Origin of the sequence: Mycobacterium pseudokansasii, assembly GCF_900566075.1 — a bacterium.
Taxonomy (GTDB): Bacteria; Actinomycetota; Actinomycetes; order Mycobacteriales; family Mycobacteriaceae; genus Mycobacterium; species Mycobacterium pseudokansasii.
Genome location: NZ_UPHU01000001.1, coordinates 4,147,985 through 4,378,670, shown reverse-complemented (window position 1 = coordinate 4,378,670; position 230,686 = coordinate 4,147,985). Strand labels below are relative to the sequence as shown.

The window sequence follows — 230,686 nt, the reverse complement described above, 5'->3', positions numbered from 1 at the left end:
ATGACGGGCAGCATCGTCTTGGTTTCACCCTTGTCGCCTTCAAATGCGTGTACTGCCAATGGAAATCCAGTCGCATCGGTGAGCAGGCCGATGGTGATCTGCGGTTCGAGCCGACGTTCTTTGGAGAATCCGGGCTCGCGGAATCCGTCGGCCTTATCGGTCTCGAAGTACAGCGTCGAGACGTCGTAGAGCACCAACGACGCCGGCCCCAACGCCGCCTGAACCGCGCACGCCTTGGACAACGCCCGGCCGAAAGCCGCTGTGGCGAACCGCGGCAGGTGCCGGGTCAGGGTGCGGTAGGACACCGTGGCGATACCGGTCTCGGCCAGTACCCGCAGCGAGTCGGCCTTACTGGTCGGCTCGATGATCCGGGCCAGCACCAGATCCCGGAACACCTCATCGGCTCCAGCGGCCCGATCGAAGCCAAGCCGGACATACGCAGCGCACAAGCTGTCCCACAAAAACGCCATCCGCGAAGAGACGATTTCCAAAGAGGCACCGGATATTTCGGTGTCACCGACATCAAGGTCGAGGGTCTGCTGACCTCCAGTAAGCCGCCGTACGGCCGCCGTCTTGAGTGCTTGCAATTCCACCGCGTCATGAGCCGAACCCACATGCTCGATCGAGCGTGCACCGCGCCGCGACGACCACACAATCTGCACCGCTGTCGCCCCCGACTTGGTCCTCACCGTCCGCATATAGGCCACTCCGGCACCCTACGAACCCATCCGTTAGTGCACACATTCCGGCCCCAACGACCACAAAACAGCAGGTCCAAGCGTCGCGCCAACCCCAAACCGGAAAAGTGACCGAAGTCAGGTGATAGTTTCCCCGAACTTCGGGTTAGCGGGTAGCACCAGCTTTGCTCCATTAGGCCCGTTGACAATACCCCCAGTTTGACCCCACGCCGCTTCCCCCGCGGCGTCGGCCGCCTCCGCGGCCTGTTGCTGATTGCCGATGTGCAATTGATTAAGCCTATCCACCAAGGAATTCAGTCTCGAGCCCTTAGGTACGTGTTCCATGACATCTTTACCGATTTGCGTGGCCTGATCGGTAATACTCGGGCTTGAAGGCGCACTCGGTTGGTTTGATGGGGGCTCGGACCGAGCTGTACCCGGCCGCGTGGGGCCTGGGGCGGGTTCGCCTTCTATGGGTATGCCTAAGTCGTTTAAGCGGGCCCGGATTGCGGTTTGGCGTTCGAGGAGAGGACCGCGCGAGGCGATGCAGGCGTTGTGTTGGGCCGGCGGCAGCGGCCCGACGTTTTCGACGCCGCATCGGGCGTTCCACGCCCGTATCTCAGCGTTAACTTTGGCCCATTCTGCGATCGCCTGCTCGGCGCTCATGTCTTTAGGGTCGACCGGCATGGGTGGCGGGGTCGGGTCACGCGGTGGGGGCAAAGATGGTGCCGCCGGCGCCGAGGCTAGCCCTGGCGGGCCGGAGCCCAGCATGTGGACACCGCCGTTGCCAGTCCCGGGCGTTGTAGCAGACGGCGCGGTACCGGCGGGATCGGGGTCGAGTGTGACGGGTGCGGGGGTGGGCGGCGATGACTGCGCGGCCGGGGATTGGTGCGCGTGCGGGGATTGCGTCTGCGGCGGATCGGTGGAGGGCAGGTGTTGCGGTGCGTGCTCGTGCCGCACTTGCCTGGGATCGGCAAACTGCGTCGCTGCGGGTTCGGCAGTCGGCGACGACGGGTGGGGTTGGACGTGTGTTAGCGGGGTTGCCGCGGCAGCAGCGGCCGGTGCGCTGATCGCGGTGGCGGCCGTCGTCGAGACCGCGCCCGTGCTGACCGGGGCGGCCATGGCGGCGATCCCCGAACTCGGCCGGGCAGCCAGCGAGGACAGCCAACCGTCGCCGGTGCCGGCCCCGGCTCCGACGCTGCCGCCGAAGGCGGGCAGGGGGCCGGCACCTGGCGGCAGCGGCACCGGCGGCGCGATGCCCGCCAGCTCGCCGGCCGCTGGTGGGGCTTGCCACGTTGGTGCCGCTGCTGAGGCCGCGGCCTGCGGTGATATGTGCCGTATCAGCGGGCTAGCGCCGGTCAAGGCATCGAGCAGCGACGATGCTGAGGGGGCTGGCGGTGATGGCGGCACCGTCGGATTCGGCGTGTGGGTGGTGGTGATGGCGGCGACCGCCTGGATGTGGCCGCGCACCGCGCCTTCGCCGCCCAGCTCTCCGGCGGAGCGCGCCACGTCGGTGGCGGTCTGCACCTCCTGGCCGGTGAAACGGGTCACCTGAACACGCAGATCGGCGCAGATGGCCTGGGCGGTGGGCTGCCGGGCGTACCAGCCCATCGAGCCCGGCGCATACATCGCGTCGGTGGCCGTCCAGCCCTCGGCGACCGCGAACCCTGACTGGTTGGCCCGCTCGACGGTGGCGAAGATGGAGTGCTTTTGCTGGTGCAGCACGGCGGCCCCGTCCTCGGCGGTGGCCGCTGCAGTATCGAGCAGCTCGGCTTCCTGTTCGGCGGTGATGGCGTGGCGGGCCATCGCGGCCTTCATCGCCTCATCGCCCTGACCCTGCCAGTCCAGCGAGTCGGCCTGGCTCTTGATCGTGCCCACCACCGAGCGGCGGCGCCCCGCCAGCTCGCGCCAGTGCGCGGCATTCTCGGTCAGATGCGACACGGTGTAGCCGCGCAACGCCGACTGGGTGGGGATCACGCGTTACGGGCTGTTCCGGGGATCGTGGTGACCACGTTTTTCAGCATGTCCGCGGCATCGGAGTCGGTGGCTTCATAACCGGTCGCCGCGACCTGGGTCATCCCGGCGCTGGTGGCGATCTTAGGGTGCAGGTCGGCAGTGGCGACCTGGACCGCGCCGGTCAGCGGCGGCGAGCACCGTGGGCCACCCGCCAGACGGTTCCAGCGCTGGTGGCGCGGCGTGGAGATCGAAAGCCTCCACGTGCCAGCCGGTGCTGGTCACCCGCAACTGGGCTGGGTTGACGCGAAGGTTGTCGCCCACGCGGGGATTGTAGCGGTGATGCTCACCGGGCGAGAACGTGTGGGACGAGACCACCGGGCGATATCAGGGATACCCGGCGGATGAGCCCGACCTCCTTGATAGCAGTAAAGAAAGTTCTCACGCGTTGAGTCAGTGCAGCTCGCTGGTGGGGGTTGCCGGGTCATTGGCTGGGTGTTGCGGGGCGGCGGGACGGGAGCGCCAGCGGGCGGTAGCCGCCCTGCCGGATATGCACGGGTTACTGCCTGGTGAGGAGTTCGATCAGGGTGGCGGCGTTGGCGCCGAGGTGGTCGAGGGCTTGTTTGCCCTTGATTTCGGTGGCCTGCGACGGGGAGCCGATGACGCCGGTGGGCGTGTAGGCGTGGCTGCCGAGGCTGGTCAGGTAGCGGCGGTCGTTGGCGGTGTGGTCGCTGGTCTGCCAGCCGTCACGCAGGTAGTCGGGGTGGGTGGCGAGCAGGATGGAGGTTTCCAGTTCGCCGGCGTGCATGTCGTCGTGGTTGCTGCTGTGGATTCCGCGGCGGTGCGGGCCTCGGCGCAGTCTTCACGGCTGGGGTAGAGCCCCACCTTGGTCAGGGCCTGCGGGTGGTTGGCTTGCTGGACGACGTTGGTCAGTACCGCGTTTCCGCCGTGGCCGTTGACGACGATCAGCCCGGCGATGTTCTGGCGTGCCAACGATTCGATGATGTCAGCCACGATCGCGGCCAGCGTGGTGGCGCTGATGCTGATCGTGCCCGGGGTAGGCGGCGTGTTCGTGGGGGCAGCCGAACGCGACCGGCGGAAGCTGAAACACGTTGTGGTGCTGGATAATTGATGAGGCGATAGCGCTGGCGATATGTCAGCGCGCCCATCCGAAGATGGGCCGGTGTGCTTGCGGCACAACGGGATTGAGCGCTGCAGCTAGATAAGCTGACTGGTGACTCCCAAGAGCGACCTGAGTTGGAAACCAGCCAAGAGGGTGCCCAACGCGATGTCAGCCGCTATGGGAGCGCCGAACGCATAGACCAGCCCGCCGGCGGGGTCGCCGTTGAGTGCTTGTTCCAACCCGCTGAGGAACAGGTTGACGTTGTACGACGGCACCGTGGTGAGGATTGCATTCGCGATGTCGGCTGTCGGAAGCAAAGCGGCGTAGGTGTTTGCAGCCGTCCTGGTAATGAAATTGGTGACAGTCGTGTTCGTTGACTGCAGGAAATGGATGAAGTCGGTCGGGGAGAACGCCGCCGGCGAGAGCCCGGACAGCAACGACGGTGCGCCCGCCGCGCCCAGTGGAGTCGCCAGCAGCGCGGTTAGGTCCGGAAAAGTCGCTATCCCGGCGCTGATGTCGTTCATGAACGCGCTGATTCCCTCCTGGGTTCCGATAGCCAAGTAGCCGGGTAGGGAAGTGGTGGCGCTGAGTGGCGGCAGCACTCCGAACGGTGTGGGCACATTCGGCGGCGAGGTCGACCAGCCATAGGCGGGATCCCCGTAGCCCCAGTTGACCAGATACCTCAGGTTCGGCTGGACCAAATCCGCGATCGGCTTACCGACGAATGGGATTGCCCGCACCGGGTCCAGGAGCGGCAAATTTTGGGTGGGAATCATGTAGTAGCTGGTCGAGGTGGGGCCCACGGTGTTGGTCAACGGAATAGCTGTAGCAAGCTGCTCGGGCGTGAGCGTCGCATACTGGCCGTGTAGGGATTGGATACCCATGAAGGCGTTGAGGTCCGCCAGGACATTGATCGGGTATCGGGGAAAGTCGGCGGCGCCGTCGTATTCGATCGTGAAGATCTTGGTCGGGAAGGCATTGTCCGGTGTTGCGCCGTACATTTCGATCCCCAGGCTTGGGAGACTGAGCCCGACGAAACGCTCGAACAGACCTCCGTTGGGGTTCATCGGATTACCGACCAGCGAAAAGTTCAAATTATTGAAGTACGGACTTCCGGCGGCCCCCGAATTGGTGGGGTTCAGCGCCCGCATGACCAGTGATGCGATCATGGCGCTCTGCGATTCGCCCGACACGTTGACGGTGTTTCCGCTGGTCAGTAGCCCTGCGTAGGGGGGGTTTGTGCCGACGAGCGTGTTGGTCAGGATGGTGACGCCCTGAGCCACCGACACGTTGAGGGGCAAAGTCTTGATTCCGGTGTCGATATAGAACCCCTCGGGTGTGAAAAGGCTCTGTACGAAGTTCGGATCGACCGGGAAAAAGGGTGCGATGTACCTCGAGACGATGTTGTTGACAAAATCAATCGAAGGAATCGGGTTCCCACTGCCACCCATGACCAGGGTGTTCACCGCTGCCGCCGCGGGAACCGCGGACGTTAAGGTGCTCGGCACGCTGAGCCCGATGCCGCCCAGCATCGCACGGACGGGTGAGCTGATGGTGGCCAGCGCTTCCGACACCGCGGCGGCATTAGCGGCCTCGGCCTGCGCGTAGGAAGTGGCCGCGGTAGCCAACGCCTGGGCGAAGGCGTCGTGAAACGCGCCGGCTTGGGTCATGACGGCTTGGCATTCCTGGCCATATGCCCGGAACAGGCTCGCGATGAGCTCCGATACCTCGTCGTGCGCCGCGGCTATCACCCCGGTCGTCGAGGCCACCGTGGCGGCGTTGGCCGCGCCGATCGCCGAGCGGATCTGCGCCACGTCTGCCGCCGCAGTCGCCACGAACTCGGGCCGCGTGAGCATGTAGGTCATCGGACCGTCCTCCTCTACGGTGAGGGGCGGGAGGGGCTACCAGTGAGCGTAGAGCGGTCTCAGCGGCGTGTCCGGCGTTTACGCCTCCGCGTTTCCGGCCGCACGTCCACCGTTTGCGAAGCTCAGCCGCCCCGGGCGGCGATCATGGCCGAGCGATTGACCTTGGTTGCCGCCGTGCGAGGAATCTGATCGACGAATTCCACTGTCTTGGGTACTTTGTACTGCGCAAGCCGATTCTTGGCGTACCCGATCACCTGTTGTTCAGTCAGCGGCGCCGCCGCCTGCACCACGGCATGGACCCGGCGCCCCCAGTGCGGGTCCGCGATGCCGATGACCACGACGTCGGCGATATCGGGGTGCCCGGCCAGTGCGGACTCCACCTCTGCCGGAAAGACGTTGGCGCCGCCGGTGATGATCATGTCGGCGCGACGGTCGGTGATGTAGAGGTAGCCGTCGGTGTCCACCTGACCGATGTCGCCGGCCGACCGAAACCCGTCTTCGGTCGACGGAAGTGGCGGCGCGCCACCGAGATAGCGGTATCCCGCACTCATCGGCGCGCGCAGGTAGACCTCGCCTTGCTCGCCGGGGGCCAGCGGCTGCTGCTCGGCGTCCAGGATCCGGATCTCGGTGTCCCGGAAGCCGCGGCCGACGCTGCCCGGATGCGTCAGCCATTCGTCGCCGCGCAGCGCGGTGAGCCCGAGATTTTCGGTCATGCCGTAGGCCATCACAATCTGTTCCGGGCTCAGTAGCTCGAACCAAGTGTGCAGCAGCGTCGGCGGCATCACGGCGGCGCCCTGCAGGATGAAGGCGATGCTGGACAAGTCACGCCGACCGATGTCGGGTACCGCGGCTATGCGCTTGAGCATTGTCGGGGTGGCCGTGAAGTTGGTGACTCGGTATTGCTCGACCGTGTCGACAACCCGCGCGGCATCGAACTTTTCCAGCACCACCAAATGATCGCCGCCCAACAGGAAATGCAGGGTGGCAAAGCCGTTGGTGTGGTACATCGGCGCGGGCACCAGGATGGTCTGCGGCTGGGCCACCGGCGTCCAGGCTGACAAGAACGGCTCGCTGTGCTGAGGCGTCCACAGCGACGGCGCCAGGTTGAGGATCACCTTGGGAACTCCGGTCGACCCGCTACTGCAAATTCCGTGGGCTGTCGGTGAAACAGCTTCGGGCAGTGGGCTTTCCGGCTCGACGGTGGCGCGCACGTCCAGTTCCCACCGGCTTTTCTCGTCGACCACGACGGCGGCGTCGATCACGTCCAGCACCCGGTTCCGCTCCCACTCGGGTAGGTCCCAGTGCATGGGAACCGGAACCGCGCCGATCTTCCAGCAGCCCAGGATGGTCAGTATGAGGTGCACGGAGTTGGGGATCGCGATGGCGACCAGAGAACCTATCTGGGCGCCACTGGCGTCCAGCGCCCGCGCCCATTGATTGGCACGGGCCTCGAGTTCGGCAAAGGTCAGCGTGCGGGTGCTGCCGTCGGGAGCCACGATGGTCAGGGCCGCTTCGTCGCTTCGTTGCTCGGCCAGCTCCTGCAACCTGGTCCCGAACGGGATGCCGTCGACCAGCGGATTGGGGGTGACCGAGGATTCGATGGGACGGCTCATGCGGGCACCGGCCCGGTGAAGAGCGTCTCCAGATAGCCGTCACGGAAAGCGGAGATCAGGCGGCGGCTCAGTGCTTCGGTTCCCAACGGCAACCGGATCAGCGGTTGGGTGTGCCGGTCCAGCACGCTGACGTCGGACTCGTCGCAGAAGCCCAGCGCGCCGAGCAGTTGGTGCGAGGTGCGCAGCACCTGCCGCGCGGTGTCGGCGGCCTTGAGCCGCAGCACCAGTGCGTCTGCAGAACCCCCTTGCGGCGCAGTCGATTGCGGTTGGCTCACGGTGTACTTGGCGAGTTCGAAAAGGCCGCGGACCGCGACGGAAGCATCGGCGACGGCGAATCTGACGGCCTGGAAATCGGCCAGCGGCCTGCCGAACTGAATCCGGCTCCGCACGTGGTCCGTGGCGATGTCCAACGACTGCTGCGCCGCTCCCAGCATCCGCCACGATCCCAGCACAAGGTGAAGGTTAACGTCGCTGTCCGGCACCGTTCCATCGGGCGCGCCCAACATGGCCGGCACCAGAAACGGTCCCAGTTTGGCGGCGGTGCGCGACGCCGGTTGCACCGGATAACGAGTGCCGTCGAGGTCGGTGGCGACCCAGTCACCGGGCAAGTCGCCGTGATCGACGCGGGGTGCTTGCGGATTCACCATCGCCAGGCGGGCGCCGTCGATGGCCAACAGCTCTTCGACGACTGGGTAGGGCAGCGCGGCGGCGCCGGCGGCCTGGCACAGCACCGCGGCGGCCAGCAGATCGTCAGGCGCGGATCGCGCGTCAAGCTCGAATGCACCCAGCTGCACCAGAGCCTCGCGTGCCGCGTAGCGAACGCTGTCGTCGGTCTCGGCCCGCAGCGCCGCCGGCGGGCCGCCCACCCGCGCGAGCCGCTTGACCGCGACGGCGGCGAAGTCGGTAATATCCTGCGGCAGTTCGGTATTCATCGGTGTTCCCCCAAGACGTCACGTGCCACGAGCATGCGCTGTACTTCGATGGTGCCCGACGCCACGGTGGCCGCCTGCGCGTAGCGCCAGTGATCTTCGATCGCGCCGTGTAGCGGGGCCGTGACACCGCTGTCCAGTGCCGCGGGGCCCAGCACGTCGAAAAGCAGCTCGGCGACCTGTTGATCGCAGGTGGTGGTCGCGATACGGGCGGCACTGGCCGCCGCACCCGCCTGCGGGTCGTCCTGCAGCGACACCGCGCGATAGGACAGTAATCTGGCCACCCGTAAGTCAACAAGCGCGCGAACCCAGCGGACGCGAATCGATTCGGGCAGCCGGTTCCATTCGTCGTCGAGTTCGGTGCGCAGCCGGTGCAGCAACGATTCGCAGCGCGCGTAACGGGCGATGCCGACGCGTTCGAAGGCCAGGGCCTCCCGCATCACCCGCCAACCGTCGCCGGGCTCGCCCAGCACATCGCCGGGGAAGGCCGGCACCCCGTCGAGGAACATCTCGTTGAGGTGATGCGGTCCCAGCATCGACGGAATCGGCCGGACCGTGATTCCGGGCCGGTCCATCGGGACCAGAAACAAAGTGAGCCGCTTGGATTTAGGAGCATCCGGGTGTGTACAGGCCGCCAGCACGCACCAGGAGGCCATCTGGGCATACGACGTCCACACCTTCTGGCCGGTGATGCGCCAGCCCCGGTCGTCCCGGCCGTCCGGCACGGCGCGGGTGCGCAGCGACGCGAGGTCGGTGCCCGCCTCCGGCTCGGAAAACCCTTGGCACCACACTACTTCGCCGGCTGCGATCGCCGAGAGGTGCTTGGCCTTCTGTTCTGCCGTTCCGTATCGCATGATCGCCGGGCCGACCCAATTGATACCCATGTACTGCGGGCCGCGCGGCTCGTGGTGGGCCCACATCTCTTCGCGCAGCACGGTCTGTTGCCAGATCGAACCTCCGCCGCCACCATGCTCTTTAGGCCAAGCCAGCGCCAGCAGTCCCTCGGCGGCCAGCAGTTTGCAGAACGACTCGGTGGTGGCCAGGTCCTGGGGATCGTCGGTGCAGGCACCCAGGAAGCCTGCGGGCACATGATGGGAGATCAACTGCCGCAGCCGGGTTCGCAGTTCGCCGGCGTCATCGCCGAGGTCGTAATCCATCGTCGTCATCCCTTCGGCAGCCCGAGCAGCCGCTCGGCGATGATGTTGCGCTGGACCTCGGACGTTCCGCCGTAGATGGTCGCGGCAAGCGCATCCTGGCGTTCGAAGAGCAGGTCGGCGTCACCGGTCGAAGCGGGTCCGGCGGCCGCCGCGCTCAGTTCCCAAACTCGTTGCAGGGTAACCGATCCAAGCAGCTTGAGGATGTCGGTCTCCGGGCTGGGCCGGCCGGCGAGTTCGTTGCTCAGGGCGCGGTAGCCGGTGGCCCGCAGCGCCTCGGCATCGGCCAATAGCGAGCCCAGCTCGGCGTAGATGTCGGGGTCGCGGGTGCCCTGCACCGAGTCGAGGCCGCGCTTGATCTCGACCCAGTTCATGATCCAGATCATCTGGCGCTCATGATGCAACGACGCCAGCGCCACGTTCCAGCCGCCGTTGCAGGGACCCAGAAGGTTGTCGACGGGCACTTCGACGTCGTCGAGGATGACCTCACAGAACGTCTCGTCGGACGCCGACGCCATCCGGATGGGTTCGATCCGCACCCCGGGGGAGTGCAGGTCGAGAATGAGGCAGGAGATGCCGCGGTGTTTGGGCGCATCCGGGTCGGTGCGGGCATACAGGGTGCACCACCGCGACTCGTGGGCCTGCGTCGTCCAGATCTTGTGGCCGTTGACCCGGAACAGGTCTCCGTCGCGCTCGGCGCGGGTGCGCAGGCCGGCGAAGTCAGAGCCGGCCTCCGGTTCTGACATGCCCAGCGCCCACCACTCGTCACCGCGCAGCAGCGGGACCAGCAGCCGGTCGATTTGCTCGAGTGTGCCGAATTGCCGGATGCCGGGAGCGGCGACGTTGGGTCCGGCGATGTTGGGCAGTTTGGGCGCAGAGCGTAGCGCGGCCTCGATCCGGATTTCCATCGCGTCGCGTAGGCTCAGCGAACGGCCACCATGCTCGCGGGGCCAGGTGGGTTGGATCCAGCCGGCCTCGAAGGCGGCCCGCTGATACTCGCGTCGCAACCGAATGTCCCAGCGGTAGTGGCGATATCGCCGGTAGTAGTCGTCGGGCAGGAACTCGGTGAGCCACTCGGCGAACTCTTCGACGTGCCCCGTCATGGGGGTCTTCATGACGCGCCGCCGGCGAAGCGTCGGCCTACCTCGTGGTAGAGCACGCGGCTGTCGCCCAGCATCGCCGCGCCCTGCCAGGCGTGCCGGACATAGAGGTGGATGTCGTGTTCCCAGGTCTGGGCCAGCGCGCCGTGCACCTGGACGGCGGTGCGCGCGCAGCGGGTCGCGGCCTCGCCGGCGGCTGCCTTGGCCAGCGCGGCCGTGGTCCAGGCGACGTCGGGGTCGGCTGCCGCCGCATAGGTGAGGCTGCGAGCACGCTCGACGCTGACGTAGTTGTCGGCCAGCGCATGCTTGATCGCCTGGAATGCGCCGATCGGCGTGCCGAACTGGTGGCGGGTCTTGGCGTGTTCGACGGCGCGCTGCAGGACCGCGCTCGCCACTCCGACCAGGTCGGCGGCGGCGGCGATCAGCGGTGCCGTCAACACCGGTTCGATGCCGGCGACCGGTGCGGTGACTACCGCGGGCGTGTCGACCTTGAGGTCGGCGACGGGTTGTGCGGGATCGGTCGACTCCCCGGGCCGGATGACCACGCCGTCGCCGGCGCGCATGACCGCGGCAACCATGCCCTGGTCCGATGTCGCCAGCGTGACGATCAACTCGGCCTGAACCAGATTGGGCACCGCGACGGCATGTCCGCGCAGGCGTCCGTGCTGCAGTGTCATCGGTGGCCGCGGCAGCCGGTGTCCGGGGGAGTGGACGGCCAGGGTTGCGACCGCCCCTCCGGCGATCTCGGCCAGCACATCGTCGAGACGGCAGGCCCGCAACACGCCCGCAGCCAGGCCGACGCTGCTCAGCAACGGGATCGGGGCGATGGCCGCGCCGCATTCTTCGAGCACCAGCACCAGCGCGACGGGGCCGAAGTCGCCGGCCGAATCAGCCGCGGCGAGTTCGGTCCAGCCAAGCCCGACGACCGTCTTCCACGGCCCACGCCAACGCTCGGGATCGGTGATTGCTTGCCGGGCGACGTCGGGTGGGCACTCGGCGCGCAGGATGTCGCGCACGGTGTCGCGCAGCGCCAGCTGCTCTGAAGTCAGACCGACATCCATAACACCCCTAACATAATAAAAATAGTAAACTAGGCGATCCGGCGCAATCACGCTGGACACCGCCGGACACGCATGGATGGGCATATGGTCGAGTGGCATCTGTTCCTGCCGCAGGTGCGGTTGCCGGTAGCAGATTTCGTGGAGCGGGCGCGGGTCGCCGAAGCCAGTGGGTTCGACGGTGTGGCGTTCATCGATCATCTCGAGGCTCCCGGGCAGCCCGATGAAAACATCTGGGAGGCAATGACGGTCGCCACCTGGGTGGCGGCCAGGACGCAGCGGCTGCGCATCGGCCACCTGGTGCTCTGCGACGCGTTCCGGCATCCAGCGGTTCTGGCCAAACAGGCGGTGACGCTGTCTGCGGCGTCGGATGGCAGGTTCGAGCTCGGCATCGGTTCGGGATCCTGGCCCGCGGAGTTCGCCAGATTCGATGTCGGTCAGCAGGATCCGGTGGCCCGCGTCGAGCTACTGCAGCGCCACCTATCACTGATCACGCAGTACTGGGCGGACGGGGAGCAAGCCCAGTCGCCCAGACCGGCGCACCCGATACCGCTGATCCTGGGCGGCAGTGGGCGCCGGATGATGGAACTGGTTCGCAAATATGCGGATTGGTGGAACCTGCAAGCCAACCACCTTGACCGGTTGCCCCGCCTGGCCGCGGCGGCGGGAGCTGCCCGGATCTCCGTCCAGCAGATGGTGGGCTTTGTCCGGGCGGGCGCCGATCCGGATGCGGTACGCCAGGTGAGCGCCCGGCGATTCGGCTATCTGGGCCCGGGCCTGGTCTGCGGTAGCGCCAACGAATTGATTGAGCACTTCGTGGGCCTGGCCGCGCAACGGGTCGAGCGCTTCTACGTGTGGTTCGCCGACTTCGCCGCGCCGGATTCGCTGGCCGAGTTCGGCGAATCGGTGATCAAGGGCTTCCCGGAGATCCGGGAGACTTCAACGACGCGCGCCGACGGGCCTCGGTAGGCACCACCGGTGGCCGGGCGAACGGACCGCGCCGCACCGCGCTGAGTCGGATCTCCGGTAGGTCGACGGACGAGTCGACGGTATCGAGCCAGGCCACCGTTTCGGCGATGTCGGACACCTGGATTGCATACATCTCGAACGGAACATCCTGCAGCATCTCGGTTTCCACGGGCCCCGGAGTCACCAGGTGGACACTGATGCCGTCGCGGTCGACTTCGAGCGCCAGTGCGCGGGCAAACGCGTTCATGCCGGCTTTCGAGGCCGAGTACGCGGTTCGGGCCGGCATCGGCTCGTGCGCGGCCGATGAGGAGATGAAGACCAGCCGGGAACCTGGCCCCATGCGGGGCAGCACGGCGGAGGTCACCACAAAACAGGAGTCCAGGTTGGCCGAGATGATCGTGCGCCACTGGTCGTAGGTCTGCTTGCGTGCGTAGGTTCCGCCCAGTGCGCCGGCCGCGTGCACTACCAGGTCGATGGTGTCGAGTTCGCTTATGGCGGTGGCGAATCCGGCTGTGTCAGTCGCGTCGGCGATAATGTAGCGGGCACCGATCTCCTCGGCTGCCGACCGCAGCGGGCCCTCCCGTCGCGCCACCAGTACCACGTCGTAGTCGAGGCTGCAAAGCTTGCCGGCACACCCCTTGCCGATCCCACCGCTGCCGCCGGTGACTAACGCGGTTCGCACCGGAATCAGGGGCGCCGGATGTCCCGCGGGCGTGACAGTGCCTGCGGTGACAGCGCATAGATCCGTTGTTCACCACCACCGGACAAGACGTACGTCTGGGTATCGGCGAGGTGTCGGGCCGCAATACGCCGGGCCCGGTCGACGTCTCCCTCGGCAATCGTCTCGGCCAGCTTGATGTGTGTGTTGAGGACCGCGCGACGTTTGGCCAACGACGGGTAGGTGCCCCGCGCCGCGCTCTCGTCGGCCCATTGTTGTTCATGGCTGGTCCACAGGGTCTCGAGGCTGCCCACGACCGCGATGATGGTGTGGTTCCCGCAGCCGCGGACGATGAGATCGTGGAATTGGCGACCGATTTCGGTGAACTGCCGACCGTCATCGAGGTGCTCAGCCATGGCATCGTTGATCTGCTTGAGTTCCGGCACCAAAGTATCTGCGCGGTCCTGTCGTTGGGCCGCCAGTGCGGCGCAGGCAGGCTCGAGTTCCTGCAACGCGGCGCCCAGATCACTGATGGCGACGGACTCGCTTTGCAACAGCAGGCCGAGCATATAAGCGGCGCTGGTCTTGGCCGGCGCGTGCACGACGGCCCCGCCTCGGTTTCCGCGGCGAACCGACACCAATCCCTCGGTCTCCAAGATCCGCAACGCCTCCCGCAGCGACACGAGACTGACGTTGAACTGTTCGACCAGCACTTCCTGGCGGGGCAGCAGATCACCGTCGGCGAGCTCGCCGTCGATGATCTGGCGGCGCAACTCATCGGCTACGATTTCGGCGATCCTCGGCGCAGACAGCCTGCGTCGGGTATCAGGGCCAGTTCCCAGGGTGGTCATCCGATCCTCGATAGAACAAGCAGGGGAGCTGACCCCGCTCAACTCGACTTGCGTTGTCTATCTTAGCAGTAATGGCATAAATAGCATCTCATTGGCGGTGAGCTTCTCGTGGTACTCAGCCTTACGTCGAATAACCTAGAGCGCCAAGGTGATTACTGAATCAGCTCTTCTCCGGTTCCCTCAGGAGCAGTTTACGAACCAACGGACGTGGTCCGTAGGGCCGAAGCAGCCTGCTGGCAGGGCGGGGGCGCACCCGTTGCGGCCACCAGAACCAGCGCCCCAGGAGCGCCGCGACGGACGGCGTCATGAATGCCCGCACGATCAGCGTGTCGAACAACAGGCCCAGGCCGATCGTGGTCCCAATCTGGCCGAGCACCCGCAGGTCGCCGAACACGAACGACGACATGGTGGCCGCAAACACCAGACCGGCAGCGGTCACCACCCCGCCGGTGCTGGCCATGGCGCGGATGATGCCGGTCTTCAATCCGGCGCCGATCTCCTCCTTAAAACGAGAGATCAGCAGCAGGTTGTAGTCGGATCCCACCGCCAGGAGCAGGATGACGGCCAGCGCGAGCACGATCCAGTACAGCCGGATACCCAGGATGTCCTGCCAAACCAGCACCGACAGTCCGAATGATGCACCCAACGACAACGCCACGGTGCCCACGATGACGATCGCGGCGACCAGGCTACGGGTGAGCATCATCATGATGAGCAGGATCAGGCTCAGTGCGGCGATTGCGACGATCATCAGGTCGTACTTGGCGCCGTCCTGGATGTCCTTGTAGGTGGCCGCGGTGCCGGCGAGATAGATCTTGGCGTCCGCCAAGGGAGTTCCCTTCACGGCTTCGTGGGCTGCCTTCCGGATGGGATCGATATGCGAGATGCCTTCCGGGGTCGCGGGATCACCTTCATGGGAGATGATCATGCGAGCGGCCTTGCCGTCGGGTGAGAGAAACAGTTTCAGGCCCCGCTTGAAATCGGGATTGTTGAGCGCCTCCGGCGGCAAGTAGAACGAGTCATCGTTCTTGGCGGCATCGAAAGCTCGTCCCATGGCCGAGGCGTTCTCCACCAGGGCCGCCGTCTGACTGTAGATCCCCGACATCGTGGCGTAGTTGGACAACGCCAGTTCCCGGTTGGTCTGCTGGCTGGCGATTTGCTCTGGTATCAGCGCCACAAGCTGGGGCTGGATCGCGTCGAGTTTGTCCAGCGTTGCCGTGAGGTCTTCGAACCTCTGGCTGAGCTGGTCGATACCGTCGAGCGCGTCGAATACCGATCTCAATGCCCAACATATCGGGATGTCGAAACAGTGATTCTCCCAATAGAAATAACTGCGCAGCGGCCGCCAGAAATCGTCGAAATTCGCGATCTTGTCGCGCAGGTCGTTGATGGTGGCGATCGTATCGTGAAAAGAGGATGTCCCGAGTTCCGTGGAACTTCGGTGGCGGTCCGGTGAGCATCAGGCTGCGCTCACCACGTCATTGTGCACGATGGGTGCGACAGGTTCGGCGAATTCCCGCTCGAGTGCGGCGCGCAGCGCCGGTAGGTGCAGGTGGCCGTTGACGCGGCGGAACTGCTTGCCGGCCTCGACCATGCCGGCCGCACACCAGCGCAGCGCCATCTTGCCGTCACGCCAGCGCTTGACGTTGCCGGCGTGTTCACGACACACCGAGATCATCGACTCGATGGTGTTGGTCGAGCGCACGGTGCGGGCCAGGGCGGGTGGCACACCCAGGCGCAGCACGGTCAGCGTCTCCTCGAGCCCTTCGCGCAGGGACGCGGCCGCGCCGGGGTGGGTGCGGTCCAACTCGGTGGCCAACGCCTGCAGCGCGGCCTGGGCCTCCAACGCCGACTCGGCGTGGTGGGCATCGGTCATCCTACGGCCTACAATGGACCGAAGTCGTTGCGGCAGATGATCTTTGACATTCCTGACCTTGTGGATTTGGCAGCGTTGGATCACCGGGCGCTCGAGCACGTCGACCACGGCTTTGCGCAGCGCTTTGGATCCGTCGATGCCGACCAGTATCGGGCGGGCCACATTCAGGCCGCGGTCCCGCAGGCCCACCAGCAGGTCGCTCACCAGGGTCGCGTTCTCGGTGGAGCCCTCCACCACCGCCAACGGGTGCTTGACGCCGTCGATGTCGATGCCCAACGCGACCACGCAGCACGACTCGGCGAAATGCACGCCGTCGACCATCAGCGCCACCACATCCAGCCCGGACAGGTCCTTGGCCAGCAGCTCGGCCAGCGCGGTTTCGGTCATCGCCACGAACTTCCGCGATACCGCAGACTTGCTTGTGGCAGAGGCAGTTTCATTCACCTGCTGACCGACGGGCTCAAGCCCAACCGGGTAACGCCGGGTGGACAGCCCAGCCAGCATCTTCTCCATCGCCATCCGTCCCAGGATCTCGGTGGACGAAAACAGCTCATAGGAGGCCACCGGCAGCTCGCCGGACCCGTCGACGGCACGCACCCGCGGACGGCTGACCGGCACGCGTCGCCCACCAAGGGTCACCGAGCCGTTCTCATGGCCGTGTCGCACCGCGGTGCGTGCCGGATCGTGTTTGCCTTTCGGCCCGGCAGCTGCGGTCACGTCGGACTCCATCAGAATCTGCATCACCTGCAGCCCCGCTCCGATGGCCAGCGCCAGCAACCCCTCGGACATGTTTCCGGCGATCTCGGCCATCGCCACACTGACGTGCTCTGGAATCGCGACCATCGTCGCGTCTTCGGCCCTGTCCTGACTACTGTTCTTCATTGGTGGTCCCCTTCTCGATGGTGTTCTTGGCGGAACGCCCGACACCTACCACACGGCAGGTCACGAGCGGGGGACCGCCACCTCAATTTCTACGAGACCCGGGACAACCTCTCGTGAAAACTTTGGGTCTCCGCGTGCGTGGCGGCGGCGAGTTCCTGCTGCAGGGCATACTGGCGCTGCAAAATGGCGATCGTCTTCCCCAACTCGTCGGCCTGTCTGAGCAGGTCGGCCGCGCGGTCTTGCTGGTAGGACAGGTTCATCACCTGGCCGACGCTTTGCATGCTGACCTGAAACGGCACCGAGCTGTGGTCGATGGGCGTGCCCAACGGCCTGGTAATGGATTGCACCTGGGCGATACCGGGGATGTGAAAGACGCCTCTGGCCACCCGGTCCAAGACGATCATGTCGGCCGGGTTGCGCATATCGTGATCGGTTTCGATCATCAGCAGTTCCGGGTTGAGCCGGGCCGGCGAAAAATGCCGCTCGGCAGCCGTGTAGCCGACATTCGCCGGAGCGGTGGCGGGCATGTAGGGACGGATGTCGTAGCTCGTCTGATATCCCGGCAGGGCAAGCAGGCCGACAAGGGCCACCGCACACGTCACCGCAAGAATCGGTCCGGGCCAGCGGACAATGGCCGTGCCGATGCGCCGCCATCCTCGGATCCGCATCGCGCGTTTGGGTTCGAAGAGGCCGAAATGACTGCCGAGGGTCAACACGGCCGGGGCCAGGGTCAGGGAGGCGGCCAGCGCGACCAGGATGCCGATTGCGGCGGGAACACCCAAGGTCTGGAAGTAAGGCAACCTGGTAAAGGTCAGGCAATACACCGCGCCGACAATGGTCAGGCCCGACCCCAGCACGACATGAGCGGTCCCGCGAAACATAGTGTAGAAAGCCGCTTCTCGATCCTGCCCGCCGTGCCGTGCTTCGTGATATCGGCCGAGGACGAAGATTGCGTAATCGGTGCCGGCGGCAATCGCCAATAGCGTGAGCAGATTGGTTGAATACGTCGAAAGTCCGATGATCCCGCTGTTCCCCAGAAAGGCGACGACGCCGCGGGCCGCGGCCAATTGGATCAGGACGGTGAGCAGCACCAGGATCGTGGTGACGACGGAGCGGTAGACAATGAACAACATCACCGCGATCACCAGGAACGTGATCGCGGTGACCTTCACAGTGCCTTTGCTACCCACCTGGAACTGATCCGCGATGAGCGGCGCCGCGCCGGTCACATAGGCCTTGATGCCGGGCGGCGGTGGTGTCTGCGCCACAATGTCGCGGACCGCGTCCACCGACGCGATCGACAACGCCTCGCCTTGATTGCCGGCGAGATACACCTGGACATATGCGGCTTTGCCGTCGGTACTCTGCGAACCCGCCGCCGTCAGCGGATCCCCCCAGAAATTTTGGACGTGCTGTACATGCTTGGTGTCCTGGGAGAGTCGCTGGATCAGGGTGTCGTAATAGCGGTGGGCGTCGGCGCCGAGGGGCTTGTCGCTTTCCAGCACGATCATGGCCGCGCTGTCGGAATCGAACTCGCGGAACACTTTTCCGATCCGCTTCATCGCCTGCATTGACGGCGCATCCGGGGCGATCAACGCCACGTTGTGGGCCTTGCCCACGTCTTCCAATTTCGGCACGGCCACGTTTGTCAGGACGGCAAGGCCGACCCAGAACAGCAGGATCGGCACCGAAAGCCGGCGAATGATGTGCGCCACGGATGGCCTCGGAGCATGGGGGTTGCTCATGACGACTTGTCCAGACAGTAGGTGTAGGCGTTCACTTCGTGGACGGTCCTTTCGTCTTTGACGACACCGTTGACGGTGATCCGGCAGCCGATCGAGGAGCTATTGCCCTGTGCCACCACGTTGGCGAACACGGCGGGTTGCGTCGTCGTGATGGTGAACGACCACGGCAGGGTCACGTCGTCAACTCGCTGTGGCACAGCGTTGACGTCGAGGTAGTTGATCGTCGCCACGGTCCCGGGGGCGCCGAAAACTTCGAGGACCACCTGTTTGGGGTTGAACGGGATGATCTCGTTTGAGATGCCACCGGTGGCCGAAGTGGTGTTGTGGGAACCGAAGATCCCGTGTAAGCGATAGACGCTGAAACCCGCGGCCGCGACCACCACTATTGCGACGAGCAGCATCCACCCCCGTCTTACCGACTTGGCGAGCGAAATCGGGGCCATCTTTCCGGCGCTTCGGGCGCGGATCGACATGCCATGACGGTACGGTACCGGACCGGACACTTCAAGAGCCCGGCGGTGGATCGGTGCGTCTTTGGCTGCGGGGTTGGCCGAGGGCCCTTACCGGGTGGGCCGGGTGAGGCTGGGAATGACGACGTTGTCGACGAGGGCTTTCACCGTGTCCGCGGTGGGCGGCCTGCTTGGGATGATGTGCCGGAAGACGAGGTAGCCGGGCAGTAAATCCCAGAGTTCGTCGTCGATGGCGGCATCGTCGATCTCGCCGCGGTCGACGGCCTGCTGCAGGATGTGGTGCATCAGGGCCTTTCGATGCTCGAAGAACCCCTGTTGCATGGCATCGCTGAGAGCCGGGTTGCGCGACACCTCGACCAGCACCGCACGGATGGTGCTGGTGTGCTGAAGGGCCTGCTCGCAGATCACTTCGCCCAGTTGTAGCAAATCGCCGCGCAGCGTGCCGGTATCCGGCGGGACCGCAACCTGGCGGATGCCCTCGATGAACGCGGCCAGTACCAGTTCGGCTTTCGACGGCCAGCGCCGGTACACCGTGGCTTTGCTGGCACGGGCAGTGGCCGCGACCGCATCCACGGTCAACCGGTCATACCCATGTTCTTGCAGCAGCTGCAGGGTTACGGCCAGCAACTCGGCCTCCCGTGGCGACCACGATGAGGGCGGCGAGGAGCGATCGGCAATCTGGGTCACAGCGCCCACGATAGAGCCACTGCGGTAGTACAGACCAGTACCGTACCGTCGGAGGTTGCGCGCGCCAGTGCTGAGGTCCTGCCGGACCGAATTATGCTCGGCAGCGTGAGTCAGGGGTTAAGGCGGCCGACACCGCTTGACGAATTGCGCGTCGTCGAGATCAGTGACCGCATAGCCGGCAGCTACTGTGGCAAGCTGTTGGTCGACGCCGGTGCGCGGGTACGCAAAATCGAACCGCCGCAAGGGGATCCGCTGCGCCGGTACTCGCTCAGCTGTTCGCCGGTGCCCGACGGTTTGCCGGCCTCGCCGTTGTACTGCTACCTCAATGCCGGCAAGCAGAGCCTGACCCTCGTCCCGGATTCCGAGCGATACCGTGCCGAACTCGCTGCTGCCGACGTCGTGATCGTCACCTGCGGCCGGTCACAGGCGGCTGCTCTGGGCATCGACCCCCGACGGCTGCTGGCCGAGTCTCCGCGGGCGGTTGTGATCACGATTTCCGATTTCGGCTGGACCGGTCCCTTCGCCGATCGGGCGGCCACCGAGTTCACACTGCAGGCATGGGCGGGCTCGCCCGGCTTCCGGGGTGATCCCGCCGGACCGCCCATCTCGATCGGCGGTGGCCTGGGCGAGTACATGGGTGGGGTATTCGCCGCATTCGGCGCACTGGCCGTGCGCCGCCGCGTCGAACATGGCGGCCCGGGTGAGCATCTGGATCTGTCCATGCTCGAGGCGATGACTCTGATGCAAAGCAGCGAATGGCTGCATTCGCAGCTGCTGCGGGTTCCGCCGGTCCGCCGTACCCTCGAAGTGCCCTCGATCGAACCCGCCAAGGACGGCTACGTCGGAATTACCATGGTCACCGGCCAGCAGTGGCTCGACTTCACCGCGATGGTCGAATGTCCTCAGCTCGAGGAGATTCCGCAGTTGCGATTCCAGATCGGCCGGTGGGAATACCGGGACCTCATCCGCGAGTCGATCCGTCCGTGGATGGCCGAGCGAACCGTCGAGGAGATCGTCGCACTGGGTCAGCTGTTCCGGCTGCCGATCGCGGCGTTGGGCAACGGCGCCACCATCCGCGACATGGAGTACATGGTCGAGCGGGAAGTGTTCGTCGACAACCCCGCCGGCTTTCACCAGCCGCGCCCGCCGTGGCTGATGTCGCGGTGCGCGCCGGCGCCGGTGCGCCCTACTGCCGGTCTGGGTGCGGACAACGCAGAAACATCCTGGCGCAAAAGCGAATCCGAATCTGAGCCCGCGCCGACCGGGCTGCCGTTGGACGGTGTTCGGGTCATCGACCTGACCGCCTTCTGGGCCGGGCCGGCCGCCACCCACCTGCTGGCGGCCTTCGGCGCCGATGTCGTGAAGATCGAGTCGATCCAGCGTCCCGACGGCATTCGCTACTCGGGGGGCATGCGCAGCGATGTGGACGACTGGTGGGAGTACGGCTGGGTGTTCCATGCGATGAACACCAACAAGCGTTCGGTCACGTTGGATTTGGGCTCTGACGACGGACGCCGGTCGTTCCTCGCGCTGGCCGCGGATGCCGACGTGATGATCGAGAACTTCTCGCCGCGCGTGATGGAGCACTTCGGGCTCACCGCCGAGGTGCTGCTGAAAGCGAACCCCAAACTCGTGGTCGCCCGGATGCCGGCCTTCGGGTTGGCGGGCCCGTGGCGCGACCGGGTCGGCTTCGCCCCTACCATGGAGCAGATCGGCGGCCTGACCTGGGTGACCGGATTGCCGGAGGCGCCGCCGGTGACCCCGCGCGGCGCGTGTGATCCGCTGGCCGGCGTCCACGCGGCGTTCGCCGTGCTGGCCGCACTGAACTTCGCCGAACGCACCGGGGCAGGCCAGCAGGTCGAGCTGCCGATGGTCGAGTCGGTGTTGAACACCACCGCAATTCAGCCGATTGAGCACGAGGTCCACGGAGTCACGCTCGAGCGGCGTGGCAATCGTGGTTTCGGCGGGGCGTTACAGAACATCTACCGGTGTGCCGGCGAGGACGACTGGATTGCGGTCAGTATTCGTCACAACCACGACTGGAGTGCGTTGGTCGAGTTGATGGAGCGACCGTCCTGGTGCGACGAGTCGCTGTCGACTGCGACGTTGCGCCGCGAGCGGGCCGACGAGATCGACAGCCGGCTGCGGGACTGGTTCGCGGCGCGACCGCTCTTATCGACAGTGGAATCGCTTGCCGCTGAGGGTATTCCGGCTGCACCGGTTGTCTCGCCGTCATTGGTCACCGAAAACCCGCAACTGTGCGACCGGGGCTATTTCGAGTCGCTGGTCCACTGCCGTATCGGACAAGCCCTATATCCCACACCGCCCTTCGCGCAGCTGGCCGGCCAGCGGGAATGGTTGCGGCGTCCACCGCCGACCCTTGGCGAGCACAATGAAGAGATACTGCGTGAGCGGTGCGGGCTGACCGACGAGGAACTCGCGCGGCTGACGGCAAGTGGCGTCATCGGGACCCGGCCCAAGGGGCTGTAGGCGCGCCCCGGCTAGTTGACGGTCGGCTGTTAGGCAGTGACCGTCGTCGGGCGGGTTGCTCTCAAAGTGTGCAGAATGTCGACAATGCCAGCCTCCGGGACGGATGGCCGGGATCCGGCGTGCTTGCCTGGGAACAACTCGAATGCCTAGGACTGTCAACGAAGCGCGAAGCTCATCGATCGAGCTGGAAAGTGTTTCGTGGGCGCCGGCGGCCCGTTGACAGTATTGCGGATGCAGAACGGGCCACAGCTGATTCCCAAGCCCTGCAACAGCGTAAGCTGCGTCGGGCTGCCCATGTCCCGCCGGGCTCGCCGTCGAATAGCGTTTACATCGAATCGTTCCATACATGGACCGGGGTCGGTTCCGGCCGTTCCAAAGCAACCGCAGCCGGGGGTGAACAAGCGCCACGGACGAATCCGTCGTCTCGCGCGGTGTTCGACGCCTTCTCACCAATGAGGAAGTTGCGACGGTGCCAGCTGCGTTTCGTCAGACCTCGCTGCTCGCAATCAACGAAAGGGGAAAACCCACTCTACGCTAATTGACTTCCGTTGCAATGGTTTTCGCGGAGAACCGATACTGTGGCCGGTCCATCTATTGCCCGCTTTTGTGTGGCATCGCTGCAACTGCTATTCCGCGGCACGATCCCGTACCCATGGCTGCAAAGGTCAAGGCAAAGTCTGGGTCCTGTGATTGTACGTACTAACCGATCTGACGCCCGGATCTGTGAAAGGGCGGGACAGTCTCGAAAAGCCTAAGGTGTCTCCCGGATCAGGATACGATGTGTCCTTACCTATTGGTCGATGTGACCAATTGATCCCTGGGTCGGCATGACTCGGCATGACTCGGCATGACTCGGCATGACGTAGTGGCGATTACGCAGCGGAGGTGGCAGATGCCGTATACGATCGCGGCGACCGACATAGTTATGGCCACGGCAACTGATCTGGCGAGTATCGGTTCGGCACTCAGCGCGGCAAACGCAGCCGCGGCGGTCCCCGACGACTAGGGTCGTGCGGCGGGCGCCGATGAGGTGTCGGTGGCCATCGCTGCGGTGTTTGGCAAGTACGCCCAGACATATCAGACGCTTAACGGGCAAGCGCTGGCGTTCCAAGACCAGTTTGTGCGGGCCCTGAGTTTGGGCGCGGGTGCGTATGCCAGTGCCGAGGCGGCCAACGCGTCGCCGCTGCAGGCGGTGCTCAACGAGGTGAATACAACCATCCAGTCGGTCATCGGGCGCCCGCTGATCGGCAACGGCCCCAACGGTAGCCCGGGATCCGAGGCGGATGGCGGGCCCGGCGGCATCTTGATCGGCAACGGCGGAGCCGGCGGGTCCGGTGCTCCCGGCTTGCCGGGCGGCAACGGCGGGGCCGCCGGACTGTTCGGCACCGGAGGGGCCAGCGGCGTTGGCGGGCTGTTCGGGGCCGGCGGCAACGGCGGTAACGGTGGGTTTGGCCAGGCAGGGGGTGGGGCCGGCGGCAGCGGGGGGAACGGCGGCATGTTATTCGGCGCCGGTGGGGCCGGCGGCGGCGCCGGGCAGTTCGGCACAGACGGCGACGGTGGGGCCGGCGGGGCCGGCAGCAAGGCCGGGCTGATCGGTAACGGCGGCGACGGTGGCGCCGGCGGGGTGACCACCGCGACGGGGCCGACTGCTACCGGCGGCGACGGCGGTAAGGGCGGCGACGCCTGGCTGATCGGCAACGGCGGTAACGGCGGCAACGCCGGGACCGGCGTGGTGCTGGGCAGCGCAGGCGCCGGCGGCACGGGTGGGTTGTTGCTCGGCCAGAATGGAATGTCGGGGTTGACGTAGCCGGCGACGGGGCTCGACGCCAGCGGTGCCGCGGTGTCCTCGTCGACGACCAGCTCGCCGAAACGCCGCGATACCCCTACCGCCTCGCACAGCGGCCATACCGGCCTCTCCGGTCGGTGTTCTCAAACGACCCAGCATAACGTCAGTACCGCAACGACTTTCGGGCTGCATTTCGGTGGAGGTGGCTTCCTCGGTTTGGCGATCTTAGGCCGCAGCGCTGCCGTGTGGAGCTTGCGCGCGCAGCGGGTCGCGATGGTCTTCGTCACAGTATTTCGGTCCAACATCAACCCCGTCTCCGGGCCCGTCCGCGGCCAGCTCGCCAGTCAGGAGGGCACGCTGTATTGCATTTTCAGACGATGCAACGAATAGGGCTATGTGCCAAGTTGACGAGTCAAGCCGCTGCGTTGACGTTCAATCCCTAAGATAGTAAAAATAGACCTAGTCGTCGGACCACGGTGAGCCAAACGCGGCTGGTTGCCGCTCGGCCGCGTGGGAAACGGAGACCTCGTGACGCAGACCATTTCAGGCTCGGCTTCCGAATCGGCCCAAGATCCGTCGGAACGAGAGTTCGGTGCGAGCGGGATTGCGCTGTCGTCGTACCGGTTCCCGACGGGATGGTTCATCGTCGCGTTCGCCTCCGACCTGGCTCCCGGCGATGTCAAGCGTGCGCATTATTTCGGCGAGGAGCTGGTGCTGTTTCGTACCACTTCGGGGCAGGTGCACGTGCTGGACGCCTACTGCCAGCACCTCGGAGCCAACCTGGGTGTCGGCGGCACGGTGGAGGGCGAACATATCGTGTGCCCCTGGCACGGCTGGCAATGGCGCGGTGACGGCACCAACGCGCTGATTCCCTACAGCAAGATCGGCTGTAAGAACAACGTCCGGATTCGCAGTTACCCGAGTATGGAGTGGTACGGCTTCATCCTGGTCTGGCACGAGCGCCACGGGCGGGCACCGTACTGGCAACCGCCGGTGTTGCCGGAGCTGGAAACCAACGAGTACTACCCGCTGCACCCGCACAGCCGGATGCTCAACCGGGTCAAGGTGCATCCGCAGATGATCATCGAGAACGCCGCCGACCCGTATCACGTGCAGTACGTGCACAAGGCCGCCAACCCGGCCACCACGGCGTCGTTCGAGGTCTCCGGTTACCACCTGCACGCCACCGTGAACGCCAACTTCGGCGGCGGCAGACCCGCGACCTGGTTGACTCCGAACGGTCCGGTCGACGCCAAGATCATCTACGACAACTATTCGCTGGGGTTGGGTCTGGTGCGCTTCCCCAGCGAACTGGTGGGCACGGTCCAAGTGACCGGACAGACGCCGGTCGACGAGGATTACACCGACTACTTCTACACCCAGGCCTCCCTCCGCGAGCCCGGTGACACCGGCGACGTGCCTACCGGGCGCGCCGCCAAATTCCTGGCCTTGCAACAGGAAGTGATCAAACAGGACTTCTTCACCTGGGAGAACATGAAGTACTTGGAGAAGCCGAACCTGGCGCCGGAAGAAGCACACGACTACGCGGCCCTTCGTCGCTGGGCGCACCGCTTCTACCCGGGTGCACAACCCTGCGCCGACGACTTCGGATACACCGCCGACGGCAAGCCCGACCCCACGGCTGCGAAGGCGTGATGTGAGCAGCCCCCCGGGGCCCTCCGACTTCGGAGTAGATCGCTTCACTGTCGCCGATGTGCTCGACCGTCGCGCGGCACAGCATCCGGATCGGGTGATGCTGTCGGTAGCCGGCGTCGACGTCACTTTCGAGGACCTGCGACTGGGGTCGTGCGCCGCTGCGAGCATGCTGACTGACCTCGGCGTCGACCGCGGTGACACCGTGGCGCTGTTCACCGCAACGTGCCCGGAATGGATCTACTTCTGGCTGGGCGCCGCGCGAATCGGCGCCGTCAGCGCGGCGGTGAACGCCGCCAACAAGGGCGACTTCTTGCTGCATACCTTGCGGCTATCGCGGGCCAAAGTGATACTCACCGACCCCGAGCGACAACACCGCATCGAGGACATCGCCGACCGGCTGGACACACTGAATGAAATTGTGGTGCTGGGTGATTCGCTGAGTGCGGCGCTGAACCGCGATGCCGGCCGTCCGCCGCAAGACGGCCTGGGTGCGGCGGAGGTGGGATCGCTGTTCTTCACCTCGGGCACCACGGGGCCGTCGAAAGCCGTTGCCACCAGCTGGCATTACCTGTTCACGGTGGCCGCCACCGTGACATCGGCCTGGCGATTCGCCCCGAAAGAGGTGATCTGGACCGCGATGCCGCTGTTTCATCTGAGCGCAGCGCCCATCGTGCTGGCACCGATGCTGGTCGGCGGAACAACGGTGCTCGCCCGCGAATTTCATCCCAGCGAGGTCTGGGACGAGGTGCGTGCGCATAGCGCGGTCGGTTTCGTCGGCGCCGGCGCGATGGTGTCGATGCTGCAGAACCTCCCGCCGGATCCACGTGACGCAGAGCTGCCGTTGCGGTTCATCTCCGCCGCACCGATTAGCGCGAACGCCTTCCGCGACATCGAAAAGCGTTACGGCTGCCGCGTTGTCACGATGTACGGATTGACCGAAGCATTTCCCCTTACGGTCACGGGCGTTGCCGACGACGGTGTTGCGGGGACATCGGGCAAGCCAATCCCGAATTTCGAAGTGCGCATCGTCGACGACACGGGCAACCCGTTACCGGCCGGAGAGGTTGGAGAGATCATCTGCCGGCCCCGATATCCACACGTAATGAGTGCAGGGTACGTAAGCCAAGAGGCGCCGGAGGCGCCGGGCTTGCCGGTCGATCCGCATCAGGACTGGTTTAACACTGCAGACCTGGGCAGATTCGACAACGAGCAGAACTTGACCTATGTGGACCGCATCAAGGATTCGTTACGCAGACGCGGCGAGAACATTTCCTCGGTGGAAGTGGAGACCGTCGTGACAGGGCATCCGGCGGTGCTGGAGGCCGCGGCCGTCGGCGTCCCCAGCGACGTGGGCGAGGACGACATCCTGCTGCTCGTCACCATTCGTCCCGGTGCCGTCATCGACTGCGCGGAGTTGCTCGACTTTTGCGCTGACCGCATGCCCCACTTCTGCGTGCCGCGATTTGTGGAGACGGTCGATGAACTCCCGAAGAACGGAATCGGACGAATACGTAAAGATCTATTGCGTGCCAGGGGTTTAACACCGGCAGCATGGGATCGCGAAAGGCATGGCTACCAAGTCAGCCGATGAGTTAACGTAGTGTCACGTCAGTCGGTTCGGTTATCCCCGCGAGTGTGGCTGGAGAGCACAATGACGTTGTCGTATCAGGAACAGCAGATGCTGCACGCTGCGACGGGCCGCGCCGCCATTCTGGATTTGACCGCCCGGCACAATCGGGCCTATTCCGAGGGTGACCGCGACGCCTGGATCGCCACCTTCCGTCACTCCGGTGCGGGGTATAGCCGTGACGGCGAACCATTCGGTGATCCGCGCGCGGCGTTCGACGGCGGTGACGGGCAACGCCTGGTCACCGTCGACCACGAGATCCATGTCGACGGGGTCGACGCGACGCAGCGGTGTGTCGCACTGCTCGTTGCGCGCCTGCATGGCGACACCACACTGCGGGCCACTGGGACATTCCGCGATCAGCTGATCTACGAGCGCGGTGGTTGGTATTTCACTTCCCGCGCGCTGCAATGGGATTCGGTACCGAGCCGGCACCCGCTCGTCATGTAACCGGTTGCCCACGTGAACTACCAACTGGCCTTCGGCAGCTATCAGGATGCGCTGCAGATGGTCGGCGCGACTACGGAACCGCGAACCGCTGCGACCGTGGTCAGCGGCGCGCGCATTCAGCTGTTTGCCGCCATGGTCCATGACGGTAACCGGTCGTATTGGGACACCGAATACGCCCGGCGCTGGGGAGGCTTGCTAGCTCCACCGGCGCTGTTGATGGGCTGGCTGATTCCACCGCCATGGCAACCGGGAGGCCGGGTGCCCGCGGCATCCTTGGCGCTGCGGGTGCCGTTGCCGGGCACCACATTCATCAACGCGGCTAACGACGCCGAGTTCCTGCGGCCCATCGTCGAGGGTGATCGGCTCACCGTCGTCGAGGAGCTGGTGTCGGTCTCCCCGGAAAAGCAGACCCGGCTCGGGGTCGGTCATTTCGTCGAGACGCTGGAGACCTACCGCCGCCAGGACGGCGCGGTGGTTGCCACGTCGCGAAATACGTTGTTCCGCTTCACACCCGGGCCGGGATCGTGACCGATCTGGCGTGGAACGAAATCACCGTTCCGACCGAGCTGCCCGAGGTCGTCGACCAGATCAGTTATCAGCGGGTGGTGGAGAACGCCGGGGCGACCTGGGACTATTTTCCGGGCCATTTTGATCCGGCCTACGCCCAAAGCCAGGGAAATCCAACGATTTTCGTCAACACCATGCATCTCGCGGGTTTTGCCGACCGGATCGCGACCGACTGGGCGGGTCCGGGCAGCCGGGTGGTACGCCGTTCCATGAGGTTGGCCGGCTCGATCTATGCCGGCGACACCATGGTGGGGCGGGCCCGGGTGGTGGCCAAGCGGTGTGATGAAAGTGTCGACCCGCCGCGTTATCTGGTCGATCTCCGGATCGAGGTGTCCAATCAGCGTGGCGTGTTGTGCTGTCCGGTCGAGATCACCCTGCAGCTGCCGCAATAACATTGAGCGGCGGCATTTTTCCGTTGCATAGCACCGCTTGCAGCTCGACGTATTCGGCTAGGCCCTCGGGCCCGAATTCGCGGCCGATGCCCGACTTCTTGAAGCCGCCGAACGGCGTGCTGATGTCGAGCATGTACATGTTGATCCCGTAGGTGCCGGTCCGGATCCGGGCGGCGATATCGAGGCCGTGGGCGGTGTCGGCTGTCCAGACCGAACCGGCCAAACCGTAGTCGCTGTCATTGGCGATCCGGATTGCGTCCGCTTCGTCGCGGTAGGTAAGCACGGTCAACACCGGGCCGAATATTTCCTCCCGGGCGATGCGCATGTCGTTGGTGGCGCCGGTGAACAGCGTTGGCCGCACGTACCAACCACGTTCGGCCGGGCTGTCCTCGCCCCCGACCACGATGCGCGCCCCCTCCTGCCGCCCGGACCTGATGTAGTCCTGAACCCGATGCTGTTGGCGGCGGGCGACAAGTGGCCCGATGTCGGTCTTTTCGTCAGCGGGGTCGCCAACTTGCAGCGCTGCCATCATGTCGGCAAGGGCGTCGACGACTTCGTCGTGACGTCGTTCGCTGACCAGGATGCGGGTCTGGGCGACACAGGCCTGGCCGTTGTTCATCAGGCCGGCCGTCTTCAACCCCGCGACGGTCTTGTCGAGGTCGGCGTCGTCGAGGATGATCGCGGCCGACTTGCCGCCCAGTTCCAGGCTGATCCGTTTCAGCTGCTCTCCACAGATCGCGGCGATCCGGCGGCCGGTGGCGCTGGAGCCGGTGAACGCGATCTTGTCCACCCCGGGATGGCGCACCAGCGCCTCGCCGGCAGCCGGTCCACCCGTCAGCACCGAGACGACGCCCTCGGGCAGCTCCACCTGCTCGATCATCTCGGCCAACCACAAAGCGTCCAAAGGAGTTTCGGGTGCGGGTTTGACGATGACGGTGCAGCCGGCGATCAGGGCCGGGATCAGCTTCGGCATGATCAGGCATTGCGGCACGTTCCACGGCACAATGGCGCCCACCACACCGACGGGCGCACGACGCAGGTGCGCCTCGCCGAGCACACCCTGCCGCCGTTCTGCCCACGGGAAGTCCCGGGCGGACGCCAACGCCAGATGGATCATCGACGCGGCACCAGCAGCCTGGCCCAGCCTGCTGAAACTGCGCGGCGAACCCATCTCCGCGGTAATCAAGTCGGCCATGTCGTCGAGGTGGCGCGCGTAAACGGCGGCCAGCTGCTCGATCTTGCTCATTCGCTTCTGCGGATCCCACAGCGGCCACGGACCGTGGTCGAACGCCTGCCGCGCGGCCGCCACCGCCGCCTCGACATCGCCGGGACCGGCCGCCGGTGCCTCGCCCAGGGGTTGCTCGGAGTGCGGGGAAATGACGGAAAGCCGCTCAGGCGTGGTGGGTTTGCGCCAGCGCCCGCCGATGAACAGTTCGTCATACCTGTGACGCGGGGATTCTGCCGTCATCAGGGCACCACCTCGGGGCAGGCGACAGTAACTTTGCTATTGATGCTAACATAGCGAAAAAGCGCGGTCCGGCGCCCGGGAAGGCCTGACATGAGCAGCGACTGGCGCAGTTACCCGTTCCAGCTGGTAGCCGGCGACAACGCGCTGGAATTTCCCGCCGCCGAAGGCGCCCACGCCGATCAGGAATCCGATACCTGGTTTCTCGCCGGCCAACTGGACACAACCGGGAGCGGCCGATCGTTTGCGTTCCTGACCATTTTCAACAAGAACCGCCCCGGGGGCTCGGTGGTCGCCGACTTCTACACGCTGGCGCTGTTCGACCTCGACACCGGCGAGTACGGCACCTACACCGACTACGACATGCCGCCGGCCAGCATGGCACCCGACGCCCAGCCCAAGCTGTCGGCCGCCACGGGACACCTCGACCTCGAATACCGGAGCGGCGCCGGCACCGCGTCATGGATCACCTGCCGTGACGCCGATGGGGACCTGTTGCCCTACACCTACCAGGTCAATCTGGTGGGAACCGATCAGGCCGGTCGATTGATGCGGCTGGATCTGGCCGTGACGCCGACGCGCGCGCCCACCCCGGTGGGGGCGTCGGCCTACAACGGAACGATCGTCTGCTTCGGCCAGGCCGATACCCGCTCCTACTTCCATGCCGGAATGACGATGACCGGAACGCTGTACTGGGGCGAGGTGAGCCAACAGGTCACGGGTACGGCCGGGCACATCGACCGGCAGTGGTTCCCGAGGTATGCCGGCGGCGGGGGAGACCCGCGGGGCCGGTCGCACGAATGGCGCACCATCCATTTCGACAACGGCGTCGACATGAGCATCTGGCGGCAGTTCGACCGTACGAACGGCAATGCGGTCCAACCGTTTACCGGAGTGACGGCGAGTTACCCCGACCCGGACCGGCGGCCGCAGTGCGCCGAGGACGTCGACGTCACCATCCTCAGCTATGTCCGCTGGCCGGAGTCCGTGCGGCCGCTCCTGCCGCCGATCACACCGGTCCGCTACCTGCCGGACCGCCACCGGATCACGTGCGCCACAATGCAATTGGATCTCATCGGGGAGCCGCTGGTGGCCGCTCCGGCCCATGGCCTGCCGATCGAATACATGGAGGGCCCCTACCACTACCGCGGCACGCTGCAGGATAAGCCGGTGACCGCCTTTGCGTTCTACGAGCGGTCGCTGGCGTTGTATCGCGACTGGGAGCTGATCGACGTGCTGGCCGCGACCGTCGCGATCGCCCGGCCACCGACGCCGGAGCTGGCCGCCCTGGTGGAACGCGTTACGCCATTGGTGCTTTCGGGCCAGCGCGGACCGGCCCTGGAGATGTTGCAGGCGGGATCAGCAGCGCTTCCGGACGATTGCGACCATGATTCCCGTGACGTTCTCCACGCGCTCATCGGCTCGCTGACGCGGGAGACTCCCACGGCGAAGCTGTAATTCGGCAGGAGTCTTCTCGACCTTTTGCTGCGAATCTTCAGCCTCGGTGCAACCCGTCGAGCGCGCGCTCCCACGCGAGGTGACGATGCTGTAGCCCCGGCTCATTGCGCCCGAACACCAGTCGCTCCCGTGCCCCTGATTCGAGGTTGGCTTGCAACGACTCGGCAAGTCGATAGTCCTCGTCGCGGACCGTTGCGTGTGCGTACTCGAATACGGCCTGGGCGCCGGCGGCCACGGATTCATCCGAGACGTCCAGCGCCGTGGAGTTCTGGTGGACGGTGACGGATCGGCCCGGTTGCTCACCGGGGTAAATGCGGAACAGCTCGCCGTTGGCGATCGTCACCGACAGCACGATGTTGGGAAACAGCGCGTAGATCACGACCATGTGGTGAAACGGATTCCACTGGTCCTCGGGCGCCGTGTCCAGCTCCATGATGGTGTTCAGCGGAAAGATCAATCGGTGGTGTGCTCCATAGGAGTCGAAAACCGTGCAATTGCTGCGGGCGATGGTGGCGAAGGTTTGCTTGTGCACCGTGGCGAAGTGGTAGTTCTCCGAGAAGGTGTCGATCGCCAGCTTCCAGTTGATCCGCGAGTCGAGCACCTTTTCACCCAGCGGAGACCAGTGCCCGATTCCCCACGAGTCGAGTTCGTCGGCCAGCGGTCCCAGGTGTGTTGCGACGTCCAGCGTGGCGCCGGGATCCAGGGCAACCCACAGAAAACCGGCGAACTCGGTGGCCGGAAGCCTGGTCAACCCGTCGTCCTTCAACGTCATCTCGGGAAAGCCCTCCCGGCCCGGCAGTCCGACCAATCGCCCGCTGTTGTCATACGTCCAGGCGTGGTAGGGGCAGCTAAACCGCTTCGCGGTGCCACACCCGGTCGCCACCTGCGCCTGCCGATGCAGGCAGACATTGTCGAAGGCCCGCACGGAGCCGTCCGACGTCCTGGTCAGCAGCACGGATCGCCCCATCACCGTCTTGGTGCAATACGAGCCGGGCCGGGGAAGCTCGGAGACGTAGCCGACCAGTTGCGGGCAGGACATCACCATGGCCCGCTCCCGGCCGTGTCGCTCGAGCGAGGTGTACTCCCGCGCGCGGACCGTGTGCTGCGAGGGCGCCAGGTCGGTCGTCTGGTCGCGTGCGAGCTTCAGGGCACGGCGGGTGAGGTCGATGAGCTGGTGGTGATCCATCGCGACCCCCGTTGCATCGAGTGCGGGCTGCTCGCCCCTAACTTTACTAACTTTGCATTGACAACAAGAATCGGCTGCCGACCCCGCCCAAACGTACGTTGTGACATTGTGATGTAGATGTGACTGGCGAGCTCAATGAGTCAATTGATGTAGGTGTCGTACTCTGTGGCTTGTGGAGGTCTCGCGGCGGGATGTGCTCAAATTCGCGGCCGCGGTGCCCGGCCTGCTGAGCCTTGGCGTCGCGGCCGCGTCGTTGCGTGCCGCGCCGGCATCAGCGGGTTCGCTGGGCATCTTGTTGGACTATTCGGCCGGAGTCATCCCCGCCAGCCAGATCAGGGCCGCCGGGGCGGTGGGGGCGATCAGGTACGTATCGGATCGGCGACCAGGGGGTACCTGGATGCTGGGCAAGCCGATCCAACTCGGTGAGGCCCGCGATCTGAGCAGCAACGGGCTCAAGATCGTTTCGTGCTACCAATTCGGCAAGAGCAGGACGTCCGACTGGCTGGGCGGGGCGGCTGCAGGTGTTCAGCATGCCACGCGGGGCATGGAGTTGCACACCGCGGCGGGCGGCCCCGCGGGCGCTCCCATCTATGCCTCCATCGACGACGATCCGTCATATGAGCAGTACAAGAACCAGGTCGCGCCGTATCTGCGGTCCTGGGAGTCGGTGATCGGGCATCAGCGCACCGGCGTGTACGCCAACTCCAAGACGATCGACTGGGCGGTGCATGACGGGTTGGGCTCTTATTTCTGGCAGCACAACTGGGGTTCGCCGAAGGGGTTCACACATCCGGCCGCCAATGTGCACCAGGTCGAGATCGACAAACGCAAAGTCGGCGGAGTCGGCGTGGATATCAACGAGATCCTCAAGCCCCAATTCGGGCAGTGGGCCTAATTGTCCGCCCCGTCAAGGCCCGTCAAGCCCTGTGTGCGGCACGCTCCAGCAAACACTCGTTCGCTTAGATCGCAGCGGCGCAAAAAGCGGTGATTGCGCGGCGCGACGGCAGATGCGACGTCACGGGCCGGGCGCAGCGCAGAATTTCAACATAACGATTTGGTAACAATACTGCCTTGATCAGCGCAGTTATGGCTACTCGACCGTAACCACCTGCACGCAGGACGTTTGTTACGCCCGCCCGCGCCGACGGCGAAACCCGGTGTTACCGATGACATGGTTACCCGCGCGTAGAACTCGCCAGTAACCGATCGGCGTCAAAAAGGTGGACTGATCCTTATGACACTCTTATAGAGCCGATGCAGTCCGTCGCGCCGCCCGGTCCATGGGCCGGCCCGCCGACAACGCACCGGTCAGACGTTTTCCGGCTGAGATTCGATGCGGAATCGGCCGGAGTTCACAGGCCCCTGCAGGGCCCGGTCCGGTCCGGCCGAACCAACCGATACGTACAGACGCATACAGGGAGATTAAGACGGTGACGATCCACGAGCACGACCGCGTGTCAGCTGACCACGACGGGACCGGCCCGCATCGCGCCCATGCTCTGGTCGATCGCCTGACCGCCGCTGAGCCGTTCGCGGTTGCGTTCGGCGGCCAGGGCAGCGCTTGGTTGGAGACGCTCGAGGAACTGGTTTCGGCGGCCGGGATCGAATCGGAGCTGGCCGCGCTGGCAGGTGAGGTGGAGCTGCTGCTCGAGCCCGTTGCCAAGGAACTGGTCGTGGTCCGCCCGATCGGCTTCGAGCCGCTGCAGTGGGTACGTGCGCTGGCCGCCGAAGATGCGGTCCCGCTGGACAAGCACCTGACGTCGTCCGCGGTGTCGGTGCCGGGCGTGCTGCTCACGCAGATAGCCGCCATTCGTGCCCTGGCCCGCCAGGGTATGGACCTGGTTGCCACCCCGCCGGTTGCCCTGGCCGGGCACTCCCAGGGGGTGCTGGCGGTGGAGGCACTCAAGGCCGGTGGCGCCCGCGACGTGGAGCTGCTGGCGTTGGCCCAGTTGATCGGCGCGGCCGGGACACTGGTGGCGCGCCGGCGGGGGATCTCGGTGCTCGGCGATCGCCCGCCGATGGTCTCGGTCACCAACGCCGACCCCGAGCGCATCCAGCGATTGCTCGAGGACTTCGCCCAGGACGTGCGCACGGTGCTGCCACCGGTGCTGTCCATTCGCAACGGCCGGCGCTCGGTCGTCATCACCGGCACCCCCGAGCAGCTCTCGCGCTTCGAACTGTATTGCCGTCAGATCTCGGAGAAGGAGGAAGCCGACCGCAAGAACAAGGTCCGTGGCGGCGACGTCTTCACGCCGGTATTCGAGCCGGTGCGGGTAGAGGTGGGCTTCCACACGCCGCGGCTGGGCGACGGCATCGACATCGTCGGCAGCTGGGCCGAGAAAGTCGGCCTCGATATCGCGTTGGCCCGGGAACTGGCCGAATCCATCCTGGTCCGCAAAGTCGACTGGGTGGACGAGATCACCCGCGTGCATGACGCTGGAGCTCGGTGGATTCTCGATCTGGGTCCCGGGGACATCCTGACCCGGCTGACCGCACCGGTGATCCGCGGCCTGGGTATCGGCATCGTGCCCGCCGCCACCCGCGGCGGTCAGCGCAACCTCTTCACCGTCGGGGCCACGCCCGAGGTGGCCCGGGCGTGGTCGAGTTACGCCCCGACCGTGGTCCGCCTGCCCGACGGCCGGGTCAAGCTCTCGACGAAGTTCACCCGCCTTACCGGACGGTCGCCGATCCTGCTGGCGGGGATGACGCCGACCACCGTCGACGCCAAGATCGTCGCCGCGGCGGCCAACGCCGGGCACTGGGCCGAACTGGCCGGCGGCGGACAGGTCACCGAAGAGGTCTTCCGCAACCGCATCCAGGAGATGTCCCGTCTGCTGGAGCCGGGCCGGGCCTACCAGTTCAATGCGCTCTTCCTCGACCCGTACCTGTGGAAGCTTCAGATCGGCGGCAAGCGGCTGGTGCAGAAGGCGCGCCAGTCCGGCGCGGCGATCGACGGTGTGGTGATCAGCGCCGGCATCCCGGATCTCGAGGAAGCCGTCGAGCTGATCCACGAGCTCAACGACATCGGGATCAGCCATGTCGTGTTCAAACCCGGAACCATCGAGCAGATCCGTTCGGTGATCCGCATCGCCACCGAGGTGCCCACCAAGCCGGTGATCATGCACGTCGAGGGCGGCCGCGCCGGTGGCCACCACTCCTGGGAGGACCTCGACGACCTGCTGCTGGCGACCTACTCCGAGCTGCGCTCGCGCGCCAACATCACGGTCTGCGTCGGCGGCGGCATCGGCACCCCCGAGCGCGCGGCCGAATACCTGTCCGGGCGCTGGGCGCAGTCCTACGGCTTCCCGTTGATGCCGATCGACGGGATCCTGGTGGGCACCGCGGCGATGGCGACCTTGGAGTCCACCACGTCACCCTCGGTCAAGCGGATGCTGGTCGAAACCCAGGGCACCGGCGAGTGGATCAGCGCCGGAAAGGCCCAGGGCGGCATGGCTTCCAGCCGCAGCCAGCTCGGCGCCGACATCCATGAGATCGACAACTCGGCGTCGCGGTGCGGCCAGTTGCTCGACGAGGTCGCCGGCGACGCCGAGGCGGTGGCGCAGCGCCGCGACGAGATCATCGCGGCCATGGCCAAGACCGCCAAGCCCTACTTCGGCGACGTCGCGGAGATGACCTACCTGCAGTGGCTGCGGCGTTACGTGGAACTGACCATCGGCGAAGGCAATTCGACGGCCGACACCGCCGGGGTCTTGGGGCCGGGCAGCCCCTGGCTGGCCGACACCTGGCGCGACCGCTTCGAGCAGATGCTGCAGCGCGCCGAAGCTCGTTTGCATCCAAAGGATTTCGGCCCTATCGAGACCATCTTCACTGACCCGGCGTTGCTGGAGCGGCCCACTGAGGCTGTTGTTGCCCTGCTCGCCCGGTACCCGGATGCCGAAGCCGTCCAACTGCACCCGGCCGACGTCTCGTTCTTTGTCACCCTGTGCAAGACCCTTGGCAAGCCGGTGAACTTCGTGCCGGTGATCGACAAGGACGTCCGGCGCTGGTGGCGCAGTGACTCGTTGTGGCAGGCCCACGACGCCCGTTACGACGCCGACCAGGTGTGCATCATCCCGGGCCCGGCGGCGGTGGCCGGTATCACCCGCATGGACGAGCCGGTGGGTGAGCTGCTGGATCGCTTCGAGCAGGCCGCCATCGACGAGGTGCTGTCCGCCGACGGTGAAGTCAAGGACGTCACGTCGCGCCGGTTGGGCCGTCCCGACGTCACCGGACCGCTGGCCGTCGTGCTCGACGCACCCGACGTGTTGTGGGCCGGCCGCACCGCCATCAATCCGGTGCACCGGATCGCCGAGCCAAGCGATTGGCAGGTGCACGATGGACCCGAAAACTCCCGTGCCACACACTCTTCCACCGGATCCCGGCTGCAGATCGACGGCAAGGACGGGGCGGATGTGGTGTTGAGCGTGCCGGTGTCGGGCACCTGGATCGACATCCGGTTCACCCTGCCGCCCAACACCGTTGACGGCGGTATCCCGGTGGTCTGCACCGAGGACGCTGCCACCGCGATGCGCTCGGTGCTGGCGATTGCCGCCGGCGCCGACGGGCCGGAGCTGCTGCCGCCGGTCACCGACGGAGTGGCCCGGGTCACCGTCGACTGGGACCCGGAGAAGGTCGCCGACCACACCGGTGTCACCGCCACCTTCGGCGAGCCGCTGGCGCCCAGCCTCACCACCGTGCCCGACGCGTTGGTCGGCCGGTGCTGGCCGGCCGTTTTCGCGGCGATCGGATCGGCGGTTACCGACACCGGTGTACCCGTGGTGGAAGGCCTGCTCAACCTGGTCCACCTGGACCATGCCGTCCGCATGGTCGACACCTTGCCCGCGACCCACGCCCAATTGACCATCACCGCAACGGCATTGAAAGCCCTCGACACCGAGGTGGGCCGGGTGGTGGCGGTCTCGGTGACGGTAGCCGGGCCCGACAGCGAAGCGATCGCCGTCCTCGAGGAGCGGTTCGCCATCCTCGGCCGAACCGGGGCGGCTGAACTCGCCGACCCGGTGCGGGCCGGTGGCGCGGTATCGGAGAACGCCACCGACACCCCGCGCCGCCGCCGCCGTGACGTCACCCTGACCGCGCCGGTCGACATGCGCCCGTTCGCGGTGGTGTCCGGCGACCACAACCCCATCCACACCGACCGGGCGGCCGCGCTGCTTGCGGGGCTGGAATCGCCCATCGTGCACGGCATGTGGCTGTCGGCCGCCGCACAGCACGTGGTGACCGCCACCGATGGGCAGGCCCGTCCGCCGGCCCGGCTCATCGGCTGGACCGCGCGGTTCCTGGGCATGGTGAGTCCCGGTGACGAGGTGGACTTCCGCGTTGAGCGCGTCGGAATCGACCGGGGTGCAGAGATTTTGGAAGTGACCGCGCGCATCGGGTCGGATCTGGTGATGTCGGCGACCGCGCGTCTGGCCGCACCCAAGACGGTCTATGCGTTTCCCGGCCAAGGCATTCAGCACAAGGGCATGGGCATGGAAGTGCGGGCGCGCTCCAAGGCGGCCCGCAAGGTGTGGGACACCGCGGACCGGTTCACCCGCGACACGTTGGGCTTCTCGGTGCTGCACGTGGTCCGGGACAACCCGACCAGCATCATCGCCAGCGGTGTGCACTACCACCACCCCGACGGCGTGTTGTACCTGACGCAGTTCACCCAGGTCGCGATGGCCACCGTGGCGGCCGCCCAAGTGGCCGAGATGCGCGAGCAGGGCGCCTTTGTCGAGGGCGCGATCGCCTGCGGCCACTCGGTCGGCGAGTACACCGCGCTGGCCTGCGTGACCGGCGTCTACGAGCTAGAAGCCTTGCTGGAGATGGTGTTTCACCGCGGATCGAAGATGCACGACATCGTTCCGCGCGACGAACTGGGACGCTCCAACTACCGGTTGGCGGCGATCCGGCCGTCGCAGATCGATCTCGACGACGCCGATGTTCCGGCCTTCGTCGCGGATATAGCGGCGAATACCGGGGAGTTCCTGGAGATCGTGAACTTCAACCTGCGTGGCTCGCAGTATGCGATTGCCGGCACCGTGCGCGGTCTGGAGGCGCTCGAGGCGGAGGTGGAGCGGCGCCGTGAGCTCACCGGTGGGCGCCGTTCGTTCATCCTCGTTCCCGGTATCGACGTTCCGTTCCACTCCCGGGTATTGCGGGTCGGGGTGGCCGACTTCCGGCGTTCGCTGGACCGCGTGATGCCGCGCGACAAAGACCCGGATGTGATCATCGGGCGCTACATTCCCAACCTGGTGCCGCGGCTGTTCACCCTGGATCGTGACTTCATCCAGGAGATCCGCGATCTGGTGCCGGCCGAGCCGCTCGACGAGATCCTCGCCGACTACGACACCTGGCGCCGGGAACGGCCCCGCGAGCTGGCCCGCACGGTCCTGATCGAGCTGTTGGCTTGGCAATTCGCCAGCCCGGTGCGCTGGATCGAAACGCAGGACCTGTTGTTCATCGAAGAGGCCGCCGGTGGCCTGGGTGTGGAGCGGTTCGTCGAGATCGGCGTGAAGACCTCGCCGACGGTGGCGGGCCTGGCCACCAACACCCTCAAGCTGCCCGAATACGCCCACAGCACCGTGGAAGTGCTCAACGCCGAGCGCGATGCCGCGGTGCTGTTCGCCACCGACACCGACCCCGAGCCGGAGCCGGAAGTCGACGAACCCATTGGGGAGTCGGCTGAGCCGGCCGAAACTGCTGCTGCCGCAACGGCTCCCGCGCCCGCGGCACCTTCGGGTGCCGCTCGGCCGGACGACATCGCCTTCGACGCCGCCGATGCCACGCTGGCGCTGATCGCGCTGTCGGCCAAGATGCGGATCGACCAGATCGAAGAGCTGGACTCCATCGAATCGATCACCGACGGCGCGTCGTCTCGGCGCAACCAGCTGCTGGTGGACCTGGGCTCCGAGCTGAACCTGGGCGCCATCGACGGCGCGGCCGAGGCCGACCTGGCCGGGCTGCGGGCGCAGGTCACCAAGCTGGCTCGCACCTACAAGCCCTACGGGCCGGTGCTTTCCGACGCGATCAACGATCAGCTGCGCACGGTTCTGGGGCCGTCGGGCAAGCGGCCGGGTGCGATCGCCGAGCGGGTGAAGAAGACCTGGGAGCTCGGTGACGGCTGGGCCAAACACGTCACCGTCGAAGTCGCGCTGGGAACCCGGGAGGGCACCAGCGTCCGCGGCGGTGCGCTGGGCAACCTGCACGAGGGCGCGTTGGCGGACGCTGTGTCCGTCGACAAGGTGATCGACGCCGCGGTCGCGTCGGTTGCCGCGCGCCGCGGCGTCGCCGTGGCGCTGCCGTCGGCGGGCGGTGGCGGCGGTGCCACCGTCGACGCGGCCGCGCTGAGCGAATTCACCGATCAGATCACCGGCCCGGACGGGGTGCTCGCCTCGGCGGCTCGCCTGGTGCTGGGCCAGCTGGGGCTCGACGACCCGGTGACCGCACCCGCGGCAGCCACCGACGCCGAGCTGATCGACTTGGTCACGGGCGAACTGGGCGCGGACTGGCCGCGTCTGGTGGCCCCGGTATTCGACGGCAAGAAGGCGGTCGTTTTCGACGACCGCTGGGCCAGCGCCCGCGAAGACCTGGTCAAGCTATGGCTGACCGACGAAAGCGACATTGACGCCGACTGGGCGCGGCTGTCCGAGCGTTTCGAGGGCACCGGCCACGTCGTGGCGACCCAGGCCACCTGGTGGCAGGGCAAGTCACTGGCCGCGGGCCGGCAGATCCACGCGTCGCTGTACGGCCGGATCGCCGCCGGTGCCGAGAACCCGGACCCCGGCCCTTACAGCGACGAAGTGGCCGTGGTGACCGGCGCGTCGAAGGGCTCTATCGCGGCGTCAGTGGTGGCGCGGCTGCTCGACGGAGGCGCCACCGTGATCGCGACCACCTCCAAGCTTGACCAGCAGCGACTGGCGTTCTACCGCACGCTGTATCGCGACCACGCCCGCTACGGCGCGGTGTTGTGGGTGGTCGCGGCCAACATGGCGTCCTACTCCGATATCGACGCGCTGGTCGGGTGGGTTGGCACCGAGCAGACGGAAAGCCTTGGGCCACAGTCGATTCACATCAAGGACGCGCAGACCCCGACACTGTTGTTCCCGTTCGCGGCGCCCCGCGTGGTCGGCGATCTGTCGGAGGCCGGCTCGCGTGCCGAGATGGAAATGAAGGTGCTGCTGTGGGCCGTGCAGCGGCTGATCGGCGGCCTGTCGACCATCGGCGCCGAGCGCGACATCGCGTCGCGGTTGCACGTGGTGCTGCCCGGCTCGCCCAACCGCGGGATGTTCGGCGGCGACGGTGCTTACGGTGAAGCCAAGTCGGCGCTGGACGCGGTGGTGAGCCGTTGGCATGCCGAATCGTCCTGGGCGACGCGGGTCAGCCTGGCGCATGCCCTGATCGGGTGGACTCGCGGCACCGGGCTGATGGGCCACAACGACGCCATCGTCACCGCGGTCGAAGAGGCCGGTGTCACCACCTACTCGACCGACGAGATGGCGGCGATGCTGCTCGGCCTGTGCGACGTGGAATCCAAAGTCGCCGCGGCCAGTTCGCCGATCAAGGCGGACCTGACCGGAGGCCTGGCCGAGGCTGATCTCGACATGGCTGAGCTGGCCGCCAAGGCTCGTGAGCAGATGTCCGCCGACGCGTCGGCCGTCGAGGAGGAGACGGCGCCGGGCATCATCGCCGCGCTGCCATCGCCGCCGCGCGCGCACACCCCGGCGCCGCCGCCGGACTGGGCCGACCTCGACGTCGACCCCGCCGATCTGGTGGTGATCGTCGGTGGCGCCGAACTGGGCCCGTACGGCTCGTCGCGCACCCGCTTCGAGATGGAGGTCGACGACGAACTGTCGGCGGCCGGTGTCCTCGAGCTGGCCTGGACCACCGGATTGATCCGCTGGGAAGACGACCCGCAACCCGGTTGGTACGACACCGAATCGGGTGAGTTGGTCGACGAGGCCGAGCTTGTCGAGCGCTACCACGACGCCGTGGTGGAAAAAGTGGGAATTCGCGAGTTCGTTGACGACGGCGCTATCGATCCCGACCACGCGTCGCCGCTGCTGGTATCGGTGTTCCTGGACAAGGACTTCAGCTTCGTGGTGTCCACCGAGGCCGAGGCCCGGGCGTTCGTCCAGTTCGACCCCGAACACACCGTAGTCCGGCCGGTGCCCAACACCACCGACTGGCAGGTAATCCGCAAGGCCGGCACCGAGATTCGGGTGCCGCGCAAGACCAAGCTGTCGCGGACCGTCGGGGCGCAGATCCCCACCGGGTTCGACCCGACGGTGTGGGGAATCAGCCAGGACATGGCCGCCTCGATCGACCGGGTAGCGCTGTGGAACATCATCGCGACCGTCGACGCGTTCCTGTCTGCCGGCTTCACTCCGGCCGACCTGATGCGCTGGGTGCACCCGAGCCTGGTGGCCAACACGCAGGGCACCGGCATGGGCGGAATGACCTCCATGCAGACCATGTACCACGGCAATCTGCTCGGCCGGAACAAGCCGAACGACATCCTGCAGGAAGTGCTGCCCAATGTCGTTGCCGCGCATGTGGTTCAGTCCTATGTGGGCAGTTACGGCTCGATGATCCACCCGGTCGGCGCCTGCGCGACCGCGGCGGTGTCGGTCGAGGAGGGCGTCGACAAGATCCGGCTGGGCAAGGCCGAGCTGGTGGTGGCCGGCGGGTTCGACGACCTGACGCTGGAGGCCATCATCGGCTTCGGTGACATGGCGGCCACCGCCGACACGGCGATGATGCGGGGCCGGGGCATCGACGACTCGAAGTTCTCCCGGCCCAACGACCGGCGACGGCTCGGGTTCGTGGAGGCCCAAGGCGGCGGCACCATCCTGCTGGCCCGCGGCGACCTGGCACTGAAGATGGGCTTACCGGTGTTGGCCGTGGTGGGCTTCGCTCAGTCCTTCGCAGACGGTGTGCACACTTCGATTCCGGCTCCGGGCATCGGGGCTTTGGGTGCGGGCCGCGGCGGCCGGGATTCGGTGCTGGCGCGTTCGCTGGCCAAGCTGGGCGTGGGTGCTGACGACATCGCGGTGATCTCCAAGCACGACACCTCGACGCTGGCCAACGACCCGAACGAGACCGAACTGCACGAGCGGCTCGCCGACGCGCTGGGCCGCTCCGAGGGCGCCCCGCTGTTCGTGGTGTCGCAGAAGAGCCTCACCGGCCATGCCAAGGGCGGCGCCGCGGTGTTCCAGATGATGGGGCTGTGCCAGATCCTTCGTGACGGTGTCATTCCGCCCAACCGCAGTCTGGATTGCGTTGACGACGAGCTGGCCGGATCGGAGCACTTCGTGTGGGTCCGCGACACCTTGCGGCTGGGCGAGAAGTACCCGCTCAAGGCCGGGTTGGTGACCAGTCTCGGGTTCGGCCACGTGTCCGGCCTGATAGCCCTCGTACACCCGCAGGCCTTCATCGCCGCCATGGACCCCGAGCAGCGGGCGGACTACCAGCGCCGGGCCGACGCGCGGTTGCTGGCCGGTCGGCGCCGTCTGGCCGCGGCCATCGCCGGCGGTACGCCGATGTACGAGCGGCCCGCGGACCGCCGTTTCGACCACCAGCAGCCGGAGAAGCCGCAGGAGGCTGCGATGTTGCTCAATCCGGCCGCCAGGCTGGGCGACGGCGAGGCATTTATCGGATGACTTCGATCATCCGTTAACGTGGCGACCCATGGGCATCGTCGGTGTGGGGATCGACCTCGTCTCCATTCCTGATTTCGCCGAGCAGGTCGACCAACCGGGAACGGTGTTCGCGACGACCTTCACCCCCGGCGAGCGGCGGGACGCCTCGGACAAGAGTTCGTCGGCGGCCCGGCACCTCGCGGCCCGCTGGGCCGCCAAGGAAGCGGTGATCAAGGCCTGGTCCGGTTCGCGGTTCGCGCAGCGGCCCATGCTGCCGGAGGACATTCACCGTGACATCGAGGTGGTCACCGACATGTGGGGCCGGCCGCGGGTGCGGCTAACCGGCGAAATCGCCAAGCATCTGGCCGATGTGACCATCCATGTCTCGCTGACCCACGAAGGGGATACCGCTGCAGCGGTGGCCATTCTCGAGTCACCCTAGAGTGGGCGAGCAGACGCGGAATCGCAAAAACCGCAGGTTTTGATGCGATTCCGCGTCTGCTCGCGCTCGTTAGCGGGCGGCGCCGCGGAATGGATACGCGATCCGGGCTACTCGTCGAGGCCGTGCTCGATGGCGTAGCGGGTCAACTCCACCCGATTGGCGACCTGCAACTTGCGAAACGTCGCCTGCACGTGGTTTTCGACGGTGCGATGACTCAGCGAGAGCTTTTCGGCAATCTGCTTGGCGGACAGGCCTTTTGCGACGTATCGCAGTACCTCGGTCTCCCGCTCGGTGAGGCTGGGGCGAGCCGGTCCCGAGTCGGTGCTCGTGGCGATGCGCCGATACTCACCCAGCACGAGTCCGGCCAGGCTCGGGGTGAACACGGCCCGCCCGGCCGCGGTGGCTCGCACGGCATCACTGAGTTCCGCCTTGGAGGCGCTCTTGACCAGGTATCCCCTCGCCCCGGCTTTGACCGCCTCCAAAACGTCCTCGCGTTCGTCCGAGGCCGACAGGACCAGCACCCGGGTGGCCGGAGAGACCTCGAGCACCTCCGTCGTCGCCTGCACGCCGTTGCCGTCGGCCAGGCGCATGTCCATGAGCACCACATCGGGCTTGACGACCGCGGCCCGTCGCCGCGCCGCTGCCACGCCGTCGGCGGTGGCGACGACGTTGAACCCGTCATCGGCAAGGTCGCGTGCGACGGCATCGCGCCAGATCGGATGGTCGTCGACGACCATCACGGTCGGGGACTGCTGTTCACTCATGACGTCCTTCCCGCCGTGGCACCCTTAGTTCCCACTCGGTGCCCTCGCCCGTGTTCGTGCTCAGCTGCGCGGTACCGCCCAGCGCGGCCAACCGGCCCACGATCGACTTCGTGACCCCAAGCCGACCTTGGCTGGCGGCTTGGTCGAGGCGTCCCGGAGCAATGCCGACACCGTCGTCGCGAATGGTCACCGCCACCGCATCGCCCACATCTTCCAGCAGCACGTAGGCGCGGGCGTTCGGCCCCGCGTGCAAGCGGACATTGTCCAGGGCGTTGCCCACCGCCGCGTCCAGTTCGGCGGCCACCCCACGCCCCAGCGGTACCGGTGTACCCGGCAGGCTCATGGACACCTGATCAGACGCCCGGCGCCGCAACAGCGCGCCGAGGTCGACGGTCTGGGTGTCGCCGTCCTGCTCGGCGTCGGCGGAACTCAGCCAGCGGCGCAGCGCGCGTTCCTGCTCGCTGGCCAGCGCCGCTAATTCGGCTGCGTCGCCGCCCATTTGGTGGCCCCGCTTGGCGACGAGGGCCAGCACCTGGATGACACCGTCGTGAACTTGCCGGGACAGCCGTTCCCGCTCGTGCAGCGCTGCCGACAATTCGGCGGCTCGTTGCAGTTCGTCGTGGGCGCGCCGGGCGGTCCGCGCGGCCATCCCCACGGCGAGCCCGACTGCCAGCTCGATGACAATGGTCGCGCTGCGTCCGAGGTTGACGTTGACGTACCCCTTGACGGTTTCGTTGGCGGCCGTCACCGCGACACCGGTCAACATGCCGCCGGCCGCGCCGAACTGCAGGGCCGCCGAAATGGTGGCGTTGCTGGCCCACAGGGTTGTGGGCCAGGTCTGGTTGTCCAGTGCCCATTGCCCGGTGGCTACCACCTTGGTGGACAGCATCAGCACGACGACGACTGCGATCTCGGCGATCACCCAGGCAGTCCGTCGGCCGAAGCCGCAGAGGTAGGCGAGCGCGCACGCCGCGCTCCAGCCCATCAGCACCGCGAAGAGCACCCAGCCCAACGCCGGCCGCCGCAGATCGGAGTTGACCGCGATCTGAAAGCCCAGGGCATACACGCAGCTCAGCAGCCGGAATACCTGCGCCGCCCGCCAGAGCGGCGCCGTCGGATCGGGGCCGCGCGTCGCCATATCGGGCTCAGCATAGCTAGCCTCGTGGTCGTGACTGATCTGGTTGAGCGGGTTCGTGCGGTGTTGCCGTCGGTGCGGCGTGATCTCGAAGATCTGGTGCGCATCGAATCGGTGTGGGCGGACCCGGCTCGACGCGATCAGGTACACCGCAGCGCACAGGCGGTGGCAGACCTGTTGTCGCAGGCCGGTTTTGACGAAGTTCGGATCGTTAGCGAAGGCGGAGCGCCCGCGGTCATCGCACGGTATGCACCGCCACCGGGTGCGCCCACGGTGCTGCTGTATGCCCACCATGACGTCCAGCCGGAAGGCGACCGCGACCAGTGGGCGTCGCCGCCTTTCGAGCCCACCGAACGCGACGGACGACTGTACGGGCGTGGCACCGCCGACGACAAGGCTGGCATCGCAACGCATTTGGCGGCATTCCGGGCCCACGGCGGCCGGCCGCCGGTGGGCGTGACCGTCTTCGTGGAGGGCGAAGAAGAATCCGGATCTCCGTCACTGGGCCGATTGCTCGCCGCCCACCGCGACGCGCTGGCCGCCGATGTGATCGTCATCGCCGATTCGGACAATTGGAGCACTGAGGTTCCCGCGCTGACGGTGTCGCTACGCGGATTGGCCGATTGCGTCGTCGAGGTCGCCACGCTCGACCACGGCCTGCACTCCGGCTTGTGGGGCGGGGTGGTTCCCGACGCGTTGAGTGTGCTGGTGCGGCTGCTGGCCAGCCTGCACGACGACGACGGCAACGTGGCAGTCGCAGGGCTGCATGAAACCGACGTTGCGGCCCTGAACTTCCCGGACTACCCGCCCGAACGGGTGCGCGCAGACGCTGGCCTGCTGGATGGGGTGAGCGAAATCGGTTCCCGCTCGGTACCCCAGCGACTCTGGGCCAAACCCGCGATCACCGTGATCGGCATCGAGACCACATCGGTTGCGGCAGCGTCGAATACGTTGATTCCGCGGGCTCGAGCCAAGATCAGTCTGCGGGTTGCGCCCGGTGGTGACGCCGTCGCGCACCTGGACGCACTGGAGGCCCATCTGCAGCGGCACACACCCTGGGGTGCGCAGGTCAATGTCATACGGGGCGAGGTCGGCCAGCCGTACGCCATCGAGGCCAGCGGCCCCGTCTATGACGCCGCCCGGGCGGCGTTGCGGCAGGCGTGGGGTACCGATCCCGTCGACATGGGCATGGGCGGGTCGATTCCGTTCATCGCCGAGTTCGCGCGGGCGTATCCGGCGGCGAAAATCCTGGTCACCGGCGTCGAGGATCCCGCGACGCAGGCGCACAGCATCAACGAGAGCTTGCATCTCGGGGTATTGGAGCGTGCCGCGGTCGCCGAAGCGCTGTTGCTGGCCAACCTGGCCTGATCAGACCGGCACATCGGGGCGCCGTGTGGCGATGTGTCCGGTGGCTTTGACGTTGTACTGGGCGCGCTACGGTATGGGCCTCGCACACGGGCTGCTAAGGGTTTGTCGTCTTTCCTCGATGTGACCATTTGACGGTGGGAGGCTGCAATAATGCCACAATGACGGATCGGCGGCCACTGGGGTGAGGGCCGCGATCCCGTGCGGGTTTGCCGGATGCGGTCAGACAGCTGCGGTGGTGGAGCTGATTCCTAAGGGTGCCGTCTACGCTGATGGTCGGAAGGACATCTTGCACGAGCTCGATTCCGGCTTTTCCGGCAGGGGCACCTTCAGGGTCAGGGACTTCCTCCGGCACGCGAACTACTCCCTCGCTGTCGCGGACTACGAGGCGGTCGCCACCGTGGTGCGCGGCGAGGCCGACGACGTGGCCGCGGCGCTCTACAGGCGCGACAAGGAATATGCGCCGTTCTTCTGCGCAGAGTGCGGGTATTCGTATTGCGGAACGCACTGGAAGCTGAATCCGGTCTTCGACGAATGTGGCTTCGACTACTACACCGGATGCTGTCCCGTCGGGCACAGAAAGTTCATCGATCACTGACGGAGCGTCGCTGAGGCACGCGCGATCCTGCCGCGGAGGAGTTGTGCTCGGTCCGCGGTCCATCCGGCCGGAACGCCGATCGAGGGTCAGGGCGGGAATTCGAGACCTGAGCAACCGGAGGCCGGGTATCCGAGCGGGCCCGGTGCTCAGAGTCAGGTCGAATGGAACGGCGAGTGGTGAGCGATCGACGGAGATCCCATGAATGACAAGGGGAGTCGCCGCACGGCTCACATTGAGTACGTGATTGCCAGGGGCTGAGATCATTTTGGAAGCGCCGTAGCCACCGTGGCAGTGACTAGCCGGCAGCGGTCGCCTGCGTGATGATCTTCTGGATCAACGTTGCCGTGTGTGCGGCCTTGACGTTGTACTGGGCAAGGGCGATCTTGCCCTTCTCGTCGACGACGAATGTGGACCGGATGACGCCCTGCACGGTCTTGCCGTACATCTTCTTCTCGCCGTAGGCGCCCCAGGCCGTCAATATCTTGCGGTCGGGATCGGACAGCAGCGGGAACGTCAACGCCTCGGCGTCGCGGAACTTGGCCAGCTTGGCGGGCGCGTCGGGGGAAATTCCGACGACGTCCAGGCCGGCGTCGTTGAGATCGTGCAGGTTGTCGCGGAAGTCGCAGGCCTCTTTGGTGCATCCCGGTGTCGAGGCGGCCGGATAGAAATACACGACCACGCGGCGTCCCTTGTAGTCGGCCAGCGACACCTTCTTGCCGTCGGCGTCGGGCAAGCTGAAGACAGGCGCTTTGTCGCCGGGAGCCAGGCGGGTGGACTCGCTCAACGTATGTCCCTTTCTGTTCACCGGAGCGTAGCGACTCGCACCGGCTCATCTAGGGTAGTTCGTCAGGTGCATCGACTTGGAGGACAGACACGTGGCGGACCGTGATCCCGAGACCATCAAGCAGGAGATCGACCTCGCCCGCGACCAACTGGCGGCGACAGTCGACTCGCTTGTTGAACGTGCCAACCCCCGCCGCCTCGCCGACGACGTGAAGGCCAAGGTGATCGAATTCGTCACCAAACCCGCGGTGACCGTGACACTGGTCGGCGTCGGGTCTGTCGTCGTCATCGTGGTGATCCGCAACATCAGGAATCGGTAAGCGCTGCAGTGACACTCGCTGGCTGCGTAGCTGACACCAACCTTCAGTGGTCGGCACGCCTCATACTAATCCCATTGTGGCGGTGGCTTTCTCGCGTTGACTACGCCGCCGAACACCGCGGTGCCGCAGGCTCCGGGGCCGGGTTGTTTGGCCGCAACGCCGATCCGAGTTTCCCGGTCAAATCGACGACACGCGACGTGATGCGCCGTTGAGGTGCGCCGTCAGGGTTTCGAACCCCGGACCCGCTGATTAAGAGTCAGCTGCTCTACCAACTGAGCTAACGGCGCCGTGGACGGCCAGAGACCGCGTACGCGACAATAACAGGCATCGTGGCGCAGTGGGAAATCTCCAGATCAGGACGGGGTGAGGTGCGACACTGAACGACGGCTACAAGCCGACAAATCCTGTCGTGGCCGCGGTAAGACACTACAATACAGGGAACAATCCAGGGTCAGCGGTGACCGAAGTAAGCGAGAGTATCTGGAAGGTCACTTGATGACGCCTTTACGCAGAAGTCGATCGTGGCTGGCTGCGATCATGGTCCCGGTCGCTGTTTTCGCCGTGGCGTGCAGCAGCGGCAGTGCGCCCGCGCCGGTCAAGGTCATCGTCAACAAGGGCACACCCTTCGCCGACCTGCTGGTGCCCAAGCTGACCGCGCCGGTGACCGACGGAGCCGTCGGTGTCACCGTGGATGCGCCCGTCACCGTCAGCGTTGCCGACGGTGTGCTGGCGGCGGTCACCATGGTGAACGAAAACGGCAAGTCGATAGGCGGCCAGCTGAGCCCCGATGGACTGCACTGGTCGACCACCGACCAACTCGGCTACAACCGGCGCTACACCCTCAGCGCGAAGGCGCTCGGACTGGGCGGCGCGGCGACTCGCCAGATGACATTCCAGACCAGCTCGCCCGCACACCTGACGATGCCCTATGTGAATCCCGGCGATGGCGAGGTCGTGGGAATCGGCGAGCCGGTGGCGATCCGGTTCGACGAGAACATCGCCGACCGGGTCGCTGCGGAGAAGGCCATCAAGATCACCACCAACCCGCCGGTCGAAGGCGCCTTCTACTGGCTGAACAACCGCGAGGTGCGTTGGCGCCCAGAGCATTTCTGGAAGCCCGGCACCGTTGTCGACGTCGCGGTCAACACCTATGGCGTCGATCTTGGCGAGGGAATGTTCGGCGAGGACAACGTCAAAACGCACTTCACCATTGGCGATGAGGTCATCGCGACCGCAGATGACAGCACCAAGGTGCTGACCATCCGGGTCAACGGTGAGGTCGTCAAGACCATGCCGACGTCGATGGGTAAGGACAGCACGCCGACCGCCAATGGCATCTACATCGTGGGCGCGCGGTTCAAACACATCATCATGGACTCGTCGACCTATGGCGTTCCGGTGAACTCGCCCAACGGGTATCGCACCGACGTCGACTGGGCCACCCAGATTTCCTACAGCGGGGTCTTCGTGCACTCCGCGCCGTGGTCGGTGGGCGCTCAAGGCCACACCAACACCAGCCACGGGTGCCTGAACGTGAGCCCGAGCAATGCCCAGTGGTTCTACGACCACGTCAAGAGCGGTGACATCGTCGAAGTCGTCAACACCGTGGGAGGAACGCTGTCCGGCACGGACGGCCTCGGGGACTGGAACATTCCCTGGGATCAGTGGCGCGCCGGTAACGCCAAGGCCTGAGCCTGGCCGGCGGGCCTGATCGTCACACCAGACAGGCGGCGGCGGTCACATCGACGGCGGCGATTCCCCGGCGTCTCGGCACGACGACGGCCAGACCGTCGACGATCATGTGAAAGCGCTCCAGCCCCGGGATGTGCACGTACGGCGGTGATCCCGTTGGACAGGCGGCGTGCTTCGTCGAGGTAGACCGTGAATCCCCGGTCGGAAAGTTGTGACAGCAACTGGCTCAGGTGCACGGTGGACCAGCAGGGGGCGGCGGTCTCGACGTAGGGCACCAGTCTTGCGGAAGCGGCCAGTGGCCGCAGGTCGAACTCCGCGCAGGCCTGCAGCACGGGTTGTTCCTTAGCAGTTCGATGCCCTCCAAGGGCTGGGCTACTCCGCGGTCGGTGAGCTGAACTTCGAGCAGCTCGGTCAAAGCTCGATAGGCGCTGTAGCGCCGCGATAGTGACGCGCCGTACCAGCGCAGCTATCGGCCGCGAGGGCCAGGCGAATACGCCAGCGTGCTCGGTACTCCGAGGTCGGTGGTGACGTCGATCAGCCACACCTCCCGCCCGATCCGGGTCTAAACCTGCTCGAGCAGCGTGCGTAGCTCCATCGGAAGGGTCTCAGGATCGAGAAACGCCGGTGCGGCCGGTGTGGCCGCGACGATGAAGCGAATCAGGAACAGCGACGTGGCGTCGCCGGTTGGTCGCCGGGCCGGCGCGGCCAAAATCCTTCTGACCTGTGGGGTGAGTGACGGGACTCGAACCCGCGACACCCAGGATCACAACCTGGTGCTCTACCAACTGAACTACACTCACCATGGCCGCCGGCGGCCCTCCAAGAAGAAGGCTAACGAGCGGCGACGTCGATATTAACCGGTCGGAGGCTCCTCGGCCGAATCGATTACCACCGGTGCGTCGGCTTCGCCGGAAAGATCGGCGACCACCGCGGCGATTTCGCTGGTAGAGGGCCCTGGCGGGGGTACGAACGCGGTACGCCGGTAGTACCGCAGTTCGCGGATGGATTCGTGAATGTCGGCCAGCGCCCGGTGCGCCAGGCCTTTGGGCGGCTGGCCGAAGTAGATGCGCGGGTACCAGCGTCGGCAGAGCTCCTTAATCGAGCTGACGTCGATCATCCGGTAGTGCAGAAAAGCGTCCAGAGCGGGCATGTCGCGGGCGATGAAGGATCGGTCGGTGGCGATGGAGTTTCCCGCCAGCGGTGCCGTCTTGGGTTGCTTGACGTGTTCGTTGATGTAGTCGAGCACCATCGATTCGGCCGTCGCCAGGTCGACGGTGGAAGCCTTGACTTCCTCGATCAGTCCCGAGCGGGTGTGCATCTCGGCAACGACGTCGATCATCGACGACAGCGCGTCGCCGTCGGCGTGGATCACCACGTCCACTCCGTCCCCGAGAATGTTCAGGTCGGCGTCCGTGACCAGCACGGCGATCTCGATCAACTTGTCCGAAGCTATGTTCAGCCCCGTCATCTCGCAGTCGATCCACACCAGTTCGTCACGCACAGCGCTCAAGAGTAGGCCCATCGCCGCGGTCGTAACCGCAACACCCGGGCAAGTAGTGTGATTGCTTCGCCAAGCAGTACGGGTAACGACGGGGAAGTGGTGGCGCGATGAGCACCGAAACGGTGGCCGACGGGCCTGGCGGGCCCGCGCAGCGGATCGCGGCCGGTTACTCCGTGGCAGGCCAGGCGCTGGAATTGGGCACCGTCGTCGTCGACGGCGACGCCGACCCCACTGCGCAGATTCGCATTCCACTCGCCACCATCAACCGGCACGGTTTGGTAGCCGGGGCCACTGGAACCGGGAAAACCAAAACGTTGCAGCTCATCGCCGAGCAGCTCAGCGCCGCGGGCGTGGCCGTGCTCATGGCCGACGTGAAGGGCGACCTGTCCGGCCTATCCCGGGCGGGGGAGGCCAACGACAAGGCGGCCGCACGGGCGAAAGATACCGGTGACAATTGGACGCCCACGGCCTTCCCGGTGGAGTTCCTGTCGCTGGGTACCAGTGGAGTGGGTGTCCCGGTGCGCGCGACCATCTCCAGCTTTGGACCTATTCTGTTGTCAAAGGTGCTGGGGCTCAACGCTACCCAGGAATCAACGTTGGGGCTGATCTTCCACTGGGCCGACCAGCGGGGACTTCCGTTGCTGGACTTGAAAGATCTGCGGACCGTGATCAGCCGTCTGACCAGCGACCAGGGTAAGGCGGAGCTGAAAGCCCTTGGCGCCGTTTCGCCGACGACTGCCGGTGTCATCCTGCGAGCATTGGTCAACCTGGAAGCCGAAGGTGCTGACACCTTCTTCGGCGAGCCGGAACTGAGACCTGACGACCTGATACGCGTAGACAGCCAGGGCCGCGGCATCATCTCGTTGCTGGAGTTCAGCGGTCAGTCGCTGCGTCCCGTGCTGTTCTCGACCTTCTTGATGTGGGTGCTGGCCGACCTGTTCACCTATCTGCCCGAGGTGGGGGATCTGGACAAGCCTAAGCTGGTGTTCTTTTTCGACGAGGCGCACTTGCTTTTCACCGACGCCTCCAAGGCTTTCCTGGAGCAGGTCGAGCAGACGGTCAAGCTCATTCGCTCCAAGGGTGTCGGGGTGTTCTTCTGTACCCAATTGCCGACGGATCTGCCCAACACGGTGCTGTCTCAGCTGGGGGCGCGGATCCAGCATGCGCTACGGGCGTTCACACCCGACGATCAAACGGCGCTCAGCAAAACCGTTCGCACGTATCCGAAAACCGATGTCTACGAACTGGAATCGGCGCTGACGTCGCTGGGCACCGGTGAGGCCGTCGTGACCGTGCTCTCGGAGAAGGGCGCGCCCACCCCGGTGGCCTGGACCCGCATGCGGGTTCCCCGGTCGCTGATGGGCGCGATCGGCACCGATGCCGTTGCCGCAGCTGCGCACTCAAGCCCACTGCAGGCCGTGTATGGCCAGACCGTCGACCGGGTGTCCGCCCACGAAATGCTGGACGCCAAGTATGCGCCGGTACCGGAGGCGCCACCAGTCCCGCCGAGGGGAAAGTACGATCCGCAGCCGTGGCCGGACGAGATCCAGGTGCCGCCCATGCCGGCGCCCGTTGAACCCAAGGGCCCCGGCATGTGGGAAGAGATTCTGAAGAACCCGACCGTCAAGAGCGCCATCAACACCGGGGTGCGCGAAATCACCCGCAGCATCTTCGGCACCGGGCGGCGCCGCAGCAAGTAATGACTGGCCCTGCGCTAAGAGCTAAGCCGAAGCGGGACGGGGCCGGCCAGCCGATGGCTGGCGGGTTCGCGGTCCGAACCGCCACCCTAGTCGGTGCCGTAGGCTAAGGCCACGCCTGGCATATCACCGAAATCGTTGCGGACAGGGAATTTTGGGTCTGCGTTGGGAATCATCATGTCGCACTGACACCTCCAGCGCGCATCGCGCGTGGGTGGGCAAGCAGGTCCACCCGGGCAACGCCCTGTTCACCGCACGCTGTCGTCTCGTCGCTGCGGATCGTGACCCTATCCGGTCCGCGAAGCGGGAGGCACGCCGACGCCGACGCTGGAGGTTGTTTGTTGCGGAATGCGTGGCTGCTTCGGGTGGCTACGCGGAAAGGTGCGCAAGAACTTCGGTGAATGCTTGCTAAGGGCTGGGGAGGCAACCAATTCGGCTATCGTCTGTGTGCGGACGTCGCCGATGATAATGGTTGAAAGAGCGCCCGAATCGAATGTGTAGACTTCGCCATTGGCCGAGATGAAGAAATGCGTTCGCGCCCGCTTGTCAATCGTGCCGGACGCTATTCTCAATCGAGGGTAGGTTTGTTTCAATTGCAGTACCCGTTCCTGGAGATCCGACTGATCGATCTGCATTCGTTCTCGCAGGGCGCGTGGCGATCGCAGGTCCCACCACTGAAACAGATGCCAGGCGAACACTGCGTCAAAATTGGACAACGTCCGTGCGATGTTCTCCAAGTCATCGACATTGCCCTTTGTAACAGTTGTGTTCACTTTGATCGGTATACTGTATGCTGCGCAAAGACTAATTGCGTGTAGAATCCTCGCGAACAGATCACTTTTTCCTTTGCGGAAATCTGTGATTACGTCTTCTCGACCGCCATCGAGCGGTAGTCCCAAATAAGAAACCTTTCCGCTCAGCGCTTTGGCCATCTCGGGCGTGAGACTGTATCCCACGGTATCGATGCCGACATACAGACCACACGTATGAGCATGGTCGACAAACTCAAGAATATGTTCCCATTCGAGTGGGTCGCCGCCGGATACGACTAGTTCTTCCACACCGGAATTCACAAGTTTTTCTACTACTGCCTTGGCGTTTTTAAGGTCCAGTGTTTCAGAATTGAATATGTTGTAACACCCGACACATACCAGCGGACACCGGTTGTAGATACCCCAGTTCGCTTGTTTGAGTCGACCGCCCCCGCTCGCTGCGGATTCCGCAAGCATCGCGCGAACACTGCGATGGACATCGAGAGCGCTCTGGCGCAGGTCTTCCGATAGATCGCAACCAGGACGCGTAGCGCGCATCAACAGTTGGTCGGCCCGGTGCAGCGAGCGAGCAGTGGGCATGCATTGAGCAAGAGTCGTTGCGAGCTGATAACAAACGGTGTCCGTCGGCGCCACCCGAAACTGACTCTCAAGCTCCGCCTCTAGGTCTTTGAAACCAGCGATCGTGAAATTCTCGAACAACAACCGACGCTCGAAAGAACTGTGTCGGTCAACGGACGGTTTGATCCAGTCGACCGGTCGCAGCAGGCTGTCGCTTTGTTGGAATCCCGTTGGGAATGCGGTACCGGACTCACCATTTAGTGGTAACACATCAGACGTCACATCGACCTCGGCACTGCTAAGCCGCTGTTCGTCGGGCCATTAATGCTCGGATATTCAGTCCATCCTTCCGGTGTCACAATTGGGTGCGGCGTGGTTTCTTTGTACGAACATCGGAGATACCACCCACGGGGGATTCAATTGGTGCATGGCCCTGCCGCTGGCCGGCCTGGCGAAGATGTCGCGTCGGTGAGCCGATATGGGTTCGATCGGCGGCGTGGTGACGCAGATTCCCATCGCGCATTTCCGGACGCCAGACAGCTGTATTGTCCGCCGCCTATGGCTTATTGCTCACTAACGTGCGGTCTGAGTGTCGGCAGATTTTCGCACCCGCGCTTCATTGCGTGTCCGAAATTCTATCGAGAACTTATCGTTGGGTCAAGCGATTAGTCATGATAATTCAAATGTATGAATCTAGTGACAATATCGATCGACTGAGTTGTCGAAATTCTTCTCGTCTGCACCGGTTCGCCAGACGTGTTGACAGGGGTGCAGTAATCACACTGCGGGTAGTTCCTGAGGGTTTGGCGGCGGCAGTGCTGCGGTGGAAGCGCCGCTCGGCGGTGATCGAGCGCTCCCCGATGTTGAGCAGCGAGTGGCCGGGTGTGCTCGTAGATGATCTCGGCGGCCTTGACGGCATTACCGTCGATGGTGGAATCGAACTCGATATTCATGGCCCGCACCTGCAGTGGAATGCTGCCGCAGACTTGATGCCCGCAATCCCGGGGTTCTCTCGCTCGCTCACTCATCCGTTGGTGGTCGATCGCGGATGCGGCGGCCGCCGAGACAGCTGCCGAATCCTGTTGCTAGCCGCCTCCGAGCTTCTTGTAGAAGCTGCCGACGATCGGCGCGACGATGGCACGCGGCGCATACTGACTTGCCACCGACATGGCCTTGGACGTCAGGCCCGGAACCACACGCATTTTGTTGCGCTCCAAGGCATCCAGCGATACCCGGGCGGTGTGCTCCGTCGAGATCCACAAGAACTCCGGCACCAGCCTGTCGACCAGCGACGCCTCGGCCTGGTCGGGTAAGTCGGTACGCACCGGTCCGGGTGCCAGCAGCGTGACATGCACACCGGACCCCCGAAGTTCACCGCGCAACGATTCGCTGAAGGTGTTGGCGAAGGCTTTCGTGGCGGCATAGGTCGCGTTGTACGGGATGGGCGAATTTCCTGCTGCAGAGCCGGAAATCAAAATGCCGCCGGCCTTGCGCTCGACCATGTCGGGCAGCACCGCCAAGGTGAGGTCGTGCACCGCAACGGCATTCAGCTGTACTTGAGCTTTTTCGCCCACCGGGTCGAGCGACGCGAGCGGGCCGAACGTCCCGGTGCCCGCATTGGCGCACAGGATCGAGATGTGCCGTTCCGCTAATTCGTCGCACAGCTTCGTCCGTTCCTCCTGGTCGGCGAGATCGGCCGGCCGCACCTCGACAGCGACGCGATACTTGTCGGTCAGGCGGGCTGCGAGTTCGGTCAGCAAAGCTTCGCGACGCGCGGTGACGATCAGACTGTGTCCGCGTGCGGCCAACTCGGTGGCCAACGCCTCGCCGATATTCTGCGAAGCTCCGGTGACAACGGCGCGGGCGTCGGGGCTCGGAGCGGGTATCGGCATGCGCCAATCGTAGACAAGCGGCATGCGCACTCGGGTGCTGCGGGTCGCTGCCACCTCAAATAGAGTGCCGGACATGACCAACCGGGGTTTGAGCACGTATGTGCGATCTCGGGTCGTGGCCTGGGCGCTGTGGGACAGTGGTTCTACCGGCCTGAACGCGATCGTGACCACCTTCGTGTTCGCCGTCTATTTGACCAGTACCGTGGGGGAGGGCATGCCCGGCGGCAGCTCGCCGGCGAGTTGGCTGGGTCGGGCCGGGGCGGCCGCCGGGTTGACTATCGCGCTGCTGGCTCCGGTGGTGGGTGTGTGGGTCGAATCCCCGCATCGGCGGCGGGTGACGCTCGGCGTCTTGACGGGCCTGGCCGTGGGACTGACCGCTGCGATGTTTCTGATTCGCGATAGCCCCGGTTACCTATGGCCTGGGTTGGCGTTGTTGGCGGCGACGGCGTCGTGCAGTGACCTGGCCAGCGTTCCGTACAACGCGATGCTGCGCCAGCTCTCGACACCGGAGACGGCCGGCCGGATTTCCGGGTTCGGGTGGGCAGCGGGCTACGTCGGAAGTGTCCTGCTGCTGTTGTTGGTCTATGTGGGCTTCATGGCCGGCGCCGGTGATGTTCGTGGGTTGCTGCACCTGCCCGCCCATGACGGACTCAACGTCCGAGCGGCGATGCTGTTGGCCGCGGCGTGGCTGGCGTTATTGGCTCTGCCGCTGTTGTTCATCGCGCATAGACTGCCCGATTCCGTCGGAATGCCTCGCCCGAATACGAGCATGTTGGGTGCCTATCGAAAGCTGTGGACGGACATCACCGCCGAATGGCGCCGCGACCGCAATCTGGTCTACTTCCTTGTTGCCAGCGCGATCTTCCGGGATGGGCTGGCGGCAATGTTTGCCTTCGGCGCGGTACTGGGTGTCAACGTGTACGGGCTTACCCAGGCCGACGTCCTGGTGTTCGGGGTAGCCGGGAGTGTGGTGGCTGCTGTCGGCGCGGTGCTGGGCGGATTGGTTGACCACCGGCTCGGCTCCAAGCCGGTCATCGTTGCGTCGCTGGCCGCGATCTTGGCCGCGGCACTGACGTTGATGGCGCTCTCCGGTGCGGTGGCCTTCTGGATATGCGGACTGCTGCTGTGTCTTTTCATCGGACCGTCGCAGTCGTCGGCGCGCGCATTGTTGTTGCGGATGGCTCAGCATGGCAAGGAGGGGGTTGCCTTCGGGCTGTACACGATGACGGGCCGGGCGGTGGCGTTCCTGGGACCGTGGTTGTTTTCGGTCTTCGTTGATATGTTCAGCGCGGTCCGCGCCGGGTTGGGCGGTATCTGCCTGGTGTTGCTAGTGGGCCTGCTGGCCATGCTGGGCGTACGCGTTCCGCGCCGCAGCGTCGTTATAGCCACCGAAGCGGTAACCGAATCGAGTTAACCGGAGGCGTCGCAGATGGTGAGGCCCACCCCGGTGCGCTGGCGAACCTGAACTCCGGCCACCGTGACCGAGCAGGTCACGTTGTGGCCGATATTGATAATGGTGACGCTCGCGGGGTGAAGGGAAGACTTGGGCAGGCTCACCTCTTTGCTCCACGGCAGCGCGACGTTGAACTCGGTCTGTATGACGTCACCGGTATCGGTATAGGTCACGCTGATCGCGCGGCCCTCGCCGGTGACGTTGTAGACGACGGTCTGCATCGCGCCGGGGGCGGGCGTCTCGGTGGGAGTGCCAGAGCCTCCCGTCGTTGTGGGCGCCGGAACGATGCTGGGTGTTGGTGTCAGGGTTCGTGGCGTCGGCGGCTTGAGTGTTGAGCTCGGGGTGGGCATCGGCGGCAGGGGCTCGACAGCCGTCTGGTTCTTGACCGACATGTTCGCGATCACCAAGGCGATGACCAACGCGACGACAAGCAGGACGGCCGCGCCGGCAGCGACCCACAACCATCGCGGGGTGCTCGGACCGTGCGGCGGTGGCGCGGCCCCGTGGAGCACTCCGCCCGGCTCCGGGTGGTCCAGCTGCCAATATTGGGGCGGTAATTGCTGGGTCGGGTTCGCTTCGTAGGCGCTAGGCGCCCACTGGGGGATGTGGCCGCTGTAGGTGGGCGCATAGGGCGCCTGGCCGGCGTAAGCCGGGTCGACGGGCGACGGATTTACGGGACCCTGCGGCCACGTGGGTGCGGGCCCCGGTTGAGGGGGTCCATACCGCTGGGGTCGGCGTGGATCGTTCATGCCCACCTCATGGTTTGAAGGGTACCTAAGAGTCGGGCGGCGGTGTCGCCGCACCGCTCGGCGATAAGGCCGTGCTCGCCGGGGCCCCTTCTCGCCGCGGCTCAGGACAACCGCCACCGCATTCCTCAGCAACCGCTGATGTCTTCGTGCGAGCCGGGTACCCTGTTCTTCAACAACCGCTGAAGAACGTATCCGCAGACGCGTGGCAACCGTCCCGCGGCTGTGACAGGAACGGGGGTTAACGGCGTGAAATTCGGAATAGCCGTACCGGCGTGTCTGTCCGGGATCGCCTACCCGGTCCCGTTCGCCACGGCCGACGAGGTGATTCGATCGCCGTCGAGGCCGAGGCGCTCGGCTTTCACGAGGTCGCCGGCAATGATCATCTGAGCACCCAACGGTTCGTGCGGAAGGCGTGGTCGGCCCCGCCGGACTATTTCGAGCCGCTGATGATGCTGGCGACGATCGCGGCCAAGACATCGGTGGTGCGACTGGCTACCGGGATCCTTGTCTTGCCGATGCGTGAGCCGGTGCTGCTGGCCAAGCAGGTCGCCACACTGGATCAGATAAGCGGCGGGCGCGTCACATTGGCGGTAGCAGCAGGCGGGTACCGAGACGAATTCGAAGCGGTGGCGCCGGATTTGGCCGACGCGTCGCGCACCCGGCTGATGGCCGAGGGCATCGAGGCGTTGCGCATCCTGTTTGGGCAGCGTCGGTCGACCTATGAGGGCCGGTACCGCCGATTCTGCGATGTCGAGTCGTATCCCAAGCCGGTTCAGTCGCCGTTGCCGATCTTCTCCGGCGGCAATGCCACGGGCGCCATTCGCCGGGCGGGGAGCAATGTCAGGGTTGGCTGCCGGCCAAGCTCGGTCCGGACGAAATAGCCTCTGGTCGAGACGAAGTCGCGATATTCGCTCGAGCTGCGGGTCGCGATCCCGCGGACGGGACGATCGGATTGCAGACGGTCGTGTGCCTGGCTCCGACTGCTGAGAAAGCACGTGAGCGCCTGGAGCGGTCGACGTTCGAGCTGTTTCGGACCTCCTTGCGGGACACCATGATGAAAGGCGTGAGTCTGGACAAGTACCTGGCCGACAATCTCATCGGCACGCCGGATCAGGAGTGCGCCAAGGTAGCTGCGTTCGAGCGCGCCGGGCTGGACGGATTCTACGCCACCTTGTTCGTCGCCAACACCGTGAGCGAAATGCTGGAACAGATGCAGCTTTTCGCCAAGTACGTGATCCCGGCCTTTTCGGGGTTACCGGCCTTCGCGGCCGATTCTGAACGCTAGCGGTCAGCGACTCGCAGCGCCGCCACGGTCATGGCACGCATGATGGTGCGGAAACGCAGTACCCGCGCCGATCTGGCGTCGGCCGGCTTCAGGCTGTGCGGTGTGGAGTTCAGCAGCCCGAAGACGGCGTGCGCCATCAGCCGCGCGTCTGCTTCGGGCAGGTCGGGATCACGCTCGCGCAGCACCCCCACCCAGACCTCCACGTACTGGCGCTGCGCTTTGCGCACCTGTCGCTCGGCTGCTGCCGGCAGGTGCGCGAGGTCACGGTCCTGGATTCGGATGAGGTCCGGTTCACCCAGCGCAAAGTCGAGGTGAAAATCAATGAGCCCATCCAACGCTGCGGCCGGATCAGAGCCTCGGGCAGTCACATCGCGGGCGCCGGCGAGGAGCCGGGAACTTATGCCGACCAGCAACTCGACCAGTAGCGACTCTTTGTTGGGGAAGTGCCGATAGATCGCCGGACCGCTGATGCCCGCCGCGGCACCAATGTCCTCCAACCGCACTGCGAGAAAACCGCGTTCGGCGAATAGCCGTTCTGCAGCCGACAACAGCTGCAGACGCCGGTCCGACTTCAACTGACTGCGGCGACTCGGGGTTTCAGGTTGAGCGGGCCGGCCGTCCGCAGCGGACGCTGTCATGACGGCCTCCGTGGAAACTCGTCCTGGACACTTCGGTTAATCGTCACTAACGTAGCACGAGTTAGTCGATGTTAACCCGTCCGCGGCAGCGGCAGGCGGAGGAACCGTGGCAGCCAACGGGGCTGCAGACCACAGCGCCCTTTCTTATGAGCGCGGTCCCGACGTGCCAGCCCTGCTGGAGACCACCATCGGCGTCAATCTCGCCGGGACCGCCTCCCGGCACGGACAGCGGGACGCGCTGGTCGACGTGCACGCCGGGCGGCGCTGGAGTTACGCCGAATTCCTGGCGGACGTTCGGAGATTGGCGACGGGACTGGTGCGCGCAGGGATCGGCGTAGGCGACCGAGTGGGGATTTGGGCGCCCAACCGGTGGGAGTGGGTGTTGGTTCAATACGCGACCGCAGAAATCGGCGCCATTCTGGTGACCGTGAACCCGGCCTACCGATCCAGCGAGTTGCGTTATGCGCTAAGGCAGTCCGGAGTCTGCATGATCATCGCCGCGCCGGGCTTCAAGGATGCGGACTACCGGGCGATATTGTCCGAAGTGTCACCCGATTGCCCGGACCTGCGGGAAGCGGTGTTCATGGGAAGCGATCGGTGGGACGAGCTGGCCGGTACGCGGGCCGATTTGGCTGCGCTGCAACAGATCGCGGCGACACTGACCGGCGATGACCCGGTCAACATCCAATACACTTCTGGCACGACGGGTCACCCGAAAGGTGTCACGCTCAGCCACCGCAACATCCTCAACAATGGATACTTGGTGGGGGAGCTGCTCGACTACACCGCCGACGATCGGATCTGCATCCCGGCGCCGTTTTATCACTGCTTCGGCATGGTGCTGGGCAATCTGGCCGCCACCAGCCACGGCGCTGCCGTGGTGATCCCGGCACCCGGGTTCGACCCCGCCGCCACCCTGCGGGCCGTCCAGGCCGAACGGTGCACCAGCCTCTACGGCGTGCCGACCATGTTCATCGCCGAACTTGGACTGCCGGACTTCACTGACTTCAACCTCACCAGCCTGCGAACCGGGATCATGGCCGGCTCGACGTGCCCGGTCGAGGTGATGCGCATGGTGATCGAACAGATGCATATGCCGGCGATCTCGATCTGCTATGGCATGACCGAAACATCTCCGGTCTCCACCCAGACCCGTGCCGATGATTCCGTGGAGCGCCGGGTGAGCACGGTCGGCCGGGTGGGGCCGCATCTGGAGATCAAGGTGGTGGAGCCGGTCACCGGCGAGACCGTGCCCCGCGGCGTCCCCGGTGAGTTCTGCACCCGGGGTTATTCGGTGATGGCCGGTTACTGGAATGACCCTAAGCGGACCGCAGAAGTGATCGACGCCGACGGCTGGATGCATACCGGAGACTTGGCCGCCATGGACGCATGCGGGTACGTGAAGATCACCGGCCGGATCAAGGACATCGTCATCCGCGGTGGTGAGAACATTTCGCCCCGCGAGATCGAGGAGTTCCTGCACACCCACCCCGACGTCGTCGATGCCCACGTCATCGGCGTGCCCGACGAACGCGTGGGCGAAGAACTCATGGCGGTGGTCAAGCTGCGGGATGGCGCACCGCGGTTGACCATCGCGCGGCTACATGAATTCTGTGCAGGCCGAATCGCCAGGTTCAAGATTCCGCGGTATCTGCGCATCGTCGACGAGTTCCCCATGACCGTCACGGGCAAGATCCGCAAAGTCGAATTGCGTCAACAGGCAATCGACTACCTGCAAGGTCGAGGGTGAGCATCCGGATGCTGGTTACCATCCCTTTACCCACCGCGCGGCCGATGGTATTGTCATGCTCCGGTTAATGAAGATTAACTGAAGAATCCAGCCGGCCGGACAGCGAGGAGACTCTGCGGGTAATGGACAAGGTGGTGGCTACCGCCGCCCAAGCGGTGGCGGACATAACCGACGGGTCCTCCCTGGCGGTCGGCGGGTTCGGGCTGTGCGGCATCCCCGAGGCGCTGATCTCGGCGCTGGTGGACAGCGGCGTAACGGACCTGGAAACAGTGTCGAACAACTGCGGCATCGACGGTGTGGGGCTGGGTGTGCTGTTGGTGCACAAGAGAATTCGCCGTACCATCTCTTCGTATGTGGGGGAGAACAAGGAGTTCGCCCGGCAATTCCTGGCCGGCGAACTCGAGGTGGAACTCACCCCGCAGGGCACGCTGGCCGAGCGGTTACGCGCCGGTGGAATGGGCATCCCGGCCTTCTACACACCGGCCGGCGTGGGTACGCAGATCGCCGACGGCGGGCTCCCATGGCGCTACGACGCTTCAGGCGCTGTTGCGGTGGTGTCGCCTCCCAAGGAGACTCGCGAGTTCGACGGTGTCACATACGTTTTGGAGCGGGGAATCCGCACCGACTTCGCGCTGGTGCATGCCTGGAAAGGGGACCGGCACGGCAACCTGGTGTACCGCTACGCCGCCGCCAACTTCAACCCCGAGTGCGCGCCCGCGGGGAGGATCACGATTGCCGAGGTCGAACACCTCGTCGAACCGGGTGAGATCGACCCGGCGATGGTGCACACCCCGGGTGTGTTCGTGCAGCGGGTGGTACACGTGCCCAATCCCACCAAGCGGATCGAGAAGGAGACCGTGCGGTGAGCTGACCGCACCGACGACGATGCAGTGGGGGCACCGCCCGCTTGCGGGGACGCAGCGATGAAAAGGAGTGGCGCCAAATGACGTGGAGCAGAAACGGGATGGCCGCACGGGTCGCCGCCGAATTCGAGGACGGCCAGTACGTCAACCTCGGCATCGGGATGCCCACATTGATTCCCAACCACATTCCCGAGGGCGTGACCGTTGTCCTGCACTCCGAAAACGGGATCCTGGGCGTCGGGCCATATCCCAAGCCCGAGGATCTCGATGCCGACCTGATCAACGCCGGCAAGGAGACGGTGACGACGTTGCCGGGCGCGGCGTTCTTCGGCTCGTCGACCTCTTTCGGCATCATCCGCGGCGGCCATCTCGACGTCGCGGTGCTTGGCGCCATGCAGGTTTCGGTCACCGGCGACCTCGCTAACTGGATGATCCCAGGCAAGATGGTCAAGGGCATGGGCGGCGCGATGGACCTGGTGCACGGCGCCCGCAAGGTGATCGTGATGATGGAGCACGCGGCCAAAGATGGCAGCCCCAAGATCGTCGAGCAGTGCACGTTGCCGTTGACGGGCGTGGGCTGCGTGGACCGCATCGTCACGGAATTGGCAGTCATCGATGTCTGCGAAGACGGCCTGCATTTGATCGAGACCGCGCCCGACGTGACGGTCGACGAGGTCGTGGCGAGGACCGGACCACGGCTCATATTGCAAGATCTGGTTACCCCGTGACCGCCGTCGCCGCACTATCCTTCGCCGACGAGCACCGCCGGCTGGTGGCCGAGTTGAACACCAGGCTTGCCGCTGCTGCATTGGGCGGCAGCGAACGCGCCCGAGAGCGTCACGTCAGCCGTGGCAAGCTGTTGCCCCGGGAACGGGTGGATCGGCTGCTCGATCCGGGCAGCCCGTTCCTGGAGTTGGCGCCCCTGGCTGCCAACGGAATGTATGACGACGAGTCACCGGGCGCGGGGATCATCACCGGAATCGGCCGGGTATCCGGGCGCGAGTGCGTGATCGTCGCCAACGACGCGACGGTCAAGGGCGGAACCTACTACCCGATCACGGTCAAAAAGCACCTGCGCGCCCAGGAGATCGCGCTGCAGAATCGACTGCCGTGCATCTATCTGGTCGACTCCGGCGGCGCCTTCCTGCCACGCCAGGACGAGGTGTTTCCCGACCGCGAGCATTTCGGGCGGATCTTCTACAACCAGGCGACCATGAGCGCCAAGGGAATTCCGCAAGTCGCGGCAGTCCTGGGCTCCTGCACGGCAGGCGGCGCCTATGTGCCGGCGATGAGCGACGAGGCCGTTATCGTCCGTGAGCAGGGCACGATTTTTCTGGGCGGTCCGCCACTGGTCAAGGCCGCCACCGGCGAGATCGTCACGGCCGAGGAACTCGGCGGCGGCGACTTGCACTCGCGGATATCGGGTGTCACCGACCATCTCGCCGACGACGACGAACATGCGTTGCGGATCGTGCGCTCCATCGCGGCCACCTTCGCGCCCCGCAGCCCGGCTCAGTGGGACGTGGGACGTTCGGTGGACCCCAACCACCCGCAGACCGAGCTTTACGACGTTGTGCCCCCCGACCCGAGGGTGCCCTATGACGTGCACGAGGTAATCCTGCGACTGGTCGACGGCAGCGAATTCACCGAATTCAAGGCGAAATACGGCAAGACCCTGGTGACTGCCTTTGCGCGCGTCCACGGACACCCAGTCGGCATCATCGCTAACAATGGTGTCCTGTTCAGCGAATCCGCGCTCAAGGGAGCGCATTTCATCGAACTGTGCGACAAGCGCAAGATCCCGCTGCTGTTCCTGCAGAACATCGCCGGGTTCATGGTCGGCCGCGACTACGAGGCCGGTGGTATCGCCAAGCACGGCGCCAAAATGGTCACCGCCGTGGCCTGTGCCCGGGTACCGAAGCTGACCGTCGTGATCGGCGGATCCTATGGCGCAGGCAACTATTCGATGTGTGGACGGGCGTACTCACCGCGCTTCTTGTGGATGTGGCCGAATGCGCGAATCTCGGTGATGGGCGGTGAGCAGGCGGCGTCGGTGCTGGCCACCGTGCGCGGCGAGCAGCTGTCCGCGGCCGGCACGCCCTGGTCTGCCGACGATGAGGAGGCGTTCAAGTCGCCGATTCGTGAGCAGTACGAGTACCAGGGCAACCCGTACTATTCGACCGCCCGCCTGTGGGATGACGGCATCATCGATCCGGCTGATACTAGAACTGTCGTCGGGCTTGCTCTTTCAGTGTGCTCCCGGGCACCGCTGGAACCGGTTTCCTACGGCGTCTTCCGGATGTGACGTGATGTTTGACACGGTATTAGTGGCCAACCGCGGCGAGATCGCGGTACGGGTGATCCGTACCCTGCGCCGGCTGGGTATCCGCTCGGTGGCCGTCTACAGCGACCCCGACGCCGGAGCGCGGCATGTGCTGGAAGCCGACCTGGCGGTGCGGCTGGGGCCCGCCGCGGCGCGTGAGAGCTACCTGGACATCGACAAGGTTCTCGACGCCGCCGCGCGCACCGGATCGCAGGCGATCCACCCCGGTTACGGGTTCCTTTCCGAGAACGCCGATTTCGCGGCGGCCTGTGAGCGCGCCGGGGTCGTTTTCCTCGGGCCGCCAACGCGGGCGATCGAGGTGATGGGCGACAAGATCACCGCCAAGAACGCGGTCGCCGCCTTCGACGTGCCCGTGGTACCCGGCGTCGCGAAGCCGGGGCTCAGCGATGACGATCTGGTGGCGGCGGCCGGGGAGGTCGGCTACCCGGTGCTGATCAAGCCGTCCGCGGGCGGTGGCGGCAAGGGTATGCGGTTGGTCGAGGACCCGGCGCGGCTGCGTGACGCGTTGGTGAGTGCGCGCCGCGAAGCCGGTTCCTCCTTCGGGGACGAAACGCTGTTCCTGGAGCGGTTCGTATTGCGGCCCAGACATATCGAGGTGCAGGTGCTTGCCGACACGCACGGCAACGTGGTGCATCTGGGTGAGCGTGAGTGCAGTCTGCAGCGCCGCCATCAGAAGGTCATCGAGGAAGCGCCGTCGGCGCTGCTCGACGCTGAGACGCGGGCGCGAATCGGCGCCGCCGCCTGCAACACCGCCCGGAGTGTCGACTACGTCGGGGCCGGAACGGTGGAATTCATCGTCTCCGCCGAGCGTCCCGACGAGTTCTTCTTTATGGAGATGAACACCCGCCTGCAAGTGGAACACCCGGTCACCGAGGCGGTCACCGGGCTGGATCTCGTCGAGTGGCAGCTGCGAGTGGCTGCCGGCGAGAAGCTGCCATTTGCACAGGACGACATCGAACTTTCCGGACACGCGATCGAGGCGCGGGTCTACGCCGAGGATCCCGCACGCGGCTTTCTGCCCACCGGCGGGCGGGTGCTGCGGGTGATCGAACCCGCCGGTGCGGGTGTGCGGGTGGACTCGTCGCTGCTTGCGGGCACGGTGGTCGGCAGTGACTACGACCCGATGCTGAGCAAGGTGATCGCGCACGGGGCCGACCGCGAGCAGGCGCTGGCGCGGCTGGACCAGGCGCTGGCGCACACCGCGGTCCTGGGTGTGCAGACCAATGTCGAATTCCTGCGGTTCCTGCTTGCCGACGAGCGGGTGCAGTCCGGGGATTTGGACACCGCACTGCTTGACGAGCGGGTGGCCGACTTTGCGCCACGGGGCGCGCCCGACGACGTGTTCGCGGCGGGTGGCCTCTACGTGCAGTGGGTGCTGGCTCGCCAAGCCGCCGGCGACCTGTGGGCCGCCCCGAGTGGATGGCGGGTCGGTGGCGGCAGCGCCCCGGTGCGAACCGCGATGCAGACTCCGCTGCGCACCGAGACGGTGTCGGTGTGGGGCTTGCCGGAGGCGGCCCGGGTGCAGGTCGGAGACGGTGAAACCATTTGTGCCAGTGTGCAACTGGAGCGAGACCGGATGAGTGTGACGCTGAACGGGGTGCGCCGCGACTATCGTTGGGCCGAGGCCGACCGCCACCTCTGGATCGCCGACGAGCGCGGAATCTGGCATATCCGCGAGGCCGAAGAGCGCAAGATTCATCGCGCTGCCGGCGAAAGGCAGGCCGAGGTCGTCAGCCCCATGCCCGGCAACGTCATCGCGGTGCAGTCTGCCTCCGGCGCCGAGGTTGCCGAGGGCGACGTGGTGGTGGTGGTGGAGGCGATGAAGATGGAACACGCGCTCACCGCACCGGTTTCGGGGCAGCTGGAGGTGCTGGTGTCCGTCGGAGAGCAGGTGAAGGTCGACCAGGTGTTGGCCCGGATCAAGGATCAAGGATCATGACGACAATGATTACCGCGGGGACGCTGCCCAAGGAATATCAAGACCTTCGTGACACGGTGGCCGACTTCGCGCGTACGGTGGTCGCGCCGGTTTCGGCCAAACACGATGAGGAGCACAGCTTCCCGTACGAAGTTGTCGCCAAGATGGGCGAGATGGGACTGTTCGGCCTGCCGTTCCCCGAGGACTACGGCGGCATGGGCGGCGACTACTTCGCGCTGGCGCTGGCGCTGGAAGAACTTGGCAAGGTCGACCAGTCGGTGGCCATCACCTTGGAGGCCGCGGTGGGTCTGGGGGCGATGCCGATCTACCGGTTCGGCACCGACGAGCAGAAGCGCACGTGGTTACCGGATCTGACCGCCGGCCGTGCGCTGGCCGGTTTCGGACTGACCGAGCCCGGTGCGGGCTCCGACGCGGGCAGCACCCGCACTACCGCTCGGCTCGAGGGGGACGAGTGGATCATCAACGGCAGCAAGCAGTTCATCACCAACTCGGGCACCGAAATCACCTCGCTGGTCACCGTCACGGCCGTCACCGGAAGCGTGGCGGACGGCAAGAAGGAGATCTCGACGATCATCGTGCCCAGCGGCACACCGGGATTCACCGTCGAGCCGGTCTACAACAAGGTCGGCTGGAATGCGTCGGACACCCATCCGCTGACGTTCACCGATGCGCGGGTGCCGGCTGAGAACCTGCTGGGTGCCCGCGGAACGGGTTATGCCAACTTCTTGTCCATTCTCGACGAGGGCCGTATCGCAATTGCCGCGCTGGCAACCGGGGCGGCGCAGGGCTGCGTCGACGAGAGCGTCAAGTACGCCAAGGAGCGTCAGTCGTTCGGCCAGCCGATCGGGTCCTATCAGGCGATCAGCTTCAAGATCGCGCGGATGGAAGCCCGGGCCCACGTCGCGCGCACGGCGTACTACGAGGCCGCGGCAAAGATGTTGGCGGGCAAGCCGTTCAAGAAGGAGGCGGCGATTGCCAAGATGGTCTCCTCGGAAGCGGCCATGGACAACGCGCGCGACGCGACCCAGATTCACGGCGGCTACGGTTTCATGAACGAATACCCGGTGGCGCGTCACTACCGCGACAGCAAGGTCCTCGAAATCGGTGAGGGCACCACCGAGGTGCAGCTGATGCTGATCGCACGGTCACTGGGGCTGTCGTGAGCAGACCTGCCGGCGAGCGTGAACCTGGCGACGCCACATCGGCGGGTCGCGTCGCAGCATCCACAGTCGGCGCACGGATTGTCCAGAGAGGCCTGTGGTTCGAAGAGTTCGAGATCGGCACCACCTACCTGCACCGGCCCGGACGCACCGTCACCGAGGCAGACAACGTCGTGTTCACCACGCTGACGATGAACACCCAATCGCTGCATCTCGACGCGGCCTGGGCTGCCGAGCAACCGGGTTTCCGCGGTGAGCGGCTGGTGAACTCGATGTTCACCCTGTCGACGATGGTCGGGCTGTCCGTGTCGCAGCTGACGCTCGGCACCATCGTGGCCAATCTCGGCTTCGCGGAGGTGTCGTTTCCCAAGCCGGTCTTTCACGGCGACACCCTGTACGCCGAGACGGTGTGCACCGGCAAGCGGGAGTCGAAAAGCCGTCCCGGCGAAGGCATTGTCGCCCTGGAGCACACCGCACGTAACCAGCACGGCGAGATAGTCGCCCGCGCGGTGCGCACCACGTTGGTCCAAAAACGGCCGGTCGAGGAGGCGCAATGAACCTGCGCGCCGCGGGCCCGGGGTGGCTGTTCTGCCCGGCCGACCGCCCGGAGCGCTTCACCAAGGCCGCCGCTGCCGCCGACGTGGTGATCCTCGATCTCGAAGACGGTGTGGCCCAAGCGGAGAAGTCGGCTGCGCGTCAAGCTCTGCGGGATAACCCGCTGGACCCCGAACGCACCGTGGTGCGCATCAACGCGGCGGGTACCGATGAGCAGGCCCGTGACTTGGAGGCCTTGGCCGCCACCGCGTACCCGACGGTGATGCTGCCCAAGGCTGAGTCGGCGGCACAGGTGGCCGCGCTCGCACCGCGCGACGTCATTGCGCTGGTGGAGACGGCGCGCGGTGCGGTGTTTGCCACCGAGATCGCCGCCGCCGACGGCACCGTGGGAATGATGTGGGGGGCCGAGGACCTGATCGCCACCCTGGGCGGCAGCTCCAGCCGGCGCGCGGACGGCGCCTACCGGGATGTGGCCCGCCACGTGCGGTCAACGATCCTGCTGGCCGCGTCCGCGTTCGGCCGTTTGGCCCTGGATGCCGTGCACCTGGATATCCGCGACGTCGAGGGCTTGCAGCAGGAGGCGATCGACGCTGCCACGGTGGGTTTCGACGCGACAGTGTGCATTCACCCGAGCCAGGTCCCGGTGGTGCACAAGGCGTATCGACCCAGCGACGAGACGCTTGACTGGGCGCGGCGAGTGCTGGCCGCCTCGCGAAACGAGCGTGGGGTGTTCGCGTTCGAGGGCCAGATGGTCGACTCACCGGTGCTGCGGCACGCGGAAATGCTGTTGCGGCGGGCGGGGGAATCCGCGCTCGGGTGACGACGGCTTTGCTGCCTGCGGTCCCGGGACACGGCCGCCGGACGCCGCCCGGCCGCCTCGTCTGGCCAGTTGGGGTGCTCCCGACACGTCCGCACCGGCGCGGCCGATCAGCCCGGTGTCTTCGGATTTGGGAGCATAATGGGAGAAGCGCCAGTGTTGCGGCGATCCGAGCCGAATGGTCAGCCAGCTGCTGACTCCGGCTCGAAGCAGCTGCTGGCTCGGCTTTGCTATTGACCCGCCGCACCACGCGCGCCGACGCGTTGATGCGGCCTGCCCGGCGGCATCCTCACCACGGCGTGACGGCGTGAGCTGAGGAGGCGGTATGGCTCGGAAGTGTCAGACACCGATGACGGTCGACCTCGAGCCGGTACAACTCGTTGACCCGGACGGCACACCGACCGCGGAAGCGCGTTACAGCCGTGATCTGTCCACGGAAAAACTGTGCTGGCTCTACGAAATGATGGTGGTCACGCGGGAGCTGGATGACGAGTTCGTCAACCTGCAGCGCCAGGGTGAATTGGCGTTGTTCACGCCCTGTCGCGGCCAGGAGGCTGCCCAGGTGGGAGCGGCCGCAGGCCTGCGCGCGACCGACTGGTTGTTTCCGCAATACCGCGAATTGGGCGTATACCTGGTGCGCGGCATCCCGCCCGGACACGTGGGCGCCGCATGGCGCGGAAGCTGGCATGGCGGGCTGGAATTCACGACGAAAAGCTGTGCTCCGATGTCCGTTCCGGTCGGCACCCAGACATTGCACGCCGTCGGCGCCGCGATGGCCGCCCAACGCCTCGGCGAGGACTCGGTGACTGTCGCCTTCATGGGCGACGGCGCTACCAGCGAGGGCGACGTCCACGAGGCGCTGAATCTCGCGGCGGTGTTCGGTGCGCCATGCCTGTTCTACGTGCAGAACAATCAGTGGGCGATATCGACGCCAGTCCGAAAGCAGACGGCCGCTGTTTCCATTGCGCACAAGGCAATCGGATATGGCATGCCGGGCATCCGAGTGGACGGCAATGATGTGCTGGCGTGCCACGCGGTGATGGCCGAGGCCGCCACTCGGGCCCGAGCCGGTAACGGTCCCAGCCTGATCGAGGCGGTTACCTATCGCTTGGGCCCACACACCACCGCCGACGACCCGGCCCGGTACCGCGACCAGCAGGAGCTCGATCGGTGGCTGGCTCTGGACCCGATTCCGCGTTTTCGGTGCTACCTACAGGGCCTGGGGCTGTGGTCGCAGAGCCTCGAGGACCGGGTCGCCGCCCGTTCGGCGGGGCAGCGGGCCGAACTGCGCGATGCCGTGTTCGACGCGCCCGATTTCGACGTCGACGAACTCTTCACCGCGGTCTACGCCCACATCACACCGGAGTTGGATGCGCAGCGCCGGCAGTTGCGCGCCGAATTGACGCGGGCCGACTAGGGAGGCGTCCATGACTCAGATTGCCGATCGCCCAACCCCCTCAGAGGAAAGGCTGCAACTGTCGCGGTTAGCGCAACCGCTGGGGCCGGCCCCGCACCCGATCACCATGGTGCAAGCGATCAACCGCGCACTGCACGACGCTATGGTGGCCGACGAGCGGGTCCTGGTCTTCGGTGAGGATGTCGCGACCCAGGGTGGGGTATTCCGGGTGACCGAAGGACTGGCTGAAACATTTGGCGAGGCCCGTTGTTTCGACACACCGCTGGCGGAGTCCGCGGTGATCGGGATCGCCGTGGGGTTGGCGTTGCGTGGATTTGTGCCGGTGCCCGAGATTCAGTTCGACGGCTTCACCTACCCGGCGTTCGACCAGTTGGTCAGCCATCTGGCGAAGTATCGCTTCCGCACCCGCGGTCAGGTGGACATGGCGGTCACGGTCAGGATTCCGTCGTTCGGCGGTATCGGTGCGGCCGAACATCATTCGGAGTCCACCGAAACTTATTGGACGCACACGGCGGGTCTGAAGGTGGTCGTTCCTTCGGAGCCGTCGGATGCCTACTGGCTGTTGCGGCATGCCATCGTCTGCCCCGACCCGGTGATGTACTTGGAGCCGAAGCGCCGGTATTGGGCTCGCGGGGTCGTCGACACCAGCGTGCCGGGGGCCCCGATCGGGCGGGCCGTCGTGCGGCGGGCCGGTGGCGATGTCAGCGTGCTGACCTACGGTGGCTTGGTGGGCACGGCGCTTGCAGCCGCGGATGTCGCTGAGCGGCAACGAGGTTGGAATCTCGAGATTATTGATTTGCGTTCGTTGGTGCCATTGGACTTCGCCACGATCGCGGAATCGATCAGCCGGACGGGTCGGTGTGTGGTGATGCACGAGGGGCCGCGAAACGTGGGCTATGGTGCGGAGCTGGCCGCTCGTATCCAAGAAGAGTTGTTCTACGACTTGGAGGCTCCGGTGCTGCGTGCCTGCGGCTTCGATACTCCCTATCCACCGGCACGTCTGGAGAAGGCGTGGCTACCGGGCCCGGATAGGTTACTGGACTGCGTGGAGCGGGTTTTGGGGCAGCCATGAACCCCGAACCGCAGCGGATCAAGGACTTTCTGGTTCCCGACCTTGGGGAGGGACTCGACGAAGTCACGGTGACGTCATGGAACGTCTCGGTGGGTGAGGATGTGCAGCTCAACCAGGCCCTGTGCTCGGTAGAGACCGCCAAGGCGCAGGTCGAGATCCCCAGCCCGTTCACCGGGCGGATCGTCGAGATCGGTGGTGCCGAAGGCGATGTCCTCCAGGTGGGCTCGATGTTGGTGCGCATAGATACCGCACCGGATCGGGCAATGGTCGCAGCGTTGGTTGGCGATGGTGAGGCCGGCGCACCGACGCTGGTCGGGTATGGCACCGACGCGGATCTCGATAGCAGCAGACGAGGCGCTCGGCCGGCTCGGCCGCGCGCGGTGCCGTCGGCGCGCAAGCTGGCCAAGGAATTAGGGGTTGATCTGACCGCACTGCAGCGTGGGCCGGGCGTCGCCCGGGTGATCACCCGCGCGGACGTGCTCGCCGCCGCTCATGTTTCCGGGATGGATGTGGACGTACGACCGGTGCGTGGTGTACAGGCCCGGATGGCGGAGCGAATGATTTCCTCTCACAAAGAAATCCCTGACGCGTTAGCCAGCGTGCAAGTTGACTGCAGCGGTTTGTTGCAGCTGTCTGAGACGCTGCGTGGCGGCCGCGGGGGAGAAGTCACGCCATTCGTGCTGTCATTGCGGTTTGTCGTTATCGCGTTGACCCATAACATGATTCTCAATTCGACGTGGGTCGACTCGGCTTCCGGACCGCAGGTGCATGTCTACCGTCGTGTGCATTTGGGGTTTGCCGTGGCAACCGAGCGGGGACTGCTGGTCCCGGTCATCACCGGCGCGCAGCAACTGACCACCCGCGAACTTGCTTGCCGCACAGCAGAATTGATCAGTGGTGCCCGCGAAGGCACGCTCACCCCGGCCGAGTTGAGTGGTTCGACGTTTACCGTGTCGAACTTCGGGGCGTTGGGCGTGGACGACGGTGTGCCGGTGATCAACCACCCCGAAGCGGCCATCCTGGGGATGGGAGCCATCAAGGCCCGGCCGGTGGCCGTCGACAACGAGATCGTCGCCCGGCCGACGATGACGTTGACATGCGTTTTCGACCACCGCGTGGCGGATGGCGCCCAGGTGGCTCGGTTCCTGTGCGAACTACGTGACCTGATCGAGTCGCCGGCGACAGCCTTGTTGGACCTGTAACGTCAAGTCGGGGTGCGGTCCGGTCTTGACGTCGCTATTCCCAAACCGCCACTCCTGGTCGACGAAGCCGACACCAGACCAGGAACGGTTCGGTATGACGGCATAATCGTGTGGTCCGAACCGGCTAAAAGCGGTGTTATTCAATCACGAAATCTAAATCTAAATGGCGGAGCAAACCATATTCGGATTCCAATACGCCGGCAACATGGGCACTCGCGGGGGCTCACCCAACTCGCCACCTCCAACCGTTGCCAAACCAGCAGCCTGCGTAACGACCCCCTTGGACACGGTCCCGGCAAAACCCGGCGTGCCGACACCTCGCTGAGCAGCCGTCGGCGGCTTTGCGAATCCGCCGATGTCGTGTCCGAGAGGACCTCCCGACGCCGAGACCATGGGCGTTGCCGCCGATGGCGCTGACATGACCGCCAACGGCACTGCACCACCGGCGGCCGCGCCCGTCGCAGGTGCGGCAACCGCACCCGACATGATGCTCGCGTTCGCGGCGGCAGCGGCCACCGAAGCTGACAGCGCCGCCTCGGCCGCGAGCGGACTCGCCAGCGTCGAAACAATCGCTACGCTCAGGTGCGTGATCCAGTAGATCACCAGGTTGGCGATGTCATAGCCCAGCACAAAAGGCATCATCATGAAGGCGAGAGCCATCACTCCGATAGCAAACCAAGTGAGACTCAGATACTGCAATATATTAGCGGCGAAAGCCGAGTATCCAAGCAATTCGGCTAAGACGAAAGCAAACAGCCATGACGGCGATAGAATTATCACCAAAATTACAAAGAGCGTGAAAAATGGCACGCCGATAATCTCTATCAGCATAGTTTCTACCAAGCCCCACAGCAAAGTCCATAGTGGAAACGGGTCATAGCCGAGGGCCTGACCGATTGTCGCGATGTCGCTGCCCTCGCCGGTGCACGATTTGATGATCACGGGTGCCGGCGGGGTGCGAGGCGCCGAGGTCAACGCTGCGGTGCTGAATCCCTCATAGACACTCATCGTGGTAGCGGCCTGGATCCACATCCGCACGTAATCGGCCTCGTTCAGCGCGATCGGGATGGTGTTGATGCCGAAGAAATTCGTCGTGACCAGAATCGCATGGGCCGCGTGGTTGGCAGCCAATTCGCCCAAGGTCGGCATCGCGGTCAACGCCGTAGCGTAGGCCCCGGCCGCAGACTCGTGTGCAGCGGCAGCGGCGGCACTATCGGCACTGGCCTGCATCAACCATGCCACGTACGGCGCGTAGGCACCCACGCATATCTGGGAACTCGGTCCCCGCCAGGCCTCCGCCTGAATGGCGCCCAATACCCTCGGGAGCTCTTCGGCCACCGATGCATACTCAGCATTCAGCGACGACCACGCCGCGGCAGCCGCCAACATCGAACTCGGACCTGGACCGGCGCTCAGCAGCGCCGAATGCACCTCCGGTGGCGACGCCAACCAGATCGGCGCGGTCATGACAAACCGCCATAAACCCCGCCACCGGCCAGTGCCCACTCGTGATCGGCGGCGTCACCTGCCGACCGCGCCAACCCTGCGGCGTCGTCGGGTGCCACCCTCGTTGCGACCGCAGCGGCCCATGGCTCCGCCGACAAGCTCAACAACACAGCCGCCATGCTTTCCGAACCCATGCCACCCACCGGCACCCTCCGCCGGGGATAAAGATCAACCGGCACATGACAGACCCGGCCCATGAGTTGCTGTCCTTGTCAAAGTGTGCGGCCACGCTCGCCGGGGTGATGCCGTGCACGTGAGTGCCAGCGCTCCCAACGCCACCCAGGACATGTATGTACGGTGCCGCGATCTGGGCGGTCGGGTGGCGATCAAGGTTGGGTCGAAGTTAGTCGCGACGGCTCGGGCGCCGGTCTCGAGGCTCTGGTCGTCTTGATGGTCGTCGAGAAACATGTGCACGCAACCTTTCGGTAGGACTGCGGTTACCCGGCCGCGAGTGCGTCGCGATTTGCGCTTGCCGGTCAACGCCGGGCGCTGCCTGGCCGGGTTTACCGAGCCGATACATATGACCTGTTGCCAATACAAATGAATCGGTATTGCATCATGATGAACGGCCGGACCGCAGCGCAACCATCCCCCGAACGGGGGAAAATCAAACCCCCCAGATGGGGGGGTCGCACGTCCACTGACTGGGGGACACCGGAGCCCTTGCCAGCGGGGGTCGGAAACGAGGGAAGCCCAGGAATGCTGATGGGGTTTGGTCGCGCCCGTGCCGTCGCATCATCGCAGTTGGGCGCTGAGGAAAACGTCGACCACACGAACACATGCGCTGGATACGGACCACCGGGCAGAGGTGCTCGCTGCGGTGACGGCGCCGCTGCGGGGACTGATCTGAGACGGGTGCGGTGTACATGCCTACATGGCATGGAAAACGACGTTGTCCCACAGGCAGATACCGGCCGCCACGGCCACGCTGGAGATGACGTGCACCGAGGTGCCGCGGCTGGAGACCGGTTCGGTGTTGCGGTGACCGAGGTCGTCGCCCATGCACTGAGATTTCGGCTCCTGGTTATTGCGTTGACTCGCAACATTATTCTCGACGCAGCCTGGGTCGATTCGTCCGATGCTCCGCAGTGAGTGCGCATCACGATGTGCATCTTGGCTTCGGTGTCGCCACCCTGACGCGGGCTGCTGGTACCGGTGATCGACAAGGCGCACACCAAGACCACTGGCGAATTAGGCTGCCGGACAAATCAATTGATCATCGCTGCCCGCCAGGGCACGCTCATGCCGGCGAAGCTGCGGCGGTCGACGTCCACCGTGTCCAACTTCGGTGCGTCGGGTGTCGATCCCGGCGTTCTGGTGATCAACCATCCCGAGGCGGCCATCCTGGCGACGGAGGCAATCAAGCAGTCCCCGCTGATCGTCGGCGACGAGGTTGTCGCGCGGCCAACGATGACCCTGATCTGCTCGACCATCGGGCCGGCGGTGCTTCCCAACTCCTCTACCCTTGCGAACTGCGTGATCTGATTGAATCGCCCGAAACCGCCCTCATGGACCGATAGCGAAATCGGAGCTCAAGTCCGCCGGGCTGGCTGGCGTGGTAGACCTCGCTCACCGTCGGCTCGTCCCCGGCTCGTCGCCGGTAGCCGTGTCTCGTGGCACCGAGTACCTAGCTGCTCGCGCGACCAGCGCATTTCATGATTGACGAATCGTTGCCGAAGGGGCGGCAGGCACCGTTGGTGGCGAAATGTCCATCACAGTCGATTCACCCCTTGGATTTGCAGCGCGTCAAGCTCTTGGGCCCGCCCGATTGGCGATGGAGTCGATCAGCGGGCGCGAGCGGGCTTCCGTGCCGGGGCCTCGAGTACGCGGGTAGTCGGAGGAAAAGCATGTCCCTCGTGACCACGGCGCCGGCGCTGATGACCTCCGCGGCAACGGATTTGACCGCTCTTGGGTTGAGCGTCGATGCGGCCAACGTCGCCGCGGCGGCCGCAACCACAGGGGTCCTAGCCCCAGCGGCCGACGAGGTGTCGACGGCGATCGCCGAGCTGTTTTGCGCGCACGCTCGAGGCTATCAAGCCGTAACCGCTCAAGCCTCGACGTTTCTCGAGGAATTCGTGGAAACCCTGACTGCGGGTGCCCGGGCCTACGCGGGTGCTGAGGCCGCCATTGCGTCGTCACTGCAAGATCTAGTCAGCGAAGTGAATGCGTCTATCCAGGCGTTCGGAGGCTCGCTGATTGCGGGCGGCTCCGGCGTGGCGGCTCTCGGCGGCAGTGCGGCAACGTCGATACCCAAGGCGGCCGCTGCTCTTGCGCAAGATACAGCGCTGATTATGGGCGGAAGTGGGACGCCGATCCCTGGTCAAAGCTATCTCGACAGTGTGTACGAGGCCTTCATCAAACCGCGTGCTCCGTGGGCGGTGCCGCAGGGCCTCGCCACCCCGGCAGCGCTGTATCCCTACACCGGCGTCATGGACCTGATGTTTGACACGTCGGTGTCTCGTGGTGTCGCGATCCTGCACGAGGCGATTACTCAGCAGATCGCCTCCGGAAACCACGTCACCGTATTCGGGTACTCGCAGAGTGCCACCATATCGTCGTTGGAAATGCGGGCCTTGGCCGCCCTGGGGCCGAACGCGCCGACGCCAGATCAGCTCTCTTTCGTGCTGTTCGGCAACCCCAACAATCCCAACGGCGGCCTCTTTTCGCGCTTCAGTGGGTTATTCGTGCCGAGCATTGGGCTGACATTCAGCGAAGCAACTTCAGCCGATCTCTTTCCGACCACTGTTTACACCATTGAATACGACGGGATTGCCGATTTTCCGCGGTACCCGCTCAATTTGCTGGCCGACCTGAACGCCTTAGCTGGCATTTACTATCTGCACGGCGCCATCCCGAGCCTGACCCCTGAGCAGCTCAGCGGGGCGATCCAACTGCCGACCGACGGTTCGACGATGACCACCTACTACCTGGTTCGGACCCCCGATCTACCGCTGTTGTACCCGCTGCGATCAATACCGTTGATCGGGAACCCGCTGGCTGACCTGCTTCAGCCCAATTTGACCGCGCTGGTGAATCTGGGTTATGGGGACCCGCGTTATGGTTATTCGGCCACGCCGGCCAACGTGCCGACTCCGTTCGGGTTGTTTCCTGACGTCAGCCCGCTGACCGTACTCGACCTGCTCGTTGCCGGGACGCATCAGGGTATTGCCGATGCCACGCACGAGCTGATGTCGCTAGGTTTGCCAGACCTTTCCCTGTTGGGCGCGCCCGATGTGATGGCATTCAATTTGCCGATGGCGTTTGATGCATGGGTTGTGCATGCGGGGACGTTCGGAGGCCTCCGGACCTATATCGACCTCGCCGAATTGCATGCGGCGACTATCAATTTTGCTGACGCGCTCGGCAGGGTGGCCGCTATGGGCTACGCAACGCTTCGTGCCACGGCCGATATGACGAGCGCTCTGGCGATCACGCTCCCGTCGTATAACCTCAACCTTTTCTTGGACGGGATTGAGCAATTCGCCGCGGGCGACCCTTTGGGGTTGGTTAACGCGGTTGGCTACCCCTTAGCGGCAAGCACGGGGCTGTTCGTGCTCGGTGCCGGTGTCGAACTATTGGTCGTTGTGAATGCGGCCGAAACGATTGTTTCCGAGTTCTCGGGGTCGGCGGCATGAGCGGTCGAGTCGCTTCAGGACCGCTGGTGGACGTCGGAGGGCGGCACTTGGCCAGGTGCGACTCAGGCCGTTCGCATCGCGTTGGCAAACGTCTGAGCGGTCAGCAAACGCTCACCGGCCTGGCACACCGGCGCCGCTGGCCTGAGCCGGGGTCGACAGCAAACGAAAGACAACGGAGGTGCACGATGGGGTCGAGCCGACCACCAACTCACGTCACGCCTGACACAAAAACAACAACGGTCACAGCCGGTGCCCCCGGCACGACTCGAACGTGCGACCTAGGGATTAGAAGGCCCTTGCTCTATCCACCTGAGCTACGGAGGCAATGCGCAGGTCAGTCTATCCAAACCGGGATTCAAGATCAGTGCCGGCGACACGACGGGTCTGAAAAGTCTTCCGCTGCGCCGAAAATCGGTTATGGTGTGAGCCTCGACACACGTACAACACCGGCCGGTAAGCGGCCGTTAACCGCAACGACGCGTGTGCCCGACGTCGAGGGGTGGGCTTTGTTATGTGCATGGCCAGTGTGACTTCGCGGTGCTCACGTGCTGGTGCCGAGGCGCTGCGGCAGGGAGCGCAGTTCGCGGCAGACGCCAAAGACACCATTCGGTCCGGTGCCGTGCTGCTTCGGGGTTCGCCGTTCGCGCTCGGCTGGGTCGCGGGTTGGGTGTCCACAGAGTTTCCCCTTCACGTATTGACCGGACATGCGCTGTCTCGGGTGTCGCCCCCGGCGATCGGCCGATTCGGCACCGCCTGGGCGGCGCAGCGAGCAGACCTGGCGCTCACCGCGGCTCTGGAGGAGTCTTTTGGTCCGGACTTCCGTGACCTGGTGTCGCACCCGAGCGGGGATCCTTCCGCGTTCACCAGGCGAGGCAGCCTGCTGCCGTCGGGGCCTCGCCGCCGCTACGCGGCCCAGACCTCCGACATTTCCTACGGTCCTGGTGGTCGGGCGCATCTGCTCGACATCTGGCGGCGTCCTGATCTGGCGCCGGGGCGCCGTGCGCCGGTGCTGATCCAGGTTCCCGGGGGTGCGTGGACGGTCAACGGCAAACGTCCGCAGGCGTACACGTTGATGAGCCGGATGGTGGAATTGGGCTGGATCTGCGTGTCGATCAACTACAGCAAAAGCCCGCGCTGCAGCTTCCCCGCACACGTCATTGACGTCAAGAGGGCCATCGCCTGGGTCCGTGAGAACATCGGTGACTACGGAGGCGACTCCGACTTCATCGCCCTCACCGGCGGGTCAGCCGGCGCGCACCTGGCTTCCTTGGCGGCGCTCACTCCCAACGATCCGAGGTTTCAGCCCGGGTTCGAACACGCCGACACGACAGTTCAGGCGGTCGCACCGTATTACGGGGTGTACGACTTCACCGACTTCGACAACATGCACGAGATGATGCTGCCGTTCCTCGAGCATTTCGTGATGAAGACCCGATATGCCCAAGACCCGGAGCGATTCACCTCGGCTTCACCGATTTCCTATGTGCACCGGGACGCGCCGCCATTCTTTGTGCTGCACGGCGATAAAGATCCACTGGCGCCGTGCGCGCAAGCGCGGGCCTTCTGTGCGGCATTGCGCGGGGCGGGTGCTACCACGGTGGCCTACGCCGAGCTCGCCAATGCCCACCACGCTTTCGACATCACCCCGACGGTCCGATCCCGGCTGGCGGCCAAGGCCGTCGCTGATTTCCTCGGGGTTGTGTACGGTCGGCGGGCCAGCTCGTTGCTGAGTACGTTGGCCCTGCAGGCGACTCCGGCCAGCTGAACTCACCGGGCGCAGGCCGAACTCGCGGGCCTCCCGAGGTCGCGTCGCGCAGGTCTCTGGACACGCGAGCCAAGGTGTGGATCCTCACTTTCACCGCCGCTGCAACCGGACTAGCGTTGTGTCTGCATTTCGGTTGACGGTCTGACGCAGGAGGCTTGATGGCGGTGACAGGGTTGGCGCGTCGAGTTATCCCGTACTGGGGGGGTCGTGACCATGGCTGAGCCGGTCGAGACCGCCGCATTGTCCGACGAGCTGGGACCGGTCGACTATTTGTTGCATCGCGGGGAGGCCAATCCGCGGACCCGTTCGGGGATCATGGCGCTGGAACTACTCGACACCACGCCTGACTGGGACCGTTTCCGGACCCGCTTCGAAAACGCCTCCCGACGCGTGTTGCGGTTGCGGCAAAAGGTCGTGGTTCCGACGCTGCCTACCGCATCGCCGCGTTGGGTGGTCGATCCCGACTTCAACCTCGACTTCCATGTGCGCCGGGTGCGTGTCGCCGAACCCGGCACGCTGCGCCAAGTATTCGATCTCGCCGAGGTGATTCTGCAGTCGCCGCTGGACATCTCGCGGCCACTGTGGACAGCCACACTGGTCGAGGGCCTGGCCGATGGCAGGGCCGCGATGCTTCTCCATGTCAGCCACGCCGTCACCGACGGTGTCGGTGGTGTCGAGATGTTCGCTGAAATCTATGACTTGGAGCGCGAACCGCCACCGAGGCCGACGCCACCGCAACCCATTCCGCAGGATTTGTCGCCCAATGACTTGATGCGCGAGGGCATCAACCATTTGCCCATGGCCATTGTCGGCGGCCTTTTGGGCGCACTGTCCGGGGCGGTGTCGGTGGCCGGGCGAGCGGTTCTGGATCCCGTCTCCACGGTGTCAGGAATCGTGGGCTACGCGATGTCGGGCGTTCGGGTCTTGAACCGCGCCGCCGAGCCCTCGCCGCTGCTGCGGCGACGTAGCCTGACCACCCGCACCGAGGCGATCGACATCCGGCTCTCCGAACTGCACCGGGCCGCCAAGGCAGGTGGCGGGTCGATCAACGACGCCTACCTCGCGGGTCTGTGCGGCGCTCTGCGGCGTTACCACGAGGCCCACGGCCTGCCGATCAGCACCTTGCCGATGGCGGTGCCGGTGAACTTGCGGGCCGAAGGCGCCGCGGCCGGCGGCAATCAATTCACGGGAGTCAACTTGGCGGCGCCTCTCGGCACCGTCGATCCGGTGACCCGGATGAAGAAGATCCGTGCCCAGATGACGCAGCGCCGCGACGAGCCCGCGATGAACATCGTCGGTTCCATAGCACCGGTGTTGAGCATCTTGCCCACAGCCGTCCTCGAAGGGATTACCGGCTCGGTGGTGGGCTCGGACGTGCAGGCCAGCAATGTCCCGGTCTACCCCGGCGACACCTTCGTCGCCGGTGCAAAGATACTGCGGCAGTACGGCATCGGCCCGCTACCGGGTGTGGCCATGATGGTGGTCCTGATATCGCGGGGCGGGTGGTGCACCATCACCGCGCGCTACGACCGGGCATCCGTGCGAAACGACGAGTTGTTTGCCCAGTGCCTGCTCGAGGGTTTCGACGAGATCTTGGCGCTGGCCGGTGAGCCGGCACCGCGGGCGATCCCGGCGTCCTTCACCGCCCACGCCGGTACGGCGTCTCGTTCGGTGTCGGGCTCATGAGCACGCCGCAACAGCAAGGCGAACAGCGCGAGACCGGCAAGCCTGGCGGCGACTTGCGGCTACCAGGATCGGTGGCCGAGATCATGGCCAGTGCTCCGGGGCCGAAGGTCGGCGCGTTTTTCGATCTCGACGGGACGTTGGTCGCGGGCTTTACCGCGGTCATCCTCACCCAAGAACGGCTGCGGCGCCGCGATATGGGTGTCGGTGAGCTGCTCAGCATGGTCCAGGCCGGTCTGAACCATACGCTGGGACGCATCGAGTTCGAGGATCTCATCATCAAGGCGTCTTCGGCGCTGAGGGGACGGCTGTTGAGTGATTTGGAGGAGATCGGCGAGCGGCTGTTTCATCAGCGGATAGAGCCCCGGGTCTATCCGGAAATGCGTGAGCTCGTTCGGGCCCATATGGCACGTGGGCATACCGTGGTCCTGAGCTCGTCGGCGCTGACCATCCAGGTCGAACCGGTGGCCCGCTTCCTGGGCATCAGCAACATGCTCACCAACAAGTTCGAGGTCAATGAAGACGGATTGCTCACCGGCGATGTGGTGCGGCCGATCTTGTGGGGGCCCGGCAAAGCCGCAGCGGTGCAACGTTTTGCGGCCGAGCACGGCATCGACCTCAAGGACAGCTACTTCTACGCCGACGGGGACGAGGACGTCGCCCTGATGTACTTGGTCGGCAATCCGCGGCCGACCAATCCCGAAGGCAAGATGGCCGCCGTCGCCAAACGCCGCGGCTGGCCGATTCTGAAGTTCAACAGCCGCGGCGGTGTTGGTCTGCGGCGGCAGCTGCGAACACTCGCCGGTTTCAGCACGATGTTCCCGGTCGCGGCCGGGGCGGTAGGCCTCGGTGTGCTGACCGGTAGCCGACGGCGTGGGGTGAACTTCTTCACCTCCAACTTTTCTCAGTTGTTGCTCGCCACCAGTGGCGTACACCTGAATGTGATCGGAAAGGAAAACTTGACCGCGCAGCGTCCAGCGGTCTTTATCTTCAACCACCGCAACCAAGTTGACCCGGTTATCGCCGGAGCGCTGGTGCGCGACAACTGGGTTGCCGTGGGCAAGAAGGAACTGCAGAACGACCCGATCATGGGCACCCTTGGCAAGCTGCTGGACGGTGTATTCATCGATCGCGACGACTCGGCGGCCGCGGTGGAGACGCTGCACACCGTCGAGGATCGCGCCAGAAACGGGTTGTCGATCGTGATCGCGCCCGAGGGCACCCGGTTGGACACCACCGAAGTAGGGCCCTTCAAGAAGGGGCCCTTCCGGATCGCGATGGCGGCGGGGATCCCCATCGTGCCCATTGTGATTCGCAATGCGGAGATCGTCGCCTCGCGAAACTCCACGACGATCAATCCCGGCACGGTCGACGTCGCGGTCTTTCCGCCGATCCCAGTCGACGACTGGTCTCTCGACACACTCCCGGACCGCATTGCCGAGGTGCGCCAGCTTTATCTGGACACCCTGAAGAACTGGCCGGTCGACAAGCTGCCCGAAGTCGACTTGTCCGCAGAGCAAAAAGCGGCGAAGAAAGCACAGGCCGCGAAGAAGCAACCGGCCAAGAAGGTCCCGGCCAGAAGCGCGGCGAAGAAGCAACCAGCCAAGAAGCCTCCGGTCAAGAGCGCTGCCAAGAAGGCCGCGAAGACCACATCGATCAAAGCTAACCCCCGCCGCGAGTCAAAAGTCGCCGTCACCGATGATGAGGTTCAACAGCCGGGCACTGACCAAGCCGATGCCCCTGCATCATCGAGCTCTGGGCCCCAAGGACTGCCGTGACCAAACCGGTCGCCGACACCAGCGCAGTCCTCACTGCTGAAGACACGCTGGTGCTGGCTTCGATGGAGTCGCCGGTCGAGATGCAGCTGATCATGCGTTGGCTGGATGAGCAGCGCAGCCGTCATCCCGAGGCTAAATTCGACGTTCTGAGGCTGCCGCCCCGCAATGCTCCACCAGCCGCGATGACCGCACTTGCCGAGCAGCTCGGGTGCGGGCCCGAAGCTGACTCCGAATGTCTCGAGAACCGATCGATTGTGCCGGTGCGGGTGTTCTGGCTGCCGCCACCCGATCGCAGCAGAGCGGCCAAGGTGGCGGGGCTGCTTCCGGGCCGGGATCCCTACCATCCCAACGCACGTCAGCAGCGGCGCATCCTGCGCTCGGACCCGCGGCGGGCCAGGGTGGTGGCCGGGGAGGCCGCCACGGTCTCCGAGTTGCGCCAGCAGTGGCGCGACACCACCGTCGGCGACAACAAGCGCGATTTCGCCCAGTTCGTCACCCGAAGGGCAATCCTGGCGTTAGCACGCGCCGAATACCGGATCCTCGGACCGCAATACAAGTCTCCGCGGCTGGTGAAGCCAGAAATGTTGGCGTCAATGCGGTTTCGTGCCGGGCTGAAGCAAATACCCGGTGCCACCGTCGAAGAGGCCGGGAGAATTCTCGATGAACTGGCCACCGGTTGGAGCCAGGTGTCGGTAGACTTGATTTCCGTCCTGGGCAAGCTGATCAGCCGCGGTTTCGATCCCGAATTCGACTACGACGAATACCAGGTCGCGGCCATGCGGTCCGCGCTGGAATCGCACCCAGCGGTCTTGCTGTTCTCCCACCGGTCTTATATCGACGGCGCGGTGATACCGGTGGCCATGCAGGACAACAGGTTACCGCCGGTGCACATGTTCGGCGGCATCAACCTATCATTCGGCATGATGGGTCCCCTGATGCGTCGTTCGGGGATGATCTTCATCCGGCGCAATATCGGCGACGATCCGCTGTACAAGTATGTGCTCAGGGAGTACGTCGGCTACGTCGTCGAGAAGCGCTTCAATCTGAGTTGGTCTATCGAAGGTACGCGGTCTCGCACCGGAAAGATGTTGCCGCCCAAGCTGGGGCTGATGAGCTACGTGGCCGACGCCTACCTTGACGGTCGCAGCGAAGACATTTTGCTGCAAGGGGTGTCGATCTGCTTCGACCAGTTGCACGAGATCGCAGAATACGCCGCCTACGCGCGCGGTGCGGAGAAGACGCCTGAGGGTTTCAGCTGGCTCTACCGGTTTATCAAGGCGCAGGGGGAGCGCAACTACGGCAAGATCTATGTCCGTTTCCCCGAAGCGGTTTCGATGCGACAGTATCTCGGCGAACCGAACGGTCCGCTAGCTCATGATCCGGCCGCGAAACGGCTTGCGCTGCAGAAGATGACGTTTGAGGTGGCGTGGCGGATCTTGCAGTCGACGCCGGTGACCGCGACCGGATTGGTGTCCGCGTTGCTGCTAACTACCCGCGGGACCGCGCTGACGCTCGATCAGCTGCACCACACCTTGCAGGATTCACTTGACTACCTGGAGCGCAAGCAGACCCCGATGTCGACGAGTGCGCTGCGGCTGCGTTCGCGCGAAGGAGTGCGCGCAGCGGTCGACGCATTATCCAACGGACACCCGGTCACTCGGGTGGACGGCGGCCGGGAGCCGGTGTGGTACATAGCGCCCGACGATGAACTCGCGGCGGCGTTCTATCGGAACTCGGTGATCCATGCCTTCTTGGAGACCTCGATCGTCGAACTGGCGCTCGCCCATGCCCGGCACACCGACGGTGACCGCATGGCCGCTTTCTGGGACCAGGCGATGCGGTTGCGCGATCTGCTGAAATTTGACTTCTACTTCGCCGATTCGGCAGCGTTTCGTGCCAACATCGCCGAAGAGATGGCCTGGCACCAAGATTGGGAGAGCCAAGTCGCCGCCGGCGCCGACGGGATCGACGCGATCCTTTATGCCAAGCGGCCATTGATGTCAGACGCGATGCTGCGGGTGTTCTTCGAGGCGTACGAGATTGTCGCCGACGTGTTGCGCGACGCTCCTCCTGATATCGGGCAGAAGGAACTGACGGAGTTGGCGCTCGGAGTCGGCCGTCAGTACGTGGCCCAGTCACGGGTGCGCAGCAGCGAGCCGGTGTCGACGCTGCTGTTCGCCACTGCGCGCCAGGTTGCCGTCGATCAGAACCTGATCGCGCCGGCTCCGGACCTGCTGGAACGCCGGATCGCCTTCCGGCGCGAACTGCGAGACATTCTGCGCGACTTCGACTACGTCGAGAAGGTCGCGCGCAACAAGTTCATCGCCCGCGAGTTCCAAGCACGTCGGGGACACGCCGAAGAGAAATCGTCGAGCACCGCACGGTAGGGCGGTGACGCCGGGCCCGGCACTGAATCCGGGGGCGCAGCCCCATGTCGCGGCAGTCGCGGCTGTCCCATTAGTTTGTCCGGCTTGGCTACCAGTGACAAGTGAAGGCGCACAACGGAATTGTCGCTGATCGTCAGGCACAATCGACTCCGCAGCCGGCGCCGAGCGGTGTAACTGATGGCACTCGGGTCACGGCGATAGCGGGGCTGCTATCCCAGTTATCCCCAGTCCTGCCCTTTTCCACAGGCCTACCTCGCCGGGGCTCTCGCCGGCGCCGTGTTGTTGCTGAGTTGTCGGTGACCCGGGGCTCAATGGGCATCAGCACGAGCACTACCTCGCACGAATGGGAAAGGAATGTGGAGTCACATGTTTGAAACGCAGCTGACCGTCGTCGGTCACATCGTCAACGACCTGCAGCGCCGGAAGGTCGGAGACCAAGAGGTCGTCAAGTTCCGGGTAGCCAGTAATTCACGCCGACGCACCCCCGACGGCGGTTGGGAGCCGGGCAACTCGCTGTTCATCACCGTCAACTGCTGGGGCAGGCTGGTCAGCGGCGTAGGCGCGGCGCTGGGCAAGGGTGCGCCGGTGATCGTGGTGGGCCACGTGTACACCAGCGAATACGAGGACCGCGACGGCAATCGCCGGTCCTCGTTGGAGATGCGGGCGACGTCGGTCGGGCCGGACCTCTCGCGGGTCTTCGTGCGGATCGAGAAGCCCAGCTACACTGGCCCGAGCTTCGAGAACGCTCCGGCAGCCGGAACGACAGGGCAGTCCGGGACCGTCGCGAACGACGACTACCTCGCGGCCCGGGTTGACTGCGTCCCGGACGCGGCTGCCGCCCAGAACGCCGCCGCCGACCACACCGCGCTACCGCTGTCGGCTTGATGCCGGTAGGCGGTGCCTAGGATGGTCGGCGGGATACCCCGGATAACCCGGCAAGACCAGAAAGGCAATACCGCGGCATGGCTGAGTTCATCTACACGATGAAAAAGGTCCGCAAGGCGCACGGCGACAAGGTGATCCTCGACGACGTCACGTTGAGTTTCTACCCCGGCGCCAAGATTGGTGTGGTCGGCCCGAACGGGGCCGGTAAGTCGAGCGTCTTGCGGATCATGGCCGGTCTGGACAAGCCGAACAATGGTGACGCTTTCCTGGCTACCGGGGCCACCGTCGGCATCCTGCAACAGGAGCCGCCGCTGAATGACGAAAAGACGGTTCGGGGCAACGTTGAAGAGGGCCTGGGGGACATCAAGGTCAAGCTCGACCGATTCAACGAGGTCGCCGAATTGATGGCCACCGACTACTCCGACGAGTTGATGGAGGAGATGGGCAAACTCCAGGAGGTATTGGACCACGCCGACGCGTGGGACCTGGATTCGCAATTGGAGCAGGCGATGGACGCCCTGCGCTGCCCGCCACCCGACGAACCGGTGACCAACTTGTCCGGAGGTGAACGTCGCCGCGTCGCATTGTGCAAGCTATTGCTGTCAAAGCCTGACTTGTTGCTGCTCGACGAGCCCACCAACCACCTGGACGCAGAAAGTGTGCAGTGGCTCGAACAGCATCTCGCCGTCTATCCCGGCGCTATTTTGGCCGTCACCCATGACCGCTACTTCCTGGACAACGTGGCCCAATGGATCCTGGAACTGGATCGGGGCCGCGCCTACCCCTACGAAGGCAACTACTCGACCTACCTCGAGAAGAAGGCCGAGCGGATCGCGGTGCAGGGCCGCAAGGACGCCAAGCTGCAAAAGCGTCTGCAAGACGAGCTGGCCTGGGTTCGCTCCGGCGCCAAGGCGCGCCAGGCCAAGAGCAAGGCGCGCCTGCAGCGCTACGAGGAGATGGCCGCGGAGGCGGAGAAAACCCGCAAGCTTGACTTCGAAGAGATTCAGATCCCGGTGGGACCGCGACTGGGCAATGTGGTCGTCGAGGTCGATCATCTCGATAAGGGCTATGGCGGACGCACGCTGATCAAGGACCTGTCCTTCACTTTGCCGCGCAACGGCATCGTCGGCGTCATCGGGCCCAACGGAGTTGGGAAGACCACACTGTTCAAGACCATCGTCGGGCTCGAAGAACCGGACAGTGGCACTGTCAAGATCGGCGACACCGTCAAGCTGAGCTACGTCGACCAGGCGCGGGCCGGCATCGATCCGAAGAAGACCGTGTGGGAGGTCGTGTCCGACGGCCTGGATTACATCGAGGTCGGTCAAAACGAGATACCGTCGCGAGCTTATGTGTCGGCATTCGGGTTCAAGGGTCCAGATCAGCAGAAGCCGGCCGGGGTGCTTTCCGGTGGCGAACGCAACCGGCTCAACCTTGCGCTGACGCTCAAGCAGGGCGGCAACCTGATCTTGCTCGATGAACCGACCAATGACCTGGACGTCGAGACCCTGAGCTCATTGGAGAACGCCCTGGTGAACTTTCCCGGCTGTGCTGTGGTGATCTCCCACGATCGCTGGTTCCTTGACCGCACCTGTACCCACATCCTCGCGTGGGAAGGTGATGCCGACAACGAGGCCAAGTGGTTCTGGTTCGAGGGTAATTTCGGCGCCTACGAGGAAAACAAAGTGGAACGGCTCGGGATCGAAGCCGCGCGTCCACACCGGGTTACCCACCGGAGGCTGACGCGGGACTAGTGTCAGGTCTGCCGGCCCCACGACGATGCGGCCGGTGCGGCCGTTGAGGAGTGGGGCAAGTGGGGCACAGCCCCACGACGATGCGGCCGGTGCGGCCGTTGAGGAGTGGGGCAAGTGGGGCACAGCCCCACGACGATGCGGCCGGTGCGGCCGTTGAGGAGTGGGGCAAGTGGGGCACAGCCCCACGACGATGCGGCCGGTGCGGCCGTTGAGGAGTGGGGCAAGTGGGGCACAGCCCCACGAGGATGCGGCCGATGCGGCCGGTGCGGCCGTTGAGGAGTGGGGCAAGTGGGGCACAGCCCACGACGATGCGGCCGGTGCGGCCGGTGCGGCCGTTGAGGAGTGGGGCCAATTGAACAGCGCGCGGTATCAGGTGGTGAGTTGGGAGCAGTCGGTATGACGAGCGATCCCGAAGTTAAGCAGCATGTCGGGGCATGGACGACGTTCACCCGGCCCGCTGACGTCCCTGACTGGATCTCGCAGGCCTATCTGGATAGCTATCGGGGCCAATCGGACGACGGGTCACAGAGCCCCGACTCGCTGCTGACGCCGCGCATGCTGGGTGCGCACTATCGGCTCGGTCTGCACCGCGCGGCCGGCGACAGTTGTGTCGCGGTGTATCACGCGGACGATCCGGAGGGGTTTGGGCCGGCGCTGCAGGTGGTCGCCGAGCACGGCAGCATGCTGATGGATTCGGTGACGGTGCTGCTACACCGGCTCGGGGTGGGCTACACCGCCATCATGACGCCGGTGTTCGATGTGCGCCGCAGCCCCACCGGTGAGCTGTTGCGCATCGAACCGAAACCGGCCGGCGCGTCACCGTACACCGGCGAGGCCTGGATTTTCGTTCAGCTCGCACCCTCGGTGGACCGCAACGCCCTGACCGAAGTCGAACGGCTGTTACCGAGGGTCCTCGCCGACGTCCAGCGGGTCGCGACGGATGCGGCGGCGATGATCGCCACCCTGAGTGAATTGGCCGCGGCAGTCGACACTGATCCCGAAGGCCACTATGCAGCGCCTGACCGTCAGGAGGTCGCGGCGTTGCTGCGCTGGCTGGGCAATGGCAACTTTCTGCTGCTGGGTTACCAGCCCTGCCGGGTCGACGAGGGTATGGTCATCGGCGACGGGTCCAGCGGCCTTGGCGTGCTACGGGCGCGGGCAGGCATCCGGCCCCGGCTGACCGACGAAAACAAGTTGCTTGTCTTGGCCCAGGCCCGTGTCGGCAGCTACCTGCGTTACGGGGCTTACCCCTATGCCATCGCGGTGCGCGAGTACGTCGGCGACGGCAGCGTAACCGAGCATCGCTTCGTCGGGCTGTTCACGGTCGCCGCCATGAACGCCGACGTCCTGGAAATCCCGGCGATTGCGCGTCGGGTTCGGGAGGCTCTGGAGTTGGCCGACAGCGACCCCAGCCACCCGGGTCAGCTGTTGCTCGATGTCATCCAAACCGTCCCACGCCCCGAGCTTTTCACCCTGAGCGCCGAGCGGCTGTTGGAGATGGCCAAAGCCGTGGTGGACCTTGGATCCCAGCGACGCGCTTTGTTGTTCCTGCGGGTGGATCGGCTGCAGTTCTTCGTCTCGTGCCTGGTCTATGTGCCACGCGATCGCTACACCACGGCCGTGCGCTTGCAGATCGAGGACATCCTGGTCCGCGAGTTCGGCGGGACGCGACTGGAATTCACCGCTCGCGTCAGTGAATCACCTTGGGCGCTGATGCATTTCATGGTCCGGTTGCCCGAAAAGGACGACGCTGCCTCCCCGCCCGGCTCGGTGGATGTTTCCGAGGCCAACCGGCTCCGGATCCAGGCGTTGCTGAGCGAGGCCGCGCGAACCTGGGCCGACCGGCTGATCGGCGCGGCGGCGGACGGCTCTGTCGGGCACAACGACGCCGAGCATTATGCGGCTGCCTTCTCCGAGGCCTACAAGCAGGCGGTCAGCCCCACCGATGCCATCAGCCACATCGCCATCATCAACGAGCTGACCGACGACTCGGTCAAGCTGGTGTTCTCTGACCGCGACGAACAGGGCCTCGCGCAGCTGACCTGGTTCCTGGGCGGATCCACCGCCTCGCTCAGCGAACTACTGCCGATGCTGCAGAGCATGGGTGTCGAAGTGCTCGAAGAGCGGCCGTTCACCGTCACCCGTCCCGACAGGCTGCCGGTGTGGATCTATCAGTTCAAGATCTCGCCGCATCGCACCATCCCGAGGGCGACGACGACCCAGGAGCGGGACGCGGCCGCACAGCGGTTCGCCGATGCCGTCACCGCCATCTGGCAGGGCAGGATCGAAATCGACCGGTTCAACGAACTCGTGATGCGCGCGGGGCTGACCTGGCAGCAAGTTGTCGTGCTGCGCGCCTATGCCAAGTATCTACGGCAAGCCAGCTTCCCCTATAGTCAATCCTATATCGAATCGGTGCTCAACGAGCATGCCTCGACCGCACGCTCGCTGGTGACTCTGTTCGAGGCGATGTTCGACCCCAGACCGGCCGGCTCAAGGCGCGACGCGCAAGCGGCCGCGGCCGCTGTCGCCGCCGACATCGACGCGGTGGTGGGTCTGGACACCGACCGCATCCTGCGTGCCTTCGCCTCGCTGGTTCAGGCCACATTGCGGACCAATTACTTTGTGACACGCGAGAGTTCGGCCCGGAGCCGCAATGTGCTGGCGGTCAAGCTGGACGCGCAGTTGGTCGACGAGCTGCCGCTGCCGCGCCCCAAGTTCGAAATTTTCGTCTACTCACCGCGGGTGGAAGGCGTGCACCTGAGGTTCGGTCCGGTCGCGCGCGGCGGCCTGCGCTGGTCGGATCGCCGCGACGACTTCCGCACCGAGATCCTGGGCCTGGTCAAGGCGCAGGCGGTGAAGAACGCCGTCATCGTGCCGGTCGGCGCCAAGGGCGGATTCGTCGTCAAGCGGCCGCCGCTGCCCACCGGCGACGCGACCGCCGACCGCGATGCCACTCGCACCGAGGGTGTGGCGTGCTACCAGCTGTTCATTTCCGGATTGCTCGACGTCACCGACAACGTCGACCACGCGACCGGAAAAGTCAGTCCACCGCCGGAGGTGGTGCGTCGCGACGGCGACGACGCTTACCTGGTGGTGGCAGCCGACAAAGGCACCGCCACGTTCTCCGACATCGCCAACGACGTTGCCAAGTCGTACGGGTTCTGGTTGGGTGACGCGTTCGCTTCCGGCGGATCGGTGGGCTACGACCACAAGGCCATGGGCATCACCGCCAGGGGTGCCTGGGAGGCCGTCAAACGACACTTCCGGGAAATCGGGGTCGACACGCAGACCGAGGACTTCACCGTCGTCGGCGTCGGCGACATGAGCGGCGACGTGTTCGGCAACGGCATGCTGCTCAGCAAGCACATCAGGCTGGTCGCCGCCTTCGACCACCGGCACATCTTCCTCGACCCGGACCCGGACGCCGCCGCCTCCTGGGAGGAACGGCGGCGGATGTTCGAGCTGCCCCGATCAAGTTGGGACGACTACGACGGGTCGCTGATCAGCGAGGGCGGCGGCGTCTACAGCCGCGAGCAGAAGGCCATTCCGGTCAGCCCACAGGTCCGCGCCGCGCTGGGTATCGACACTGACGTCACCGAGATGTCCCCGCCCAACCTGATCCGCGCGATTCTGCAGGCGCCGGTCGGTCTGCTCTTCAACGGCGGCATCGGCACCTACATCAAGGCCGAGTCGGAATCGGACTCCGATGTCGGCGATCGGGCCAACGACCCGGTGCGGGTCAATGCCAACCAAGTGCGGGCCAAGGTGATCGGCGAAGGCGGGAACCTCGGGGTCACGGCGCTGGGCCGCGTCGAATTCGATCTGTCGGGCGGCCGGATCAACACCGACGCGATGGACAACTCTGCCGGCGTGGATTGCTCCGACCATGAGGTCAACATCAAGATCCTGATCGATTCGCTGGTCACCGCGGGCAAGGTCAAAGCCGACGAACGCAAACAGCTGCTGGAGTCGATGACTGACGAGGTGGCTCGGTTGGTGCTCACCGACAACGAGGACCAGAACGACCTGATGGGTACCAGCCGCGCCAACGCGGCCGGCCTGTTGCCGGTGCACGCCGACCAGATCAGGCACTTGGTGGCCGAACGGGGACTCAACCGGGAATTGGAGGCGCTGCCGTCGGAGAAAGAGATTGCGCGGCGGGCCGAGGCGGGCATCGGGCTCACCTCGCCCGAGTTGGCGACGTTGATGGCCCACGTCAAGCTGGCGCTCAAGGAGGAGGTGCTGACCACCGAGCTGCCCGATCAGGACGTGTTCGCATCTCGATTGCCCGATTATTTTCCGCGGCCGTTACGGGAACGGTTCACCCCGGAGATCCGCTCGCACCAGCTGCGTCGCGAGATCGTCACCACGATGCTGATCAACGACCTGGTGGACAACGCCGGTATCAGCTACGCCTTCCGGCTCGCCGAGGATGTCGGCGTAACCCCGATCGACTCGGTGCGCACCTACGTCGCCATCGACGCCATCTACGGGGTGAACCATCTCTGGCGGCGCATCCGCGCGGCGAATTTGCCGGTCGCACTGTCGGACCGGCTGACGCTTGACACCCGTCGGCTCATCGACCGGGCCGGACGCTGGCTGCTCAACTATCGTCCGCAGCCACTGGCCGTTGGCGCTGAGATCAACCGCTTCGCCGCGAAGGTCAAGGCCATGACGCCGCGCATGTCGGAGTGGTTGCGCGGCGACGACAAAGCCATCGTCGAGAAGGAAGCGGCTGAGTTCACCGCACAAGGCGCACCCCACGACTTGGCCTACCGGGTCGCCGTGGGCCTGTACCGCTACAGCTTGCTCGACATCATCGACATCGCCGACATCATCGAGATCGACACGGCTGAAGTCGCCGACACCTACTTCGCCCTGATGGACCGGTTGGGCACCGACGGACTGCTGACCGCGGTCTCCGAGCTTCCCCGCAACGATCGCTGGCAAGCGTTGGCGCGGTTGGCCATTCGCGACGACATCTACGCCTCGCTGCGGGCGTTGTGTTTCGACGTGCTGGCTGTCGGCGAACCCGACGAAAGCGGGGATCAGAAGATCGCCGAGTGGGAGCACATCAGCGCATCCCGGGTGGAGCGGGCTCGCCGCACGCTCAACGAAATTCGGGAATGCGGCGCGAAAGACCTCGCGACGCTGTCGGTGGCGGCGCGCCAAATCCGCCGGATGACACGCACCAGCGGGCGCGGGGCGTCCGCATGAGTGTCGGTTTCGTCGCGCCGGTGCCGGTGCGCTGGTCCGACATCGACGTGTACCAGCACGTCAACCACGCCACCATGGTCACCATCCTGGAAGAGGCGCGCGTACCGTTTCTCAAAGACGCCTTCGCGGCCGACATCACCACCACCGGCCTGCTCATCGCCGACGTCCGGGTCAGCTACAAAGGTCAACTGCGGCTTTCCGATTCGCCGCTGCAGGTGACGATTTGGGTGAAGCGGCTGCGCGCGGTCGACTTCACCCTGGGTTACGAAGTACGGTCGGTCAACGCGGAACCGGACTCCAAGCCGGCCGTCCTTGCCGAGTCACAGCTAGCCGCGTTCCATATCGAGGAACAGCGGTTGGTCCGCCTGTCCCCACATCATCGGGAGTATCTGCAACGGTGGCTTCGCGAATAGGGGGAGCGTTAGCGGAGGGAGCGGGGGGCGGAGCCGAGCGCGGCCTGTGGCTGACTGGCCCGACTCACCGCGCGGATCTGGCCGCGTTCGTCGAACGTGCGATGCGGCTCGACGATGCGGCGATCATTCGTATCCGGGCACGATCGGCTGGATTGCTGACGGCTTGGGTGGCAACGGGTTTCGACGTGCTGGCCAGCCGGGTGGTGGCCGGCCGGGTGCGGCCCGACGATTTTTCGGTGGGCGCAGCCGGATTGGCGCGCGGACTGGCGGCGATGGACTCGTCGGGCTATGTCGACCCGGGCTACGGGATGGACTCGGCGTGGCGGGGGGTGCTGCCCCCGGAGTCCGGGTTCGTCCACCTCGACGACGTGCCGGCCCGGGCGATGCTGGATCTGGCGGCGACCGGCGCACGGCTGGCCAAGGAATACGGCAGTTCTCAGGGTCCTCCGGCCTCGCTGCTGGATCAGGAGGTCATCCAGGTCAGTTCCGGCGACGTCGTCGTTGGGCTACCGATGCGCTGTGTGTTCGCTTTGACCGCAATGGGTTTCCTGCCGCAGCCCGCGGAGGCGATGGACGCCGACGAGATGATCCGGGTCCGGGTTCTGCCGACCTGGTTGCGACTCGACGCCCGCTTCGGGTCTGTGTACCGGCGGCGCGGCCATCCCGCTCTGGTACTGCGCTGACGCCAGACACTTTTGGCTAGCGCGGGTCTCGCCAGTGCAAAAGGTACCGGTAGTAGAGGCCTCGTCGGACTTCGGCGTTGGGCAGAACCTCGTTGGCTACCTGTCGGATCTGACCGAGATTTTCCTGAGGCTCGGTGACCGGTACACCGATGTCACGGGTCTCGCCATGAACGCGCGATCCTATGCGGACGATGGGCATACAGAGCAAAGACCATGCCCAGTCGCTGATCGTCTTGTTCGCCGCAAGCCCCACGACGGCCAGCTCGCCGCCGGGCCTGAGTAGTCGGCGCGTTTTGGCCAGCGCTTCTCGCAGCGGTTGGTGATGAATGCTGGCCACGAATGCGACGACATCAAAGCTTTGCTCGGGCGCGGTAAAGCCCTGAAAGTCGCAGTGGTCGACCGATGTGTTGGTCATCGAATGCAGCCGGAGACGTGCTCGCTCGACTGCGGCAGCGTCCGGATCGATGCCGACCACCCGGCGCGATACTGCCGCCAGCCGCTGCATCAGCAGGCCCTCACCGCACCCCACATCCAAAACGTCGCCGTGATGCCGTGCTGCGATATCGACCAGCCATGGGTGATAGGCGGTGTTGTGGTTCCAGTAGTCCGCCACATTGTGCAAGTCTGCCAGTGTCGAGCCCATCGACGACCGGCCGAGCTAAACCAACCAGGCGGCGGTGTCCGGCGGCAGCTGCCCGTCGACCAACGATCCGCTAGCCATGAGCAGCTCGCCAGCGGGCAGGGTTGTCGGGCGACGGCCCGCATTCAACGCGCACACCAGTCCGCCGCGGCGCCGAAATACCACCGCGTCGCCTGGCGCCGGCAGCCAATCGATCTGGTTACCATCGAATTGTGCGTGTTCTTTTCGCAATTGGAGCGCACGACGAAAGAACGACCACGTCGAATCGGGATCCGCACGTTGCTTTTCGACGGTCAACGCGGCCCACTCGCGCGGCATCGGTAACCAGGTGTCGGCGCACGTCGAAAACCCGAACGGGGGAGCATCGCCCGACCACGGCAGCGGAACGCGGCACCCGTCGCGGCCACGCTCGGTGTGGCCGGAGCGTTTCCACGTCGGGTCCTGCAGTGCCTCGTCGGGCAGGTCCACATCGGGCAGCCCGAGTTCCTGACCGTTGTAGAGAAATACCGCGCCCGGCAGGGCGAGCATGACCAAGGCCATTGCTCGCGCCCGGCGCAGCCCAGTCACGCCGCCGCCGTAGCGGGTGACCTCCCGTCCCACATCGTGGTTGGCCAGCGTCCAGGTCGGCGTGGCGTTTTCTATTGCCGCAGCCGCCAGCGAGTTCTGCACGGCATCGTGGATGTCGGTGGCGTCGAACTCGGTCCGGGTCAGCCGGAAGTTGAAGCCGAGGTGCAATTCGTCGGGCCGTACGTATTCGGCCCATCGGGTGTTGTCCTGCACCCAGACCTCGCCGACGGTGACCGCCCCCGGGTAGTCGTCGATAACCGCGCGGATATCGCGGTGGATCGCATGTACCTGCGGGCGGTTGAAGCGTGGGTCGTCATCGGTGTGGCGCAAAATCTTGGCTTCGTCAGCGGCGTCGGGCAAACCAGCGGGCTTGGCCATGCCGTGGGCCACGTCGATGCGGAACCCGTCCACGCCGCGTTCCAGCCAGAAGCGCAGTGTCTTCTCGAAGTCGTCGAAAACCTCTGGGTTGTCCCAGTTGAGGTCGGGCTGCTCGGCGTCGAAGAGGTGCAGATACCACTGGCCTGGGTTGCCATCCCGTTCGGTCACCCGAGTCCATGCCGGTCCGCCGAAGACCGACTCCCAGTTGTTCGGCGGCAGCGACCCGTCCGGGCCCCGGCCGTCGCGAAAGAAATAGCGGTCCCGCGCGTCGGTGCCGGGACCGGCGGCTAGCGCCGCCTGAAACCACGGGTGCTGGGAACTGGTGTGGTTGGGCACCACGTCCATGGTGACCTTGATGCCCCGCTGATGTGCAGCCGCGACCAGTCGTTCGAACGCTGCCATCCCGCCGAAAAGCGGATCGATGTCCCGAGGGTTGGCAACGTCATAACCGTGGTCGGCCATCGGCGAGACGGTGACCGGGTTGATCCAGATGCCGTCGACACCGAGCTGTTGCAAATACTCCAAGCGGGCCGTGAGCCCGTCGAGGTCGCCGACCCCGTCTCCGTCGCTGTCGGCGAACGAGCGCGGATACACCTGGTAGAACACCGCGTCCGACCACCACGACTGCGCCTGATTCTCTCGATCCACTTCGGCGGCCATCAAAACGCGGAGTTCACCAACGAGTGGGCTGCCATCTCGAGATAGGCGAGCAACTCGCGGCGACGCTCGTCGTCCAGGGTCTGTGCGTCGATGGAGGCGACAGCGGTGTGCATGCACCGCAACCAGGCGTCGCGCTCGATGGGTGTGATCCGAAACGGCATGTGCCGCATCCGCAGCCGGGGATGCCCGCGCTGTTCGGAGTAGGTTCGCGGGCCGCCCCAATATTGCTCGAGGAACATCCGCAGTCGTGCTTCGGCACCCGATAGGTCCTTCTCGGGATAGAGCGGACGCAGGATCTCGTCTTCGGCGACCTGTTCGTAGAAGCGTGACACGATCGCGTCGAATGTCTTGGCGCCGCCCACGGCGTCGTAGAAGGATTGTTGTTGCGGTTCCATTGCTTCCATTGTGGTCTATGAATCGCCGACGTCGCGTGATGTCGATCTCACCTTCGCCTCCGGTCCGACCATTCCTAGAGGTTGGCGGCGAATCGTCGCTTGGCGCTCGCCATGTCGGCAGCAAGCCGGTCCAACAGATCGCGCAGCGGCGACGGCGGCAGGCCTGCGCCACCCGTTTCGAAAGTGCTCAGTTCGACCCCAGCCTTGGCGCACTCGACGAAGGACCAGGGTATGCCCGGTTCGTCGGCGCCCAATCGTTCGGTGATCGTGGCCACCGAGCGCTCCTGCACCGCAGCCATCTCCGCGAGCACTGACATGAGGCGATGCTCGTAGCGGGCGCGGCGCATGGTGGCCTCGTCGCCCACCGAGCGCTGATGTGCTGTGCCGATGCTGACGCAGCCGTCTGATGCCACCACGAAGCCTTCCTGGCGAGCGGCGGCGGCGATCTCCAACCTTTTCCCGTCGAGGTGCTGCATCCCGGAAATGCAGTCATCTATCGCTCGCAGTGCGCTCTGGAGCCGTTCGGGCAGTTCTCGGCGCCGCGGCTCGGCGCGATCGGCGGCATCTCGTTCAGCCAAACCTTTCGTTATCCCGCGCTTGGCGGCCAGCGCGGCTTGTCTGGATCGCGAGAAACCCAGCGCTGCCGGCAACTGTGGGTCTGGCTCGGTGATTTCGATGACGCGATTCATCGAGGCGAGCAGCTCCGCCACGGCGGCACGCGGAGTGAGCGGGTTTCGCGCGGTGTGGCGATAGCGTTCTGCCGTCGTGTCCTCATTACCGGGATCACCTGGCGGACCCGCACCACCCGGCATGTCGTCAGCTCCTCTTCTTGACCGCCGGATTGCACAGCGGGATCTCGATAAGTGATGCCAGTGTTGCACTCCGCTACCGCCGCTGCCGACGGCCACCGGCGGTATCCGTCGGGCAAGATCGGGCCAGGATCGGGCCGGGATCGGGCCAGGAACCCCGGCGTTCACCCGATCGACACGGCGTGGTCCAGGCAATTGGCGTGCGGTCGGCCAAGAATCATGGTGGACTGTTCCGCGGAGGATCTATGGCGCAGGGCAAAAAGCGCCGCAGCCACCGCAATAGCGGTGCCGCGGCAGGCGGAACAGGGCCTGCAACCGCGTCATGCCTGCACAGTGCCCACTCCCACCGACCCGCCCTGGGGGTCGAAACCCATCCGCCCAACCGCTCAGAGAGCGCATCGATCTGGAACCGCCGGCGGGTCTTGCTGCTGAACTCCACCTACGAGCCGCTCACCGCGTTGCCGATGCGCCGGGCGGTCGTGATGGTGATCTGCGGTAAGGCCGACGTGGTCCACGACGACCCCGCCGGACCGGTCATCCACTCGGCGACCAGCTCGATCGTGGTGCCATCGGTCATCCAGCTGCGAACCTACGTCCGGGTTCCCTATCGGGCCCGCGTCCCGATGACCCGTGCTGCGCTGATGCACCGCGATCGCTTCTGCTGCGCCTATTGCGGGGCAAAGGCCGATACGGTCGACCATGTGGTGCCACGCAGCCGTGGGGGTGAGCACTCGTGGGAGAACTGCGTCGCGTGCTGCTCGACATGCAATCACCGCAAGGGCGACAAGCTGCTGACCGAACTCGGTTGGTCACTGCGCCGCAAGCCGCTGCCGCCGACCGGGCAGCACTGGCGGCTGCTGTCGACGGTCAAAGAGCTGGACCCGTCGTGGGAGCGATACCTCGGTGAAGGCGCGGCCTGATTTTCTGCTGTCCTCAGTGCCCTGACCGGCCCTCGGTGGGATACGGTTTGCGTCGTGAACGCTATGGAGATTCACCTCTTGTTCGTCGGAATCCCGCTGTTGCTGGTGGTCGTGCTGGCATTGATGATCTTCACCCGCAAGGGACCGCACCCGGCAACCTATGAAATGCCGGAGCGTTGGACACATCCCCCGATCCTGTGGGCCGCGACCGACGAAGATGTCGGTGGCTCCCACGCTGGGCATGCTTCGTCGGAGATCTCGGTTGGAGGTGGCGCCAGTGGCACGTGGTGACGTTGCGACGATCGAACCCACCGATCTGCCGAAGGGCTGGGTGATCACCAGCAGCGGCCGGATCTCCGGGGTCACCGAGCCCGGGGAACTGTCGGTGCACTATCCGTTCCCGACCAAGGACCTCGTGGCTTTGGACGACGCGCTGGTCTACAGCTCGCGGGCGTCCAGGGCTCGCTTCGCCGTCTACCTGGGTGATCTGGGTGATGACACCGCCGCACGGGCGCGGGAGATTCTGGCGAAGGTGCCCACACCCAACGACGCGGTGCTGATCGCGGTTTCGCCCAACCAGTCCGCCATCGAGGTGGTCTACGGCTCGGCGCTGCGGGGTCGTGGTGCCGAGTCGGCGGCGCCGCTCGGCGTGGCCGCCGCATCGTCGGCCTTCGAGCAGGGTCACCTGATCGACGGGCTGATCAGCGCGATCCGCGTAATCAGTGCCGGGATTTCGGCGGCGTGATTCCACCCGCGCGCGACCGTGCGCGGCCGCGCGCACCTGCGGCGGTTCGCGTTGCCGGCGCGGACGCGACGCGCGCGCTATTCGGCCGCGTCGAATCGCCGGGCCCGCAGCGACCGTTTGACGCCGGCTTGGCCCTCCAGCACCAACCGGCGCAACGGCGGCGGCAGCTCGGAGTCCGGGGCGGATAGGAACTTGTCGGCGGCGGCAATGCCTTCCTCGCTGACGTCGGAACCGGGATAAAGCCCGACCACCACCGATTGGGCGACCTCGCTGGATCGCCGTGCCCACACTCCCGGGATCGCCTCGAAATAGCGCGGTGTGAACGGCTTGAGCAGCTCACCTTGCCCCGGCGCGGCGATGCCCGCGATGATCGCGCGGCCGGTGGCGTTGGCCAGGGTGTCGTCTTCGACCACGGTGGTGAAGGCGCTCTCCTTGACGTCGAATTGCGGCCGCGCGGCGCGGGCCTGGGCGGCGTACCGCTTACCGGTCGCGGTCGGGTCGCGCTGTTCTTCCGCGTCGATCCGCGGTGACTGGGGCCCGTCGGCGTCAATGGCGCCCGCGGTTGCCAGCGCGATCACGATGCGCCAGCGCAGGTCGGTGTCGACGTCCAAGCCCGCCAGTCCCAATTCGGCGGGGTCACCGTCGAGCAGCGCGGCCACGGTTTCGACGTGGCGGGGTGACAGCACGGACCCGCACAACGCGTTGACGAAGGCCAGCTGATGGTCGGAGCCGGCCGCGGCATCGCGGGCCAATTCCAGTAGCCGGTCGGCGAACTGCGGCCAACCATGCTCGCGGGCCCAGCCCGGTTCGGCGTACGAACCCAGCGCGGTCTGCGCCTGCATCAGCAACCGCTGCGCCACGCCGACCTCGGTCTCGGCGTGCACACCACCGGACACCAGTGCCACGAACTCGCGGGCGCGCAACTCGGCCTCGCGGGTCATCTCCCACGCCGCCGACCACACCAGGCTGCGCGGCAGCGGCTCGGCGATGTCGGCGATGCGCTGCAGCGCTGTCTGCAGCGACTCGGCGTCCAGCCGCAGCGAGCAGTACGTCAGGTCGTCGTCGTTGACCAGGATCAGCTTGCCGCGCGGAACACCAACCAGCGCAGGCACTTCCGATTCCGGACCGGCGACGTCGAGTTCTTCGCGGTGGACCCGGACCAGTTTGCCCGACCCGCTGGAGACGTCGTCGTCGTAGATACCCACCGCGAGCCGGTGCACCCGGGTCTCACCCGCGCCCGGCGCGGCCCCGCTCTGCTGCACCGCAAACCGGGTGAAGCTACCTTCCTCGTTGACGCCGAAATCCGGCCGCAACGTGTTGAGCCCGGTGGTCTTGAGCCACTGCTGGCCCCAGGTCGACAGGTCACGGCCAGAAGCCTTTTCCAGCGCGGCAATCAGATCGTCGAACGTGGCGTTGCCGAACGCGTGGGTCCGGAAGTAGTCGCGCAGCCCGGCCAGGAAGTGTTCCAGCCCGACGTAGGCGACCAGCTGTTTGAGCACCGACGCGCCCTTGGCGTAGGTGATGCCGTCGAAGTTCACCTCCACCGCGGCCAGGTCGGGAATATCGGCGGCGATCGGGTGCGTCGACGGCAGTTGGTCCTGGCGGTAGGCCCACGACTTTTCGACGGTGGCGAACGTCGTCCAGGCCTCGGTGAACTCGGTCGCTTCGCTTTGGCACAGCACCGACGCGAACGTGGCGAAGGACTCGTTGAGCCACAGGTCGTCCCACCACTTCATGGTGACCAGGTCGCCGAACCACATGTGCGCCATCTCGTGCAATACCGTCTCGGCGCGCCGTTCGTAGGCGGCGCGGGTGACCTTGCTGCGAAACACATAGTCTTCGAGGAAGGTCACCGCGCCGGCGTTTTCCATCGCACCGGCATTGAACTCGGGCACGAACAGCTGGTCGTACTTACCGAACGCATAGGGCAGCCCAAAGTGCTTGTGGTAGAAGCCGAATCCCTGCTTGGTCTGGGTGAACAACCGCTCGGCGTCCATATATTGCGCCAACGACGCCCGGCAGTAGAGGCCCAGCGGGATCTCGCCGTGCTCATCGCGATAGGTGTCATGCCAGGCGGCGTACGGTCCGGCGATCAGCGCCACCAGATAGGTGCTCATCGGCGGGGTGGTGGTAAAGGTGTGCACTCCGTTGTCCACCTCTTTGTCCACCGGGGTGGCGGCGGCGTTGGAGATCACCTTCCAGTGCCCGGGCGCGGTGACCCGCAGCTCGAAGGTGGCCTTGAGGTCGGGCTGGTCGAAGCAGGCGAACATCCGCTTGGCATCGGCGGTCTCGAACTGCGAGTACAGGTACGTCTCGCCGTCGACGGGGTCGACGAAGCGGTGCAGACCTTCGCCGGTGTTGGAGTAGCGGCAGTCGGCGTCGATGATGACGACGTTGCGGTTGGCCAGCCCCCGCAGCGGGATTCCGGTCGACTCGTCGTAGCCGGAGACGTCCAGTTCCGCGCCATTGAGGCTGGCGCTGCGGACGGTGTCGGCGGCGATGTCGATCACCGTGTCGGCGCCGGCGAGCGCGTCGAATACCACCGTGGTGGTGGACCGGAAAGTCCGTTTGCCGGGCCCGCCATGCCCGTCGGTCAGATCGAGGTTGATCTGGTAGCTGTCGACGGTAATCAGGGCGGCGCGTTCGATTGCCTGTTCGCGGGTGAGATTGGGAAGGGCCACAGGCTCCAACATATCGGCTGGCGTCACCGGTTCCGACGGTTCCTGGTTCGGGTGGCGCCGCATCGCCGTGATCGCGGGAACACCCGCACCGCCGCCGGGGTTGTGCTGGACGGTGTTCTCACCGTCTTCGAACTTTGCAGGAGAGGATCGCAAGTATGCCCGAAAAGTCTGTTGCCGATTTCTGGTTCGACCCGCTGTGCCCGTGGGCATGGATCACGTCGCGCTGGATTCTCGAGGTGGGAAAGGTCCGCGATATCGAGGTGAATTTTCACGTCATGAGCTTGGCGGTGCTCAACGAAAACCGCGAAGGGCTGCCTGAGCAGTATCGCGAGAACATGAAGAGGGCGTGGGGACCGGTACGGGTGGCGATCGCCGCGGCGCAGGCCCACGGCGCCGCCGTGTTGGCCCCGCTGTACACCGCGATGGGCACCCGGATTCACAACGAGGGAAACAAGGACCTCGACGAGGTCATCACCCAATCGTTGGCGGAGGTCGGCCTTCCGGCCGAACTGGCCGCAGCCGCTACCACCGATGCCTACGATGACACCCTGCGTAAGAGCCACCACGCTGGTATGGACGCCGTGGGTGACGACGTGGGCACGCCGACCATTCACGTCAACGGGGTGGCGTTCTTCGGACCGGTGCTGTCGAAGATTCCTCGCGGCGAGCTGGCCGGCAAGCTCTGGGACGCATCCTTGACGTTCGCCGCCTACCCACATTTCTTCGAGCTCAAGAGGACTCGCACCGAGCGCCCCGAGTTCGATTAGGCCGGGCGCCAACGACCCGCGGCGGGTCGGGCACAATGTCGGGCATGCGCGTCTACCTGGGGTCTGACCACGCCGGATTCGAACTCAAGCAGCACATCATCGAGCACCTCAAAACGTCGGGACACGAACCGGTCGACTGCGGCGCCTTCAGCTACGACGCCGACGACGACTATCCGGCGTTTTGCATCGCCGCCGCGGAACGGACGGTGGCCGATCCGGGCAGCTTGGGCATCGTGCTGGGGGGATCCGGCAATGGTGAGCAAATCGCGGCCAACAAGGTGCCCGGCGCGCGGTGCGCGCTGGCGTGGAGTGTCGAGACGGCGTCGCTGGCCCGGGAACACAACAACGCTCAGCTGATCGGCATCGGCGGCCGCATGCACACCGTCGCCGAGGCGCTGGCGATCGTCGACGCCTTTGTGTCCGCGCAATGGTCCAAAGCCGAACGCCATCAGCGCCGAATCGACATTCTCGCCGAATACGAGCGCACTCACCAAGCGCCGCCGGTACCCGGTGCGGTGGCCTGAGAGCAGGCCCTGAGACCAGACCCTGAGACCGGACAAAGACTGCCGTGCCAGAAGGGCATACCTTGCACCGGTTGGCCCGGCTGCATAAGCGCCGTTTCGCCGGCGCGCCGGTGGCGGTATCCAGCCCACAGGGCCGCTTCGCCGAATCGGCGGCCGCGGTGGACGGCCGGGTCCTCCGGCGAACCAGCGTGTGGGGCAAACACCTGTTCCATCACTACCAGGGCGGCGGGATCGTCCATGTGCATCTCGGGCTCTACGGCACCTTCACCGAATGGGCACGCCCGGCGGCCGATCATCTTCCCGAACCGGTGGGACAGGTGCGGATGCGCATGGTCGGCGCCGAATACGGCACCGACCTACGCGGCCCGACGGTATGCGAGGTGATCGACGAGAGCCAAGTCGCCGATGTGGTTGCCCGGCTAGGCCCCGACCCGTTGCGCCCGGACGCTGACCCGTCGTGGGCGTGGGCCCGAATCATTAAGTCCCGCAGGCCCATTGGGGCCCTCCTGATGGACCAGACGGTGATGGCAGGGGTGGGCAACGTCTTTCGCAGCGAGCTGCTGTTCCGTCACCGCATCGACCCCTACCGGACCGGTCAGCGGATCACCGAGGCAGAGTTCGACGCGGCGTGGACCGACCTGGTGGCGTTGATGAAGGTAGGTCTGCGGCGCGGCAAGATCATTGCCGTCCGGGCCGAGCACGATCACGGCGCCCCGTCGTACCAGCCGGGCCGGCCGCGCACCTACGTCTATCGGCGCGCAGGCGACCCATGCCGACTCTGCGGGACGACGGTGCTTGCTGCCGAGATGGAAGGCCGCACCGTGTTCTGGTGCCCGGCCTGCCAACGGTGAAGTGCGCAGCCATCGCCCATCCCGCAATGGTGGTGCCCGGGCGACTTCTGGGATCCCGGCTGGGGCAAAAACTGGGACTGGAACATCTGCCACGACAACTGGCGTGGAAGGGGACCCCACTCGAGTGAAGGGCCTGGCCCGGGAGGGCCCGGGGGCGGACGATAAGCCGAGGTTCGGTCAAACCGCATGCTGCCGAACGGCTTTCGTGGCCTATGGTCGGCGAATCGCGAGGCCGGGTCGGCGCGGCGCGACACCGAGCGTCGCGTAGACCTCGTTGCTCAGGGCGACGCTGCGCGGGTCGGCGTTGGCCTTACTGGCGTCGTAGCGGTTCATCACGTACGCGTAGCCGATCCCGTGTTCCAGATCGACGAACCCGAACGAACCACCCAGGCCGCCGTGGCCGAATGTTCGCGGATTGGGGCCGTTGACGGCGCGCTGGTTGAGCATGTAGCCCAACCCCCAGCCGTGATCGGCTACCCGCGGACCAAGCACCAGATCGGTGTCGAAGCCGCCTTGCGACACTCGGACCAGGTCCATGTGTTCACGGCTGAGCAGCTTCTCCTGAGCGAGCGCGTTGTAAAACGTCGCCAAACCCAAGGCCGAGACCAGGCCGTTGGTGCCGGGGAACTCCAGCTCACGCCACAGTTGCATGTCGTTGTTGCCGACTTCGTCGGCGGGGGCGAATCCCATCGAGACCGATAGCGCGGCCTTGGGGTGTTCGTCCAGGCTGGCCGGGCAGTCGGGGGCTTGCACGTCGGCGAGCATCCCGCGCACCTTCGGCTCGTTCACCATGTCGGCACAGCGATGCTGTTCGTATCGGGGCAGGCCGATGTGGATGTCGGCGCCGATCGGTTCGGCGATCTCGGTGCGCAAGTAGTGGCCGATCGTGCGACCGGTGATCCGGCGAAACACTTCGCCGAGAATGAAACCGAACGTGGTCATGTGGTAGCCCTGAGCAGTGCCCGGCTCCCACCATGGTTCCGCCGCAGCCAGCTGATCGCAGACGAAGTCCCAATCAGTGACTTGCTCCCAGCTCAGTCGCTTGTTCGGTCCGATCACGCCGGATCGGTGGCTCAGCACCATGGCCACGGTCACGGCTTCCTTGCCCTTTTTCCCGAACTCGGGCCAATAGCGGGCCACCGGTGCCTGTAGGTCCAGCTCACCGCGATCGGCGAGTTGGTGGATACAGGTGGCCGCCAGGCCCTTTGTGCCGGACAGCACGTTGGTCAGGGTGTCCTGTCGCCACGGCCGGGTACCGGCTGCGTCCGCCGAACCGCCCCAGAGGTTGACGACGAGATTGCCGTCCACCCATACGGCGACTGCCGCGCCGACTTCGTGACCCAACTCGAAGTTGCGCTCGAACTCGTCACGTACTTTGCCGAAGTCGGCTGCGCATGAGCCCTTGACGTCGGCGTTACACATGGCGCATTCCCCCCGGGTGCAGCGTGGCCTGAGCGGGCGACGGGAATCGAACCCGCGTCGCTAGTTTGGAAGACTAGGGCTCTACCATTGAGCTACGCCCGCATGCATTAAGTCGAGCGAAACTCTACGTGGTGGCCGAGATCAAATCTAATCGACGCAGTTGTGTGACGCGCGTCGCATGCGCTGTCAGGTCCCCGGAGGTCGCTGCGGGCCCGGTGCCGCCGGGCCGTAGGATCGCGAGGTCAGCGCGGGGTGTAGCGCAGCTTGGTAGCGCATCCGCTTTGGGAGCGGAAGGCCGCAGGTTCAAATCCTGTCACCCCGACCAGCCGACCGTCCGGACCGACCATCGAGGAGCACATCCGTGAAGAGCAGCGTCGAGCATTTGAGCCCCACTCGGGTTCGTATCAATGTGGAGGTGCCCTTCGAAGAGCTCGAGCCCGATTTCCAGCGGGCCTACAAGGAGCTGGCCAAACAGGTTCGGCTGCCTGGGTTCCGGCCGGGCAAGGCGCCGATCCGGCTGCTCGAGGCGCGTTTCGGCCGCGAGGCGATGCTCGATCAGATCGTCAACGATGCCCTGCCCAGCCGGTACGGACAGGCGCTGGCCGAGTCGGAAATCCAGCCACTGGGCCGGCCCGACATCGAGGTCACCCGAAAGGAATACGGCCAGGATCTGGCTTTCACCGCGGAGGTCGACGTCCGTCCCAACATCACGCTGCCCGACCTGGGCCAGTTGACGGTCTCGGTGGAGCCCATCGAGGTCAGCGACGACGACGTCGAGACCGAGCTGCAGTCGCTGCGCGTCCGCTTCGGCACGCTCAACCCGGTCGAGCGGCCGGTGGCGGTCGGCGACTTTGTCACTATCGACCTGTCGGCAACCGTCGACGGGGAGGAGGTACCCAACGCCGCCGCCGAGGGACTGTCCCACGAGGTCGGCTCCGGTCGCCTCATCGCAGGGCTCGACGACGCGATTGTCGGCCTGTCCGTCGACGAGTCCCGGGTGTTCACCGCGAAGCTGGCAGCCAGCGAACACGCCGGGCGTGACGCGGAGGTCACCGTCACCGTCAGGTCCGTCAAGGAGCGCGAGCTGCCCGACCCCGACGACGAGTTCGCCCAGTTGGCCAGCGAGTTCGACACCATCGAGGAGCTGCGGGCCAACCTGCGTGAGCAGGTGCTGCAGGCAAAGCGAGCCCAGCAGGCGGAGCAGATCCGCGACGCCACCATCGACACCCTGCTCGAGCAGGTCGACGTGCCGGTGCCGGAGTCTTATGTCCAGGCGCAGTACGACAGCGTCATCCACAGCGCGCTGAGTGGCATCAACCACGACGAGGCCAGGTTCAACGAGCTGCTCGCCGAGCAAGGCTCGTCGCGTGAGGCGTTCGACGCCGAGGCCCGCAGCGCATCGGAGAAGGATGTCAAGAGGCAGCTACTGTTGGATGCCCTCGCCGACGAGCTGAAAGTCCAAGTCGGCCAGGAGGACCTCACCGCACGACTGTTGACGACGTCGCGGCAGTACGGCGTCGAGCCGCAACAACTGTTCGCCTACCTTCAGGAGAACAACCAGCTGCCGTCGATGTTCGCCGACGTTCGGCGCGAGTTGGCGGTACGGGCCGTCGCCCGGGCCGCAACGGTCACCGATAGCGACGGCAACACGATCGACACCGGCGAGTTGTTCGGCACTAGCCCCGAGGCTTCGGAAGAGCCCGACGCAGGCGCCGAAGAGACAGATGCGGGAGCCGAAGAGAGAGATGCGGGAGCCGAAGACTCCGGCGTCCAGGCCGAGGCTGTCGATGCCCCAGTCGTGACCGACGCGACCGATCCGGCCGGCCACGAACACCGCGCGTGACGCTGTAAGCGAACGCGCCCATTTCAGGGGTGCGGGAGCGCCACACAGCCAGTGCGGTTGGTTAGGGTCGGTTCATACGGAACTCAAGAAAGCAGGTGTCCCACTGTGAGCCAAGTGACTGGCATGCGTTCGAACTCGCAGGGCCTTTCCCTGACGGACTCGGTCTATGAGCGTTTGCTCTCCGAGCGCATCATCTTCCTGGGTTCAGAGGTGAACGACGATGTTGCCAATCGGCTGTGTGCGCAGATTCTGCTGCTCGCGGCCGAGGACCCCACCAAGGACATCTCGCTGTACATCAACTCCCCGGGAGGATCGATCAGCGCCGGCATGGCGATCTACGACACCATGACCTTGGCGCCCTGCGATATCGCCACCTACGCGATGGGGATGGCCGCCTCCATGGGCGAGTTCCTGCTGGCCGCGGGCACCAAGGGCAAGCGCTACGCGCTGCCGCACGCCCGCATCCTGATGCACCAGCCGCTGGGCGGCGTCACCGGCAGTGCGGCCGACATCGCAATCCAGGCCGAGCAGTTCGCGGTCATCAAGAAGGAGATGTTCCGGCTCAACGCCGAATTCACCGGCCAGCCGATCGAGCGCATCGAGGCGGACTCGGATCGCGATCGCTGGTTCACCGCCCCCGAAGCCCTGGAATACGGTTTCGTCGACCACATCATCACCCGCGCCGCAAGCGTCACCAATGGAGAAATGCAATGAATCCTCAGAGCCAGCCCCAGGCGCGGTACATCCTGCCGTCGTTCATCGAGCACTCCAGCTTCGGCGTCAAGGAGTCCAACCCCTACAACAAGCTGTTCGAGGAACGCATCATCTTCCTTGGTGTCCAGGTCGACGACGCATCGGCCAACGACATCATGGCGCAGCTGCTGGTGCTCGAGTCGCTGGACCCCGACCGCGATATCACCATGTACATCAACTCGCCCGGCGGTGGGTTCACCTCGCTGATGGCGATCTACGACACCATGCAGTACGTGCGGGCCGACATCCAGACGGTGTGCCTCGGTCAGGCCGCCTCGGCGGCGGCGGTGCTGTTGGCTGCCGGGACGCCGGGTAAGCGGATGGCGTTGCCCAACGCGCGGGTGCTGATCCACCAGCCGTCATTGTCGGGGGTGATCCAGGGTCAGTTCTCCGATCTGGAGATCCAGGCCGCCGAGATCGAGCGGATGCGCACGCTGATGGAGACCACGCTGGCGCGCCACACCGGCAAGGACGCCACGGTGATCCGCAAGGACACTGACCGAGACAAGATCCTGACCGCCGAAGACGCCAAGGACTACGGCATCATCGACACCGTTCTGGAGTACCGGAAGCTGTCCGCGCAGAAGGCCTGAACTCAGGCCTCAACGGCCAGTGCCCGCCGGATCTCGGCGATGTTGGTCGGCCCAACCCGGCAGCATCCGCCGACGATGCGCGCTCCCGCGGCAACCCACTGCGTGGCGAGTTCACCAGAAAACCGTCGCGGGCCTACCCAGGCACGGTGCCGGCCGTCCCAACGTTCGCCGCTGTTGGGGTAGACGATCACCGGCTTGCCCACGTCGGCGCAGGCGATTGCCGCCAACACGTCATCGGGAGCGCAGCAATTGACGCCCACCGCGATGATCTCCGGAACTCCAGCGGCCACGGCGAACGCCGCGGCCAGCGGTTGCCCGGCTCGGGTTCGAGTCCCGTCGATTGTGTAGCTGAGCCAGGCCGGCACGCCCATCTGGCGCACCAGGTTGACGAGTGCTTCGGCCTCGTCGACATCGGGGATGGTCTCCAGCGCCAGCACGTCCGCGCCGGCGGTGGCCAACACCTCCAGCCGCGGGCGATGCCACCGGGCCAGAGCCCTGACACTGAGCCCGTAGCGGCCGCGATATTCCGACCCATCGGCGAGCGCGGCGCCGTAGGGTCCGACCGAGGCAGCCACCCGAAGGCCGGCCGCGCCGACCTCGTGCCGTGCGCTCGCGGCGAGTTCAACACTGCGGCGCAGCAACGCGACCGCGTCGTCTCGGCCGATCCCGTGCGCCGCGAATCCCTCGAACGACGCCTGGTAGCTGGCTGTCGTGGCGATCGTGGCACCGGCGCGAAAGTACGCCGCATGCACCGCGGTGATCTCCTGCGGCGCGTCGGTCAGCAGCCGCGCCGACCACAACGGGTCGGTGAGATCATGACCGCGGGCCTCGAGCTCGGTGGCCAGGCCGCCGTCGCTGATCACCACGGAATCAGCAGCCAGCCGCACAACGTCACTGTAGGGTGGTCGCCTGGGGTGTGGGCCGCCACTGGGTCCGTCAGTTGATGAGCATCGGTTGCATCACGACCGCGACACGCCAGAGACACCGATTGCGCGTCTCGACGAGTGCCGGGCGCCGCCGGGCGATATGTTTCATTCAGACACGAGACTATGAATACCCAGGAATATCAAAGACGCTATTCGGCGCCAACAGTCGCGGTGGGCCGCAGCAAGCGGGTAGCGTCGGGGAGTACACGCGGCACGGTAAGACGAACGGCGAACAGGAAGTAGGCCCTCACCATCATGGCGCGCATAGGAGACGGCGGTGACCTGCTGAAGTGCTCGTTCTGCGGGAAGAGTCAAAAACAGGTCAAGAAGCTCATCGCCGGTCCCGGAGTGTACATCTGCGATGAGTGCATCGACCTTTGCAACGAGATCATCGAAGAGGAACTCGCCGACGCCGACGATGTGAAACTCGATGAACTGCCCAAGCCCGTTGAAATCCGGGAATTCCTCGAGGGCTACGTCATCGGACAGGACACCGCCAAACGGACCCTGGCCGTCGCGGTCTACAACCACTACAAGCGCATCCAGGCCGGCGAGAAGAGCCGCGACTCCCGGCACGAGCCGGTCGAGCTGACCAAATCCAATATCTTGATGCTGGGACCGACCGGTTGCGGCAAGACCTACCTGGCCCAGACGCTGGCCAAGATGCTCAACGTGCCGTTCGCCATCGCCGACGCCACGGCGCTCACCGAGGCCGGTTATGTCGGTGAAGACGTCGAGAATATCCTGCTCAAACTGATCCAGGCAGCCGACTACGACGTCAAGCGCGCCGAGACAGGCATCATCTACATCGACGAGGTCGACAAGATCGCCCGCAAGAGCGAGAACCCGTCGATTACCCGCGACGTCTCGGGAGAAGGCGTTCAGCAGGCCCTGCTGAAAATTCTCGAGGGCACCCAGGCATCGGTTCCCCCGCAGGGCGGCCGCAAGCACCCGCATCAAGAGTTCATCCAGATCGACACCACCAACGTGCTTTTCATCGTCGCGGGCGCATTCGCCGGGCTGGAGAAGATCATCTACGAGCGGGTGGGCAAGCGCGGCTTGGGCTTCGGCGCCGAAGTCCGCTCCAAGGCCGAGATCGACACCACCGACCACTTTGCCGAAGTGATGCCCGAGGACCTGATCAAGTTCGGTCTGATTCCCGAATTCATCGGCCGCCTGCCGGTGGTTGCCTCGGTCACCAACCTGGACAAGGAGTCGTTGGTCAAGATCTTGTCCGAGCCGAAGAACGCCTTGGTCAAGCAGTACACCCGGCTCTTCGAAATGGACGGCGTGGAGCTGGAGTTCACCGACGATGCGCTGGAAGCGATCGCGGACCAAGCGATCCACCGCGGCACCGGCGCTCGCGGCTTGCGGGCGATTATGGAAGAAGTTCTGCTGCCGGTCATGTATGACATCCCCAGCCGCGACGATGTCGCCAAAGTGGTGGTTACCAAGGAGACCGTGCAGGACAACGTGCTGCCGACGATCGTGCCGCGCAAGCCGTCCCGTTCCGAGCGCCGCGACAAGAGCGCCTAGCGTCGCGAAGATACAGGCCCGACGCCACGAACCGAGCCCGTCGCGACCAAGCCCTGTACCCGTGCATCGCCCAGCTTCGACGCGATCGATCGGTCTTAGACGGTCTTAGGCGTGGTTGGTGAGAAAGTGACCAAGACCACAGTTTGGGTTGCCATCGCAACCATCTCCGCCCTGACGTCGGCTTTTGGCAAATCGACGGCCCTCTGCCAAGGTTCGGTGACGGCCAAACGCGTAGGAACAAGTGTCATACTTGATACCGCCAGTGACACCAAAACGTGAGGTGGGGGAGCCATTCCGACGGCGTAACCTGAAACCGCAGCGGAGTGCTTCTCCTGATTAGAGCCTGATTAAAAGCCTGATTACGGACGGAAGGCGGAGACGTGGATCCGAATGGCAGCGGAGCCGAGTCAGAGTCTCATGCCGTGGCGTCGCATGCCCGGCACGAGCGGCGGCGCCTGGAACATGTCGTCATCCGCTTCGCAGGGGACTCCGGCGACGGGATGCAGCTCACGGGCGACAGGTTCACTTCGGAAGCAGCCATCTTCGGCAATGACCTGGCAACCCAGCCGAACTATCCCGCCGAGATCCGAGCACCGGCGGGCACCCTGCCCGGGGTGTCGTCCTTTCAGATTCAGATTGCTGACTACGACATCCTGACTGCAGGTGACCGGCCGGATGTGCTGGTTGCGATGAACCCGGCGGCGCTGAAGGCCAATATCGGTGACCTGCCCCGCGGGGGCATGGTGATTGCCAATTCGGACGAGTTCACCAAGCGCAACCTGATGAAGGTTGGCTATGTCACCAATCCGCTGGAGTCCGATGAGTTGGACGAGTACGTCGTGCATTCCGTCCCGATGACCACGTTGACCCTGGCGGCAGTGGAAACCGTCGGCGCGTCGAAGAAAGATGGCCAGCGCGCCAAGAACATGTTCGCTTTGGGGTTGTTGTCGTGGATGTACGGCCGGCCGATACGGACCAGTGAAAACTTCATCAGAGAGAAGTTTGCGCGCAAACCCGACATCGCCGAGATCAATGTGCTGGCCCTCAAGGCGGGGTGGAACTACGGCGAGACCACCGAGGCGTTCGGCACCACCTACGAAGTTCCCGCAGCGGCCTTGCCGCCCGGTGAATACCGGCAGATCTCGGGAAACACCGCGTTGGCGTACGGGATCGTCGCAGCGGGTCAGCGCGCCAACGCTCCGGTGGTGCTGGGCAGCTATCCGATTACCCCGGCGTCCGACATCCTGCACGAGCTTTCCAAGCACAAGAACTTCAACGTCATCACCTTCCAGGCCGAAGACGAAATCGGGGGTATCTGCGCGGCCCTGGGCGCGGCCTACGGCGGCGCGATCGGTGTCACCAGCACGTCGGGGCCGGGTATTTCGCTGAAGTCCGAGGCGCTAGGCCTTGGCGTGATGACCGAACTGCCGTTGATCGTCATCGATGTGCAGCGTGGTGGGCCGTCGACCGGCCTGCCCACCAAGACCGAGCAGGCCGACCTGCTGCAGGCGTTGTATGGCCGCAACGGTGAGTCGCCGGTTGCGGTGCTGGCGCCGCGGTCGCCGGCCGACTGCTTCGAGGTCGCAGTCGAGGCGGTGCGGATTGCCCTTGCCTACCAGACCCCGGTGATCGTCTTGTCCGATGGGGCCATCGCGAACGGCTCGGAACCGTGGCGAATTCCCGACATCGCGACCCTTGAGCCCATCGTGCACAAGTTCGCCAAACCGGAAGAGCCCTTCCAGCCATACAACCGCGACCCCGAGACTCTGGCCCGTCAGTTCGCCGTTCCCGGCACTCCCGGTCTGGAGCACCGCATCGGCGGGCTGGAAGCTGCCAATGGCTCCGGTGCCATCTCCTACGAGCCGATGAATCACGATCTCATGGTTCGGATTCGCCAAGCCAAGATTGACGGCATCCGAGTGCCCGATCTCGAAGTGGACGACCCGACGGGGGACGCCGAGCTGTTGTTGATCGGCTGGGGCAGTTCTTACGGGCCGATCGGCGAGGCGTGCCGACGCGCGCGGCGCAAGGGCATCAAGGTCGCGCATGCCCACTTGCGGTACCTCAGCCCGTTGCCGGCGAACCTGGGCGACGTGCTGCGACGTTATCCGCAGGTCGTGGCGCCCGAGATGAACCTGGGCCAGCTGGCGCTGGTGCTGCGCGGCAAGTATCTGGTCGACATTCAATCGGTCACCAAAGTTCAGGGGTTGTCTTTCTTGGCCGACGAAATTGGCCGAGTTATCCGCGCGGCATTGGGCGGGACGCTGGCCGAGATTGAGCAAGACAAGACGATGGTCGCCAAATTGGGGGCGGCCCCCATTGGAGCGGGAGCTGTCGAATGACCGGCGGCGCGATCCAGTGGGATGCCGCCTGTCAGCGCGGGACCAAGCAATGAGGAGGAGCGGCGCTCATGACTAGCGCGACCGGCGATCTGGCGGGCACAGACCTCGGGCTAACGCCGAGTTTGACCAAGAACTCGCGGGTGCCCACGACGGACCAACCGCAGAAGGCCAAGGATTACACCAGTGACCAGGAGGTCCGCTGGTGCCCGGGATGCGGGGACTACGTCATCCTCAACACCATTCGCAACTTTCTGCCCGAACTCGGATTACGCCGCGAGAACATCGTGTTCATCAGCGGCATCGGATGTTCCAGCCGCTTCCCGTACTACCTCGAGACCTATGGATTCCACTCGATCCACGGCCGCGCGCCGGCGATCGCGACAGGGCTGGCGCTGGCCCGCGAGGACCTGTCGGTGTGGGTGGTCACCGGAGACGGTGACGCGTTGTCGATCGGTGGTAACCACCTGATCCACGCGATGCGCCGCAACGTCAACATCACGGTTCTGCTGTTCAACAACCGGATCTACGGGCTGACCAAGGGTCAATACTCACCGACGTCGGAGGTCGGCAAGATCACCAAGTCGACCCCGATGGGTTCGCTGGATACTCCATTCAACCCGGTCTCGCTGGCCTTGGGCGCCGAGGCGACGTTCGTCGGCCGCGCGCTGGATTCCGACCGCGCCGGGCTTTCCGAGGTGCTGCGCGCTGCCGCCCAGCACCGCGGTGCCGCGCTGGTCGAAATCCTGCAGGACTGCCCGATATTCAACGACGGCTCCTTCGACGCGCTGCGCAAGGAGGGGGCGGAAGAGCGGGTGATCAACGTCCGCCATGGTGAACCGATCGTGTTCGGCGCCAACGGTGAATACTGCGTCGTGAGGTCTGGCTTCAGCCTCGACGTGGCCAAGACCGCCGACGTGGCTGTCGACGAGATCGTGGTACACGACGCGCACGCCGACGACGCAGCTTATGCGTTCGCGTTGTCTCGGCTGTCCGATCAGAACCTCGAGCACACTGTGCTCGGAATCTTCCGCCACATCAGCAGGCCCACCTACGATGACGCGGCACGTTCTCAGGTCAGCGCCGCCCAGAGTGCGGCTCCGTCCAACGCCACCGCGCTCCAAGCGCTGCTCCGCGGGCGTGACACCTGGACTGTCGGCTGACGTGGGCGAACCGATGCCAGACGCAGGGTCACTCGCCGGGGTCGTCCTGGCCGGCGGAGAGTCGCGACGGATGGGTCGTGACAAAGCGACGCTGCCGCTGCCAGGAGGGACCACAACGCTGGTCGAGCACGTGGTCGGTGTTGTCGGAGCGCGCTGCGACCCGTTATTCGTGATGGCGGCTCCTGGGCAACCATTGCCCCCGTTGCCGGCTGACGTGCTGCGCGACGAAGTGCGGGGGCTCGGTCCGTTGCCGGCGACCGGGCGCGGCTTGCGTGCGGCCGCCGCGGCCGGCGCCCGGCTTGCGTTCGTGTGTGCCGTCGACATGCCTTTGCTGACCGTCGAATTGATCGATGATCTGGTGCGCCGTGCGGTGCAGACCAATGCCGAAGTGGTGCTGCCGTGGGACGGTCGCAGTCACTACTTGGCTGCGGTATACCGGACCGAGTTGGCCGATCGGGTTGATGCATTAGTTGCCGCCGGTGAGCGCAGGATGAGCGCCTTCGTCGATGCTTGCGACGCTCAACGGATCGTGATGGCGAATTCCGGGCCGCTGTCGAATGTCAATACCGCGTCCGACTTGCGCGTACCGGCGCAGCCTCGGCGCTGACCGTCAGCTCTTACAGTGCCCGTGCAGCGGGCTGCAGAATCCGCGCCCGGTTCGCTTCGGTTTGCTCTCCGGATTGAGCACAATCGAATTGTGCCGGGTGTGCGTTTTCACTTCTGTCTGTTTTCTCATTTAAATGTTATTAGTAGATGCATAATTTATCCGTTATCGTGGCTATTTTTCAGCTAAGAATAACCTTGACCCCTGTGCGGTGCATCCCTATCTTGTTGTAACACAGTTCATTTCGACTGCCAGCTATTTAGGAAGTCGTTCCGCTGTCATCGCCGTCAAATGTGTACCATGTAAGAAATCAACGACAGCTCAGCCGACGGCAGGCATCTGGTCGTGTGCAATCCGCGGCTGGGCCGGCCTCGGCACGGCGGGGTGCGCGGCTACCGCGCCGGACCTCGGCGGTGAGGTCATTGAACACGAAAAACCTTATTGGGAAGGAATTTTCACTGAGCTGCGAGTTGCGTTTCGGCCCGGGGACGTCTTCCGGGATTGGCATTTTGCCACCGCCTGCTCGGTGGTGAGGTCTACCGGCGATACCGGGAGCGGTGCGCTATGAGCTGGGTCACGGTCACCTGCCGTCGGATCCGTCGAATAGACCGGCGACCAACATTGGCAAATGCGTGGCGCAGCTCACAAAATACGCGTGATTCGGCTCACCGAGGCGCCGGAGGTACGAAGGTCCGGCCACAGCGATAAACAGACGCTTGACCTGCGGAGACCATTGTGCGACCGCGTCGTGATCCGCTCGTTATAGAACCGAAATATCACTTCGGCCGGGATGACGAATCCAAATCGTTATCGTACGGTGCGTTTAGCCCGAAACCGGGCATCAGTAGTTAAACACAATTGAATCCACGGATCCCGCGTGTGAGCGGAGCTGAGGGCGGCACAGATCTAGCACAGTCGTCGCAGCAGCCGGGCATAGAAACCCCCGGCGGGCAACTCGGGCCCTCCGCTGCCGTGCCGAAACGAGACGGCACGTCCCAAAGCAGCAATTCCACCAGGACATCGCATCCAACCCACCGCCGTTGGGCTGGCTCGCTTTGGCGCGCGCGCACCGCGAAAGGAACAATGTTGAAGAACGTCCGTAAGACGCTCATCGTCGCCGCGATCACAGGTTCGCTCGTGACTGTGCCGTCCGGTACGGCCGCTGCAGACGAGGGCCTCGACCCGAATGCGGCGCCCGGCCCCGATGCGGTGGGCTTCGACCCGAACGTGCCCCCAGGTCCGGACGCCGTTGCTCCGGGCGCCCCGGACGACGCACCGGCCCCTGAGCTCGTGGGTTTCGACCCGAGTGTGCCCCCGCCGGCGGTCTCCGACGCCGTGATCGCGCCTGTCGACCTGCCCGATGGGCCGACCCCGGACGCCGCGCCGCCGGTCCCGGAACCGGTGGACTTCGACCCCAATATGGCGCCACCGCCGGCCCCGGATGCCCCGCCTCCGCCACCGGCTCCCAAGGCCTACAGCGTGAACTGGGACGCGATCGCCCAATGTGAGTCGGGCGGCAACTGGGCGATCAATACCGGTAACGGATACTCCGGCGGGCTGCAGTTCACCTCCGGCACCTGGCACGCCAACGGCGGTTCGGGCTCGGCGGCCAGCGCCAGCCGTGAGGAGCAGATCCGCGTGGCCGAGAACGTACTGCATTCGCAGGGGATCGGCGCCTGGCCGGTCTGCGGCCGTCGCGGCTGACCACACCGCCAGGTGTGATAGCAAAACACCGGGTGCCGGGCCTTCGGGCCCGGCACTGGTCGTATTCGGGGTCGCCTGCGGGCCGGGCCGCGCACCGCGGGTAGCGTTTGGCCGGTGACCGCAGCGCCGCGTGAATTCGACATCATCCTCTACGGGGCCACGGGTTTCGTCGGCAAGCTGACCGCCGAATACCTGGCTCGAGCCGGCGGGGACGCCCGAATCGCGCTGGCCGGCAGGTCGACCGAGCGATTGCTCGCCGTTCGCGACACGTTGGGCGAACCCGCGCAGTCCTGGTCAGTCGTCGCCGCCGACGCCGGGTCGCCCGCGACCCTCGAGCACTTGGCCGCCCGCACCCGAGTCGTCGTCACCACGGTCGGGCCTTACATGCGCTACGGGCTGCCGTTGGTGGCCGCGTGCGCCGCCGCCGGCACCGATTACGCCGACCTGACCGGCGAGCCACCGTTTGTCCGCGACAGCATCGATCAGCACCACAAGCAGGCCGCCGACACCGGTGCCCGGATCGTGCATGCCTGCGGCTTCGACTCGATCCCGTCAGACCTCAGCGTGTATGCCCTGTACCGCGCCGCGTGCGACGACGGCGCCGGGGAACTGGGCGACACGCATTTTGTCGTCCGGTCCCTGGCCGGCGGGCTATCCGGCGGCACTATCGCGTCGATGCTGGAGATTCTGCGTGCCGTCTCCGCCGACCCCGACCTGCGCCGGCGATTCACCGACCCGTACACGCTGAGCACCGACCGCGCCGCCGAGCCCGAACTCGGCCCGCAGCCCGATCTGCCATGGCGGCGCGGCAGTCAACTCGCTCCGGAATTGAGTGGATTGTGGACGGCCGGGTTCATGATGGCGCCGACCAATACCAGGATCGTGCGCCGCAGCAACGCGCTGTTGGATTGGGCCTACGGCAGGCGATTCCGGTACAGCGAGCACATGAGCCTGGGATCATCGCTGCTGGCGCCGCTGGCGTCGGCGATGATCAGCGGGGTCGGCAACGTGACGACCGGATTGGGCAGCCGATATTTCCGGCTGCTGCCGCAAGGGTTGGTGCAGCGGATGGCGCCCAAGCCGGGAACCGGCCCAAGCGCGGCGGCTCGCGAGCGTGGCTACTACCGGATCGAGACCTACACCACCACAACCTCGGGCGCCCGATATGTGGCGCGGATGAAGCAGGACGGCGATCCCGGCTACAAGGCGACGTCGGTGTTGCTGGGGGAGTGCGGTCTGGCGCTGGCATTCGATCGCGACAAGCTCTCGGATCTGCACGGGGTGCTGACCCCGGCGGTCGCGATGGGTGATGCGCTGCTGGCTCGCTTCCCGGCCGCCGGTGTGTCGTTGCACACCGAGCGGCTGGTCTGAGCCGGTGCCGGCGTACGTCTAGGGTCAGACGGGAGGTGGTTTGATATCCGACTCCGAAGGCAGCCAGCACCGATGCCCGGTCTTGATGATCTCTACGCCCAGATTCCCACGTCTGACATCGCGCGCACGCTCGGCGCCGATGAAACCGAGGTGGACGCGACGGTCCGCACGCTGGTACCGGTGCTGCTTACCGGATTGCACCAGCATTCGCAGGATCCCGAACACGCCGGCCGGATCGAGTCAGCCGCCAGCAGCCACGCCGCGCGTGGCCTGCTCGACGCGGGCGGGGCGCTCGACCAGGTTGACCGGCGCGGCGGAGAAGAGGCCGTCGCCACGCTATTCGCCGGCAATGACAGCGACTGCGTGGCATCGGCACTGGCCAGTGGTGGGGCCGGAAGGAGAGAACTTCTGCAGCGGTTGTTGCCGCTGGTGCTCCCGATCGTGCTGGCATACCTGGGAAATCAGCTCAGGCCGGGCGGCGCACTGCAGAGTACTGCCGTCCAGCACGAGGAAACAGGCTCCGGTGGCGGCCTGGCTCAGCTGCTCGGCGGGATCCTCGGGGGCGGAAATGATGAAACGTCCCTGGGCAACCTGCTGGGTGGCAGAGGCCGCGCGCTGGGCGACATCATCGGTGGGCTCCTCGGCGGCAAAAAGTAACCCGGCACATTCAGTCGGCCGGACCGGACAACGAAAGGCACAGCATGTCAGACACGCTCGGTGAAGGACAGCGGCTGCAGCGAGGGGAATCCTTGGTCTCCAACAACGGGGCCTACACCTTGACCCTGCAAGAAGACGGCAACCTGGTGCTCGCCGCTGACGGCACGCCGGTATGGGCCACCGCGACCGAGGGCCAGGACGTGGTGCGCGCCGAGCTGCAGACTGATGGCAACTTCGTCCTCTACACGCCGGAGCGGCCGGTCTGGCACAGCGACACCGTGGGCAGCAAGAGCGTCAGGCTGGTGCTCCAGGATGACCGCAACCTGGTGCTCTACGCGGCCGACGGCCCGGCCTGGGCCACCGGGACGCAGACCGACACGCCGCCAGCCGAACTGCAGAAATCTGTTGGCGCCCCGGAGGTGACCGGCGCGGCGCAGGCGGCGCAGCCCGTCGGGGAAGCGGCGCCGGAGCCGATCGCGGAGGCGGTCGCCGACGAGCCTGCTGAGCCCGCTCCCAACACGTACACTGTGGTCTCCGGCGACACCTTGTGGGGCATCGCCGAACGCTTCTACGGTGACGGGAACAAGTACCAGGTGTTGGTCGACGCCAATGCGATTCCCAATCCCGACCTGATCCATCCCGGCCAGGTCCTCACGATTCCGTGATCCACTCCTTGATAGCCGTTCACCTGCGGTTTTAGGCGCCTACACGCCGCTACGCGGCGGTTCTTAGAATTGACCGGTGACCGCGCGCGCCCGCTCCGACGCCGACCAGCTGCCCAAGTCGTGGGACCCGGGTGCGATGGAGGGCCCCATCTACCAGAAATGGCTGGATGCCGGTTACTTCACCGCGGACCCCACCAGTAGCAGGCCCGCCTACTCGATCGTGCTGCCGCCGCCGAATGTGACCGGCAGTCTGCATATGGGCCACGCACTGGAACACACCATGATGGACGCCCTGACCCGCCGAAAACGGATGCAGGGCTACGAGGTGCTGTGGCAGCCAGGTACCGACCATGCCGGTATCGCCACCCAGAGCGTGGTGGAAAAGCAGCTGGCTGTCGAGGGCAAGACCAAAGAGGACTTCGGCCGTGAGCTGTTCGTCGACAAGGTCTGGGACTGGAAGCGGGAGTCGGGCGGGGCGATCGGTGGCCAGATGCGCCGGCTCGGCGACGGGGTGGACTGGAGCCGCGACCGCTTCACCATGGACGAGGGGCTGTCGCGGGCGGTGCGGACGATCTTCAAGAGGCTCTACGACACCGGGCTGATCTATCAGGCCGAGCGGCTGGTCAACTGGTCGCCGGTGCTTCAGACGGCGATCTCGGATCTGGAGGTCAACTACCTCGACGTCGAAGGCGAGCTGGTCTCGTTCCGGTACGGCTCGCTGGACGACTCGCAACCACACATCGTGGTCGCCACCACACGCGTGGAGACGATGCTCGGCGACACCGCCATCGCGGTCCATCCCGACGACGATCGCTACCGCGACCTGGTCGGAACCAGCCTGCCGCACCCGTTTGTCGACCGGGACCTGATCATCGTTGCCGACGAGCATGTGGACCCCGAATTCGGCACCGGCGCGGTCAAAGTCACGCCCGCACATGACCCCAACGACTTCGAGATCGGAATGCGGCACAGCCTGCCGATGCCCTCGATCATGGACGCCAAGGGCCGGATCGCCGGCACCGGAACACAATTCGACGGCATGGACCGATTCGAAGCACGGGTCGCGGTGCGCGAGGCGTTGGCCGCCCAAGGCCGCGTCGTCGAGGAGAAACGCCCTTACCTGCACAGCGTGGGACATTCCGAGCGCAGCGGGGAGCCGATCGAACCGCGGCTGTCGTTGCAGTGGTGGGTCCGGGTGGAGTCGTTGGCCAAGGCCGCCGGCGACGCGGTGCGCAACGGCGACACCGTGATTCACCCTGCCAGCCTGGAACCGCGCTGGTTCACCTGGGTCGACGACATGCACGACTGGTGCATCTCGCGACAGCTGTGGTGGGGTCATCGCATCCCGATCTGGTACGGGCCCGACGGCGAAAAGGTGTGTGTCGGACCGGACGAAACACCTCCGGAGGGCTGGGAGCAGGACCCGGACGTGCTGGACACCTGGTTCTCCTCCGCGCTGTGGCCGTTCTCCACTCTGGGCTGGCCCGAAAAGACGCCGGAGCTGGAAAAGTTCTATCCGACAAGCGTTCTGGTCACCGGTTACGACATCATGTTCTTCTGGGTGGCGCGGATGATGATGTTCGGCACCTTCGTCGGCGGCGACGACGCCATCACGCTCGACGGCCGCCGCGGCCCCCAAGTGCCGTTCACCGACGTGTTCCTGCACGGGCTGATTCGTGACGAGTTCGGCCGCAAGATGAGTAAGTCCAAGGGCAACGTCATCGACCCGCTGGAGTGGATGGATACGTTCGGTGCCGATGCGTTGCGGTTCACGCTGGCCCGTGGAGCCAGCCCCGGTGGCGACTTGGCGATCGGCGAGGATGCCGTCCGCGCGTCGCGCAACTTCAGCACCAAGCTGTTCAACGCGACGCGCTACGCACTGCTCAACGGCGCCACCAAGCCCTCCGAGGCGCCTTTGCCGGTGCCGGCCGAGCTGACCGATGCCGACCGCTGGATCCTGGGAAGACTGGAAGAGGTTCGAGCCGAAGTCGATTCGGCCTTCGACAGCTACGAGTTCAGCCGTGCCTGCGAAGCGTTGTATCACTTCGCCTGGGACGAGTTCTGCGACTGGTATGTCGAACTGGCAAAAACCCAACTGGCCGAAGGACTCTCGCATACCACAGCGGTACTGGCAGCGGCGTTGGACACGCTGCTTCGGCTGCTGCACCCGGTGATCCCGTTCATCACCGAGGTGCTCTGGCAGGCTTTGACCCGGGAAGAGTCACTGGTGATCGCCGACTGGCCGCGGCCCTCCGGGATCACTGTGGATCCCGTTGCTGCGCAGCGCATCAGCGATATGCAGAAGCTGGTGACCGAGATCCGGCGATTCCGCAGCGATCAGGGTCTGGCCGACCGGCAAAAAGTACCGGCCCGGCTGGCCGGTATCGACGAGTCGGACCTGAACACTCAGGTTGCCGCCGTGACATCGCTGGCATGGCTCACCGCTGCGGGTCCCGATTTCCGCCCGTCGGTGTCATTGGAGGTTCGGCTGAGCCGGGCAAGGGTCGTCGTCGAACTCGACACCTCCGGCACGATCGACGTGGCCGCTGAACGCCGCCGGCTGGAAAAGGACTTGGCCGCCGCGCAAAAGGAGCTGTCAGCAACCGGCGCCAAATTGGCGAACGCGGATTTCTTGGCCAAGGCGCCCGAAGCTGTTGTCGACAAGATCCGCGACCGTCAGCGGCTGGCGCAGGAGGAAACCGACCGCATCTCGGCCAGGCTGGCTGCGCTGCAATGAGTTTCGAGTCGACAGACCGGCCATCCACCGGCATGGCTCCCACGCCGGACGAGATTGCGTCGCTGCTGCAGGTCGAGCACCTGCTGGACCAGCGCTGGCCGGAGACTCGCATCGAGCCGAGCCTGACAAGGATCAGTGCGCTGCTGGACCTGCTGGGCTCACCGCAACTCAGCTATCCCTCGATTCACATCGCCGGTACCAACGGCAAGACGTCGGTGGCGCGGATGGTCGATGCATTGGTCACCGCGTTGCATCAACGCACCGGCCGCACCACCAGCCCGCACCTGCAGTCGGTGGTCGAACGGATCTCGATCGACGGAAAGCCGATCAGCCCGGCACAGTACGTGGCGACGTACCGAGAAATCGAGCCGTTCGTGCAGATGATCGATGAGCAGTCCCAGAATGCCGGCGGGCCGGCGATGAGCAAGTTCGAGGTGCTCACCGCGATGGCGTTCGCCGCGTTCGCCGACGCACCCGTCGACGTCGCGGTGATCGAGGTGGGTATGGGTGGACGATGGGACGCCACCAACGTCATCAATGCGCCGGTGGCGGTGATCACCCCGATCAGCAAGGACCATGTCGACTACCTCGGGCACGACATCGCCGGGATCGCAGGGGAGAAGGCGGGCATCATCCATCGAGCCGCCGAGGGCTCGCCCGACACGGTCGCGGTCATCGCGCGTCAGCGCCCGGAAGCGATGGAGGTGCTGCTGGGCCAGGCGGTCCGCTCCGACGCCGCGGTCGCCCGGGAGGATTCGGAGTTCGCCGTCTTGGGCCGGCAGGTCGCCGTCGGCGGTCAGCTGCTGCAACTGCAAGGCCTGGGCGGGGTGTACTCCGACATCTACCTGCCGCTGCATGGTGAACACCAGGCGCACAACGCGGTGGTGGCGCTGGCCGCCGTCGAGGCATTCTTCGGCGCGGGCGCCCAGCGCCAGCTCGACGTCGAGGCGGTGCGGACGGGATTCGCCGCGGCCACCAGCCCGGGCCGCCTGGAACGGTTGCGCAGCGCACCTGCCGTGTTCATCGACGCCGCCCACAATCCCGCCGGGGCGGCTGCGTTGGCCCGGACGCTGGCCGGCGAGTTCGACTTCCAGACGTTGGTCGGGGTGGTCAGTGTGCTGGCCGACAAGGACGTCGACGGCATTCTGCAAGCGGTGGAGCCGGTGTTCGACTCGGTTGTGGTGACTCACAACGGGTCGCCGCGCGCGCTGGATGTCGAGTCGCTGGCCGCGGCGGCCCGGGAGCGGTTCGGGCCCGATCGGGTGCTGTCCGCCGCGAACCTGAGCGATGCCATCGACACGGCAACCGCGCTGGTCGACGAGGCGGCCGCAGCGGGAGCCGACGTGGGCTCGTTCTCCGGTTCCGGGATCGTCGTCACCGGATCGGTCGTCACCGCCGGGGCCGCCCGCAGTCTGTTTGGACGTGACCCAGAATGACCGGCCAGCCGCACGAGCCGGCAGACACACCACGGGCGGACCCGTGGAAGAGCTTCGGCGCGGTCATGGCCGCGACACTGCTGCTCGAGGCGATCGTGGTGCTGCTGGCCATCCCGGTGGTGGGTGCGGTGGGCGGCGGGCTGAGGCCGGCGTCGCTCGCTTATCTGGTCGGGCTGGCGGCCGCATTGATCCTGCTTGCCGGGCTGCAGCGCAGACCGTGGGCGATCTGGGTGAACCTCGGCGTGCAGCTGGTGCTGCTCGCCGGATTCGCCGTGTACCCGGGCGTCGGCTTCATCGGCGTGCTGTTCACCGGGGTATGGGTGCTGATCGCGTACTTCCGGGCCGAGGTCCGGCGGCGGGAGCGCGGGGGAGCGTCGCCGCCAGGCTGAGCCGGGCCTGCCGTGCGAGTTCAGCATCGGCCATCTACTCTTAGCCACCGTGACTGAACGGACCCTCGTGCTGATCAAGCCGGACGGTGTGCAACGCCAACTGATCGGCGAGATCATCGGCCGCATCGAGCGCAAAGGCCTGACCATCGCGGCGCTGGAGCTCAGGACCGTCACCGACGAGCTGGCCGGCCGTCATTACGCCGAACACGAAGACAAGCCGTTCTTCGGGTCGTTGCTCGAGTTCATCACGTCGGGTCCGGTGGTGGCGGCCATCGTAGAAGGGCCGCGAGCGGTCGCAGCGTTTCGCCAGCTCGCCGGCGGCACCGACCCGGTGGACACGGCCACGCCCGGCACCATCCGCGGCGACTTCGGCCTGGAAACCCAGTTCAACCTGGTGCACGGCTCCGATTCGGCCGAGTCGGCGCAGCGCGAGATCGCGCTCTGGTTTCCCGGCGCCTAGCGCCGGACGCGTGCTTGCGAGCCGGATTCACCGGTGTACGGCTCAGACGAGGGTGATCCGGCCCAGTGATATGGGATACTGACTGCGGGTGAACGTCGCCGGACCGGCGTCCAACACCCGAATGAAGACTTCGGCAAGCGCGACCATCGCCATCCGATGGGGCGCGGCGTGTCAAGCCGTCATTCAGCACGGCGCCGAGTGTGCTCGCCCGAGCGGCTCGGAGCAAGACCATCACAAGCCCGGGAGAAGTGACCCGGGCACATAGCGGAGCCCTCGCGTGGCCGCGTCGAAACGACGCGCCCGGGGGCTTGAGGAGAATACGTGGTAGACGGTGCCCCATCTTCAGACCCAAAAGAGCCGACACAGCGTGAGGACCTGCCGGACCGCCTGAGAGTCCATTCGCTGGCACGAACGCTGGGGACCAGCAGCAGGCGGGTGCTCGATGCCCTCAATGCGCTGGACGGTCGAATCCGCAGCGCACATTCCAGCGTGGACCGGGTCGACGCGGTCCGGGTGCGCGACCTGCTGGCCGAAACGCCCGCCGAAGAACCCGCCAACCACGCCAAACCAGAAGAAAGCCCTGAACGCGGTGTCGCCGGGACGGCTGTTGCACCGGAGGAAGAAGCTGACGAAGCGCCGGAACCCGAATCCCGGCTGCTGCTGGAAACGCAGGAAACGGTGCAGGTCGTCGAGACGTGGGTGGAGCGACCGCATTACCTGCCGCTGTTCGTCGCGCCGCAGCCGATTCCCGAGGCGATCGATGAGGACGACAGCACGGACGACGAGGCGGCCGACGATTCCGACGATGACGACGAACTGGAGCAGATCGACCGGCCGAGCGGTCGGCGGCGTCGGCGCGGCCGTCGTGGCCGTGGCCGGGGACGCGGTGAGCAGGGTGGATCCGACGGGCCCGGCGAAGATGACGGCGACGAAGCCGACCGGAAGGCGGTTGGGGACTCTGCCCGTTCCGAGGACTCCGAGAGTGACGATTCAGCGGACTCCGACGACACCGACGCCGGCGACGATGACGACGGTTCAGCAGAGGGCGCCAGCCGTCGCCGCCGCCGCCGTAGACGGCGCAAGTCGGGTTCCGCAGAGGACGGCGACGAGGGCCCGGCGCCCGACGATCCGCCCAACACCGTCGTGCACGAACGCGCGCCCCGCAACGGCGGCTCCGGGGACGACGAATCCGGCGGCAACGAGATCAAGGGCATCGACGGCTCGACCCGGCTGGAAGCCAAACGGCAACGCCGCCGGGACGGCCGCGACGCCGGGCGGCGCCGTCCACCGGTACTGACCGAGGCCGAATTCCTGGCCAGACGCGAGGCCGTCGAGCGAGTCATGGTGGTGCGTGACCGGGTCCGCACCGAGCCGCCGCACCCAGGCACGCGCTACACCCAAATCGCGGTGCTCGAAGACGGCATCGTCGTCGAGCACTTCGTGACGTCCGCGGCTTCGGCTTCCCTGGTGGGCAACATCTACCTGGGCATCGTGCAGAACGTGTTGCCGTCGATGGAGGCGGCCTTCGTCGACATCGGTCGCGGCCGCAACGGTGTGCTCTACGCCGGTGAAGTCAACTGGGACGCAGCCGGACTGGGCGGGGCCGACCGCAAGATCGAACAGGCCCTCAAACCCGGCGACTACGTCGTCGTCCAGGTCAGCAAGGACCCGGTAGGCCACAAGGGCGCACGGCTGACCACGCAGGTGTCGCTGGCCGGCCGCTATCTGGTCTACGTGCCGGGCGCGTCGTCGACCGGGATCAGCCGCAAGTTGCCCGACACCGAACGCCAGCGGCTCAAGGAGATCTTGCGCGAGGTGGTGCCGTCCGACGCGGGAGTGATCATCCGCACCGCGTCCGAGGGGGTCAAAGAGGGCGACATCCGTGCCGACGTCGCCCGGCTGCAGGAGCGCTGGCAGCAGATCGAAGCCAAGGCCGCCGAGGTCAAGCAAAAGGCGGCCGGCGCTGCGGTGGCGCTCTACGAAGAACCGGATGTGCTGGTCAAGGTCATCCGCGACTTGTTCAACGAGGACTTCGCTGGGCTCATCGTTTCCGGCGACGAGGCCTGGACCACGATCAACGACTACGTGAATTCCGTTGCGCCCGACCTGGTTTCGAAATTGACCAAGTACGAGTCGGCCGAGCTTGCTGAGGGTCAGACCCGCCCCGATGTCTTTGCGGTGCATCGTATCGACGAGCAGCTGACCAAGGCGATGGACCGCAAGGTGTGGCTGCCCTCGGGCGGGACATTGGTGATCGACCGGACCGAGGCCATGACGGTGATCGACGTCAACACCGGCAAATTCACCGGCTCCGGGGGCAATCTCGAGCAGACCGTCACCAAGAACAACCTGGAGGCGGCCGAGGAAATCGTGCGTCAGCTGCGGCTGCGTGACATCGGCGGCATTGTGGTCATCGACTTCATCGACATGGTGCTGGAATCCAACCGCGACCTGGTGCTACGCCGGCTGACCGAGGCGCTGGCCCGCGACCGCACCCGTCACCAGGTGTCCGAGGTGACCTCGCTGGGCTTGGTCCAGCTGACCCGCAAACGCTTGGGGACCGGCCTGATCGAGGCCTTCTCGTCGTCGTGTCCCCAGTGCAGTGGTCGCGGGATCCTGCTGCATGCCGATCCGGTGGATGCGGCGCCGGCGACCGGGCGAAAGTCGGAGGCCGGAGGCCGGCGGAATAGGCGCTCGAAGAAGAGCCGCGCCGAAGAGCCCGGTGAGAAAGGGATCGTGGCCAAGGTCCCCGCTCACGCCCCCGGCGAGCATCCGATGTTCAAAGCGATGGCCGCCGGCTCGTCTCTGGGACCGGATCGCGGGGACGGCGAACCCGAGGAGTCCGGCGAGGAACTCGCGGCTGCGGTCGTCGAAGAGACCGCGGGAGGGGTGTCCGGCGACATAGCTGACCTGGAAGACAACGGCGACTCCGACGACATCGAAGACTTCGAGGACACCGACGAAGATGCCGACGAGGACACCGACGAGGACACCGACGAGGACGAAGAACTCGACGACGAGGAACTCGACGACGAGGAACTCGATGACGACGAGCTCGATGACGACGACCTGGATGACGATCTCGACGTCGACGATTCCGACACCGACGATGAGGACATCGATTCCGAACCCGGGGACAGCGCCGACGGCCCGCATGGCCCCGTCGGGGTGGCCTCGTTGCCGGAACGGCCGCGCCGGCGACGGGCGGCGGGCAGGCCCGCAGGTCCGCCGATCCATGTGGACTAAACACCACAACCGCTGCGCCGGTTTGACCCTGTAGCCGCTGGTCACGTAACCTGGGTCAGTTGTCGGCAGGCTGCCAGCCTACGACGGCGATCCGGTCCAGTCGCGCCTGCGGTGGCGCTGTGTGCCGAATCGCGAACCAGACCCGCACGCGTAAGCCACCGCTGACGCGTGCCCGCAAGAGTAAGCACGACAACGAGCAGAGGTGCACCCACGATGGCGACCTACGCAATCGTCAAGACCGGCGGCAAGCAATACAAGGTTGCCGTCGGAGACGTGGTCAAGGTCGAAAAGCTCGAATCCGACCCCGGCGCCAAGGTGTCGCTGCCGGTCGCCTTGGTCGTCGACGGTGCCACCGTCACCACCGATGCCAAGGCCCTGGCCAAGGTCGCGGTGACGGGCGAGGTCCTCGAGCACGTCAAGGGTCCCAAGATCCGGATCCACAAGTTCAAGAACAAGACCGGCTACCACAAGCGGCAGGGCCACCGTCAGCAGCTGACGGTCCTGAAAGTCACCGGCATCAAGTAGCGGAGGCGACAAGAATGGCACACAAGAAGGGCGCTTCCAGCTCGCGCAACGGTCGGGACTCGGCCGCGCAGCGGTTGGGTGTCAAGCGGTTCGGCGGCCAGGTCGTCCAGGCCGGTGAGATCCTCGTTCGTCAGCGTGGCACCAAATTTCATCCCGGCGTCAACGTCGGTCGCGGCGGGGATGACACGCTGTTCGCCAAGGCGGGCGGGGCGGTCGAGTTCGGCATCAAGCGTGGGCGCAAGACCGTCAACATCGTGCCGCAGTCCTAAGCCCTTCGCGCGCGTAACGCAGAGGCGGTCCGACGGGCTTTTTTCCGCGGCGGCGTTACATTCGAAGGATTGGTAGCCGATGCCTCGGTTCGTCGATCGAGTCGTCGTGCACGTGCGGGCGGGTTCGGGTGGTAACGGCTGCGCCTCGGTTCATCGGGAGAAATTCAAGCCGCTGGGCGGTCCCGACGGCGGCAACGGCGGTCGCGGCGGCAGCATCGTCTTCGTAGTAGATCCGCAGGTGCACACCCTGCTCGACTTCCATTTCCATCCCCACATCACCGCGCCGTCGGGCAAACCCGGGATGGGCAGCAACCGCGACGGCGCCGCGGGCACCGACCTGGAGGTCAAGGTGCCCGACGGCACCGTGGTGCTGGACGAAAACGGACGGTTGCTGGCCGATCTGGTCGGCGCCGGCACCCGCTTTGCGGCCGCCGCCGGTGGCCGCGGCGGGTTGGGCAACGCCGCGCTGGCCTCGCGTGCCCGCAAAGCCCCGGGGTTCGCCTTGCTCGGCGAACCCGGACAATCGCGGGATCTCACCCTGGAACTCAAGACCGTTGCCGACGTCGGGCTCATCGGATTCCCGTCGGCCGGGAAGTCGTCGCTGGTGTCGGTCATTTCGGCGGCCAAACCCAAGATCGCCGACTACCCGTTTACCACCCTGGTGCCCAACCTCGGGGTGGTCTCGGCGGGCGAACACGCATACACCGTCGCCGACGTGCCCGGCTTGATCCCGGGCGCTGCCCAGGGCCGCGGCCTGGGCCTGGACTTTCTGCGGCACATCGAGCGCTGCGCGGTGCTGGTGCATGTCGTGGACTGCGCGACCAACGAGCCGGGCCGCGACCCGATCTCCGACATCGACGCGCTGGAGGCCGAACTCGCGGCCTACACACCGACGCTGCGAGGCGATGCGGTGCTGGACGATCTCACCGAGCGGCCCCGGGCGGTGGTGCTCAACAAGATCGACGTCCCCGAGGCCCGTGAGCTCGCCGAGTTCGTTCGCGACGAGATCGCCCAACGCGGCTGGCCGGTGTTCCTGGTGTCCACAGTCACCCGGGAGAACCTGCAGCCGTTGATCTTCGGGCTGTGGCACATGGTGGCGCGATACCACGCCGCATGGCCTCAGGTGGTGCCGCGACGGCCGGTGATTCGCCCGGTGCCCATCGACGACAGTGGTTTCGACGTGCAGCCCGACGGCCACGGCGGCTTCGTGGTGACCGGTGCCCGGCCCGAGCGCTGGATCGGCCAGACCGACTTCGACAACGACGAGGCGGTCGGCTATCTCGCGGACCGCTTGGCGCGCCTGGGTGTCGAGGACGAGTTGCTGCGGCTGTGCGCCCAGCCTGGGTGCGCGGTGACGATCGGTGACATGACTTTCGACTGGGAGCCGCAAACTCCCGCGGGCGGTCACGTCGCGATGTCGGGCCGGGGCACCGATGCGCGCCTGGAGCGCAGCGACCGGGTCGGCGCCGCCGAACGCAAGGCGGCCCGCCGGCAGCGACGTGAACGCGGTGAAAGCTGATGGTCAGTCCGCACCGGGAAGTCATCCGGACCGCACGCAGCCTCGTCGTCAAGGTGGGGACGACAGCGCTGACCACGCCGTCGGGGATGTTCGACGCCGGCCGGCTGGCCGAGCTCGCCGATGCAATCGAGGCGCGGATGAAGGCGGGCACTGACGTCGTCATCGTGTCTTCGGGCGCGATCGCCGCGGGCCTCGAGCCACTCGGATTATCCTGCCGCCCAAGGGATTTGGCGACCAAACAGGCCGCCGCCAGCGTTGGGCAGGTGGCGCTGGTGAACTCGTGGAGCACCGCGTTCGCCCGGTACGGCCGCACGGTGGGCCAGGTGCTGTTGACCGCCCACGACATCTCGATGCGGGTCCAGCACACCAACGCCCAGCGCACTCTGGACCGGCTGCGGGCGCTGCACGCGGTGGCGATCGTCAACGAGAACGACACGGTGGCCACCAACGAGATCCGCTTCGGCGACAACGATCGACTGTCGGCGCTGGTGGCTCACCTGGTGGGCGCGGAGGCGCTGGTGCTGCTCTCCGACATCGACGGGCTTTACGACACCGATCCCCGAAAACACCGGGGGGCCCGGTTTATCCCCGAAGTGGCCGGCCTCGCGGATCTCGACGGCGTTGTCGCCGGGCGCAGCAGTCATCTGGGTACCGGCGGAATGGCGTCCAAGGTGTCGTCGGCGTTGCTGGCCGCGGACGCGGGGGTGCCGGTGCTGCTGGCTCCCGCGGCAGACGCGGCGACGGCGCTCACCGATGCGTCGGTGGGTACGGTCTTCGCACCGCGGCCCGGGCGCATGTCGGCGCGGCGGTTCTGGGTACGGTATGCCGCCGAGGCCGCGGGTTGGCTGACGCTCGACGCGGGTGCCGTGCATGCCGTCGTGCGGCAACGGCGGTCGCTGCTGCCGGCCGGCATCACCGCGGTGTCGGGCAAGTTTTTCGCCGGTGACGTCGTCGAACTCCGTGGACCCGACGCGACCACGGTGGCCCGCGGTGTGGTCGCCTACGACGCGGCCGAGCTGGCCGCGATGATGGGCCGGTCCACCTCGGAGTTGCCCGGTGAATTGCGCCGGCCCGCGGTGCATGCCGACGACCTGGTGCCCGAGTAACCTCAGGTAGCCGACGCGGTTTTGAGATACAGTGCGCCCCAGACTATTTCGGTCAGCGTGGTGGCCAGCTCGGTGTCGAACTCCGGTGGTTTGCCCGGCAGGCTCTGCTGACAGACCCGCTCGACCATCCAGGTCAGCGCATCGGCGGTGGTGGCCGCGGGCAGTTCGGCACGGATGGAGCCGTCGGCCTGGCCGTCCTCGATGACACGGGCCAGGCGCTCGGAGATGGCGGTCAGCAGATCCCGATAGGTGTGTGCCGCCATCGGGTCGTAGCCGGCCATCTCGCTGAGCGCGACAAGCAGTGGTTGATGACGGCGAAAGCTGGAGATGATGCCCGCCATGGCGGCGCGGACATCCTCGGAATTGTGTCGCCAGGCCACCTCCCACCACTGTGCGGCACGGTGCGCCAGGTCGTCGAAAACCTGGCCGGCCAACCGGCGAAGCAGGTGGCCTTTGTCGTCGAAATAGATGTAGAAGCTGGCGCGGGAGATGCCGGCCGCGGTCGCCAGCCGATCCACGCTGAGCTCGGTGAAGCTCGCGCCCTCGGTCATCAGCTGTTCGGTGGCGTCCAACAGCCGGCGTTCCATCTGCTCTCGTCGCTGCCGGCGGGTGGCCTGGGTGTTGCGAGTAACCGATGGCATGTCTCGTTCTGCGCCTCCCTTCGGCTTCGGGCGAGCATAACCGTGAATTCGACATCTTGACTAGACACTATGTCTAATCCTATGGTCGGGGGCGTGGCTGCCGGTATCCGTGCCTACGACCCAATCGATCTGTCCTCGCGTAAGTTCTGGGCCTTGACCGCGGCCGAGCGGGAACGCTCGTTCGCGGTGCTGCGGTCCGAGCGTCCGGTGAGCTGGCACCGACCGGTCGACGACGCCTTGCTCCAGGATCCCGACGACCCTGGTTTCTGGGCGGTCACCCGGCGCTCCGACATCGTCACGGTCAGTCGTGCCAACGAGGTGTTCCTGTCAGGCAAGGGCGTGCTCTTCGAAAACGTGCCCGTCGAACTGCTGGAAGGATCGCAGTCGTTCCTGGCGATGGACCCGCCGCGACACACCAAGCTGCGCAAGCTGGTCAGCGCGGCGTTCACGCCGCGGCAGGTGCGCCGCATCGAGGACTCGATCAAGACCAACGCCAAGGCCATCGTCGAAGAGCTGCGGTCGGCCGGCAGCGGTGTCGATTTCGTCGAGCACTGCGCCAAGGAACTGCCCATGCGCACCTTGTCGGACATGGTCGGGATTCCCGAATCGGAACGTGAGCGGGTGGCGCATGCCGCCGACGCCTTGGTCTCCTGGGCCGACTCGGTCTACCTCGACGGGCGCAACCCGCTGCAAGTGCTGTTCGAGAACCAGGCCTATCTGCATCAGCTTGCCGCCGAGCTGGCTGCCGAGCGGCGCGACCACCCCGGCGATGACCTGTTCAGCGGCCTGGTGAACGCCGAAGTGGACGGCGACCGGCTCTCCGATGCCGATGTGGCGGCGTTCTTCGTGTTGCTTGCGGTGGCCGGCAATGACACCACTCGCCAAGCCACCAGCCACACGCTGCGCGCGCTCACCGACTTTCCTGCCCAAAAGGCATGGCTAGTAATGGATTTTGACAATCGGATCGGCACGGCGGTCGAGGAGTTCATCCGGTGGGCCACCCCGGTGATGACGTTTCGTCGCACGGCCGCAAAAGATTTCGAGCTGGCCGGCCAGACCATCGCCGCGGGCGAGAAGGTGGTGATGTTCTATGCGTCGGGCAACCGGGACCAGGACGCGTTCGAGTATCCAGAGCGCTTCGAGCTGAGCCGCAGTCCCAACCCGCACGTGGGCTTCGGGGGTGGCGGTGTGCACTTTTGCCTGGGCGCCCATGTGGCCCGAGCGCAGCTGCGCGCCATTTTCGGTGAGCTGTTGCGGCAATTGCCCGACATCCAGGCGGGCGATCCGGCCTACGTGCCGGGCAACTTCGTGCATGCTATCCGCACCATGTCCTGCACCTTCTGATGGGCGGCTCTAATGGGCCGCGGCGCTGGCCAGCTCAGCGGCCAACAGGGTCAGCGTCTCCGAGCAGCCGCCGTCGACCTTGACTGCGGCCAAGCCGTCGCCGCGGGTAGGTCCCCGGTTGACGATGGCGATGGGGATCGCGAGGGCGGCGGCGCGGCGCACGAATCGGTAGCCGGAGTACACCGTCAGCGACGAGCCGGCGACGAGCAGCGCCTCGGCCTGATTAACCAGCGAATAAGCTTGGGCTACAAGGTCTTTAGGCACGTTTTCGCCGAAGTAGACGATGTCGGGCTTGAGCATGCCGGCACAGCCCGGGCAATCGAGATAGCGGAAGGAATCGGTGTCGGCGGCCGAGGCGATGACGGCGTCCGCGTCGGGAGCCACCGCTAGTCCGCCGACCGCCGCGGCGCGCTCGATGAACCCGGGGTTGAGCGCCTCCAGCTGCTCGGCCAGCGCGGCCCGGCTGATGGTGTAACCGCAACTCAGGCAGACCACCTGTGCATAGGTGCCGTGCAGGTTGACCACGTTGCGGCTGCCGGCCTTGGCATGCAGCAGATCGACGTTCTGGGTGATCACGCCCGTCACCACCCCGGTCCGCTCCAACGTGGCCAGTGCCCGGTGGCCGGGGTTGGGTGCGGTGTCGTCCATGTGCCGCCAGCCGACGTGGTTGCGGGCCCAGTATCGCCGGCGAAACGCCGGATCCGAGGTGAACTGGCCGATGGTCATGGGATTGCTCGGCGGTGAGTCGGGTCCCCGGTAATCGGGTATGCCCGAGTCGGTGGAAATCCCCGCGCCCGTGAGCACCGCGACCCGGCGGCCGGCCAGCAGCGCGACGAGTTCGGGGGTTTGCACGTAGCCGAGCCTAGGCATCGCCGGCTACCCCGTCACCCGATCCAGATGGCGATACCGCGACAATGGAGGGCAATGAGCTTCTATTCCGCATACCGGCACGGGTTCGTGCGCGTCGCCGCGTGCACGCACCACACCACGATCGGCGATCCCGCGGCCAATGCCGCCTCGGTACTGGGCCTGGCGCGCCAGTGTCACGACGACGGCGTCGCCCTGGCGGTGTTCCCCGAGCTGACGTTGTCCGGCTATTCGATCGAGGACATCCTGCTGCAGGACGCCCTGCTCGACGCGGTCGAGGACGCGCTGCTGGACGTGGTGGCGCAGTCCGCCGACCTGCTGCCGGTCCTAGTGGTGGGTGCGCCGCTGCGGTATCGGCACCGCATCTACAACACCGCGGTCGTCGTGCATCGCGGCGCCGTGCTGGGTGTGGTTCCGAAGTCCTATCTGCCCACCTATCGGGAGTTCTACGAGAGCCGGCAGGTCGCGGCCGGCGACGACGAGCGTGGCAGCCTGCGGATCTGCGGATCGGACGTGCCGTTTGGCCCCGATCTGCTTTTCACCGCGTCGGACCTGCCCGGCTTCGTCCTGCATGTGGAGATCTGTGAGGACATGTTCGTCCCGGTACCGCCCAGCGCCGAGGCGGCTCTGGCGGGAGCGACCGTGTTGGCCAACCTGTCCGGCAGCCCGATCACGATCGGGCGCGCCGAGGACCGCTGCTTGCTGGCCCGCTCGGCGTCGGCGCGCTGCCTGGCCGCCTACGTCTACGCTGCCGCCGGAGAAGGGGAGTCGACGACGGACCTGGCGTGGGACGGCCAGACGATGATCTGGGAGAACGGGGTGCTGCTGGCGCAATCCGAGCGTTTCCCGAAGGGCGAGCGCCGTTCGGTGGCCGACGTCGACACCGAACTGCTCCGATCGGAGCGATTGCGGATGGGCACTTTCGACGACAACCGGCGTCACCACCGGGTGGCAGTGGAGTCGTTGCGGCGCATCGAGTTCCGGGTCGATCCGCCCACCGGCGACATCGGGTTGCGGCGGACCGTGGAGCGGTTCCCGTTCGTGCCGGCCGATCCGCAACGGCTGCAACAGGATTGCTACGAGGCCTACAACATCCAGGTGTCCGGTCTCGAGCAGCGGCTGCGGGCGCTGAACTACCCGAAGGTGGTGATCGGCGTCTCCGGGGGGCTGGATTCCACGCACGCCCTGATCGTCGCCGCCCGTGCCATGGATCGCGAGGAACGCCCGCGCAGTGACATTCTGGCGTTCACCCTGCCCGGCTTCGCCACCGGTGAGCGCACCAAGAGCAACGCGGTCAAGCTGGCGCGGGCGCTGGGGGCCACGTTCGAGGAAATCGACATCCGTGACACCGCTGCGCTGATGCTCAACGAGATGGGTCATCCGTTCGCGCGCGGTGAAAAGCTCTACGACGTCACCTTCGAGAACGTGCAGGCCGGCCTGCGCACCGATTACCTGTTCCGCATTGCCAACCAGCGCGGCGGAATCGTGCTGGGCACCGGGGACCTGTCCGAGCTGGGCCTGGGCTGGTCGACATACGGTGTCGGCGACCAGATGTCGCACTACAACGTCAATGCCGGGGTGCCCAAGACGCTGATCCAGCACCTGATCCGCTGGGTCATCTCGTCGGGCGAATTCGACGAGCAGGTGTGCGAGGTGCTGCAGTCGGTGCTCGACACCCAGATCACTCCCGAACTGGTGCCTTCCGGCGAAGAGGAGGAGCTGCAGAGCAGCGAGGCAAAGGTTGGACCTTTTGCGTTGCAGGATTTCTCGTTATTCCACGTGCTGCGCTTCGGGTTCCGGCCGTCGAAGATCGCGTTCCTGGCCTGGCATGCGTGGCGTGACTCCGAGCGCGGCAGTTGGCCGCCCGGCTTCCCGCACGACAAGCGGCCGTCCTACTCGCTGTCCGAGATCCGGCACTGGCTACAGGTTTTCGTCGAGCGGTTTTATTCCTTCAGCCAGTTCAAACGTTCGGCATTGCCCAACGGGCCCAAGGTGTCGCACGGGGGAGCGTTGTCCCCGCGCGGGGATTGGCGCGCCCCGTCGGACATGCCGGCGCGAACCTGGCTCGACCAGATCGAGCAGGAAGTACCGCACGACTGAACACGACTCATTCGGCAATAGGGTGAGTCGTTGCGTGGGATCTGTGGCAGGAAAGTCTGGTAGCCGGCGGGACGGCTCCAGAGTGCCTGTGTGGCCTGATTTTTCAGAACTCAAGGACGGGCGCACGGCTGCAGCCGATTGTTCGCCCGCGGCAAGCGTCAGATCGACGTAGTACACATAGCTGGGCGTTTCGGCGCAGACTGCATCGCGCTGACACCGGAATTTCCTGGTCGGCCTGTGTCCAGACACGATCGAGGAGGCCCGCGCCGCAACCGAATCCAGGGTCAACCGGGTCGGGTATAACTACGACCCGTGCCTTGCCCGCCCACACGGCCCTTTCTCCGTAACCATGAATCACCACACATACCGAAACATCTTTTGATTGAATTAGATCCCGGTAATCCCTTGTGTCACTGTGGTTTCAGTGGTCACAACGCGACGATTCTTGTCGGTAGCTCTTCGTAACATGTCAGGCATGGGTTCGAGCAGTCGTGAAGACATTGTCGAGGTCTTCAACGCGCTGGATTCAGATCTGGATCGTTTGTGCGAGTTGTCTTTTGACGTGCTCACCACCCCGGAACGGTTGCGGGCCTTGGAGCGCCTGGAGCGCGTGGCACGACGGCTGCGGACACCCCAACACGCGCTGATCAATCAGCTCGGCGCGCAGGCCGGCGAGGAAGAACTGGGCACCAAACTGCGTTCGGCGCTGGCCGACCGGCTGCGCATCACCAAGGCCGAGGCGGGCCGGCGCATCGACGAAGCAGCTGATCTTGGTCAACGGCGGGCGCTGACCGGTGAGCCGTTGGCGCCGCAGTTGACCGCGACCGCGGCCGCTCAACGCGACGGGCTCGTCGGTGACGGGCATGTGCGGGTGATCCGCAGCTTCTTCGCCCACCTGCCCGCCGAGGTAGACCTGGGTACCCGGGAAGCCGCCGAAGCCGACCTGGCCCGCAAAGCCTGCCAGTATCGCCCCGACGAGTTGGCCACATACGCCCAGCGGATCATGGACTGGCTCAACCCCGACGGGGAATTTCGCGACCAGGAGCGGGCCCGCAAGCGCGGGATCATGCTGGGCAAGCAGGAATTCGACGGGATGTCGCGCATCAGCGGCATGCTGACCCCGGAGTTGCGCGCGGCCGTGGAGGCCGTGTTGGCCAAGCTGGCCGCCCCCGGTGCCTGCAACCCCGACGACCAGACCCCCGTCATTGACGAAACACCCGACGAGGATGCGGTGCGCCGTGACACGCGCAGTCAAGCGCAACGCAACCATGACGGCTTCCTCGCCGGACTGCGTGCGCTGTTGGCGTCGGGGGAGTTGGGCCAACACAACGGGCTTCCGGTGTCGATCGTGGTGACCACCACCCTCCAAGACCTCGAGGCCGCCGCCGGGAAGGGCCTGACCGGCGGCGGCACGCTGTTGCCGATCAGCGATGTGATTCGCCTGGCCAGCCACGCGCACCACTATTTGGCCATTTTTGATCGCGGCAAGGCCCTGGCGCTGTATCACACCAAACGGCTGGCTTCCCCGGGGCAGCGAATCATGTTGTACGCCAGGGATCGTGGATGCACGAAACCGGGCTGTGATGCGCCTGCCTATCACAGCCAAGTCCACCACGTCCAAGGCTGGGCCACGACCCGCCGCACCGACATCGATCAGCTGACCCTGGCCTGCGGAGTCGACAACCGACTCGTCGAAAAAGGCTGGATCACCCGCAAAAACGCCCACGGCGACACCGAATGGATACCCCCGGCCCATCTAGATCGCGGACAACCCCGGACCAACCCCTACCACCACCCCGGAAGATTCCTACGCGACAGCGACGACGAACCGGTTTGACGCGTTAAACCTTATGGCAAAGCAGCAGATAACCCTGTGCGGCCAACCGTGGTAGGACACCGCCGCTGTCGATGATGTCGAGGATCAACGCCGGCAGGGTGGGCGCCGTTCCGCAGGCGCCGGTGGTGTCGTTGCGCCAGCTGCCCTCGGCGAGATCAAACGTTGCCTGATCGCCTTCGGCAAAGATGGTGGTGGCATGGGGCACGGTCATCGCGGGCAGTCCGGCATTGACCGCATTGCGGAAGAACAGGGAGTTGAATTCCTCGGCGACCAGCCCAGCGATGCCAAGCTCGACGAACAGCGCCGCGACCGGGCGCGACGATCCGACGCCGAAGTTCTTGCCGGCCACCAGGATATCGCCCGGCGACACCTCGTCGGTCCACCCGGGACGGAGCTGATAGAAGACATGCCGAGCCGCCTCGGGCCGATCCATCTTCATGGCAAAAGCGGGGTACATGGCGTCGGTGTTGAGGTCGTCGCCGAAAAGCCACACCCTGCCGCTGAAAGTGAGTGTCATGCTCCCAAACTCCTCGGGTCGGTGATGTAACCGGTGACTGCCGAAGCGGCGACGGTCGCCGGTGAGGCCATGAAGATGCGCGCCTCGGTGCTGCCCATCCGCCCGGTGAAGTTGCGGGTGCTCGAGGTGATGCATACTTCGCCGGGACCGACCAGTCCCATGTGGTAGCCGAAGCAGGCGCCGCAGGTGGAATTGGTGACGACGGCGCCGGCGTCGGCGATGTCCTGTAAGTAGCCCAGCCGCATGGCCTTCCGGTACACCGCTTGGGACGCGGGTGTGACCAGCAGCCGCACGCCCGGTGCGATGCTCCGGCCGCGCAGCACCCGTGCGGCCATTTCGAGGTCTTCGAGCTGGCCGTTGGCGCAGGATCCGATGAACGCCTGGTCGACCTCCTGTTTGCCTAATTGCGAAACGGGCAGCCCATTGCGGCTGACGGTACCCGGAAGAGCCACATACGGTTCGAGCGTGGCCAGCTCGACGGGCCGGATGTCGTGGTACCCGGCGTCGTGATCCGGTGCCGCAGCACGGTATCCACCGATGCCGCGCGCGGTCAGGTGGCCGGTCAACACGTCGTCGGCTTCGAAAATGGCAAAATCAGCGGATAACTCGGCCCCTTGGGTGGCGATCGTGCGCCGATCGTGTATCGGGATACTGGCCAGGCCGCTGCCGCCGTATTCCAGATTCCGGTTGACGGCATCACCGTAGCGGTTGGCGATGTGCAGGAAGATGTCCTTGCCGCTGACGGTGTCCGGTTTGACGCCGTAGAACTCGTAGCGGATGGTCGGTGCGATCTGGTACCAGGTCTGGCCGGTGCACATGATCGAGTACACCTCGTCGGTCCCCAGGCCGCGGGCCGCGGTGCTGTAGGCTCCGGCGGCGCAGGTGTGGGAATCGCTACACGCCAGTACTTCTCCCGGTCGGGCCAGTCCGTTCTCGGCGATAACCTGATGGCTGATGCCATGCCTGCCGACGTCATAGAAGCGCCGGATACCGAAGTCGGCGACGAACTTCCGGGCTTGTTGACCGCCGGCGGCGTCTCGGACCGTCGGTGCCGGTACGGCGTGGTCCATCACCACCGCTAGTTTCTCGGGGTCATGAATCCGGTTGGGCTGTACCCATTCTCGCGCGAACTGGAGATCGATCAACACGGTCATGTCGACATCGACGACGACGGTGTCGCCGGGCGACACCGTGCTTTGACCGGTCTTGCGGGCGAAGATCTTCTCGATGATGGTCATGCCCATGCGCTGGCCTCGGCGGGCGCGTACCTGGCTTCGATTTCCGACCACTCCGCCAGACCGACCAGGTTGAAGAATTCGGCGGGGGTGCCGGTCCGGTGGGCCGTGGGGTCGGTCCGGTTGAGTTCGCACAGGGCCGCCAGCATGGCGGCCGTCCCGCGTCGCACCAGCTGACCCGGATGTATGGCCACGGCGTAACCCAATTCCTGCAACCGCGTCATCGGCACCTGCGGAGTCAGGCCGCCGATGACCAGATTGATCAATAGCGGGGCCTCGACTTCGAGGGCGATACGCTCGATTTCACCGATGTCCTGTGGAGCTTCGACGAAGACGATGTCGGCGCCTGCGGCGGCGTAGCGGTTGGCACGTTCGATGGCGGCATCCAGGCCCAGCGGGGCCCGCGCGTCGGTGCGCGCCACGATCAGCAGGCCGTCGTCGGAGCGGGTGTCGAGCGCGGCCGCCAGCGTCTGCTCGAACACCGCGGCGTCCACGACCCGTTTGTCCGGCAGATGGCCGCATCGCTTGGGAAATGCCTGGTCTTCCAACTGGATCGCGGCCACACCGGCGTTGTCGTAGGAGCGGACGGTACGCACCACGTTCTTGGGGGCGCCGTAGCCGGTGTCGGCGTCGGCGATGAGCGGGATGTCGCCCAGGACGCCGGCGACCATCCGCGCCCGCTCGGCCATTTCCGACGCGGTGACCAGGCCGATGTCGGGTAGGCCGAAACCGGAGGCGGCTACCCCGGATCCGGTCAGATACGCCGCGACGTGACCGGTGCGTTTGGTCAAGTGCGCCGAAATCCCATCGAAAACCCCTGGGGCGACCACGAGTTCGTGGGTGTCCAGGAGGGCTCGCAGTCGGCGGCGGGCCGGTGTCGTTGGCATGGCTGTCGGTCCTCTCTGTGGCAGGTTGTTATATACATATAACAACCTGGGTCGGGGGGCAACCGCAGAGATGTGAAAGCATGGACACCGTGCAGCAGGCGAGCGGCAAAACCGCACCCGTGTCGGCCAGCGCCGGCGTACCGCTGCACCGGCAGCTCTTCCTGGTGCTGCACGACGAGATCGAGCGTGGCGTGCTCGCCCCCGGGGATGCGCTACCCACCGAACAGGCGTTGTGTGAGCAATTCGCAGTTTCCCGGATCACCGTGCGGCGCGCCCTGGCCGACTTGGCCGAGCAGGGCTATATCCAGCGCAGGCACGGTGTGGGTTCCTTTGTGCGCGAAGAGGTTCCAGCGGACCGGTCAGCGCCGGGCCGCTCGTATCTGGAGGGGTTGCGGCAGACCCAGTTCGAAACCGAAGCCGAGATCATCGAACTCGGCGTGCGGCGCCCGCCGCGGGCGGTGGCCCAAGTGCTGCAGACGACCGGCGAGCTGCTGCACGTGGTGCGGGTACGGCGGCAACGCCGCACCGGCGAGCCGCTGATCGTCAGCGATGTCTGGTTGCCGGCCGCACTGGCCGGCACGCTGACCGCATCCGCGCTGCGCAAGGCGCCGCTGTACGAACTGGTGAAACGAACCGGGGCGGTCGTGGACCGGGTGCAGCATGAGATCACCGCCGAGATCGCCGGTCCCCGCAATGCGCAGCTTCTCGAGACCGCGATAGGCGCCGCGCTGCTGCGGATCAACCGGCTCATCTTCGCGACGGCCATGCCGTACTACTACCAGTCGGTGCTGTTGTCGCCGAGCCGCAGCCGTGTGCTGCTGACGCAGTCCTCCGATGAACTCGAGGCCGCCGACGGTCTGGCGATCGCCCACGACGTGCCCGGCGAGCCCTAGCGGATCAGCGCCGCCTCGATCGCATCGGCGGGCGGCGCACAATCTCCGGCGCCCGCCACCGTGGTCGCCAGTGCCCCTGCCGCGCAGGCCCGTCGCAACGCGCGCAGTCGTTGGGCCGGCGAAGCCGGGTCCGGTGGCCAATGGGCAGCCAGGACCCCGGCGAATACGTCACCGGCTCCGGTGGTGTCCACCGCGGTCACTGCGGGGGCGGCCACGTCCAGTTCGCCGTCGACGCCGACGTAGCGGGCGCCGCGCGCACCGCGGGTGACCACGAGGTGGGCCGGCGGCCAACGCCATTGCTGGGCTTCGGACTCGTTGGCGATCACGACGTCGGCCACCGTCGCCAAGTCGGGTCCGGCGCTGTGCAGCCGGGCGGCCGGGGAGGCATTGACCATGACGACCGCCCCGGCCGACCGGGCCTGCCGGGCCGCGGCCACCGCCGCGTGCGGCGGAATCTCCAACTGGGTCAGCAACACGTCGCAGTCGCCGACCGCCGCGGGCGGCAGCTTCAGCTGCCCGTTCGCGCCGGGAGCCACCACGATGATGTTCTCGGCGCCGGTGTCGACCACAATGATCGCCGTCCCGCTCGGGCCGGGCACCCGCACCATTCCTTCAATGCCGACACCGTTGGCCAGCAGGTGGTCCCGCAGCTGGTCGGCAGCCGCGTCGTCGCCCACAGCGCCGACGAACTGGACGTGCGCACCCGCGCGTGCGGCGGCAACCGCCTGATTGCCGCCCTTGCCCCCGGGCGCACAGTTCAGTGCCGACGCCAGCACCGTCTCGCCCGGGTGCGGCAGCGTGGTGACCGCGAACGTCAGATCCATGTTCAGGCTGCCCACCACACAGACTCGTCGCGCCGTCATTGTGCCGACGTTAACAACGCTTGGCCCTGGTCATCACATTGTCGGCAAACACCGTTTACCCGCGCGTGTCGGCGCTAGTGTGCGAGGTGATTCGGTGTGTCACAGGAAGGAAGCCGGTGATATCGGGCGAGGCAACAGATTCCGTGCCGGAGGCATCCGCCGCCCCGGTCCGCAAGCGCAGGATCCCCAAGAGCCTGAGGAGTGGGGGGCGCCGCCGGCCGCGTTTCCGGGCAAGCATCCAGTCCAAGCTCATGGTGCTGCTGTTGCTGTCGAGCATCGTGTCGGTGGCCGCGGTCGTCATCGTCGGGTATCAAACCGGCCGTGCCTCACTGCAGACAGCAGCTTATGAGCGGTTGACCGAATTGCGCGAATCGCAGAAGCGGGCAATCGATACGCTGTTTGCCGACCTGACGAATTCGTTGGTCATCTATGCGCGGGGATTGACGGTGGTGCAGGCGGTCGCGCAGTTCACCACCGGGTTTGACCAATTGGCCGACGCGACCATCAACCCGGCCCAGCAGCAGGCCATTGTCAACTACTACAACAACCAGCTCATCAAACCGGTGGAGCGAACGACGGGCGAAAAGCTCGATATCACCGCGCTGCTGCCGACCTCGCCCGCCCAGAAGTATCTGCAGGCCTACTACACCGCGCCGTTCACGTCGGATCAGGACTCGATGCGGTTCGACGACGCCGGCGACGGCAGCGCATGGTCGGCCGCCAACGCGCGATTCAACGGCTACTTCCGCGAAATCGTCACCCGCTTCGATTACGACGATGCGGTATTGCTGGACACCCGCGGCAATATCGTCTACAGCCTGAGCAAGGATCCCGACCTGGGCACCAACATCCTGACCGGGCCCTACCGAGAATCCAACCTGCGTGATGCCTACCTTAAAGCGCTGGGCGCCAACGCCGTTGACTTCACCTGGATCACCGACTTCAAGCCGTATCAGCCGCAACTGGACGTGCCGACGGCGTGGCTGGTGGCACCGGTTCAGGCCGACGGGAGAACCGAAGGGGTGATCGCGCTACCGCTGCCGATCGCCAAGATCAACCGGATCATGACTGCCAACCAGCAGTGGCAGGCTGCGGGCATGGGCCGGGGCACGGAGACGTACCTCGCGGGCCCGGACAGCCTCATGCGTTCTGATTCGCGGCTCTTTGTGCAGGACCCCGATGAATACCGGCGACAATCGGTGGCCGCAGGCACTCCGCTCGACGTGGTGAACCGCGCGATCCAACTCGGTGGCACGACGCTGCTACAACCCGTTGCAAGCGCGGGCTTGCGTGCCGCCCAACGCGGCCAGACCGGAACCATCACCGCCACCGACTACACGGATAACAAGGAGCTGGAGGCCTACGCGCCGCTAGATGTGCCCAATTCCGACCTGCACTGGTCGATTCTGGCAACACGCGACAACTCCGAGGCATTCGCCGCGGTTGCCGCCTTCAGCAAGGCGCTGGTGTTGGTCACCGTGGCCATCATTCTCGGTATCTGTGTCGCCTCGATGCTGATCGCCCAGGCGATGGTGCGGCCGGTCCGGCGGCTGGAAGCCGGTACCCAGAAGATCAGCGCCGGCGACTACGACGTCACCATTCCGGTCACGACTCGTGACGAAATCGGTGATCTCACAGCGGCTTTCAATGCGATGAGCCGAAACCTGGAAATCAAGGAGGGCTTGCTCAACGAGCAGCGCAGAGAAAACGACCGGCTGCTGCTGTCGATGATGCCCGAGCCGGTGGTACAGCGCTATCGCGAGGGGGAGCAGACGATCGCCCAGGAGCACCAAGACGTCACCGTGATCTTTGCCGACGTCCTGGGGCTGGACGAGATTTCCAAGGACCTGTCGGGCAACGAGCTGGTCGGAATCGTCGACGACTTGTTCCGGCAGTTCGACTCGGCCGCGGAATCCCATGGGGTCGAACGGATTCGCACATTGCACAACGGCTACCTGGCCAGCTGCGGGGTGACCACGCCGCGGCTGGACAATGTCGCTCGGACCATCGACTTCGCCCTGGAAATGCGGCGCATCGTCGACCGGTTCAACCGCCAAACCGGCCACGAACTTCGGCTGCGGGCCGGCATCAACACCGGCAACGTCATCAGCGGGCTCGTCGGCCGATCCAGTGTCGTCTACGACATGTGGGGCGCAGCGGTGAGCCTGGCCTACCAAACACACAGCGGCTCACCGCAACCCGGCATCTACGTCACCGCACCGGTGTACGAGGCGATGAGAGATGTGCGACAGTTCACCCCGGCGGGCACCATCTCCGTCGGCGGCGTGGACCAGCCGATCTACCGATTGTCGGAGCGATCATGAATGTTTTCAGTGCACCGTGGTTCTACTGGGCCGTCGCCATCGCCATCGGATTGCCGGCCGGGCTGATCATCCTCACGGAGTTGCACAACACACTGGTGCGCCGCAAGAGCCACCTGGCCAGGCAGGTGAACCTGCTGCGTAACTATCTGCTGCCGCTCGGTGCCCTGCTGCTGCTCCTGGTGAAGGCGTCCCAGATCCGGGCCGAAGACGGCATGGTGCGAATCCTGACCACCCTGTTCGGCTTCTTGGTGCTGGTCATGCTGTTGTCGGCGCTCAACGCCACGGTATTCCAATCAGCGCCCGAAGACAGCTGGCGCAAGCGACTGCCGACCATCTTCCTCGATGTGGCCCGGTTTGCGCTGATCGGCGTCGGCCTGGCGATGATCCTGTCCTACGTCTGGGGAGTCCGGGTCGGGGGCATATTCACCGCGCTGGGGGTAACCTCGGTCGTCATCGGCCTGATGCTGCAGAACTCCGTGGGCCAGATCGTGTCGGGACTGTTCATGCTGTTCGAGCAGCCGTTCCGGATCGACGATTGGCTCGACACGCCCACTGCGCGGGGCCGAGTCGTGGAGGTGAACTGGCGCGCGGTCCACATCGAGACCGGAACCGGCTTACGGATCACCCCGAACTCGATGCTGGCAACCACGTCGTTCACGAACTTGTCCCGCCCGGGTGGCTCGCACAAGTGCACGATCACCACGAAATTCGCCGTCGCCGACGCGCCGAACCAGGTGTGTGCGATGCTGACCCGGATAGCCGGTGGGCTACCGCAACTCAAGCCCGGAACCATTCCGGAAACCGTCGCACTGGGCGGCGGCGAGTACCGAACCACGGTCCGGCTGAGATCACCCGCCGACGACGGTGCCGCACAGGCGACGTTCTTGCCGTGGGTCTGGTACGCCGCCCGACGAGAAGACCTTCACCTTGACGAGTCCGACGACGAATTCTCGACGACCGAACGCGTGTGGGACGCGTTGCGCACCGTGGTGGGCCCGGAGTTGCGGCTGGGCCTGACCGAGCAGCAGTCACTGGTTCCCTACGCGAGGGTGGTGCGCTACGGCGCCGACGAGATCGTGCAGCACGCGGGCGTCGTCCCCAAGGGGATGGCCTTCATCATCGCCGGCAGCGTTCGCCTGACCGCGACGGCCGAGGACGGTTCGGTTGTCCCGATCGGCACGCTCAACGAGGGCGCGTTCTTGGGGGTAACCGCGCTGACCCGGCAACCCAACCCTGCCGGTGCGGTGGCACTGGAGGAGATGACCGCGCTCGAGATCGACCGCGAACACCTCGAGCACGTGGTCATGAACAAGCCGCTGTTGCTGCAAGAGCTGGGCCGGCTCATCGATGAACGGCAAAGCAAGGCGCAGCGGGTGACTCGGCGTGAGCGGGTGGGTTGAGCTATCGCCCTTTGAGGGTGCCGTTTGGCGCCCCCTAAGGAATGAAACTGCTGCCCGAAGCGTGTATAGGTGCCATTTTCCCGCCGTTCAGCTGTGAGCGGCGGTGTCTTCGCTGCTGGCGCCGGTGGCGTCGGCAGCGCCGAGAGCGTTCTGAAGCCGATCGAGCGGATTGTTGCCGGCTCCGGTGCCGAGGCGGTGCGATGGGGCAGACCCGTTGCCGGACACCGGGATGCGGTCCGGGCTGACGTCATTGATGACGTCGGGACCGCCGTTTGATCCGTCGCCGCCGGGACCGAAAACTGGCCCGTTGCCGCCGGGCCCGGGCGGCGGTGGCGGCGGTGTCGGCGTCGACGTGGCACCGGGTGGCGGTGGCGCCGGCAGTGACGTGGATGTCAGTGAGGTTGGCGGTGGCTGGGGGTTGGCGGTTTGCGGTGGAGGCGGCGGGGGACTCGGCGGGAGGTGCAGCGCTTTGATCTTGTCGGTCAGCCGTGCCGCGGCGTCGTTACGGATGCGACGGCGGTCGGGGTTGGGGTCGGTGTTGTCTTGGAAGCAGTGCGGCGGTGCGCCGGAAATGAGTTGCAGTGCACTGTTGTAGCGTTGCTCGGCGCGGGAAATGTCGGCACTGCGAGCCGCCAGGTCGCCTTGGGTCTCGCGAACCAGCTCCAAGTTGACGCGGGCCGGGCAGGAGCCGGCGTTGCTGCTGCGGTCGAAGACATCGGTGAAGTATCTTTCGGCGTCATCGAGTCGGCCTTCGAGGACGGCGAGATCACCGGCGATATACGCCGCTTGGCCGGGCTCGATGATATTCAGCGTGCTCAGCGTGGCGACATCGGCGCGGAGCGCGTCGATGTCGTGACGAGCAAAATCCGATACGGCCGCATCGCCGGTCAGCATGGTCGAGATGACCTTTCCGATTGCCAGCAGCGCCACCAGCGCGATCGGTGAGGAGTAGGCGACCAGGCGTCGGCGCAGCCGCAACCGGGACGGCCCGCACTGCCACCACCACGCCGCGCGTTGCCAGGTGCGACGCACGGCGGTTCGGGGGTCACGTTGCAGCATCGGGCCTCGCTCGGTGCGGTATGCGGTTGCGGCGGAATTCGCGCAGTGTCAAAAAGATTTCCCCCAGCGTCAGTACGACGGCCAGACCGGTGAACAACCAATACAATTCAGTGCGCTCCACCGTGGCCGACGCGATCACTGGCGAGTCGGTTGATCGGAAGCCAGTCAAGTCGACGGCGGGCACGACGGGGGTGATGGGGCCGTTGTCTCGGTGAAAATACGGCATGCCCAGCTGACCGGCGACCGCTTTGAGAGCGCCTTCGTTGAGGCCCGAGTGCGCGGCCCGGTCGGTTTGCTTGTCCCACATGTAGACGCGGTCGCCGTTGACGTAGGCCTGCGGGATGGGTCCGCCGGCAGCGGTTCCATAGCCCAGCACGGCGCCACCGGCGATCGTTGCGTGCGGTATATCAAAGTCGCCTTGGGCAGCTCGTGAGCCGCCGGCGCCCTCGCCGAAATAGAACACGAGGTTTTTCGAGTCGAGGTATTGCTGGCCGGCTTCGGCCAGCTTGGTCCGCAGCAGGTCGTCAGCGGCTGCCACGTTGACCTGAAACATCGCATCCTGGGGGACCTCGGTGTAAGTCGACAGCCCTTTGACGAACGGTTTGAGGCTCCAGACATCGTCGGACAGCGGCCAGTCCAGGCTGGCCTTGGCCGAAAAGCTGATGACCTCGAAGCGGGCGCGCGGATATTGGTCGATCAGCGCCAGGATGTCGCTGCGGATGCCCGACATGCGTGACTTGGCGTCGGAGTAGTCCTCGACGCGTCCGTCCACTGACCGGTCGACGACGAAGAACACATTGGCATTGGCCGAGGAGCCACTGGCTGGCGTGGTGTCGGCTCGCCCATGCGGGTCGCCCTGCGGAAGGCCGGGGCGGGCCGCGGCAAGGACCAGCAGCAGCCCGGCTGCGGTGAGCGCACCCCAGCGCAGCACCACCCGCAGGTAACGGCCGGTGCCGGTCCGGACCAGCACCCGGTAGAGGGCGGCCATGCGGATGGTGATGAGCGCGACGGCGACGACGACCAGCACGCCGGCGGACACGATCGGCTGAAATGTCATCGCCGCAGCACCGCCAACGAGATGAACAACAGTCCCGCTACTGCCAGCGAGCAAAGTAGCGGCACGTTAGGGTAATCCCACGAACGATTGGTGATGATTGTGCCGCTTGGCAACACGACATTGGGGGGATTGGCGCGGATCTTGTCCAGCAATGCAGCCAGGGTGGGGTCGGTACCGGCGGGATTGGCACCGGCCGTGCCCGCCGGGTTGTAGACGCTGTAGCGGCCGCCGGTGGCGTTGGCAATCGCAGCCAGCGCCTGATTGGACTGCTCGGGTGACTTGACCACGTCAGCGCGGGCGATGACGTTGATCTGCACACCCGCGGCGGTGGCCATGTCCTTCACTTGCTGATCAGAAAACAACGCCGGACGGGTTTCCGCTGCCGCGCGGAAGCTGCTGTACCCCAAGTAGATCAGCGAACGCCGGCGGGTGCTCTTGTCCTCGAAAGACGGAAACCCGGTCATACACAAGGCCAAGACGTCTTGCACACTGCGCGCATAGTCGGCATAACTGACTTCTCGGGAGAAGCCGTTGATACCCGCGCGTAGTTCCTCGGCCTGGGGCCCGGGCAGCTCTTTGGTGGTCTCCAGTTGGTGCTGAAGGCCCGCCATGCCGGCGTAGCGGCTGAACTGGGCACGAGCGTAGTCGTAATCGCGGGTCAACGGCACGACACGCAGCGTCGGCGAGGTCATACCGATGCGTTGGGTGTCGTATGTTTTGACCTGCCGGGCGAAGTATGCCAAGAGTCCGGCGGTGGTGGGGTCGGTGACCGGCTCGCCCACGCACACCATGATGTCTTCTGGGTGCACCGACTCGAAATTGCGGCTGGCCGAGGAGAACCCGACCGGTCGGGAGGTGGTCACCAGTGCTGTGGCGAACACCGCAAGCAGCAGTACGAGCGTGATCAGCATTGACCAGAATTGAATGCGCGCCACACGAGCGTATTCGGGCATCCCCGTGAGCCGGTCGACGTGGGCCAGTGGCCGTAGCACCTTGGTGAGTTTGGCCATCGGCGCCAGCAGTGCCGCGACGACCACCGCGGCCAGTGTGCAGGCGCCGACGACAAAAACGACCCACCATCTCAGCTCCACGTGCGGATCACCTCCGTCGCTGCACGAATCACGCCGTGCATGTCTATGCTTTCGGTTGCGAACCGGGCGTCATTGAGGGCAGCGAATACCGGTGTAGCCGAGGCCAGTTGGCCATGCTTGGCGATGTCGTCGATGTGCATGTATTGCACCCCTGCGCCGGTGGACAGGCACAGGAAGCCGCGCAGCGCGCGGCTGATTGCTGCGGCGGCCTGACCGTCTGACAGCTGACCGGCTCCATACTGGCCGCCGATAGTGGTGATCGTTCGGGCGAAGCGCCGACGCAGCAGATAGGAATGCACGCTGCGGATGACCGGGACACGACGCAGCCGCGCGGCGGGCAGGGTCCACACATACACCCCGGCGTAGTAGCAGATGACGACGCCGGCGCACGCACCGGCCACAAGCCACCACCAGCCGGAGTACCCGGTGGGCCCGCCGAGGTAGCGCAGCAGGTCACCCGGCATGCTGGAACGCCTCGGTCAGTGCGACGATCTTGGCGCGTATTTCGGCGCTGCCGCCGATGCGGGTGAATTGCACTCCCCGGGTTGTCAGGAACTCGTCCAGTCCAGCGACCCGAGCGGCTTCGCGGCGACGATAGGCGTCGACGATGCGGGGCCCCAGAGTGGCGCCGTTGAGGACATAACCCCCGGTAGCCACGTCGTAACCGTCACGTTCGCCCTCGGCGGATCCCACGGCGGGCATGTCGGAGACCATCGCCCACATCAGGTCGTGACGCCCGGACAGCTGTTGCAGCGCGACGGCGAGCCGGCGATCAGCGTCGGGTTCATCAGAGATCACGATGATCAGCATGCGGCGGCGATAACCCGTTGCCACGTAGGTTAATTGGGTAACGATGTCACTGGTGGCGGGCTGGCTGCAGGTGTGGGTGTAGAAGCGGTGCAGCAGGCTCTCGATGTGGGTTTCGCCGCGGCGCGCCCGAATGTTGGCGCTGCCGCGGGAATCCCCGTACACGATGCCCAGCTCGTCGGAACGGCCCAGCGTGATCAACCCGATCGCGCCGATCACGTGCAGCGCGACGTCGCGTTTGACCTCGCCGCTGGGTGCCAGCGCGGTCATGTTCCGGCCGGTGTCGGCGATCAGCAGGATCTTGTGGTGCCTTTCGGAGACATAGCGTTTGATCAGTACCGACCCGGAGCGCGCGGAGGCTTTCCAGTCGATGTCGCGGATGTCGTCGCCGGCCACATAGGGGCGCAGGTCGTCGAATTCCAGGCTGCGGGTATGCAGCAACGCGTAACGACCTCCGTCGAGAAGGCCACGAGTGTCGGTACCGAAATACAATTTGGCCCGATTGAGGTGCTTGCCCATGATGTGTGCTCAGGGCACCCGCACCGCTTGCAGGATTGCGTCGACCGCGACTTGCGGGGTGATTTTTGCGCTGCTGGCTTCGAAGCCCAGAATTAACCGATGTCCCAACACCCGATGGGCCAGATGCTGAATGTCTTCCGGCCGCACGTGGTTCCGGCCACGCAGCAGTGCCAGCGCGCGGGCGCTTTCGCAGAACGCAATGGTAGCCCGCGGCGAGGCGCCGTATTCGATCACTCGGGCCAGCTGCGGCGGTAAGAACTGCGACGGGTTGCGACTGACGGCAACCAGTTGGCTTGCGTAGTGCATCAAGGCGGGGTCCATGTGGATGCCGCGCACCACCGCTTGTAGCCGGCGCACATCGTCCCGTCCGATCGCCGGATCGATCGGACGGTCTTTGTCGTAGATACCGGCGTCGCGGCGGACCATGACCTCCACTTCTTCCTGCGCAGTCGGATAGTGCACGATGTCTTTGAGCATGAAGCGGTCGGTCTGGGCCTCTGATAGCGGATAGGTGCCCTCCTGGTCCACCGGGTTTTGGGTGGCGATCACCAGGAACGGCTGCGGTATCGGGTAGACCGTTCCGGCGATGGTGGTCTGGCGTTCCTCCATCGCCTCGAGCATCGCGCTTTGAGTCTTGGCGCTCGAGCGGTTGATCTCATCGAGCAGTACGATGTTGGCATGCACCGGACCCAGCTGGGTGGCGAACGAGTTTGTTTCCGCTTCGTACACCTGGGTACCGAGAATATCGCTGGGTAACAGGTCCGGCGTGCATTGAATGCGTTGGAACCGGCCGTGGATCGATTCGGCGATGACCCTGGCGGCCGTCGTTTTGGCAAGTCCCGGAACGCTTTCGATCAACACATGACCGCCGGCGAGCAGCCCGATCAACAGCGACTCACGCAGGTTATCCTGCCCAACCACCTTGATGCTGAACGCATGTGACAGCGCGGCGATGCTGCGCTGGGCGGCGTCGACGTCGTGATGGTTGGGTTGCACTCGCATTGCGGTCATCGCGGCCTTCCACACGTCAAGAACGGGGTATCGGGGCTCATCGAAAATTGAGTTCCGGCGGTGTCTTGGCCAGATCGGCGGTGCCCGAAAGGAATTGGCTTGCCTCGCCCTGCTTGGTGGCGCCGCCGGTGGTCCTGACCGCTATCGGCTCTTTGACCTCGCCGAAAAACATCAGCGCCAACCGATAGGGATCGAAGCTGTCGAATTTGACTGCGCTGATATCCGCGGGCCCCCACGCGGCGGTGCCGTCGGCCAAGCCGTAGGGATCCACACTCATCGGGCAGCCGGGTGGGGCCAGCAGGTTGGACTTCTGACAGTTGGCCATCGCCGCGGCGAGCTGGTCCCGCGCCGCGTCGCGGCCCTTATCCGACAGCACGAAGGTCGGCTGTATCCAGGTTTCGCTGATCAGCGAAACCTGGTCCAGCAAAATTGGTTTCGCCGTCACCGTGATGTACGGGTTGGTCGTGCCGACGTCGATCCAGCCGGGAAACACATACACCGTGGAGTCACCGACGGGCGTACCGAAGAATGTCACCGTCTTGCCGGCAGCATCCCTGTCGCCGGCGAGTCCGGGCTTGACCTTGATCGCCGCCGAAGGGAGTTTCCAGCTACCGTGGTCCTTTTTCATCGACAGGGTGGTGTCGGAAACCTTGTCCCCGAAGTTAACCACCACATGCACCTGACCGAAGCCGACCGCGGCACCGGCCCCCGTCGAGTCATCGCTGAGGATCCTGATATTGCTGATCGGCCATTGCGCGATCTGCTTCTTGAGGATCTCCTCGGTGAGTAGTTCTTTGGTGGCCGGCTGGTCAGCGCCGTAGGACAGAGCCGCCTCGGCATCCCCGCGGGCCAGTGCCTGCAGATAACCTTTGACCGCATCGCCGGCCGACCCGCCGCGGCCCGGGCCACCTCGGCCGGCCAGGGTGATGACCAAGACAATGGCCACCACCACGAGCACGGCGCCGCCAGCACCCAGCGTCACCCATAACGGCTTACGGTTCTTGCGTGGTCCCGGTGCCGGTGGCCAGCCCGGCGGTTGCCCCAACAACGGCGGCCCGATGGGCGCCGGTGCACCCGGATGGGGCTGCCACTCGGTGCCGGCGGGAGGTTGCTGGCTGACCCAACCGCTCTGCGGTGGCGCTTGCTGCGGCTGCCACGGCCCCGCTGCGGGCGGTTGTTGGGGCGCCCATTGACCCGATGGCGGGGGCTGCGGTCGCCAGCGATCTGCGCCCGGATCGATGGGATCCGATCGACCCACCGGATTGGGGCCATCGAACCGCCCACCCGACCAATCAGTCAAAGTAACAACCTCCAACTAGGAGCACTGACCGTTCAGTGCGAAACCCTGACGGCCGGGCGCATTGCGCGCGCCCGCGCCACAAACCATCCCGACGCATCGGCACTCGGATCCCACGAACAACGCCCGATCCAGCTCGTGGGTCGGTCCGGGCTTGCCCAGATTGCGACCGGCCGCCCCTGGGCAGCTGCTGCCATCACCGGCATGTCGAACAGGGTCTTTGGCCTGGCCGGTTCCGAAAAGCCCCTTCCCGCTGCTGGTGTGAGGCCCTCACCAGCCACTTAGCCTCAATTCAACGATGGGCTTTCTGCCTCTCTCGATCGTGAAAATGAACGCCTTCAGTAAACCGGAACCGCCCTATCATGCAACTCAGCCGATTCGGCCACTCGGAGACAACAGTGACAACAGTGCAACCGGCGCCAACCACCGATTCGGAGCCTTTGGCACCACCGATTCGGCAGCTGGCATCGGCATAGCCAGGCCGGGCCTTAGCGTAAGCGTCGTGCCCCAGGCCGAAAACCCGGGCGCGGGTGCAGTGTTGAGCCGCACCGGTGACCAAACTCACCGAACAGCCGAAGGAGCGTTTCCGGTGCGCCAATGGCCTCAAGGCAACCTTCGACAGTTGTGGCGCTTTAGTCTCGAGCCAACTGTCGTCGCTACCTGGCTCACGCCAGCATCGAGTCGATCGCGGAGCGCGAGACCAATGCCTGGACGGGGCCGGCGGACTCGGGCAGCAGCTCACCCGGGTTGAAGAAAAAGGTCACCCCGTCATTGGTGATCGCGAAATTCTGGTAATTCGCCGGATCCAAACCGGCTGTGGGCGCTACCTGCTGTCCGGTCTGCTTTTGCAGTGCAGTTTGCACGATGGGGAAAACGGTCGGCAGCGGGTCGGTCTTGGGCTGCCACAGCGTGTCGTAGGTGATCGGCTTGCGATATCCCTGATCCCAGTTGAACGCCTTGTACTTCGTCGTCGGCTGCCCGCTGCCGACGTTCTGAACGACCTTGAGTACCAAGGACTGGGTGCCGCGAGGCGGTATCGCCGATTCGTAGTTGGTCGAGGTGATCTCCAACTGGTAGGGCGCATCGCGGGGCGCAGACGACTTGGCGACGTTGAGGAAGTCGTCTCGGGTCTGGGCGACGTAGCTTTGCAGTGATTTCTGGTCGGGGTAGTTGCTCGGCAGGCTGATATTGACGGTGTATGCCGGGTCCGACATCTGGATCTGGCATACCTGGCCGCTAGTGGTGCCCTTCAGCTCGTCGCAGTAGGTCTTGGGCGCGGCCGCGGCGATTGCGGGACTGCCGAGCGCTACGACGGCCAGGACAACCAGGGGCACTTTGATTCGCATACGAGGTTCCCTCCGAGGCAAAGTTGCGGCACCGGGGTGACGGACCAGCGTCCGGCCACGGTGACGACCGAGTCGTCGACCAACCGGGCCATCGACCAACCGGGCCATCGACCAACCGGGCCATCGACCAACATAGGCCAACATAGGCCAACACGGCGCCCCGCCATGTCTGAGGTGCGGCGGCCGGGGCGGCATGTTTCGGCCAAACCCGTTTTTCGTCGCATTTTCGCGTTAGTCTGCTGCGTGATCTGCCGGTCTTGCCGCCGTAAGCGAAAGGAAGCCGAGTGACGTCGGGGCAGCCAACGGAACCGGTATCCCAAGGAGAGCCCGCCCCAACCGGGAATCGAGGGCGGCGGCTACTGCGGTTGTTCCGGATGGGCATCCAATCGAAGTTGTTGGTGACGCTGTTGCTGTGCAGCATCATGTCGGTGGCGGTCGTCGGCCTCACCGGTTATGTGACCGGGCGCAACGCGTTACAGCAAGTGGCAACGGAGCGGTTGCTCGAGTTGCGGGAGTCGCACAAGCGGCAGCTGGAGGGGCTTTTCGGCGAGTTCACCAATTCCCTGGAGGTGTATAGCAGCGGTTTCAGTGCCGTCCAGGCGATCGAGGCGTTCACCGACGGCTTCAACCAGTTGTCCAACGCCACGATCAGCCCGGCCCAGCAGGAGTCGATCGTCAATTACTACAGCACTGCGGTGGTCAAACCGATCAGTCAGCTGACCGGAGACGATGTCGACGTCAATGCGCTGCTGCCGACCTCCAACTCGCAGAAGTACCTTCAGGCCAACTACACCGCACAGTGCGCGTCGGCGAGCGAATCGGTGTTGTGTGGCGACGCCGGTGACGGCAGCGCGTGGTCGGCAGCCAATGCCCGCTACAACGACTTCTTCCGCGGGATCGTCACTCGCTTCGACTATCGTGACGCGTTGTTGCTCGATCTTCACGGCAATGTCGTCTACACCGTGAGCAAAGGCCCTGACCTGGGCACCAACATCTTCACCGGGCCCTATCGGGAAACGGTCTTGCGGGACGCGTACCGGAAAGCGTTGCGCTCCAACAACGTTGACTTCGTATGGATCACCGATTTCCAGCAGTATCAACCGCAGCTGGACGCCCCCACCGCATGGGTGGTGTCGCCGATTGGGATGGCCGGCAAGATCGAAGGCGTTATGGCGTTGCCGTTGCCGATCTCGAAGATCAACGACATCATGAACGCGCACAAGCACTGGGAAGCCGTCGGTATGGGCCGCTCGACCGAGACCTACCTGGTGGGCCCGGACAACTTGATGCGTTCCGATTCACGGCTGTTTCTGCAGGACCGAGACAAGTATCGACGGGAGGCGGTGGCGGGCGGCACTCCAGGCGACGTGGTGGACAGCGCGATCCGGCTGGGAACCACCGTTCTGGTGCAGCCGGTTCCCAGCGCGGGGGTTCGGTACGCCCAACGCGGCCAGACCGGCGTCACGAAAGACACCGACTACCTCGGCAATCGGGAGCTGCAGGCGTACGCGCCGGTCGATGTGCCGAACTCCGATCTGCACTGGTCGATCTTGGCCACCCGGGACGACTGGGATGCCTATCAGCGGCTGTCCACGTTCGGCAAGACTCTGGTGCTAGCGGTCGCGGGGATCACCCTGGCGATCTGCGTGGTATCGATGCTGCTTGCCAAGCTGCTGGTGCGCCCGATCCGGCGGCTGGAGGCCGGCACCGAGAGGATCAGCGCCGGCGACTACGAGGTGACCGTTCCGGTGCGGTCACGCGACGAGCTCGGTGATCTCACTGCGGCTTTCAACGAGATGAGCCGCAACCTCAAGATCAAAGAGGAGCTGCTCAACGAGCAGCGCAAGGAAAACGATCGCTTGCTGCTGTCATTGATGCCCGAACCGGTCGTGCAGCGGTATCGCGAGGGCGTGCAGACCGTCGCACAGGAACACCAGGACGTCGCCGTGATCTTCGCCGACATGGTCGGGCTCGACGACATGTCCGACGACCTGTCCGGAGACGAACTGGTCGCGGTCGTCAACGAACTCTTCCGGCAGTTCGACTCTGCGGCCGAAGCGCTCGGCGTGGAGCGGATTCGAACGTTCCACAACGGCTACCTGGCCAGTTGCGGTGCCACCACCCCGCGGCTGGACAACATCCACCGAAGCGTCGACTTCGCCATCGAGATCCAGCGCATCATCGACAGATTCAACAGCCGGTCACGACACAAGCTCCGGCTGCGGGTCGGAATCAATACCGGCAAGGTCATCAGTGGCTTGGTCGGTCGCGCCAGCCTCGCTTACGACATGTGGGGTGCCGCGGTAAGCCTGGCCTACCAAATGCACAGCGGCTCACCGCAACCCGGCATCTATGTCACTTCACAGGTACACGACGCGATGCGCGACATCTGGAAGTTCGCGCCGGCCGGAACCATCTCGGTCGGCGGTACCGAGCAGCAAATCTGGCGGTTGGTGGAACGCCAATGAACATCTTCAGCGCCTCGTGGTTCTACTGGGCCGTCTCGGTCGCGCTGGGACTGCCCGTGCTGATCGTCATTCTCACCGAGGTGCAGCACACGTTGCGCCGCAGGGGAAGTCATCTCGCCAGGCAGATCAGCCTGCTCCGCAACTACTTGCTGCCGCTGGGCGCGCTGCTGCTGCTCATCGTGAATTCGGAGGGCGTCCCGGCCCACGACAATGCCGTCCGTATTCTCACCACGGTATTCGGTTTCCTGGTGCTGGTGCTGCTGTTATCCGGGCTCAATGCGACCGTCTTCGCCGCAGCTCCGCAAGGTTCCTGGCGCAAGCGGCTACCGGTGATCTTCCTGGACGTGGCTCGGTTCGTGCTCATCGGAGCCGGGCTGGCGGTGATCCTCTCCTATGTCTGGGGTGTGCGGATCGGCGGACTGTTCACCGCCGTGGGTGTGACATCGGTCGTCATCGGCCTGATGTTGCAGAACTCCGTCGGCCAGATCGTGTCCGGCCTGTTCATGTTGTTCGAGCAGCCCTTTCAGATCGACGACTGGCTCGACACCGCCACCGCGCGGGGACGAATCGTCGAGGTGAACTGGCGCGCCGTCCACATCGACACCGGCAGTGGCTTGCGGATCACGCCGAACTCCGTGCTGGCCAGCACACCGTTCACCAATCTGAGCCGGCCGGCGGGCGGCTACCAACTGGCGATCAAGACCACATTTTCCGACGCAGACTCGCCCGACCGGGTTTGTGCCATGCTGACGCGGATTGCCGCCGAGCTGCCGCAGCTCTACAGCGGTTTCGTCCCCACCTCCGAACCGGTCGGCGGCGCCGAGTACTGCACCACCATCGGCTTGCGGTCACCGGCTGACGAAAACGCCGCTCGAGCGACATTTCTGCGGTGGATCTGGTATGCCGCACGCCGGGAAAACCTGCACCTCGACGGTGCCGACGACGACTTCTCGACAACCGAGCGCTTGCTAGAAGCCCTGAAAGCGGTTGTGGGACCGGCATTGCGGCTCAGCGACGCCGACCAGCAGTCGTTGCTGTCGCACGCGAGGATACTGCGATACGGTGCCGGCGAACTCGTGCAGTGCGCGGGCGAGGTGCCCGCAGAGATGATGTTCGTCGCCACCGGGCGAGTGCGGCTGACCGCGACGGCCGACGACGGATCGGTGGTGCCGATCACCACCTTGGAAGAAGGCGGCTTCCTGGGTCTGACCGCGCTGACCCGGCAGCCCAATCTCTCCAACGCCTACGCGATCGACGAGGTGACCACGGTGGAGATCGGTCGCGAGCACGTCGAGCATCTCGTGATGCGTCAGCCGTTGCTGCTGCAGGACTTCGGCCACATCCTCGAAGAGCGGCAAAGCCAGGTGCGCCAGAGTCTGCATCGGGAATGGCTCAACTGAGGAACTGCTGCCGAGCACCGAGGTGCGCGCCGGCGCCCATTGCGGTGGCCTTCACCCGAGCGGATGCGCTTCTCCCTCGAACACCGTGCCCCAGACGCCGACGTCCTTGAGGCCTTCCGCGCCAACGTGATACGGGTTTTCGTGGAGCACCGCGAAATCGGCTTTCTTGCCGGCGCGAATGGAGCCGATCTCGTCTTCTTTGCGCAGGATCCAGGCGGCGTCGATGGTGATCGCCTTCAGCGCGGTGTGCACGCTCACCCGCTCCTGCGGACAGTTCAGATTGCCGTTGATCGTCACCCGGTTGGCCGCCACCCAGGCCAGGGTGAGCGGTGACAACGGCGCCATCGGACAGTCGGAGTGCACGGTGAACGGCACACCCATGCGCTCCAGCATCCCCATGCGCACCATCTGCGTTCCGCGGTCCGGGCCCAGCCATTGCTCGCTGAAGACGTCGCTGAGCATGTACAGGTAGTAGGCGTTGCAGGAGACCAGCATGCCGATCTCGTTCATTTGCCGGCACTGGTCCTCGCTGTTGAAGGCATAGTGTTCCAGCGTCGCGCGGTGGCCGAAGCGGGGTTTGACGTCCTGCAGCCTCCGAACGAGGTCGATGTAGAACCGGGAGCTGAGGTCGCCGTTGATATGGGCGTGCAGCTGGTAGCCGGCCTTCCAGAACGGCTCGGCGTAGCTGTACAACTGATCCGGCGAGGCCATCCATACGCCGGTGTGCCCGTCCAGATACCCGGGGAAGTCGCACTGGGACAGCCCGCTGAAAATGGCGCCATCGACCTGCAGCTTGAAATGGCGATCGAACATCACCCGCCGGCTGTTGTGGGTTGCCCATTCTTCGGCCGCATGGAGCGCTTCTTCTGGCGGGATGCCGCGCGGGATGAAGTCAGCCGTGGTGGGCGTGAGAATGATGCGGCACGGCGCCTCCATCGATTCGGCGGTGTCGCGGATGAGCTTGGTCTCGCCGACCGGATCACCGAAGATACCGACTCCCATGTCCAGGCACGTGGTCACGCCGCCCATATGCACCATTTCCAGGAAGTTCTGCATCCCCCTGCGGTAGCCGGCCGGATCGAAGTGCAGTTTGCCGAAGGGCGTGTTCATGAGGCTCTGGGCGGCGTTTTCCCAGAACCGACCTTGTGCCCAGTCGGCCTCGGGATGGTCCTTGAACTGTTCTTCGGCCACCCCGGTCCAGTTGAGCGCCGCGTCGTTGAGCAGGAGTTCATGAAATGAGCGATGCCACAAGATGATCGGCTTGTCGCGGTAGCGCTGGGTCAGGTCGGCCCTCGTCAGGTGTCCGTGCCACAGCGGATGGTAGCCCCACGAGACGAACGGCACCGTCCAGTCCTGGTGGGCCGCAACCAGTTTGTCGAGCGCGGCCAGGTAGGACTCCGGAGTTCTCGCGCCGGGGAACTTGCCGGTCGGAAGCGTCCAGTCGTCGGGGGCCAGGAACGGATACTGCGTCAGCACGGCGGGCAAGGACGGATGAACGTGCGGATCGATGAAGCCGGGCATCAAGACCTTGTCCTTCATCCGGTCATCGACGTCGTACTCATAGCGGTCCAGCCACGGCTGCAGCGTGTCCATGGTGCCGACGGCCACGATCTTGCCGCCACCCACGGCCACTGCCGTCGCCGTGGGCATCGCCTCGCACATGGTGATGATCTCGCGCGCCGGAAAGACGGTGAGTTTGCCGAATTCTTGGTGCGTGAGCTTCCGGGCGGACTCGTCGCCGGCAGCGGATCCGTCACAAGGCATCCACGTCTTCCCTTCTTCCGTCTTTCTTCCGTTCGCCGGTTTTCCATTCGCGGGGCTCCCACCGACGCTCACACAATGTATGTGGCTGGATGCCGCTGCATGTCGCTGGGCGCAGCTCGCGGCAGGTTCTCCCAACCAGAACCGGGCCGCGCCCGGTCGGCTAACGCCCGTTACCCTGGGATGATGAGTGTGCAAGCACCATCGCAGCCTGATTTGCGTCAAGAGGTGCACAACGCCGCACGCCGGGCCCGGGTGGCCGCGCGGCTGCTGGCCTCGACGCCGACGGTCGTCAAAGACCGCGCGTTGCATGCCGCCGCCGATGAGATCTTGTCGCGCGCCGACCAGATACTGGCCGCCAATGCCGAAGACCTCAACGCGGCGCGACACGCCGGCACGCCCAGCGCGATGCTCGACCGGCTGGCACTCAATCCGCAACGCATCGACGGCATCGCCGCGGGTCTGCGGCAGGTCGCCGGGCTGCCCGACCCGGTCGGTGAGGTGCTGCGCGGCTACACCCTGCCCAACGGGCTGCAGCTGCGCCAGCAACGCGTCCCGCTCGGCGTGGTCGGGATGATCTACGAGGGCCGGCCCAACGTCACCGTCGACGCCTTCGGCCTCACGCTCAAGTCGGGCAACGCCGCTTTGCTGCGCGGCAGCTCCTCGGCGGCGCGGTCCAACGAAGCCCTGGTCACGGTGTTGCGCACGGCGCTGGTCGGTCAGGATCTGCCGGCCGACGCGGTACAGCTGCTGTCGGCCGCCGACCGGTCCACCGTGACCCACCTGATCCAGGCTCGCGGCCTGGTCGACGTGGCCATTCCGCGCGGGGGAGCGGGCCTGATCGAGGCCGTGGTGCGCGATGCGCAGGTGCCCACCATCGAGACCGGGGTGGGCAACTGCCATGTCTACGTCCACGAAGCCGCCGACCTCGACGTGGCCGAACGGGTGCTGCTGAACTCCAAGACCCGCCGGCCCAGCGTCTGCAACGCCGCCGAGACGCTGCTGGTCGACGCGGCGATTGCCGATCACGCGATGCCCCGGCTACTGGCGGTGCTGCAGGACGCCGGCGTCACCGTTCACCTCTGTGCTGATGAGAAAGCCGACGACGACAACCTGCGCCGGGAATACCTGGCGATGGAGATCGCGGTGGCCGTGGTCGACGGTGTCGACGCGGCGATCGCTCACATCAACGAGTACGGCACCGGGCACACCGAAGCCATCGTGACCACCAATCTTGCTGCGGCTCAACGGTTCACCGAACGGGTCGATGCGGCCGCGGTCATGGTCAACGCGTCGACGGCGTTCACCGACGGTGAGCAGTTCGGCTTCGGAGCCGAGATCGGCATCTCCACCCAGAAACTGCATGCCCGCGGCCCGATGGGACTGCCGGAACTGACCTCGACCAAGTGGATCGTGTGGGGAGACGGCCATACTCGTCCGGCCTAGCCGGCCCTGTTAAGGAGAACTGATTGTGACGGTACCCGCTCGGTCCACGCCACTATTCGCCGATATCGCCGACGTCTCGCGGCGGCTGGCCGAGACCGGCTACCTGCCCGACACCGCCACCTCGACCGCCGTCTTCCTCGCCGACCGGCTGGGCAAGCCGCTGCTGGTGGAAGGCCCGGCCGGCGTCGGCAAAACCGAACTCGCCCGCGCCGTCGCCCAGGCCACCGGGTCCGGACTGGTCCGGCTGCAGTGCTACGAGGGCGTCGACGAGGCCCGGGCCCTCTACGAGTGGAACCACGCCAAGCAGATCCTGCGCATCCAGGCCGGCTCGGGCGACTGGCAGACCACAAAAGACGACGTGTTCAGCGAGGAGTTCCTGCTGCAGCGGCCGTTGCTGACGGCGATCCGGCGCACCGACCCGACGGTGCTGCTGATCGACGAAACCGACAAAGCCGACATCGAAATCGAAGGACTGCTGCTGGAGGTGCTCTCCGATTTCGCGGTGACCGTTCCCGAGCTGGGCACGCTCACCGCGGAGCGGGCGCCGTTCGTGGTATTGACCTCCAACGCGACCCGGGAGCTGTCCGAGGCGCTCAAGCGTCGTTGCCTGTTCCTGCACATCGACTTTCCGAGCCCCGAACTGGAACGCCGGATCCTGTTGTCACGGGTTCCCGAACTGCCCGAGCACCTGGCCGAGGAGCTGGTGCGCATCATCGGGGTGCTGCGCGGCATGCAGCTCAAGAAGGTGCCGTCGATCGCCGAGACCATCGACTGGGGCCGCACGGTGCTGGCGCTGGGCCTGGACACCATCGACGACGCCGTGGTCGCCGCCACGCTCGGCGTCGTGCTCAAACACCAATCCGACCAGCAGCGCGCGGCCGGCGAGCTGCGGCTCAACTGAAGGGGCCGCACCGATGGCCACCCGACGTATCCGACCCACCCGCCCGCTGGCCCCGCACGGGCTGCCCGGCCATCTGGTTGGGTTCGTGGAAGCGCTTCGCGCCGTGGGGATTTCGGTGGGTCCGTCCGAAACGGTGGACGCCGGGCGGGTGATGGCCACCCTGGGTCTGGGCGATCGTGAGGTGTTGCGGGAAGGCATCGCGTGCGCGGTGCTGCGCCGGCCCGATCACCGCGAAACCTACGACGCGATGTTCGACCTGTGGTTTCCCGCCGCACTGGGTGCGCGCGCGGCCGTCACCGCGGAAGACGTCGACGAGGACGATTCCCTGCCACCCGACGACGTCGAGGCGATGCGGCAGATGCTGCTGGATCTGCTCACCGACAACCCCGACCTGGCCGACATGGACGAGCGGTTGGTGGCGATGATCGCGCGCATTGTCGAGGTCTACGGCAAGTACAGCTCCAGCCGCGGCCCGTCGTTCTCGTCGTATCAGGCGCTCAAAGCGATGGCGCTGGACGAACTGGAGGGCAAGCTGCTGGCCGGGCTGCTGGCCCCGTACGGCGACGCGCCCACCCCCACCCAGGAGCAGATCGCCAAAGCGCTTGCGGCGCAAAGGATCACGCAATTACGTAAGATGGTCGACGCCGAGACCAAACGCCGCACCGCCGAACAACTGGGCCGCGACCACGTCCAGATGTACGGCATCCCGCAGCTTTCCGAAAACGTCGAGTTCCTGCGGGCTTCCGGTGAGCAACTTCGCCAGATGCGCCGGGTGGTGGCCCCGCTGGCCCGAACGCTGGCCACTCGGCTGGCGGCGCGCCGGCGCCGGGCCCGCGCCGGATCGATCGACCTGCGAAAGACGCTGCGCAAATCGATGTCCACCGGCGGCGTCCCGATCGACGTGGTGCTGCGCAAACCGCGCCCGGCACGCCCGGAACTGGTTGTCCTGTGCGACGTTTCCGGGTCCGTCGCCGGGTTCAGCCACTTCACGCTGTTGCTGGTCCATGCGCTGCGCCAACAGTTTTCCCGCGTTCGGGTGTTCGCCTTCATCGACACCACCGACGAAGTGACCCACATGTTCGGCCCGGAAGCCGATCTGGCCGTGGCGATTCAGCGGATCACCCGGGAAGCCGGTGTGTACAACCGCGACGGTCATTCCGACTATGGCAACGCGTTCGTGTCCTTCATGCAGGCTTTTCCGAGCGTGCTGTCGCCGCGCAGCTCACTGCTGGTACTCGGCGACGGCCGCACCAACTACCGCAACCCGGCAGTGGACGTGCTGGCCGACATGGTCACCGCGAGCCGGCACGCGCACTGGCTCAACCCCGAGCCCAAACACCTGTGGGGCAGCGGCGACTCGGCAGTGCCGCGCTACCAGGACGTGATCACGATGCACGAATGCCGTTCGGCCAAACAGCTGGCCGAGGTGATCGACCGGCTGTTGCCGGTGTGACGGGATCTAGCGCGTTTTCCGGAAGACCAGCCAGCGCATCGTGATCGGGCTTGTCTCCCGCTCGACGGGGAACACGTCGAGGCCGCTGACCCAGTCGGCGTACCAGCTGGTGGGCGGCCAGGCGCCCGGGGGCAGGTGCGCCTTCTCGTAGTCGTAGACCGAGTCGTCGCCGACGAGCTCGAGCGGAAGCCCGGCCGCGGCAGCCGACATCTCCGGTCGGGTGAAGATGCTCGTGTACACCTGTTGCCCGAACTCCCGGGTGGCCTCGTCGAGTATGTAGTCCGGGTGTGTCAGGAAGGTGTTGAACACCAAGCGTCCGCCGGGAACCAGGCAATGCGCCGCCAGTTCGAACAGGCCGCGCAACTGCTGTGCCGTCCGGAAATCAGATACCACCTCGGAGAGCACGATCAACTGGTAGTCGCGCCGCAGCTCGTCCATGCTCGAGAAGACGTCGCGCACGATGACCCGCACGTCGAGGGATTCCCGTTCGGCGTCGCAGCGGATGATGTCGGCGAACTTCGGAGTCATCTCCACCACGTCGACCGGGTGCCCGCGCCGCGCCAGCGCCAGGGCGTTCCGGCCGGTGCCTGCCCCGATCTCCAGCACCCGATGCGTGCGTGGTTCGGCCGCTTCATTGGACAGGGCCCACACCCGCGCATCGGGTTCGGTGCCGAAAAGTGGGGGCTCGCGGGTGCTGATCCAGCTCTCGTATTCTTGCGCCACGGTCCGCCAATGGGCCCGCACTTGGTAGTGCAAGGTCGGGCCGATGGGAGCGTTGAACGAGATGATGATGTTCGAGCGATGCGACGCCCCGTACGCCTCGGCCAATTGGGCCTCGAGGACCTTTCTGACATGGGCAAGTTCGTCGTCGGAAAACCGCCGGCCCACCGTGGCAAAAAGCTTGGCGCACATCGTCACGTATTCGTCGATCATGCCCGGAACGGCGGGCAGCGTGATCTCGCCGGTGACCTGGGAGCGGGTGTAGAACCGCCGGGTCATGGACTCCTTCAGCAGTGATGTGGGCTGGTCCGGGCTGGGCGCCAAATTGTCCACAGACACCTTTTACACGACCTAGCGCGCGGTTACACCGGCATTGAAGCAATGGCTTGGGCCGGCTTAGGCCCGGTTTCCGGCGAACTGGTGTCGACCAACGAATGGCTGGCGGATCGCGGCGCTCAGGCCAGCAACTCGATGTTCAGCTCCGGGCGGGTCGTCGCGCCGCGCCCCGGTGTGGGGAGATGGAGACCGCGTGCTGTGCGGTTGGGTCGGTGGCTGACGGCGCCGAGTGTGCATTGACGGGGCCGAGTGTGCGTCAGGGGCGGCCGAATCGTGGACGTGCCCGCCCTACATACACAGTCAAAGCCGTCACTGCACACTCGATACGGTGGCATGGCCGCCGATTCGGTGAGCACCTGACGCATCTCCCGAAAGCCTGCCATTACGAGCGGTTTGAGTTTCAAGCTGACCTATCGGCGTGCCGAAAACAGAGCCAAGATGTGCCGAAAACAGAGCCCGGCATCCGGGGCTGCGCAAGAGGACATCGTTGACCAGCAGCATTCGTGGTCAGGTCAACCAGGAATTTCCGAGTGAGGCGCGGAGACGTCCGGCGCCCGCCGATTCCGGCGTGCCAGGGCCAGCCGATGCTCTTCGGCCGCCGCACCGCTCAGCGCATCGTCGACGATGCCGGCCAGCTGAACCGCGTCACCGGATCCGCGAAAGGTCGAAGTAAGCTGGCACATCGTGCAAAAGCACCGTCGCAGGCTGGGAGTGATGGGTGGGACGTTCGATCCCATCCACCACGGCCACTTGGTGGCCGGCAGCGAGGTGGCCGACCGGTTCGACCTGGACGAAGTGGTGTTCGTGCCCAGCGGCCAGCCCTGGCAGAAGGGCGGCGACGTTTCCGCCGCCGAGGACCGCTATCTGATGACGGTGATCGCGACCGCGTCCAATCCCCGCTTTTCGGTGAGCCGGGTCGACATCGACCGCGGCGGCCCCACCTACACCAAGGACACGTTGCGCGATCTGCACGACCTGGACCCGGAGGCGCAGCTGTACTTCATCACCGGCGCCGACGCGCTGGCGTCGATTCTGTCGTGGCACCGCTGGGAGGAGCTGTTCGAGCTGGCGCGGTTCGTCGGTGTCAGCCGGCCCGGCTACGACCTGCGCCACGACCATGTCACCGCCGCCCTGGCCGGATTATCCGAGGATGCTTTGACCCTGGTCGAGATCCCGGCGCTGGCCATCTCGTCCACCGACTGCCGTCAGCGGGCCGCGGAATCACGGCCATTGTGGTACCTGATGCCCGACGGCGTCGTGCAGTACGTCTCCAAGCGCCGCCTCTACGGCAAACCCGAGGAGCCCGCGAACCCCACGGGCTCCAGCCTGACCGCGGGGAACAGCGCATGACCGCCACTCGGGAAGCCATCGACATGGCGACCGTGGCCGCCGGTGCGGCCGCAGCCAAGCTCGCCGACGACGTCGTGGTCATCGACGTCTCCGGGCAATTGGTCATCACGGACTGTTTCGTCATTGCCTCGGCGTCCAACGAACGGCAGGTCAACGCGATCGTCGACGAAGTCGAGGAGAAGATGCGCCGGGCGGGTTACCGGCCGGCGCGGCGCGAGGGCGCCCGGGAAGGCCGCTGGACGTTGCTGGATTACCGCGACATCGTCGTGCATGTCCAGCACCAGGACGACCGCGACTTCTACGCCCTGGACCGGCTGTGGAGCGACTGCCCGGTGGTGCCGGTCGACTTGGCGCCGACCTCCGAGGATCTGCAATGAGGGTGCGGCGGCTGGTGATGCTGCGTCACGGGCAGACCGATTTCAACCTCGGCAGCCGGATGCAGGGCCACCTGGACACCCACCTGACCGACCTGGGCCGAGCCCAGGCGGTCGCCGCCGCCGAAGCGCTGGGCAAGATGCAGCCGCTGCTGATCGTGTCGTCGGATCTGCGGCGCGCCTACGACACGGCGATGACGCTGGGAGAACGGACCGGATTGCCGGTCCGGGTTGACCGCCGGTTGCGCGAAACTCACATCAGCGACTGGCAGGGCATGACCCACGCCGAGATCGACGACGAAGCACCCGGTGCGCGGCTGGCGTGGCGGGAGGATGCGGCGTCGGCACCGCACGGCGGGGAAAGCAGGATTGACGTCGCCGCCCGAAGTCTGCCGGTGGTCACCGAACTGGTGTACGGCGAACCCGGATGGGGTGACCCCCAACAACCGGATCGACCGGTGGTGCTGGTGACCCACGGGGGGCTCATCGCCGCGCTGACCGCCGCGCTGCTGCAGCTGCCGGTAGCCCACTGGCCCGCCCTGGGTGGTATGGGCAATGCCAGTTGGACGCAACTCAGCGGACATTCGACCGGTGCCGACGGCCACATCCGCTGGCGCCTCGATGTGTGGAATGCCTCGGCTCAGGTTGTCGGCGATGTCGTCTGAGGCTCGGCCGGTGCTGCTGGTCTTCGCCGACTCGCTGGCCTATTACGGGCCCACCGGCGGCCTACCCGCCGACGACCCACGAATCTGGCCCAATATCGTTGCAGCCCAACTTGATTGGGATCTAGAATTGATCGGCCGCATCGGCTGGACGTGCCGGGACGTATGGTGGGCGGCGACCCAGGACCCGCGGTCGTGGGCGGCGCTGCCCCGGGCGGGAGCGGTGGTCTTCGCCACCAGCGGGATGGATTCGCTGCCGTCGGTGCTGCCGACCGCGCTGCGGGAACTCATCCGGTACGTCCGCCCGCCCTGGTTACGGCGGTGGGCGCGCGACGGCTACGCCTGGGCGCAGCCCCGGTTTTCGCCGGTGGCCCGGTCCGCGCTACCCCCGCATCTGACCGTCGAATACCTCGAACAGACCCGCGGCGCAATAGATTTCAACCGGCCCGGTATCCCGGTGGTGGCCTCCCTGCCGTCGGTGCACATCGCCGAGACCTACCGCAGGGCGCACCACGGTCGGGCGGCTACCGCGGCGGCCATCGCCGAATGGGCGCAGGGCCACGACATTCCCCTGGTGGATCTCAAAGCCGCCGTCGCCGAGCACATTATGAGTGGGCGAGGCAATCCGGACGGCATTCACTGGAACTTCGAAGCCCATCAGGCAGTCGCGGAACTGATGCTCAAGGCGCTGGCCGAAGCCGGGGTGCCGAACGAGAAACCGCGCGGCTGAGCCATGTCTGTCGTGGTGGTGACGGATACGTCGGCGAGCCTGCCGGCCGACCTGCGCGACACCTGGGCGATACGCGAAGTGCCGCTGCACATCCTGCTCGACGGCGCCGACCTGCGCGACGGTGTCGATGAGATACCCGCCGACATCTACCAGCGCCACGCCACCACCGCCGCGGCCACCCCGGCCGAGCTGGATGCCGCCTACCGGCAGGCGCTGGCCGACAGCGACGGAGATGGGGTGGTGGCGGTACATATTTCGTCGGGACTGTCGGGAACCTGCCGCGCCGCCGAGCTGACCGCGGCCGGCCTCGGCCCGGCCGTGCGGGTCATCGACTCGAAGTCGGCGGCGATGGGCACCGGATTCGCCGTGCTGGCTGCCGCGCGTGCCGCGGCCGCCGGCAATGACCTGGATGCCGTTGCTCGCGCCGCACAGGAAGCGGTGCGGCGCACGCAGGCGTTCGTCGTCGTACACCGGCTGGACAACCTGCGCCGCAGCGGACGGATCGGTGGCGCCAAGGCATGGCTGGGTACCGCGTTGGCGCTCAAGCCGATACTTCGCGTCGACGACGGGAAACTTGTTCTGGCCCAACGTGTTCGCACTGTCAAACACGCGATGGCGGCGATGATCGACCGGGTGTGCGAGGTGGCTGGCGAAGGCCCTGTTGCTGTTGCGGTGCATCACGTCGCCAACTCCGGCGGCGCCGGAGAAGTGGCGGCGGAGCTGGCCCGGCGGCTCCCGACGGGTGAACCGGCAATCGTGACCGAGTTGGGGCCGGTGCTGGCGGTACACGTGGGCGCCGGGGCGGTCGCGGTCTGCCTGCGCGTTGACGATTAGCGCTGAAGCGGTCAGGCCAGTCGGTCAAAGACCGTCGTTCCTATCGGGCTGGGATCGTTCCAGATATAGATCGGCCCGACTGAGAAGGGGTAGTTCCCGGTATTGAACGGATTGCCCGAGGACACAACCGTTGGGGAATTGGCCGCAGTGACCGTCTGCGTGTAGAGGGGCACACCGTTGATCGTGGAGACCGTGATGGTGGTGCCCTCGGGAAGGTGATTGCCGACCGTCAGGCTAGGCACCAACGATTGTGGGACGGTTCCGCCCACGCCGCCGGAATCGATGTATGCGGGAACGGTCTGCGGCAATCCGTTGTTGATCTGTACCTGAACCATGGTTCCCGGTGCTCCATTGAGCTGGACGATGGGCGGCAGCGAATTTGGGCCGAACTCCAGCAAACCGCGAGGCATATTGATCAGCACACCCTGATTCATGCCGACCGGCAAAGCCGCATTTGTGGGCGTCGAGAACGGAAACATGTTGTTGGGACCCACGCCCAGATAGGCGGGTAACAACGAAGGGTCGATGGGGTGGCTTGGCGTACCCAGATATGCGGAGGTGGCGACCGCAACGGTGGTCGACGGGCTGACAATTCCGTTCCCGAAATTCACGGTCGTTTGATATGTCTGGTACCCGACGAACAGGCGACCGACTTCGCTAAGGCCGTAGCTGACCGAGCCCGTCCCGGTAGGCGCGCCAAGAGCCGCCACATTGACGTATTGCGGTGGAACCACAAGTCCAGTGGAGCCGGAATCGACGATGACGGGCATCCTTGGTCCGCCGCCTACCGAGATGTTGAGCAGCGGATTGCCGTATTGATCGACATAGATGAGCGTTTGGTTCGGCGACAGAAGAGTACTGATGCCTGCGGTGCCGGTGTATCCCCACAGCAACCCGGCGCGGCCGCCGAGCCCGCCAACGCCACCGGGTCCACTGGCCCCGCCTGTGCCGCCGTCGCCGATCAGAACCGCGGGCCCGCCAACACCACCGGGAGCTCCACCGTAAACGCTGTTGCCGCCGGTGCCGCCGGTACCGATCAGACCCGCGGCCCCGCCGGCACCGCCAGCCACTCCAGCGCGAGTGCTGGTGCCACCGGTACCGCCGTTGCCGTACAACCAGCCGCCGGGTTTGCCGACCGTCCCCACGCCTTGAGCGTTGGTGTACCCGTTGGCGCCGTCGCCGATCAGCGGGCGCCCGGTCAGCTCGAGGACGGGCTCATTGACCGCATTGACTACGCTCGTCGCGAGCCGGGTGATGTTGGCGGCCTCGGCGGCCGCATAGGCATTCACTCCGGCCACCATTGTGCGGGTGAATTGGTCGTAAGATGCCGCGACCTGTGCGGCCAGCGCCTGATACTGACGCCCGTACTCGGCAAACAGCGTGGCCATCACTGTCGAGACCTCATCGGCGCCGGCAGCCAGCAGCCCGGTCGTCGGCACGGCGGCGGCGGTGTGTGCGGCGCTGATTGCTGAGGCGATCCGGGTCAGGTCTGTCGTCGCGGCCGCCGCCACCTCGGGCGCTACGCTCACGAACGACATCTCATACCTCCTGTCCGCCAGCACTTGCGCCGTCGCCAGATGAGGATCTGCATCGGCGATGAAGCAGCGATGAAGTTATTCTGATATCCCCACCGTGGCTTGTACACCGCTGGATCGAGGACTTGGGGCTTGGCTGCACCCGGAGGGAACCAAACTACCTGCTGGAGTTATTGATCCAACGCCGTCGCCGGGCAAGCTCGATGACCGCACGCCTTGAAAAATCAAGTACCCGAACATGTCTCGATGCCCTCAGACACGCTGGGCATTGTGACCGCGCGGGTGGACCACCTGCGGCCACCAGAACCAGCGGCCCAGCAGCGTGGCGATCGACGGCATCAGCAGGGTGCGCACGATCAACGTGTCGAGCAGCAGACCGATACAGACGGTCGACCCGAACTGGCCGAGCACCCGCAATTCGCTGCCCAGCATGGCGGCCATGGTGAAGGCGAACACCAGACCCGCGGCCGTCACCACCCCGCCGGTGCCGGCCATGGAGCGGATGGTTCCGGTCTTGAGTCCGGCATGGATCTCTTCCCGGAAACGGGAGACCAACAGCAGGTTGTAGTCGGAGCCCACGGCCAGCAGGATGATAACCGACAGCGCCGCCACGATCCAGTGGATTTTGATGCCGAACAGGTCCTGCCAAATCAGCACCGACAACCCGAAGGACGCGGCGATCGAGCTGGCCGCGGTGCCGACGATGACCAGCGCGGCGACCACGCTTCGGGTCAGCAACAGCATGATCATGAAGATCAGCGTCAGTGCCGACACCACCGCGATCATCAGGTCGTATTTTTCGCCGTCGGCCATGTCCTTGAACGTCGCGGCGGTTCCGCCGAGATACACCTTGGCATCCGAGAGCGACGATTGCTTGAGTCCCTCCTGGGCCGCGGTGCGCTCGGCGTCGACGCGCGAGATTCCCTCCGGGGTCATCGGATCGCCCTGGTGGGTGATGAAGAAGCGCGCCGACTTACCGTCCGGCGACAGGAACATCCGAAGCCCCGTCTGAAAGTCCGGGTTGTCGAACGCTTCGGGCGGCAGGTAGAAGAAGTCGTCGTTCTTGGAGGCGTCGAAACTCTGCCCCATGACGATGGCGGTGTTGCTCAGCTCGTCCATCTGGTCGAGCATCGCCGAGAAGGTGGCCTGCATGGTCAACGTCAGGGCCTTGGTGGTCTTCATGGTGTCGATCATCGGTGGGATCAGCACCAGCATCTCGTGGGTGGCGGTGGCGGTGCGCTGGATGTCTGCGGTCAGTTCGTCGAATTGCCCGGCCAGCTGGTCGAAGCCGTCCAGCGAGTCGAACAGCGACCGTATCGACCAGCAGATGGGAATGTCGTAGCAGTGCTTCTCCCAGTAGAAGTAGCTTCGTATCGGACGCCAGAAGTCGTCGAAATCGGCGATGTGGTCCCGTAATCGGTTGGTGATGTCCGCTGTTTCGGCGGTGGTCCGGGCGCTGTCGTCGGCGGCGCTGGAAAGTTCTTGGGTCACCTGGTACATGCGCTGCATCGTGTCGATCATGAACTGCATTTCGTCGGCCATCTTGGTGATGTCGGCCATGCGGTCCTTCAGGAACGCCATGTTCTGCATGGTCGTCTGGCTTTGCATGCTGTTCTGAAATGGTATGGAGCTGTGCTGAATTGGGATGCCCAGCGGTCTGGTGATGTCCTGGATCATGGCGATACCGACAACCCGGATGACGTTCTTGGCCACCTTGTCCAAGACCAGCATGTCGGCGGTATTGCGCATGTCGTGATCGGCCTCGATCATCAGCATGTCCGGATTCATCCGGGCCTGCGAAAAATGCCGGTCGGCGGCGGCTTGCCCGAGGTTGGAGGGGGCTGCGGCCGGCAGGTAGTAGCGGTCGTTGTAGCTGGTCTTGAACGTCGGCAGCGCGACCATGCCCACCAGCACGATCGCCCCGCTGACCGCCAAAATCGGTGCGGGCCAACGCACCACGGCCGTACCGACGCGCCGCCACAGCCTGCCTTTCCCGGCCGCCCGCCGGGACTCGAACAGGTGGAACCGGCTGCCGACGAAAACCACCGCGGGACCCAGCGTCACCCCGGCCAACACCACCACGAGCATGCCGATCGCCACGGGCGCGCCCATGGTGTTGAACCAGGGCAGCCGCGCAAAGCTCAGGCAGTAGGTTGCCCCGGCTATGGTCAGTCCCGAGCCCAGCACCACCGGGACCACTCCGCGAAAGGTGGTGTAGTAGGCGGTTTCTCGGTCCTCACCGGCCCGTAGCGCCTCCTGGTAGCGGCCGACCAGGAAGATCCCGTAGTCGGTGCCGGCGGCGATCGCCAGCATGGTGAGGATGTTGGCGGCAAACGTCGTGAGCCCGAAAACGTTGTGATAGCCCAGCACCGCGACCACCCCGCGCGAGGAAGCCAGCGCAATGCCGGTCATGAACAACTGGACCAGCGTGGTGACGACGGAGCGGTAGGCCAGCAGCAGCATGATGGCGATGGCGCCGAGGGTGAACAGCGTGATCTTGGCCAGGCTGGCGTTACCGATGATGTGCATGTCGTCGCTGAGCGCGGCGGGACCGGTGACGTAGGCCCGCACCCCGGGCGGCGGCTGGTTGCGGTCGATCACCTTGCGGACGGCCTCGACGGATTCATTGGCCAGCGTGGTGCCCTGGTTGCCGGCGAGGTTCAGCATGACGTAGGCGCCCCTGGCGTCGGCGCTCTGCGCGCCGGCGGCGGTGAGCCGGTCTCCCCAGAAATCCTGGATGTGCTGGACGTGCGTGCGGTCCTGGCGCAGCTGGCGAATCAAGTTGTCGTAGTAGTGGTGCGCGTCGTCGCCCAGGGGTTGCTGACCTTCCAGGACGATCATCACCGTGCTGTTGGAATCGAACTCCCGGAAGTTGTGCCCCAACAGCATCATCGCCTTCATCGACGGGGCGTCCAACGGCGTCATCGGCGCGGAATGTTCCTCGCTGACGACTTCCAGTCGCGGCACGGCGACGTTGACGATGACGGTCAGCACCACCCAGGCCAGGATGATCGGCGCCGCGAAGATACGGATGGTGTGGGGGATGACGGGCCGGTGCGGGTGGCGGGTGCCCGGGCCGCTCCGGGTGGTTTCGGGGTCTTGGGTGCTGGCCGGGCTGGTGGCGGTGTCGTCGAGGTGTTTCATGCGGATTTCACCAAGCAGAAGGTCTGCGGGTTGACGCCATCGGACTTCTTCTCTTGCCGGACCACGCCGTCCACCGTGATACGGCAGCCGATTCGGCTGCCGTCGCCTTGCGCCATGATGTTGGCGCTCACCGAGGGCAGCGTCGTCGAGACCGTCACCGACCACGGCAGCGGAGCGGCGTCGACCTGGTGGGTGTTGGCTTCCGCGTCCCAGTAGTTGATGTTCGCGGTGCTCCCGGGCGGACCGAAGACCTCATAGATGACGACCTTGGGGTTGAATTGCACGATCTCGATCCCGCCGCCGGAGTTCGCGTTGAGGTCCTGGGAACCGAAGATCCGGTGCAGCCGCATCACCACCAAACCCGAAACCGCGAGCACGATCACCAGGACCAGCGGTATCCAAAGGTGCCTGGTCACGCGGGTAATGCGAATCGTTCTCACTTGAGCGCCTTCCGCTCACCTCCAAAGGTCGCCGCGGCCCACCCGAGTGAGCCAGGCCCGGTGCAGACAGAACCTTTGCTTGGCTAAGCACCTTACTCTTAGTGCACGTGACCGTTCCTCGGGGGTGCCGGCGGATGCCCGCGTTCGGCGCTAGCGCGCCACCCGGCCGGTGACGGGCGGCAGATCGGCAAGCGTGACGATCCCGGGTTTGGCGGCCACCACCGCCGGAACCGCGTTGGTGACCGGCATCGCGGTGTAGATCATGCCCAGGCCCATGAAACCCGGCTCGGTCCAATCCTTCGGCGGCAGGCAGTGCAGCACGGTGCGCATGTTGGGCAGCCCGAAGACCTGGATGACGTGGCCGTGCTCCAGCGGTTTGGGCGGCACCACGTGGTTGCCCATGGTCCAGTTGAATCCCACGCTGACGACGTTGCGGTCGCCCTGCCAGCCGCGGTGGTAACCATAGACGCTGCCGACGGTGCCGGCGGGGATCGTCATGAACCCCAGATCGGTATCCGCGGTGGCCGCCGTGAACGTCACGTCGAACGTCATCCGGTCCAGCTTCGCCCCGATCGCATCGGCCATCATGGCCGCCGATTCGGCAAAGACCTCGCTTTCGGAGCGCACACTCTCGGCCAAGCCGGCGGTGTCGGGATCCCGCGAAAAACCCATGGCCGTCTGCGTTTCCGCCGACTCGTAGGTCGAACAGTCCACCGATTCGGTGATGCGGATTTCGTCGACGCGCTCGCACGCGGCACTGAGCACCATGCCGACCATGTTGGTCATGCCGGGATGTGCGCCGCTGCCGAAGATCGTCGAGCCGCCGCGCTCGCAGGCAGCGATGATGCGCTCGCGGTCCTGCGGTGTCTGCTTGCCGCCGGTGATCCAGGCCGCGCTGGTGCACACGTTGACACCGGATTCCAGCAAGCGCACCAGTTCATCGATTTTGGGCCACAACGGGTTATAGCAACATGCGTCGGCGCCCAGCGCCAGCAGCGCGTCGACGTCGTCGGTGGCCTGCACTCCGGTCTGCTCGGGCCAGCCCGCCAGGTCGGCGGCGTCGACACCGAGCTTTTCCGGGCCGTGCGCGTACACGCCCACCAATTCCATGTCGGGCCGGTCGATGATGGCGTGCAGCGATCGGCGCCCGATGTTTCCGGTGGTCCACTGGATCACCCGCAGCGGGCGCTCTGTGCTCATCGAAGGCTCCTTTGCCGGTTGCGGTGGGACCCATTATTGCTGCGATATTCAGATGCGCGGGAGCGCGGGTATGTGCCAGAGTCGGTTTCGTGACCGTCGCCGTGCCAAACGCTTTACCGACATCCCTGACACTTCGTAGCCCGACGGAGGACGACTGGGCGTCGATGTACTTCCTGGCGGCCGCCAGCTTTCCGGACTTCATGGGTCCTCGTCCGGCCAACACCTGGCGCAGTCTGATACCCGCTGATGGTGCAGTGGTGAGTTGCGACGGTCGTGACGTCGTGAGCATGGCGCTATATCTCGACCTGCGGTTGACGGTGCCCGGCGGCGCGGTGCTTCCAGCGGCCGGCCTCAGTTTCGTTGCGGTCGCCCCCACCCACCGGCGACGTGGACTACTGCGCCTGATGTGCGCCGAATTGCATCGTCGGATCACCGTATCCGAGTATCCGGTGGCGGCGTTGTATGCCAGTGAGGGCGGCATCTACGGCCGGTTCGGCTATGGGCCTGCCACCGTACTGCAGGAGCTGACCCTCGACCGGCGTTTCGCCCGTTTCCACCTCGACGCGCCCGATGGCGGAAGGGTCCGGTTGGTTAACCCCGCCGAGCATCGCGACGAGTTCGCTGCAATCTACGAGCGCTGGCGCCAACAGGTGCCCGGCGGGCTGGTCCGTCCTGACGTGCTTTGGGAAGACGCGCTGGGTGAATGCACGAATTCACCACGCGGTGACGCAAAATTGTTTGCCTTCCTGCACACCGACGGCTATGCGTTGTATCGGGTGGACGCCACGGATCAGAAGTTGGCGCGTGTCGAGGAGCTGCGGGCCGTAACCACCGACGCGCATATCTCCTTATGGCGTGCGCTGCTCGGGCTTGACTCGATGGAGCGAGTCAGAGTTGTCACCCATCCGGACGACCCGCTGCCGTTCCTGCTCACCGATACGCGACTGGCCAGCCCGACATTTCGCCAAGACGGTCTGTGGCTGCGAATCATGGATATCCCGGCCGCGCTCGAGGCGCGTGGCTATTGTGCCGACCTCGCCGCGGTGATCGGCGTATCGGATGGGGGTCGATACCGACTGCAGATCCGGGACGGACATGCCAGCTGTAGCCCGACCGATGCGTCGGCGGACGTCGTGCTGGGTCGTGACGTGCTGGGCAGTCTGTACCTCGGGGTACACCGCGCGTCCACGTTGGCCGCGGCGAACCGGTTGCGCGCCAAAGACTCTGGCTTGGTGAGTCGGCTCGATGCGGCGTTTGCCAGCGACGTCCCCGCGCAGACGGCGTTCGAGTTCTGAAGGACCCGCCAGAGCTACTTACTACAGTCTGGCAAGCTCGTAGTCGGCCGATGTTTCCGGTGGTCCACTGGATTACCCGCAGTGAACGGTCTGTGCTCATCGAAGGCTCCGTTGCCGCTGCGATGGGACCCGTTATTGCCGCGATGGTTCCGGACATGTCAGTCACGGGCGGCCTCAGTTGCGCGGCCAGGCAGCGACCCTGACATTCCTATGGCCCCATGATGGCCAGGCCCCAGTCGAGGTGACCGTGCCATACCGTTGCGATGCGACCGCCCTGGACGGCCGGTTTCGGGTCGGAGATCGGGCCCCCGGCGGCGCGAATTGTGCTCACGGTGGCATCCAGGTCGGGGGAGCGCAATGCCAGCCCGATCAGCGCCGGCTCCGCACCGCTGGCCACCACCTCGATGAATGCCTCACCAACGCGGTAGAACGCCATTTCGGGGCCTGCGGGCCCGCGCGGATGAAAGCGCCGGCGCGGCGCGGTGCCCAATGTGGCTGTGAGAGCGGTGATTCCGGTGTCCAAGTCGGGTACCGTATACACGACGTGGTCGACCTGGGTCACCCCACACGGGTGCACCGCACCGGTCATCGCCGACCGGACCATCGTCGGTACCCCGAGAATCGCTGCGTCGTCGTGGGTTTCGTCGAAACCCCAGGACCGCTCGTCGGTGAGTGCACAACACACCCGGCCGATCCGGATCTGGCGGTCGTCGACGGTGAATCCGAGCGTGATCCATGCCTGCTCATCTCCGGGCACGCCGAGCCAGGTCAGCGTGGCCATGTCATACGGCGGTTCGGCCACACGTGTTGGCGGCTGGCTTAAAGCCGGACAAGGTCGTAGTCGGCGATGTGGTCGATGAGGACGTGCAGGTGGTCCTGGCTGGAACCCAGCGTGTGCTCGACCGCGGTGAGCCGGGCCGCGTAGTGTCCGACCGGATATTCCGCGGTCATGCCAATGCCGCCGTGTAGCTGAATCGACTCCTGCGCGATGTGCCGCGCGGACCGGCCCACCTGCAGCTTGGCCCGGGATGCGATCAGCGGGTCGAGGCTGCCGTCGGCGATCGACATCGCGGCGTAGAGATCCATACTGCGGGCCATCTCCAGCGACACGTACATATCGGCAGCACGCTGGGTCAGCGCCTGGAATTTGTTGAGCGTGACGCCGAATTGCTTGCGGGTCTTGAGGTAATCGGTGGTCAGGCGCAGCGCTTCGGACATCGCGCCGACCCCTTCGGAGCATAATGCCGACTGGATCCGAATGATGGCGTCACGGATCGCCGATGACGCGTCTTCAGGGGCCTCGCCCAGAGGTTCACCGGGCGTCTGGTCCAGGTCGACCTGAGCGCCCCGGTGGGCGTCGAATGTCGGGTACGGGTGCCGGGTGACAGCCTCACTGTCGACCAGGAACAAGCCGACGCCACCGTCGGGCAGCGCGGCGCTGACCACCAGCGTGTCGGCGCAGTCGCCCGCCAGCACCGGATTTTTACGTCCGCTGAGTAGCCACGAATCTCCTTGGCGCACAGCGCGAGTCGAGATATCGGCGGATGGTGTCCGGTGGCCGGGCTCTGAGTGCGCGAACGCCAGCAACAGCTGCCCGGCGGCGACATCGTCGAGCAGCTGTAGCTGTGCGTCGTTGCCGAGCTCGGCGATGAGCGCTCCGGGTGCCAGCGCGGCATGCACCACGGGTTCGGGCGCCAGGCGCCGCCCGACTTCGGTCATCACGACCATGATCTCGATCTGCCCGGACTCGGCCGGGTCGAATCCGAGGCTCAAGATCCCGGTGTCGGCGAGTTGACTCCACACCTCGCGGCTCCACCCGAGATCGGTGCCGATGACCTTGTTGCGGCTCTCCGCGTCGTAACTGCGGGACAGTAGGTCGCGGGTGGTGTCGCGTAGCAGCGTCTGCTCGTCGCTCAGCTGAAAATCCATGACTGCCTCATAATCCCAGAATGGTGGACGCGATGATGTTGCGCTGCACTTCGTTACTGCCGCCGTAGATGGACGTCTTGCGGTAGTTCAGGTAGCGGGGCGCGCTGGTTTGTGCCCATGGCGGCGAAGCGATCTCGTCGCCGTGGGAGCCGTCTGACGGTAGCGCATCGGGACCGGCCACCTCGACCAGTAATTCGGTGGCGATCTGCTGCAGTTGGCTGCCGCGGAGCTTGAGCACCGACGACGCCGGGTTCGGCTTACCGTCTGCGGAGTCCGACACCACCCGGGCCTGGGTGAGTTCCAGTGCCAGCAGCTCATTTTCGGCTTCGGCCAGTCGCGCTGCGAACAGCGGATCGTGCAGCAGGCCCGTCTGCGTGGCATGCTTTTTCACCTCGGCCAGGCGCACCTTGGTGCGGCCCACCCCGGCGATTCCGGTGCGCTCATTGCCCAACAGGAACTTTGCGTAGGTCCAGCCCTGATTCTCTTGCCCGACAAGCTGATCGGCGGGCACCCGGACGTCGGAGAGAAACACCTCGTTGACCTCGTGACCGCCGTCGATCGTCTTGATCGGCCGCAGCGTGATGCCGGGGGTGGCCATGTCGATGAGCAGAAACGAGATGCCGGCCTGGCGTTTGGGCGCTTGCGGGTCGGTGCGCACCAGGCAGAAAATCCAGTCCGCGTACTGGCCCAGCGTCGTCCACGTCTTCTGCCCGTTGACCACGTAACTGTCGCCGTCGCGGACCGCGGTGGTGCGCAGCGAGGCGAGGTCGGAACCGGCCTCGGGCTCGGAGAAGCCCTGGCACCACCAGATGTCGATGCTGGCCGTCGGCGGCAGGAACCGCTGCTTGATCTCCTGGGAGCCGAACTCGGCGATCACCGGCCCCACCATCTTGGTGTTGAAGTTCAGCGGCTCCGGCACACACGCCAGTTGCATCTCGTCGGCCCAAATCTGGTGCTGGGTTGGCGTCCAGTCCTTACCGCCCCATTCGACCGGCCAATTCGGTACCGCCAGCCCGTGATCGTTGAGGATCTTCTGGCAGGAGACGATGTCGTCTTTGCTCAGCGAGTCGCCGCGGCGCACCCGGTCACGAATGTCTTGCGGGATCTGCGTGGTGTAGAAGCTGCGAAGGTCGTCGCGGAAGGCGGCTTCGTCGGTCGTCAGCGCCAGCTTCATCGGTCCTCCTGTGTCGGGTGACCACCGGCACGGGCGCCCTGTGCAGCTGGAACCCATCCGCCTGGCCTCCGGCAGTCCTGCCCTGCACGTTAGGCGCCCGGCGGCGTGCAACGTCCACCGGGTCGTGCAACATCGGTCAGCCTCGCCGCCGAAGGCGGCGCCGGCGGGGACGGCCCCGATTGCCAACGGCCGCCGGACCGCACGTGCTCGTTCGGCGGCGTTGATCACGGCAACGTCACCGATACACAGCCCGGGTTTCATCCACAGACGGGCGCCGCGACACCGTGGTAGGGAATCGTGCTGGCCGTCGGGGCACCTACCGTCGGCATCATGCGAACTGAACTGCCTGCCGAGCGCTTGCATCGCCGGCTTGGTGCCGACCCGGATTGCCGGCCGGCCGCCAACCCGGTTGCCGTCGAAGCCGAGGGCGCCGATGAGGGCCCGGACGACGACCCGAACTCGCTCTTGCCGCGCTGGCTTCCGGCGACTCCCGGCAGCCGGGGATGGCTGGCCAAGGTGCGCGCAGATCCGGGACGTTCCGGTGCCATCGCGTTGGCGTTGGTCGCGGCCCTTGCGGTACTGGTCACGGTGTTCACGTTGCTGCGCGACCGGCATGCTCCGGTGATGTCGGCCAAACTTCCGGCGGTGGAACGGGTTTCAGGGCCGTCGGGAAGTGGTCCGAGACCGTCGGCGACCCCGGGACAGCCGCCTGCCCCGGACCGGCCGGTGGTGGTCAGCGTCGTCGGCCTGGTGCACGCCCCGGGTCTGGTCACGTTGGTGCCGGGGGCACGGATCGCCGACGCGCTGCAGGCCGCCGGCGGCGCGGTCGACGGTGCGGACACCATCGGCCTGAACATGGCTCGCCAGCTGGTCGACGGGGAGCAGATCGTGGTCGGGCTGGCGCCGGTCCCTGGGCAGCCGATCACGCTGCGCAGCTCGATCGGCGCGGGCACCCCAGCGCCGGGACCGGCCACCTCCGGCGCTCCTCATCCGGGCACCCAGCCGGGCTCCAAGCCGCCCGAGGTGCTCGATCTGAACACTGCGACCGTGGAACAGCTGGACACGCTACCCGGCGTCGGCCCGGTCACCGCCGCTGCGATCGTCGCGTGGCGGCAGGCCAACGGCAGGTTCACCAGCGTCGACCAGCTTGCCGACGTCGACGGCATCGGCCCGGCGCGGCTGGACAAACTGCGGTCCCTGGTCCGTGTCTGACGCCGGTGCACCTGCTTACCGGGCCGGGCGACCCCGCTGCCGGCGCCGCCGCGCGACTGGATGTGCGCCTGGTCCCGGCCGCCCTGACCAGTTGGATGGTGACCGCGGCGGGGATCGGTTGGCCGGTCGGCCGGGCGTGCGGAACCTGTTGCCTGGTGCTGGCTATCGGCTCGGCTGCGCTGTGGTGGCATGCCGCGCGCCGGCTGAGCTGCCCGCCACGAGTGGGCGCCATCAGCGCGGCCCTGGTGGCGATCGGTGTGGTGGGCGCCGGTTACGGGTTCGCCGTGGCGATACGAGCCGATTCGGTCGCGCGCCACCCCATCAGCGCCGCGTTCGGAACGTCGGTCCCGGTGACGGTCACGCCCAGCGAAAGCGTCCTGTCGCTGGGGGGCGGCCGATTGATGTTCCGGGGGACCATCCAGCGGCTGCAGGACGACGAAATATCCGGCCGGGTGGTTGTTTTCGCGCGCGCATCGGAATACGGCGAGCTGATGGCGGGCCAGCCGGTACGGTTCACCGCCCACATCACCCGGCCGACGCGCCGGGACCTGACGGTCGCGGTGCTCAACGCGGTGGACCGGCCCCGAACCGGGTGCGCGGGTTGTGCCGGTGCGGTGCACCGGGCGGCGCATGCCGTTCGCGGCCGGTTTACCGCGGCGGTTCGGGAGGTGTTGCCCGGCGATCAGGCCGCGATGCTGCCGGCGCTGGTGCTCGGTGACACCTCGGCCGTCAGCTCCGGAATCAGCCGCGAGTTCCGCGCGGCGGGGTTGACGCATCTGACGGCGGTGTCGGGTGCCAACGTCACGATCGTGTGTGCGGCGGTGCTGTTTTCGGCACGACTGGTCGGACTGCGCGCGGCCGTCGGGCTGGCCGGGGGCGCACTGGCGGCGTTCGTCGTCGTGGTGCAGCCAACGGCCAGCGTGTTGCGGGCGGCCCTGATGGGTGCGATAGGGCTAGCGGGGATGCTGACTTCGCGGCGGCGGCAGGCGATTCCGGCGCTGTCGGCCACCGTGCTGGTGCTGATGGCCACGGCACCGCAGCTGGCCGTCGATATGGGTTTCGCGCTGTCGGTGGTGGCGACGGCCGCGCTGGTCGTCGTCGCTCCGCTATGGTCGCGCCGCTTGGTCGCGCGCGGATTGCCCAAACCGCTGGCGGATGCGCTGGCCGTCGCCGCTGCCGCGCAGCTGGCGACGGCTCCGCTGGTCGCCGCGATCTCCGGCCGATTCAGTCTGGTTGCGGTGGTCGCCAACCTCGCGGTGGCAGCGGTGATCGCACCCATCACCGTGCTGGGTAGCGCGGCAGCCGCCCTGGCCGTCCTATGGCCGACCGGGGCGCAGCTGCTGATCCGCTTCACTGGGCCGGAGGTGTGGTGGGTGTTACGGGTGGCGCATTGGGCGGCCGGTGTGCCGGCGGCGACGGTCCCGGTACCCGACGGTCTGGCCGGCGCGCTTGTCGTCGGCGGGGTCACCGTGTCGGTGGTTGCGCTATGGCGATTCCGGTGGTTTCGCCTGGCGACGAGTTCGGCGCTGGTGGCCGCCCTGGGATGCCTGCTGGCGTGGTCACTGGCGGGATTGGTCGGCCCGTCGTGACACCATCGTGGGGTGACAGAACTTTCGCCGTTGCACTTGGTCCTGGGTGACGAAGAACTGCTGGTCGAAAGGGCGGTTGCGGAGATACTGCGGTCGGCGCGGCAACGGGCGGGCGCCGGCCCCGGCGCCGGCCCGGGCGCTGATGACGTGCCGATCAACCGCCTACGGGCCGGCGATGTCAGCACCTACGAGCTCGCCGAGTTGCTGAGCCCGTCGTTGTTCGCCGACGAGCGGATCGTCGTGCTGGAGGCCGCCGCCGAGGCCGGCAAGGATGCCGTCGCGATGATCATGTCGACCGCTGCCGACCTGCCGCAGGGCACTGTGCTGGTGGTGGTGCACTCCGGCGGCGGGCGGGCCAAAGCCCTGGCCGGCCAACTGCAGTCGCTGGGCGCACAGGTGCATCCGTGCGCGCGGATCACGAAGCTCAGCGAACGTGTCGACTTCGTTCGCGGCGAATTTCGCTGCCTGCGCGTCAAGGTCGACGACGAGACCGCGACGGCCTTGCTCGACGCGGTCGGCTCCGATCTGCGCGAACTCGCCGCAGCCTGCTCGCAGCTGGTCGCCGACACCGGTGGTCACGTCGACGTGGCGGCGGTGCGCCGCTATCACAGCGGCAAGGCCGAAGTGAAGGGATTCGACATCGCCGACAAGGCTGTGACCGGCGATGTCGCGGGAGCCGCCGAAGCGCTGCGCTGGGCCATGATGCGTGGCGAGCCGCTGGTGGTGCTGGCCGATGCGCTGGCCGAAGCCGTGCACACGATCGGTCGAGTGGGACCGTTGTCCGGCGACCCGTACCGTCTGGCTGCGCAACTGGGCATGCCGCCATGGCGGGTGCAGAAAGCGCAGAAACAGGCCCGGCGCTGGTCACGCGACAAGGTGGCAACCGCGATGCGGCTGGTCGCCGAGCTCAACGCCAACGTCAAGGGCGCCGTCGCCGACGCCGACTATGCGCTGGAATCTGCGGTCAGGAAGGTGGCCGAGTTGGTCGCCGACCGTAGCCGAACGTAATTGAGACGACTCAGCCGAGCTTGTGGAGGGTCCGCGCCAGGGCCGACTTCTTGTTGGCCGCCTGATTCTTGTGGATCACACCTTTGCTGGCAGCTTTGTCCAGCTTGCGGTTGGTCGACACCAGGAGCTGCGCGGCCTTCTCTTTGTCACCGGAGTGCGCGGCCTCGCGGAATGCCCGCACAGCGGTACGCAGCGACGACTTCACCGACTTGTTGCGCAGTCGGGCGCGTTCGTTCGTCCGGTTGCGCTTTTGCTGCGACTTGATGTTGGCCACGCGTTGATTCCTTATGTCGATTCGGGGATTGCTCGGGCGCCCCTGTCGCCCGACAACGACTGCTCAGGTTAGCAGTCGGTTACGTTTTCGCCCAAAAGAGCAGTCCCTGGCCTGCTGAAACGCCCAAGTGAGGCACCATGACACGGGTGAGTCTCTCTGACGCGACCGAAGCGAGCAGCCGGCGAGCACCGGGCCGTTCGGAGCGCATCTTCGACGGCTACCGCAAGTCGGCTGCCTCGGATAACTCGGATAACTCGGATAACTCGGATCACTATGCCACGGCCTTCGACGAGATGTTCGACGCGCAGGGCAACGTCCGTGGCCCCTACAAGGGCATCTACGCCGAGCTGGCGCCCACCGACGCGTCGGAGCTCAAAGCGCGAGCGGACGCGCTGCGCCGGGCGTTCATCGATCAGGGCATCACCTTTTCGCTGTCGGGTCAGGAGCGGCCCTTCCCGCTCGACCTGGTGCCCCGGGTGATCTCGGCGGCCGAGTGGGCGCGGCTGGAGCGCGGCATCATCCAGCGGGTCAAGGCCCTCGAGATGTATCTCGACGACATCTATGGTGACCAGGAAATCCTGCGCGACGGCGTGATCCCGCGCCGGCTGGTGACCTCCTGTGAGCACTTCCATCGCGAGGCGGTGGGGATCGTTCCGCCCAACGGGGTGCGCATCCATGTGGCCGGCATCGACGTGATCCGCGACGATCGCGGCGACTTCCGGGTGCTGGAGGACAACCTGCGCTCGCCGTCGGGAGTGTCCTACGTCCTGGAGAACCGGCGCACCATGGCGCGGGTCTTTCCGAACCTGTTCGCCACTCACCGGGTCCGTGCGGTCGACGACTATCCCGCGCACCTGCTGCGGGCGCTGCGCAACTCGGCGGCCACCAACGAGGCCGATCCCACGGTGGTGGTCCTGACGCCCGGGGTCTACAACTCGGCCTACTTCGAGCATTCGCTGCTGGCCCGCCAGATGGGTGTGGAGTTGGTCGAAGGTCGCGACCTGTTCTGCCGCGACAACCAGGTGTACATGCGCACCACCGAGGGGGAGCGCCAGGTCGACGTCATCTACCGGCGCATCGACGACGTATACCTGGACCCACTGCAGTTCCGCGCCGACTCGGTGCTCGGGGTGGCGGGTCTGGTCAACGCCGCACGCGCCGGCAATGTCGTCATCTCCAGTTCGATCGGCAACGGTGTCGCCGACGACAAGCTGGTCTACACCTACGTGCCCACCATGATCGAGTACTACCTGCGTGAGAAGCCGCTGCTGGCCAATGTGGAGACGTATCGGTGCTGGCTGGCTGACGAGCGCGAGGAAGTTCTGGACCGCATCGGCGAGTTGGTGCTCAAACCGGTCGAGGGCTCCGGCGGCTACGGCATCGTCTTCGGCCCGCAGGCCTCCGAGAAAGAGCTGGCCGCCGTCGGCAAGAAGATTCGCGACAATCCCCGCAGCTGGATCGCCCAGCCGATGATGGAGTTGTCCACGGTGCCAACCCGGGTGGCGGGCTCACTGGCGCCACGTTATGTCGACCTGAGGCCGTTCGCGGTCAACGACGGCAACGACGTCTGGGTGCTGCCGGGCGGGCTGACCCGCGTTGCGCTGGTGGAGGGCTCGTGGGTGGTCAACTCCAGCCAGGGCGGCGGGTCCAAGGACACCTGGGTGCTGGCGCCGCGCGCTGCGGCGGTCGATCGTGAGCTGGGCGGCGCCCAGGTGGTGCGGTCGCTGCCCCGGGCGGTGCCCGAGCCACCGCAGACCGAGCCGTCCCGCAACGAACAATCCCAGCAGCAGAAAGCGACCGACTGATGCTCGCCCGCAACGCCGAAGCGCTGTACTGGATCGGTCGCTACGTCGAGCGCGCTGACGACACGGCGCGCATCCTGGATGTCGCGGTGCACCAACTGCTCGAAGACTCCAGCGTCGACCCCGACCAGGCGTCCCGGCTGTTGCTGCGGGTGCTCGGCATCGAGCCCCCCGACCACGAACTCGACCTGTGGTCGCTGACGGACTTGGTGGCTTTCAGCACCAGCGCCCAGGGCGGCTCGTCGATCGTCGGTGCGATCTCGGCGGCGCGCGAGAACGCGAAGTCGGCGCGAGAAGTCACCTCCATCGAGATCTGGGAGTGCCTCAACACCACCTACAACGCTCTGCCGGAACGCGAGCGAGCTGCCAAACGCCTTGGGCCACATGAATTCCTGTCGTTCATCGAAGGCCGCGCGGCAATGTTCGCCGGGCTTGCCGACTCGACGCTCTCCCGCGACGACGGATACCGGTTCTTGTTGCTGGGCCGCGCCATCGAGCGGGTCGACATGACCGTGCGCCTGCTGTTGTCGCGGGTGGGAGACAGCGCATCGTCCCCGGCGTGGGTGACCCTGCTGCGCTCGGCCGGCGCGCACGACACCTATCTGCGTACCTACCGCGGGGTGCTGGACGCGGCCCGGGTGGTCGAGTTCATGATGCTCGACCGGTTGTTTCCGCGCTCGGTGTACTACTCGCTGCGGTTGGCCGAACACAACCTCGACGAATTGCTGCACAATCCGCAGAGCCGGATCGGGGCCACCACCGAAGCGCAACGGCTGCTCGGCCAGGCCCGCAGTGAACTCGAGTTCGTGCAGCCTGGTGTCTTGCTCGAATCCCTCGACAACAGGTTGGCCGGCCTGCAACGAACATGCCGGGACGTCGGAGAAGCGTTGGCGCTGCAGTACTTTCACGTATCACCGTGGGTGGCCTGGACCGACGCGGGTCGGCGTGGCCAACTGCTCGGCCGGCAAGGGGAATCCTGATGTGGCGGATGCGAGTGGTACACACCACAGGGTACGCATACCAGTCGCCGGTCACGGCGTCCTACAACGAGGCCCGGCTGACACCGCGCTCCAACACCCGCCAAAACGTCATCCTCAACCGGGTCGAAACCGTCCCGGCCACCCGGTCCTACCGCTACATCGACTATTGGGGCACCGCGGTGACAGCGTTCGACCTGCATGCACCGCACACGCAGCTGACGGTCACCTCGTCGTCGGTTGTCGAAACCGAGCGCCCTGAGCCGCCGACGGCCAAGACCAGTTGGGAGGAGTTGCACTCGGTACCCGTGATCGACCGGTTCGACGAGGTGTTGCGCCCCACCTGGTACACCCCGACCAGCAAACGCATCGCCGCCGTGGGCCGGCGGATCACCAAGTATCACGATCCCGCTGAAGCCGTCATGGCCGCATCCCGTTGGGCGCGAAGCGAATTGGAGTACCTTCCGGGCACCACCGGCGTCTATTCGACGGGACTGGACGCACTGGAACAGGGCCGCGGCGTCTGCCAGGACTTTGTCCACGTGACGCTGATCGTGTTGCGCAGCATGGGAATTCCCGGACGCTATGTATCCGGCTACCTGCATCCCGATCGCGACGCCGTGGCCGGCAAAACCGTGGCCGGGCGCAGCCACGCCTGGGTTCAGGCCTGGACGGGCGCGTGGTGGAACTACGATCCCACCCACGACACCGAAATCACCGAGCAGTACATCAGCGTCGGTGTCGGCCGTGATTACAGCGACGTGTCTCCGCTGAAGGGCATCTACTCCGGACTGGGCGCAACCGACCTCGACGTCGACGTCGAGATCACCCGGTTGGCTTAACCGTCCGGACCGGGATTTCCCGCCCAGCCGATTACCCCGGCAGTGCCACCACCCCCGCCCTTGCCGGGCGGGCCGGCGCCGAAACCGTGCCCGCCGGCGCCGCCGTTGCCGCCGTTGCCGATGAAGAAGGCATCGCCGCCGTTCCCGCCCTGGCCACCGGCCATGCTGTTGATGTTGCCGGCACCGCCGGCTCCGCCGTCGCCGGCGCTGCCGATCACCCAGGCGCCCGCCCCGCCCTGACCCCCGTAGCCGCCGCCGGAGCCACCGTGTCCGCCCACCCCGCCGAGGCCAAAGAGCACGGCGGCGCCGCCGGTCCCGCCGGCGCCGCCGGAGGGGAACAGGGCATAGTTGCCGGTGCCGCCGTTGCCGCCGGCGCCGCCGAACCCGAAGATCGTCGCCGCCCGGCCGCCGTCCCCGCCCTGGCCGCCGAACACGGTGCCGCCATCGCCGCCCACGCCGCCGGCTCCGCCGCTGCCGATCGAGTAGCCGGCGGAACCGCCGTTCCCGGCGGCTCCGCCGGTGGCGCCGCCGTTGCCGCCGCCACCGCCGATGCCGCCGTTGCCGAAAAGCGCTCCGCCACTGCCGCCGTCGCCGCCCAGCCCGCCTTGGCCACTGAGGTTGAAAGTGTTGTCGCCGCCCTGGCCGCCGGTCCCGCCGCTGCCGAACAGCCAGGCATCGCCGCCGAACCCGCCCATGCCGCCGATGGTGGTGGCAGCCACCCCGGCGCCGCCGTTTCCCCCCGCCCCACCGTTGCCGTAGAACAGGCCGCCCAAACCGCCGTTGCCGCCGCTGCCCGCGAACCCGGTGCCGACGGCCGCGCCGCCGGTGCCCCCGGCGCCGCCGCCGCCGATAAGGAAGGCGTTGCCACCCAGCCCGCCGCTGCCTCCCGTGCCGCCGGTGCCGCCGGTGCCGCCGTTTCCGATGAGGCCGGCGGCCCCGCCGTTACCGCCGGCGACTCCGGGCAGCGTGCTGTCGCCGCCCCGGCCGCCGTTGCCGTAGAGCAGTCCGCCCGGCCCGCCGGGCTGCCCTATGCCGCCGACGGTCCCGCCGTTGGCGCCGTTGCCGATCCACGGGCGGCCAAACAGCGCCAGGGCGGGTGCGTTGATCAGGTCGAGCAGGTTCTGGGCGCTGGCGGCCTCGGCACCGGCGTAGGCCGCTCCGCCGGCGGACAGGGCCTGCACCAGCTGGTCGTGAAACGCCGCCATCTGGGCGCTGATGCCCTGATAGCCCTGGGCCTGCGCCCCGAAGAACGCCGCGACGGCCGCGGACACCTGGTCGGCGGCGGCCGCCGGCACTCCGGCCGTCACGGCCGCTGCGTTCACGTTGGCCTGGCCGATCGTCGAACCAATTCCGGCCAGCTCGGTGGCCGCCGCAGCGATCGCCGCCGGACCTGCGATCACATACGACATGCCGCACCTCTGAGATCGAGCGAGATCAAGAGCAGTGGTCGGGGACTGGATCCTATCGCGATGTGAGCCCAATTCCGTGCATTACGGGCACGCTATTGCCGCGGGTGCACCTCGACTCGGTGCAGATCGTCGCCGAGCTCGATCGCTCCGCTGAACTCGGTCGCGGCCAAAGCCCGCCACTGCTCCTCCTGGCCTGCCACCAGGGCCGGCACGTAGTGCGTCATCACCAGGGTTCCCACCCCGGCTCGCTGGGCGGTCGCGGCGGCCTCCTGCACCGACGAGTGGTAGTCGCAGACGTCTTTAACCCGCTGCTGCGGGACATGCGCCAGGATGTCCTTTCGAATAACGGTGTGTACCAAGGCGTCTGCGCCCGCGGCCAGCTCGTCCAGGCCGGCGCAGGGCACGGTGTCGCCGGCCAGCACCACCGCCGCACCGCCGGATTCGATGCGGAAACCGATGGTCGGTGCCACCGGCCGGTGATCGGTGGGAGCCACCCGGATCGTCACACCCTCGCGGTCCCACACCGTGCCATCGGTGCACTCATGGACCTCGACCGGCGGCGGTGCGTCGAGATCGGCGTGGTGAGCGATGCGGTAGCCGATGTCGTGCCCGAATGCCTGCAGCGTCGCCGCCACCACCTCCGCGGTGCCCGGCGGGCCGATGATCTGCAGCGGCGGGGGAGCAGGGGCGAAGTTGGTGACCCAATTGGTGATGATCACGTCGCCGAGTTCGGCGATGTGGTCGCTGTGCAGATGGGTGAGCAACAAGGCCGACAAGCCGGCCGCGCCCACGCCGACAGCGGCCGCGCGTTGCAGGACACCGCGTCCACAGTCGATCAAGAACACGTGCCCGTCGGCCCGCACCAAGGTGGCCGGCCCGGCGCGGTTCGGGTCGGGAATGGGGCTGCCGGTGCCCAACAAGGTGATCTCGATCATGGCCACATCCTTACCAGCCTGGGCCGTGTGCGGCGGCGCAACCCGGCGATTCGCCCGGCGGGCCACCGTCGTGTTGGGGTGGCGGCTTTCCCGCCGCGCAAGTTAGCCGTAGCCTGGTGTGAATCGGGTCACTACCGGCGGGAGGCCTCAATGCGGATCGCGGACGTCTTGCGGAACAAGGGGGCGGCGGTGGTGACGATCAATCCCGACGCGACAGTGCGGGAACTGCTTGCCGGTCTGGCTGAGCAGAACATCGGCGCGATGGTGGTGGTCGGCGCGGAAGGGGTAGTCGGCATTGTGTCGGAACGCGACGTGGTACGCCAGTTGCACACCCACGGCGCCAGCGTGTTGTCTCGTCCGGTCTCCAAGATCATGACCAGCGATGTCGCCACCTGCACGAAATCGGACACGGTGGACAGCCTCAGCGTGCTGATGACCAACAACCGGGTGCGCCACGTACCGGTGCTGGACGGGAAGAAGCTGATCGGCATCGTCAGCATCGGTGATGTGGTGAAAACCCGGATGCAAGAACTCGAGGCCGAACAGCAGCAGCTGCAGTCCTACATCACCCAGGGTTAGCCGGGCCGGCCTCACGCCGACTTCGGCCAGCGGAACGCCACGGCGAAAAATCGCGTGGAATTTCGCCGTGGCGTTACGGTCGCGAGAGTGGCTGGCCCTAACGCCAGGAGTATTCGGTGCGCAACCGGGCGGCGACCACATCGAAGATCTCGCGCGGCAGAATCGCCCCTTCCCGGCGGATGCTCTCCTCCGGCACGTCGAGCACCCGGTCCAGTCGGACCCAGCTCTGCCTACCCTCGTAATCCCAGTCCCCCGAACCGATTCCGACCCAGTCACGATCGGCGGCGCGGTCTTCCCGGCTGGACAGCATGAGCCCCAGCAACACATCGCGGTTGCGGCCGACGACGAGCACCGGCCGGTCCTTGCCGCGGGTCGGGTCGTCTTCGTAGACCACCCACGTCCACACGATTTCCCCGGGGCCGGCCCGGCCATCGAGGTCGGGGGCGTAGACGAGCCTGCGGGCCCGCTGTGCGGTGGGAAAGCTGGTGCTGGTCACCGGGCGGCCTGCGGCGATCTCCTGGGGTGGCGGCGGCAGGCCCATCGCCATGATGTTCGCGGTGATCTTTACCGCACGCTGAAGTTCCTGCAGTACGGTTTGCGAGTTCTGTAGTTGACGCACCACCTTGGGAGCCTCGTTGAACACCAGGTTCCCTAAATTCTCGGTGAAGCGCTGGAACGTCTTCCACTGTGACTTCCGGGCGGACGCCATGTTGGCAGCATAGCCGCGCCGGAGCGCGCGATTGTGTCTCGGAGCGCCCGGCTGGATACCCTGGACATACCCACGAACCGCCCAGCTGGCTGGCTCAAGACCGTCCACCAGGAGAACTCCCATCAGCAGTTTCGCCGACAAGACCTTCACGCCGCCGGCACAGATTCGCAACTTCTGCATCATCGCTCACATCGACCACGGCAAGTCGACGCTGGCCGACCGGATGCTGCAGTTGACCGGGGTGGTCGACGAGCGTTCGATGCGAGCGCAATACCTGGACCGGATGGACATCGAGCGGGAACGCGGCATCACCATCAAGGCCCAGAACGTGCGGCTGCCCTGGCAGGTGGCCGACCAAGACTACGTGCTGCACCTGATCGACACGCCCGGCCACGTCGACTTCACCTACGAGGTGTCGCGGGCGCTCGAAGCCTGCGAGGGTGCGGTGTTGCTGGTCGACGCCGCGCAGGGCATCGAGGCACAGACATTGGCCAACCTGTATCTGGCATTGGACCGCGACCTGCACATCATTCCGGTGCTGAACAAGATCGACCTGCCGGCCGCCGACCCGGACCGGTACGCGGGCGAGATCGCCCACATCATCGGCTGCGAGCCGCACGACGTCCTGCGGGTGTCCGGCAAGACCGGCGAGGGCGTAGCAGCACTGCTCGATGAGGTGGTCCGGCAGGTGCCGCCCCCGCGGGGCGACACCGACGCACCCACTCGCGCAATGATCTTCGATTCCGTCTACGACATCTACCGCGGTGTGGTGACCTACGTCCGGGTGGTCGACGGCAAGATCACCCCACGCGAACGCATCGCCATGATGTCCACCGGTGCCACCCATGAGCTGCTCGAGGTCGGCATCGTCTCGCCCGAACCCAAGCCCTGCGACGGCCTCGGTGTGGGCGAGGTCGGCTACCTGATCACCGGTGTCAAGGACGTTCGCCAGTCCAAGGTCGGCGACACCGTGACGACGGTCCGCAACGGCGCCAAAGCAGCGCTGACCGGCTACCGCGAGCCCAAGCCGATGGTCTACTCGGGGCTGTATCCCGTCGACGGTTCGGATTACCCCAATTTGCGCGAAGCCCTGGACAAGCTGCGGCTCAACGATGCGGCCCTGACCTATGAGCCGGAAACCTCGGTGGCGCTGGGCTTCGGGTTCCGGTGCGGCTTCCTCGGTTTGCTGCACATGGAGATCACCCGCGAGCGTCTGGAGCGCGAGTTCGATCTGGATCTGATCTCCACGTCACCCAACGTCGTCTACCGGGTGCTCACAGAGGATGGCTCAGAAATCGTCGTCACCAATCCGTCGGATTGGCCGGAGGGCAAAATCCGTACCGTCTACGAGCCGGTAGTGAAGACCACCATCATTGCGCCCAGCGAGTTCATCGGCACCATCATGGAACTGTGCCAGTCGCGCCGGGGTGAGCTGGGCGGCATGGATTACCTCTCGCCCGAACGAGTTGAGCTGCGCTACACAATGCCGTTGGGGGAGATCATCTTCGACTTCTTCGACGCACTGAAGTCGCGCACCCGCGGCTATGCCAGCCTCGACTACGAGGAGGCCGGGGAACAGGAAGCGCAACTGGTCAAAGTCGACATCCTGCTGCAGGGCGAGACCGTAGACGCGTTCAGCGCGATCGTGCACAAGGATTCGGCGTTCGCCTACGGCAACAAGATGACCACCAAGCTCAAGGAGCTGATCCCGCGCCAGCAGTTCGAGGTGCCCGTCCAGGCTGCCATCGGGTCGAAAATCATTGCGCGCGAGAATATTCGCGCGATTCGCAAGGATGTGCTGTCGAAGTGCTACGGCGGTGACATCACCCGGAAACGAAAACTGCTGGAGAAGCAGAAGGAAGGCAAGAAGCGGATGAAAACCATTGGGCGGGTTGACGTGCCGCAGGAGGCCTTCGTGGCGGCGTTGTCCACCGACACCGCGGGAGACAAGGGCAAGAAGTGACAAACCGCTGGTGCTCTGTGGCCGCCGCGTTGTTGGCCGTGGTGCTCTCGAGCGGGTGCACCGCAAAGACCGGCGGCAAAGCTGGACCGGCGCCGAACATGGCGCCGCACGCGCTCACGGGCCCAGCTATCAACCAGGCCATGATTGACAGCGCCGCTCTGGCGAAGTTGCTGAACCAGCCGTTCCAGACCGCTCCGAAATACCCGGAGTTCGGCGGCAGCGACAAGTTGGGAAGCGCTTGGGAATCGGCACTGCCCGCCGACTGCCTAGGTGTCGTCCACATGATGCAGCAGGGTCCTTATCGCCCCGCGCCGATACAAAACATCGCCAGCGAAATGTGGGCCCACAACGGTGCTTCGGTGAAGGTCGACGATGTTTATGAAGGTATCGTCGCGTTACCGACGGCAGTAGACGCCAACGGGTTGTTCGCCAAGTTCGCCGCGCAGTGGAAGAAGTGCGATGGCACCACGCTGACGATGCCAACCTCCACGGTGTACGGCCAAGCTGCCATCTCCGACGTACGCGTCATGGATTCGGTTGTCGCGGCAACCATCTCACTGGGGTCCGGCCCGCACTCAATTTTGGCGACCATCCCGCAAGCCCGGGCCCTTGGCGTCCGGGGAAATTGCTTGGTTGAGGTCATGGTCAGCTTCGTTCCAACCGCCTACCCATCCGATGAGGGGACCGGCGACCTCAACACCAGCGCCATCGACATCGCGCACACGATGATGGACAAAGTCACCGCGCTGAGCTGACTCCGATCTCGGCACGAGCAGACGCAGAATCTTAGGAATTCCGTTGGAATCGTGCGATTCTGCGTCTGCTCGCCGCGGAAACTGGCCGCGAACTACATGGGCGCGAACTACATGGGCGCGTTGGCCGGCTGGAACATCCCCGAGCCGTCGGCTTCTTCCTCGGCGCGGATCACATGGACCACCGCGTTGATCAGCGCCAGGTGGGTGAACGCCTGCGGGAAGTTGCCCAGCTGACGCCCGGTGCGCGGCTCGATCTCCTCGGCGTAGAGGTGCAACGGGCTGGCGTAGGACAGCAGCTTCTCGCACAGCCGTTTGGCCCGCGCCACTTCGCCGATCTCGACCAGCGCTGACACCAGCCAGAACGAGCAGATGGTGAACGTGCCTTCCTCCCCGGACAGGCCGTCGTCGGTCTCGTGCACCCGATACCGCAGCACCAGGCCTTCCTCGGTCAGTTCGTCGGCGATGGCCAGCACGGTGTTACGCACCCGCGGGTCGTCGGGCGGCAGGAACCGGGTCAGCACCGCCAGCAGCAGCGACGCGTCCAGGGCGTCGCTGCCGTAGCGCTGGGTCAGCACGCCGCGGGAGTCTACGCCGTGCTCGAGGATGTCCGCCTTGATCTCCTCGGCGATCCGGCGCCATTGCTGGGCATAGCTTTTTTCGCCCTGCCGCGCGGCCAGCTTGGCGCCGCGATCCAGCGCCACCCAGCACATCACCTTCGACGAGGTGAAGTGCTGCGGTTCCCCGCGCACTTCCCAGATGCCGCGGTCGGGTTCGCGCCAGTGCTTGATCGCTTCCTCGACCTGGCGCTTGAGCACCGGCCACAACGTCTCCGGGACCTGCTCACGAGACTTGCAGTGCAGGTAGAACGAGTCCAGAATCGAGCCCCAGATGTCATGCTGCTGCTGGTTGTAGGCGCCGTTGCCGATCCGGACCGGACGCGCGTGGTCGTAGCCGGACAGGTGGTGCAGCTCCTCTTCGACCAGGCTGCGCTCGCCGCCCACGCCGTACATCACCTGCAGCGGATGGCGCTCGTTGTTGTTGGCGCCGGACACGTCGGCGATGAAGGCGAAGAAGTCGTCGGCTTCGCGGTCCAGTCCCAGGGTGTAGAGCCCCCACAGCGCGAACGTCGAGTCGCGGACCCAGGCGTAGCGGTAATCCCAGTTGCGTTCGCCGTGCGGTGTTTCCGGCAGTGACGTGGTGCTGGCGGCCAGCAGCGCGCCGGTGGGCGAGTACGTCAACCCTTTCAGAGTGAGTGCGCTGCGCTGCAGGTACGCCCGCCACGGGTGGTCGGGGAAGTTGCCGATGTTGATCCACTGCCGCCAGCACTCGGTCGTTTGCCACATCTTCTCGGCGGCCTCTTCGTAGGTTTGCGGCGCCGGGTGCTTGGTCCAGCTCAGGGCGACGAACACGTCGTCGCCCTCCTTCATCCGGGTGCGGGCGCGGGCTTCGCGGCCCTCCAGCCCGATCCGCAGATTGGTGGTCAGCTGCAGCGTCGGGTGGGCGTCGGGTTGCTGGCTGGCCCGGGCGATCGCCTCACTGTACGCGTTGGCCGAGTATTCCCAGGTGGCGCCCAGACGGTGGTAGTCGAACGCCGGCTCGCAACTCATCATCAGCTCGACCGTGCCGCTGACGCAGCGCACCGTGCGCAGCAGGATGTGCTCGGCGTCCCAGTCCATCGGGGTGCGCCGGTGGGTGCGCGATCGTCGCTCGATGTCGTGCCACGGCCCCATCACCAACGCGTCGCGCACGATCAGCCAGCCGGTGTGGGTCTGCCACGTGGTCTCCATGATCAGGCTGCCGGGCAGATAGCGGCGTGCCGAGGGCACCGAAACGCCGTAAGGACCCAGCCGGAAATGGCCCGCGCTGCGGTCCAGGATCGCGCCGAACACGCTCGGGGAGTCCGGCCGGGGCACACACATCCACTCCACCGATCCCGCCGGCGAGATCAGGCAGGTCGTCTCCCAGTCGGACAGGAAGGCGTAATCGGCAATGGGTGGAAACGGATTGCGCAGCGATGAGCTGGACGTGAAAATGCCCTTCGCGTCGGACTTGACGGACGGGACGGGTGCTGCCTGGAACGCTGGAATGTCGGTGACGTGAGAGACCTGGGCGGCTTCAGCGACCTCGGCGGCCTCGTCTGCGGGTTCGGCGTGCAGGACCATGCGGTCATCATCAACTGTCGACCTACTTCGCGTCCACCACTTCGGCTGCCCTGTTATCCAGGTGCCGCGATTTAGCCGCCGCGCCGCGCGTAGTCGGGCGCGTGCTCGGGTAGCGGACCGATCGCGACCAGATAGGCGAGCACCCGCCGCAGCGGCCGTGACCTTCCCACCAGCTGGACCGCCCGCGACGGCGCCGGGTCGGCGTCGGTCATTGCGACCGCGACCACGCGGGCATGGATGGCCCGTTGGAGCGCTTGCAGAAACGCGGTTGGTGCCCAGCGGCGCGTCTGTACCCGCGCCAGCCGGCGGGTCGACACCCGCCCGGCGCGCAGCGGTCCGGCCAGGATGCGCGCGGCGGCAACCGCGTCGGCTACTGCCAGATTGATTCCGATGCCCCCGACGGGCGACATCGCGTGTGCGGCGTCGCCGATGCACAGTACTCCGTCGGAATACCAGCGCCGCAGCCGATTCAGTTGCACATCAAGCAGTTTCACGTCGTCGAACGAACTCAATGTGTCGATGCGGTCGGCGAGCCAGGGCACCGTGCGCACCAGCGTGCGGTGCAGAGCCCCAATGCCCTGTGAGCGCATTGTGGTATCGCTTCCCTTCGGGATGATGTGAGCGATCTGGTAGTAGTCACCCCGGTCGATGGTGATCGTGCCGTGCCCGGCGTTGAAGACGCCGGCAAGCCCGCTCGGATCGTCGGCCCGGCGGGGCAACCGAAGCCACCACACGTCCATCGGCGCGCCGAAGGCTCGAGGTCGCAGGCCCAGGGCCGAACGCACTGTTGACCCCCGGCCGTCGCAGGCCACGGTCAGTTCGGCTCGCATGTGCTTGGTTTCGCCGGACGGGTCACGGTATTCGACACCGAGGACCCGTCGGCCGTCGTCGCCGCGTAGCAGCCCGGTCACCTCGGTGCTGCGCAGCAACCGAAAAGTGGGCTCCGCCTGCGCGGCAGTGGCCAGCAACTCCAGCAGATCCCACTGCGGCACCAAAGCGATGTGCTGATGGGGGCCGGGCAGGCGGGTCAGGTCCACCTCGACCGGTCGGCCCTGCAATTCCATCCGGATGGTGTCGATGAGGCGATGTGGGATCCGGGCGAACCGCGATCCCAGCCCCAGTTCGTCGAGCAGCCGCAAGGTGCTGGCATGCACCGTGTCGCCGCGGAAGTCGCGCAGGAAGTCGGCGTGCTTTTCCATCACCGTGACGTCGACGCCGGCGCGGGCCAACAACAAACCGAGCATCATGCCTGCCGGCCCACCGCCGGCGACCAGACACGTGGTTTTGTCCGACTGCTGGAGCACGCCTGATCTTAGGCGGATCGTGGCACATTGGCTTCGACTGCCGTGCCGAATAGGGTGTGTTCAGTGAACGGATTCCTGAATTGGTGGGACGGCGTCGAGCTGTGGCTTTCCGGTCTTCCGTTCGCGCTGCAGGCCTTGGCTGTGATGCCGGTGGTGCTGGGCCTCGCATACATCGCCGCGGCGGTGCTCGATACCCTGCTCGGCAAGGGCATCAAAGTGATGCGGCGAATCCGCCACTCCGACGAAGCACCCGAGTAAGCCGATGCCGCGGTCGCACGTCACGCTGGTCCTGGTCGCGCTTGTGGTGCTGGTGATCGCCATGTGGTTGCTGACGCGGTGAGGGCGGCGTGCTCGCCCTGGGACTGCGGCCGATTCTGTTAGGCTTCCCGGCATGCACGCGGTAGCCGGTCACCCGGGGCGCTCTGATGGCGCGCCCGGCTGTGTGGTTGCGGCTGTGGCGATCTGCGCCGCCGTCGACGTGCACTGTTGTCGCTGACTCCCCCGTGCGCGGTCTGGCGTGGAGTTGGTGAAGTTCTCCGGTTAGTGACCGATCGCCTTTCCGCAGCTACGGGACCGACGCGTACCACTCCCGCACCCCGGAAGGCCACCAATGCCACAGACGCGGAAGACCCCGTGGCGGCATGCCGTTGCCCGCCCGGTGGCGCTCACGCTGGTCGTCGGTGTCCTCGCGGCGTGTCACGGTGGTCCCAGCGACGTCGTCGGCGGCGGCGGGCCCGCCGGCGCGCATTCCAGCATCACCCTGGTCGCTTACTCCGCCCCGGAACCCGGCTGGCGCGCGGTGATCCCGGCGTTCAACGCCTCCGAGGAAGGCAAGGACGTGCAGGTGATCACGTCGTACGGGGCCTCCGGGGACCAGTCCCGCGGTGTCGTCGACGGCAAGCCGGCCGATCTGGTGAACTTCTCGGTCGAACCGGACATCACCCGCTTGGTCAAGGCCGGCAAGGTTTCCAAGGACTGGAATGCCGACGCCACCAAGGGCATTCCCTTTGGTTCGGTGGTGACGCTGGTGGTGCGCGCCGGCAATCCCAAGAACATCAAGGATTGGGACGACCTGTTGCGGCCCGGCGTGGAGGTGATCACGCCCAGCCCGCTGAGTTCGGGTTCGGCCCGGTGGAACTTGCTGGCTCCGTATGCGGTCAAAAGTGAGGGCGGCCGGAACAACCAGGCGGGGATCGACTACGTCAGCACCCTGGTGCGCGAACACGTCAAATTGCGTCCGGGATCGGGACGGGAAGCCACCGATGTCTTTGTCCAGGGCAGCGGCGATGTGCTGATCAGCTACGAGAACGAGGCCATCGCCACCGAACGGCAGGGCAAGGCGGTCCAGCACATCACCCCGTCACAGACGTTCAAGATCGAAAACCCGCTCGCGGTGGTCACCAGCGGTTCCCACCTTGCCGCCGCGACGGCATTCAAGAACTTCCAGTACACCGCGGCGGCACAGAAACTGTGGGCGCAGTCCGGTTTCCGGCCCGTCGATCCCGCGGTGGCCGCCGACTTTCACGAGCAGTTCCCGGTGCCGGTGAAACTGTGGACAATCGCCGACCTGGGCGGCTGGGACATCGTGGATCCGAAGTTGTTCGACAAGGGCACCGGCAGCATCACCATGATCTATATGCAGGCCACCGGATGACCGCGCCGACCCCGCCGGTTTCGGAGCCGGTTTCGGAGCCGGTTTCACCCGTCGTCGGGGTCGCTGCGGCCACCGGCGACAGCGCACCAGATCTCCGCGGCCGGTGCGGCGACACTTCGCTTCGGGTCGGAGTGTCGGTGGTGTGGTTGTCGATCATCGTGCTGCTGCCGTTGGCCGCCATCGCCTGGCAAGCGTCCGGCCGCGGCTGGCAGGCCTTTTGGCTGTCGGTCACGTCGCGCGCCGCGCTGGACTCGCTGCGGGTGACGCTCAGCATTTCCGCGGCGGTCACTGTCGTCAACACGGTGTTCGGCCTGCTGATCGCCTGGGTGCTGGTGCGCGACGATTTCGTCGGCAAACGGCTGGTCGATGCGATCATCGATCTGCCCTTCGCGCTGCCCACCATCGTGGCCAGCCTGGTGATGCTGGCCCTTTACGGCCCCACCAGTCCGGTGGGTCTTCATCTGCAACACACCGCGTGGGGGGTGGGCGTGGCGCTGGCGTTTGTCACCTTGCCGTTCGTGGTGCGCGCAGTTCAGCCGGTGCTGCTGGAAGTCGATCGTGAGGCCGAGGAGGCGGCGGCGTCGCTGGGCGCGTCCGGCCCCAAGATCTTCACCTCCGTGGTGTTGCCTTCGCTGATGCCGGCGTTGCTATCCGGTGCGGGCCTTGCGTTTTCGCGGGCCATCGGTGAATACGGCTCGGTCGTGCTGATCGGTGGCGCGGTGCCGGGCAAGACCGAGGTGTCGTCGCAATGGATCCGCACCTTGATCGAGAACGACGACCGCACCGGCGCAGCCGCGATATCCATTGTGCTGCTGACGATTTCTTTTGTGGTGTTGGTGCTGCTGCGTGTCGCCGGTACGCGTGCGGCCCGGCGGGAGGAGATTGTTGCATGACGCCCTCGCCCGCCGTCCGTTACCTGGTGCGATGCATCGCGCTCGGGTATGTCACCGTGCTGCTGGTGGTTCCGGTGGCGGTGATTCTCTGGCGGACCTTCGAACCCGGCCTCGGCCAGTTCTATGCCTGGATCAGCACGCCGGCGGCGATATCGGCACTGAATCTGTCGCTGCTGGTGGTGGGTATCGTGGTGCCATTGAACGTGCTGTTCGGGATCCCGGCGGCATTAATGCTCGCCCGCAGTCGATTTCGGGGTAAGGGTGTACTACAGGCGATCATCGACCTGCCGTTCGCGGTCTCACCGGTAATCGTGGGTGTGGCGTTGATCCTGCTGTGGGGATCCGCCGGTGCGCTGGGCTTCGTCGAGAAGGACTTGGGGTTGAAGATCATCTTCGGCCTGCCCGGCATTGTCCTCGCCAGCATGTTCGTCACGCTGCCATTCGTGGTGCGCGAAGTCGAACCGGTGTTGCACGAGTTGGGCACCGACCAGGAGCAGGCGGCCGCGACATTGGGTTCCGGTTGGTGGCAGACATTTTGGCGGATCACGCTGCCGTCCATCCGGTGGGGCCTGACCTACGGCATCGTATTGACCGTTGCCCGCACGCTCGGCGAATATGGTGCGGTCCTGATCGTGTCGTCGAACCTTCCGGGCACGTCCCAAACGCTGACGTTGCTGGTCTCGGACCGCTACAACCGTGGCGCCGAGTACGGGGCCTACGCGCTGTCGACCCTGCTGATGGCCGTCGCGGTGGTGGTGTTGATCGTCCAGGTGGCACTGGACGCCCGCCGGGCACGAGCGGCCGGCCAGGCCTGACGAGGAGACGCCGAGATGACCACAGCCATGACTGAGGGCCGCAACGGCTACGCCATCGTCGTGCGCAACGCCGCCAAGCGCTATGGCGACTTCGTTGCCCTGGACCACGTGGACTTCGTGGTTCCCGCCGGTTCGCTGACGGCGTTGCTGGGCCCCAGCGGCTCCGGAAAATCGACGCTGTTGCGCACCATCGCCGGTCTTGACCGACCGGACGCCGGCTCCGTCACGATCAACGGGCGCGACGTGACCGGGGTGCCGCCGCAGCGGCGGGGCATCGGATTCGTCTTTCAGCACTACGCCGCCTTCAAGCACCTGACGGTTCGCGACAACGTCGCCTACGGGTTGAAGATCCGCAAGCGGCCCAGGGCCGAGGTCAGGGAGAAGGTCGACCACCTACTGGAGGTGGTGGGCCTGAGCGGATTTCACGGCCGTTATCCCCATCAGCTTTCCGGCGGTCAGCGTCAGCGGATGGCACTGGCCCGCGCGCTTGCCGTCGACCCGGAGGTGTTGCTGCTCGACGAACCGTTCGGTGCCCTGGACGCCAAGGTCCGTGAGGACCTTCGCAGCTGGCTGCGGCGCCTGCACGACGAGGTGCACGTCACCACGGTGCTGGTCACCCATGACCAGGCCGAGGCCCTGGATGTGGCCGATCGGATCGCCGTGCTCAACGAGGGCCGTATCGAACAGGTCGGATCGCCGACCGACGTCTACGACGCCCCGGCGAACGCGTTCGTCATGTCCTTCCTGGGGGCGGTTTCCATGCTCAACGGCGCCTTGGTCCGCCCGCATGACATCCGAGTCGGCCGGACACCGGAGATGGCCGTTGCCGCCGCCGACGGTACCGCGGAGTCCACCGGTGTCGCCCGTGCCACCGTGAACCGGGTGGTGGTGCTGGGCTTCGAGGTTCGGGTCGAGTTGACCAGTGCGGCAACCGGAGGCGCTTTCACCGCCCAGATCACCCGTGGTGACGCCGAGGCACTGGCCCTACGGGAGGGCGACACCGTCTATGTGCGCGCCACCCGGGTGCCGCCCATTCCCCACGACATCACGGGTCCAGGCGATGACGGAGTCGGCGGGGCCGACACGGATCAGGCCACGCTGACGTCGGTGTGATCCCGGTTACTCCGGCCCACCGACGTTCCCACATCGCCCGCCAGTCTCGTTCCTCGTCGTGCTTGTCGTGGTGCAGTTCACCCGACGGCGGGGTGAGGTGAATCCCGGGATCGGGCAAAGCGAAAAAGTCGCCACTGCCCATGGCGGAGTGGCGTGCACCGGTGTCGATGTAGCAGTACCCGCGACCGGACAGAGTGGCACTGTCGTCGGTCTGGCCCAGGTAGTTCAGCACATTGGTGGCGGCGGCTGCTGCGCCGTTCTTCGCGAAGATCGCCGCTTTCGGCAGGGGCTTACCCCACGGGCAGGTGATCGCCGTGATGTCACCGACCGCCCATATCCCCGAATATGGTGTCTGCATGGTGACGGAGTCGACCGCGATCCACCCCGGTTGACCGAGGGTGATCGCGGGCTGATGCGGCGGAATGAACACCAGCAGATCGAAATCGACGCTCTGGCCATCCTGGAAATGTATTGTCCGGCCGTCTGGATCGATGCGTTCGACGGTCTGTTCGCAATAGACGTCGATGCCTTCGCGATTCAGCAGGCGGACGAGTTCGGGACCGGCGTAAGGACCCGCCGAAGGCATCGGTTGCTGCTCCGGGGTATATATCGCGACCTGAGTCGCGGCGCGGGTTCCTTTCTCACGCAACAAGTCCGCCGCCAAGAGCGCCCCCTCGTAAGGGGCAACCGGGCATCGGTAGGGCTGCGAGGTGATCAGGAACACCAGCTTGCCTCCGGCGAATGCCGACAGCGCGCGGTGTGCGGACGCAGCCGCTGCTGTGGCGTAATAGTGGACGGCCGAGCCGCTGTCGACCGCTTCCGGCAATCCGGGAATCATCTCGATAGCGATGCGTGATCCGGCTGCGAGGACGAGTGCGTCATAACCAATTTCGGAGTTGTCGGCCAATGTGACGGTCTTGGCATCGGGATCCACACCGGTGACCCTGGCGGTGATGGTGGTGATCCCGGACAACGCTTCAGCGGTGGGGCGGATCGGGATGCTGTCCTCGTCGCGCCATCCCCGCATGACCCACGGCAAGGTGAATCCAAGGAAGTGCGAAAAGTCTTCATCGATGATGGTGATGTCCAGATCCGTTACCGGCGTTGCGGATCGGCGGATCTCGTTGATCACGCTGAGTCCGCCGATCCCGGCGCCGACGATGACCAGTTTCTTGCTCACTGTTAATGCCTTTCATTCCCAGAAACAGTGGATAGTGGGTTTGCTCAGGTGGCGTCATTACGCGCTCGCCGACCAGTGGTGTCGATCCGGATGGGCGGATGGCGTGGCTGAGATCCTGCCCAGCCGTTGGTCAGCGGCCGGTGACGCACCGAAGCCCCGTCGAGAGGGTGCGAATCGTTGTTCGGGTGAAGCTCCCTTCCGCGGGTGAACCTCACGATCGAGGTCGGTTTTTCTAGCTGAAAACGTCTGTAGCCCGATACTTTCGGTTGCGTGGCTGTGGATTCGAGCGGCGGCTGGCGGCTCGGCGGCATCCTCGGATCGAGGCGACCGCTCGTAGTCTTCGGAATGTCATATGTAGTTGACTATAGAAATAGTAGAAGCCAGAAAGTGATACTGTCAACCATAGTTGCCTAACTCGGCCAGGCGATTGTTCGGAACTGCCGGTCTAACCACGCGGCCGTCGGCCGGCACTCGCGCGCAGTTCCGCCCATCACGGCGGCTGGCGGTGCTCGGACATGTCCGGAGGTGCTCACCCGGGGTCGGTCGCGGCCCGGTAGCGACTAATGCAAGTGCAGGGCAAGCCCCAGTGCCACCATCACGAACAGCAGCACCAGCAGCGCGACGGCGACGAGGCCGACGACCGCCGCAGGGGTGACTCTTCGCCGGGGCCGGGGTTGGGGCTCCGACAGTCCCGAAGTTTGCGCCGAGTCCGGCGGCGTGAAGCCGGGCATGACAGCTCCGCCGGGTTCGAGGGCCGGGGTTCTCGCTGGATCGGGATCGGGGGGCAGAGCGGTCATGGGTTTGTGGCCTCCCTCGCGGCTCGGGCATGGTAACTGGCAACCAGGTCACGGGTGGGTACCCGGTCGAAGTGATGTCACACGGGCCATGCGGTACCCGGTGAGCCGCGGGTTGGCGGCAAGGGCGGGCGTCATTGGCGCCCTACCGCTCGACTCGTCTGCGGTGGCGTGTGGCATCGACGTCGGCTTGGGCCCGGTTGCTGTAGATGGCAACCCACCGCCAACCGTGGGAAACCTCACACCCTCTGCCGCCACGGCCGAAAGATCCAGCGCCTCATCGGATTGCCCCGCTGCCGACGCCTTCATGAATCTCCGTCATTCCCAAGGTGATCCGGGCCAGAACCACGACGGCCGCGGTGCAACAGGGGAGTTGCAGAACCGATGTATTCGCCGTCGGAATTCGCCGGCGACCGGTTTCCCAGCCACAGCACCGGGCCCCGGGCGATCTAATTAGATGTACTATCGATTGGTCGGATCTGCGGCGTAACGCGTCGCCATGCCGCGTCAACAGATGCCAACGGCAACGCCGCCGGTTGGGTCCGCAACATAAGGAGTGATCGATGAACGGGATAGTGGCTTCGGCTGTCCGCAGCACAGTGACGACCATTGCAGTGGCTGCGGCGCTTGTCGTAATGCCCGTGGCGGGTGCGACGGTTCCGGCGAACGCCATGCCCGGATCGGGTAGCACGTTCGCCTCGCCGGTTCTGCTCGACGATCCCAACCCAGGCGATCCGTCCGACGGGGACGCTCCCACCGGCCCAAATGATCCGCGATGCGTCCAGATGCCGTTGTCCCCGATATGCCACGGTGGCCCGTATTATCAGGGTCCCCCCACCGGCCCCGACGATCCGCAGTGCGCCCGGATGCCCGGCGATGGGGTGTGTGCCGGGGGTCCGTATGCTCCCAAGCCCCTGGAGCCCGTGGCCCCACCGATCGTCGCCGCCCCACCGCCGGAGGCCCCGCGCGTCGACGCGCCACAGCTGCCCGAGGCCCCGCACATCGACGCACCACAGATGCCCGAGATGCACTTCCCGTCGGAACCCGGTCACATTTAGCGGGCAATGTTGCGGGCCGCGATGGCCCAGGGGCGGCCCCGGCACTGACGCAGACCGGCAAGTGCCCCCACTGTCGGCCGGTGGGACACCGAATCCTGTTGAGCGCCAGCGTATTCAGCGTAGCAATCAGACTCCGGCGGGCTGGCGGCTGAACTCGAGCCTCGACCGGCATTGGTCGATTCCAGTCCTACGGCGAGCTGCTGTCTGCAGCGTTGCCCGGCGTCAGGCGGCGATGCGTTCGGCCGCCGCCCGATCGAAGCGATCCAGGACCGTCTCGGCAACCAGACGGTGTGCACCCAAAGGCGCTGTGATCGGAATGCCGGCGCGATCCGCGTAGCTGTGCATCCGGTCGGTCAGCACGCCCGGCGCGAGAAACCACGACGCGATCGCCAGCCGGCGGGCGCCGCGGGCGAGCAACGCGTCGACGGCGACGGGCAGCGAAGCGGGCGCGGTGGCGAAGGCGGTCGTGGCCCCGGCCCATCGGGTGCCGGCGGCCAGCTTCGACGCTACCGCCGCGGTGCGGGCGTTGGCCGACGCGCTCGACGATCCTATTGCCACCACCAGCACACCGAGGGCGTCATCGCGGCGCGAAGTTCCGAGCTCCGCCAGCCGCTGGTGCAACACCGTCACCAACCGGTCGTCCTCGCCGAGCACACCGGCCTGCCGGACCGTGTTGGTGCGCCGTGAGGCAGCCGAGCCGGCGATCTGGCGGGGGATGTCGACGCCGGCGTGGTACGCGTCGGCCAGCAGCAGGGGAGTGACGATGGCGTCGGCGGGACACTCCCGGAGCACCTCGGCCAGGCTTGGCGGATTGTGTTCGCAGAACGCTACCTGTACGTCAAGGCCCCGCCGCAGGCGAGCCAGGCGGTCCGCCACTGCCCGCGCATTGGCCGCCGACCGGGGATCCGCGCTGCCGTGCGCGGTCAGGACGAGTGTCGTCACGATGCGTGCAGCCCGCATTCGGTCTTGGCCAGTCCTTGCCAGCGGCCGCTGCGCGGGTCGGCGCCGTCGATCGGCTTGGCGGTGCATGGGGCACAGCCGATTGACGGATAGCCTTCGTACACAAGGGGATTGACCAGTACGTCGTGTTCGGTGATGTAGTCCTGCAGGTCTTGATCGGTCCATGCAGCCAGCGGATTGACCTTCACCAGTTTGAACGCTTCGTCGAAGCTGATCAGCGGGGCGTTGGCACGCGTCGGTGCCTCGACCCGGCGCAGTCCGGTCACCCAGGCCGAATAGCCCCGAAGGGTCTTGCTCAGCGGGACGACTTTACGCAGCCGGCAGCACTCGCTCGGGTCGCGGGCGAACAGGTCCTTGCCCAGCAATTCGTCTTGTTCGCCGACCGTGTGCTCGGGCCTGACGTTGAGCACCCGGACGTCGTAGACGGACTCGATCGCATCGCGGGTGCCGATGGTCTCCGCGAAGTGGTAGCCGGTGTCCAGGAAAATCACCGGCACGCCCGGCCGCACCTTGGCGGACAGATCGACCAGCACGGCGTCGGCCATATTGGAAGCGACCACATAGTTGCAGGTCGCCCATCCGCGCGGTCCGTTGACGCCGCCGAAGGTTTCATCGGTCCACCGCAGCAGTTCGGTGGCGCTGGCGCCGTCGAGTTCGGCTGCAGCGCGGGCCGCCAACTCCCGCAGCTCCGGTTCGGTCGGTTTGGTTGTGGAGGAGGTCATCGCAGGTCGTCCTCCTCGGCCCGAATCGCCCACTGGGCGAAGCGTTCGCCGTCGGCCCGATGTTTGATGAAGTTGCGCACCACCCGCTCGATGTAGTCGCCCAGCTCGTCGCTGGTGACCTTGTGCTGACGCAGTTTGCGGCCGAAACCACTGTCCAGGCCGAGGCTTCCGCCCAGGTGCACCTGGAAGCCCTCCACCGAGCCGCCATGACCGTCGTCGACCATCTGCCCTTTGAACCCGATGTCGGCGACTTGGATTCGCGCACACGAGTTCGGGCAACCGTTGATGTTGACCGTGACCGGTACGTCAAGCGCTGAGTTGATGTCTTCCAGCCGGCGCTCCAGTTCGGGCGCCAATGACTGTGCACGGACCCGGGTTTCGGCGAAGGACAGTTTACAGAACTCAATTCCGCTGCACGCCATCAGATTACGGCGCCAGCGCGACGGACTGGACTGCAGACCCAGCGCCTCCAGGCCGGCGACCGTGGCGTCGAGCAAGGCGTCGGGTATGTCGAGGATGACCAGCTTCTGATACGGCGTGAACCGGATCCGGTCCGACCCGGCTCGCTCGGCCAGCTCCGCCACCGCCGACAATATGGTGCCGGATACCCGTCCGGCGATGGGCGCGACTCCGACGGCGTTGCGGCCGTTCTTGAGCCGTTGCACCCCGACGTGGTCGATCGGATGCTTGATCGGCTCGGGGGCCGGACCGTCGATGAGGGGACGCTTGAGGTATTCGCTTTCGAGCACCTGCCGGAATTTCTCGATACCCCAGTCCTTGATCAGGAACTTGAGTCGCGCCTTGGAGCGCAGCCTTCGGTAGCCGTAGTCACGGAACACCGACGTCACCGCCGCCCACACTTCGGGCACCTCTTCCAGGGGTACCCAGGCACCGACCCGCTGGGCCAGCATCGGGTTGGTGGACAGCCCGCCGCCGACCCAAAGGTCCAGTCCCGGCCCGTGTTCGGGATGGTTGACGCCGACGAACGCGACATCGTTGATTTCGTGCGCGACGTCCTGCAGGCCCGAGATGGCGGTCTTGTACTTGCGCGGTAAGTCGGCGAAGTCGGGCTTGCCGATGTAGCGGCGCACGATTTCATCGATCGCCCAGGTCGGGTCGAGCACCTCGTCCAGTGATTCACCAGCCAGCGGAGAACCCAGGATGACCCGGGGGCAGTCGCCGCATGCCTCGGCCGTCTGTAGCCCCACCGCGTCCAGCCGCCGCCAGATTTCGGGGACGTTTTCCACGTCAATCCAGTGGTATTGGAGGTTCTCCCGATCGGAGATGTCGGCGGTGTCCCGGGCGAATTCGATCGAAATCTGGCCGAGCGTGCGCAGCGCCGCCGCCGAGATCGCGCCGCCGTCGCAGCGAACCCGCATCATGAAGTACTTGGCCTCGAGCTTCTCGATGTTCTCGTCGCCGGTCCAGGAGCCGTCGTAGCCCTGTTCACGTTGGGTGTACAGGCCCCACCACCGGAACCGGCCGCGCAGGTCGTCCTTGTCGATACTGTCGAATCCGCCTTGGGCGTAGCTGTTTTCGATACGTTGCCGGACGTCGAGCGGGTTGCCGGCCTTCTTCATCTCCTCATTGGCGTTGAGCGGCTCGTGATTGCCCAGCGCCCATTGGCCCTCATTGCGGGGCTTGGCGGGACGGGTTGTGGTCATTGGGCCGTTCTCCTTCGCGAACAGTGCCGACCTTGGCGCGCGGAAACCACCGATGCTTACGGGGAGGCGCAGATCCGGTGGCCAGCTGAAGTGCAGGTGGGCTGGGTCTACGACATCAAGACCGACAGCAACAGCTGCAGACGCGCTTGAGGTCGATGTGCCGACGCATTACCAGCGCAAGACGCGGGGTCGAATGGGCGACGGTCACGCCGACATTCTGCCATGGCCCATAGCCGGCCGCGCGACCAGGTCCGATTTGTTCTCACCGTGAGCAAAACACAGGTTCAATCCCGGCCGATCGGGGGAGGCGCGTGGTTGCTGGTGCCCTCGTCGCGAGGTCGACCCGGTGATCGCCACCAAAACGTTATTTGGCTGCGATAGAAACTATTGCACTAAGAAAATATTGTCGCCTTCGTTTCCGGATTAGGGGCTCCTAGCTCCTGACCCACCGATGATCCGTCGTAGCTAGCAGCGTGACAGGGGAAGCCTTAGGTGAACAATGTGGTCTAGCAAGTGGTCTGGGTCCAAATATGGTGCCCGTCGGGCCGATACGTTCGCCGGCCAGGGTTCAGCGGCAACGCCGGGTGCCCACGACGGCGTATCGGCGGTGAGAGCCAGCCGGTATGGCGATGCGGCCGGTGCCGCAGGTTCGGCCAGGCCCAACCATCGTTGGCTTGACGTGGTTGCGGTGGCCGTCGTTGCGGCGTTGGGTGGGCTGGTTTTCGGCGGTTGGGTGCTGTTTCAGCAGCACCAGAAGGATGACGCTGCCATGGAGGCGCTCGGCGCGGCCCAGAACTACGTCCTCAAGCTGACCAACCTTGATTCGGAAACAGTCGACGCCCGTTTCGCCGACATCATGGACGGCTCGACCGGTGAATTCAACGACTCATACCGCAAATCCAGTCAGCAGTTCCGCCAGGAGCTGGTTGAACGCCAGGTTCATACGCGCGGCTCGGTGGTGGCGGCCGCAGTGAAGTCGGCTACGCCGGACAAGGTTGTCGTCTTGATGTTCGTCGACGAGTCGATAAGTAACCGAGACAGTTCGCGGTCTCAACTGGACCACGTCCGCATCAAGATGACGATGGTGAAGCTCAACGGTCGTTGGATGGCAAGAAAGGTACAGCTGTTATGAGTTTCGGGACACCGGCGACGTGCGCGGGCCGCAGCGCAGGCGCGGTTGCACGGAGGGTCACCGCCGTGGCGGCCGCCGCGGGTGCCGTGTGGATCTTGGGGCCCGCCGTGTCGCCGGGCAGCTCGCATGCCGATAGCGTCAATTGGGAAGCCATCGCGCAATGTGAGTCCGGCGGCAATTGGGCGGCCGACACCGGCAACGGTTTTTACGGTGGTTTGCAGATCAGCCAGCCGACGTGGGAGGGCAACGGGGGAGCCGGCTTGCCGTCGGCCACCAGCCCCGACGGGCAGATCGAAGTGGGCGAGAGAATCATGACGACTCAGGGGCCGGGCGCATGGCCACGATGCAGCTCATGTAGCCGTGGTGATGGGCCGGTAGGTTCCCTGACGCACATCCTGACGGCGCTGATGGCGTCAAGCGGCGGTTGTCCGGGTAACACCGACGACTGAGCGGTGTTCGTGGGGCGGTTTCCAAATTGGCCGAACCCCTGCGTCGGGTTGCTCGCGCAGTCAATAATCGCTCGTACCGGACGCTCAGCGGCGGACAGCGATGGTGCCGTCGGGTGGCTAACTCGTGACGAGCCCTCGGGAGGTATGGGTGTCGTTTGTCACGACGTTGCCCGAGATTGTGGACGCGGCGGCAACAGATTTCGCAAGGATCGGTTCGGCGCTCGATGCGGCGGCCCAGACCGCGGCCGCCCCCACCACGTCGGTGTTGAGCGCCGGTTCCGATGAGGTGTCGGCGGGCATTGCAGCCGTGTTCGCAGCACATGGGCGGGCATATCAGGCGCTTGCTGCCCAAGCGTCGGCATTTCATGACCAGATTGTCCAGAATCTCGCCGCGAGTGCGGGCTCCTATGCCAGCGCCGAGGCCGCCAATGCCGCACAGGGCTTGCTGAATGCGATCAACGCACCCGCCTTGGCGGTGCTGGGGCGCCCGTTGATCGGCAACGGCGCCGACGGAGCCCCCGGGACCGGGGCAAATGGCGGGCCCGGCGGCGTCTTGATCGGAAATGGCGGTGCGGGTGGCTCTGGCGGAACCGGCCAAAACGGCGGTAATGGCGGGCCCGCCGGGTTATTCGGCAACGGTGGCGCGGGCGGTAACGGTGGACTGGGTGTGACCACAAACGGTGGCAAGGGCGGGTCCGGCGGTGCCGGCGGGTTGTTTGGCTCCGGGGGCGCGGGCGGAAACGGCGGGCTCTCAATAATTTTCGACGGCGGCGCGGGCGGCGCGGGCGGTACTGCGGGACTTTTCGGCGGCGGCGGTGCCGGCGGCTCCGGCGGATTCTCCGGACAGGCCAACGGCGGCGGCGGCGGTGCTGGCGGCTCCGGAGGATTTCTGGGTGCCGGTGGTGTCGGCGGGGCAGGTGGTTTCGGAGGACTCAGTGGTGGGCAGGGCGGGGGCGGCGGTAACGCCGGGTTGCTCGGCGGGCTCGGCGGGCCCGGCGGCGATGGTGGCACAGGTCAAACCGTCAACGGTGGTGATGGTGGAGCCGGCGGGTCCCGCGGGCTGGTCGGCATCGGTGGCGACGGCGGTGTGGGCGGAGCCGGCGTGGGCAAAGCCGGGATCGGCGGCGCGGGCGGCAGTGCCGGCGTCCTGGGCGGGGTTGGTGGAGCCGGCGGAGCCGGCGGATTTGGAGATGGTGGCGGCAACGGCGGTGCCGGCGGGATGGGCGGGGCCGGGGGCCTGGTCGGCATCGGCGGCCACGGCGGAGTCGGCGGATTAGCGAGCGGCCCAACCGCCGGCGCGGGTGGAGCTGGCGGAGCCGGAGGCATCCTGGTCGGTGCCGGGGGCGCAGGTGGCGCGGGTGGAGGTGGCGGAGTCAACAACCCCCTCGGCTCCGGCGGCGGTGGCGGAGCCGGCGGCAAGGCTGGGCTATTCGGTATCGGTGGGATCGGCGGAATCGGCGGTCAGGGCTCACTCGACGGCGGCGCCGGCGGGTCGGGCGGAAACGGTGGCGCAGTAGGGGGCTTTGGCGGCGCCGGCGGCGCCGGCGGATTCGGCAACGCCGGTGGCGCCGGCGGGGCCGGTGGAGCCGGTGGACTGTTCGGCAATGGGGGCGCCGGCGGAGCCGGCGGGATTTCGCTGGCCAGCACGCCGACCTCCGGCGCAGCGGGTGGAGCCGGCGGCAATGGCGGCACACTCATCGGCTCCGGCGGAGCCGGCGGACAGGGTGGATTCACCTCGGTGGGCACCGGCGGCATCGGCGGTTTCGGCGGTAAGGCCGGGTTGATCGGCAACGGCGGCGCCGGTGGTGCCGGTGGTCAGGGCGCACCGGGCGCGACTGGGGGCGACGGCGGCCGCGGTGGCGACGCCGTCGTGATCGGCAACGGCGGCAACGGTGGTAACGGCGGCCTGGGCCCACCCAACGGTAACGGGGGCCTGGGCGGCACTGGCGGGTCGTTGCTGGGCCAGCCCGGTCTGACGGGCACCGGGTAGGCGGCGCGGCACACCGGCACGCCGTGCGAAGATTTGGCATGACTCTTCGCGAGCGACCGGTGGAGCTACCTGGGATGCTGCGCAGTCCCGGACAGCCGTTCGGGTTGTACGTGCATGTCCCCTTCTGCGTGACCCGCTGCGGATATTGCGACTTCAACACCTACACCCCGGCCGAGCTGGGCGGCGTCAATCCCGACGCCTGGCTGCTGGCACTGCGCACCGAACTCGAGTTGGCGGCAGCACGGCTCGACGCACCCACGCTGAACACGGTATTCGTGGGCGGCGGGACACCGTCGCTGCTGGGCGGTGAGCGACTGGCGACGTTGCTTCGCATGGTCCGCGACTGTTTTTCGCTGGAGCCCGATGCCGAGATCACGACCGAGGCCAATCCCGAGTCCACCTGGCCGGAGTTCTTCGACGCGATCCGGGCCGCCGGATATACGCGGGTATCGCTGGGCATGCAATCGGTAGCGCCGCGGGTGCTGGCCACCCTGGACCGCGTCCACTCGCCCGGGCGGGCCGCGGCCGCCGCGCGCGAGGCGATGGATGCAGGCTTCGAACACGTCAACCTCGACCTGATCTACGGCACCCCCGGAGAGTCCGACGACGATCTGCTGCGTTCGGTGGACGCCGCGATCCACGCCGGTGTCGACCACGTGTCGGCCTACGCCCTGGTCGTCGAGGAGGGAACGGCGCTGGCCCGGCGCGTCCGGCGCGGTGAGCTCACAGTCCCGGACGACGACGTGCTCGCCCGCCGCTACGGGTTGGCCGACGTGGCGCTGAGCGCGGCCGGCCTGTCGTGGTACGAGGTGTCCAACTGGGCCCGGCCGGGCGGCGAGTGCCGGCACAACCTCGGGTACTGGGGCGGCGGTCAATGGTGGGGCGCCGGACCCGGTGCGCACGGTTACGTCGGCGCGACCCGATGGTGGAATGTCAAACATCCCAACGCATACGCGGAGCTGCTGGCGGGTGCGACGCTGCCGGTGGCGGGCTTCGAGCAGCTCGGCGCGGACACGCGCCACACCGAAGACGTGCTGCTGAAAATCCGGTTGCGTCAGGGATTGCCGATGAGTCGGCTCGATTCCGCCGAACGCGAGCGTGCCGAAGGGGTGCTGGCCGACGGGTTGCTGGCAACCGAGGGTGATCGGTTGGTCCTGACGGACCGGGGGCGATTGCTGGCCGACGCCGTGGTGCGCACGCTGCTGGGGTGATCCGCGGTCACGCGGTGGTATGGAACCACTGCCCGACCATGCGGGCGACCTCGATATAGAGCGGGATCCCGATCGTGACGTTGTAGGAGAACGTCAAACCCAGTGATGCGGCTAGCGGCAACGTCGGACTAGCCTCGGGGATCGCGAGTCGCTGCACCGCCGGAACGGCGATGTAGGACGCCGCACCGCACAGTACCGCGAACAACACGTAGGTGCCCGGCTTGAAGTCGCTATTGGTCAGGTAGGCGTAGCTGTGGGCGACCAGGATTCCCAGCGTCGCGAAGAGGTTCGGCGCCAACAGGCCGAAGAAGATGAACCCCCGACCCGCCGTCCTCAGGTCCTTGAGCTTGCGGGATGCCGTCATGCCCATCTCGAGCAGGAAAAGCGCCAGTACGCCCTGGAAGGCCGTGACGAAGAAGGTGTCGTCGTCGTGGACGACTTTCTCTCCTTGCAGTCCGCTGATGAGTCCGATGACGATGCCGCCCAGCAGCAGGCACAGACCAGGGTTGAGGAAGACTTCTTGCAGCAGCTCACGCGAGAACAGGGATGCCTTGCGGCTGCCATCCCCGGCGTCCTCCCAATCCGGGTGCTCCTGCCTTTCCAGCGAGAGCTCCAACTCCTGCTCGATTCCGCGGTCGTTGGTGGCCTCGAGGGTTTCCCCGCGGGCCGGCCGCGCCGCGGTTCCCGGCCCGAGTGAGAATTTGGCCGGGGGGGTATAACCCGGCTCGTCGGGCATGTACCCGGCCTCGTCCATTCCCCGGTGCCGCAGGCGTGCCACCAGGTAGAGCGCCACCAGGCAGCCGGGAATCTCCATGACAGCCAACATCACCGGCATGTAGGCGTTGAAGGCGATGCCGACGCTGGTAAGCACCGCGACGCAGGTGGCGAAGGTCCCCGCGGAATCCGACCCGTAGTAGCCGGCGACGGTCGCTCGGTCGACTCGCCGCATCGAACTCAGGCGGCTTAGCAGCAGATAAGCCAGACCGCCGATGAGAAAGTTCAGCACAAAGCCGACGACCATGAATCCGACGATCGTGCCGACGCTGGACGCTTTGATCTTGGCGAGTTCTTCACCGCCATGCCAGCCGATGGCCAGCAGCAGGTACATTGTGAGGCCCTGGTAGATCACGTAGGGGAACTCGAACCGTACCTTGAGGATCGGGATCAAGAACCCGAAGTAGAAAAACAGCAGCAGTGGTTTGAAAAGGTTGTGGGTGAAATTCTGCCAGAACTCGTGCAGCATTGGCGCCTCCCATGCTTCGTGCCGCGATCCAGGAAGCAACCACCTTCAGCGGAGCGACCGGGAACACCCCAAGACAACGCTGAGAATTTAGCGAGGCTGCGGCCGGACCGCTACTCGCAACGCGCGCAAAATACCTGGGTTCGCGGTATTTTCAGGCACCCGGCCACCCCCGGTACTGCCGTGTGGCAGTCCGCGGTGCCAATTGTGCTGGCAGTGCGCTGTCAGCGCGCTAACGGCGTGAGTTCAATGTGAATCAGCTGCCAATCTGCTGTGAAATCCGGCTCGGGTCGTCAGCGCGCGGAAGAAATCAGTGACGGCCGGACGCCGATGTCCCGCTTGCGGTGGGTCACCGTCCGCCACGCAATGGGCGAGTAGTGCGTCGTGGTCTCCTCGAAGCCGTCGACCTTGCATACCGTAAGCACGCCGGTGTCCTGGTTGATCGAGAGCTCCTCGCTTTCACCATGGACTTCTTCGCCGTCCGCGAGATGGATCACGAACATGTGCTGGTCCCTCCTCGTGCTTGCCTGCGGGTGGGCATACGACTGTCGCCGGCGGACACACGGCCGGTTAGGCAGTGATGCTAGGAGAGTCGCGCGCACAGCAATCTGTCGTTATGTGGCCGACAAGTAAACGATTGGTAAACGTTTGGTGTTTTCTGTGTCGGGCGTGAGCGTTGGCGAGCCGCCGGGAACGACCGCCACGTGGCGGCAGCCTGCGGAGGAAGACGGAAGCCTGGCCCGGCCGGGTGGCGTCACTCCGGCCCGATGATGCCATAAGGGAGGTCCCCACAGCGATTGACTCACGGTGAGCCCTGGTACGGATGGCATCTCCGCGGCAAGGTAGCGAAAGGCATTTAGTAGGTTAGGCTACATTTACCAATGCTGTGGAGGGGAGCATCGCGATCAGTACTGCCAGTACCGCTGAAGTGTCGATTCCGATGCCGGCCCACCTTGAGCCGGCTGATCTTGCGGCCGAGTTGGCCGCCGCCCTCTGCGGGACGCCCGGCGAGCAGTACCTGCTCTACGAATACGACGGGCACTGGGTCCTGGCCTTGGGCGTGCAGGCGATGGTGGAGCTGGACAGCGATGAGCTGCGCGTGATCCACAACGGCACCAGCCGCCGGCAAGCCTGGTCGGGGCGGCCGGCGCCGGTACTGGGCGAAGCCATCGACCGGCTGCTGTTGCAGACCGACCAAGTCTTCGGCTGGATCGCCTTCGAATTCGGTATCTACCGATACGGGCTGGCGCAGCGGCTGGCGCCCCGCACGCCGTTGGCCCGGGTATTTTGTCCCGGTAGCCGAATCGTGATGACCAGGACCGAGATTTGCTTCATCGGGGCCGTGGCGCACCACCGCCAGGCGGTGCACCGGTTGCTGCGCGACGGGATAGGCGGCGCGCCGCGGTCCCGCGCCGTCGACTTGGCCGCCGACCCGTCCGGCTACCGCGACCGGGTGGCCACGGCCCGCCGCGAGATCTTGGCCGGCCGGTATCGCAAGGTGATCCTATCCCGTTGTGTCGACGTGCCTTTCGAGCTTGACTTCCCGTCGACCTATCGACTGGCGCGTCGGCACAACACTCCGGTGCGATCGTTCATGTTGCAGCTTGGCGGAATTCGGGCGCTTGGCTTTAGCCCCGAACTTGTCATGTCCGTTCAGCCCGACGGCGCCGTGGTCACCGAGCCACTGGCCGGAACCCGTGCGCTGGGCCGGGGCATCGCAGACGACCTGCAGGCTCGCCGCGACCTGGAGTCCAACGCCAAAGAGATTGTTGAGCACGCTATTTCGGTGCGCACGTCATTTCGGGAGATTGCCCAGATCGCGAAACCGGGAACCGCGGCCGTAACCGATTTCATGACGGTGCGCGAGCGCGGGAGTGTGCAACACCTCGGCTCAACGATCAGTGCGCGCCTAGACCCAGCGAGCGATCGGATGGATGCTCTGGAAGCACTTTTTCCTGCCGTGACGGCGTCAGGAATTCCCAAAGCAGCCGGGGTCGAAGCCATCTTGCGTCTCGACGAAGGTCCGCGGGGATTGTATTCGGGTTCGGTCGTCATGTTCTCCGCAGACGGCGGCCTCGATGCCGCGCTGACGTTGCGGGCGGCCTACGAACGGGACGGGCGCACGTGGCTGCAAGCCGGCGCCGGGATCATCGAGGCCTCGCAACCCGAGCGGGAATTCGAAGAGACCTGCGAGAAGCTTTCTGCGTTGGCGCCGTACCTGGTTGAACGTCGGTAGCCGGCGCCGGAGTCCGGTTCGACCGGACGGATCCACCTGCGCGGTGATCAGCAGCACATCTTCACAGGGACTTTCGGCCCTAGCGGACCGTGAGGCGGCCGGGGACGCTTCGAATCAAGCGATCAGTTCGACTGCTGTTCGGGCCGAAGAAGAAAGCGGGGTCGCTGCGGCGTGTACGCGCTCAAGCCGTGGTCGGTGCGAGAATTCCCCTATGTCACAGTGCTTTCCGGCCCACGGGTGTCGGCTTCGCAAGGCGAGTACGTGGCGCGTTCGGTGGGGCGGGTGCTGGCCCATCACGAGATCACCGGAGGTGCTCGGGTTCGCCTGAAAACCGGAGCCTGTGGCCGCGGGCCAATGGTCATGCAGGTGAACCTGCGGGGCCTGCGGGTGGGCGAACTTCCGGCGCGGGTGCTCGCGGTCACGAGTGGCGTCGACGACCTGACACCGGCGTTGCTGCGGCTGGATCGCCATATCGTGCGGATGTACGAGCAGTGGCGACCTCGTCCCTGGCCCGATCCGACCCGTCGGCTGATGACCATAGCCGGCGAGGCCGTCGTGGTGCGGCGCAAATCGGTCGTGCTGCAGCGCACGACGCCGCTGGAGGCAGTGGCGGTGATGGATGCCATGGACTACGACGCGCACTTGTTCACCGACGTCGAGACGGGCGAGGACGCGGTGGTGTACCGGGCCGGCCCGTCGGGACTGCGACTGGCTCGGCAGCGGCATGTGTATCCGCCGGGATGGGCATGGTCGTCGAGTGCGTCCGGACCGGCGGTACCGCTGATCGTGAACTCCCGGCAGACGGCGTGTCTCACCGAAGACGCAGCAGTGCACCGTGCCCGTGAGCACCGGCTTCACCTGCTGTTTTTCACCGACCCGGCAACCGGACGCGGCAATCTGCTCTACCCGCGCTACGACGGCAACCTCGGATTGATCACTCCGCTCCCGCGTGTCTGACTTGCATGTAACCGAGGTTCACAGATATATTCACTGTTACTGCACGGCACACATAGCTGGGAGACGTCTTATGCCGAAGGAAATGACCAACCTACAGCTACTCCATGAGCTTGAGCCTGAGGTGGAGAAGCTGCTCAACCGCCACCTGTCGATGTTCAAGGAGTGGAACCCGCACGACTACATTCCGTGGTCGGACGGCAAGAATTTCTATGCCCTCGACGGGCAGGCATGGGAGCCTGGACAGAGCCAGCTCACCGATGTGGCCCAGGTGGCGATGGTGCAGAATCTGTTGACGGAGGACAACTTACCGTCGTACCACCGCGAGATCGCGATGAACTTCAGCATGGATGGTCCGTGGGGGCAGTGGGTCAACCGATGGACCGCCGAAGAGAACCGGCACAGCACCGCGCTGCGCGACTACCTGGTGGTAACCCGGGCTGTCGACCCGGTCGAGCTGGAGAAGCTGCGTATGGAGCAAATGACTCGGGGCTTCAGCCCGGGCCAGAACCACCAGGGTGATATGTTTGCTGAGAGTGTGTTCGACTCGGTGATGTATGTCTCGTTCCAAGAATTGGCGACCCGCGTCTCCCACCGCAACACCGGTAAGGCCAGCAACGACCCGATCGCAGAGCAGTTGATGGCCCGGGTGTCGCACGACGAGAACCTGCACATGATCTTCTACCGGGACGTCAGCGCGGCCGGACTCGACATTGCGCCCAACCAGGCGATCAAGTCGGTGCACCGGATTCTGCGGAACTTCAAGATGCCCGGCTTCACGGTGCCGGAGTTCCGCCGCAAGGCCGTGATCATCGCCGTCGGCGGCGTCTATGACCCGCGGATCCACCTTGACGAGGTGGTCATGCCGGTGTTGCGGAAGTGGCAGATTTTCGAGCGCGAAGACTTCACCGGCGAGGGAGCGTGGATGCGCGACGACCTCGCCGTGCTGATCAAGGAACTCGAGGAGGCTTGCGAGAAGTTCGAGGACTCCAAGCAGCGTTACCTTGAGCGCGAGGCTCGCAGGGCCGAGAAGATCACCGCCGATCGCGTGCTCAAGACCGAAGGGACGTTGACGCTGAGCAGGCGGTGAGCGCACGTCGGCTGCTCACCGCGTCTGCTGCCGCCCCGGCGCCGCCTCGATGTCCGATGACCGGTCGAGGTAGTCCGATAGAACGCGGCTGACCAGCGATTCGATGGTCGATTCGATCGAGGACGCCAATGTGGCGGTGACGGTCGCGACGGCCTGGGCGCGGAAGCGGACCAGCATGGTGATCAGCTCCGCGAACTCGGCGTCCCCGGGCAGAGCCTCGCCCGGCTTGATCCGGTCCACGACGTGTTCGGCACCGGCGCGTACCAGCAACCCGCTGATCTCGTCCACCTTGGGCACGATCTGCTCGTGCAGGTCGATCAGCTTGTCCATGCTGACGCCGTAGCCGCGCATCTCGTTGAACGCCTCGATGAGCTTGGGCCGGGTGACGGTGGCCTGGGTATCGGCGACCCGGATCACCTGCAGTGCGACCAACCGCTGGAACGCGCCGACGTCGCCGACCAGGCGCCGGGCTTCGGCCAGCGGCATCGTCTGTGGTTTCTCGGTGGTCCAGGTGCCGACGATGGCGGTCTCCAGACCGAGCACGTCACCGAGGTTCCGGCCCTCCTCCCATGCGCTGAGCATCTCCCGAACGTGCGCGATGGTGTACCCGCGCTCGAGCATCGAAGTGATCAGCCGCAGCCGGGTCAGATGAGTGTCGTTGAACAGCGCGATACGCCCGACGCGCAATGGCGGAGGCAGCAGGCCGCGGTCGCGGTAGACCCGGATGTTGCGGGTGGTAGTGCCGGCCAGGCGCGCCAGGTCGTCTATCCGGTACTCACCCGACGCGGTGCCACCGCTGGGCTGCCGGACGGCTGCGTCGAACAGCTGTGCCACCGCGGCCTCAATGAACTCACGGGAGTGGCGCCGGACCCGATCGGGCGCACGCCGCAGGTTGTGCAGCACGCTGGCGATGGTGCCGGGCTCTGGTCTCGACTGTCGGTCGGTTGCCATGTCAAATACTGTGCCTCAAGCCGACGAGCCGGCCGGCGTGCGCGTAGCTGCTGCCATCGCGTGATAGTCCTCATACCGGAAATCGCGCATCTGGCTTAAATATTGGGTGGCAAAACCGGGGTACATGGAGCCGTTGAAACCGTCTTTGGTGAGATACCAACTACGGCAACCAGACATCCACGTGGTCTTGGCAAGCCGGCGCTGAAGGCGTTCGTTGTGCCGGCGCTGGACGTCCTCGCGCACATCAAGACAGCGCAGGTCGTTATCGAGAATCGTGGTGATGCCGCGTACCGCATAGTCGAGTTGGCCTTCAATGAAAACCAGCAACGAATTGTGGCCCGGCCCGGAGTTGGGTCCGGTCATGAAGAACAGGTTGGGGTACCCGTGGACGTTGATGCTCTTGTAAGCCTGTGCACCGCAGGACCATTCGTCGGCCAGTGAGCGGCCGCCCACCCCGCTAACGGGAAACGGCGGTCCGGTGAGGTGGACGTCGTAGCCGGTGGCGAACACGATGCAGTCCAGGTGGTGCTCGATACCGTCACTGGTTCGGATGCCCACGGGGCTCAACGTGGCGATGGGCCAGTCGATCAGTTTGCAGTTGTCACGTTGCAGCGCGGGGTAATAGTCGCTGGAGATCAGCATGCGCTTGCAGCCCGGGCGGAAATCCGGGGTGAGCTGGCGGCGCAACCATGGGTCTTTGACTCGGGCGCGCAGGTGAGCTTGACCCAGCGATGCCACGAGCGATGTCAGCGGGGTGTTCCACACCAGGGCCGTGGCGCTGGCTTCGTGGGCCCAGAACAGCGCCTGTCGTGCAAGCTGTTGGGCAACAGGGACTTTAGTGAACAACGCCTGCATGGTCGGTGGTGTGGCGACATCCAACCGCGGTAAAACCCAGCACGGGGTTCGCTGGAATACCTTGACGAAGGCGGCTTTTTTCACCAGTTCGGGAATGATCTGGACGGCGCTGGCGCCGGTGCCGATGACGGCCACTCGCTTGCCGGCAAAGTTGTAGTCCTGGTCCCAGCGGGCGCTGTGGATCGTGTGCCCTTGGTAGCTGTCCAGACCCCGGATGTCGGGAAAGCTGACGTCGGACAGCGGGCCGGAAGCCAATATGACGGTACGGGCACCAAACCGGTGGCCGCTCTTGGTGATTGCCGTCCAGACGCCGGCGTCCTCGTCGAATGTCAGTGCGGTGACTTCCTGGCCGAAGCGGATACGTCCGCGGATATCGAACCGGTCTGTCATGTCCTCGATATGCCGATAGATCTCCGGCGCGGGGGAGTAGCTGCGCGACCACGTCGGGTTCTTGGCGAACGAGAACGAGTACAGCACTGAGGGAATATCGCAGCTGGCGCCCGGATACGTGGTGTCGCGCCAGGTTCCGCCGACGCGATCGCTGCGCTCGACGATGACGACGTCGTCGACGCCCGCTTGGGCCAGTCGGATCGCGGCTCCAAGACCGGCAAAGCCGGCTCCGACAATGAGCGTCGCATAGGTGTGGTCGGATGCCATGATCACGCGGCCGGGTTGTGGGTGAGTTCTTTGAACCAGCTGGGAACGGGCTTCAGGAGCGGCCTGGGGTAGCGATCCGACAGCCACACCATGGAATTGGCGAACAGATGATAGGGATGACGCGGGTTGACCACCATCGCGGCGTGCCGCTTGAGCACCTTATACGCCGGAACCCGGGGCGTTTTCGCGCTCCGCTCTCCCAGCTGCTTGAAGCGCTTGACCGCGTTGTACAACCGCTCCGGTTCCATGCCCATGCCCGCCATCTCGTTGCGTACCCGATTGAGCAGGGGTATGTACATGAGCGCGCCGATGATCAGGCCCGGCGAGGCGACGTTGCCGACGAACTCGATAGCCAGTCGGCGCGCTGTCGCGTGACCGATCATCTCGAGCACCTCGAAATCGACTGCTATGTGCCGTGACTCGTCATTGTTGATCTTCTCGAAGACCTGGTGGCACACCGGGTCCTCGACGCTGTCCAGCAGGAATTTCAGCAGGGCGCCGTCAAGCGCTACCTCGAGCATCGGGATGACGGTGCCCAGCACTGACAGCGGCATGCCGTCGGCGTAGGTGTCGAGCCATTCGATGGCCAACCGGATGTTGACGTTGGGCTTGGGCAATTCGCCGTCGTCGAGCATTCCCCAGCGCTTCATCAGGGCCAGCTCCGCGTTGGCGTGGCGCTGCTCTTCGGCGTGGAAATACCGGTAGATCTCGGCAATGGTGAGGTCGGGCGCCTTCTTGGCCAGCGCTGCAAATCCACGGGCGCCGATGTTTTCGATCCAGCACAAATCGGCCATGAACGCCTTGAGTTTGGGCCGAAATTCGGCACTGATGGTGTCGGCGCCGGGTGCGTCCCAATCGATGTCGGCAAGCGCCCACTGGCGGTCCTTGATTTTGGCGAGCATGGTTTCCATGTCAATGGCCACCGGAGGCTCCTTCCGTCCGGACAACGGGTATTCAGGGCATGGTTTTCCGCGAGATCAGACCGACCGCACGGGTATATGTGCCCGGTGCCAGGCGTTTGACGTTCCAGCCGAGCTTGGCATCGAGTTGGGGCATGCAGTACAGATCACCCCGGTCATGGGCATCCAGGCAGACGCGTGCGACCTTGGCAGCCGAAAACCCGGTCCAGCGCATCAGTTTGGCGGCAAGCTCACTGGATTCCTCGCTGATGCGGCCGGATTCGACGATGCTGGTCTTGACGAAAGTCGGACACAAAACCGTGACTTTGACTGCAGTCCCCGATAATTCGGCTGCCAGCGTCTCCGACAGCGAAAGTACGCCGGCCTTGCTGACGTTGTAAGGTGCCATGCCGGCGGCCGCGGCGAACGCGGCGGCGGAGGCGACGTTGATGATGCCGCGTGGGGTTCGCGACGGCTCGGCATGGCGCAGGATGGGAGTGAACACATGGCAGCCGTGGATGGGTCCCCACAGGTTGATCCCCAGCACCCATTGCCAATCATCAAGGGGCACCTCGCCGACGGGGGCGCCGCCGGCACCGACTCCGGCATTGTTGATCACCAGCGTGGGCGGCGCGCCGAACCAGGATTGCGACTGCTCGGCCAAGGAATAGACCTCCTCGACCCGAGACACGTCGCAGCGGACCGCGATGGCTCGCGCGCCCCGTTCGATCAGCGTGTCAACGGTTCGCTGGGCGGCGGCCTCGTCGATGTCACTACAGACCACCGCGCCGCCGCGGCGGCCGAGCTCCAAAGCGAATGCCGCCCCGATTCCGCTGCCGGCACCGGTCACGACGGCCGAGGCGCCGTGGGTGGTGGCTTTCGACCTACCCAGCAGCTTGTCCAGCGGCCCCAGCATCTCAGACGGCCTCGGCATCAGCGTTGTCCAGCAACGAGTTTGCAATGAATTGCGAGGCGTATGCCATGGCCTTGGCTGCTTCGGGAGCCATCCGCGGCAGCGCCTGGAAAACGTGCATCTGATCGGGCCACACCTGCAACTCACAACTGCCGCCGGCGGCGCGAATGTCAGCGGCGAGTCGACGCGCGTCGGCCTCCAGTATCTCGGCCTCCCCGGCCTGGATCAGCGTATTCGGCAGAACGGGTCCGCCGGCAACGTCGAGTCTGATGCGGTGATGGCTGGGGTCGACGCCGGCGTGATAAAGGCCGACGACGCGCGCTGCGGCGGCGGCCCGGACGGCTGGATCGGGCCGTAGCTGCTCACGCTCGGCCGACAGCGCGAACGTGAGGTCGATCAGCGGTGAGAACAGCACCAGCGACGCCGGCGGTCTAGCGGCGACGTCGGGCTGCAGCAACATGTCGACCGACAGATGTCCTCCGGCCGAATCGGCAACGATCACAACGCGTTCCGGCGGCAATCCAGATGCTCCCGGTAGCCAGTCCCAGCCGGCACGCACGTCGTCGGCGGCGGTGGGGAACCGGTAACGCGGCGCCAGGCGGTAGTCGACGCAGAACACCGGCAGTCCGGTCAGCGACGACAGCCACGACGTCAGCCGCCGGTGTGTCCGGGGTGAGCACATCGTGTAGCCGCTGCCGTGCACGTAGTAGATGGCACCGGTCGACCAACGCGTCGTCGGCGTGTGGGGCCCGACTACCCATTCGCCGCGGACCCGGCGACCGTCTGGCAACACGGAATCGACGTATTCGACCCGGGTACCGGCCAACGAGGGCCCGAACGTTCCCATGAGTCGGGTGATGAGCTGACGCGTCAGCCACATCCCCCAGGCGCGCTCCGGCGGTATCGCGCCGGTGATCGTCGGCATGATCACCGTGCTTACTGCTACCGCAGTGCGGGACCGCAATGACCCGCGAGCCGGAACGACGTCCGTCATGAATCGCAGTCAATACCAAATGGTGACATTAGTCAATGGCAGCTTTGAATGTGCGACGCCCGCCTCGTCGGGAACCGTGGAGCTATCGCCGCGCGAGAGCCTGGCGCGCGATGGCGTTCTTGTCGATCTTGCCGACCGGCGTGGTGGGCAGTGATGTCAGCGGCAACAACAGGTCGGGCCGGGCGTGGGTAGCCACGCCGCGCTCGTCGAGGTAGCCGTTCAGTTCGGCAAGGGTGACTGGCTGGCCGACGAAAACAACTGCAGCACAGATTGTTTCGCCTAGAATCGGATTCGGCAGCGGAATTGCCGCAGCTGACCAGATCCCCGGGTGGCTGAGCAGATGCTCTTCGAGGTCGCGGGCGGAAATGGTTTCGCCGGCACGGCAGATGACGTCTTTGACCCGCCCGGTGACCACCAGGTAGCCGTCCTGGCGAAGGCGGACCAGGTCCCCGCTGCGATAGAAGCCGTCGGGATCGAAGCAGAGTTCGTTGACATCTGCGGCCCGAAAATAGCCGTTGATCGTGTATGGGCCCCGGGTCAATAGTTCGCCTTCACAACCGGGAGGCACCGGTACTCCGTCGGCGTCGACAATGCGGAGTTCATCGGCGGCGCCCAACGGTCGCCCCTGGGTGTGCTCGACCACTTCCGCAGGATCGTGGAGCCGGGTGAAGTTCACCAGTCCCTCCGCCATCCCGAACACCTGCTGCAGGCCCGGGGTCAACGCCGCCCGAACCGCGCGGGCATCCTCAGGCTCCAGCTTGGACCCGCCAACTTGCAGGAGCCGCAGCGTCTTTGGAGTCACCGGCTCCCAATGGCAGGCTTGGGCCCACAATTTGGCCAGGGCCGGCACCAAGGCCGTCACGGTAACGCCGTGACGCTCGATCGTGGCGAACGCGGCTTCCGGGCTGGGATCGGTGCCGAACACGACGGTGCCGCCGGCACTGAGCGTCCCGAGAATGCCGGGGCATGCCAACGCGAAGTTGTGGGCGGCCGGCAGGGCCACCAGATAGACGTCATCGCAGGTCAGTCCGCACAGCTCGGCACTGGCGGTGGCGTTGTAGACGTAATCGTCATGGGTGCGTGGGATGAGCTTCGGGGTGCCCGTGGTGCCCCCCGACACCAGCAGCAAGGCCGGTGCGGTGGTGTCGGCCGCGAATTCGGGTGGCTGGCCGCCGGGCAATGCCGACCACGACAGGAAAGGACCGCCATTCCCGTCGATGATGACGTGGCGCAGCTGCGGGTGCGCCGCCACCAACTGTTGGGCAAGCACGCGGTAGTCGAATCCGCCCGCCGTCTCGGCGAGGACGAGGCCGACCGCGCCACTGACCTCGACGAAGTGGTTGAGTTCGGCGAACCGGTGCCCGGGCAGGCACATCACTGGAATGGCCCCGGCACGCAGCAGGCCGAACAGCGCCACGGCGAACTGGCGCGTATTCGGCAACTGCAGCAACACCCGGTCGGTGGGCGCAATACCGAGACCGGCTATGCCCGCGGCGGCTCGGTCCGCGAGTCCGTCGAGTTCGGAGTAGGTATGGCTGCCGGCGTCATCGACCACAGCAACGCGGTCCGGCCATGTCGACGCGGCCCGCCGTAACAGCGCATCAACTGTGTGACCGCTCCAGTACCCGCCTTCCCGGTATCTCGCTGCCCGTTCTGGAGGAAAGGGGACGAATCCCGACAGCGACGCCGGTTGCGGCGGCTGGACAGAAGTAACTGGCACGTAATGCCCCCTGGGTCGAACGTGTCCTGCCCCTCGGACGTAGGGTAGCCTAACACGAAGTTAGGGCAGCCTGAGCTAAGCAGTGGAGGTGGTGTGGTGGGCCGCGCATCACTCGGCGGCGTGCAGGCGGACTCGGAATGCCACGACCGTCCCCACCGTTCAGCGCGGTCGTCGGGTCCACGATGAACACGATGCTCGCGGTTGTCGGGGCAGGCGCGAAGGCGGTGGCGGTGGCTGCGAAGGCCGCGACGCTGCGGGACATGGGCATTGAGGTGGGCGACGTCGTCGCCGTCGAACGCGCCGGCGTGGCGGCCAATTGGCGGGCCGGGGGCGGCTGGACGGACGGCCGGCAGCGGCTGGGCACAAGCCCGGAAAAGGACGTCGGCTTCCCGTATCGGTCGGCGCTGGTTCCAGGGCGCAATGCCGAACTCGACGAACGAATGATGCGGTTTAGCTGGCAGTCATATCTGGTCGCTACGGACCAACTTGTCGGCTGGATCGACCGGGGCAGGCCGGCTCCGACACACGATACCTGGGCCGAGTATCTGCGTTGGGTCGCCGACCGAGTGGCAATGAAAGTTGTTCGCGGTGAAGTAGTTCAGATTTCGGCCAACGAATCGCATTGGGTACTGCACACCCGTGAGTCGAGCTTGTCGGCCGAGACGCTGATGGTTACCGGTCCGGGTCAGCCGGAACGGTCCATGCTTTCCGGTGCTCCGGGACTGTTGTCGATCGCGCAGTTCTGGGAGCGAGCCGGGCGACACGAGCGCATTGTTGCGGAAAATGTCGCGGTCATCGGCGGTGGAGAGACCGCGGCGTCGGTTCTCAACGAGCTGTTCCATCACCGGGTGTCGGCGATCACGGCGATTTCCCCGCAAGCAACCCTCTTCACCCGGGGGGAGGGTTTCTTCGAGAACTCGCTGTTTTCCGACCCCACCGGGTGGAACAGCCTCAGCCGAGCCGAACGGCGGGACTGTATTGCCCGCACCGACCGCGGGGTCTTTTCTGCGCGGGTTCAGGAGGCGCTACTGGCCGACGAGAGGATCCGCCATTTGCGCGGGCGCGTTGGTGGCGTGGTCGAAAACGACGGCCGAATTTGGATCACGCTCTGCACCGACAACTGCGGTGAACCGCGCGAGACCCTTCATCGCTTCGATCTCGTCATCGACGGATCCGGTGCAGATCCGCTGTGGTTTATGCCGCTATTGAGCCGGGCCGCTGTCGATCTGCTGGAGCTCGAAGTTGGCGAGCCGTTGACATGTGCGCGGCTGGAGGAGGCCATCGGGTATGACTTGGCTGTCGTCGGAGTCGCCCCGAAACTGTTCTTGCCCAATCTATCCGGTGTAAATGAGGGTCCGGGATTTCCCAACTTGAGCTGCCTGGGGCTGCTGTCCGACCGGGTGCTGGGCGCCGAGATGGGCGTCGAGGACCGACCGATTGGAAGAAGCGGTGAGTACCAGTCCGTTCGATGACGACAACGGCACGTTCTACCTCGTGGGTAACGACGAGGAACAGCACAGTCTGTGGCACCCGCGCGAATTGCTTTTCGTACGTTGACGAGAACCGGACTGACGTGCGCGCGAAGAATTTGCGCGAGGTAATGACCCCACAACAGATTCAGCCGAGATTCGCTCGGCAGCCATGTTCACTGTGCGCCAAGCTGCGCCAAAATGTCGGCAACGGAGGCCCCGCCGAGAAGATCCGAGACCTCTAGGTCGTGATTTAACTCAGTCTGGACACGTCGCCGTAACTCCAGTGCCTGCAAAGAATCCAGGCCGATCGCGACCATGGGGACGGTGACGTCAATTGTCTCGGCGCGGTCCACACCAGTGACCTCGGCCAAAAGGTGTATCAACTGCCGTGGCAGTTCGGTCCGCTCTGCGGAAGCCCCCGTTTCGACGAGCGGTGGACTCAGCTGCGACACCAACGGACCATATCCCAACATTTCCAGCACCGGCCGCGCACGATCGAAGTCGAATGCCGCGACGACGACGTTGTGACGAAACGACGCCAGTCCCATCGTGATCGCATCGCCGGAAGACATGGGCAGGACACCGATCCGGGACAACCGTGCCCTACCGGCGGCATCGAGATCATGATGTACCCATTGGCCCCACTGCACAGAAACGCAGTCCAGACCCTGGGCACGGAACCGGTGCGCCATGGCGTCGAGCATTCGATTGGCTGCCGCATACAGGACCTGGCCACGACCACCGATCGTCGCCGCCGCCGAAGAGCACAGAACCACGCGACAGTTGTCCGTCCGGGGGAAGGCTTGCAGTATTCGGGAAATGCCGACAACCTTGGCGCGCAACGCCTGATTCGCCTTCTCGGCGGTGATGTCTGCATACTCGATGACCGCATAGGCGTCGACGGCGGCATGGATGATCAGATCCGTGGGTGCGTCCCGATTTGCGGAGGCCAATTGTGACACTGCCGCTGGATCGCCTACGTCGCAGCTGGTGACCCGGATTTGGGCCGGGGTGGCCGAACGAATCTGTTGCAATCGAGCTGCGACCGCAGCAGTCTCCCCGGATCTGCTCACCAGGGTGATTCGTCGCGCGCCGTGGTGGGCGAAATGATCGCAGAATTCGAGCCCGAGGTTTCCGGTCCCACCGATGATGAGCGCATGTTCGGGAGGCGCGGTACCAGAGTCGGCGTCGCGGGTCTCATTTTCGACGAGCCGCTTAGCGTAGAGGCCGCCGTTGCGGAATGCGAGCTCCGGTTCTTCGGGGGTATGGACCGCCGCGAGGATCGCGTCCGCCGATTCTGCTGTCGTCAGCCCGGCCGGTAGATCGAGATGCCGGAACCTCACGTCCAGATGTTCGGCGCCGATGCAGCGAAAGCCTGCGCTTGCTGCCGCGTGCACGGGATCGGGCGGTACATCATCGGCGACGACCGCCTCACCGGCGACCGTCACCAGCCAGCAGTCGCTGACCCCGTCGCTGAGTGCCGGCCACCATGTGCGATTGCCGAAGAACGTCGCGACCTCGGCTGCGGCCGCCCTGTCGCCCAGCGCCGGCGATTGCGGAATAAGGATCACCTGGGCGTCGAGATGGCCTTGGGCAACCGTATTTTCGCCGCCAATCAGGCATGCGGCGGCGCCGAGTTCTCCGGCCGCCATACAGACCGCGGAGACCAGGTCCGCGCAGCATCCAGTGTGATCAGCGATTGCAATGGCACGTGGTGGTAACAGCGAGCGCTGCGACAACCGTACCCAGTCCTCGGCGAGACGTCGCGCCGGCGTGGTCTTGGGAATCGGGCCTTGTCCCTCGGCCACGGCCACCGATGCGGTAGAAGGGGTTTGGCGGGCATGGCGCGCCTGGACGTCCTCGTATGGCAGCCACAGCCGGGTCTGGTGCATGCAAGTATTGGGAAAATCCAACAACGGCAGGGAGATCGGTCCGCCCGACGAGGTGCCCAGACAATCCCACGAGTAGTCCAGGTCATCCAGAGCCAGCTGCGCGAGGTTGCGGGTGAACTGGTCGAGACCTGCTGCCGCTCGGTCTGTGGTGCCGACCACCATCCTCGGGCGGTCATCCGACTGCGTGGCGAGATTCTCGTGAATCGCCAATTGGAGCGTCGGGTGTTCGGCCAGTTCGACGAACGTATCGACGTCGCGCTGCACCGCGGCCGCGATCGCCTTGTCGAATCGAACGGTATTGCGCAGGTTCCAGAACCAATATTGGTCGATCGGCAGGTCCGGTGTCATGGGGCCACCGAGGGTGGCGCCAAGGCAGTCGATCTCCGTGTCGAGGAACTTCGGATTCTGCAA

General features: G+C 65.7%; 185 protein-coding genes, 5 tRNA genes and 10 pseudogenes (2 of these 200 cut by a window edge). 113 read left to right on the top strand and 87 right to left on the bottom strand.

Annotation, left to right across the window (positions count from 1 at the left end; translation table 11 throughout):
- The 4 genes and pseudogenes from EET10_RS19650 to EET10_RS31730 form a co-directional block, all read right to left on the bottom strand.
- Nucleotides 1–707: the start of an IS1634 family transposase gene (locus EET10_RS19650; RefSeq protein WP_036400320.1), read on the bottom strand. 814 nt of this gene lie to the left of the window's left edge; 707 of the gene's 1,521 nt are visible here — the first part of the coding sequence; its start codon is at nucleotides 705–707; its stop codon lies off the left edge, out of view.
- Nucleotides 708–815: 108 nt separating this feature from the next.
- Nucleotides 816–2,654 carry a hypothetical protein gene (locus EET10_RS19645; protein WP_246013660.1) on the bottom strand — a complete coding sequence of 613 codons (1,839 nt, stop codon included), beginning with the start codon at nucleotides 2,652–2,654 and terminating at the stop codon, nucleotides 816–818.
- 535 nt (nucleotides 2,655–3,189) lie between these two features.
- A complete protein-coding gene (locus EET10_RS31735) occupies nucleotides 3,190–3,462 on the bottom strand; it encodes a creatininase family protein (RefSeq protein WP_276860428.1) in 273 nt (90 codons plus the stop codon).
- A gap of 89 nt (nucleotides 3,463–3,551) precedes the next feature.
- Nucleotides 3,552–3,644 (bottom strand): annotated as a pseudogene (locus tag EET10_RS31730) (creatininase family protein); the annotation flags it as partial.
- Between EET10_RS31730 and EET10_RS31725 the strand changes: the two are divergent.
- The gene (locus EET10_RS31725) at nucleotides 3,634–3,762 is read left to right on the top strand and encodes a hypothetical protein (RefSeq protein WP_276860425.1); all 129 of its coding nucleotides are present in this window, start codon (nucleotides 3,634–3,636) and stop codon (nucleotides 3,760–3,762) included. The pseudogene EET10_RS31730 and the gene EET10_RS31725 sit on opposite strands and share 11 nt — an antisense overlap.
- Nucleotides 3,763–3,848: 86 nt before the next feature.
- Here EET10_RS31725 and EET10_RS19630 read toward each other — a convergent pair whose 3' ends face one another.
- The 6 genes from EET10_RS19630 to EET10_RS19605 form a co-directional block, all read right to left on the bottom strand.
- A complete protein-coding gene (locus EET10_RS19630; RefSeq protein WP_036400190.1) occupies nucleotides 3,849–5,618 on the bottom strand; it encodes a PE family protein in 1,770 nt (589 codons plus the stop codon).
- 122 nt (nucleotides 5,619–5,740) lie between these two features.
- Complete coding sequence (locus EET10_RS19625; protein WP_036400187.1) at nucleotides 5,741–7,231, bottom strand: class I adenylate-forming enzyme family protein; 1,491 nt, start codon at nucleotides 7,229–7,231, stop codon at nucleotides 5,741–5,743.
- Nucleotides 7,228–8,163 (bottom strand): acyl-CoA dehydrogenase family protein, encoded by a 936-nt coding sequence (locus EET10_RS19620; RefSeq protein WP_036400184.1) that lies wholly within the window; start codon nucleotides 8,161–8,163, stop codon nucleotides 7,228–7,230. The genes EET10_RS19625 and EET10_RS19620 overlap by 4 nt, the downstream gene beginning before the upstream one ends.
- Complete coding sequence (locus tag EET10_RS19615) at nucleotides 8,160–9,326, bottom strand: acyl-CoA dehydrogenase family protein (RefSeq protein ID WP_174719703.1); 1,167 nt, start codon at nucleotides 9,324–9,326, stop codon at nucleotides 8,160–8,162. The genes EET10_RS19620 and EET10_RS19615 overlap by 4 nt, the downstream gene beginning before the upstream one ends.
- The gene (locus EET10_RS19610) at nucleotides 9,323–10,417 is read right to left on the bottom strand and encodes an acyl-CoA dehydrogenase family protein (RefSeq protein WP_122502829.1); all 1,095 of its coding nucleotides are present in this window, start codon (nucleotides 10,415–10,417) and stop codon (nucleotides 9,323–9,325) included. Before EET10_RS19610 ends, EET10_RS19615 begins: the two co-directional genes overlap by 4 nt.
- A gap of 8 nt (nucleotides 10,418–10,425) precedes the next feature.
- Nucleotides 10,426–11,475, bottom strand: coding sequence for an acyl-CoA dehydrogenase family protein (locus EET10_RS19605; RefSeq protein ID WP_036400182.1), 1,050 nt, complete (start codon nucleotides 11,473–11,475; stop codon nucleotides 10,426–10,428).
- Between the two features lie 84 nt (nucleotides 11,476–11,559).
- Between EET10_RS19605 and EET10_RS19600 the strand changes: the two genes are divergently transcribed.
- Nucleotides 11,560–12,441, top strand: a complete 882-nt coding sequence (locus EET10_RS19600) for an LLM class flavin-dependent oxidoreductase (protein ID WP_051490303.1) — start codon at nucleotides 11,560–11,562, stop codon at nucleotides 12,439–12,441.
- Here the strand turns inward: EET10_RS19600 and EET10_RS19595 are convergent.
- The 7 genes and pseudogenes from EET10_RS19595 to EET10_RS19565 form a co-directional block, all read right to left on the bottom strand.
- Nucleotides 12,383–13,123: an SDR family oxidoreductase gene (locus EET10_RS19595; protein ID WP_122502419.1), complete on the bottom strand. Its 741-nt coding sequence runs from the start codon at nucleotides 13,121–13,123 to the stop codon at nucleotides 12,383–12,385. The genes EET10_RS19600 and EET10_RS19595 overlap by 59 nt on opposite strands.
- A gap of 5 nt (nucleotides 13,124–13,128) precedes the next feature.
- On the bottom strand, nucleotides 13,129–13,950 hold the full coding sequence (locus EET10_RS19590) for a FadR/GntR family transcriptional regulator (protein ID WP_036400177.1): 822 nt from the start codon (nucleotides 13,948–13,950) through the stop codon (nucleotides 13,129–13,131).
- Between the two features lie 160 nt (nucleotides 13,951–14,110).
- Nucleotides 14,111–15,337: pseudogene (locus tag EET10_RS19585) on the bottom strand (MMPL family transporter); the annotation flags it as partial.
- Between the two features lie 72 nt (nucleotides 15,338–15,409).
- Nucleotides 15,410–16,708, bottom strand: a complete 1,299-nt coding sequence (locus EET10_RS19580; RefSeq protein WP_036402127.1) for an IS256 family transposase — start codon at nucleotides 16,706–16,708, stop codon at nucleotides 15,410–15,412.
- Nucleotides 16,709–16,800: 92 nt separating this feature from the next.
- A pseudogene (locus tag EET10_RS19575) lies at nucleotides 16,801–18,453 on the bottom strand (MMPL family transporter); the annotation flags it as partial.
- Entirely contained in the window at nucleotides 18,450–18,926 is a 477-nt protein-coding gene (locus tag EET10_RS19570; protein ID WP_423793561.1) for an MmpS family transport accessory protein, read from the bottom strand. The gene EET10_RS19570 and the pseudogene EET10_RS19575, both read right to left, overlap by 4 nt.
- A gap of 87 nt (nucleotides 18,927–19,013) precedes the next feature.
- The gene (locus tag EET10_RS19565) at nucleotides 19,014–19,622 is read right to left on the bottom strand and encodes a TetR/AcrR family transcriptional regulator (protein WP_036400171.1); all 609 of its coding nucleotides are present in this window, start codon (nucleotides 19,620–19,622) and stop codon (nucleotides 19,014–19,016) included.
- 81 nt (nucleotides 19,623–19,703) lie between these two features.
- Between EET10_RS19565 and EET10_RS19560 the strand changes: the two genes are divergently transcribed.
- The 7 genes and pseudogenes from EET10_RS19560 to EET10_RS19530 all read left to right on the top strand — a co-directional run bounded on the left by EET10_RS19560 (nucleotide 19,704) and on the right by EET10_RS19530 (nucleotide 28,578).
- Nucleotides 19,704–22,100: a CaiB/BaiF CoA-transferase family protein gene (locus EET10_RS19560; RefSeq protein WP_099187552.1), complete on the top strand. Its 2,397-nt coding sequence runs from the start codon at nucleotides 19,704–19,706 to the stop codon at nucleotides 22,098–22,100.
- A gap of 892 nt (nucleotides 22,101–22,992) precedes the next feature.
- A pseudogene (locus tag EET10_RS19555) lies at nucleotides 22,993–23,889 on the top strand (PE family protein); the annotation flags it as partial.
- 525 nt (nucleotides 23,890–24,414) lie between these two features.
- Nucleotides 24,415–25,542 carry an aromatic ring-hydroxylating oxygenase subunit alpha gene (locus EET10_RS19550; protein WP_036400695.1) on the top strand — a complete coding sequence of 376 codons (1,128 nt, stop codon included), beginning with the start codon at nucleotides 24,415–24,417 and terminating at the stop codon, nucleotides 25,540–25,542.
- A 1-nt stretch (nucleotide 25,543) separates the two neighbouring features.
- Nucleotides 25,544–27,133 (top strand): class I adenylate-forming enzyme family protein, encoded by a 1,590-nt coding sequence (locus tag EET10_RS19545; protein WP_246013659.1) that lies wholly within the window; start codon nucleotides 25,544–25,546, stop codon nucleotides 27,131–27,133.
- 60 nt (nucleotides 27,134–27,193) lie between these two features.
- Nucleotides 27,194–27,619: a nuclear transport factor 2 family protein gene (locus EET10_RS19540; RefSeq protein ID WP_036400168.1), complete on the top strand. Its 426-nt coding sequence runs from the start codon at nucleotides 27,194–27,196 to the stop codon at nucleotides 27,617–27,619.
- Between the two features lie 57 nt (nucleotides 27,620–27,676).
- Entirely contained in the window at nucleotides 27,677–28,147 is a 471-nt protein-coding gene (locus EET10_RS19535) for an FAS1-like dehydratase domain-containing protein (RefSeq protein ID WP_051490340.1), read from the top strand.
- Nucleotides 28,144–28,578, top strand: a complete 435-nt coding sequence (locus tag EET10_RS19530; RefSeq protein WP_081260607.1) for a MaoC family dehydratase — start codon at nucleotides 28,144–28,146, stop codon at nucleotides 28,576–28,578. The genes EET10_RS19535 and EET10_RS19530 overlap by 4 nt, the downstream gene beginning before the upstream one ends.
- Here EET10_RS19530 and EET10_RS19525 read toward each other — a convergent pair.
- Nucleotides 28,556–30,046: an aldehyde dehydrogenase gene (locus tag EET10_RS19525; RefSeq protein ID WP_063467394.1), complete on the bottom strand. Its 1,491-nt coding sequence runs from the start codon at nucleotides 30,044–30,046 to the stop codon at nucleotides 28,556–28,558. The two genes, EET10_RS19530 and EET10_RS19525, sit on opposite strands and share 23 nt — an antisense overlap.
- A 90-nt stretch (nucleotides 30,047–30,136) precedes the next feature.
- On the opposite strand from EET10_RS19525, the gene EET10_RS19520 reads away from it, so the two are divergent.
- The gene (locus EET10_RS19520) at nucleotides 30,137–31,501 is read left to right on the top strand and encodes a secreted hydrolase (protein WP_036400162.1); all 1,365 of its coding nucleotides are present in this window, start codon (nucleotides 30,137–30,139) and stop codon (nucleotides 31,499–31,501) included.
- Between the two features lie 37 nt (nucleotides 31,502–31,538).
- On the opposite strand, the gene EET10_RS19515 is transcribed toward EET10_RS19520, so the two are convergent.
- Nucleotides 31,539–32,687 (bottom strand): aromatic ring-hydroxylating oxygenase subunit alpha, encoded by a 1,149-nt coding sequence (locus EET10_RS19515; RefSeq protein WP_036400161.1) that lies wholly within the window; start codon nucleotides 32,685–32,687, stop codon nucleotides 31,539–31,541.
- A gap of 172 nt (nucleotides 32,688–32,859) precedes the next feature.
- Here EET10_RS19515 and EET10_RS19510 point away from each other — a divergent pair, with 172 nt between their 5' ends.
- The 3 genes from EET10_RS19510 to acpS all read left to right on the top strand — a co-directional run bounded on the left by EET10_RS19510 (nucleotide 32,860) and on the right by acpS (nucleotide 43,769).
- Nucleotides 32,860–33,582: a DUF1906 domain-containing protein gene (locus tag EET10_RS19510; RefSeq protein WP_036400158.1), complete on the top strand. Its 723-nt coding sequence runs from the start codon at nucleotides 32,860–32,862 to the stop codon at nucleotides 33,580–33,582.
- A gap of 535 nt (nucleotides 33,583–34,117) precedes the next feature.
- Entirely contained in the window at nucleotides 34,118–43,348 is a 9,231-nt protein-coding gene (locus EET10_RS19500) for a type I polyketide synthase (protein ID WP_122502418.1), read from the top strand.
- A gap of 28 nt (nucleotides 43,349–43,376) precedes the next feature.
- Nucleotides 43,377–43,769: a holo-ACP synthase AcpS gene (gene acpS / locus EET10_RS19495; protein ID WP_023366014.1), complete on the top strand. Its 393-nt coding sequence runs from the start codon at nucleotides 43,377–43,379 to the stop codon at nucleotides 43,767–43,769.
- Between the two features lie 107 nt (nucleotides 43,770–43,876).
- Here the strand turns inward: acpS and EET10_RS19490 are convergent, their stop codons facing one another.
- The gene (locus EET10_RS19490) at nucleotides 43,877–44,533 is read right to left on the bottom strand and encodes a response regulator (protein WP_122502417.1); all 657 of its coding nucleotides are present in this window, start codon (nucleotides 44,531–44,533) and stop codon (nucleotides 43,877–43,879) included.
- Nucleotides 44,526–45,671 (bottom strand): MacS family sensor histidine kinase, encoded by a 1,146-nt coding sequence (macS, locus tag EET10_RS19485; protein WP_036400152.1) that lies wholly within the window; start codon nucleotides 45,669–45,671, stop codon nucleotides 44,526–44,528. Before macS ends, EET10_RS19490 begins: the two co-directional genes overlap by 8 nt.
- Between macS and EET10_RS19480 the strand changes: the two genes are divergently transcribed.
- Nucleotides 45,651–47,036 carry a dipeptidase gene (locus EET10_RS19480; RefSeq protein WP_425293778.1) on the top strand — a complete coding sequence of 462 codons (1,386 nt, stop codon included), beginning with the start codon at nucleotides 45,651–45,653 and terminating at the stop codon, nucleotides 47,034–47,036. The genes macS and EET10_RS19480 overlap by 21 nt on opposite strands.
- Nucleotides 47,037–47,268: 232 nt before the next feature.
- Nucleotides 47,269–47,631, top strand: a complete 363-nt coding sequence (locus tag EET10_RS19475) for a hypothetical protein (RefSeq protein WP_136622984.1) — start codon at nucleotides 47,269–47,271, stop codon at nucleotides 47,629–47,631.
- A 295-nt stretch (nucleotides 47,632–47,926) separates the two neighbouring features.
- Here EET10_RS19475 and bcp read toward each other — a convergent pair whose 3' ends face one another.
- A complete protein-coding gene (bcp, locus tag EET10_RS19470; RefSeq protein WP_036400148.1) occupies nucleotides 47,927–48,415 on the bottom strand; it encodes a thioredoxin-dependent thiol peroxidase in 489 nt (162 codons plus the stop codon).
- Between the two features lie 91 nt (nucleotides 48,416–48,506).
- Here bcp and EET10_RS19465 point away from each other — a divergent pair, with 91 nt between their 5' ends.
- Complete coding sequence (locus tag EET10_RS19465) at nucleotides 48,507–48,734, top strand: DUF3618 domain-containing protein (protein ID WP_023366000.1); 228 nt, start codon at nucleotides 48,507–48,509, stop codon at nucleotides 48,732–48,734.
- Nucleotides 48,735–48,948: 214 nt separating this feature from the next.
- Here the strand turns inward: EET10_RS19465 and EET10_RS19460 are convergent.
- A tRNA-Lys gene (locus tag EET10_RS19460) sits at nucleotides 48,949–49,021 on the bottom strand.
- 208 nt (nucleotides 49,022–49,229) lie between these two features.
- Here EET10_RS19460 and EET10_RS19455 point away from each other — a divergent pair.
- Nucleotides 49,230–50,426 carry a L,D-transpeptidase gene (locus EET10_RS19455; RefSeq protein ID WP_063467409.1) on the top strand — a complete coding sequence of 399 codons (1,197 nt, stop codon included), beginning with the start codon at nucleotides 49,230–49,232 and terminating at the stop codon, nucleotides 50,424–50,426.
- A gap of 562 nt (nucleotides 50,427–50,988) precedes the next feature.
- Here EET10_RS19455 and EET10_RS29260 read toward each other — a convergent pair.
- The 3 genes from EET10_RS29260 to orn form a co-directional block, all read right to left on the bottom strand.
- Nucleotides 50,989–51,183: a hypothetical protein gene (locus EET10_RS29260; protein WP_136622980.1), complete on the bottom strand. Its 195-nt coding sequence runs from the start codon at nucleotides 51,181–51,183 to the stop codon at nucleotides 50,989–50,991.
- A tRNA-His gene (locus EET10_RS19450) sits at nucleotides 51,151–51,226 on the bottom strand. Before EET10_RS19450 ends, EET10_RS29260 begins: the two co-directional genes overlap by 33 nt.
- A gap of 53 nt (nucleotides 51,227–51,279) precedes the next feature.
- Nucleotides 51,280–51,927 carry an oligoribonuclease gene (orn, locus tag EET10_RS19445; protein WP_036400146.1) on the bottom strand — a complete coding sequence of 216 codons (648 nt, stop codon included), beginning with the start codon at nucleotides 51,925–51,927 and terminating at the stop codon, nucleotides 51,280–51,282.
- Nucleotides 51,928–52,034: 107 nt separating this feature from the next.
- Here orn and EET10_RS19440 point away from each other — a divergent pair, with 107 nt between their 5' ends.
- Nucleotides 52,035–53,627, top strand: coding sequence for a helicase HerA-like domain-containing protein (locus EET10_RS19440; RefSeq protein WP_099187544.1), 1,593 nt, complete (start codon nucleotides 52,035–52,037; stop codon nucleotides 53,625–53,627).
- A gap of 284 nt (nucleotides 53,628–53,911) precedes the next feature.
- Here the strand turns inward: EET10_RS19440 and EET10_RS19435 are convergent, their stop codons facing one another.
- From EET10_RS19435 to cmrA, 3 genes are all read right to left on the bottom strand, one after another.
- Complete coding sequence (locus tag EET10_RS19435) at nucleotides 53,912–55,237, bottom strand: radical SAM protein (protein WP_136622979.1); 1,326 nt, start codon at nucleotides 55,235–55,237, stop codon at nucleotides 53,912–53,914.
- A 383-nt stretch (nucleotides 55,238–55,620) separates the two neighbouring features.
- Nucleotides 55,621–55,908, bottom strand: a complete 288-nt coding sequence (locus EET10_RS19430) for a hypothetical protein (RefSeq protein ID WP_036400141.1) — start codon at nucleotides 55,906–55,908, stop codon at nucleotides 55,621–55,623.
- A gap of 132 nt (nucleotides 55,909–56,040) precedes the next feature.
- Nucleotides 56,041–56,847 (bottom strand): mycolate reductase, encoded by an 807-nt coding sequence (gene cmrA, locus EET10_RS19425; RefSeq protein WP_063467416.1) that lies wholly within the window; start codon nucleotides 56,845–56,847, stop codon nucleotides 56,041–56,043.
- A 73-nt stretch (nucleotides 56,848–56,920) separates the two neighbouring features.
- On the opposite strand from cmrA, the gene EET10_RS19420 reads away from it, so the two are divergent.
- Entirely contained in the window at nucleotides 56,921–58,261 is a 1,341-nt protein-coding gene (locus tag EET10_RS19420) for an MFS transporter (RefSeq protein WP_036400139.1), read from the top strand.
- On the opposite strand, the gene EET10_RS19415 is transcribed toward EET10_RS19420, so the two are convergent.
- Nucleotides 58,258–59,049, bottom strand: coding sequence for an MmpS family transport accessory protein (locus tag EET10_RS19415; protein WP_099188479.1), 792 nt, complete (start codon nucleotides 59,047–59,049; stop codon nucleotides 58,258–58,260). The two genes, EET10_RS19420 and EET10_RS19415, sit on opposite strands and share 4 nt — an antisense overlap.
- 272 nt (nucleotides 59,050–59,321) lie before the next feature.
- Here EET10_RS19415 and EET10_RS32400 point away from each other — a divergent pair.
- Nucleotides 59,322–60,334, top strand: a pseudogene (locus EET10_RS32400) (LLM class flavin-dependent oxidoreductase).
- Here the strand turns inward: EET10_RS32400 and EET10_RS19400 are convergent.
- Entirely contained in the window at nucleotides 60,331–60,972 is a 642-nt protein-coding gene (locus EET10_RS19400; protein WP_036400137.1) for an SACE_7040 family transcriptional regulator, read from the bottom strand. The pseudogene EET10_RS32400 and the gene EET10_RS19400 overlap by 4 nt on opposite strands.
- A gap of 106 nt (nucleotides 60,973–61,078) precedes the next feature.
- Between EET10_RS19400 and EET10_RS19395 the strand changes: the two genes are divergently transcribed.
- The 11 genes from EET10_RS19395 to EET10_RS19345 all read left to right on the top strand — a co-directional run bounded on the left by EET10_RS19395 (nucleotide 61,079) and on the right by EET10_RS19345 (nucleotide 74,091).
- A complete protein-coding gene (locus EET10_RS19395) occupies nucleotides 61,079–62,722 on the top strand; it encodes an AMP-binding protein (protein ID WP_063467050.1) in 1,644 nt (547 codons plus the stop codon).
- 122 nt (nucleotides 62,723–62,844) lie between these two features.
- Nucleotides 62,845–63,588 (top strand): CoA transferase subunit A, encoded by a 744-nt coding sequence (locus EET10_RS19390; protein WP_063467051.1) that lies wholly within the window; start codon nucleotides 62,845–62,847, stop codon nucleotides 63,586–63,588.
- A gap of 77 nt (nucleotides 63,589–63,665) precedes the next feature.
- Nucleotides 63,666–64,313: a CoA transferase subunit B gene (locus tag EET10_RS19385; RefSeq protein ID WP_036400135.1), complete on the top strand. Its 648-nt coding sequence runs from the start codon at nucleotides 63,666–63,668 to the stop codon at nucleotides 64,311–64,313.
- Nucleotides 64,310–65,890 (top strand): carboxyl transferase domain-containing protein, encoded by a 1,581-nt coding sequence (locus tag EET10_RS19380; protein ID WP_036400132.1) that lies wholly within the window; start codon nucleotides 64,310–64,312, stop codon nucleotides 65,888–65,890. The genes EET10_RS19385 and EET10_RS19380 overlap by 4 nt, the downstream gene beginning before the upstream one ends.
- A 4-nt stretch (nucleotides 65,891–65,894) precedes the next feature.
- Complete coding sequence (locus EET10_RS19375; RefSeq protein ID WP_063467067.1) at nucleotides 65,895–67,868, top strand: acetyl/propionyl/methylcrotonyl-CoA carboxylase subunit alpha; 1,974 nt, start codon at nucleotides 65,895–65,897, stop codon at nucleotides 67,866–67,868.
- On the top strand, nucleotides 67,865–69,031 hold the full coding sequence (locus tag EET10_RS19370; protein WP_036400129.1) for an acyl-CoA dehydrogenase family protein: 1,167 nt from the start codon (nucleotides 67,865–67,867) through the stop codon (nucleotides 69,029–69,031). Before EET10_RS19375 ends, EET10_RS19370 begins: the two co-directional genes overlap by 4 nt.
- A complete protein-coding gene (locus EET10_RS19365; RefSeq protein ID WP_099187542.1) occupies nucleotides 69,028–69,585 on the top strand; it encodes a MaoC family dehydratase in 558 nt (185 codons plus the stop codon). The genes EET10_RS19370 and EET10_RS19365 overlap by 4 nt, the downstream gene beginning before the upstream one ends.
- Nucleotides 69,582–70,403 (top strand): HpcH/HpaI aldolase/citrate lyase family protein, encoded by an 822-nt coding sequence (locus EET10_RS19360; RefSeq protein ID WP_036400126.1) that lies wholly within the window; start codon nucleotides 69,582–69,584, stop codon nucleotides 70,401–70,403. Before EET10_RS19365 ends, EET10_RS19360 begins: the two co-directional genes overlap by 4 nt.
- A gap of 322 nt (nucleotides 70,404–70,725) precedes the next feature.
- Nucleotides 70,726–71,817 (top strand): pyruvate dehydrogenase (acetyl-transferring) E1 component subunit alpha, encoded by a 1,092-nt coding sequence (pdhA, locus tag EET10_RS19355; protein ID WP_036400123.1) that lies wholly within the window; start codon nucleotides 70,726–70,728, stop codon nucleotides 71,815–71,817.
- A gap of 10 nt (nucleotides 71,818–71,827) precedes the next feature.
- The gene (locus EET10_RS19350; protein ID WP_036400120.1) at nucleotides 71,828–72,889 is read left to right on the top strand and encodes an alpha-ketoacid dehydrogenase subunit beta; all 1,062 of its coding nucleotides are present in this window, start codon (nucleotides 71,828–71,830) and stop codon (nucleotides 72,887–72,889) included.
- The gene (locus EET10_RS19345) at nucleotides 72,886–74,091 is read left to right on the top strand and encodes a dihydrolipoamide acetyltransferase family protein (protein ID WP_063467052.1); all 1,206 of its coding nucleotides are present in this window, start codon (nucleotides 72,886–72,888) and stop codon (nucleotides 74,089–74,091) included. The genes EET10_RS19350 and EET10_RS19345 overlap by 4 nt, the downstream gene beginning before the upstream one ends.
- A 159-nt stretch (nucleotides 74,092–74,250) precedes the next feature.
- Here EET10_RS19345 and EET10_RS19340 read toward each other — a convergent pair whose 3' ends face one another.
- Together EET10_RS19340 and EET10_RS32395 are read right to left on the bottom strand one after the other, a co-directional pair.
- Entirely contained in the window at nucleotides 74,251–75,558 is a 1,308-nt protein-coding gene (locus EET10_RS19340) for a PPE family protein (protein ID WP_122502414.1), read from the bottom strand.
- Between the two features lie 909 nt (nucleotides 75,559–76,467).
- Complete coding sequence (locus EET10_RS32395) at nucleotides 76,468–76,599, bottom strand: hypothetical protein (protein WP_276860712.1); 132 nt, start codon at nucleotides 76,597–76,599, stop codon at nucleotides 76,468–76,470.
- A 153-nt stretch (nucleotides 76,600–76,752) separates the two neighbouring features.
- Between EET10_RS32395 and EET10_RS32390 the strand changes: the two genes are divergently transcribed.
- The gene (locus EET10_RS32390) at nucleotides 76,753–77,082 is read left to right on the top strand and encodes a 2-oxo acid dehydrogenase subunit E2 (RefSeq protein ID WP_063467053.1); all 330 of its coding nucleotides are present in this window, start codon (nucleotides 76,753–76,755) and stop codon (nucleotides 77,080–77,082) included.
- Nucleotides 77,083–77,444: 362 nt separating this feature from the next.
- Nucleotides 77,445–79,232 (top strand): PE family protein, encoded by a 1,788-nt coding sequence (locus tag EET10_RS19330; RefSeq protein WP_036400114.1) that lies wholly within the window; start codon nucleotides 77,445–77,447, stop codon nucleotides 79,230–79,232.
- Between the two features lie 250 nt (nucleotides 79,233–79,482).
- On the opposite strand, the gene EET10_RS19325 is transcribed toward EET10_RS19330, so the two are convergent.
- Nucleotides 79,483–79,556: transfer RNA gene (locus tag EET10_RS19325), tRNA-Arg, on the bottom strand.
- Nucleotides 79,557–79,743: 187 nt separating this feature from the next.
- Between EET10_RS19325 and lipQ the strand changes: the two genes are divergently transcribed.
- From lipQ to EET10_RS19275, 10 genes are all read left to right on the top strand, one after another.
- Nucleotides 79,744–80,997, top strand: coding sequence for an esterase LipQ (gene lipQ, locus EET10_RS19320; RefSeq protein WP_036400111.1), 1,254 nt, complete (start codon nucleotides 79,744–79,746; stop codon nucleotides 80,995–80,997).
- Between the two features lie 213 nt (nucleotides 80,998–81,210).
- Nucleotides 81,211–82,683 carry a WS/DGAT/MGAT family O-acyltransferase gene (locus EET10_RS19315; protein ID WP_036400681.1) on the top strand — a complete coding sequence of 491 codons (1,473 nt, stop codon included), beginning with the start codon at nucleotides 81,211–81,213 and terminating at the stop codon, nucleotides 82,681–82,683.
- Nucleotides 82,680–84,458 carry an HAD-IB family hydrolase/lysophospholipid acyltransferase family protein gene (locus EET10_RS19310; RefSeq protein WP_063467055.1) on the top strand — a complete coding sequence of 593 codons (1,779 nt, stop codon included), beginning with the start codon at nucleotides 82,680–82,682 and terminating at the stop codon, nucleotides 84,456–84,458. Before EET10_RS19315 ends, EET10_RS19310 begins: the two co-directional genes overlap by 4 nt.
- Nucleotides 84,455–86,845, top strand: a complete 2,391-nt coding sequence (locus tag EET10_RS19305; RefSeq protein WP_036400106.1) for a glycerol-3-phosphate 1-O-acyltransferase — start codon at nucleotides 84,455–84,457, stop codon at nucleotides 86,843–86,845. The genes EET10_RS19310 and EET10_RS19305 overlap by 4 nt, the downstream gene beginning before the upstream one ends.
- Before the next feature lie 366 nt (nucleotides 86,846–87,211).
- Nucleotides 87,212–87,730 carry a single-stranded DNA-binding protein gene (locus tag EET10_RS19300; RefSeq protein WP_036400678.1) on the top strand — a complete coding sequence of 173 codons (519 nt, stop codon included), beginning with the start codon at nucleotides 87,212–87,214 and terminating at the stop codon, nucleotides 87,728–87,730.
- A 77-nt stretch (nucleotides 87,731–87,807) separates the two neighbouring features.
- On the top strand, nucleotides 87,808–89,484 hold the full coding sequence (gene ettA, locus EET10_RS19295) for an energy-dependent translational throttle protein EttA (protein ID WP_036400103.1): 1,677 nt from the start codon (nucleotides 87,808–87,810) through the stop codon (nucleotides 89,482–89,484).
- A 199-nt stretch (nucleotides 89,485–89,683) separates the two neighbouring features.
- The gene (locus tag EET10_RS19290) at nucleotides 89,684–89,884 is read left to right on the top strand and encodes a hypothetical protein (RefSeq protein ID WP_136624750.1); all 201 of its coding nucleotides are present in this window, start codon (nucleotides 89,684–89,686) and stop codon (nucleotides 89,882–89,884) included.
- The gene (locus tag EET10_RS19285) at nucleotides 89,881–94,704 is read left to right on the top strand and encodes an NAD-glutamate dehydrogenase (RefSeq protein ID WP_036400101.1); all 4,824 of its coding nucleotides are present in this window, start codon (nucleotides 89,881–89,883) and stop codon (nucleotides 94,702–94,704) included. Before EET10_RS19290 ends, EET10_RS19285 begins: the two co-directional genes overlap by 4 nt.
- Nucleotides 94,701–95,117: an acyl-CoA thioesterase gene (locus tag EET10_RS19280; RefSeq protein WP_036400097.1), complete on the top strand. Its 417-nt coding sequence runs from the start codon at nucleotides 94,701–94,703 to the stop codon at nucleotides 95,115–95,117. The genes EET10_RS19285 and EET10_RS19280 overlap by 4 nt, the downstream gene beginning before the upstream one ends.
- On the top strand, nucleotides 95,114–95,800 hold the full coding sequence (locus EET10_RS19275) for a DUF8010 domain-containing protein (protein ID WP_063467068.1): 687 nt from the start codon (nucleotides 95,114–95,116) through the stop codon (nucleotides 95,798–95,800). The genes EET10_RS19280 and EET10_RS19275 overlap by 4 nt, the downstream gene beginning before the upstream one ends.
- A 16-nt stretch (nucleotides 95,801–95,816) precedes the next feature.
- Here EET10_RS19275 and EET10_RS19270 read toward each other — a convergent pair whose 3' ends face one another.
- The 4 genes from EET10_RS19270 to EET10_RS19255 all read right to left on the bottom strand — a co-directional run bounded on the left by EET10_RS19270 (nucleotide 95,817) and on the right by EET10_RS19255 (nucleotide 99,252).
- Nucleotides 95,817–96,443, bottom strand: a complete 627-nt coding sequence (locus EET10_RS19270) for a class I SAM-dependent methyltransferase (protein ID WP_051490297.1) — start codon at nucleotides 96,441–96,443, stop codon at nucleotides 95,817–95,819.
- Between the two features lie 15 nt (nucleotides 96,444–96,458).
- Nucleotides 96,459–98,045 carry a glycoside hydrolase family 13 protein gene (locus EET10_RS19265; RefSeq protein ID WP_036400094.1) on the bottom strand — a complete coding sequence of 529 codons (1,587 nt, stop codon included), beginning with the start codon at nucleotides 98,043–98,045 and terminating at the stop codon, nucleotides 96,459–96,461.
- Nucleotides 98,045–98,440: a globin gene (locus EET10_RS19260; RefSeq protein ID WP_036400672.1), complete on the bottom strand. Its 396-nt coding sequence runs from the start codon at nucleotides 98,438–98,440 to the stop codon at nucleotides 98,045–98,047. The genes EET10_RS19265 and EET10_RS19260 overlap by 1 nt, the downstream gene beginning before the upstream one ends.
- A gap of 74 nt (nucleotides 98,441–98,514) precedes the next feature.
- Complete coding sequence (locus tag EET10_RS19255; RefSeq protein ID WP_036400091.1) at nucleotides 98,515–99,252, bottom strand: hypothetical protein; 738 nt, start codon at nucleotides 99,250–99,252, stop codon at nucleotides 98,515–98,517.
- 242 nt (nucleotides 99,253–99,494) lie between these two features.
- Between EET10_RS19255 and EET10_RS19250 the strand changes: the two genes are divergently transcribed.
- From EET10_RS19250 to EET10_RS19240, 3 genes are all read left to right on the top strand, one after another.
- Nucleotides 99,495–100,169: an HNH endonuclease gene (locus EET10_RS19250; RefSeq protein WP_036400088.1), complete on the top strand. Its 675-nt coding sequence runs from the start codon at nucleotides 99,495–99,497 to the stop codon at nucleotides 100,167–100,169.
- A gap of 63 nt (nucleotides 100,170–100,232) precedes the next feature.
- Entirely contained in the window at nucleotides 100,233–100,460 is a 228-nt protein-coding gene (gene ctaJ, locus EET10_RS19245; RefSeq protein ID WP_036400085.1) for an aa3-type cytochrome oxidase subunit CtaJ, read from the top strand.
- Nucleotides 100,447–100,914 (top strand): DUF5130 domain-containing protein, encoded by a 468-nt coding sequence (locus EET10_RS19240; RefSeq protein WP_036400083.1) that lies wholly within the window; start codon nucleotides 100,447–100,449, stop codon nucleotides 100,912–100,914. Before ctaJ ends, EET10_RS19240 begins: the two co-directional genes overlap by 14 nt.
- A gap of 77 nt (nucleotides 100,915–100,991) precedes the next feature.
- On the opposite strand, the gene pepN is transcribed toward EET10_RS19240, so the two are convergent.
- Nucleotides 100,992–103,595 (bottom strand): aminopeptidase N, encoded by a 2,604-nt coding sequence (gene pepN / locus EET10_RS19235; protein ID WP_063467070.1) that lies wholly within the window; start codon nucleotides 103,593–103,595, stop codon nucleotides 100,992–100,994.
- Between the two features lie 155 nt (nucleotides 103,596–103,750).
- On the opposite strand from pepN, the gene EET10_RS19230 reads away from it, so the two are divergent.
- The 4 genes and pseudogenes from EET10_RS19230 to EET10_RS32600 form a co-directional block, all read left to right on the top strand.
- On the top strand, nucleotides 103,751–104,362 hold the full coding sequence (locus tag EET10_RS19230; protein WP_036400081.1) for an Rv2466c family mycothiol-dependent reductase: 612 nt from the start codon (nucleotides 103,751–103,753) through the stop codon (nucleotides 104,360–104,362).
- Between the two features lie 44 nt (nucleotides 104,363–104,406).
- Nucleotides 104,407–104,886, top strand: coding sequence for a ribose-5-phosphate isomerase (locus tag EET10_RS19225; RefSeq protein ID WP_036400668.1), 480 nt, complete (start codon nucleotides 104,407–104,409; stop codon nucleotides 104,884–104,886).
- Nucleotides 104,887–104,930: 44 nt separating this feature from the next.
- The gene (locus EET10_RS19220; RefSeq protein ID WP_036400079.1) at nucleotides 104,931–105,737 is read left to right on the top strand and encodes an Fpg/Nei family DNA glycosylase; all 807 of its coding nucleotides are present in this window, start codon (nucleotides 104,931–104,933) and stop codon (nucleotides 105,735–105,737) included.
- 15 nt (nucleotides 105,738–105,752) lie between these two features.
- Nucleotides 105,753–105,902: pseudogene (locus EET10_RS32600) on the top strand (Mtp family mycobacterial-type pilin); the annotation flags it as partial.
- Nucleotides 105,903–105,947: 45 nt separating this feature from the next.
- On the opposite strand, the gene EET10_RS19215 reads toward EET10_RS32600, so the two are convergent.
- A complete protein-coding gene (locus EET10_RS19215; protein ID WP_036400077.1) occupies nucleotides 105,948–107,159 on the bottom strand; it encodes a serine hydrolase domain-containing protein in 1,212 nt (403 codons plus the stop codon).
- Between the two features lie 31 nt (nucleotides 107,160–107,190).
- A tRNA-Gly gene (locus EET10_RS19210) sits at nucleotides 107,191–107,261 on the bottom strand.
- Between the two features lie 146 nt (nucleotides 107,262–107,407).
- On the opposite strand from EET10_RS19210, the gene EET10_RS19205 reads away from it, so the two are divergent.
- The 4 genes from EET10_RS19205 (at nucleotide 107,408) to clpP2 (ending at nucleotide 110,348) form a co-directional block, all read left to right on the top strand.
- Nucleotides 107,408–107,484 (top strand) — tRNA-Pro (locus EET10_RS19205).
- 36 nt (nucleotides 107,485–107,520) lie between these two features.
- Complete coding sequence (gene tig / locus EET10_RS19200) at nucleotides 107,521–109,002, top strand: trigger factor (protein WP_051490296.1); 1,482 nt, start codon at nucleotides 107,521–107,523, stop codon at nucleotides 109,000–109,002.
- Nucleotides 109,003–109,107: 105 nt separating this feature from the next.
- Nucleotides 109,108–109,716, top strand: a complete 609-nt coding sequence (gene clpP1 / locus EET10_RS19195; RefSeq protein WP_089024968.1) for an ATP-dependent CLP protease proteolytic subunit ClpP1 — start codon at nucleotides 109,108–109,110, stop codon at nucleotides 109,714–109,716.
- The gene (gene clpP2, locus EET10_RS19190) at nucleotides 109,713–110,348 is read left to right on the top strand and encodes an ATP-dependent CLP protease proteolytic subunit ClpP2 (RefSeq protein ID WP_036400073.1); all 636 of its coding nucleotides are present in this window, start codon (nucleotides 109,713–109,715) and stop codon (nucleotides 110,346–110,348) included. The genes clpP1 and clpP2 overlap by 4 nt, the downstream gene beginning before the upstream one ends.
- 2 nt (nucleotides 110,349–110,350) lie before the next feature.
- Here the strand turns inward: clpP2 and mmuM are convergent, their stop codons facing one another.
- Nucleotides 110,351–111,235 (bottom strand): homocysteine S-methyltransferase, encoded by an 885-nt coding sequence (mmuM, locus tag EET10_RS19185; RefSeq protein ID WP_036400071.1) that lies wholly within the window; start codon nucleotides 111,233–111,235, stop codon nucleotides 110,351–110,353.
- Between the two features lie 294 nt (nucleotides 111,236–111,529).
- Here mmuM and clpX point away from each other — a divergent pair, with 294 nt between their 5' ends.
- The 17 genes from clpX (at nucleotide 111,530) to proB (ending at nucleotide 133,000) form a co-directional block, all read left to right on the top strand.
- Nucleotides 111,530–112,810 carry an ATP-dependent Clp protease ATP-binding subunit ClpX gene (gene clpX, locus EET10_RS19180; protein WP_023365883.1) on the top strand — a complete coding sequence of 427 codons (1,281 nt, stop codon included), beginning with the start codon at nucleotides 111,530–111,532 and terminating at the stop codon, nucleotides 112,808–112,810.
- Between the two features lie 380 nt (nucleotides 112,811–113,190).
- Nucleotides 113,191–115,152, top strand: coding sequence for a 2-oxoacid:acceptor oxidoreductase subunit alpha (locus tag EET10_RS19175; protein ID WP_036400069.1), 1,962 nt, complete (start codon nucleotides 113,191–113,193; stop codon nucleotides 115,150–115,152).
- A 68-nt stretch (nucleotides 115,153–115,220) separates the two neighbouring features.
- Nucleotides 115,221–116,312: a 2-oxoacid:ferredoxin oxidoreductase subunit beta gene (locus tag EET10_RS19170; RefSeq protein ID WP_036400066.1), complete on the top strand. Its 1,092-nt coding sequence runs from the start codon at nucleotides 115,221–115,223 to the stop codon at nucleotides 116,310–116,312.
- A gap of 13 nt (nucleotides 116,313–116,325) precedes the next feature.
- Nucleotides 116,326–116,919 carry a molybdenum cofactor guanylyltransferase gene (gene mobA / locus EET10_RS19165; protein WP_036400663.1) on the top strand — a complete coding sequence of 198 codons (594 nt, stop codon included), beginning with the start codon at nucleotides 116,326–116,328 and terminating at the stop codon, nucleotides 116,917–116,919.
- Nucleotides 116,920–118,002: 1,083 nt separating this feature from the next.
- Nucleotides 118,003–118,620, top strand: a complete 618-nt coding sequence (locus EET10_RS19160) for a transglycosylase family protein (RefSeq protein WP_122502827.1) — start codon at nucleotides 118,003–118,005, stop codon at nucleotides 118,618–118,620.
- Between the two features lie 114 nt (nucleotides 118,621–118,734).
- Nucleotides 118,735–119,991, top strand: coding sequence for a saccharopine dehydrogenase family protein (locus EET10_RS19155; protein WP_122502412.1), 1,257 nt, complete (start codon nucleotides 118,735–118,737; stop codon nucleotides 119,989–119,991).
- A 72-nt stretch (nucleotides 119,992–120,063) separates the two neighbouring features.
- Nucleotides 120,064–120,648: a DUF937 domain-containing protein gene (locus EET10_RS19150; protein WP_036400061.1), complete on the top strand. Its 585-nt coding sequence runs from the start codon at nucleotides 120,064–120,066 to the stop codon at nucleotides 120,646–120,648.
- Nucleotides 120,649–120,692: 44 nt separating this feature from the next.
- A complete protein-coding gene (locus EET10_RS19145; protein WP_036400059.1) occupies nucleotides 120,693–121,313 on the top strand; it encodes a LysM peptidoglycan-binding domain-containing protein in 621 nt (206 codons plus the stop codon).
- 76 nt (nucleotides 121,314–121,389) lie between these two features.
- The gene (locus EET10_RS19140; protein ID WP_099187536.1) at nucleotides 121,390–124,050 is read left to right on the top strand and encodes a valine--tRNA ligase; all 2,661 of its coding nucleotides are present in this window, start codon (nucleotides 121,390–121,392) and stop codon (nucleotides 124,048–124,050) included.
- Nucleotides 124,047–125,486: a bifunctional tetrahydrofolate synthase/dihydrofolate synthase gene (gene folC, locus EET10_RS19135; RefSeq protein WP_036400055.1), complete on the top strand. Its 1,440-nt coding sequence runs from the start codon at nucleotides 124,047–124,049 to the stop codon at nucleotides 125,484–125,486. The genes EET10_RS19140 and folC overlap by 4 nt, the downstream gene beginning before the upstream one ends.
- Nucleotides 125,483–125,875, top strand: a complete 393-nt coding sequence (locus EET10_RS19130; RefSeq protein WP_036400053.1) for a DUF4233 domain-containing protein — start codon at nucleotides 125,483–125,485, stop codon at nucleotides 125,873–125,875. The genes folC and EET10_RS19130 overlap by 4 nt, the downstream gene beginning before the upstream one ends.
- Before the next feature lie 49 nt (nucleotides 125,876–125,924).
- Complete coding sequence (ndk, locus tag EET10_RS19125) at nucleotides 125,925–126,335, top strand: nucleoside-diphosphate kinase (protein ID WP_036400050.1); 411 nt, start codon at nucleotides 125,925–125,927, stop codon at nucleotides 126,333–126,335.
- A gap of 321 nt (nucleotides 126,336–126,656) precedes the next feature.
- On the top strand, nucleotides 126,657–129,581 hold the full coding sequence (rne, locus tag EET10_RS19120; protein WP_122502411.1) for a ribonuclease E: 2,925 nt from the start codon (nucleotides 126,657–126,659) through the stop codon (nucleotides 129,579–129,581).
- Between the two features lie 213 nt (nucleotides 129,582–129,794).
- Complete coding sequence (rplU, locus tag EET10_RS19115) at nucleotides 129,795–130,106, top strand: 50S ribosomal protein L21 (protein ID WP_036400044.1); 312 nt, start codon at nucleotides 129,795–129,797, stop codon at nucleotides 130,104–130,106.
- A gap of 14 nt (nucleotides 130,107–130,120) precedes the next feature.
- On the top strand, nucleotides 130,121–130,375 hold the full coding sequence (gene rpmA, locus EET10_RS19110) for a 50S ribosomal protein L27 (RefSeq protein WP_036400042.1): 255 nt from the start codon (nucleotides 130,121–130,123) through the stop codon (nucleotides 130,373–130,375).
- Between the two features lie 79 nt (nucleotides 130,376–130,454).
- The gene (gene obgE, locus EET10_RS19105) at nucleotides 130,455–131,894 is read left to right on the top strand and encodes a GTPase ObgE (protein ID WP_122502410.1); all 1,440 of its coding nucleotides are present in this window, start codon (nucleotides 130,455–130,457) and stop codon (nucleotides 131,892–131,894) included.
- The gene (gene proB / locus EET10_RS19100; protein WP_036400039.1) at nucleotides 131,894–133,000 is read left to right on the top strand and encodes a glutamate 5-kinase; all 1,107 of its coding nucleotides are present in this window, start codon (nucleotides 131,894–131,896) and stop codon (nucleotides 132,998–133,000) included. The genes obgE and proB overlap by 1 nt, the downstream gene beginning before the upstream one ends.
- Nucleotides 133,001–133,002: 2 nt before the next feature.
- Here proB and EET10_RS19095 read toward each other — a convergent pair whose 3' ends face one another.
- Complete coding sequence (locus EET10_RS19095; protein WP_122502409.1) at nucleotides 133,003–133,641, bottom strand: TetR/AcrR family transcriptional regulator; 639 nt, start codon at nucleotides 133,639–133,641, stop codon at nucleotides 133,003–133,005.
- Between the two features lie 93 nt (nucleotides 133,642–133,734).
- On the opposite strand from EET10_RS19095, the gene EET10_RS19090 reads away from it, so the two are divergent.
- Nucleotides 133,735–134,985: a cytochrome P450 gene (locus EET10_RS19090; protein ID WP_423793574.1), complete on the top strand. Its 1,251-nt coding sequence runs from the start codon at nucleotides 133,735–133,737 to the stop codon at nucleotides 134,983–134,985.
- Between the two features lie 9 nt (nucleotides 134,986–134,994).
- Here EET10_RS19090 and EET10_RS19085 read toward each other — a convergent pair whose 3' ends face one another.
- Entirely contained in the window at nucleotides 134,995–135,855 is an 861-nt protein-coding gene (locus EET10_RS19085) for a Sir2 family NAD-dependent protein deacetylase (RefSeq protein ID WP_122502408.1), read from the bottom strand.
- 54 nt (nucleotides 135,856–135,909) lie between these two features.
- On the opposite strand from EET10_RS19085, the gene EET10_RS19080 reads away from it, so the two are divergent.
- The gene (locus tag EET10_RS19080) at nucleotides 135,910–137,952 is read left to right on the top strand and encodes an NAD(+) synthase (protein WP_122502407.1); all 2,043 of its coding nucleotides are present in this window, start codon (nucleotides 135,910–135,912) and stop codon (nucleotides 137,950–137,952) included.
- Between the two features lie 475 nt (nucleotides 137,953–138,427).
- Nucleotides 138,428–139,789, top strand: coding sequence for an HNH endonuclease signature motif containing protein (locus tag EET10_RS19075; RefSeq protein ID WP_122502406.1), 1,362 nt, complete (start codon nucleotides 138,428–138,430; stop codon nucleotides 139,787–139,789).
- A gap of 4 nt (nucleotides 139,790–139,793) precedes the next feature.
- Here the strand turns inward: EET10_RS19075 and EET10_RS19070 are convergent, their stop codons facing one another.
- Genes EET10_RS19070 through EET10_RS19060 form a run of 3 tightly spaced genes read right to left on the bottom strand, consistent with a single transcriptional unit; the run spans nucleotide 139,794 to nucleotide 142,428 of the window.
- Nucleotides 139,794–140,306 carry a LeuD/DmdB family oxidoreductase small subunit gene (locus tag EET10_RS19070; RefSeq protein ID WP_036400027.1) on the bottom strand — a complete coding sequence of 171 codons (513 nt, stop codon included), beginning with the start codon at nucleotides 140,304–140,306 and terminating at the stop codon, nucleotides 139,794–139,796.
- Nucleotides 140,303–141,550, bottom strand: a complete 1,248-nt coding sequence (locus EET10_RS19065) for a 3-isopropylmalate dehydratase large subunit (protein WP_036400024.1) — start codon at nucleotides 141,548–141,550, stop codon at nucleotides 140,303–140,305. The genes EET10_RS19070 and EET10_RS19065 overlap by 4 nt, the downstream gene beginning before the upstream one ends.
- Complete coding sequence (locus EET10_RS19060; protein WP_036400021.1) at nucleotides 141,541–142,428, bottom strand: isocitrate lyase/PEP mutase family protein; 888 nt, start codon at nucleotides 142,426–142,428, stop codon at nucleotides 141,541–141,543. The genes EET10_RS19065 and EET10_RS19060 overlap by 10 nt, the downstream gene beginning before the upstream one ends.
- 80 nt (nucleotides 142,429–142,508) lie before the next feature.
- Between EET10_RS19060 and EET10_RS19055 the strand changes: the two genes are divergently transcribed.
- A complete protein-coding gene (locus EET10_RS19055) occupies nucleotides 142,509–143,321 on the top strand; it encodes a GntR family transcriptional regulator (RefSeq protein ID WP_036400018.1) in 813 nt (270 codons plus the stop codon).
- Here the strand turns inward: EET10_RS19055 and EET10_RS19050 are convergent.
- Nucleotides 143,318–144,184, bottom strand: coding sequence for a ribokinase (locus tag EET10_RS19050; protein WP_081260675.1), 867 nt, complete (start codon nucleotides 144,182–144,184; stop codon nucleotides 143,318–143,320). The genes EET10_RS19055 and EET10_RS19050 overlap by 4 nt on opposite strands.
- A 116-nt stretch (nucleotides 144,185–144,300) precedes the next feature.
- Between EET10_RS19050 and EET10_RS19045 the strand changes: the two genes are divergently transcribed.
- Both EET10_RS19045 and EET10_RS19040 read left to right on the top strand, forming a co-directional pair.
- Nucleotides 144,301–146,508, top strand: a complete 2,208-nt coding sequence (locus EET10_RS19045; protein ID WP_036400659.1) for an adenylate/guanylate cyclase domain-containing protein — start codon at nucleotides 144,301–144,303, stop codon at nucleotides 146,506–146,508.
- Nucleotides 146,505–147,908 carry a mechanosensitive ion channel domain-containing protein gene (locus EET10_RS19040; protein ID WP_036400012.1) on the top strand — a complete coding sequence of 468 codons (1,404 nt, stop codon included), beginning with the start codon at nucleotides 146,505–146,507 and terminating at the stop codon, nucleotides 147,906–147,908. Before EET10_RS19045 ends, EET10_RS19040 begins: the two co-directional genes overlap by 4 nt.
- Before the next feature lie 87 nt (nucleotides 147,909–147,995).
- On the opposite strand, the gene EET10_RS19035 is transcribed toward EET10_RS19040, so the two are convergent.
- From EET10_RS19035 to EET10_RS19000, 8 genes are all read right to left on the bottom strand, one after another.
- Nucleotides 147,996–148,967 carry a hypothetical protein gene (locus EET10_RS19035; RefSeq protein WP_082276263.1) on the bottom strand — a complete coding sequence of 324 codons (972 nt, stop codon included), beginning with the start codon at nucleotides 148,965–148,967 and terminating at the stop codon, nucleotides 147,996–147,998.
- Nucleotides 148,954–150,024 (bottom strand): vWA domain-containing protein, encoded by a 1,071-nt coding sequence (locus EET10_RS19030; RefSeq protein WP_063467702.1) that lies wholly within the window; start codon nucleotides 150,022–150,024, stop codon nucleotides 148,954–148,956. Before EET10_RS19030 ends, EET10_RS19035 begins: the two co-directional genes overlap by 14 nt.
- Nucleotides 150,021–151,115 carry a hypothetical protein gene (locus EET10_RS19025; RefSeq protein WP_063467701.1) on the bottom strand — a complete coding sequence of 365 codons (1,095 nt, stop codon included), beginning with the start codon at nucleotides 151,113–151,115 and terminating at the stop codon, nucleotides 150,021–150,023. The genes EET10_RS19030 and EET10_RS19025 overlap by 4 nt, the downstream gene beginning before the upstream one ends.
- Nucleotides 151,106–151,579, bottom strand: a complete 474-nt coding sequence (locus EET10_RS19020) for a hypothetical protein (RefSeq protein ID WP_122502405.1) — start codon at nucleotides 151,577–151,579, stop codon at nucleotides 151,106–151,108. The genes EET10_RS19025 and EET10_RS19020 overlap by 10 nt, the downstream gene beginning before the upstream one ends.
- A complete protein-coding gene (locus EET10_RS19015) occupies nucleotides 151,569–152,441 on the bottom strand; it encodes a DUF58 domain-containing protein (protein WP_036400005.1) in 873 nt (290 codons plus the stop codon). The genes EET10_RS19020 and EET10_RS19015 overlap by 11 nt, the downstream gene beginning before the upstream one ends.
- Nucleotides 152,442–152,450: 9 nt before the next feature.
- Nucleotides 152,451–153,452, bottom strand: coding sequence for an AAA family ATPase (locus EET10_RS19010; protein WP_122502826.1), 1,002 nt, complete (start codon nucleotides 153,450–153,452; stop codon nucleotides 152,451–152,453).
- 37 nt (nucleotides 153,453–153,489) lie between these two features.
- A complete protein-coding gene (locus EET10_RS19005) occupies nucleotides 153,490–154,434 on the bottom strand; it encodes a DUF4878 domain-containing protein (protein WP_051490292.1) in 945 nt (314 codons plus the stop codon).
- A gap of 980 nt (nucleotides 154,435–155,414) precedes the next feature.
- Nucleotides 155,415–156,095 (bottom strand): esterase, encoded by a 681-nt coding sequence (locus tag EET10_RS19000; protein ID WP_036400002.1) that lies wholly within the window; start codon nucleotides 156,093–156,095, stop codon nucleotides 155,415–155,417.
- A gap of 284 nt (nucleotides 156,096–156,379) precedes the next feature.
- Between EET10_RS19000 and EET10_RS18995 the strand changes: the two genes are divergently transcribed.
- Both EET10_RS18995 and EET10_RS18990 read left to right on the top strand, forming a co-directional pair.
- Nucleotides 156,380–158,563 carry an adenylate/guanylate cyclase domain-containing protein gene (locus tag EET10_RS18995; RefSeq protein WP_082276260.1) on the top strand — a complete coding sequence of 728 codons (2,184 nt, stop codon included), beginning with the start codon at nucleotides 156,380–156,382 and terminating at the stop codon, nucleotides 158,561–158,563.
- Complete coding sequence (locus EET10_RS18990) at nucleotides 158,560–159,963, top strand: mechanosensitive ion channel family protein (protein WP_063467696.1); 1,404 nt, start codon at nucleotides 158,560–158,562, stop codon at nucleotides 159,961–159,963. Before EET10_RS18995 ends, EET10_RS18990 begins: the two co-directional genes overlap by 4 nt.
- 51 nt (nucleotides 159,964–160,014) lie before the next feature.
- Here the strand turns inward: EET10_RS18990 and EET10_RS18985 are convergent, their stop codons facing one another.
- Entirely contained in the window at nucleotides 160,015–161,727 is a 1,713-nt protein-coding gene (locus EET10_RS18985; RefSeq protein ID WP_122502404.1) for an amidohydrolase, read from the bottom strand.
- 183 nt (nucleotides 161,728–161,910) lie between these two features.
- Between EET10_RS18985 and EET10_RS18980 the strand changes: the two genes are divergently transcribed.
- The 3 genes from EET10_RS18980 to EET10_RS18970 are packed head-to-tail and all read left to right on the top strand — an operon-like array spanning nucleotide 161,911 to nucleotide 165,524.
- A complete protein-coding gene (locus tag EET10_RS18980; protein WP_036400649.1) occupies nucleotides 161,911–163,170 on the top strand; it encodes a glutamate-5-semialdehyde dehydrogenase in 1,260 nt (419 codons plus the stop codon).
- A 25-nt stretch (nucleotides 163,171–163,195) separates the two neighbouring features.
- Nucleotides 163,196–164,071 carry an AAA family ATPase gene (locus tag EET10_RS18975; RefSeq protein WP_036399995.1) on the top strand — a complete coding sequence of 292 codons (876 nt, stop codon included), beginning with the start codon at nucleotides 163,196–163,198 and terminating at the stop codon, nucleotides 164,069–164,071.
- A 13-nt stretch (nucleotides 164,072–164,084) separates the two neighbouring features.
- Nucleotides 164,085–165,524 carry a vWA domain-containing protein gene (locus EET10_RS18970; protein WP_063467695.1) on the top strand — a complete coding sequence of 480 codons (1,440 nt, stop codon included), beginning with the start codon at nucleotides 164,085–164,087 and terminating at the stop codon, nucleotides 165,522–165,524.
- 6 nt (nucleotides 165,525–165,530) lie between these two features.
- Here EET10_RS18970 and EET10_RS18965 read toward each other — a convergent pair whose 3' ends face one another.
- Complete coding sequence (locus EET10_RS18965; RefSeq protein WP_051490338.1) at nucleotides 165,531–166,523, bottom strand: class I SAM-dependent methyltransferase; 993 nt, start codon at nucleotides 166,521–166,523, stop codon at nucleotides 165,531–165,533.
- Between the two features lie 569 nt (nucleotides 166,524–167,092).
- Entirely contained in the window at nucleotides 167,093–167,263 is a 171-nt protein-coding gene (locus EET10_RS30265) for a hypothetical protein (RefSeq protein WP_218028475.1), read from the bottom strand.
- Between the two features lies 1 nt (nucleotide 167,264).
- Here EET10_RS30265 and nadD point away from each other — a divergent pair, with 1 nt between their 5' ends.
- Genes nadD through EET10_RS18935 form a run of 5 tightly spaced genes read left to right on the top strand, consistent with a single transcriptional unit; the run spans nucleotide 167,265 to nucleotide 170,530 of the window.
- Complete coding sequence (gene nadD / locus EET10_RS18955) at nucleotides 167,265–167,930, top strand: nicotinate-nucleotide adenylyltransferase (RefSeq protein ID WP_122502402.1); 666 nt, start codon at nucleotides 167,265–167,267, stop codon at nucleotides 167,928–167,930.
- Nucleotides 167,927–168,307, top strand: a complete 381-nt coding sequence (gene rsfS / locus EET10_RS18950; protein ID WP_036399988.1) for a ribosome silencing factor — start codon at nucleotides 167,927–167,929, stop codon at nucleotides 168,305–168,307. The genes nadD and rsfS overlap by 4 nt, the downstream gene beginning before the upstream one ends.
- Nucleotides 168,304–168,969: a glucosyl-3-phosphoglycerate phosphatase gene (gene gpgP / locus EET10_RS18945; protein ID WP_036399986.1), complete on the top strand. Its 666-nt coding sequence runs from the start codon at nucleotides 168,304–168,306 to the stop codon at nucleotides 168,967–168,969. Before rsfS ends, gpgP begins: the two co-directional genes overlap by 4 nt.
- The gene (gene octT, locus EET10_RS18940; RefSeq protein WP_036399983.1) at nucleotides 168,959–169,696 is read left to right on the top strand and encodes a diglucosylglycerate octanoyltransferase; all 738 of its coding nucleotides are present in this window, start codon (nucleotides 168,959–168,961) and stop codon (nucleotides 169,694–169,696) included. The genes gpgP and octT overlap by 11 nt, the downstream gene beginning before the upstream one ends.
- Before the next feature lie 3 nt (nucleotides 169,697–169,699).
- The gene (locus EET10_RS18935; protein WP_036399980.1) at nucleotides 169,700–170,530 is read left to right on the top strand and encodes a DegV family protein; all 831 of its coding nucleotides are present in this window, start codon (nucleotides 169,700–169,702) and stop codon (nucleotides 170,528–170,530) included.
- An 11-nt stretch (nucleotides 170,531–170,541) separates the two neighbouring features.
- Here EET10_RS18935 and EET10_RS31715 read toward each other — a convergent pair whose 3' ends face one another.
- The 4 genes from EET10_RS31715 to EET10_RS18915 form a co-directional block, all read right to left on the bottom strand.
- Nucleotides 170,542–172,068 (bottom strand): PecA family PE domain-processing aspartic protease, encoded by a 1,527-nt coding sequence (locus EET10_RS31715; protein WP_099187529.1) that lies wholly within the window; start codon nucleotides 172,066–172,068, stop codon nucleotides 170,542–170,544.
- Nucleotides 172,069–172,317: 249 nt separating this feature from the next.
- Complete coding sequence (locus EET10_RS18925) at nucleotides 172,318–175,209, bottom strand: MMPL/RND family transporter (RefSeq protein ID WP_122502401.1); 2,892 nt, start codon at nucleotides 175,207–175,209, stop codon at nucleotides 172,318–172,320.
- Nucleotides 175,206–175,634, bottom strand: a complete 429-nt coding sequence (locus EET10_RS18920) for an MmpS family transport accessory protein (protein WP_122502825.1) — start codon at nucleotides 175,632–175,634, stop codon at nucleotides 175,206–175,208. Before EET10_RS18920 ends, EET10_RS18925 begins: the two co-directional genes overlap by 4 nt.
- Before the next feature lie 165 nt (nucleotides 175,635–175,799).
- On the bottom strand, nucleotides 175,800–176,849 hold the full coding sequence (locus EET10_RS18915) for an NAD(P)H-dependent amine dehydrogenase family protein (RefSeq protein WP_099187527.1): 1,050 nt from the start codon (nucleotides 176,847–176,849) through the stop codon (nucleotides 175,800–175,802).
- A 125-nt stretch (nucleotides 176,850–176,974) separates the two neighbouring features.
- On the opposite strand from EET10_RS18915, the gene EET10_RS18910 reads away from it, so the two are divergent.
- On the top strand, nucleotides 176,975–178,144 hold the full coding sequence (locus EET10_RS18910) for a GNAT family N-acetyltransferase (RefSeq protein WP_425461712.1): 1,170 nt from the start codon (nucleotides 176,975–176,977) through the stop codon (nucleotides 178,142–178,144).
- A gap of 208 nt (nucleotides 178,145–178,352) precedes the next feature.
- On the opposite strand, the gene EET10_RS18905 is transcribed toward EET10_RS18910, so the two are convergent.
- From EET10_RS18905 to EET10_RS18895, 3 genes are read right to left on the bottom strand one after another with little or no spacing between them, the layout of a single operon-like run.
- Nucleotides 178,353–178,925 (bottom strand): VOC family protein, encoded by a 573-nt coding sequence (locus EET10_RS18905; protein ID WP_136624749.1) that lies wholly within the window; start codon nucleotides 178,923–178,925, stop codon nucleotides 178,353–178,355.
- 38 nt (nucleotides 178,926–178,963) lie between these two features.
- Nucleotides 178,964–180,073 (bottom strand): acyl-CoA dehydrogenase family protein, encoded by a 1,110-nt coding sequence (locus EET10_RS18900; protein ID WP_036399971.1) that lies wholly within the window; start codon nucleotides 180,071–180,073, stop codon nucleotides 178,964–178,966.
- Nucleotides 180,074–180,080: 7 nt separating this feature from the next.
- Nucleotides 180,081–181,247, bottom strand: coding sequence for an acyl-CoA dehydrogenase family protein (locus EET10_RS18895; protein WP_036399969.1), 1,167 nt, complete (start codon nucleotides 181,245–181,247; stop codon nucleotides 180,081–180,083).
- A 330-nt stretch (nucleotides 181,248–181,577) separates the two neighbouring features.
- On the opposite strand from EET10_RS18895, the gene EET10_RS18890 reads away from it, so the two are divergent.
- The 3 genes from EET10_RS18890 (at nucleotide 181,578) to holA (ending at nucleotide 185,056) form a co-directional block, all read left to right on the top strand.
- Nucleotides 181,578–182,459, top strand: coding sequence for a helix-hairpin-helix domain-containing protein (locus EET10_RS18890; RefSeq protein WP_036399967.1), 882 nt, complete (start codon nucleotides 181,578–181,580; stop codon nucleotides 182,457–182,459).
- A 95-nt stretch (nucleotides 182,460–182,554) separates the two neighbouring features.
- Nucleotides 182,555–184,048 (top strand): ComEC/Rec2 family competence protein, encoded by a 1,494-nt coding sequence (locus EET10_RS18885; RefSeq protein WP_122502823.1) that lies wholly within the window; start codon nucleotides 182,555–182,557, stop codon nucleotides 184,046–184,048.
- A gap of 30 nt (nucleotides 184,049–184,078) precedes the next feature.
- Complete coding sequence (holA, locus tag EET10_RS18880) at nucleotides 184,079–185,056, top strand: DNA polymerase III subunit delta (RefSeq protein WP_122502824.1); 978 nt, start codon at nucleotides 184,079–184,081, stop codon at nucleotides 185,054–185,056.
- Between the two features lie 10 nt (nucleotides 185,057–185,066).
- Here the strand turns inward: holA and rpsT are convergent, their stop codons facing one another.
- Nucleotides 185,067–185,330 carry a 30S ribosomal protein S20 gene (rpsT, locus tag EET10_RS18875; protein ID WP_036399962.1) on the bottom strand — a complete coding sequence of 88 codons (264 nt, stop codon included), beginning with the start codon at nucleotides 185,328–185,330 and terminating at the stop codon, nucleotides 185,067–185,069.
- 137 nt (nucleotides 185,331–185,467) lie between these two features.
- On the opposite strand from rpsT, the gene EET10_RS18870 reads away from it, so the two are divergent.
- From EET10_RS18870 to EET10_RS18860, 3 genes are read left to right on the top strand one after another with little or no spacing between them, the layout of a single operon-like run.
- The gene (locus EET10_RS18870) at nucleotides 185,468–187,135 is read left to right on the top strand and encodes a circularly permuted type 2 ATP-grasp protein (protein WP_122502400.1); all 1,668 of its coding nucleotides are present in this window, start codon (nucleotides 185,468–185,470) and stop codon (nucleotides 187,133–187,135) included.
- Nucleotides 187,135–188,112, top strand: a complete 978-nt coding sequence (locus EET10_RS18865) for an alpha-E domain-containing protein (RefSeq protein WP_036399960.1) — start codon at nucleotides 187,135–187,137, stop codon at nucleotides 188,110–188,112. The genes EET10_RS18870 and EET10_RS18865 overlap by 1 nt, the downstream gene beginning before the upstream one ends.
- Complete coding sequence (locus EET10_RS18860) at nucleotides 188,112–188,951, top strand: transglutaminase family protein (RefSeq protein ID WP_036399958.1); 840 nt, start codon at nucleotides 188,112–188,114, stop codon at nucleotides 188,949–188,951. Before EET10_RS18865 ends, EET10_RS18860 begins: the two co-directional genes overlap by 1 nt.
- Here EET10_RS18860 and EET10_RS31710 read toward each other — a convergent pair.
- Both EET10_RS31710 and EET10_RS18850 read right to left on the bottom strand, forming a co-directional pair.
- On the bottom strand, nucleotides 188,948–190,360 hold the full coding sequence (locus tag EET10_RS31710; protein WP_122502399.1) for a PE family protein: 1,413 nt from the start codon (nucleotides 190,358–190,360) through the stop codon (nucleotides 188,948–188,950). The genes EET10_RS18860 and EET10_RS31710 overlap by 4 nt on opposite strands.
- A 92-nt stretch (nucleotides 190,361–190,452) precedes the next feature.
- Complete coding sequence (locus EET10_RS18850; RefSeq protein WP_036400633.1) at nucleotides 190,453–191,295, bottom strand: ribonuclease Z; 843 nt, start codon at nucleotides 191,293–191,295, stop codon at nucleotides 190,453–190,455.
- A gap of 150 nt (nucleotides 191,296–191,445) precedes the next feature.
- Here EET10_RS18850 and EET10_RS18845 point away from each other — a divergent pair, with 150 nt between their 5' ends.
- Nucleotides 191,446–191,874: a CBS domain-containing protein gene (locus EET10_RS18845; RefSeq protein ID WP_036399954.1), complete on the top strand. Its 429-nt coding sequence runs from the start codon at nucleotides 191,446–191,448 to the stop codon at nucleotides 191,872–191,874.
- A gap of 97 nt (nucleotides 191,875–191,971) precedes the next feature.
- Here the strand turns inward: EET10_RS18845 and EET10_RS18840 are convergent, their stop codons facing one another.
- Nucleotides 191,972–192,583 carry a type II toxin-antitoxin system PemK/MazF family toxin gene (locus tag EET10_RS18840; RefSeq protein WP_063468658.1) on the bottom strand — a complete coding sequence of 204 codons (612 nt, stop codon included), beginning with the start codon at nucleotides 192,581–192,583 and terminating at the stop codon, nucleotides 191,972–191,974.
- Between the two features lie 55 nt (nucleotides 192,584–192,638).
- Between EET10_RS18840 and lepA the strand changes: the two genes are divergently transcribed.
- Both lepA and EET10_RS18830 read left to right on the top strand, forming a co-directional pair.
- On the top strand, nucleotides 192,639–194,546 hold the full coding sequence (lepA, locus tag EET10_RS18835) for a translation elongation factor 4 (RefSeq protein WP_425461711.1): 1,908 nt from the start codon (nucleotides 192,639–192,641) through the stop codon (nucleotides 194,544–194,546).
- Nucleotides 194,543–195,301: a sensor domain-containing protein gene (locus EET10_RS18830; protein WP_063468656.1), complete on the top strand. Its 759-nt coding sequence runs from the start codon at nucleotides 194,543–194,545 to the stop codon at nucleotides 195,299–195,301. The genes lepA and EET10_RS18830 overlap by 4 nt, the downstream gene beginning before the upstream one ends.
- A 107-nt stretch (nucleotides 195,302–195,408) precedes the next feature.
- Here the strand turns inward: EET10_RS18830 and EET10_RS18825 are convergent, their stop codons facing one another.
- Nucleotides 195,409–197,463 (bottom strand): glycoside hydrolase family 15 protein, encoded by a 2,055-nt coding sequence (locus EET10_RS18825; RefSeq protein WP_036399950.1) that lies wholly within the window; start codon nucleotides 197,461–197,463, stop codon nucleotides 195,409–195,411.
- A gap of 71 nt (nucleotides 197,464–197,534) precedes the next feature.
- Nucleotides 197,535–198,767 (bottom strand): FAD-dependent oxidoreductase, encoded by a 1,233-nt coding sequence (locus EET10_RS18820; protein ID WP_036399947.1) that lies wholly within the window; start codon nucleotides 198,765–198,767, stop codon nucleotides 197,535–197,537.
- A gap of 54 nt (nucleotides 198,768–198,821) precedes the next feature.
- On the opposite strand from EET10_RS18820, the gene EET10_RS18815 reads away from it, so the two are divergent.
- From EET10_RS18815 to EET10_RS18795, 5 genes are all read left to right on the top strand, one after another.
- Complete coding sequence (locus EET10_RS18815; protein WP_244602014.1) at nucleotides 198,822–199,025, top strand: hypothetical protein; 204 nt, start codon at nucleotides 198,822–198,824, stop codon at nucleotides 199,023–199,025.
- Nucleotides 199,026–199,377: 352 nt separating this feature from the next.
- On the top strand, nucleotides 199,378–200,421 hold the full coding sequence (locus EET10_RS18810; protein WP_036399941.1) for a sulfate ABC transporter substrate-binding protein: 1,044 nt from the start codon (nucleotides 199,378–199,380) through the stop codon (nucleotides 200,419–200,421).
- Complete coding sequence (gene cysT, locus EET10_RS18805; RefSeq protein WP_063468654.1) at nucleotides 200,418–201,314, top strand: sulfate ABC transporter permease subunit CysT; 897 nt, start codon at nucleotides 200,418–200,420, stop codon at nucleotides 201,312–201,314. Before EET10_RS18810 ends, cysT begins: the two co-directional genes overlap by 4 nt.
- The gene (cysW, locus tag EET10_RS18800) at nucleotides 201,311–202,129 is read left to right on the top strand and encodes a sulfate ABC transporter permease subunit CysW (RefSeq protein WP_036400631.1); all 819 of its coding nucleotides are present in this window, start codon (nucleotides 201,311–201,313) and stop codon (nucleotides 202,127–202,129) included. Before cysT ends, cysW begins: the two co-directional genes overlap by 4 nt.
- Before the next feature lie 27 nt (nucleotides 202,130–202,156).
- Nucleotides 202,157–203,242: a sulfate/molybdate ABC transporter ATP-binding protein gene (locus EET10_RS18795; RefSeq protein ID WP_244602013.1), complete on the top strand. Its 1,086-nt coding sequence runs from the start codon at nucleotides 202,157–202,159 to the stop codon at nucleotides 203,240–203,242.
- Between the two features lie 19 nt (nucleotides 203,243–203,261).
- Here EET10_RS18795 and EET10_RS18790 read toward each other — a convergent pair.
- Together EET10_RS18790 and EET10_RS18785 are read right to left on the bottom strand one after the other, a co-directional pair.
- Nucleotides 203,262–204,422, bottom strand: a pseudogene (locus EET10_RS18790) (NAD(P)/FAD-dependent oxidoreductase); the annotation flags it as partial.
- A gap of 560 nt (nucleotides 204,423–204,982) precedes the next feature.
- Entirely contained in the window at nucleotides 204,983–205,219 is a 237-nt protein-coding gene (locus EET10_RS18785) for a DUF6480 family protein (protein WP_122502398.1), read from the bottom strand.
- Nucleotides 205,220–205,779: 560 nt separating this feature from the next.
- Between EET10_RS18785 and EET10_RS18780 the strand changes: the two genes are divergently transcribed.
- Nucleotides 205,780–206,274 carry a hypothetical protein gene (locus tag EET10_RS18780; protein WP_136622977.1) on the top strand — a complete coding sequence of 165 codons (495 nt, stop codon included), beginning with the start codon at nucleotides 205,780–205,782 and terminating at the stop codon, nucleotides 206,272–206,274.
- Between the two features lie 222 nt (nucleotides 206,275–206,496).
- On the opposite strand, the gene EET10_RS18775 is transcribed toward EET10_RS18780, so the two are convergent.
- The 4 genes from EET10_RS18775 to EET10_RS32385 form a co-directional block, all read right to left on the bottom strand.
- Nucleotides 206,497–207,234: a sirohydrochlorin chelatase gene (locus EET10_RS18775; RefSeq protein ID WP_246013658.1), complete on the bottom strand. Its 738-nt coding sequence runs from the start codon at nucleotides 207,232–207,234 to the stop codon at nucleotides 206,497–206,499.
- The gene (locus EET10_RS18770; protein WP_122502396.1) at nucleotides 207,213–207,956 is read right to left on the bottom strand and encodes a phosphoadenylyl-sulfate reductase; all 744 of its coding nucleotides are present in this window, start codon (nucleotides 207,954–207,956) and stop codon (nucleotides 207,213–207,215) included. The genes EET10_RS18775 and EET10_RS18770 overlap by 22 nt, the downstream gene beginning before the upstream one ends.
- Complete coding sequence (locus EET10_RS18765; RefSeq protein ID WP_063468651.1) at nucleotides 207,953–209,620, bottom strand: nitrite/sulfite reductase; 1,668 nt, start codon at nucleotides 209,618–209,620, stop codon at nucleotides 207,953–207,955. The genes EET10_RS18770 and EET10_RS18765 overlap by 4 nt, the downstream gene beginning before the upstream one ends.
- 115 nt (nucleotides 209,621–209,735) lie before the next feature.
- Nucleotides 209,736–209,789 carry a hypothetical protein gene (locus EET10_RS32385; protein ID WP_423793605.1) on the bottom strand — a complete coding sequence of 18 codons (54 nt, stop codon included), beginning with the start codon at nucleotides 209,787–209,789 and terminating at the stop codon, nucleotides 209,736–209,738.
- Between the two features lie 519 nt (nucleotides 209,790–210,308).
- Here EET10_RS32385 and EET10_RS18760 point away from each other — a divergent pair.
- The 5 genes and pseudogenes from EET10_RS18760 to hemW all read left to right on the top strand — a co-directional run bounded on the left by EET10_RS18760 (nucleotide 210,309) and on the right by hemW (nucleotide 214,402).
- Nucleotides 210,309–210,752, top strand: a complete 444-nt coding sequence (locus tag EET10_RS18760) for a hypothetical protein (protein WP_244602011.1) — start codon at nucleotides 210,309–210,311, stop codon at nucleotides 210,750–210,752.
- Nucleotides 210,749–211,201, top strand: coding sequence for a transglycosylase family protein (locus tag EET10_RS18755; RefSeq protein WP_036399926.1), 453 nt, complete (start codon nucleotides 210,749–210,751; stop codon nucleotides 211,199–211,201). Before EET10_RS18760 ends, EET10_RS18755 begins: the two co-directional genes overlap by 4 nt.
- Nucleotides 211,202–211,325: 124 nt before the next feature.
- A pseudogene (locus EET10_RS32380) lies at nucleotides 211,326–211,844 on the top strand (PE family protein); the annotation flags it as partial.
- Between the two features lie 876 nt (nucleotides 211,845–212,720).
- Nucleotides 212,721–212,828 (top strand): annotated as a pseudogene (locus EET10_RS32375) (hypothetical protein); the annotation flags it as partial.
- Between the two features lie 401 nt (nucleotides 212,829–213,229).
- Nucleotides 213,230–214,402 (top strand): radical SAM family heme chaperone HemW, encoded by a 1,173-nt coding sequence (gene hemW, locus EET10_RS18745; protein WP_063467089.1) that lies wholly within the window; start codon nucleotides 213,230–213,232, stop codon nucleotides 214,400–214,402.
- Nucleotides 214,403–214,409: 7 nt separating this feature from the next.
- Here the strand turns inward: hemW and EET10_RS18740 are convergent, their stop codons facing one another.
- The gene (locus tag EET10_RS18740; protein ID WP_063467090.1) at nucleotides 214,410–215,645 is read right to left on the bottom strand and encodes a sodium-dependent bicarbonate transport family permease; all 1,236 of its coding nucleotides are present in this window, start codon (nucleotides 215,643–215,645) and stop codon (nucleotides 214,410–214,412) included.
- 290 nt (nucleotides 215,646–215,935) lie between these two features.
- Nucleotides 215,936–216,145, bottom strand: a complete 210-nt coding sequence (locus tag EET10_RS18735) for a hypothetical protein (RefSeq protein ID WP_023365698.1) — start codon at nucleotides 216,143–216,145, stop codon at nucleotides 215,936–215,938.
- Between the two features lie 437 nt (nucleotides 216,146–216,582).
- Here EET10_RS18735 and EET10_RS18730 point away from each other — a divergent pair, with 437 nt between their 5' ends.
- From EET10_RS18730 to EET10_RS18720, 3 genes are all read left to right on the top strand, one after another.
- The gene (locus EET10_RS18730) at nucleotides 216,583–217,878 is read left to right on the top strand and encodes a salicylate synthase (RefSeq protein ID WP_051490336.1); all 1,296 of its coding nucleotides are present in this window, start codon (nucleotides 216,583–216,585) and stop codon (nucleotides 217,876–217,878) included.
- A 171-nt stretch (nucleotides 217,879–218,049) separates the two neighbouring features.
- Nucleotides 218,050–218,835, top strand: coding sequence for a sigma 54 modulation/S30EA ribosomal C-terminal domain-containing protein (locus EET10_RS18725; RefSeq protein WP_036399915.1), 786 nt, complete (start codon nucleotides 218,050–218,052; stop codon nucleotides 218,833–218,835).
- Nucleotides 218,836–218,905: 70 nt separating this feature from the next.
- Nucleotides 218,906–219,922: an acyl-ACP desaturase gene (locus tag EET10_RS18720; RefSeq protein ID WP_036399912.1), complete on the top strand. Its 1,017-nt coding sequence runs from the start codon at nucleotides 218,906–218,908 to the stop codon at nucleotides 219,920–219,922.
- A gap of 15 nt (nucleotides 219,923–219,937) precedes the next feature.
- Here the strand turns inward: EET10_RS18720 and EET10_RS18715 are convergent, their stop codons facing one another.
- The 6 genes from EET10_RS18715 to EET10_RS18690 form a co-directional block, all read right to left on the bottom strand.
- Nucleotides 219,938–220,873, bottom strand: a complete 936-nt coding sequence (locus tag EET10_RS18715) for a MerR family transcriptional regulator (RefSeq protein WP_063467092.1) — start codon at nucleotides 220,871–220,873, stop codon at nucleotides 219,938–219,940.
- Nucleotides 220,874–220,888: 15 nt separating this feature from the next.
- Complete coding sequence (locus EET10_RS18710; RefSeq protein WP_036399909.1) at nucleotides 220,889–222,391, bottom strand: flavin-containing monooxygenase; 1,503 nt, start codon at nucleotides 222,389–222,391, stop codon at nucleotides 220,889–220,891.
- On the bottom strand, nucleotides 222,388–223,308 hold the full coding sequence (locus EET10_RS18705; RefSeq protein WP_063467094.1) for a hypothetical protein: 921 nt from the start codon (nucleotides 223,306–223,308) through the stop codon (nucleotides 222,388–222,390). Before EET10_RS18705 ends, EET10_RS18710 begins: the two co-directional genes overlap by 4 nt.
- 31 nt (nucleotides 223,309–223,339) lie before the next feature.
- Nucleotides 223,340–224,200, bottom strand: a complete 861-nt coding sequence (locus EET10_RS18700; RefSeq protein WP_063467095.1) for an SDR family NAD(P)-dependent oxidoreductase — start codon at nucleotides 224,198–224,200, stop codon at nucleotides 223,340–223,342.
- Between the two features lies 1 nt (nucleotide 224,201).
- A complete protein-coding gene (locus EET10_RS18695; protein ID WP_036399902.1) occupies nucleotides 224,202–225,191 on the bottom strand; it encodes an alpha/beta hydrolase in 990 nt (329 codons plus the stop codon).
- An 82-nt stretch (nucleotides 225,192–225,273) separates the two neighbouring features.
- Nucleotides 225,274–226,872, bottom strand: coding sequence for a (2,3-dihydroxybenzoyl)adenylate synthase (locus tag EET10_RS18690; protein ID WP_036400626.1), 1,599 nt, complete (start codon nucleotides 226,870–226,872; stop codon nucleotides 225,274–225,276).
- A 221-nt stretch (nucleotides 226,873–227,093) separates the two neighbouring features.
- On the opposite strand from EET10_RS18690, the gene mbtG reads away from it, so the two are divergent.
- Together mbtG and EET10_RS30990 are read left to right on the top strand one after the other, a co-directional pair.
- Nucleotides 227,094–228,383, top strand: coding sequence for an NADPH-dependent L-lysine N(6)-monooxygenase MbtG (gene mbtG, locus EET10_RS18685; RefSeq protein ID WP_122502394.1), 1,290 nt, complete (start codon nucleotides 227,094–227,096; stop codon nucleotides 228,381–228,383).
- Nucleotides 228,361–228,514 (top strand): annotated as a pseudogene (locus EET10_RS30990) (MbtH family NRPS accessory protein); the annotation flags it as partial. The gene mbtG and the pseudogene EET10_RS30990, both read left to right, overlap by 23 nt.
- 42 nt (nucleotides 228,515–228,556) lie before the next feature.
- Here EET10_RS30990 and nbtC read toward each other — a convergent pair.
- A protein-coding gene (gene nbtC / locus EET10_RS18675) for a nocobactin polyketide synthase NbtC (RefSeq protein WP_276862153.1) crosses the window boundary here: on the bottom strand, nucleotides 228,557–230,686 show its 3' portion. 930 nt of this gene lie beyond the right edge of the window; only the last 2,130 of its 3,060 coding nucleotides appear in the window; its start codon lies off the right edge, out of view; the stop codon is at nucleotides 228,557–228,559.

What these genes read in the sequence shown, in the direction of transcription:
- EET10_RS31725 (WP_276860425.1), top strand. Translation starts at nt 3,634, where the DNA reads ATGTCAGCCACGATCGCGGCCAGCGTGGTGGCGCTGATGCTGATCGTG.
- EET10_RS19630 (WP_036400190.1), bottom strand. Translation starts at nt 5,618, where the DNA reads ATGACCTACATGCTCACGCGGCCCGAGTTCGTGGCGACTGCGGCGGCA.
- EET10_RS19625 (WP_036400187.1), bottom strand. Translation starts at nt 7,231, where the DNA reads ATGAGCCGTCCCATCGAATCCTCGGTCACCCCCAATCCGCTGGTCGAC.
- EET10_RS19620 (WP_036400184.1), bottom strand. Translation starts at nt 8,163, where the DNA reads ATGAATACCGAACTGCCGCAGGATATTACCGACTTCGCCGCCGTCGCG.
- EET10_RS19615 (WP_174719703.1), bottom strand. Translation starts at nt 9,326, where the DNA reads ATGACGACGATGGATTACGACCTCGGCGATGACGCCGGCGAACTGCGA.
- EET10_RS19610 (WP_122502829.1), bottom strand. Translation starts at nt 10,417, where the DNA reads ATGACGGGGCACGTCGAAGAGTTCGCCGAGTGGCTCACCGAGTTCCTG.
- EET10_RS19605 (WP_036400182.1), bottom strand. Translation starts at nt 11,475, where the DNA reads ATGGATGTCGGTCTGACTTCAGAGCAGCTGGCGCTGCGCGACACCGTG.
- EET10_RS19600 (WP_051490303.1), top strand. Translation starts at nt 11,560, where the DNA reads ATGGTCGAGTGGCATCTGTTCCTGCCGCAGGTGCGGTTGCCGGTAGCA.
- EET10_RS19590 (WP_036400177.1), bottom strand. Translation starts at nt 13,950, where the DNA reads ATGACCACCCTGGGAACTGGCCCTGATACCCGACGCAGGCTGTCTGCG.
- EET10_RS19580 (WP_036402127.1), bottom strand. Translation starts at nt 16,708, where the DNA reads ATGAAGAACAGTAGTCAGGACAGGGCCGAAGACGCGACGATGGTCGCG.
- EET10_RS19570 (WP_423793561.1), bottom strand. Translation starts at nt 18,926, where the DNA reads ATGTCGATCCGCGCCCGAAGCGCCGGAAAGATGGCCCCGATTTCGCTC.
- EET10_RS19560 (WP_099187552.1), top strand. Translation starts at nt 19,704, where the DNA reads ATGCTCGGCAGCGTGAGTCAGGGGTTAAGGCGGCCGACACCGCTTGAC.
- EET10_RS19540 (WP_036400168.1), top strand. Translation starts at nt 27,194, where the DNA reads ATGACGTTGTCGTATCAGGAACAGCAGATGCTGCACGCTGCGACGGGC.
- EET10_RS19535 (WP_051490340.1), top strand. Translation starts at nt 27,677, where the DNA reads ATGGTCGGCGCGACTACGGAACCGCGAACCGCTGCGACCGTGGTCAGC.
- EET10_RS19525 (WP_063467394.1), bottom strand. Translation starts at nt 30,046, where the DNA reads ATGACGGCAGAATCCCCGCGTCACAGGTATGACGAACTGTTCATCGGC.
- EET10_RS19520 (WP_036400162.1), top strand. Translation starts at nt 30,137, where the DNA reads ATGAGCAGCGACTGGCGCAGTTACCCGTTCCAGCTGGTAGCCGGCGAC.
- EET10_RS19515 (WP_036400161.1), bottom strand. Translation starts at nt 32,687, where the DNA reads ATGGATCACCACCAGCTCATCGACCTCACCCGCCGTGCCCTGAAGCTC.
- acpS (WP_023366014.1), top strand. Translation starts at nt 43,377, where the DNA reads ATGGGCATCGTCGGTGTGGGGATCGACCTCGTCTCCATTCCTGATTTC.
- EET10_RS19490 (WP_122502417.1), bottom strand. Translation starts at nt 44,533, where the DNA reads ATGAGTGAACAGCAGTCCCCGACCGTGATGGTCGTCGACGACCATCCG.
- macS (WP_036400152.1), bottom strand. Translation starts at nt 45,671, where the DNA reads ATGGCGACGCGCGGCCCCGATCCGACGGCGCCGCTCTGGCGGGCGGCG.
- EET10_RS19455 (WP_063467409.1), top strand. Translation starts at nt 49,230, where the DNA reads ATGACGCCTTTACGCAGAAGTCGATCGTGGCTGGCTGCGATCATGGTC.
- EET10_RS19440 (WP_099187544.1), top strand. Translation starts at nt 52,035, where the DNA reads ATGAGCACCGAAACGGTGGCCGACGGGCCTGGCGGGCCCGCGCAGCGG.
- EET10_RS19430 (WP_036400141.1), bottom strand. Translation starts at nt 55,908, where the DNA reads ATGAATATCGAGTTCGATTCCACCATCGACGGTAATGCCGTCAAGGCC.
- cmrA (WP_063467416.1), bottom strand. Translation starts at nt 56,847, where the DNA reads ATGCCGATACCCGCTCCGAGCCCCGACGCCCGCGCCGTTGTCACCGGA.
- EET10_RS19420 (WP_036400139.1), top strand. Translation starts at nt 56,921, where the DNA reads ATGACCAACCGGGGTTTGAGCACGTATGTGCGATCTCGGGTCGTGGCC.
- EET10_RS19415 (WP_099188479.1), bottom strand. Translation starts at nt 59,049, where the DNA reads ATGAACGATCCACGCCGACCCCAGCGGTATGGACCCCCTCAACCGGGG.
- EET10_RS19400 (WP_036400137.1), bottom strand. Translation starts at nt 60,972, where the DNA reads ATGACAGCGTCCGCTGCGGACGGCCGGCCCGCTCAACCTGAAACCCCG.
- EET10_RS19390 (WP_063467051.1), top strand. Translation starts at nt 62,845, where the DNA reads ATGGACAAGGTGGTGGCTACCGCCGCCCAAGCGGTGGCGGACATAACC.
- EET10_RS19385 (WP_036400135.1), top strand. Translation starts at nt 63,666, where the DNA reads ATGACGTGGAGCAGAAACGGGATGGCCGCACGGGTCGCCGCCGAATTC.
- EET10_RS19375 (WP_063467067.1), top strand. Translation starts at nt 65,895, where the DNA reads ATGTTTGACACGGTATTAGTGGCCAACCGCGGCGAGATCGCGGTACGG.
- EET10_RS19370 (WP_036400129.1), top strand. Translation starts at nt 67,865, where the DNA reads ATGACGACAATGATTACCGCGGGGACGCTGCCCAAGGAATATCAAGAC.
- EET10_RS19360 (WP_036400126.1), top strand. Translation starts at nt 69,582, where the DNA reads ATGAACCTGCGCGCCGCGGGCCCGGGGTGGCTGTTCTGCCCGGCCGAC.
- pdhA (WP_036400123.1), top strand. Translation starts at nt 70,726, where the DNA reads ATGGCTCGGAAGTGTCAGACACCGATGACGGTCGACCTCGAGCCGGTA.
- EET10_RS19350 (WP_036400120.1), top strand. Translation starts at nt 71,828, where the DNA reads ATGACTCAGATTGCCGATCGCCCAACCCCCTCAGAGGAAAGGCTGCAA.
- EET10_RS19345 (WP_063467052.1), top strand. Translation starts at nt 72,886, where the DNA reads ATGAACCCCGAACCGCAGCGGATCAAGGACTTTCTGGTTCCCGACCTT.
- EET10_RS19340 (WP_122502414.1), bottom strand. Translation starts at nt 75,558, where the DNA reads ATGACCGCGCCGATCTGGTTGGCGTCGCCACCGGAGGTGCATTCGGCG.
- EET10_RS32395 (WP_276860712.1), bottom strand. Translation starts at nt 76,599, where the DNA reads ATGGGCGACGACCTCGGTCACCGCAACACCGAACCGGTCTCCAGCCGC.
- EET10_RS19330 (WP_036400114.1), top strand. Translation starts at nt 77,445, where the DNA reads ATGTCCCTCGTGACCACGGCGCCGGCGCTGATGACCTCCGCGGCAACG.
- lipQ (WP_036400111.1), top strand. Translation starts at nt 79,744, where the DNA reads ATGTGCATGGCCAGTGTGACTTCGCGGTGCTCACGTGCTGGTGCCGAG.
- EET10_RS19315 (WP_036400681.1), top strand. Translation starts at nt 81,211, where the DNA reads ATGGCTGAGCCGGTCGAGACCGCCGCATTGTCCGACGAGCTGGGACCG.
- EET10_RS19310 (WP_063467055.1), top strand. Translation starts at nt 82,680, where the DNA reads ATGAGCACGCCGCAACAGCAAGGCGAACAGCGCGAGACCGGCAAGCCT.
- EET10_RS19300 (WP_036400678.1), top strand. Translation starts at nt 87,212, where the DNA reads ATGTTTGAAACGCAGCTGACCGTCGTCGGTCACATCGTCAACGACCTG.
- ettA (WP_036400103.1), top strand. Translation starts at nt 87,808, where the DNA reads ATGGCTGAGTTCATCTACACGATGAAAAAGGTCCGCAAGGCGCACGGC.
- EET10_RS19285 (WP_036400101.1), top strand. Translation starts at nt 89,881, where the DNA reads ATGACGAGCGATCCCGAAGTTAAGCAGCATGTCGGGGCATGGACGACG.
- EET10_RS19280 (WP_036400097.1), top strand. Translation starts at nt 94,701, where the DNA reads ATGAGTGTCGGTTTCGTCGCGCCGGTGCCGGTGCGCTGGTCCGACATC.
- EET10_RS19270 (WP_051490297.1), bottom strand. Translation starts at nt 96,443, where the DNA reads ATGGGCTCGACACTGGCAGACTTGCACAATGTGGCGGACTACTGGAAC.
- EET10_RS19265 (WP_036400094.1), bottom strand. Translation starts at nt 98,045, where the DNA reads ATGGCCGCCGAAGTGGATCGAGAGAATCAGGCGCAGTCGTGGTGGTCG.
- EET10_RS19260 (WP_036400672.1), bottom strand. Translation starts at nt 98,440, where the DNA reads ATGGAACCGCAACAACAATCCTTCTACGACGCCGTGGGCGGCGCCAAG.
- EET10_RS19255 (WP_036400091.1), bottom strand. Translation starts at nt 99,252, where the DNA reads ATGCCGGGTGGTGCGGGTCCGCCAGGTGATCCCGGTAATGAGGACACG.
- EET10_RS19250 (WP_036400088.1), top strand. Translation starts at nt 99,495, where the DNA reads ATGGCGCAGGGCAAAAAGCGCCGCAGCCACCGCAATAGCGGTGCCGCG.
- ctaJ (WP_036400085.1), top strand. Translation starts at nt 100,233, where the DNA reads ATGGAGATTCACCTCTTGTTCGTCGGAATCCCGCTGTTGCTGGTGGTC.
- EET10_RS19230 (WP_036400081.1), top strand. Translation starts at nt 103,751, where the DNA reads ATGCCCGAAAAGTCTGTTGCCGATTTCTGGTTCGACCCGCTGTGCCCG.
- EET10_RS19225 (WP_036400668.1), top strand. Translation starts at nt 104,407, where the DNA reads ATGCGCGTCTACCTGGGGTCTGACCACGCCGGATTCGAACTCAAGCAG.
- EET10_RS19215 (WP_036400077.1), bottom strand. Translation starts at nt 107,159, where the DNA reads ATGTGTAACGCCGACGTCAAGGGCTCATGCGCAGCCGACTTCGGCAAA.
- clpP2 (WP_036400073.1), top strand. Translation starts at nt 109,713, where the DNA reads ATGAATCCTCAGAGCCAGCCCCAGGCGCGGTACATCCTGCCGTCGTTC.
- clpX (WP_023365883.1), top strand. Translation starts at nt 111,530, where the DNA reads ATGGCGCGCATAGGAGACGGCGGTGACCTGCTGAAGTGCTCGTTCTGC.
- EET10_RS19170 (WP_036400066.1), top strand. Translation starts at nt 115,221, where the DNA reads ATGACTAGCGCGACCGGCGATCTGGCGGGCACAGACCTCGGGCTAACG.
- mobA (WP_036400663.1), top strand. Translation starts at nt 116,326, where the DNA reads ATGCCAGACGCAGGGTCACTCGCCGGGGTCGTCCTGGCCGGCGGAGAG.
- EET10_RS19150 (WP_036400061.1), top strand. Translation starts at nt 120,064, where the DNA reads ATGCCCGGTCTTGATGATCTCTACGCCCAGATTCCCACGTCTGACATC.
- EET10_RS19145 (WP_036400059.1), top strand. Translation starts at nt 120,693, where the DNA reads ATGTCAGACACGCTCGGTGAAGGACAGCGGCTGCAGCGAGGGGAATCC.
- folC (WP_036400055.1), top strand. Translation starts at nt 124,047, where the DNA reads ATGAGTTTCGAGTCGACAGACCGGCCATCCACCGGCATGGCTCCCACG.
- EET10_RS19130 (WP_036400053.1), top strand. Translation starts at nt 125,483, where the DNA reads ATGACCGGCCAGCCGCACGAGCCGGCAGACACACCACGGGCGGACCCG.
- rplU (WP_036400044.1), top strand. Translation starts at nt 129,795, where the DNA reads ATGGCGACCTACGCAATCGTCAAGACCGGCGGCAAGCAATACAAGGTT.
- rpmA (WP_036400042.1), top strand. Translation starts at nt 130,121, where the DNA reads ATGGCACACAAGAAGGGCGCTTCCAGCTCGCGCAACGGTCGGGACTCG.
- obgE (WP_122502410.1), top strand. Translation starts at nt 130,455, where the DNA reads ATGCCTCGGTTCGTCGATCGAGTCGTCGTGCACGTGCGGGCGGGTTCG.
- proB (WP_036400039.1), top strand. Translation starts at nt 131,894, where the DNA reads ATGGTCAGTCCGCACCGGGAAGTCATCCGGACCGCACGCAGCCTCGTC.
- EET10_RS19095 (WP_122502409.1), bottom strand. Translation starts at nt 133,641, where the DNA reads ATGCCATCGGTTACTCGCAACACCCAGGCCACCCGCCGGCAGCGACGA.
- EET10_RS19085 (WP_122502408.1), bottom strand. Translation starts at nt 135,855, where the DNA reads ATGCCTAGGCTCGGCTACGTGCAAACCCCCGAACTCGTCGCGCTGCTG.
- EET10_RS19080 (WP_122502407.1), top strand. Translation starts at nt 135,910, where the DNA reads ATGAGCTTCTATTCCGCATACCGGCACGGGTTCGTGCGCGTCGCCGCG.
- EET10_RS19075 (WP_122502406.1), top strand. Translation starts at nt 138,428, where the DNA reads ATGGGTTCGAGCAGTCGTGAAGACATTGTCGAGGTCTTCAACGCGCTG.
- EET10_RS19070 (WP_036400027.1), bottom strand. Translation starts at nt 140,306, where the DNA reads ATGACACTCACTTTCAGCGGCAGGGTGTGGCTTTTCGGCGACGACCTC.
- EET10_RS19065 (WP_036400024.1), bottom strand. Translation starts at nt 141,550, where the DNA reads ATGGGCATGACCATCATCGAGAAGATCTTCGCCCGCAAGACCGGTCAA.
- EET10_RS19060 (WP_036400021.1), bottom strand. Translation starts at nt 142,428, where the DNA reads ATGCCAACGACACCGGCCCGCCGCCGACTGCGAGCCCTCCTGGACACC.
- EET10_RS19055 (WP_036400018.1), top strand. Translation starts at nt 142,509, where the DNA reads ATGGACACCGTGCAGCAGGCGAGCGGCAAAACCGCACCCGTGTCGGCC.
- EET10_RS19050 (WP_081260675.1), bottom strand. Translation starts at nt 144,184, where the DNA reads ATGACGGCGCGACGAGTCTGTGTGGTGGGCAGCCTGAACATGGATCTG.
- EET10_RS19040 (WP_036400012.1), top strand. Translation starts at nt 146,505, where the DNA reads ATGAATGTTTTCAGTGCACCGTGGTTCTACTGGGCCGTCGCCATCGCC.
- EET10_RS19035 (WP_082276263.1), bottom strand. Translation starts at nt 148,967, where the DNA reads ATGCTGCAACGTGACCCCCGAACCGCCGTGCGTCGCACCTGGCAACGC.
- EET10_RS19030 (WP_063467702.1), bottom strand. Translation starts at nt 150,024, where the DNA reads ATGACATTTCAGCCGATCGTGTCCGCCGGCGTGCTGGTCGTCGTCGCC.
- EET10_RS19020 (WP_122502405.1), bottom strand. Translation starts at nt 151,579, where the DNA reads ATGCCGGGTGACCTGCTGCGCTACCTCGGCGGGCCCACCGGGTACTCC.
- EET10_RS19015 (WP_036400005.1), bottom strand. Translation starts at nt 152,441, where the DNA reads ATGGGCAAGCACCTCAATCGGGCCAAATTGTATTTCGGTACCGACACT.
- EET10_RS19010 (WP_122502826.1), bottom strand. Translation starts at nt 153,452, where the DNA reads ATGACCGCAATGCGAGTGCAACCCAACCATCACGACGTCGACGCCGCC.
- EET10_RS19000 (WP_036400002.1), bottom strand. Translation starts at nt 156,095, where the DNA reads ATGCGAATCAAAGTGCCCCTGGTTGTCCTGGCCGTCGTAGCGCTCGGC.
- EET10_RS18990 (WP_063467696.1), top strand. Translation starts at nt 158,560, where the DNA reads ATGAACATCTTCAGCGCCTCGTGGTTCTACTGGGCCGTCTCGGTCGCG.
- EET10_RS18985 (WP_122502404.1), bottom strand. Translation starts at nt 161,727, where the DNA reads ATGCCTTGTGACGGATCCGCTGCCGGCGACGAGTCCGCCCGGAAGCTC.
- EET10_RS18980 (WP_036400649.1), top strand. Translation starts at nt 161,911, where the DNA reads ATGAGTGTGCAAGCACCATCGCAGCCTGATTTGCGTCAAGAGGTGCAC.
- EET10_RS18970 (WP_063467695.1), top strand. Translation starts at nt 164,085, where the DNA reads ATGGCCACCCGACGTATCCGACCCACCCGCCCGCTGGCCCCGCACGGG.
- EET10_RS18965 (WP_051490338.1), bottom strand. Translation starts at nt 166,523, where the DNA reads ATGACCCGGCGGTTCTACACCCGCTCCCAGGTCACCGGCGAGATCACG.
- EET10_RS30265 (WP_218028475.1), bottom strand. Translation starts at nt 167,263, where the DNA reads ATGTGCCAGCTTACTTCGACCTTTCGCGGATCCGGTGACGCGGTTCAG.
- rsfS (WP_036399988.1), top strand. Translation starts at nt 167,927, where the DNA reads ATGACCGCCACTCGGGAAGCCATCGACATGGCGACCGTGGCCGCCGGT.
- gpgP (WP_036399986.1), top strand. Translation starts at nt 168,304, where the DNA reads ATGAGGGTGCGGCGGCTGGTGATGCTGCGTCACGGGCAGACCGATTTC.
- octT (WP_036399983.1), top strand. Translation starts at nt 168,959, where the DNA reads ATGTCGTCTGAGGCTCGGCCGGTGCTGCTGGTCTTCGCCGACTCGCTG.
- EET10_RS18935 (WP_036399980.1), top strand. Translation starts at nt 169,700, where the DNA reads ATGTCTGTCGTGGTGGTGACGGATACGTCGGCGAGCCTGCCGGCCGAC.
- EET10_RS31715 (WP_099187529.1), bottom strand. Translation starts at nt 172,068, where the DNA reads ATGTCGTTCGTGAGCGTAGCGCCCGAGGTGGCGGCGGCCGCGACGACA.
- EET10_RS18925 (WP_122502401.1), bottom strand. Translation starts at nt 175,209, where the DNA reads ATGAAACACCTCGACGACACCGCCACCAGCCCGGCCAGCACCCAAGAC.
- EET10_RS18915 (WP_099187527.1), bottom strand. Translation starts at nt 176,849, where the DNA reads ATGAGCACAGAGCGCCCGCTGCGGGTGATCCAGTGGACCACCGGAAAC.
- EET10_RS18905 (WP_136624749.1), bottom strand. Translation starts at nt 178,925, where the DNA reads ATGGCCACGCTGACCTGGCTCGGCGTGCCCGGAGATGAGCAGGCATGG.
- EET10_RS18900 (WP_036399971.1), bottom strand. Translation starts at nt 180,073, where the DNA reads ATGGATTTTCAGCTGAGCGACGAGCAGACGCTGCTACGCGACACCACC.
- EET10_RS18895 (WP_036399969.1), bottom strand. Translation starts at nt 181,247, where the DNA reads ATGAAGCTGGCGCTGACGACCGACGAAGCCGCCTTCCGCGACGACCTT.
- EET10_RS18890 (WP_036399967.1), top strand. Translation starts at nt 181,578, where the DNA reads ATGCGAACTGAACTGCCTGCCGAGCGCTTGCATCGCCGGCTTGGTGCC.
- EET10_RS18885 (WP_122502823.1), top strand. Translation starts at nt 182,555, where the DNA reads ATGGTGACCGCGGCGGGGATCGGTTGGCCGGTCGGCCGGGCGTGCGGA.
- EET10_RS18870 (WP_122502400.1), top strand. Translation starts at nt 185,468, where the DNA reads ATGACACGGGTGAGTCTCTCTGACGCGACCGAAGCGAGCAGCCGGCGA.
- EET10_RS18865 (WP_036399960.1), top strand. Translation starts at nt 187,135, where the DNA reads ATGCTCGCCCGCAACGCCGAAGCGCTGTACTGGATCGGTCGCTACGTC.
- EET10_RS18860 (WP_036399958.1), top strand. Translation starts at nt 188,112, where the DNA reads ATGTGGCGGATGCGAGTGGTACACACCACAGGGTACGCATACCAGTCG.
- EET10_RS31710 (WP_122502399.1), bottom strand. Translation starts at nt 190,360, where the DNA reads ATGTCGTATGTGATCGCAGGTCCGGCGGCGATCGCTGCGGCGGCCACC.
- EET10_RS18850 (WP_036400633.1), bottom strand. Translation starts at nt 191,295, where the DNA reads ATGATCGAGATCACCTTGTTGGGCACCGGCAGCCCCATTCCCGACCCG.
- EET10_RS18845 (WP_036399954.1), top strand. Translation starts at nt 191,446, where the DNA reads ATGCGGATCGCGGACGTCTTGCGGAACAAGGGGGCGGCGGTGGTGACG.
- EET10_RS18840 (WP_063468658.1), bottom strand. Translation starts at nt 192,583, where the DNA reads ATGGCGTCCGCCCGGAAGTCACAGTGGAAGACGTTCCAGCGCTTCACC.
- EET10_RS18825 (WP_036399950.1), bottom strand. Translation starts at nt 197,463, where the DNA reads ATGGTCCTGCACGCCGAACCCGCAGACGAGGCCGCCGAGGTCGCTGAA.
- EET10_RS18810 (WP_036399941.1), top strand. Translation starts at nt 199,378, where the DNA reads ATGCCACAGACGCGGAAGACCCCGTGGCGGCATGCCGTTGCCCGCCCG.
- cysT (WP_063468654.1), top strand. Translation starts at nt 200,418, where the DNA reads ATGACCGCGCCGACCCCGCCGGTTTCGGAGCCGGTTTCGGAGCCGGTT.
- cysW (WP_036400631.1), top strand. Translation starts at nt 201,311, where the DNA reads ATGACGCCCTCGCCCGCCGTCCGTTACCTGGTGCGATGCATCGCGCTC.
- EET10_RS18795 (WP_244602013.1), top strand. Translation starts at nt 202,157, where the DNA reads ATGACTGAGGGCCGCAACGGCTACGCCATCGTCGTGCGCAACGCCGCC.
- EET10_RS18785 (WP_122502398.1), bottom strand. Translation starts at nt 205,219, where the DNA reads ATGACCGCTCTGCCCCCCGATCCCGATCCAGCGAGAACCCCGGCCCTC.
- EET10_RS18780 (WP_136622977.1), top strand. Translation starts at nt 205,780, where the DNA reads ATGAACGGGATAGTGGCTTCGGCTGTCCGCAGCACAGTGACGACCATT.
- EET10_RS18775 (WP_246013658.1), bottom strand. Translation starts at nt 207,234, where the DNA reads ATGCGGGCTGCACGCATCGTGACGACACTCGTCCTGACCGCGCACGGC.
- EET10_RS18770 (WP_122502396.1), bottom strand. Translation starts at nt 207,956, where the DNA reads ATGACCTCCTCCACAACCAAACCGACCGAACCGGAGCTGCGGGAGTTG.
- EET10_RS18765 (WP_063468651.1), bottom strand. Translation starts at nt 209,620, where the DNA reads ATGACCACAACCCGTCCCGCCAAGCCCCGCAATGAGGGCCAATGGGCG.
- EET10_RS18755 (WP_036399926.1), top strand. Translation starts at nt 210,749, where the DNA reads ATGAGTTTCGGGACACCGGCGACGTGCGCGGGCCGCAGCGCAGGCGCG.
- hemW (WP_063467089.1), top strand. Translation starts at nt 213,230, where the DNA reads ATGACTCTTCGCGAGCGACCGGTGGAGCTACCTGGGATGCTGCGCAGT.
- EET10_RS18740 (WP_063467090.1), bottom strand. Translation starts at nt 215,645, where the DNA reads ATGCTGCACGAGTTCTGGCAGAATTTCACCCACAACCTTTTCAAACCA.
- EET10_RS18735 (WP_023365698.1), bottom strand. Translation starts at nt 216,145, where the DNA reads ATGTTCGTGATCCATCTCGCGGACGGCGAAGAAGTCCATGGTGAAAGC.
- EET10_RS18730 (WP_051490336.1), top strand. Translation starts at nt 216,583, where the DNA reads ATGCCGGCCCACCTTGAGCCGGCTGATCTTGCGGCCGAGTTGGCCGCC.
- EET10_RS18720 (WP_036399912.1), top strand. Translation starts at nt 218,906, where the DNA reads ATGCCGAAGGAAATGACCAACCTACAGCTACTCCATGAGCTTGAGCCT.
- EET10_RS18715 (WP_063467092.1), bottom strand. Translation starts at nt 220,873, where the DNA reads ATGGCAACCGACCGACAGTCGAGACCAGAGCCCGGCACCATCGCCAGC.
- EET10_RS18700 (WP_063467095.1), bottom strand. Translation starts at nt 224,200, where the DNA reads ATGCTGGGGCCGCTGGACAAGCTGCTGGGTAGGTCGAAAGCCACCACC.
- EET10_RS18695 (WP_036399902.1), bottom strand. Translation starts at nt 225,191, where the DNA reads ATGACGGACGTCGTTCCGGCTCGCGGGTCATTGCGGTCCCGCACTGCG.
- mbtG (WP_122502394.1), top strand. Translation starts at nt 227,094, where the DNA reads ATGAACACGATGCTCGCGGTTGTCGGGGCAGGCGCGAAGGCGGTGGCG.